This is a genomic window from Gammaproteobacteria bacterium, from assembly GCA_015709635.1.
Taxonomy (GTDB): domain Bacteria; phylum Pseudomonadota; class Gammaproteobacteria; order Burkholderiales; family Nitrosomonadaceae; genus Nitrosomonas.
In genome coordinates this window covers 461,369-692,054 of record CP054180.1, presented here as the reverse complement: position 1 = coordinate 692,054, position 230,686 = coordinate 461,369, and the positions used below count along the sequence as shown (strand labels likewise).

The following is a 230,686-nucleotide window of genomic DNA, read 5'->3' as shown; positions in this document are numbered from 1 at the left end:
ACCATCACCGATGATTACGCCGCCACCAAGGATCTGGGGTTTTCCCAACTGGGTTTTCGCACCAATACCGCAACCGACATGTACAAGGAGTATTTTACGATCATGTCGTACGATGATCAGAACTCCTTATTACCCGGATCAAATGTCGTATATCAGGCTTATACGCCGATGATTCTGGACGTGATCGCACTGCAACAAGCCTACGGCGAAGGAAGCGGCACAAGCGGATCGGGCAATGACACCCTTACACCGGGAATCGCAGGTTATCGCACCTATTTTGATACCGGCGGAATCGATACCGTCGATTTATCGGAGTACACCAGCGGCGCTTACTTCAATATGGGTGTTACCATCACAGGCGCCGCCCATCTGGTTGGGGTGTCAATGAGCACTTCCGATGCGCAGAATATGATTGCATTAGGCAAAGACCCTGCCAATCTGCGCTGGTTCTATGGAGAATACGAGAATGCCACCGGTTCGGCAGCGGCCGACCAAATCACCGGTAATTCACTCGACAATGTGATTGAGGGCAAAGACGGTAACGACACACTCTCCGGCGGCAGCGGCAACGACAGTTTAAACGGTGGCGGTGGAGATGATATTCTCAATGGGCAAGACGGTATCGATACCGCAGTTTATGTTGGCGGCCGCAGCGCTTTTACAATCACCCGCAACACCGATCACAGCTTTACGATCAACGACAATACGCATACTGAAGGAACTGACACACTCAATGGCATTGAGCGGATCAGCTTCAGCGACGACCATCTCGCATTGGATATCGGCGGCAACGCCGGTATCGTCGCTAAAACACTGGGCGCGGTATTCGGCAAGGACGCGCTAGCAAACAAAGAATACGCGGGTATCGGATTGAAACTGCTGGATGGTGGCATGAGCTATAGTGATCTCATGGAGCTGGCCATAAATACCAAGCTCGGTGCCGATGCCAGCGATACGGAAATCGTTAACTTGTTGTATACCAATGTCATCGGCGCTGCGCCAATAGCGAGTGATCTGAATTACTATGTCGGCTTATTACAAAACGGTTCCTACAACGAGACCAGCCTTGGCATACTGGCGGCGGATTCAACGGCCAATGCCGACCACATCAATCTGATCGGATTAGCCTCTACGGGACTGGAATTTGTTTAAATCAGCAAAGGAAAAACTAGATAGAGACGTGGACAGTGAGTTAATCGTTTTTGCTGATATCTTTAATCACCGCGGTACGTTGCCGCTTGGCCATGTACTGAACGGAAATGGATGTTGCTCGCTGTTAAAAGTCATGAAGCTAATGGTCTGATGGATATAAATGCTTAAACTCTGACTAAATCCAAGCAAAAATTCGTTTGTTTTTCCGGTTACTATCAATGTGGCAAATTGAAAAAACATGATACCGATAGTCAGCGAATTAGAAAAACCGTAGACAAACATGAAAAAAAGCATAAAAAGGCCACGTTGCCAGATTTCCTTTGTTTGCAGTCTCTGTTTAATTTCTTCGTTCATTCCATTTCCCCTCGATCAAATACAGTCATATTTCTCACTGGCTGATACGCAAAAAAATCACAATGTGGCGATACTACCACTCGCCAACACGGTCATGAAAAAGTACTACACACTGGGTTTATTTGCGGATATGCAAGTCTAGCGCTTAAATACGAACAGCTTTCCAATAATTGGATTGCCAGTAAACATGATCAAGCCGGGATATTGTGACACCTTTTTTCTCCGAAGCATGCAGAAACTTATTCTTTTCCAGATAAATTCCGACATGCTTTGAAGCTGAACCGGTTTTGAAGAAAATCAGGTCGCCTGCCCTTAAATCATTTTTCCCAATTTCCCTTCCAGCCATGGATTGCATAATGGTTGTTCTCGGCAGATGCATGCCGAGCTTCGATTTGAATGTCAAATGCACGAAACCGGAACAATCAATACCGCGCTGGCTGAGTCCACCGCGCTGATATCGCACACCCTGCCATTCATTATATTGAGAATAAAGCGCTTTTCTAATGTGACTGTGGTCTGCGGATTTATTGGCGTTAGGATGTGGATCTTGTTTAAATGAAGATTTTTCTTGAAGCGATCCACAACTCACTAGCAAGAAGCTGATGCCAATCAATATAATAAATCGAGAAATATTCCTGTTCATTGACAATGTACTTTTTTATCCCGAAGTAAAAAGTAAACATTAATTAATACAGACTATACGCGATTACCATGTGATCCCATACTTGAGATTTTAGCCAAGACGCTTCTTGCCATATCTTTTAAAGAAACAACTTCGTTCACTCCACCAGCAGCAATCGCTTCTTTAGGCATTCCGAAAACAACACAGCTGGCCTCATCTTGAGCAAAATTATAAGAGCCTGCTTTATGCATCTCCAACATTCCAGCAGCACCATCTTTTCCCATACCGGTTAGGATCACGCCAATCGCATTCTTACCCGCACAATTTGCAGCTGAACGGAATAGTACATCAACCGATGGGCGATGTCGACTTACCAATTCCCCTTGATTTAGTTCGGTCATATAGTTTGCACCGCTGCGTTTCAGCAGTAAATGCGAATGCCCGGGTGCAATAAATGCATGCCCTGGAAGCACCCGTTCACCGCCTTGGGCTTCGACCACCGATATCTTACAAAGACTGTTTAAGCGATTGGCAAATGATTTTGTGAATCCTTCCGGCATATGCTGAGTAACTAAAATTCCTGGCGAATCAGGTGGCATGCGGATTAAAAATTCTTTGATAGCTTCAGTACCGCCCGTGGAAGCACCAACTATGATCAACTTTTCTGTTGAAGCGATGCGGTTTGAAATCGATGGCAACACTGCATCGGCTGTCGCACTTTTAGTTACCTGCAGGGGTGCCGCTCGTTTGAGTCTCGCTGACTTCGCAATGCGAATTTTATTGGCAATTTCACTACCGTATTCCTTTAATCCAACTGCGATGTCAATTTTCGGCTTAGACACAAAATCCACTGCACCCAATTCAAGTGCGCGAAACGTTACATCCGAGCCCCTTTCCGTTAAAGTTGAAACCATGACTACCGGCATGGGCCTCAAGCGCATGAGTTTCTCCAAGAAATCAAGCCCGTCCATTTTGGGCATCTCGACATCCAATGTCAGCACATCAGGATTCAATTCCCGAATCATTTCACGTGCCGCCAATGGGTCAGCCGCTGCTCCAATAACTTCCATATCTGGCTGACTGTTAATAATCTCGCTTAATAGCTTACGAATTAGCGCCGAATCATCAACAACGATAACTGTTATTTTTTTCATGATAAAAGCTCAATGTAATCCACGTAGCGGCATTTTAAGAAAATAACTCTACCGCTCCGCCACTATCAACTTTATGCAGACGCTGTCTATAATCTTTTTCACGCTCGGAAATGGTCGTATTATGCGTATTGCGCAATTTCTTCACCATCACCTTGCTGTTCTTGGGGAAAAAATAGACTTTGCGCGGAAATATATCAACCAGATCTTGGGCTACAACTCTTATTTTTTCGGTTTGTAAAAATTTCAATACAAAATCCGCATTCCGCTGACCGACGTTTGCCACGGTTAATCCATCCAAAACATTACCGCCACCGAAAACTTTGGCTTCGAGATTACATCGGCGGGCGCCTAGTTTTAACAACTGATTAATCAGTATCTCCATGGCATAAGTGCCGTAACGTGCCGAGGCATTCAACGGACTGCCAGCATCACCTCCGCCATCAGGCAACATAAAATGATTCATGCCGCCAATACCGCTATAACAATCTCGAATGCAAGCTGCAACACATGAGCCGAGCACCGTTACCAGAAGCAAATCCTTGTCGGTCACATAATACTCACCAGGCAATAATTTAACGGCTTGACTGTTAAAGTTCTTGTCAAAATACAGATTGGTTGCAACCTGATCATCAATGATCTCGGTCATATGATCCCCTCGGTTTATTAGCAAGCTCATAAACGGTTTTCTCACGCAATTTAAACAAATCGACTGCGTGTTGAAAACTTTCGGAATGGCCGGCAAACAACAATCCATCCGGGGCCAGCAATGGCACAAATTTCTTCAGAATTTTATATTGAGTCTGTTTATCAAAATAGATCATGACATTACGACAGAATATCGCATCAAAAGGACCACGAATTGGCCAGCTCTCATCAAGTAGATTCAATTGCCTGAATGTGATCATATTCCGTAACTCAGGTCGCACTCTCGCTGATCCTGCATGAGCCCCTTTTCCTTTAAGAAAAAACTGCTTAAGTTTTTCTTTGGGTATTTTCTCTAGTTTATCCAGTGAATAAATTCCTAGCTGTGCTTTTGCAAGTACGTTGGTATCCAAGTCTGTAGCCAGAATATGAACTGGCGGCGTGAATGTCTTAAATGCCTGTACCATCGCCATCGCCATTGAATACGGTTCTTCACCAGTAGATGATGCGCTACACCAAAGCTGAATTTTGTTATGATTCTTGCGTTTCTCAACATGTTGCTCAAGAATTGGAAAATGATGTTGTTCGCGAAAAAAGGCTGTCAGATTCGTTGTCAGTGCATTTGTGAAAGCTTCCCACTCTTCAGGATTTCCACGTTCCAGAAAATTCAGGTATTCATGGAAGCTTGTTATGCCGTTAGCCCGCAAACGCCGAGCAAGCCTACTGTACACCATATTTTGCTTACTCTTTGAAAGAGAGATACCCGCATGCGAATATATCAGCTTCCTAATACGTTCAAAGTCAGCTTGAGTAAAAGCATATTCACGTGTTCTATTATCGGTATTTTCTTCACCACCCAAGATCAGTTCCATAATATACCCATTTGAATTCCAAGAGACATTGCACTTCCATCTTCTCTTACGGTATTAAATTCCGGAATTTCATTGATAAAATGATGATCCAGAAACTACGAGCCTCAATTGATTACTAACATGAAGCGGATAATTAAGAAGATTTTCTAACTAGAAATAGTAATTTATTAGTTTAGAGTGCGCTCAATCAGTCCCATATCACTGCTACCCATCAATTTCTCTATATCGATCAATATCAGCATACGCTCATCAACAGTACCCAGTCCTAGGATATATTCGGTATCAATTACCGAACCAAGACCGGGAGCAGGCCGCATTTGTTCCGTAGTAAGCGTAATTACATCAGATACGCCGTCCACCACAATTCCCATAACTCGCCCAGCCACATTCAAAATAATCACCACGGTAAATTGGTTGTAATCTACATTATCGAATTTAAATTTGATTCTCATATCGATAATAGGAACGATAATTCCGCGCAAATTAACAACTCCCTTGATAAACTCAGGCGCATTGGCTATTTGTGTAATGGCGTCATAGCCACGAATCTCCTGCACTTTAAGAATTTCTATGCCATACTCCTCGTTTGCTAAACGAAAAGTCAGAAACTCATTCGCCATATGACTAGTCTGTGGACTGATTGAACTCGAGGTTGCAATCACTGTTTGCTCTTGAGACATGGTACGCACTCCTGATTAAATAAATTATCTATATTAGAGAAAGAGTTCGCTGTTCGATCTATCTATACCATTTCTTGTTGGCATGCCAATACGAGCGCAGTAGTATCCAGAATAAGCGCAACTTTACCGTCACCCATAATTGTTGCACCTGAAACCCCTTGTACTCTCCGATAATTACTTTCCAAGCTCTTGATGACCACTTGATGCTGCCCGATTAAGTCATCCACAAACAACGCCGCCTTGTGACCTTCGGCTTCAAGAATAACCAGAATCCCTTCGTGCACTGCAGTCACATTGGGATGTAAGTTGAAAACCTCATGCAATGCGATCACAGGCAGGTACTCGCCGCGCACCTGTACCACTCGTCCATGACCGCTGACCGTTTTAATATCAGCAGCTGTCGGCTGCATAGATTCGATAATGTAATTGAGCGGCACAATAAACATCTGATCTCCAACCGCCACCGACAGTCCGTCAAGAATAGCCAGTGTTAATGGCAATCGAATCGATATGCGCGTACCGACACCAAGTGCCGACTCGATATCAATACGCCCACCCATACTTTGAATATTACGTTTGACAACATCCATACCGACACCACGCCCAGACACATCCGTGACTGTCTCAGCGGTGGAAAAGCCGGCTTCGAATATCAGTAACCAAACTTCTTGATCGGACATTCCATCATTGACCGGCAAACCTCGTTCTTTGGCTTTAGCAAGAATTTTTCCGCGATTTAACCCTGCACCGTCGTCACTCACCTCAATGACAATGCTGCCTCCTTGATGAAAAGCGCGTAATGTAATCGTCCCCTGCGCTGATTTACCTGCAGCAATACGCTTCTCGGCTACTTCTATACCATGATCAAGGCTATTTCTGACCAAGTGAGTCAACGGATCGGCAATTTTTTCGATTAAACCTTTGTCAAGCTCAGTATTCTCACCAACAGTCTTCAATTCAACTCGTTTATTCAGTTTCGCTGCCAAGTCACGTACAACTCGCGGATATCGGCTAAACACAAAGCTAATCGGCATCATCCGGATCGACATTACTGATTCCTGTAGATCTCGCGTATTTCTTTCCAGTTGGCTCATTCCGCTCAGCAGTTTCTCGAAAATTACCGGATCAAGCTGTGAAGCGGTCTGAGCCAGCATTGCCTGAGTAATCACTAACTCACCGACAAGATTAATCATTTGATCAACTTTCTCAATACTGACACGGATTGATGAAGTTTCATTAGTGGAGGTGAGAGCTGCAGCATTAGCCTTGCTGGCAGGCTTATTCACTGTATTATTGTGTGCTTCATTTTTACTGCCATGAGCATTCTGTTGTGGCGCTGGACTCAGATGCGATTCTGAATCATCGAGATCCTTTGGTGCAGCAGGTGCTCCAGGAAAAAAACCGTAACCCGGCGCTGGCGGTAATTCAGCCATCGAGAACTCGTCTTCATTAGGGCCTGTTAACACTATTTGATATAATATGGTGATGGAAATCACCGAAACTCAATATCAACAGATCGAACACTGCATGCCGCGCCAGCGTGGCAATGTCAGTCATTCCAATCTACAAATTCTCAATGCTATTCTGTATGTTACCGAGCATGGTTGCAAGTGGCGCGGACTACCCAAGCGTTTCGGTAATTGGCATACCATCTACACTCGAATGAATCGATGGGCGAAAAGCGGCGTGCTTCAAAAAGTTTTTGAGCAGCTGCAGCATCAACAAATCATTCGCATCAAGATTGAAGCCGTTTCGATGGATAGCACCAGCATCAAAGTGCACCCTGATGGTACTGGTGCATTAAAAAAAACGGCCCGCAATCCATCGGCAAATCCCGAGGTGGCTGGACCACTAAAATTCATCTGGTTGCCGCAGATACCAGAACAGCCATAACTTTTTCCTTATCTCCGGGGCATACACATGACGCACCGGAAGGACGACAACTCCTGTTAGCACTCGGCCCCGTCTCTTCTCCTACTCATCTGCTGATGGATCGCGCTTATGAGGGTGATCAAACCAGACAGCTTGCATTGGAGCTCGGTTATATCCCGGTTGTCCCACCCAAAACTAATCGGCTGGAGCTCTGGGAATATGACCGCGCCATGTACAAAAAACGCAATGAGATCGAAAGATTATTCCGCAGACTCAAGGGATTCCGTCGAATATTCTCCAGATTCGACAAACTGGATGTCATTTTTCTCTCATTCATCCATTTCGCTCTCATCGTCGAAGCACTTAGGTAGTGTTAACAGGCCCTAGTAAAAATACCTGAGACACTACCGGCATCACTTGAGAAATTTTCATCAGCCCCGGCAGTTTCTGTAATACTATTTGTTTCTGCTTCGATTTTCAGGTTTGCTGGATCAACAACAAAAGCCAATGTTTCCCAGACATCCTCCTCGCTGCTTGCGGTTGCAAGTCTTAACTTAAAGTGATCCTTCTGATCTTCAGGCGTTAGGTTCTCGAGATCACCCAGACGCTTTAAATTAGCGAATAAGTTTTCTACTGCTGCATCACCCATACCCGTTCCGGAGAATTCAATGCAATAAGTTAGCTTCGAGGAATCATCCTTAGATTGAGGCGCATCGACGGCAACTTCAGGAGCCTTAACAATATCGACTTCTACCGTTGCTGTATCCAGCTTAGCATTAGCATCGACTATCGTTTCGACAACTAACGGATTCTGGGTTTCATCGCTCAGTCTCTTTAACTCTTCACACACCTCTGCTGCAATTGCAGGATCAGCCTCGCCTTCTCCTCGATGACCGGCAAGTTGTGCTTTGATGACGTCACCTGCCCTCAAAAAAGCATCTACCATCTCGCTGCGAACAGCGAGTTCCCCTTTGCGCAATCTATCCAGCAATGTCTCCAACATATGCGTCATCTCCGTCATATCTGTAAAACCAAAAGTGCCGGCCCCACCCTTGATTGAATGTGCCGCACGGAATATAGCGTTTAAATCTTCCAAATCCGGTGAATTTACATCGAGCCTCAGCAAACATGCTTCCATATCCGCCAGCAATTCCGAGGATTCTTCAAAAAATATTTCATAAAACTGTTCGAGATCTGTACTCATAGGTAACCTTGTTTTACGTTAAGTTTTTAGGTGAGCACCCTAATGAAATGAGCAAAAACAAATAATGGCAATCACTACTCACGCTGAGAAATAAAATAAATCATTCATGGCTGATTAAGTTGACCGGTCGCATCGATCTCTAACCGATAACCTTACCGATCACTTCCAGCAATCTCTTAGGATCAAACGGCTTCACTAGCCAACCGGTTGCACCTGCCGCTCTGCCTTTTGCCTTGATCTCATCACCGGATTCGGTGGTTAGAATCAGAATAGGAATATTTTTGTAGTGTGCTAGCTTGCGCAACAGCTCAAGTAACTTCAACCCGTCCATACGTGGCATATTGATATCAGTCAACACCAAATTAACCTGATGATAATTAGCTTTATCCAATGCATCCTGACCATCTACTGCCTGAATGACTTCATACCCGGCTCCTTTTAGCGTGAAAGCAACCATTTGCCGGATGGAAGCGGAATCATCCACCGCAAGTATCGTCTTAGCCATTTACTTCACTCCTCTCGCCAATATTATTAATTTGTTTGAAAAATACGTACACCGATCAATATGCTAAAAAAGCTCAATATCACCCATTTGCATACCCTGCTGCACAACTGGCTTCCTTTTACTTTTAGTTTTCGCCATCTCCACTGCCTTTGAAATTCCTTCCTGGATCGCATCAAGTGCATTTTTTTCCGTATTTTCTTTCCAACTCCCTTTCCGATCGATGCGCTGCAGTTCGATATTCAAAGCTTCCACTTGACCAGAAGTATGCGCGAGCAGTTGTGTCACTAGATCACCAAACTGTAATGAAGTAATTGCCATTTCCAGTTCTTGCTCTATTTTGTCGGCAATAACCATCTGTTTTTCCAGTAACTCAAGTATAGGTTTACTCCCTTCCGGAGCCGCCATTCTTTCAATTGCCAAAACCATATCGTGGTGAGACTTGGTCAGCTTACTGATGTATCTGAAATTGATAACCAAATTATTTACCGCATCACTCACGAGCCGATCAACTTGGCTTAGTTCTCCTTTAATACTCATGAAGTATTCATCAGCTTCAGCAGTGCACAATACGTCATCGTGCTCCATCACTGTGGATTGATGTGAAGCGTAGCTACCATTTTCATCGCCAGCTGCTTGCATCTCAGCCATAACCTTCTCCTTGTCGCTTGTCTTGATCAAAGCTCTTGGAACTTACCGCCCGATCTAGCAAAACTACAACTTATAATGCTCTAATCACTCATATTTTCTGCGGATAAAAGCCTTAGAAGCTGATCTTGCTGAACACTGATCAGAGACTCTCGTTCATTCACAAAATCATTTACACTCAAATGGTTAACGGATTTTCGAGAAACAACTTTAGCTCGTTAAAATAAAAAATACACCATGAACTAGAGTGAAATTAGCAACCAAGATTTTTCTAAGTTAATTAGCTGCTTCACCGATCCGGTTCGCCCACGCAATAGCTTGTATCTCAATATCCGCTAATTCATTTAAGCTCAGAAATCCTAATTCGGTCAGCAGTGATTGAATCGCGGCGACCTCACCCTTTTCGTTGGCTTCAGCTAATTTTAATTCCTGCCCTAAACGTCCTTCCCGGACCAATAAAGCTTGGCTCATATCATCCGGAATCCCGAGCTTGTCCACGATCTGTTGCATTTCAATACCGAGCAAAACATCCAGCAGCGATAAAATTCCTACCATGAATGCTCTTTCTTGGTGGTTTTTGTCATGCGGGCGTTCCGCCGTTGCAATTAACTCCATCAATTTTCCACGCGTTGCCGCTGTTTGCATCAATGCGTTCGACATACTATCGTCGGATTGATTGGCGGTATAAAGCAGCAGCTGTATCCATCTCTGCAATTGCTTGCGCCCTAAGATCATGATGGCATGCTTGATGGAATTGATTTTTTGCGGTAGACCGCTGGCGACGGAATTCACCATGCGCATCAGGTTGTAGCTCAAACCGGGTTGATGTTTAAATTCCCGTTCCAGCTCTTCGATATCGCTGTCCCCCATGACCAATGTCAATAGTTTCAACAACGAAAGTTTTCCCGGATCGGCGCGTTTTACTGACAGCACTTCGGGTTTTGCGAAATAGTATCCTTGGAACATTTGGAAGCCCAGTTGCATGCATCGCTTCTCTTGTTCCCGGTTTTCCACTTTTAGTGCCAGCAACAATACCGGCCATCGGTTCAATTCGGTTACTAACTTAGCAAGCGCATTTTGTTCAAGTACGAGTACATCTACTTTCACAACACTGACAACCGGAAGCAATTGCTCTACTTTGCTATTCATTTCAACAATATTATCCAGCGCAAACTGATAACCCTTTTGCTTTAACTCGTTACAGCGCTGCATGAATTCTGCTGTTACGGTCGCCGTTTCTTTTATTTCCAATACGACATGCTTACTAGGCAATAAATTGATAATGTCACTCATCACCAATTCGGGGTTTGCATTGATAAAGCCACGCTGCTTACCGAGCACATTCTGGATTCCCAGTTGACAATAGGCATTGATAATGACGTTTGCTGATGCGGACAAATCGTTTTTTATACTGACCGATTCTTCAGTTTCTTCTTGTCTAAACAGTAACTCAAATGCCACAAGGTTTTGATTACGATCTAGGATTGGCTGGCGCCCAAGAAAAAAACCTTCCATTTATTCCCTCGCGTTAATTCATCTTTTAATACAAAAGTTTCAATTCATCGGCTTCATCGCGTGTTTCTTAAGTACTTTTTTGTTACTCATAAACACAATTAATCAGAGTTCCAGCCTGATTACATCAGAGTGCTGACATATAAAAAGTCTCTGCTTAAATCAGCTAGATCAGGGCAGGAATTGCTCGATTCTTTCCTGTACGTTTTGCTTGATACAGTGCTTTATCCGCTCGACTCAGCACTGAATTTTGATGTTCTCCAAATGACCTCAGCGCAACGCCCGCGCTAAAGGTTATCGGCAATGTTTTGCTATCGGATTGGATCGAGAAACTTTTTGTCAGATTGTTTTGTATCCGCTGAATAATCGTCAGTGCATCTTGCATCTCAACATCGGGTAACAAGATCACAAATTCCTCGCCGCCAAAACGTGCAACGATGTCGGATGGCCGTAACGTTTCTTTGGCAACGGTCACCAAATTGATCAGCACACTATCACCGTATTGATGACCAAAGTTGTCATTGATCTGTTTAAAGTTATCCAGATCAACCAAAATCACGCCCAATGACTGCGCATTGCGGTCGGCACGTGCGGCCTCGCGTTTGAAAATATCCTCTAAACCACGGCGATTGAAGGCGCCGGTCATTTGATCCGTTTGTACCAATCCGCGCAGTTGCTCCAATTCGCTCTTCAAAGATTCGATCTTTTGCTCTGCACGTTTCACTTGTTCTTGCGCAGCAAAGACTTCGTCGCTAAATCGCAGCCCGCGAGTTTCTGACAGCACGATGTCAAGAATCCCGATAATTTCATCGGCGTTACTCGTATTACGAATCTGCTCAGCATAGCGTTCTACTTGCTTGTAATAGTCCTCAGAATCAATCATGGGTTTCTGCTCACTTTTAATAGCATTTGTCGATTTAACCAATCTCAGCATTCTTTTTTGTTTAATAGCTTCTGGCATGGCTATCCTCCTCAGTTGACATCATTTAAGCCACAGGCTATACCAGTTCGGGAGATAATTCGTTGGATTGCGAAGGAGAACCCATTCCGGTGTAGACTGCTATGTCAATAACAGTAACAGAGCAGTCTGCGAATGGATTGAATGAATAAAAAGGGAAATCGGCGCTATTTACCGAAAAAAAGAATATATCTATTAACTAACAGAAAGTTAGAGAAATTACTCAGAAATAAAGATCTGATTCTTACCGCCTTTTTTTGCACGATACATTGCTTCATCGGCGCGCTTGTAAATACTTTCCTGAGACTCTCCTGTTCGCAGCTGTGCAACACCAGCACTAAAAGTAATCAGCAAGCGTTTATTCTCATGCAAAAAAAACTTCTTGGTCAGATTCCGCCGTATCCTGGATAGAATCTGAACGGCTTCTTCAAGACTTGTATTCGGCAGTAGAATCACAAATTCTTCACCACCATAGCGTGACACGACATCCTCGGGACGTGTTGTGTCTTTAACCGATTCAACCAAATACACTAACGCATCATCACCTACTTTGTGGCCATGCGTATCATTTAACTGTTTGAAATTATCAATATCCAGCAGAGCAAAACATAGTGGCGTCTTATGGCGTACTGAACGGGAAGTTTCGCGGTCAAAAGCGTTATCTAAACCACGCCGGTTCAGTATACCGGTCAGATGATCCTCATGGACCTTTTCACCCATTTCCTGCAACTCGGTTTCAAGTTGATTGATTTTATCCTGCGCCATGCTGACTTCAGCGCGTGCCGCGAGAAAATCATTGCGGTAATTTAATGCGCTTTTTTGCATCTGCTTGGTTTCATCCATGAGTTGCGCCAGCAGCTGATTCAACTCTTTTATATCATCCGTTTTACTGATTTTTTCGGAATATTGCTCCAGCTTTACTTGATACTCGCCGGTCGTATCGCTCAGCTCCTCAATATTGGTGATCAATGAAGTCACCATCAGCTTCAGTGTCAGCTTGGCTTCGCTCAAGTTACGCCGGATTATTTCCTGTCTTTGCGAGATTTCTTCCAGATAGTGTTCCGCTTCTTCAATAACCTGTAAATCCAGCGGTCTGGATATTGTTTCACGCAATTTACCGATCTGGGCACCGATCCATTGATCCTCAGCCAGTAGCTCACCGGTGTTATTCATCAGCATATTGAGTAGCTTAAGCAAGCCCTGTTGCAATTTGCGGCCATTCTCACCATAGGCATCAAATTTGCGGCAAAATTGACCAAAATCAGCCGTGAATTGCTCCATTTCCGATTTTTCCTGAATCTTCCGCACCTGCTGTGCCAGCATTCTCGCTTCATCAGCTAAAGCGATATCATCCACCTGCCGGACGACAACATGCTCCAGCATTTGTGCCAGCACCCCCAGCAGTTGATCCGTAAAATGACCGGCAGAAGAAGTTTGCTGCAAAGCTACTCGTTTTGATTGAGTATGTTTATCCGAGTCCTGCGATATGGCATCTTCTGTCTGAAGATCCGTAGTTAATTCTTGGGCCGCAACTGCTGATGCTCCCCATGAATCAATCAGCGCTTTCAGCTTATTATGCAGTTGCTTTGAATCCTTCGAGAACTTGACCAGAACCCGATTCACTCCTTCTTTCTTTTTCGCGGTCGTTAACGCGCCTTGTTTGTTCTCGAGCTGTTTCAACAACGTTTCTATCGTTTCTCCCCAATCCGGCACAGATTCAATTGTGGCATTCTCCAGTGACGCATCCTGATTTGCGGGCACAACGGAATTTGCAGTATTTTCAGAGTTTCCTGAAATCTGGTTATACAATTTATGATAATTGTCGGGTGTCGGAGGAATTCTAAGCGATGCGAGCTGCCGCAATGTTTCGCGTGCAATGATAGTCGGGTTGGAGTCTTTTAATTGCTTCATAGCATTGGCCAAAATTAATTACAGTATCCAGCAGTTCAAAGAGTTAAAAAGTATCGGCCAAGCGGCATAAATCTTAATCCTAATCCGATAAAAAACTGAAAAAATTAACTGACGTAATAACAACCAGAAAATCAGTCGACCAATTTATTCTTTATCGCATAACGAATAAGTTCCGAATTGTTGGTCAGCTTGAGTTTCTCCAGTAACCGTGCCCGATAAACGCTGACTGTTTTGGGACTCAGAAACATCTCGGTTGATATCTCCGACAACGTTTTACCGGCAGCAATGAAACACAGAGTTTGATATTCCCGGTCGGATAATGTGGAGTGCAGCGGCTTATCGACATCCGAATTAATGATATTGGCAAGTTCTTGCGCAACGACCGGGCTGACATACTTATCGCCAGCCGCCACTTGGCGGATAGCCACTACCAATTGCGCCGGCGCGCTTTGTTTATTGAGGTAACCGGACGCACCCGCCTTCAATGCACGAATGGCAAATTCATGCTCGTTATGCATACTGAGCATGAGCACTGCCAGACTTGGTTTATCTTTTTTAATCTGCTTTAAAATTTCAATACCATTTCTATCCGGTAGTGAAATATCCAGCAACATGACATCGAAGTCTTGCTGCCGTGCAATTTTGATTGCCTGAAATCCGGTCTCCGCTTCACCGGTTACTTTTATATCATCAGTTTCACTCAGTATTTGTTTCAAACCCTGACGCACAATCGCATGGTCATCAGCAATCATCACACTTATCATGAAAACCTCCGGCTTCTAAAGCCGCGAAACCTTCTTTTTCTTTTTTATCGCTGCCTGAGGCTGCACAGAACCTTTAAGCTTACCTTCCAATTCAACCACATGAGGTTGATAATCCAAGTTACCGGTGGGTATCAGTATCGTCACTTTTGTTCCTTTACCGGGATCTCCAGCAATATGGAAGTTTCCTTTCAACTGCTGGCAGCGTTCGCGCATTCCCCGTATCCCAAAAGAGTCCTGCTTTTCCATATCAATATTAGTAATACCACACCCATTATCCACCACTTCAAGAAAAATCAACCCTTCCAATTCGACAAGCTTGACCTGAATCCGGGAAGCGCTGGCGTGCTTGGAAATATTGGTCAGGGTCTCCTGGAAAACGCGAAAGATCGCTATCGCCAAATCGGAATCTAGCGATATTTCATCATCCGCGCATGCAACTTTACAGGCAATGCCGGTACGGTCACTAAATTCTTTGGCCTGCCATTGTACCGCCGCCACAATACCGCAATCCAGAATTCCCGGCCGCAAATCAAGTGAAATCCGCCGTGTACTATCGATTACTCGATCCACAAGCGACTCGATCGACCTCGCTTTCTGTTGATAAAACTCCGGTTTTCTTATTGTTGTATCCATGCAAGGATACAACTCACATTTGATTGCAGTTAACGTTCCGCCGATATCATCGTGAATTTCGCGCGCAATTCGAGCCCGCTCCTGCTCTTTTACTCTCTGCAAATAAGACGATAACTCCGCAAGCTGCTCACGGGAACGCACAATCTCTCTTTCGGTCAGCTTATTACGTGTAATGTTAATCATAATCCCATCCCAAAGAGTAACGCCATTCGCCATTCTCCTTGGTGTTGCACGCAGGCTGATCCATTTGATATCGCTGTCACCTTTTACCTGAATACAACCTTCCCAGTTCCAGGTTGAAAGTTGCTCAGCGGATGTCATCATCAACTGATGATAAGATTTTTTGTCTTCCGGCAAGATTAATGCAGGAAACAGCTCAGGCTTTTCCATAAGTATCTGGGGAGATAATCCCAGTAGCGTTTCACTGGCATCGCTCACATACGGAAAGCTCGTTTGGTTATTACTAGATAATGAAAATTGAAAAACCACACCCGGAAGATTTGACGTAATCGCTTGAAAAAGCGCCTCACTCTTTTGCAATGCAGTTTGTGTTGTAATGAAACGCTGGAAGTTCTCAACTTCATGTAAGCTGCGCCTGATTATTGGAACCAATCGGGCAAGATTCGATTTCATCATGAAATCATAGGCACCTAACGCCATAATATGTTCTGCCGCTTCTTCGCCTATCCGGCTGGATATGATTATCAGTGGTATATCCAGCTCTTCACTTTCCATGATTTGCAAAGCTTCCTGCGCACTTAACTGAGGCAAATCATAGTCGGATAAAATGACATCCCAATCCCGAATTTTCAGCGCATCACGCAAAGTGGCTACCGTACTGACACGCAGGTAATCCGCCTTAAAACCTGCCTGCGAAAGTATTTGCAATACCTGATCAACATTCTTCTCAGAATGCTCAATCATCAAGATTTTTAATTCCTTTTCAGTATTCATTTCAACGCATCGCCGGTTGAAGTCGATATAACAGATGGTTTCTCTTAACCTCACAAATTAACTTTATGAATATATTCCATATTTCACAAGATAATTTTACGCGAAAAAATTATTTTTCGCCATTAATAACTTATATTAACCAATAGATTAGACAAAAATCATGAAAGTAAAATCCTAAACTTTCCAAAATGATTTCCGATAACTGCAATCAACGGTGGTTAAACACCCTCTTGGATTGCAGGGCTGCCAACGTCGTAAATGGCAATTATGCCAAAAATCAATAGTTATCAAAAAGGAGAACCCAAATGCCAGCAATTATTAACTCTAATGTAGCTTCACTAAATGCACAACGTAACTTAAATACTTCACAAAGTGCATTAAACACATCTTTAACACGCTTATCGTCCGGCCTACGCATCAACAGTGCTAAAGACGACGCCGCCGGCTTGGCAATTTCAGAAAGGATGACCTCGCAAATTCGCGGTCTAAACCAAGCTGTACGTAACGCCAATGACGGTATCTCACTGTCGCAAACCGCCGAAGGTGCCCTAGGCGAAATTGGCAACAACTTGCAACGTATCCGTGAACTAGCGGTTCAATCTGCCAACGCAACCAATAGCGCTAGTGATCGCGCTTCGCTACAAGCCGAGGCTGCTCAATTAAGTGCAGAGGTAACTCGTGTTGCCAGCCAAACCCAATTTAACGGCTTAAATTTATTGGATGGATCCTTCCTTAATCAAAGCTTCCAAGTTGGTGCAAATGCAAACCAAACCATCAACATTGCATCAATCGGTGATGCTCGCGCAACCGCTTTAGGCAGTAACGTACTAACTACAAATGGTACCGCCGTCAACACTACAACCGCTGCTTCCGCTAATAACTCAGCTGGTAATGGAGTTACTGCTGAAACTAACTTAGTACTTGCCAATAATAAAGGAGCCACGGGCAGTATTAGCTATGCAGCTGGTGCCGATGCAAAAACCATAGCAGCAGCAATTAATTCTGCCGCCTCTAACATTGGCGTTACCGCAACTGCTACAAATAGCGCTACGTTAGGCAATATCGCTTCAGCTGGCACTGTATCATTTAATTTGAATGGCAACACAGTTTCCGCCACAGTTACTGATACTTCCGATTTAAGCGGATTAGCCTCTGCCATAAATGGACTACAATCACTTACCGGTGTAACCGCCTCTTTCTCAAACTCATCCAACAAATCAGTTATTACGTTAACTACAGCCGATGGAAGAGATATCGGAATAGAAGATTTTAACAACACCGGCGCAACGAAAACAGCAGATGTTGTGGCTGGTACTACCACAACCACATTAACGGGTGGTGCAGCTACTGACTCAACTATTGCAACAGGCACTGTTGAGCTTTCAAGCTCTTATGGACAAATATCCGCTAGCGGTGCAAATGCTGATGTATTTGGTGCCACCTCCAGCTCATTTAACTCAGTGGCAACATTGGATATATCTTCGGCAACCAATGCACAAACGGCAATTAGAACACTGGATGAAGCTTTAAAATCTATAAATAGCTCACGTGGTGATCTAGGTGCTATTCAGAATCGTTTTAGTTCAACGATTGCAAACCTGCAAACCGCATCGGAAAATCTTTCCGCTTCTCGCAGCCGGATTCAAGATGCCGACTTTGCAGCAGAATCAGCCAACCTGACTCGTGGGCAAATTCTGCAACAAGCTGGTACTGCAATTCTTGCGCAGGCGAACTCATTACCTAACAACGTACTATCACTATTACGTTAAACAATTCGTAATCTAGTGATACTGTGAATTAAATAAGGCTAACAGAGCTTGGGAACTCAAGAAACATCTCATACTCTTTTCAGCCTTATTTAAGGAGTTACAAAAATGACCATCAACCAATTAAATGCGATCGGAGCGCTCCCAGCATCTTCGCCATCATCACCAAGTGCAAGAAAAGTATCAGCACCTAATTCGGACACTGCGCTTCCGCCTGTTTCAACCGTAGAATCTAAAGTAAATAGCAACCCACAGTCCGAAGAACAAATTAACCAAGCTGTTCAGAAAATTCAAGGTACTGTAGACAATTTGGCTCACAATTTGCGATTCTCAATTGACGAAGATACTGGCAAAACAATTATCAAAGTAATGGACGTACACACTGAAGAAGTCATTCGGCAGATCCCGTCCGAAGAAGCTGTTGAAATAGCTCGCACATTGGACAAGGTCCAAGGATTGTTATTCAACGGCAAGGCATAATTAATATCATAATATGGATAGGGTCTAAAAATGCTTTCATCCCCAGGAATAGGATCAGGTTTAGATGTCAATGGCATTGTCAGTCAACTCATGAAGGTGGAAAGCCAACCGCTGACAGACCTGGATACTAAAGAAGCAACACAGCAGACCCGGCTAACCGCTTTTGGTACCCTAAAAGGGGCGTTATCCTCATTTCAAAGTAGCCTTTCTGCATTATCCGATCCAGCAAAATTTAACGCTGTATCGGCAAATTTTGCTGATAACACGCTAGCTAACGCAAGCGCAACCTCAAGTGCAATAGCTGGCAGTCACTCTGTAGAGATTCAAACACTCGCACAATCACAGAAGCTAAAATCTGCAAGCTTTGCAACCACAAGCACAGCAATTGGTAGCGGTACTTTAACCATACAATTTGGTACATATAATGGCGGCACGTTCACACTCAATCCGGATAAAGCGGCACAGTCTATTACTATATCTCCAGGCAATTCATCGCTATCCGGTATCCGTGACGCAATCAATCAAGCCAATGCAGGCGTATCTGCCAGCATAGTCAACGATGGCACAGGCAATCGCTTGGTAATTGCTTCTCAAGATACCGGCTTGAGTAACGCACTAAAAATAACTGCATCCGATGACGATGGAAACAATACCGATAATGCAGGGCTTTCTCAACTTGTTTATGACGCATCGACCGGCGGAACGACCAACCTGTCACAAACTGTAGCCGCTAGCAATGCCACACTAGTTATCGACGGCATTTCAGTTAGCAAAACATCAAACAACATCACAGATGCCCTTGAGGGCGTTACGTTAAATTTATTAAAAGCAAACCCAGGTACTACAACCACCCTAAACGTATCGCGCGACGCCACAGGTGCTCAAAGCGCCGTATCATCATTTGTAAAGGCCTTCAATGATTTAAATACCACTATCGTTAATCTCTCAAAATATGATGCAGCAACTAAAAAAGCATCTATCCTGACCGGAGATTCAACGGTTCGATCAATTCAGACACAGATACGCAGTGCGATCTCCGATCCATTGACTACAGCAGGTGGAGGCTTAAGTTTATTATCGGAAGTGGGTATCTCCTTCCAATCAGATGGAACATTGCAATTTGATTCATCTAAGTTATCTAGTGCGCTGTACGATCCCACTAAAGATGTCTCAACATTATTCGCCTCTGTTGGAAAAACCAGCGACAGTCTCGTATCATTTACCAGTGCTACATCCGATACAGTCAATGGAAAGTATTCACTGAATATCAGCCGCATTGCAACTCAAGGTACTGCCATAGGCAATACGGCTGCTGCATTGACTATCAACACTGGAGTCAATGATTCGTTAAGTCTTACTGTCGATGGTACAAATGCCAATATAACACTGGCGGCAGGCACCTATACAGCAACATCTCTAGCCGCTGAAATTCAATCGAAGATTAATGGCGCTTCAGCATTTTCTTCCGCTGGAATTAAAGTTGCAGTTAGCGAGTCTGCAGGAAAATTGGCTATCGCTTCGAACCGCTATGGTTCCGCTTCAATCGTATCGATCACCGGGGGAAGTGGTAAATCGGATTTATTCGGCACTCCCGTTGAAACCGCAGGAGTAGACGTAGCGGGCACAATCAATGGCATTGCTGCAACAGGTTCCGGTCAAACATTAACCGGTACTGCAGACAGCAGCGGACTCGTTCTCAATGTAACCGGAGGCAGCACGGGCGCTAGAGGCGAAATAGATTTTGCGCATGGCTTTGCAGCAAAATTAAATAAATTGGTAGGTGACATGTTGGATGGTCACCTGATTGATAGTCGCATAGATGGCATAAATTCATCGATCAAAGATATAGGATCGCAAAGGGATGCTTTGAATCAACGGCTTGCCGATACAGAGAAACGGATACGCGCGCAATTCACGGCATTGGATACAACAATGGCAAGCATGACTCAAACCAGCACTTTCCTGACGCAGCAACTATCCAAGCTCTAATAAATATTATTAAAGAATGCTCTTTGCAATAAAAAAGGAATATAAATGTATACCCCTATGAATAACACCATATCTGCCTATCAACGTGTAGGCATTGAAACAGGTATCGAATCAGCCAATCCACACAAACTTATCCTAATGTTATTTGAAGGTGCGCAGGAAGCATTAGCAAAAGCCAGAATGCACATACAACATAATGAAATTGCTGAGAAGGGTCAAATGATCTCAAAAGCTATTATGATCATTGATCATGGTCTCAAAGCAAGCTTGGATATGAATGCCGGTGGTGATTTAGCAGTAAAGCTTCAAGCACTCTACGATTACATGACACATCGGCTACTGGTCGCCAATATTCAGAATAACCTTGAGATCATCAATGAAGTCAATAAATTATTAACCGAACTACATGATGCCTGGAAAGAAATTGGACAATCCAGTGAAACTCAAACTGCAATAAATGCAGCTGCAATCTAGTTCAACATTTGTAATACAGAAAAGGGTATAAAGATAAATGAATAGTGCACAGACACTGGAAACTTACGACGCTATTTTAGCGACCACCGGAAAAATGCTGGCTGCGGCCCAAAATAACGAGTGGGATCAATTAATACAACTGGAAAACGAATGCAGGCAGCTGACCGAATCGCTCATTCAGAATGATCAAGAGCCGATATTAGACAAAGAATTACTTCAAAAGAAAGTAAAAATCATCCATCAAATATTGGCTGATGATGCTCAAATCAGGGCAATCACAGAACCGTGGATGCTGAAACTGCAGGATATGCTGAACATAAGCAGCCGCACACGCAACCTTGAGTTGGCATACCAACCTATCAATAATGTATAGGCGCCCCGCAAAAACGAGACCATGTGCTCCTTTTTCTCTCAATTAGCATATCGCTTGAAGACAAGTTGTCGTGATTCCAACTATAGTTAAAACTGATGTAGCCACAATTTCAACTCAAATCAAGCCAGTTGCAGCCGTTACGCCGGTAACGGCGATTCTCGATTCACAAATCTCATCTGCCGATTTTGTGCAGGGTCAGAAGTATCAAGCACTAGTTGAAACCCGTTTGCTTAATGGAGATTCTCTGGTATCGGTTGCAGGCAAGCAATTGCAAATGCGCTTGCCTGAAAATCTTCAACCGGGTAACAAACTGGAGCTCGTTTTCGTTTCCAATGAACCAACGATTGAGTTTCAAACCCTAAATGTAGCACCGTTGGATACTGAAATTGACAATACATCCATTAGTACCACCGGTCGTTTCTTGGGTGCTCTGATACAAGATGCGTTAAAACAAACCGGGGGAAACGTACCAAATGCTTCTCTCACACACTCACTCACCAGCGCAACTCCCATCCTAAGCGGTGCACCGACAAATAGCACCGATTTACCCGGTTTATTACAGAAAGCAATTGTTCAAAGTGGATTATTCTATGAATCACATCAGGCGCAATGGATTAATGGAGAAAACACAATTGGAAATCTGCAACAAGAACCGCAAGGAAAGTTAATGTTGGTAACGGCTGATTTATCTGTCACCAAAGCGGCTGTAACAACTCCGTTAACTCCGGAAATGCCGGTGCATGCTCAAACAATTCCATTGGTGCAGCAACAACTGACAACTTTGGAAACGGGTCACCTGCTCTGGCGCGGTGAAGCTTGGCAAGGGCAACCAATGGAGTGGGATATTTATGAAGAATCGCAAGAAAATGCAACGAAGGAAAATGAATCCGGTCCTGCCACGCAGTGGCGCACACGGCTTCGTTTATCGATGCCGGAACTCGGCGATATTACCGCTAGCATAGCGCTAAATGCGAATGGCATTAACATTAAACTGAATGCTGCACGATCGGAAACCGTCAGCTTATTGCAGAGCAATCAACTACCGCTCACTTGCGGTATGCAATCTGCCGGGCTAAATATCCAAGCAGTGGAAGTCAAGCATGATGGCAGCGAATGAGTCATACCAAAACGCCGTTGCACTCGCTTACCGTGAGGGGCAAATTGCCCCCAAAGTGGTCGCCAAAGGCCGTGGCCTCATCGCTCAAGAGATTGTTAAACGTGCCAAAGAAGCGGGAATCTATGTTCATGAATCCAGTGAACTGGTTGCATTATTGATGCAAGTCGACCTTGATGATCGCATTCCACCGCAGCTTTATGTGGTGATAGCGGAATTATTAGCATGGCTTTACAGATTGGAACAAGGCAAAACATCCTTAGCCACAAGAAACGATCTTGATAAAAGGATTACACAAAAAATTCTGGAGAGTAAATAATGTTGCAAACACCTAATCAAATTGCCGAAGCAATGAGCGTATTAACGCCTACTCAATTTTCCCAAGAAGAAACCAGCGAAAATTTCCGCATCCATTCTGAAATTGATATTCTTTTTATTCTTCGCGGGATTATGCAAACCAATTCATTAATCACACTCTATCCCGATTATGCCAGCGATTTCATTTTAACCTCAATAATCGCCATTGATGCTGATAAAAAAGAAATGGTGATTGATTACGGAATCAATGATAAGCATTGCCAAAAAGCACTGCACTCCAAAGAATTGGTCTTTGTAACCACACAAAATAGAGTAAAAATAGAATTCGTCTGCGATCGAATCAGAAAAATTCAGTATGGTGGCCGTGATGTCTTCGCTGTGAATATCCCCGAATCACTGCTGCGAATACAGAGAAGAAACCATTTCCGCATTACCACTCCAATCGCCAAACCGCTTAAATGCATCATCCCGATTCCTGAAAAGGGTACATCCACCAAAGCCGAAGTGGCATTACTCGACATCAGTTGCGGCGGAATTGCTGTGATCGATCAACACCCGATTATTAATTTTGATCCAGGCATGGTCTATAACGACTGCAAAATTGTCCTTCCCGATATAGGCAGCATCACTGTTATGATTCAGGTAAAAAATACTTATGAAATCACTTTGCGCAACGGACAAAATTGCATGCGCGCAGGGTGTCAATTTATTGAGCTGGTGACCAGCATGGAATCGATGATTCAACGTTACATCATCAAGCAGGAACAAATGAGAAAAATCAAATAACCTGCCGAACAACTTATAGTCACCGGATACCGGATACACAATGCAGTGTTGCTATAAATACCGATCAAACTGTCTTCCGTACATAATAACAATCACCCCGATCAAACAAATACCTACCCCAATCCAGTCAGTTATTGCCGGGCGAATAGCATCCACCGCCCATAACCACATCAGCGCCACACAAATATAAACGCCACCATACGCCGCATAAACACGACCGGCCGCTTGCGGATGGAACGTCAGCAACCAAACAAATACCACCAGACTGACTGCAGCCGGCAGAAGCAGCCAGAACGATTTGCCTTCTTTCAGCCAAAGATACGGCAAATAACAACCGATTATTTCAGCCAGTGCAGTCGCGATAAATAAACCCAGCATTTTCAGAATTTCCATAATTTGCTCTTGCAGCTTTAGTATCGTGTATATTATGCCTTCATATCATCAGCAAAAGGATCGACAACTATGACTCAAGATGCAATTTCATGCGATCTACATGATTTTGTGGAAGTTGCTTGCATGTACGGCTACAAGCTCAGACTTATCTTGAAAAATAATCAGATAATCGAAGGAAAAGCTATTGATATTGTCAATTCCCCTGAGAAACACGAGTGTCTGGTGATCGATAACGGCACACAGCAGCAAGTCGAATTAACCCGGCTCGCCAAAATGGAAGTGCTGACACCCAATGCCAGATTCAGCGAAGTCATTTTTCCGTAAACCTTACGCAAAGCGTTAGCGTGGCGTATTATTTATGACAGTCTCATCAGCTGATCCGTCCCGACACATTTGAATCCTCAAGCAGCATTACTATGCCGTACATAGCATCCCGGCTAATCCACTGGCACCACGAGCATGGCCGTCATCACCTGCCCTGGCAGCAGAGCTGCGATCCCTATGCCATCTGGTTATCCGAAATCATGCTGCAACAAACGCAGGTCAATACGGTTATTCCTTATTACACCCGCTTTATGCAGACATTTCCGACTATCAAAAGTCTGGCGCAAGCGCCACAGGATACGGTGTTGGCTTTATGGAGCGGCCTCGGCTACTATTCCCGCGCGCGCAATCTGCATCAGGCTGCCCGGCAGATTATGCAAGATCATCATGGGCAATTTCCCGCTACGCGCGCAACCATTCAGCAATTGCCCGGAATCGGGCGATCCACGGCCGCTGCTATTGCAGTTTTTGCTTTCGGCCAGCGTGAAGCGATTCTGGATGGTAATGTGAAGCGGATATTCGCACGCTTTTTTGCTATCAGCGGCTATCCCGGGGAAATGAAAATTCAAAACCGCTTATGGAAGAAAGCCGAAGAATCCCTGCCCATTGACTACCGCAATGGTGCGATTGAAACCTATACCCAGGCTCTGATGGATCTGGGTGCCACAGTTTGTATACGCAAAACCCCGCGATGCGAGATCTGCCCGCTGCAGTCACAGTGCGTTGCATTTCAAGAACAACGCATCGATCAATTACCGAGCGCCAAGCCACGCAAGCCGCTGCCGCAAAAAGAAGCCGTGTTTTTACTGCTGATGCAGCAGCAGAAATTGCTCTTGCAGAAAAGATCTTCCCCGGGTATTTGGGGAGAATTATGGTGCCCCCCGGAAATTGCAACCAGCATCGATGCTACACATTACTGCCAACACCAATTGGGAATCCAAGTGAATCCGCCACTCGAATTACCTGCGTTCGATCATCAATTCACCCATTTCAAATTGCGTATTCATCCGCGCTTGTTTCATGTTACCTCGGATGCCGGCAGTACAAAACCCGGATTTATCTGGATCAGTCCCACCGATGCGCTTGAACAAGGCATTCCGGCGCCGGTTAGAAAATTATTAAAACAAAACTTCTTGTCTGGCTACGCTGGCCGCAACGCTTAAATCAAAAATCATGGACAATGTACCGGAATGGAAAAGAAATCAGCGCAAGCAGCTCATCGCCGCTCGTGAAGCCATAGCGGCAGAAATCCACCAGCAATGGAGCCAGGCAATTACCGATTTCCTCAAACAAGGCTTCCCGCAGCCGCAACGCATGATCATCGGGATTTACTGGCCATTCCGTGGCGAATACGATCCGCGCCCAATCGCTCAGCATTTCTTGCAGTGCGGCACGACATTAGCATTACCGGAAGTGACCGGGAAGGATGAACCGCTGCACTTCCGGGAATGGTCGCCGGATACGCCGGTTAAAAACGGCGCTTATGATATTCCGGTTCCAGTAGATACCAGGATTGTCCGGCTCGATGCGGTGATTATCCCGATGGTCGGTTTTGATCGTCACGGTTACCGGCTGGGTTACGGCAGCGGTTACTACGACCGCACGCTGGCAACCTATGAGCATCAACCGCTCACCATCGGCGTAGCGTTCGAACTGCAACGGCTCGATAGCATTCGTCCGCAAGCACACGATATCTCGATGCATTATGTGGTAACCGAAGCAGGAATCTTTCGTACCAAAGATCACCAACTTACACCGGCATCAGCGCTACAAAACACTTCCCAATAACGAGCATCAATAAAGCACGCGTCAGTTTTCCTCACCCCAGCGGGCAATCAGGTTATGTTTGACACCCAAATGATCGAGGATGCGCGCCACCACGAAATCCACCAAATCCTGCACCGTTTGCGGATGATGATAAAAACCGGGATTGGCCGGCAAAATGACCGCGCCGCTGCGCGCCAGTTTGAGCATGTTTTCCAGGTGAATGGCGGAAAACGGCATTTCCCGCGGCACGATAATGAGCGGGCGGTTTTCCTTTAACATGACATCCGCAGCGCGCTCGATCAAATTCTGACTCATGCCTGCGGCTACCGCAGCCAAGGTCCCCATGGTACAGGGACAGATCACCATCGCATCGCCGGGATTGGAACCGGAAGCAACCGGGGCAAACCATTCCTCGCGCCCGAATACTCGTAACTGCCCGTCCGGCACCTGATAGCGCTGCCTAAAAAAAGCTTCCGCTTCCTTGGCACTGGATGGCAACGCCAGATTCATTTCCTGCTGCGCAACCACTTGTGCCACTTTTGAATACAGCAAATAGACTTGCTGGCCTTCCTGCAACAGCATCTCCAGCAAACGAATGCCGTACGGCATACCGGATGCGCCGGTGAATGCTAAGGTAATTGTATGCGGATGATTCATAGGGACCGTATGACTTAGGCAGTCACCCCCGGAAAAACGAGAAAAGTAAACGAACCGGAGCCGATCTGAATCTGAATCAATTCCTGTCAGCCGATTCGTTATTCATTTCGCGCTCGTGGCGCTCGATAAATTCCTTCGTGCCGTCTATCCCGCGCAATTGCAATACATAATTGCGCACCGCCGCCTCCACCAGAACCGCCAGATTGCGCCCGGCTGCCACGGGAATGACGACTTTGCGGATATCGACATTTATAATATTCTCAGTCAAATCGCTGATCGGTAGCCGTTCCAATTGACCTGAACTTGATCCGCCGCTATTTTGCAAATGCACGATCAATTTCATATTCTTGCGCCGCCGCACCGCCGTTTCACCGAAAATTGTGCGGATGTTCAGCATGCCCAGACCGCGCACTTCCAGATAATCCCGCAGCATCGGTGGACAGCGGCCTTCCAGAGTTTCCGGTGCGATACGCCGCAACTCCACCACGTCATCGGCAACCAAACCATGCCCGCGGCTGATCAGTTCCAGCGCCAATTCGCTTTTACCGACCCCGCTTTCGCCGGTTATCATCACCCCCATGCCGAGCACATCCAAAAGCACGCCATGCAAGCTGCACGAAGGTGCCAGCGCGGTGCTCAGATAGGTGCGGATCAGCCAGATTACTTCCAGTCCGGGATAAGGTGAATGCAGCAAAGGAATATTGCATGTGCTTGCCATGTTATAGATTGGCGGGGGAACTTCGGCATTATCCGCGACGATGATGCAGGCCAGATTGATCTGCGTCAGCTGATTGATCTTTTTCTCCAGCGCAGCGGCATCCAGTTTGTTCAAATAATGAATCTCATCGCTGCTGATGACTTGAATCCAATCCGGATGAATGAAATTCAAATGGCCGATCATGCCCTGGCCCGATTGCGCTATTTCCTCGTCACTGAGTTCGATATTGCCGCCAGCCTGGCCGGTTATCCAGGTCAGTTTGAGTTTGTCTTTCTTATCCTCAAAGAGCTGTGCAATACTAATTCGCGACATTCGGTTCCCAATCCGTAATGAGCTTATGAATTTCTGCCGCATCCTTGCATTTCAGGATGCTGTCACGAAATTGCTTATCACTGAACATTTGCGCCAGTTCGCTTAAGATCTGCAAGTGCTTGTCGGTAGCTTTTTCCGGAACCAGCAAAATACAGGCGATATTAACCGGTTGGCCGTCCGGCGCATCGAACGGTATCGCTTCTTTCATCGTCACCAATGCGGCAATTGCTTCGCGCAACCCTTTAATCCTGCCATGCGGAATAGCGACACCCTGCCCTAAGCCGGTTGAACCCAGTTTCTCGCGCGCAAACAGGCTGTCAAAAACCTGGCTGCGTGCAATTTGATTGGTATTTTCGAACAACAGTCCGGCTTGTTCGAAAACACGTTTTTTGCTGCTCACATCCAGGTCGACAATGACATTGGATAATGGCAGCAATTGCGAAATTTGATTCATGGAAAATGGAATGATTTCGTTTGAACGATAATGATGCCCATCATGCGCAAAGCATGATGCCGCAACATTCTATTACTCGAGTTCTTGATCTTTCAACGCACCATGATTGCGCCGCTCAAGATTTTTTTCCTTGTGTTTAAGAATTTGCCGATCCAGTTTGTCTACCAGGCTATCGATAGAGGCATACATATCTTCACTGTCGGTTTCGACAAAAATATCTTTACCGCGTATATGAACATTCGCTTCCGCTTTTTGTTTCAGCTTTTCTACCGATAAAATGACACTGACATCAATGACATGGTCAAAATGACGGGTGATCTTACTGATCTTTGAAGTGACATAATCACGCATGGCATCCGTAATCTCTACATGGTTACCGGTAAGTTTTAAGTTCATTATCCTTCCTCTAATCTGGTTAAAATGACTTGCGAAGATTTGCTGCCGGGATCTGTAACGATTCCCGGTACTTCGCTATGGTTCGACGGGCAACAACAATTCCTTGTTGCTCAAGAATAGTTGAAATTTTATTATCGCTCAGTGGCTTCTTTGGATTCTCTTCCTGTACCAATTGCTTGATCAGCGCACGAATCGCCGTAGCCGAACAGGCTCCTCCGGTATCCGTGGCAACATGGCTGCCAAAAAAATATTTCAGTTCAAAAATACCCCGCGGAGTATACATAAATTTTTGTGTTGTTACCCGAGAGACTGTCGATTCATGCAGATCCAACGTTTCCGCAATCTCACGCAGCACCAGCGGACGCATCGCAACGTCTCCGTGTTCAAAAAATTGCTGCTGCCGCTCTACGATGGCACTGGCCACCCGCAAAATGGTACTGGAACGTTGTTCAATATTTTTTATCAGCCACTTGGCCTCATTCAGCTGACCGACCAGCTGATGCGCCGAACGATGCTCTTGTCTGAGTATGTTAGCATAGAGCTGGTTAATATTGAGGCGCGGTATCGCGCTCATATTCAGATTCGCCACCCACACACCTCCTCTCTTAGTTACAGTGATATCGGGAACAATATAGCGTTCGCTATGAGAATCAAACTGAGCGCCCGGCTTGGGATTTAAACCGGTAATCAGTTTGTTGATAGCCCGCAAACTTTGATCGTCGCATGCCAGTAACTTTTTAATTTGACCGAAATCATGCGATGCCAGAATTTCCAGATATTCCTGCACCACTTTAATCGCTTGCTCGCGGTGATCGACGTTGCCAGGCATCGCCTGTAACTGCAATACCAGACATTCCTGCAAATTGCGCGCACCTACGCCGGGTGGATCAAAACGTTGCAAATGCTGCAGCGCACTTTGAAAATCATCCGAACAAACATTCATTTCCGGTGGCACCAGTGCCGTCAGTTCGTCCAAATCCTGCAATAAATAACCATCATCGTCCAGACTATCGATGAGCAGACCGACGATCGTTTTCTCACATTCGGAAAGCTGACTCAGGCAAACTTGGAAATTCAGGTGCTCTCGCAGACTTAACGGCCGATCCGGTATCTGCGGCGCTTCCATGTCATCATCTTCAGGAGTGCCGTAAGAAATACCTTCCTGTTGCCACTCGGCGTCAGGCGCAAAACTGTCTTCCTGTTCCGTTTTAGCTTCGGAAACTTCTTCTGCTACAGGAGGACCGTCAACATCCGCTGATTCCGCAGCCGGTTGCGCGTGCTCGTAGGAATCGTCAGCCGCTGGCGCATTCCATTCCTCGTGCAATTCCAGCAATGGATTCTCTTGCACTATTCTTTCAATTTCCTGATTAAGCTCAAGCGTGGATAACTGCAATAGCCGGATGGATTGCTGCAATTGCGGCGTAAGCTTGAGTTGTTGCGATATCTTTAATTGCAGTGTCGGCTTCATGATGCTGAAAAAACCGCTGTCGACAATCGATTCAACTGCAATTGCTCCATCCCATTACAAGCGGAAATGTTCTCCCAGATAAACTTCCCTAACTTTTTCATTATCGATAATCTCTTCAGGTTTACCTTGGGCCAGTACGTGGCCTTCGCTGATGATATAAGCCCTGTCACAGATTCCCAAAGTCTCGCGCACATTATGATCGGTAATGAGTACGCCGATTTCCCGTTCCTTAAGAAAGGCAATCACTCTTTGAATATCGATGACAGCAATCGGATCAACGCCTGCAAAAGGTTCGTCCAGTAAAATAAAGCGCGGTTGCGATGCCAATGCGCGCGCTATTTCAACGCGGCGGCGTTCACCTCCCGACAGGCTGATAGCGGAATTATCGCGTAGATGGCTGATGTGCAAATCGTGTAATAAGTCATCTAAATGCCGCTGTTTCGTGTCTTCATCAAAATTCTGCAGTTCCAGTACCGCCAGAATATTTTCTTCGACGCTCATACGCCGGAAAATGGATGCTTCTTGCGGCAGATAACTCAGTCCGAGCCTGGCTCTTTGGTGAATCGCCAGCTGCCCCAAATCCTGATCGTTCAAATAAATCCCGCCGCCATCCAACGGCACCAGACCGACGATCATATAAAAGCAGGTAGTTTTTCCGGCACCGTTCGGTCCCAATAAACCGATCACTTCACCGCTGCTCAGTGAGAAAGAGACATCCTGCACCACCGTCCGTGACTTATAGCGCTTTTTTAAATTGTTCGCCTTTAATTCACTCATTTTTTAGAATCACTTTCGTTTTTCAATAGCCAATGCGTCATTCAGATTTGTTTTTAGGTTGAATGGTGATGCGCACCCGTTTGTCAGGTCCCGTTTCAACGCCACGTTCTTTGCTGCCGATAACCTTGAAAAATTCAGTGGTCATGTCGTAGGAAATATAATCGCCCTGCACTTCATCGGAGCCGCGCTTTAGCCGCGCCTGGCGGAATAATTCAATCTTGTCTGTTTTGCTGTCGTATTCCGCCCGCTCGCTCCACCCTTCCACGTATTCATCCATACGATCGCGTTTCTGGCGGAAACTGACCAAGTCTCCCGTAGCCGTGGCATGCCGGAATCCCTGCAAATCCTCCTTCATCACCAATTTGTCCGCCAGTATGCGCATCGTGCCCTGAGTCAGCACGACATTTCCGGTGAAGGTGCTGATCCGGCTGCCTTCTTTACGATTCACATCTTCCACCGTGGCGCGATCGGCTTCCAGGTGAATCGGTTTCTCACGGTCACCGCGTTCAGCCGCGGCGGATTGGACGAAAAACAACCAACAAAAACCAATAGCAAATAATATCTTCATATTTTTATTCAATCACTTTTTATTGACGGCTTTGACATTGGATAAAAGCTGTATCATCCCGGTACGGTTATTGAATTCCAACCCATTCGCATTAATCGTGGTATTAAATCTTGAAATGGTTACCGGCTGATCCGTTTTAATCAAACTCTCATCCGGGATAAGATGCAAGAAGTGTGTCATTAACGTAATCTTGCCTTTTTCCCCATCCGCCCCTCTGACAGCAGTTACATTGCCCATTAAATAAATATCCTGCCCTTTACTTTTCACCACAGCCCGGTCAGCTGACAAGCGCATCAGCGGCTTTTCCGGCTCCGTATTGGTGAAATTGACATGCTCCAATTCCGTCACCTTCTCATCAAGATAATAAAATAGCTTTTCCGCGGTAAATTTCCGCTCGATTTCGCGCTCGTAATCCACGCGGATACCGGATAAATCTTCCACGATATAGTCCGGATTACGATTCAGATCGTCGCCTTTGTTCTGATTCAGCGGGCGGGTCAAACGATCAAGCCAAAACGTCAATGCGAGCAACAAGACCAAAAGAATCAAAGGAGATTTGAGATAGGGACGACCGCTCATGGGAAAATATGACTCGTTTCTTTAATCACAGAAATCTGGAATTCACGGCCCCTGCCGCTTTGAATATCCATTTTTATGAATTATAACAGAACACTAATTGTCATTTTACGAATCGATTCCAATGCCGGATCTTTAAATTCCAGCTTGAATCTATATTTTGATGTAGAGTAATGTGCATCATTCGATCAACAAATTGGAAGCAATGAACCGCAATGCATCAACAAGCCTTTGAATTTGAACACTATGATCAATTACAGGACGAGGTGTGCGCACAACGCATCATCGCCGCCAAAAAAGCGCTGGGAAAACGCGCCGTCATCCTGGCGCACCATTATCAACGCGCCGATGTATACCGTCACGCCGATTTGACCGGTGACTCTTTAAAGCTTTCTTACCTTGCGGCGCAAACGGATGCCGATTATCTGGTTTTCTGCGGCGTTCACTTTATGGCGGAAGTTGCGGATATGCTGTCCAGTTCGCAGCAAATTGCAATCCTGCCGGATATGGCAGCCGGTTGTTCGATGGCCGATATGGCCAATCTCGCCAATGTCGAGCGTGCCTGGCGTGAACTTGCGGACATACTGAATCCCGACGAGGTGATTACGCCCGTCACGTACATCAATTCCGCAGCGGATCTCAAAGCCTTTTGCGGCGAGCATGAAGGCATCGTATGCACCTCCAGCAATGCCGGCAAAGTTTTGCAATGGGCATTCCAGCGGCGCGAAAAAGTGCTGTTTTTCCCCGATCAGCACCTGGGTCGCTGGAGCGGGCATCAGTTGGGTATTCCGTTGGATGAAATGGCGGTTTGGAATTTTGACGAACCCATGGGCGGATTGACAGCGGAACAAGTCAAAAAAGCCAAGATTTTATTGTGGAAGGGGCATTGCTCGGTGCATCAAATGTTCCAACCGCAGCATATTATCCGTTTCCGCAACCAGCACCCCGACGGCATTGTCATTTCGCATCCGGAGTGCAGCTTTGAAGTCTGTAAAACATCGGATTATGTCGGTTCGACGGAATACATCATAAAAACCATTGCGGCCGCAGAAAGCGGCACACGCTGGCTGGTCGGCACCGAATTGAATCTGGTCAGCCGCATCGCCGAAGAATTCAAAGCGCAAGATAAAATTGTTCAATTCATGTCGCCGATGGTGTGCATGTGCTCGACCATGGCACGGATTGATCCGCAACATCTGGCTTGGGCGCTGGAAAATCTGGTCAACGGCAATGTCGTGAATCAGATCAAAGTCCCCGGGCATGAAGCCAAGCTGGCGAGAGTCGCGCTGGATAGAATGCTGCAAATCTCGAAGTGAGTGACATAACGCAGCGCGCGCCGGAAAATCCAGCGAGCAATCGGTTGGACATGCGGCACGATTTTTGCCGCTCCAGCCATTGGGCGCTGGCGCTTATTATCCCGGTGTTGTTCCCACCCGGCACATGAGGAATTTCCATTTTGTAAACAACAACCGAATCACCCTGTTGCAAAATGGCGCGCAATATTTCCCGGAATTGGAAGCCGCCATCGATGGCGCGCAAGTTGAAATCCACCTGGAAACCTATATTTTTGAATACGACGCGATCGGCAGAAAAATCGCCGCGGCATTAATGCGCGCAGCACAACGCGGCGTATCGGTATACCTGCTGCTCGATGGTTTCGGTTCGCAAGACCTTCCCCGGGAAGAAATACAGCGGATGCTGCAAGCTGGCATCAAGGTGCTGATCTTCAGACCGGAATTCATTTTTTCCAAACCGCGGCGCTACCGCTTGCGCCGCATGCACCGCAAATTAGTTGTGATCGATGCACAAACCGCTTTTATCGGCGGAATCAATATCATTGACGATCAGCACAATCCGGAAAATCTGATCCCGCGCTTCGACTACGCTGTCGTGATCCAGGGTCCCTTACTTGCGTCAATTCATAAAACCGCAAAGCATTTATGGACGGTAGTCGCATGGGCGCATTTTAAAAAGCGCTGGGTTCATCCTGACGCGATAACCCCACCGAGCACACCATGCGGAGAGCAAAGCGCTGCGTTGGTGATACGCGATAACTGGCGCCACCGTCACGACATCGAACATGCTTATCTGGATGCCATCAACCAGGCACATAGCGAAATCATCATTGCCAATGCCTATTTCCTGCCGGGAAGAACATTCAGCAACGCGCTGAAAAATGCGGCGCGGCGCGGCGTGCAAGTCGAACTTTTGCTGCAAGGTAAAATCGAATACCGCTTGCAATACCATGCCACGCAAGCGCTATACGAGAATCTGCTGAAAGCGGGCATAAAAATTTACGAATATAATCGCAGTTATCTGCACGCAAAAGTCGCTGTCATCGATCAGTATTGGGCCACGGTAGGCTCCTCGAATATCGATCCTTTCAGTCTGCTGCTGGCGCGCGAAGCCAATATCATGATAAAAGATCATCCCTTTGCCACGGCATTACGAACCAGTTTAAAAACGGCGATTGCACAGGAATCAATGCCGGTCACAGCGGCAAATGGAAGTATATTTTCGTGGCGCAACAACTATATCGTGAACTGGCTAAGCTTTTATATCGTGCGCTTGATGCAAGGCATGCTCGGTTACGACTGGCACGACAACGCATCGCAAGACTGATATGACATAACGGAATTATCCTGTTGATTGCAATAATGAAAAAAACATCGGCAACACCCCAGCAAGCCGTATTAACACCCGGGCAGCGGAAACAAATCGCTGCCGCCGCGCAGATATTATGCTCGGGCGGTACCGTAGCTTTTCCCACCGAGACCGTGTATGGTCTCGGCGCCGATGTTAGCAATCCCTCCGCCATTCATAAGATCTACCGGATAAAACACCGCCCGGCCGATCATCCGTTGATCGTGCATATCGGCGCCATTTCCGATTTGCATCATTGGGCGCAAGCGATACCGGAATCCGCCTGGAAACTCGCCCGGCATTTTTGGCCCGGACCTTTGACACTGATTTTGCCGCGCAGTCCGCGCATTCCCGATTGCGTCACAGGCGGGCAGGACACGGTAGGGCTGCGCATGCCGGCGCATCCCGTCGCGCTGGCCCTGCTGCAGGCATTGGGTCCGGAAAAAGCCCTGGCAGCGCCATCGGCCAACCGCTTCGGTCGCATCAGCCCGACTGCGGCAGCTCATGTGCAACAAGAATTGGGTGCGGAAGTCGATATGATTCTGGATGGCGGCGCGTGTCAAGTCGGTCTGGAAAGCACCATCCTAAGCTTTCACGACGAAATACCCCAGATACTGCGGCCGGGAGGAATTACATCCGCTGCGATCGAAGCCGTTTTGCAAAGCCCGGTGCTATTGCCGCACCATCGCCCACAGATGATTCGTGTTTCCGGTTCATTACCCGCGCATTATGCGCCGGTAACACCGTTGCGGATATATCCAGCGGCGGAACTTTGGCGGCACGCGTCAATCCTGGCGGAACAAGGTTTGCGCATCCTGGTCATCACGTGGTCGGATAGCAACTGCTCACGGTCTGCTTTGAGCGAATCTATCGAACAATTCATCATGCCAGCCGATCCTGTCGCATATGGTCAGCAACTGTATGCCAGATTGCGCCAATTCGATCAGGTCGCGCTTGATTATCTGCTCGTTGAAGCGCCGCCCGATCATCCCGACTGGTTAGCCATTACCGATCGCTTGCAACGCGCGAGCTATCATTGAATCAACCCTTACCTTAATCAATACAATGAATACAAATCACAAATTACAAGCTGTACTGTTTGATGTCGACGGCACTCTGGCCGATACGGAACAAGACGGCCATCGTCTTGCGTTCAATGCCGCGTTCAAACAGTTCGATCTCGACTGGAATTGGGATATCGATCTTTATGGCGAGCTGTTGCAAATCACCGGAGGAAAAGAGCGTATTCGTTTTTACCTGGAAAAGTACAAACCTGCGGAACTGAATCGAAATGATCTCAAAGAATGGATCGCCAGTTTGCACAAAACCAAAACCAAGCACTTCGAATCCTTGATGGAAGCCGGAAGCATTCCGCTGCGGCCCGGTGTCGCCCGGTTGATTGATGAATTGCGCCGGGAAAAAATAAAGATTGCCATCGCAACCACGACGACCATGGAAAATGTTACTGCGCTGCTTAAATCGACATTGGGCGAGGAATCAATTGGTTGGTTCGACGTCATCGGCGCCGGCGACATCGTACCGCTGAAAAAACCGGCACCGGATATTTACCATTGGGTGCTCGATCAACTCGCATTAAGCGCGCAACAGTGCATCGCCGTCGAAGATTCGGAAAACGGGTTAAAGTCGGCACTGGCTGCACATCTTCCCACGCTTATCACGGTCAGCGGCTACACCCGCTTGCAAAATTTCAGTGGCGCAGTCGCCGTTTTATCCGATTTGGGCGAGCCGTCACAGCCTTTCACTCAAATTGAAGGCACAGCACTTGATAAAGGCTGGGTTGACCATAAAATGCTGAGTAACTGGATCAGTCTATAAACTCTGACGCATACACTAAACAATTGATAATTGTCGATCGCAGGTAACTTTTTCTTAACCAGTACGGAGGGAATATCATGAAGCTCAAGCAAACACTCGCTATTACTGTCATCAGCACTCTGTTTTATTTCAGTGCGCAAGCCGTTGCGGCAGATGCCCACCAGCATGCGGTTGAGGCGATAAAACATGCGGAAGATGCACAGATCCACGGTAAGGCGGGTCACAGCAAGGCATTGCTGGATCATGCGCAAGAAAGCCTCACGCATGCCAAAGCCGCCGAAAAGGAATTTGCCGAAGCCCATCAACATGCGACGGAATCAATCAAGCATCTGGAAGAAGCGATCGCACATGCAAAACAAAATCATGCGGAAGAAGCGACAAAACATACCGCCGAAGCTTTGAAACATCTGAAGCATTCCGCTGCCGAATAAAAACAATCAGAATAAAAAACGGGATAACGCTGACGTTATCCCGTTTTTTTACTTCCTTATCGATCGGATTTTTTTGTTGTTCGTTATGACTGACTAGGCAAGTACTGCAACGGATCGACCGGCTTGCCGTATTTACGGATTTCAAAATGCAGTTGTATCGTGTCCGTATCGGTATTCCCCATTTCTGCAATTTTCTGCCCTTTCACCACCGCTTCGCCCTCTTTTACCAGTAACTTACTGTTATGCGCATAGGCGCTGAGAAAGGTATTGTCATGCTTGATAATGATCAGGTTTCCATAGCCGCGCAAACCATGTCCACTATAAACCACCTCACCCGCAGCGGAAGCAAGAATCGGCTGACCTGCTTGACCGGATATCTTGACACCTTTGGAATTCTTTGAGAAAGATGACAATAACTTCCCTGTGGTCGGCCAAATCCAATCGGCAACCGAATGACTTCCTGGTTTATCGGATTCGGATGGCACGGGCTGAGGCGCTGTTTCTATTTTGCTATTCTTTTCCACTGCTACGGCCGCAGGCGGTATCGCAGGGGTGGATTTATTCTCTGGGTATTGCAGCCGTGCTACGTTCTGCTCTGAAAAAGGAAGCTTAAGCGCTTTCGGACTGGTTTTTACCTTTCCGCTTTGCGCAACAGGATAATTACTTTCTTGCGGAGGCGGTGGAACAACTGCTTCTGCAGGACTCTGACCCGGCTCAAGTGCTATGGTCTCCGGTTGTTTAGGTAAGGCAAATAACGTTGGCTGCGCACTTTTTGCCGGCATCGACACATTGATTTTCTGGCCCGGCTTGAGTGATTTAGGATCCGCGATATCATTCCATTCCATCAGTTTCTTGAAATCTATACCGTGAGCCAGTGCAATTCCGAATAACGTATCCCCTTTTTGCACCACATAAACCTGATTATCAGTAGCGCTTGATTCAACTGGTTTGGGCTGCACCGCATCGGCTTTCGCCCGGTCAACTACCGGCACAGGAGGTTGTGTTGTACTGCATCCATTCAATAAAAAGCTGACGACAAGCAATAAACAGAAATCGTTAACCGGAGATTTTAACTGTTTTGGTAAATAAAATATCGTAACCATATACTTGCGGACATCAATCGTGTTGATCAATTTGATCGTTGCATCAGTTATCATTTTATACCTCATGCCGCTACTTTTTTATGACTCCTGCCAGTAAAGGTACAAAATTTACTTCTTCCAATACCGTTTCGGCATAACCTTGTGAATTTCGCTCAATAATGCACAAATGCTGTTTCTGAGTTCCTTTGGGGAAAACCATCCTGCCGCCGACGACCAATTGCTCCAATAGTGAAGTGGGAACATGCGTGGTGACGGCTGTCATGATAATACCATCAAACGGCCCCGCTTCCGCAAGACCGAGCAAACCATCCGCATGTTTTAAATAAATATTTCTGATCCGCAATTCTTGCAGCCGGATCCGGGTGCGTGTCAACAAAGGCCCAATCCGTTCGATGGAATAAACTTTTTGTGCAATTTGCGCCAGCATCGCGGTCTGGTAACCGCAGCCGGTACCTATTTCCAGCACCTTGCCCAGATTGGAATTGGCGCGTAACAGCTCACTCATGCGCGCGACAATCCAGGGACTGGATATGGTCTGCCCATAATTTATGGGTAAAGCGACGTCTTCATAAGCCCGGCTTGCCAGCGCTTCTTCAACGAAAATATGACGTGGAATGGCTCCCATCACCGATAAAACCACTTCATCAGCGATCCCCTGTGCACGCAACCGCTCAATCATACGCATGCGCGTACGCTGCGAAGTCATACCAATTCCAGAATGACGTACGTTCACCTGCCAGTACCCTTAATTATTGTTATATCACCCCAGTAGCATAACAAGTACCTAATTATTTAGCCATCTTGTTATTTGATCCATTTGATCATAGTGCGTGAGGTCGATTTGTAACGGCGTGACCGAAACGCGGTGATGCTGCACTGCATAAAAATCCGTGCCGGCTCCTGCATCTTGCGCCGGGCCGGCAGCGCCTACCCAATACTGCATCTCGCCACGGGGATTCTGCAATTTGACCACGGGTTCCGCTTTGTGCCGCCGCCCCAGACGGGTAACTTCGATTCCTTTCAGCTGCTCGTACTCGATATCCGGCACATTGATATTTAACAAAACCGGATTCCGGATTTCATTTTCTCTGAGGCGTTCCACCATATCGGCTGCAACACGGGCAGCGGTTAAATAATTTCCCTTGGATTCGTTAACCAGAGATACGGCCAATGAAGGAATCCCAAGCAAAAAACCCTCCGTGGCAGCAGCAACCGTTCCCGAATAAATCGTGTCGTCACCCATGTTGGCGCCTTGATTGATACCGGAAACAATCATATCCGGCATAATGTCGAGCATGCCGGTCACTGCCAAATGAACACAGTCTGTCGGTGTGCCATTGACATAATAAAAGCCATTATGGGACTTACGCAAACTTAAGGGACGATCCAGCGTTAATGAGTTGCTGGAACCGCTTCGATCTCTCTCGGGCGCAACGACGATAATTTCCGCAATTTGCGAAAGTGACTCGGCAAGGCAGGCAAGACCGGGAGCAAAATAACCGTCATCATTACTGAGTAGTATGCGCATTTTTATGAAGTTATGAAAATCACTCGATAATCAAACGAACATTGATGCAAGATAAACTCAGCGCCGGTCATATTTTTAATAGAAGTATACAATTTAGTGGTCGGGGCGAGAGGATTTGAACCTCCGACCACTTGCACCCCATGCAAGTACGCTACCAGGCTGCGCTACGCCCCGAATGGGGCATTATAGCAAACAATACATTCGAAACTTTAGAAACTCTCACTGAGAAAACAGCTTAAGCACGCAGTTGCGACACGATACTCTTAATTTCACGCCGGACATAGCTTAAATCCGCTATCGCGGGTTGTGCATTGACAACCACATCTTCCGTTGGGATCAGTTCGCTTTCTTCGCTATGCTCCAAGCGATTGCGCGCACCGTTGATGGTGAAACCCTGGTCATAAAGCAGTTCTTTGATGCGCCGTATCAACAATACCTCTTGGTGTTGATAATAGCGGCGATTGCCACGCCGCTTGACAGGCTTCAGTTGTGTAAATTCTTGCTCCCAGTAACGCAGTACATGGGGCTTGACACCGCAAAGCACGCCCACTTCTCCAATGGTGAAGTAGCGTTTCGCGGGAATCGGCAACTCTGCACTACTTACTTTTTTGTTTTCCATGATAATTTTTCTCCACCAAAGCTTTTAACTTCTGGCTGGCGTGAAAGGTTACGACACGACGAGCCGTGATCGGGATTTCCTCGCCCGTTTTCGGATTTCTTCCCGGACGCTGGGGTTTAGCGCGCAATTGAAAATTACCAAATCCCGAGAGTTTTACACCTTCCCCTTGTTGCAAAGCAGTACGCACCTCTTCATAAAAAGATTCGACCATATCCTTCGCTTCACGCTTATTAAGTCCTACGTTTTCAAACAACAAATCTGCTAATTCAGCTTTTGTTAACGCCATACTTCACTCCATATCGTTATTAATTTTATAGCTATCAATTTATCAATATTAGAATCATTAAGTTATAGCACTTTTTCTTTTAATAAAAAGAAATTAACAGCTTCTCTCAACCGTTAATCCGTACAAAATAAGAAACTCATTAAATTTGGAAAATCAATCGATGCTGATATTCTGCATCCATCAATTGCGTAGTGTTGCACCGAATTTATTTTTCAATACTGTGATCAGGTTTGTTACTGCAAAATCAGCTTCTTCGTCTGTCAATGTTTTCTCAGTATCTTGTAACAACACCCGGAATGCAAGACTTTTTTTGGCGCTTTCCATTCCCTTGCCACGATAAATATCAAATAACGAAATGTCCGACACGATCGCTGATTTCTCTGCATTCATAGCGGTCAGCAAAGAATGCACAGTGGTATTCTGATCGACGATAATGGCAATATCGCGCCGTACCGGTGGAAATTTAGAAATTTCTTTAAAAATGGGAACGGTTTTAAACATCAAATTCCCCACCTCCATTTCAAACAACACGGCGCTCCTTTGCAATCCATATTTCTTCTGCCAATGCGGATGCAATTCACCCAACCATCCAATCGGCCTATCGTCGATGACGATTTGTGCCGACTTTCCTGGATGCAATGCCGGATGGGAGAATTTCTTGAAATGGATAACTTTACCTTTGCATAAAGCTTCCACATCGGCTTTGACATCATAAAAATCAACACTTCTCGCCGGCACGCCCCACTGCTCCGGCGCCGCATCGCCATAGCTCAGTCCCGCAAGTTTTTCTATTTGCTTGCAATCACTTTCGTCATCCCTAATAAAACAGCAACCAATCTCAAACAGACGCACTCTGGTTTGCTTGCGGTTCAAATTAAATTGCAGATTGGAAACCAAACCGCCTATCAAGGTACTGCGCATAACGTTCATATGACTCGCAATCGGATTCTGTAATGCGATTGGTCTGTTGTTGTGGGCCAACTCAAGCTCCCAGCCGGAGTCAACAAAAGCATAGTTAACCACCTCCTGGTAATCGCGCGCGATTAGGGATCGCTTAATATCCATCGTGGTATATTTCGTTTCCGATGCAGGCAGCATCGCCATCCCACCGTTCGGGTAATGCACCGGAATCCGGTCATAACCGTAAATCCGCGCCAGCTCCTCAATGAAATCCTCTTCAATCGCCAGATCAAATCGGTAGCTTGGAGGCGTCACACTAAAGACATCCGCACCTACTAAAAATTCGAACTGCAGGCGCTTGAAATAGTCACTGATCTGCGGCTTGCTGACATCAATACCTAGTATCCGTTTTATCCGCTCAACGCGCACGTTCACAGCAGGCCGTTGCGGCAGTTTATGCTTGATCTCGGTAACCGGGCCTGCCTTGCCGCCACAGATGGCTTGTAGCAGATAAGTGGCGTATTCCAATGTATCTTTGGTTGCCGCGAAATCTACGCCGCGCTCGAAGCGGTAAGCGGAATCGGAACTGAATCCCAGTTGAAAAGATTTACCGCTGATGACATCCGGAGTAAAAAATGCGCTCTCTAAAAAAATATCCGTCGTACCTTGCGTCACCCCGCTATCCAGCCCGCCCATAATACCAGCCAGCGCCAAGGGCTTTTGGTCATCCGCGATCAGCAGCATTTTGGAATCGAGATCGACTTGATTACCATTCAGCAATCCAATTTTTTCCCCCGGAGCGGCGTACCGAACCCGCACAGTACCGGCGATTTTAGTGAGATCAAACGCATGCATGGGTTGTCCGGTTTCCAGCAATACATAATTGGTAATATCGACAACCGGATTGATCGATCGTATCCCGCTACGCTCTAACCGCTGCGTCATCCATAGTGGCGTTAACACATTGAGATTAATACCGCGTATAACCCGGCCGCAATATAATGGGCAAGCTTCGCCGGCAACAACATGCACAGCGCGTGTATCATCCGTTTCAACAGGAATCGATTTCTTTTCCTGCGAAGATAATTCCGTAGAAGTTATCGCCGCGACTTCGCGCGCCACACCTGCGATACCAAGACAATCGGCCCGATTCGGTGTTAGTTTTAAGGTAAAAACATGATCGTCCAGACCGTAGTAACTACGAAAATCCATGCCTACCGGCGCATCGTCGGGAAGCAATAACAAGCCATCGGCAGCATCGCTGATACCCAATTCCTTCGCCGAACATAACATCCCGGAAGAATCCATGCCGCGCAACTTGGTTTTTTTTATGGTAAAGCCCGGCAACGTTGCGCCAATCAATGCACATGGAACCTTCACACCCGCACTGACATTCGGCGCACCGCAAACAATCTGCAATGTCTCTCCAGCTTTTCCCGTATTTACACTACAAACTTTCAGCCGGTCCGCCTCCGGGTGTTTCTCGACGGTCAGCACTTCAGCCACAATCACTTTATCAAACACAGCCGCAACCGGCTCGATGCTTTCCACTTCGATTCCTGCCATGGTCAACGCGTGCGCGAGTTCATCGCTGGAAAGCGGCGGATTGACAAAACTACGCAGCCAGTTTTCTGAGAATTTCATAAGATTCTGTTATGAATGACAGTAAGTTAATTGATTCAATTGAATTGTTTGAGAAAGCGCAGATCGTTCTCAAAAAATAACCGTAGATCATTGACACCGTACCTGAGCATTGTCAGCCGCTCCACTCCCATTCCGAAAGCAAACCCAATATAGCGTTCGCTATCGATTGCAACATGTTTCAACACATTGGGATGCACCATCCCGCATCCCAGTACCTCCAGCCAGCCGGTGTGACTACAGACACGGCACCCCTTTCCATCGCACATAACGCAACCGATATCCATCTCCGCAGAAGGTTCGGTAAATGGAAAAAAAGACGGACGGAACCGCACCGGTAAATCATCGCGTTCAAAAAATTGCGCCATGAAATTTGCCAAAACACCTTTTAGTGCGGAGAAACTGGCATTTTCATCAATCCATAATCCTTCCACTTGATGAAACATCGGCGTGTGCGTCACGTCGGAGTCGCAGCGGTAAACACGTCCGGGTGCGATCACCTTTATCGGCGGTTTATTGTTTTGCATATAGTGGATCTGCACTGGCGATGTATGCGTACGCAGCAAGTCGCCATTATCAATATAGAACGTATCATGCATTGCCCGGGCAGGATGATTTTCCGGGATATTCAGCGCAGTAAAATTATAAAAGTCCGTCTCTATTTCCGGACCTGAAACCACATCAAACCCGATTGAATGAAATAGTGCTTCGATCCTCAGCAGCGTTTGCGTCACCGGATGTAAACCGCCAATACCGGCCCCTCTACCCGGCAGCGTAATATCCAATGCTTCTTCAGTTAATTTCGCTTCCAGCTCTTTTTCCTGAATTGCATTGCGCCGGGATTTAAGTGTCGCTTCCAGCCGATTCTTGGCTTCATTGATTTGACTTCCCATCGCGGGACGCTCTTCGGCGGGCAGCTTACCCAGTCCCTTGAGTAATTCAGTCAGCACACCGCTCTTACCCAGATAGCGTGCTTTGACATTCTCCAGTTCAACAGGATCCTCAATGCTATCCATCAGAGTAGTTGCTTCGGTGATAATTTCTTCCAGGTTTTTCATGTCAACAAAGGCATTAAGATTTAATCGGCAGCTCACCCTACGCCATATTTCACTTACAACAAAAAGGGAGGCTCAGGTTCCACCCGACCTCCCAATATCGATTTACTTACGTTTGATTAAGTTGCCAGGCTCGCTTTAGCTTGTGCTGCAATTTTTTCAAAAGCGCTTTTATCGAATACAGCCAAATCAGCCAGCACTTTTCTGTCTACTGCAATGCTAGCTTTCTTCAGCCCATTCATAAATACACTGTAAGACAAGCCATATTCACGAGCAGCTGCATTGATACGCGCAATCCATAAGGCACGGAACTGTCTCTTGCGCTGACGGCGATCCCGGTAGGCATACTGACCGGCCTTCATAACCGCTTGCTTGGCTATACGGTAAACATTTTTGCGCCGTCCGCGATAGCCTTTAGCTAAATTCAATATTTTCTTGTGCCGCGCATGAGCGGTTACACCACGTTTTACTCTTGGCATGACTATCCCCCTTTAGGCGTACGGCATCATAGCGCGAATCGAAACTACATTGGTGGCATGCACTGCAGCAGTGCCTCGCAGCTGGCGCTTATTTTTGGTTGTTTTTTTAGTCAAGATATGGCGTTTGAAAGCTTGTGAGCGTTTGACACTCCCGCTCGCTCTAACCTTAAAGCGTTTTGCTGCGCCACTTTTAGTCTTCATCTTAGGCATGATTACTCCTCTTTAACATGAAGCCAGGTGTTTTCATGATTGAAAAACTTTCCCAACCTGGCAATCACTTATTATTTAACTCAATTTTTCACGAAACTGCTGATGAGCCTTCCACTGCAGCTTTTGATTTATCAGCTTTGGCATCTTTTCTTTTGGGCGACAACACCATCACCATTTGCCGTCCTTCCATTTTAGGAAATTGTTCCACTACTGCGAAAGCTTCCAGATCACCTTTTACTCGTTCCAGCAATCGCATACCGAATTCCTGATGCGCCATTTCACGTCCGCGGAATCGTAATGTCACTTTAACCTTATCCCCTTCATTCAGGAAACTAATCAAACTTCTTAGTTTGATATTGTAATCACCTTCATCCGTATTCGGTCTGAATTTAATTTCCTTGATTTGAACTTGCTTTTGCTTTAATTTCGCGTCGTGTTTCTTTTTACTTTCCTGATAGCGAAACTTACCATAATCCATCAAGCGACATACCGGCGGCTGCGCTGTTGGCGCGATCTCAACCAGATCAACCCCCGCTTCTTCTGCTAAGGCGTTTGCTTCAGCAAGTGAAACAACACCGACTTGTTCTCCATTCACACCAATCAACCGTACTTCTGCCACATCGATCTCTTGATTGATGCGCACTGATTTTTCCTGAACTATGGCAAATTCTCCAAGAATCGTTAAAAAGAAATTTATACTTTTGCAGAAAGGTCATCATCAAGACGCGCAACTAATGCTTCTAACGTCATTTGACCCAGATTATCACCCGCGCGATTACGTACAGCCACCGTCTTCGTTCGCACCTCTTCATCCCCAACGATGATTTGATAGGGAAGCTTCTGCAAGCTATGCTCGCGGATTTTATAGGTTATCTTCTCATTTCTCAAGTCCAAGGCAACTCTAATTCCCTGTTGTTTCAATTGCGCGGCTACTTCTTGTGCATAATCGGTCTGCGTACGCGAAATATTGAGCACGACAACTTGCTCTGGGGATAACCACAACGGTAATGCGCCGGCATAATTTTCCAACAAAATACCGATAAATCTTTCCATGGATCCGAGGATCGCACGATGCAGCATAACCGGTATTTTCCGCGAATTATCTTCAGCTGCATATTCCGCACCCAAGCGATCTGGCATAGAAAAATCCAATTGCAATGTCCCGCATTGCCACACTCGTCCAATACAATCTTTCAGCGAGAACTCAATTTTAGGACCATAAAACGCACCCTCCCCCGGTTGCAATTCCCATTCCAGCTTGACCTCACCTAATGCAGCTTTTAGCGCTGCTTCCGATTTATCCCATTGCTCCTCAGATCCCACGCGTTTTTGCGGCCGGGTTGAAAGTTTAACCATCAACTCCTTAAAGCCAAAATCGGCATAAACGACTTTCAGCAGATCAATAAATTTCACCACTTCATCTTGAATTTGATCCTCGGTGCAAAAGATATGCGCATCGTCTTGTGTAAACGAGCGCACCCGCATGATGCCATGCAGCGCTCCGGATGCTTCATTGCGGTGACACGAACCAAACTCGGCTAAACGTATCGGCAGCTCCCGATAGCTTCGCAAACCTTGATTAAAAACCTGTACATGACCCGGACAATTCATCGGTTTGATAGCAAAATCACGTTCATCCGAGCTAGTGGTAAACATATTCTCGCGAAAGTTTTCCCAATGACCCGAGCGCACCCACAAATCTTTATCCAAAATTTGCGGTGTGCGAATTTCCAGATAGCCATTTTGACTTAATATACTTCTCATGTACTGTTCAATCTGCTGCCACAGCACCCATCCTTTAGGATGCCAAAACACCATTCCTGGTGCCTCGTCTTGCGTATGAAACAGATCAAGCTGCTTGCCAATTTTACGGTGATCCCTTTTCTCCGCCTCTTCTAAGCGATGTAGGTAATCTTTCTGATCGTCCTTATTAGTCCATGCAGTGCCGTAAATGCGCTGCAACATTTCGTTATTGGAATCACCGCGCCAATAAGCTCCAGCAACCTTCATCAGTTTGAAAACTTTTATTTTTGAAGTTGCCGGCACATGCGGTCCTCGGCACAAATCGGTAAAATTTCCCTGTGAATACAGCGACAAGTCTTCATCACCTGGAATAGATTCGATGATTTGCGCTTTATAGTGCTCGCCTTGCTCTTTGAAAAAATTTATCGCTTCCGAACGCTCCAATACTTTTCGCTCAACCTTTAAATCCCGCTTGCTGATTTCCAGCATGCGCTTCTCGATAGCTTGCAAATCTTCCGGTGTGAATGGCCGTTTATAAGAAAAATCATAATAAAACCCATCGGCAATCACTGGTCCAATCGTCACTTGCGCATCCGGAAACAATTCTTTTACTGCATGTGCGAGCAAATGCGCACACGAGTGACGGATAATCTCCAATCCATCAGCATCTTTTTCAGTAATAATCGCGAGTTCACTATCATCTTGAATCCGGCTATTTAAGTCGACCAATTTTCCATTAACTTTTCCGGCAATGGCCGCTCGAGCCAAACCTGGTCCAATTGATGAAGCAACATCCAGTACAGTGATAGGATGATCAAAAGTGCGCTCAGATCCATCTGGCAAACGTACGACAGTCACAGAAATTCCTTCCACGTAATCAGATAATTAATTGATTCTACTTTATTCTAACAGTTTCTATTTAAATCTCTGAAAATTCTTCACAAGCTGTGGTCATTTAATTAGCGATGTTTTATACCAGCTGCTCATTTTTTGCAAACCACTCAGAATTTTGGGAGAAAAACCTATCGCTACCGCATCGACTAGACAATACCAAGCTGCAACACCGCTCGGCGGATTTCCTTGCGTCCAATTGAAAACCGGCTCTATTGATGCCCATTTCCATGTACCTGCCGCCGTACCTATAATTTCCAGCCAGGTGCAAATGAAAAAGGCCCCCAAATAAACCATCGGTGATCGCCCTTTGAATAAACAAATAACAAAAATGCAAAATAAAAATGCACCAACTTGATCCCCTTGTTCAGGTATACCACTGATCCCCCACAGCGACCACAAACCACCCGTAATAATTACAAAAGTAGCTAGCTTCCTGGCATTGATTAAGAAAAATCTCGAGCGCGATAATGCAACTGCTGTCAAATACACCATACCGTGACCCGGCGGCACATAATGCGGCACATTTCCGAAGCGGTAGGTATAACCTTCCATATAAATCGACGCAAAATGCTCCCCGGCTGTTGCGAATGCCACGGCGACAACCACCTGCATCCTTACTTCTTTATTCTCACCGACCAGCAATCCAAACAGAAAAATCCAAGCGATTACGCCTAATAAATTCTGCATTTCCTTCGCTGCACTGCCATCGATTACCAAGCTGATCGCAACACAAAAAAAAGTAAAGCCCGCAATAAAATAATCTCTATTTCTATGCGGATAGTCAATATTGGGACTTGGAAAATGATCCAGCATTTTTAACGAAACCTTACTGTAATAAAAAGCCCGCCATAGGCGGGCTCCTTAAACTTTCTGATATTATTCCAGCACTTGTTTAACAAAATTTTAATTAACAAATACCTGACAATATTTTGTTTAATTTATATATTTGTTGAGTGAATTGTAAAGAAAGTGAAAATTACTCCTCATCGTCATCGTCCTCATCATCTGAGGCTTCCGAGCTCGTAGCTGAGCTGCCAGCACCGCTGCTCGCACCTTCGCCTTCATCCTCGTCCTCTTCCTCGTCTTCCCCTCCACCACCTTCATCCTCTTCCTTCACCAATACCAGCTTACCCGCCTTCAAGCTCGCATTCAGGTCGGTCTTCGGTGCTTCTTCATGCACCAGGTTCTGATGGCAGTCTATGCATGTCGCACCTTCCGTCTTCAGCTTCTTGTGCGCTTCCTGCGCATCCGCTCCCGGCGGATTCGGGTTCTTATGGCAGTCCCGGCACGTGATGCTGTCCCATTTCTTCAGGTTCATCCGCGCATCGTGCGCCATGATCAAACGACGCTCGTTAAACTTCTCCAGCGTCGAGTAGTCATTCATCAGTTCCAGGTACAGTTCTCTCGCTCCGTCCACTGCGTGGGTATATACGGCCAGGTGGAAGTTCTTGAACCCTTGCGGTATGTGACAGTCCTTACAGCCAGGATTCACCCCCAGTGCGCCGTAGTGCGTCGATTGCTTCAGTTCCTTTTGCGTATAGGTCATCGAGTGGCAGCTGGTGCAGAATTCTTCGGTCGATAACGCCGCTTCTCCGCCAAATACGACCGCTACCAGTACGATGCCCAGCAACCCGCCTGTCAGCAGTGTGCCTATCGCTCCTTTTTGTATGCCTGTCATTACTCTTTTCCTTTATCTTTTTTGTCCCCTGTCTTTTCCTTGGCGCTGGCTTGGAATTCGTCATGGTACTTGAATTTCGGTTCGCCTACGAAGGTGCCGTCCAGTTTGTAGTGTTCGTGCATTGCTTTGACGTCTTTGACCATTTTGTCAAAGTCAAAAGTGTATTTTGCATCGACTGCCGGGGTGAATGGGGTATAAGGGGCTTTCGCGCCTTTCCAGGGTGAGCCTTCGTAGTTCAGGTGGCATGCTGCGCAGGCTTCTTCAAATTGGAAGTCTTGCCCTTTGTCGGCAACCACTTTGCGTTGTGTGGTGGTGCCTTTGCTTTCAAATGCTTGTCCTGCTTTGCGGTGATCCCCGCGGTAGTTCTTTCCTGGGCCATGGCAGGATTCGCAGCCGACTGCCGCCAGCGGTTTTTTCGCTGCGTCTATGGTGTAGCCGCCTTTCTTGCCGAAGCCGTCAACGTGACAGCCTACGCAGTCTTTGTCCTGGGTGTAGTCTTTTTCCGGATCCAGTTTGGCTTTAACTTTGGCTTCTTTGCGCGCACCCGGTTTTAACGATTCCATCGCTTTGGCGTGTGCGGTGCCTTTCCAGGATTTGGCTTGCGATTTGTGGCAGGAGCTGCATTTCGCGCGTCCTTCAAAGGTGTCCGCTATCGCTGCACCTGAAAAAAATGCGGCCGTCGCCAGAACAGCCAGTATATAGGTTATTGGGTGTTTCATCCTTCTCCTCCTTTATGCTTTTTTAATTCAAGTTTTTGATGGCTTCGTATTGTACGCTATCGCCGCATTGTGTAAATGGCTATTTTGCTCGCGTTTCCGCCTACGGTAGTTTGTAGACCCAGTAGCCGCCTTGTTGGTAAATCAGTTGCGCTACGTCCAGTTCCGTCGGGGCTTTTTTGTCGACAAACGGTAGCATTCTGGCCAGCAGGGTTTGGCTGCTTTTTTCGTCGCTCAAAAAGAATACTCTGATTTCTTCGTCCGCAACCGATTGCAGCGTGTAGGTGTTGAAGTCGTTTTCCTTCAGTTGCACTTTCATTTGGTTGATCATGCCGTGCATGTTGCCGGTCATCGGGAAGTTCTGGAACGCTACGCCGATTTTGTCCGGGTGCATGAGCCCTGCTTTGTACAGGTCGGTGACGTGGACGATGAGGTAGGTTTCCCGGTCTGAGCCTACCAGTTCCCGCAGTTGTTTGACGCCTTCTTCCGCAGGGGCGGTCAGGGCTTCGCTGAAACGCTTGAATTGTGCGCGTTCTTTTTGACTGGCTTTGCTTCCCCAGAATTGGTTTTCATACGCTTGGATCGCTTCGCTTTGTTCCAGCCAGGGTACCGGTATCATCAGCGGTTCGTTCAGGTGGCTGGTGAAGAGTGTGTCGTTGCCGGTGAGCAGTTTGATTTGCCGCGAGGTGTCCCACCATGACAGTATCAGGGCGTCTTTCGGTGCGTGCCTTTTGATCACCGCGGCCAGTGCGCTGAGTTCCGATGGTTTGCGGTCGAAGTTGTACAGTATTTCGTTGGTGCTGTTCTTCCAGTAGATCAGTACCGGTGCTTCATCGTCCTGCCGCGCTACCATGAATTCGGCAATCGGTTTGGCTACTCCGTCCGCTTGTACTTTGTATTGACTCAGTTTCAGTTCCGGCCAGCCCGATAGGTCCATTTTGCTGAACTTCTCGCTATTGCCTTCCGCAACCAGTTGATAGTGATAGGGGACAGGTACCGGCTTGAACCATAAATACGCAAACCAGCCCAGTAAAAGCAAACCTCCCGTCACCAGGAGGATTCCTAATGACGGGAGTAGTTTGTCTCCCGATGACCGCACTGCCTTGGCTGTGCGGTCTTCTGCGTTAGCGCTTATCAAGCTTCGCTTTGCTTACGTTTGCGCCAGCCTGCCAGTGCCAGTGTTCCGGCTAGCAGCATGCCACCGCCTAAACCGCCCAGCGAGATTTTCTCTGCTGTGCCGTCCAAGTCGAGTAGGCTGGTTTTCTTGCTTTCAAGATTTTTAACACGTTCTTGCAGTGCAACCATTTCACGGATGCGGGTGTTTTCGTCTTGAATTTCAACGTAGGCGCGGTTGATCGGACCCCAACCTTCGGTGTAGGTCCAGCCGCCCGGGTTAACGTGCGCCAGGCCTACGTGCATTTTGGCCAGGTCGTTTTCATGCATTTCCAGCACTTTCAGTTCGATCGCTGCAGGGCTGTTGCCTTTCGACCAGAACAGTTGAGCAAAGTAGGCGTAGCCTTCTTTTTCCGGTGCAGGTGGTGCAGGACGGTTGGTTTTTTGTCCTGTCAACAGGCCTTCTTTGTACAGTTGGTGTACGATGGCGTTGGCTTCTTGGTATTTAGCCAGTCCTTCCAAAGTGCCTTTGTCCATCAGGTCGAGGTAGGAGCGGGCAAAACGTTCCGAGTGGCATTGGGTACAAGTAACCACCCATGAGTCCAGACGTTTTTCCGACCATTCGCTCTTGATGTTTTCCGCAATTCCAGGAACAAACGGGTAGTTCGCCCAACGGATTTTTCTGACCATGTTGTGGCTGTATTCGCCTTCGTATTCCATGTGGCAGCCGGCGCAGGTCGGTGCGCTTTGTTTGCCCACTGCATACGCGTCTTTCAGCGGTGCTTCCCAGTTCCATTGGTTGCCCAGCATGCCGACAATTTTGCCGTGTTTGGACATGGAGTACGCTTCCCAGTTGTTGTGGTCTACGCCGCTGTGACAGGTTGCGCAGGCTTCCGGTCTGCGGGATTCCGCTGCTGAGAATTCGTGACGGGTGTGGCATGAGTCACATTTGTTTTGGTTGGTGTGGCACATCGAGCAGCCTTCGGCTACTTCGCGTTGCGGCATCGCCGCCCATACGGTGGTTTCCACGTTGGCTTTGTAGTCCAGTGCGTGCGATGGGCGTCCGTCCGGCCATTGGTCGTGCGGCCAGATCATCGTGTCGCGTTCCGATTCGCGTTCCGCAAATTCTGCCAAGTGACAGGTGCCGCAGACGTCCGCCGTCGGCATTCTGATGTCTTTGGTGTGGTCGGCTTTTTTCTTCGCGCCAATGTCGACGTGGCAGTCGATACAGCCAACTTCTTTCAGGTTTTCCCCTTCAGCCAGTCTGCCCATCGAGCGCAGGTTCTTTTCGATGTCTTCCAGTTTGGCTTTCTTATAAAAAGTAGGTTCGCCCGCTTTCAAATTGCGAATCTTGTCCAGGTTCGCATGGCTGCTACGCTTCCACGCTTGTACCCATACCGGTGATTCGTCGGTGTGGCATTCCACGCATTCTTTGCGGCTTGCCACTTCTTTGTTAGTGGTCGGTGATTTGTAAAATGTCGCCGGGTCCAGGTAAATCCCGTACGGTATCGGTTCCCAGTATTGCGCCAGCGTGCCCCGTCCCGCTCCTTGCGCAGGATCCTTGTAGCGCTTCACTAACGCTTCGTGCAGTTCCTTCGGCGTTACTTTCGCACGATCCAGTTTCAGTGCTTCGTATAATTCGTTCGGTACAGTCGGTATGTCAGCGTGCGCCGCTCCTATCAGCAACCCTCCCAGCATCACCGCCAATACCTTCGGCCATAGCTTGCCTTTCATCTCTCTCTCCTTTGGTTTTCCATATTGCTTCCCTTATACCTTACTTACCTATTTCTCTTCTTCTTGTTCTCGACCATCCTTGAATACCCCCAATACCAGCCAGTATCCATAACGACTCTTTCGCTGTCCGCTCTCTTACTCTACCTTCAAAAAACCAGACAGCATGCCTCCCGTAGACTACTGAGTCACCTCTTCACTGTCAAGGGTTTTAACCTGATATCGTAACGTAGGAATAACCGTTACTAGCCATTAATCCAAGGAATCAAATTGCACCACTTGATCAATCATAAGCTTGCAGCGCAATTTGTTGTAATCCGGTTTTCAACACTAAAAGATAGTTTACGATGAAGCTTCCGATGCTTTCTTGCGGCGCATAAAATAGAACGCAGCACCGCCACCCGCAACAACGACTAATAAAACGATTTCCATCATGCCAAGACCGCCGCCATGACTGCCATGTCCGCCGCCTTTACCCACACCTAATGGTATTTTGACGACTGTTTTAACATTACCAGCATCGTCTTTTTTTTCCAGTTGCACTGCATACTGGCCTTTTTCCTGAATATTGGCTGCCACGACGATAATTCCTGAATTATGCTTTTGCGCTGGCATATAAACGATACCATGCTCAGCAGCCTCGTGGCCCGCGTGCTCATCATGATTCATGCCTTCGTGGCCCGCGTGATCACCCGCCGCCGCTGGCTTTTGCTCAGCAGATGCAGCCGGTTTGGCGCCATGCCCTTCATGTCCATCCTTAACCAGACGGACTGCCAAAGGAATCTCGCGCGCTTCATCCGGCAACTCGATGGTCAAATTCACTTTGCCGGTGTTCGGCAGATTTTCGCAAAACGAATGCATCGGCGGTATGCCACCTTCCGGCACTTCATAGGCACTGAACGTTACCGGGAATTCACCGGTTTTGATCGTACAACCGCCAGCATCATGATGACCTTCATGAGCGAGCATCAATTGCGCATACGATGGCATTGCCAAAAAAGATGCCAATACTGCACCGCCGAATTTTGTTACCCAACCGCTTTTTAAAACAATCTTCATATCTTCTCCAATTGATTATCTGTAAGCTTATTACTCATTTATGCATGTTCAGCAATTCCGCCGGAACAATTCAGCCCGGGATTGTATAACAAAAAATTTAGAATATTAATCGAAATGAAAACTTTTACCACTTCAACCGCCGGATAACCGCTCGTCCAGCAGCTCAATCCAATGCTTCACTGAAAGTGAAGTACCAGTCTGCAAATGCATCAAACAACCGATATTCGCAGTGGCTATCCGATCGGGTTTGCCCGATTCCAGCGCGGTAACTTTATTTTTCAGCAGTTGCTGCGAAAGCTCCGGCTGCAAAATGGAGTAAGTACCGGCTGAACCGCAACAAAGGTGCGCATTGGGCACGACAGTTAAATCAAAACCGGCAGCCATCAGGATTTTTTCGACGATGCCACGAATGCGCATGCCGTGTTGCAGCGTACAAGGCGAATGGAACGACAACCGTCTTTCTTCAGCTTTAACGCTCTGCTGCGCGAGCAGCCGCTCAACATTTTCCAGTTCAGCATACAGCACTTCGCTGATATCCTTGGCAAGCATCGAAATCCTAGCTGCTTTCTCGGCATACGCCGCATCGTGCTGCAAAAAATGTCCGTACTCTTTCACAGTTACGCCGCAACCGCTGGCTGTGACTACAATCGCCTCGGCCTCTCCCCGCTCAACCCATGGCCACCAGGCATCGATATTGCGGCGCATATAATCCAACCCTTCCTGTTGTGCATTCAGATGGAAAGCGACCGCGCCACAACACCCGGCATTTTCCGCGGTTACCAGCGAAATCCCCAGATGATCCAGTACGCACGCGCTAGCGGCGTTGATGTTCGGCGCCATTGCCGGTTGCACACAACCATCCAGTACCAGCATTTTGCGTGCATGGCGCACACCGGGCCATGCTTTCGTTGCACTGGGTTTACCCGGAATTTTTCTTTTCAAACTTTCCGGCAACAACGGTCGCACCGTTTGGCCAACCTTAAACAATGCATTAAACAACACCGCATTGGGCAAAACCTTACGCAAGGTAAAACGCATCACCTCGGCACGGATATCGCGCTTGACCTGTTTTTCAACAATCCCGCGGCTGATATCCACCAAAGCGCCATAACGCACCCCCGAAGGACAAGTCGTCTCGCACGCGCGGCAAGTCAGGCAACGATCCAGATGCGCTTGCGTTTTTTGCGTCACCGGCTGTCCTTCCAGCATTTGCTTCATCAGATAAATACGTCCGCGCGGGCTATCCAGTTCGTCACCCAGAATTTGATACGTCGGACAAGTCGCCAGGCAAAAACCGCAATGCACGCAACTGCGCAAAATAGCGTCGGCTTCCTCGCCTTGCGGTGAATTTTTTATAAAATCGGCAAGCTTCGTTTGCATTTAAATTCCGGGATAAAGCCGGCCGGGATTGAAAATTCCCGCCGGATCAAATTTTTCTTTCAAGGCGCGATGAATTTTCATCAGCGCGGGCGGCAAAGGATGAAACACTGCAGCACGCGCCGCGTCGGCGTGAAACAAAGTGGCATGACCGCCGGCCTCTTGAGCCATCTGCCGGATGATCTCAGCATCAGTACCGCTATCGGAACACAGCCAGCGCAAAGCGCCATTCCATTCCAGCAACTGCTCGCCAGACAGATTAAAAGATGGCACAGTCGATTTAACCGATAAGCGCCAGAGCTGCTTATCCGGTTGAAAAAAATCATGCGTATGTTCGCGCACCGATCGCCAAAAAACAGCATCGTGTTGTACTTCCTCGCCACCCAGCTTCAGCCGCGCAGCACGCACCGCCGGTTCGGCACCGGAAAGTCTGACAAACAGCTGGTCACCGGTGTAACAAGTTGCGGAAATCGGCAGCGGCTTGCCAGCCCACTGATTCATTTTCTCGATCGCAGCCGTTTCATCCATGAGCAAGCACAGCGTTGCCTCAACAGCCGGTTTGGGTAAAACTTTCAGCGATACTTCAAGCAACACGCCGAGCGTTCCCAGTGCTCCCGCCATCAACCGGGCAACATCGTAACCGGCGACATTCTTCATGACCTGCCCGCCAAAACGCAAATCCTCGCCTTTCCCATCGAGCATGCGCACACCCAGCACGAAATCGCGCACACTGCCGGCAGCGGCGCGGCGCGGACCGGACAATCCGGCGGCAACGCAGCCGCCCAAGGTAGCAGCCGCATCGAAATGCGGCGGCTCGAACGCCAGCATCTGGCCATGCTGATCCAACGCCGCTTCCAAATCCGCCAGCCGCGTGCCGGTACGCGCTGTGATCACCAGCTCGGTCGGCTCGTAATCGACGATACCGTGGTAGCCGGTCATATCGAGCAATGTGCCGTGCTGTTCCGCAACCGGATTGCCATAAAAATGCTTGGTGCCGCCGCCACGAATTTGCAGCGGGGTTTTATTTTCAACCGCAGCGCGAATAGCTGCTTGGTACTGATCGATCATGGTTTGCATAGCATCAAAAACGCGGCAGCTCAGCAAATTTTTGCTCGCCACGATGCACATGCATCGCCCCCAGTTCCGCGCACCGGTGTAATTCAGGCACCGCTTTGCCCGGATTGAGCAAACCCGCCGGATCGAACGCCGCCTTCACGGCATGGAACATGGCCAGTTCGCCGCTGCCGAATTGTGAACACATCTGATTGATTTTTTCCATTCCCACGCCATGTTCTCCGGTGATCGTGCCACCGGCATGAATGCACATTTCCAGTATTTTTCCGCCGAATTCTTCGGTTCTTTCCAATTCGCCGGGCTTATTTGCATCGTACAGGATCAGCGGATGCAAATTGCCGTCACCGGCATGAAATACATTCATGCAACGCAAACCGTATTCTTGCGACAATTCTTCAATGCCGCGCAGTACATCGGCCAGCCGTTTACGCGGAATGGTGCCATCCATGCAGTAATAATCTGGAGAAACCCGGCCCGCGGCGGGAAAGGCCGCTTTACGGCCAGCCCAGAATTTAAGCCGCTCGGCTTCGTTATGCGAGGTGCTGATATTAATCGCACCGCTTTGCTGCATGATGGCATTCACCCGCTGAATTTCATCCGCCACTTCCTCGATGCTGCCGTCCGATTCGCACAGCAAAATCGCCTCGGCATTCAGATCGTAACCGGCGTGCAGGAATTCCTCCACCGCATGAATCGTAATCTTATCCATCATTTCCATACCCGCCGGAATGATGCCTGCGCCGATGACATTCGCCACCGCGCTGCCCGCCTTCTGCACATCGTCAAACGCCGCCATGACGAGCTGCGCTTTTTCCGGCACCGGGATCAGTTTCACGGTGATTTCCGTGACGATACCGAGCATGCCCTCGCTGCCCGTCATCAGTGCCAGCAAGTCATAACCCGCGCTATCCAGGCTATCACCACCGATTTCCAGGCACTCGCCGTCGATGGTCAGCACGCGCAACTTGAGAATATTGTGCACCGTCAGGCCGTATTTCAGGCAATGCACGCCGCCGGAATTTTCCGCAACGTTACCGCCGATCGAACAGGCGATTTGCGACGAAGGATCCGGCGCGTAGCACAAACCGAACGGCGCCGCCGCTTCGCTGATCGCCAGATTGCGCACGCCGGGTTGCACGCGCGCGGTGCGTGCCAGCGGATCGATGGCGATGATTTGCTTCAGTTTCGCCAGCGACAACAAAACTCCCTGCGCATGCGGCAACGCACCGCCGGATAAACCGGTACCCGCACCGCGCGCCACCACCGGCGTTTGAGTGGCATGACAAAGCTGCAATATTTTCACAACCTGTTCTTCGCTGTGCGGCAGCGCCACGATCATCGGCAATTGCCGGTAAGCGGACAAACCGTCGCATTCGTACGGTTTCAAATCCTCGGTTTCGTGCAAAACCGCATCGGGCGGCAAAAAAGACCGCAGTTGATTGACCAGTTCTTGAGCAGACATATGCTTATTCAGGGTGTTTTTGGATTTCGTGGTTAGCGAGTTTTTCCAGCATTTTAACAATGGCGGAATTATCCCATGTTGCGCCGCCATGCGCGAGACAAGCGGAAAACAATTCGCGCACCGCCGCCGTGTTCGGCAAGCTCACGCCCAGTTCGGCAGCACTTTGCAACGCGATATTCAAGTCCTTGTGATGCAATTCGATGCGGAAACCCGGCTCGAAACGCCGCTCGATCATGCGCTGCCCATGCACCTCCAGCGCCTTCGACGCAGCAAAACCACCGAGCAACGCATGCCGCACCTTGCCCGGATCGACACCGGCTTTGGATGCGAACAGCAACGCTTCCGCCACCGCTTCGATCGCCGACGACACCACGATTTGATTCGCAACCTTGCACACTTGCCCGGCACCGACGTCGCCGATATGCGTCACCGTTTTCCCCATCAATTCCAGTACCGGTTTGATTTTTTCAAACACCGCCGCACTTGCGCCGACCATGATCGTCAACGTGGCATTCTGCGCCCCCACATCGCCGCCGGAAACCGGCGCGTCGGCGTAGTCGTGCCCAAGCGCATTCAACCGCGCGGCAAATTCGCGCGTCGCCAGCGGTGAGATCGAACTCATGTCGACGATGATCCGGCTCCGGCCAGGATCGGCTTGCAACCCTTCGGTCACGCCATCCGCACCGAACAACACTCTCTCCACATCCGGCGTATCCGGCAGCATCGTAATGACGATATCCGCATGCTGCGTAACCCTTTTGGGCGACGATAACGCACTGCCGCCCAGCTCGATCAAATCGGCGGGCACGCCGCTGCGCGATTGTAAAAACAGGCGGTGCCCGCCTTTGATCAAATGCCCCGCCATGGGCTTGCCCATGATGCCGAGACCGATGAAACCGATAGTGATCATATTTATAAAAGTTGATTGGTTAAAATTTTGAACCGATGACGAATAATGCTGCTGATCCGTGTCGCTATTATCTGGCAATCATACTGGCAATCGATTTTTCCGGTCAAAAAATGTGTGACGATCTTTCATCCTTTACATCAAATGACGATGAAAATACCTTGATTCATTTCGATGAATGGTTGTGTCATGGTAAAAAACCCTGTAAATTTATCGCCATGGGTCACGCCATTTTTTCATAATATTATTGATTCTTATGAATAAAAATAAATTATTATCCCTGCGTGACGGTCTCGCATGCGGTTTTTGCGCCAGTGTATTGCTTCTGAGCGGTTGCCAGACATTTTTAACCGAACCGTCACCACCCCTTGCCCCGGTAGTCAAATCATTGCCTATTCCGGTGGCCAGTCATGAATTCAGTTTCGATTCCGCGCGCGACGATGTCGTCGGTAAATTGCAAGTAATCACCGCCGGCGAAGACGATACGCTGTCCGACATCGCACGGCGCTTCAACCTGGGTTATGAAGAAATCGTCAGCGCTAATCCCGGTATCGATCCGTGGTTGCCGAAAGCGGGTACCAGGATTGTGATTCCCACGCAGTTCGTGCTGCCGGAGGGGCCGCGCCAAGGGATTGTGATCAATCTCGCCGCGATGCGCTTGTTTTATTTTCCCAAAACCAAAGCCGGAAAGCCGCAACGAGTCATTACGCATCCGGTCGGTATCGGCCGGGTGGAATGGAAAACACCGGAAGGCATGACGCGCATCGCGTCGAAAACCGCCAATCCGAGCTGGATTCCGACACCTTCGATCCGCCGGGAGCACGCCAAAAACGGCGATCCATTACCCGCCGTGGTGCCACCCGGACCGGATAACCCGATGGGCACGCATGTGCTGAAACTCGACTGGCCGAACTACGCCATCCACGGCACCGACAAACCGCCGAGCATCGGCTTGCGCGGCAGCCACGGGTGTCTGCGCATGTACCCGGAAGACATCGTGTGCATTTATCACGATGTACCGGTCGGCACGCCGGTTCGAGTCGTCAATCAGCCACGTTTGCTCGGCTGGCGCGGCAATCAGTTGTATCTGCAAGCGTATCAAGTTCTCGAGGACGACAAGCGCAATCACGCCAGCTTGCTGAAAAAATCGTTAAGCAGCTTGCGCGCAACGCCAAAAGGCAAACGCGATGGGCGGCGCCAAGCCAAGATCAATCAAGCGCTGCTCGCCGAAACAACCCGCAACCCGCGCGCCATTGCCATACCCATCACGCAGCCGGATTTAACGGTACAAGCCTACGTTGGCCGCGCCACGCGAGTGCAGAATACTTTGCCGTTCAACGCGACTTGGAACGGTGACATGGCTGGGCAATTGACGGCGGCCGAGGTGTTGGAAATGGCGAGTGAGGAATCCAACCAAGTACGGTAGTATCCATTTGCCCATTTAATTTGATATCGGTTGGTTTGTAAATTCTCACAAACCAACCTGATTGATTTAATAACTCAAAATACTAGAAAAATACTTGCGCCGCAGTACCGGACAGTGGCGTAATGGTATAAAAGTCAAGCTGCCCGATCACCGGGAGGATTGAGAACCGATGTACGGTTGTTATACCCTCAGTATGGATTGGCAAGGATTGAGATGCTTGGAGATTGACTCGCGGTAGCAGCACGCTGAAGGTCGTTCCACCAGAATCGATCGTCAAACGAGTCGTAACACTGACGATGGTACCGATCTCGGTTTCGACACGACGAATTTGATCTCCGCTGAAGCTATGCGTTTGATGCAAATCCTGGTAAGAGAAATGCGGTTTACCATCAAACCCGGAAGTCGAATAGCTGACATGAATATTCTTGCCACTTAGCACATACATGTTAGGTTCTACGAATTGAATTTTTGCCATGATACAAGCCCTCGTAATGTGGAAAAATGTTCGCTTACTCAATTTGGCAAGATGCGCCAAGATCGCACTATAACTGCTCCGGTTTCAAATCATTGTGAGAAAAGTCACACATGCTATCAATGACTGAATAAACGAGTCACTCTGGTAATTCAGCGTTTTGTATTCCGGTTTGGCAAATACCGATCCGGCGTGCAACGTCACTTGTGGAAACTTGAAAAATTAGTTTGTAATAATATCTGTACACCTGAAATAACCGTCTTTCTCTTTGCCTCCCGCTCATGACCATACCAACGAATAGCATGTCTATTAATCATCCACCCATACGTTTGGTCATTCACGGCGGTGCCGGGGCAATCGACCGCAAGCGGTTGACCGCAGAGCGCGAGCAAGCCTACCGCCAAGTGCTGGCGGAATCGCTGCTCGCCGGTCATGCGGTGCTCAAAGCAGGCGGCAGCAGCATTAATGCCGTGATTGCCGCCATCGTAGTCATGGAGGATTCGCCGTTGTTCAATGCCGGCAAGGGCGCGGTGTTCAGTCATGAAGGCCGGAACGAGCTGGATGCGTCGATCATGGATGGCGCCACGCGCATGGCGGGCGCTGTTGCCGGAGTCACCACGATCCGCAACCCGATCCGCGCTGCGCATGCAGTCATGACGCAAAGCGCACATGTACTGCTGATCGGCCGGGGAGCTGAGGATTTTGCCGCCGGACACGGTTTGGAAATCGTCGATCCGTCCTATTTCTATACGCAACACCGCTGGGATCAACTGCAAAAGGCCATCGCGCAAGAGCAGGTTCTGCGCGATCACGATATGGAATCCGCACCATCGCCGCCCAGCGGTGATGAAAAACACGGCACCGTGGGCGCCGTGGCGCTGGATTGTCATGGCAATCTGGCTGCCGGTACTTCAACCGGCGGACTTACCAACAAACGCTTCGGGCGCGTCGGCGATTCGCCGATCATCGGCGCCGGCACTTACGCGGACAACCGCTCAGTCGCGGTATCCGCAACCGGCAGCGGCGAAGTATTCATCCGTGCTGCGGCAGCGTTTAATACGGCAGCGCAGGTGCGGCTGCAACACATCCCACCCGCCGAAGCAGCCAGTCATACGCTCGACGAAATCGCCGAACTCGGCGGTGACGGCGGTTTGATCGTGCTGGATGCGCAAGGCCGCTACGCGCTGCGCTTCAACACCAGCGGTATGTTCTGCGGCAGCATCGGCAACGACGGCGTTGCACGGACGGGTATTTTTCCGCAAGACTTGGATTATTAGTCCGCTTCCCGTTCCAAACCGCAGCAATGCGGTGGCGCATGTTGCGCATCCGGCTTATGCAGAATCTCGCCTGTCACCACATTGGGCCGGAACGTGGTGCAGCCTTTCAAGCCCAGATCGTAAGCTTGCTGATACAGATCGCTGAATTGCGCAAAATCGTAATCCGCCGGTATGTTGATCGTCTTGGAAATCGCTTGGTCGGCGTACGGCTGAATGGCGGCTTGCATGGACAGATGCTCGGCTGGTGTCAGTTCGTGCGCGGTAACGAAAGCCGGTGGCAAATTTCCGCTTGCGCAGTCTTTGTGCCATAAGGCGGCGGCATAATCGATCACTAGAAAATCCGCATAGCAGCCATCGCGCTTGAGCACCCGCCGCGTGTAGCAACTATCGAATACCGGCTCCAATCCGCTGGAAATATTGTTGGCCAGCAAGCTGATGGTCCCTGCCGGGGCGATGGCGGTCAGATGACTGTTGCGGATGCCGTGCTGCGCAATACTATCGCGTATCGATTCGGGCAAGGTTCGCACAAAAGCACCGGCCAGATATTTTTCCTGGTCGAACAGCGGAAACGCGCCCTTCTCCCGTGCAAGCTCAACCGAAGCCTGATAAGCCGCGTGACAGATGTGCTGCATGGCAAGCTGCGCGATTTGCACCGCGGCGCTGCTACCGTAGCGGATTTGTAGCATGATCAACGCGTCGGCTAAACCCGTCAGCCCCAGACCGATGCGGCGCGAGCGCTGCGCCTGTCCGGCTTGGCTGGCTAAGGGAAAACGCGAAACATCAATGACATTATCGAGCAGGCGCACGGCAATCGCGGCTGTCGTAGCGATCGCATCCAAATCAAGCCGCGCTTGCGCGCTAAAAGGGTCGCGCACAAATTGCGCGAGATTGATCGACCCCAGATTGCAAGCGCCATAAGGCGGCAACGGCACCTCGCCACACGGATTGGTGGCATGAATCGTTTCGCAGTAATACAGATTATTCAGCCGGTTGATGCGGTCGATGAACAGCACGCCCGGTTCCGCGTAATCGTAGTTGGCGCGCATGATGTTCTGCCACAACGCGCGTGCCCGGATGCATTTGTACACCTTGCACGGCACCGCATCGCCGTAACCCGGCCAGGCGCGCAAGAGCAGCTCTCCGCCAATTTCACTCTCATTTGCGGGAAAAACCAGCGGCCATTCTTCGCCGCGGCTGACGGCAGTCATGAACGCATCGCTGACGAGCACGGAAACATTGAAATGCCGCAACTGGCTGCGATCCTGTTTGGCGGCGATGAATTCCTCGATATCCGGATGATCGCAGCGCAACGTGCCCATCATCGCACCGCGCCGCGCGCCGGTAGACAGAATGGTTGCGCACATGCTGTCCCAAATGCGCATAAACGAAACTGGCCCGGAAGCCACCGACCCGGCACCGGCGGCTTGCGCACCGCGCGGGCGCAACGTCGAAAAATCATAACCGACCCCGCCGCCCTGCTGCATGGTCAACGCGCCTTCCTTGAGCGCATCAAAAATACCATCCATCGAATCGGTGATCGTTCCCATCACAAAACAATTAAACAGCGTCACCTGATGCACGGTCCCCGCTCCGGCCAGGATACGTCCACCGGGCAGGAATTTAAAATCGCGCAGGATGCCGTAAAAACGCATCTGCCAATAATCCGCATTATTTTCCGGCGCAACCAGCACTTTCGCGACGCGCTGCCAAGTGTCTTCGATGCAAGCATCCAGCGCGGCACCGCGTTCATAGTGACGATATTTGGTATCCCAGATGCGCTGGGCGATGGGGGTGGTGAAATGGGGGTCATTCATGGTTCTTTTGGGCAGTACTGTTCAGACAACAAGCGTCTTTGTTGACAACGTAAATTCTGAATCAATCCGGATGCGTACACGCATTCTCAATCTGTGAACTTATCCATTTCAAAATACTATAATATCAATAATATTACGTGACGAGTCGGATGCTGATCGGCCATGAAATTTGACTGGGATTCAAAGAAAGCGGAAACCAATCGCCGGAAACACGGTGTTTCATTTGACGAAGCGGCTACAGTTTTTCTCGATCCTCATGCGGTATCTGGCCCGGATCCCGATCATTCTGCGAAAGAAGAACGGTATATCACATTCGGTTGTTCCAAGCTTGGCCGTTTGCTGGCAGTCTGCCACACTTACCGGCCGGGTACGATTCGAATTATCAGTGCACGCCGCCTGACGCGAGGCGAAAGGAAAATCTATGAAGAAGGATAAGGAAGACATGCGCAAAAGCTACAAGCGTTCCGATTTCGCAACACTGGAACGAGGAAAGTTCTTTGCTGAAGTGGCTGAGGGCACATCCGTCGTGCTGCTGGAACCGGAAGTGGCAAAAGCATTTCCCACGTCGAAAGCGGTCAACGAGGCCTTGTCGGAGCTGTTGGCGTTGACTGAGAAAACGGCGCGTTTAACACGACGTTCAACTAAAACGCGCTTAAAAGCAGAGAATACCGAATAAATTTGCTCCGCGCGCCCTGCACCTCTCCCCACGGCAAGACCGCGGGGTATTACGGCGCAGAAAAACAAAAAAATGGCGCGCTACGCTGACTTCAAAAACACAAACTATAATGCTCCCCGTGGCAAGATCACGGGGAATTGCAAGTTAATCATACAAGTTAATCTTTGAAAAACACAATGAACAACCACCCAATAAAACCCGGCAGCAAGCTCGACCTGTCGCAATGCGATCCTGGTGATACTGGCGATTACAAGAAAAACGAGCAAGGCAAGGAAGAAGCCAAAGCTGTCACGGAAAAGTTGATCGGCAAATTGGATGAATTGCAGGAACGTTTGTTCGCCAACGGCAATCACGCATTGCTGGTTGTGTTGCAGGGTATGGATACCAGCGGCAAGGATGGCGTCATCAAACACGTGATGTCAGGCGTCAATCCACAAGGCTGCAAAGTAGTGACGTTCAAGACGCCGTCGGCGGAAGAGCTGAAACATGATTTTTTGTGGCGCGTACATCAAAAAGCGCCGGAGAAAGGTCAGATCGGTATTTTCAACCGCTCGCATTACGAAGATGTGTTGATCACGCGCGTGCATGACTTGATTTCGGACAAGGTAGTACAGCAGCGGTTTAATCAGATCAATGAATTCGAGGAATTATTGTCCGAAAGCGGCACGTGCATCCTGAAGTTTTTCCTGCATATTTCCAAGGATGAACAGAAGAAACGGCTGGAAGAGCGCATCAACAATCCGGAGAAACGCTGGAAATTCAGCACCGGCGACATCGAGGAGCGTAAATTCTGGAAAAACTATATGGAAGCGTTCGAAGCCATGCTCAGCGCCACCAGCACCGATCTGGCGCCGTGGCATATCGTGCCTGCCGATTATAAGTGGTACCGCAACTTGGTTATCGCGCAACAGGTGGTCAACGCGCTGGAAAATATGAAACTGAAAACGCCCCCACCCCCGGCCGGGATCAATTTTGATACCTTGAAGATTGAGTAGTACAGTATCCGCTCCGCGCTGCCTGTTGCAGCGCCATTCTCACGGGAAAATTGTATGGAAATCGAGCTCAAGCTGGCTTTGCAACCACGCCATGTTGCCCGCATCCGGCGCCATTCCTTGCTCAACAGCGGAAAACCTCAACAGCATCCCTTGCTCAGCATATATTTCGATACCCCGAAGTTTGATCTGATGCGGCGCGGCATTGCATTGCGCGTACGCCGCATCGGTAAGCAGTGGATTCAGACGCTGAAAGCCGAAGCGCAATCAGTCGGTGCGCTCACCAGCCGCCCGGAGTGGGAAGCGGCCGTCGCAAACGGCGACCAGCCGGATTTCTCCGCATTGCCGCAGGTGGCGTTGGATTTACTGGCGGGCATCAAACACAAACGCATCGCGCCGGTATTCGCCACCGAATTCCGCCGCACCGCATGGCAAATCGTTCATAGTAAAACACAAGCCGAAGTGGCGCTCGATCGCGGCAAAATCACCGCCGCCGGACAATGCCGGGAGATTTGCGAAGTGGAAATCGAGCTCAAATCCGGCAAGCCGGAATTTTTGTTCGATATCGCCGCGCAACTGCTGCACGCCGCACCGTTGCACATCGAGCCGCGCAGCAAAGCGGAGCGCGGCTATACGCTGTGCGGCGCCGTCAATCCCGGTGCGGTAAAATCCGTCCGCCCGGCCATTGCACACGGCCAGCCTGCGGGTGAAGCTTGGCATGCCGTCTTACAAGCAGCACTGGTGCAATTATCCGCCAACGTGCCGGGTTTTCTGGAAAACGCCCACGACATCGAATATCTGCATCAGCTTCGCGTGGCCATGCGGCGTTTACGCGCGGCCACTGGGTTAGCGCAATCACTGGAACAAGCGGCACCCGGCTGGGGCCAGCCGCTGCGTGAATTAATGCACGCACTGAACCCGGCGCGCGATTGGGATGTATTTCAGTATGAAATCTTGCCCGGTATTCTGCCGGTTCTGGCGGCACAGGCACAGCATACGGCCACCGGCGATGACGCCCTTGCAGTGCTGCAAAATGCCGCCGCACAAGCCCGTCAGCGTGCGCAAGCGCTATTGCTGCAACCGGCCTTCACCCAACTGATACTCGACATCGGCCGCAGCCTGCTCGCGACACCCACCGATACGCGCCAGCGCGATGCCGAAACATGGGCGGCAGCCATTCTCGAGCAACGCTGGCAAAAACTACGCAAACGCTGCCACGGTTTTTCCGGATTGAATCCGGCCGAGCGCCATCTGGCGCGTATCGCCGCCAAAAAGATGCGCTACAGCGCAGAAGCGTTTGCGCCTCTGTACGGGAAACAAACCGCGCCGTTCATTACCGCGCTGGCGGCTTTGCAGGACGAACTGGGCGTGGAAAACGACCGCTATAGGGCCATGCAATTATTGAATGAATTGCCGAAAAAAACCGCCGCCGTTAGCTTTCAGCTCGGGCAACTGAGCGGCGCACTGGCATGTGCGGCGCAACACGATCGATTATCGTCCGCAAGCTGGAAAAGACTGGCAAGATCGATCTTGTTTTGGCGTTAGGAAAGCTCGAAAAAACTGCTGCGCTCAGTCATGCTGCGTTGAAATCAGGCTCAAAATGCTCATTTACTAATCGTAAACTCCGCTTTCTCACCTGATTTCGCCTTGCCTGACCGTCGCTCGCTACTTTTTTCCGAGCTTCCCTGAGGAAATCCTGGGAAACAACTGCGTTCATCCATGCACATGAATCAGCCAAGCGGTCGCGCAAACCGATACGATGCACGCGCTTAGTGCGGCGTAGCTGTTGCGGCGGAATTTACGCATCAATAATGTCTGCGGATACACCGAGATGATAAAAGGCTGCGACGGATTGTGCGGTTTTGCGATGATATTGGTATCCGGCTCCAAAGCAAGTTGATCGTAAATACGCTGCGCCTCAACCCGCGCCTCGGAGCGCGCCGCTTCCCATTCCTGCTGATCGATATTGCCATCACGGTCGGTATCGAAGCGTTTCTGCAGCGCCGGTTGATCGCGTTTCCAGTCATTGATCACACCGATCATCACATCCCGCAATGATTTACGCGTAGTAGCGGAATGTGTGCTGAACTGCCCCAGGATATACAGCGGCTGCCCCGGCAGTATCAGCCATTCGCTGTAACGGTAGCGGTTCGACATGGCGTGCACGATCGACTGGCTTTCCAGCATATGCGTACGCGTCGGCCATTCGCTATTGCCGTACCACACCAGCTTTTCGTTGCCGTTGACTTCCGCGCGGTCCGGGTCGACATCGCAACTGCTGTCGCCGTCGGCAAGCCGGAAGCGGTGCTCGCTGGTATTGGTGTAGACAACGTTCCAGCGCGTTTGCGTACGGCCATTTTCGGTAAACGTCTCCTGCTGCTCAATTTTGCTCGAGTACCACAGACAGGGATGATTGCTGAGCGGTGCGTAAATCGGCTGGTTATCGATAAACTGGCCTTTACCTTCCAGTTCGACATAACCTTGATGCGCCGAACGCAATTTCGCCGTCGGCGTATCCTCGATGATGCGCAGGCGTTTCCAGTTGCGCACAAACCAATAGAAACTGAGCAATGCGGCAGCGACCACCGTGCCCAGCACATAGGGATAATCCTGCGGCGGAATCTCAGCCAGTATTTGATTCATGCGCAAGCCTCCCGTCAGCAGAACAGCTTGGCGATACTGACATCCTGCTTGTCCGCTGCGCTGAATTCGAGCAAATCGCGTGCTTTGAATTTAAACCAATGGGCGATGATGACATCGGGAAATTGCTCGATCCGCACATTATTGATTTTCACCGCTTCGTTGTAATACTCGCGCCGGTCAGCGATGCTGTTTTCAAGACCAGTGATGCGCGCCTGCAAATGCTGAAATTTTTCGCTGGCTTTCAGTTCGGGATAATCTTCCGCGACGGCAAACAGATTGCCCAAGCCGAGACGCAAATTATTCTCCGCCGCACCCAGCGCGCTGATGTTGCCCGCCTCGCGCGCGCTAGCGACTTGCGAACGGGCCGCAATCACTTGCTTCAGCGTTTCCTGTTCATACCCCATGAATTGCTTGCATGTTTCGACTAGTTTGGGCAATTCATCGTGACGCTGCTTCAGCAGCACATCGATATTCGACCACGCCTGCGACACACTATGCTTAATATCTACTAGGCTGTTGTACAGCATGACGCCGTATGCAATCGCAATGACCGCACCCGCCAGGGAAAGATAAATGATGATTTCCAACATTCCGCCTCCTCTCAGTTATGTGCCATGCACTATACCGCACGGCAAGTCCACGAAATAACTTGAAAAGACGCAGGGAGTGACTTCATTTCCCGGCATTGCGCCATCGCCCTGCATTCTTTCGCCAAAATGCTATTGACGGGTCATGCTGTGCTTATCTATGCTAACCGGCTTTAAAATACAACCAATACATGTCAGGAAGGAGTCATCCATGAGTGTTTCTAAATCCGGAATAGAGAGCAAGTTTACGAAAAAAGCATTATTGATTTTAATTGTCATCGGTTGTAGCGAAGTCTTTGCACAAACGAACGAAGCTCCGCAGCAACCGGAGAAAACCAAAACCGTCACCCTCATAGTCGGGGAAGAAGCTCCCGAGGGTTGCGAGTTGCTCGGCAAGGTAAAAGGTTCTTCCAGAGAAAATGATAGCGACACGGACAAAACGCCGTATGTGGACCGCTTGATCAAGGCCCGCAACAATTTAAGAAACGAAACGCAAAAACTCGGTGGTAATACCGTGCATGTCCTTTATTCCAATAATTCCGGAAGATATGAGGTTCCGGGTGCTGAGAAGGAAATCATTTTTGCCGGGCATGCCTATCGTTGTGAGTAGCCTCAAAAAACTGACAAAGCCTGCACGCCATCCACGCTTTCCTTCTGTTTTATGCTGCAGCGATTAATCAAAGGCTGCCTAGCCATAGCCTATGCCCTCGATTTGGTTGCATAATGCCGAGGAGAATGCAAGTCATTCTCCTGGCGGTAAGTTTTTGAACTTATGAACAATCTATCGTATAATTCCCGCCGATCCGGTTTGCATTTCTAATTTCTGTTCCTACATTTGAGTCTTCAAAATCACTGCCAATATCACCAGACGAATGAGTAAGAATACCCGTGTGAATGAGGATTTATCTCATCAGATTTATACGCCGACGAATTATTTCGATCTGACCAATATCGAACAAGGCAGGATCCTCCAGTTTCAGCAGGAAATTCTTCAATTAGTGGTACTCGGCAACGACTACAAGGAGATTTGCGAAAAAGTCTGCCTCTTGATGGAGCAGCTTCTGGATAACGCCGTTGCCACAGTCATGCTGTTGGATAAGGAAAAGCACTGCATGAATGTTTTCGCCGCTCCCAGTGTTCCCGAAGCATGCATCGTGCAACTGAATGGTTTGCGCCCGGGTCCGGGAGCCGGTTCTTGCGGCAATGCCGTTTTCCGCCAAGAGCCGGTTTTTATCGAAAGCACACTGGACGATCCGCGCTGGCAAAATATCCGCCAGTTAGCGATTGATTTTAATATTCTCTCCTGCTGGTCCATGCCGGTACGCAGCAAAGGCGGCGAATGCATCGGCTCGTTTGCGCTGTCCAGCTTTGAGCACCGTATGCCCAGCGCTTTTCATCGCAAGCTGCTGGAGATCGGATCGTTCATCATCGGCATTGCGCTGGAACAACAAAAGGTAAACGAGCAGCTCTACCTTTCCAGCAAAGTGTTTGAAAACAGTACCGAAGCGATCATGATCGCGGATGCCGGAAAAATTATCGTCTCCATCAACAAAGCATTGCAAAAAATTACCGGCTATACGGAAGAAGAAGTTGTCGGCAAAGCGGTATCCATCGTCACGTCGATCCGCCACGGCAGCAATTTTTTCCAGAAAATCTGGCACAGCGTCAAACAGCACAACCATTGGCAGGGAGAGGTATGGAACCGGCACAAGCAAGGCCGGGAGTATCCGTCATGGTTCAACATCATCCCGGTACGCAGCAAGGATGGTTTGATCAATTACTATCTGATCAATTTTTCCGATATCACCGACAAGAAAAAAGCGGATGAAATTATCTGGCGGCAAGCAAATTATGATTCGCTCACCGGGTTGCCGAACCGCAATATGTTTTACGAGCGGTTAAACCACGACATCAAAAGCGCCGCGCGCATCGGTACGGGATTGACCGTGTTGTTTATCGATCTTGACCGTTTCAAAGAAGTCAACGATTCTCTCGGACACAGCGTTGGTGATGCGCTGCTGGTGGAAGCGGCTAAGCGGTTGAACAGTTGTGTGCGGGAAACCGATACCGTGGCGCGTCTGGGTGGTGACGAATTTACCATTATTCTGAACGGCATCAGTGAACCGCAGCGTGCCGAAAAGATCATGCATACGATCCTGCTGGAGCTGGCCAAGCCGTTTTATCTCAGCAGTAAACAAGCTTATGTTTCAGCAAGTATCGGCGCGACATTTTTCCCCGATGATGCCAGCAACGTCGAGATACTGATGAAGAATGCCGATCAAGCCATGTACGCCGCCAAAAACAATGGCCGCAACTGCTGGAGTTGCTTTACGTCGAACATGCGGACCGCGAGCGAGGTCCGTTCGAGAACGGCATACGAGCTGCGCACGGCATTGAAGGAAGAACAACTGTATTTGCTGTATCAACCGATTGTCGAACTGGCAACCGGCAATATCTACAAAGCCGAAGCCTTGATTCGCTGGCGGCATCCGGAACGGGGCATCATTTATCCGGGGGAATTCATCACCATTGCGGAAGAAACCAACCTGATAATCGACATCGGCGATTGGGTATTCAAGCAAGCCGTCAATCAGGTTGCCTTATGGCAAGCCAATTTCAACACCGATTTCCAAATCAGTATCAATAAATCACCGAAACAATTCATCAGCAAAATGGGAGATTGGGTCAATCACTTGAACGAGCGCGGCTTGGACGGACAAAGTATCATCGTTGAAATCACCGAGAACTTGCTGCTCGATGTGCATGAATTGGTGGTTAAACAATTACTCAATTACCGCGATGCGGGTGTTCAAGTCGCCATTGACGATTTCGGCACGGGTTATTCCTCGCTCTCCTATCTGAAAAAATTTGACATCGATTACCTGAAAATCGACCGTTCATTCATTTCCAATCTGGATAGCAAATCCAGCGACAGAATTCTTTGCGAAGCGGTCATCACCATGGCGCACCGCCTGGGTATGAAAGTGATTGCCGAAGGCGTCGAAACCGATTTGCAAAAACAGTTATTGATCGCCATGGGCTGCGATTACGGCCAAGGTAACTTTTTCAGCAAGCCGATGATGGCTGATAAATTCGAGGCTTTTCTGCAACACAACTAAGGAAGCTCTGAAAAAGGTAGCGAGCGACGGCCAAACAAGGCGAAATCAGGTGAAAAAGCGCAGTTTACAAGTTGTAAATGAGTATTTTGAACGTGATTTCAACGCAGTGTGGCCGAGCGCAGTAGTTTTTCAGAGCTTCCCTAAGGAAATCGTGAAAACGGAAGGCGAGCGACGGCAAGGATGAATCGGGCGCAAAATGCTCATTTATCGCTGGCAAACTGCGCTCTCTCAGCTATTTCTTTTACCCGACCGTTGCTCGCTATCTTCTTCACAGTTTCCTTAGACCGGCATAACTGGCTCTAAAAAAACAAATGGAATTCAATGATCGCCATGACCGCTTTTTTTCTTGCCCTGATCGTGATCCGTTTTAATGGATTTCAGCAGCGCTCTTTGCTGATCCGATAAAACTGCATGGATGGCTTGGCGCTCTTTAATGTGATGCTCAACCATTGCGTTAAAGTCATCGATATGATTTTTTGCAGAACTGCGTAACTGCTCATCGCTCACACCCGGATTCATGCTTTCATGCCGGAAGGTATGCATGTCTTCTCGCAACCGGTGTTTGAGGTCTTCGTGCTCGGCTTTATTTTTCAAGTGCAAGCGGACAATTTTCCCCAATTGCTCATCGGTGAGTTTCAGCGTATCGGCATGCGAAATAATCACATGCGCATAATCATGCCGCATCTTCATTGCATGACCGTGATGATGACCGTGTCCGCCCGCTTTGCCCTTATCTTTGCAATGGCTGCCTTGACGATCATCGCCGCCTTTGGCGCTATCCTTGTCATGGTCATGCTGATGCGCTTGTGCCACAACCACGCCGTCGCTTGCATGGAGTGCGGCAGCAGGGCCGAGCACCAGAAAGAAAACCGCAGTCACCAACAAATAATTTCTCTTAGTCATGAGATTATCTCCTTTAATAAATCCGGTTGAACACATTTAAGAATGATCTGCGTAAATCCCACTCATTCAGGGTCAGAGCGGATCAGTGCGAACGGAATCAGATACTTACCTCTCGCCCCGAACTTGTCACGGCTTACGCAGACTTTTCTTAGACTATCGTCCACACAATACGTGCTTCGTTATTTTAGAAATTGCTCAGCCACATCAAAACTGCCGCCGCATAGCCACACAATCGGTATTTTGCATAACTTTCCAGCGCACACCGGCCACAATTCACTGGAAACTCGCCAAATGCGCAACTTCGCTATCTATATCAAATACAATCTGGGTATACTAAAAGCCGGTCAATCATTCATTGAAAAACCATCGATTACGAAGCGCCCTTTTTATTCTTAATTCGGTAAAAATTTTTCCCGTGAAATTGACCGGGGCGTGCTCACGTTAAATTCTTGGAGGATGTATGAAAGTATTTTTATTGCTGGCATTGATAGTAAGTTCCTACAGTTATGCGCAAAGTAGTCACGATCATCAGGATAAATCGAAAAGCGGCGATCAGCATGATGAAATGCATGATGGCGACCATCACGGCATGGGCATGGGAGGAATGCACGGCATGCACGGCGGTCACCATAAGCTGGACAAAACCACGCTGAAACAATTCTTTGAACCCTTACCCGCTTCGATCATTGATGAGAAAAAGAATGCCGCCTTGATCACATTAGGCAAGAAGCTGTACTCGGATCCACGGCTTTCGGTCAACGACACCATTTCCTGTAATTCCTGCCATCAACTGAATAATTTCGGCGTCGACGGTCAGCCGACATCACCGGGACATGAAGGAAAACGCGGCGGCAGAAATTCTCCGACGACCTTGAACGCCGCGCTGCATATTGCGCAATTCTGGGACGGCCGGGCCAAAGACGTTGAAGAGCAAGCATTGGGTCCGATTCTGAATCCGATCGAAATGGGCATGCCGAGCGAAGCTGCCGTGGTCGACAAATTGAAAAAAATAGACGAATACAAAGCTATGTTTGCCGAAGCGTTCAAAGATGAGAAAGATCCGATGCAATACAAAAACGTCGGTAAAGCCATCGGCGCTTTCGAACGCACGCTGCTGACGCCTTCGCGTTTTGACGATTTTCTCAATGGTGACGAAAAAGCGCTGAATGAAAAAGAAAAAAGAGGTCTGCATAAATTCATTCAGATGGGATGCGTAAACTGTCATAACGGTGTCGTGCTTGGCGGTAATTCCTATAAAAAGATCGGCCTGGTCGAACCGTATGAAACCTCCGATGTGGGCAGATTTGCGGTAACCGGCCTCGAAACCGATAAAAAAGTGTTCAAGGTGCCGAGCTTGCGCAACATCACCAAAACCGGGCCGTACTTCCATGACGGTTCAGTCAAAACATTGGATGAAGCGATCGAGGAAATGGCGGAACATCAGCTCGGCCGAAAAGTTGGTCCCGGATTTATCGAGGATGTCAAAGCTTTCCTGGGCTCTTTAACCGCCAAAGGTAAAGAGTAAGCTCAAATCCGATCCAGGTAATATGCAATAGGACGAATGTTACTCCCGCTGGCGCGGATAGTAGCATTCGTCACCACATCATCGATGAACGCACCGCCTTCACCATTCATCATCCAATATGAGAAAAAAGATAATGAGATTACTGACGGCATTGACGCTGGGATCAATTTTGTTATTTTTATCCGCCTGCTCCAGCACCGGCCCTATTGTTTATCCCAACACGCATTTTCTAGCGGTAGGGAAAGCAGCCGCTGAAAAAGATATCGAAGTTTGCAGAAAATTGGCCGAATCGGCTGGCGCCCGGGAAGGAGGGGATGGCAAACTCGGTAATGTTGCAACCAGCACAGCGATGGGGGCCGGCATTGGCGCTGCCAGCGGAGCTGCTGGAGGAGCCATCTACGGTGCTGCCGGCCAGGGCTCATTAGTCGGTGCAGCCAGCGGCGCCGTTGCAGGATTGCTCAGAGGCGTTCTATTTTCATCAAGATCCGCACAACCCGGTCAGGCTTACGTTAACTTTGTATCGCGCTGCCTGGAAGAAAAAGGCTACGAGATTACCGGCTGGCAGTAGCCGGAGAACTTTTATCCGCTCAAACGCCGCCAGCTATTTCGGCAATCAGCAAAGCCAATATGCCGAGCAATAAAACGATTACCCATTTGAGATGATGAGCAATATTGCGGAGTAACGTTTTTGTCTCTTCGTCCATGCGTTGTCTACCTGTTCCAAATAGCGTTTGATTCTACCAAATTATACCGCTTCCCATCACATAAGCCGGAAAAACCACCGGCCCCGGTGCCAGTACCGTATTCCACCGGCAAACTTTTCCTGTTAGAAAAAATCAAATAGCGTATATTTACAGTTAAGAAACGCCACTTAGTAAATGATTATTTGATGAATATCATTCAAATTTCAGAATTAGCAGGAAAAACCCGGTGTGATCTTTAATTGTTTTAGCGGCATGATCTGTTATCAATAGCTTATCTTCAAAAATGTTGAGATGGAGGTAATAGCGATGATCAAAGAACTTTCTTTTGACGATGACGATGGTGGCTACCCAGTTGATAGCTTTAGCGATGACGATGATATCCTTGCGGATAGCAAAATCCCACCCGGCAAGTTTGCCAAAATAATTGACGAATTTGAAACGGTGAAAGATGATTTTGATGATGACGAATTCGAGACCGTCAAAAATGACTTGGACGATGATGACGATGTGACGCTTGACTCGTTAGGATTGCGCTAACGCTATCAGTTGCTGCAACACTGTTGTGACATAGCGCGAACGCAAGATGACAATCTCTTCGCATGAAACAAACAACAGTGAATACAAACGTCGAAGTTATAGAGAAAACGATATGCTTTGAAGGTTTTTTTCGCATAGAAAAATACCGCTTGCGTCATCGGCTATTCAATGGTGACTGGAGTCATCCGCTGGTGCGTGAAGTATTCGAGCGTGGCCATGCCGCCGCCGTTCTGCCATATGATCCCGTTCGCGACGAAGTCATTCTGATCGAACAATTCCGGGTCGGCGCATTGACTGCGGCAGATGGATCGTGGTTGCTCGAAATTGTCGCCGGCGTGATTGAGGCCGGTGAAACAGCGCAAGACGTGGCTAAACGCGAAAGCATCGAAGAAGCCGATTGCATCATTAGCGATTTGATTCCGCTGTATGACTTCTTCGTCAGTCCGGGCGGCACCACGGAACGTGTGGCGTTATTTTGCGGCCGGGTGGATTCTACCCATGCCGGTGGTGTGCACGGTGCAACCGAAGAAGGCGAAGACATCAAAGTACACGTGGCATCCTTGGATACAGCCCTCACCTTGCTCAATTCAGGCAAAATTACATCGGCTAGCGCCATCATCGCTTTGCAATGGCTGGCACTGAACCGGACGTATGTCTGCAGTCAATGGACATAAACTTTTCCCACCTTTCTACTCGACTTTTTGCCGTCATCCTACAGCGGTAACAGCCTAGTTACGGCAGCACCATCAAACGCTGGAATTATTATAGAAAATCCTTTCTAATCCTTGATTTACACTTCCCAGAAATGTGTTCTACTGATAGCGTATCAACCCATTTTGCAAGGAGGCTGTCATGGCACTGAAAAGTTTTTCGTTTGATGATGAAGATAATATCGATCCCTCGGATATTGATGATGATTGCGCGTTAGCCGACGGCATGACACCGGATAGCCGGATCGTGGAGTTGATCGATGCATTGGAAATAAGCAATGACGAATTTGCTGATATCGATGACGGCGAGGATGATGAAATCATAGCGGATTTCCGGAAACTGCACTAAGCCTGCCGCTGCAGCATCCCGCTGTTTGCGCGAATAGCAGCGCTGTTTCTTTGCTTTCACCTACTACCTTAATCGGCTAGATCGGAACATACACAATTGCGCCCTTGCCGCTTGGCGCGATAAAGCTGTTGATCGGCTTTGGAAATCAATTCATCCAGCGATACACTCGCCACATAGGTATGCGCCACACCAAAACTGGCGGTAAATAAAAGCTTCTTATTTTTCTCGGTTGTCAGTTGGATAGTACTAATTTTGCTGCGCATCCGTTCGGCAATGGTAACGGCATCAGCCAAACGGGTTTCCGGTAGGAAAATCAAAAATTCCTCTCCGCCCCAGCGCGCCAGAATATCCCCGCTGCGCGCTTCTCTCTGCATAGTTTCCGCCAGCTGAATCAGAACACGGTCGCCCAAGGCATGACCGTAAGTATCATTGAGTAATTTGAAGTTATCGATATCCAGCATGATCACCGAGGTGCTGCTCTTGCTGCGTAGACTCATGGCCCAAATCGGTTGAACAAACTTATAAAAAGAGCGGCGGTTATTCAGATTGGTCAATGAATCTATACCCGCCATTTTTTCCGCCAGCAATTTTTCGTTCTGATTGATGTTAAAACGTTCGGCCAATGCCAGCGCAAGCAAGATGGCATCGATCATCATGCCGATATCCGTAGCCCGGTAGGTCATTTCGTTGAAAGGAATGACCCCCCAGACAGCATTGGCGGTAATCATGCCACCGCAGATCGAAAAAATCGACGCCAGCAGAAAATACTTGGCGTACCGGTTACCGGCTTGCAATGAAATGACGCCCAGCAGAATCGAAGCAACATAAAAAAATAAAATAAGAAACAAGGCTATCAACAACGCCGTGACAAATTTATCGGCCAGTATCGCGAGCAGCAATAAGGCGCACAGAATAGCCGAGCACACCACGGTCAAGCGATAAACACCCGGTCGGGACAATTTGATATTCAGGAACTGCAACGCAAAAGCAAACCCACTGACAGTACAAGCCATGATCAATACCGGATTAGCCCATTTCTGCCAGAGCGGCGATTCCGGCCACAGCCATTGATAGGCATGACCGGTATACGCAGCGTTCAACAATAAAAATAACAGCAGATAAATCGAATAGAACAGATAGGGACTGGTAAGCAATCCGAAATAGAGCATCACATTGTAAGCAACCAAAGCCAGGATGACACCGTACATGAAGCCATAGCTATATGCTTGCCATTGATTTCTCTCGGCCAGTTTTTCATTGCTGATGAAATAAACCGGTAAAACCATGGCATCATCCGATTCTATCCGCATCAACACGGTCGTCTCGCCAGCGCTGAAATCATGACCGGTGACAAAAAACCGATGATCAATCGGCCGCTGGGAAAATATCAAGCTGTCTCCCGTACGATAGCTGCCGATCAACTCATCCTGCCGGAGAAAATAAATATCGATTTTATCCAGCCAGGAAGTTTCCAATAGTATATTGCGATGCACTGCAGCTTCTGCATCATTCCTGACTTGAAATGCCAGCCATACCGGTTTTGCACCAATACCAAAATTGATGACGGAATTGCCGGATTGCGTGAAATGCCCGTTTCGGTACGCTGCCAAAGCACCCGGCAAACTCAAAGGGGTATCTTTCTCCTGATAAACCCGGATATACCGACCAATCGTTTCCTCATACTCCGCCGCAACATCGATTTCAGCACATGCCGGTGCGCTCGCCAAAATTGGCATGAATACGATGACCAGTAAGATGAGTATGTTTTTCATGCAGGCGAATTATCGGAATCAAGTCGATTGAAAAAGACCTCAAGCGGATTAAAACAAAATAACTTAAGCATACTGAATGGAATGGCGCATTCGCTATATATAATGAAAGATTATACTGCTTCTTTGCGGGATGAAAAAATTGTGACTTTTTGATTCATCTTCCTAAGCTTGCAAAGCGCGCAAGAAATGGGACCTATCATCGTGATGGGCGAATTTTCAACACATCTTCTCGCCACAGATCGCCCGCGCAGACAATTATTCAGTGTTTCTTAACACGGCAGTCATAAAAGAATGCTATCTTCGCATTATCCGTAATGTACCCCGCATGAACATGATTAATCCAACATCCATTGAATGGATTGCCGCACTGTTGTTCGCATTGGCTGTGATCCATACTTTCTCCACCAAATTTTTTGAACATCTCGCACATTCCCAGCCGCGCCATGCCGGTATCTGGCATTTATTGGGTGAAGTGGAAGTGGTATTCGGTTTCTGGGCGATGATTCTGATCCTGTTTATCTTTGCTGCAAATGGCAAGCAGCAAGCAATTGCTTATCTCGAATCGCGCGATTTCACCGAACCGATGTTTGTATTCGTCATTATGGTAATTGCCGGGACGCGGCCGGTTCTGGATTTTGCTGCCGCGACTGTACGGCGTGGAGCAGCTGTCTTGCCAGTCAATAAAGCAACGGCAATATACTTTTTATTGCTGTCTTTCGTTCCCTTACTCGGCTCATTTATCACCGAGCCCGCCGCCATGACACTCGCCGCGCTGATGTTGCGCGATACCTTATTCAGTCAAAAGATATCCACGCGCTTGCAATATGCGACGATCGGTGTGTTGTTCGTCAATGTCTCGATAGGCGGCACACTGACTCCCTATGCAGCGCCACCGGTATTGATGGTAGCCGCAAAATGGCACTGGGATATCGGCTTTATGATGACTACTTTCGGCTGGAAAGCCGCACTGGCGGTCATTGTCAACGCATTTGCCGTTACTTGGTTGTTCCGGCAGGAATTAGGCCGTACCGGTCCAACAGAAAATAACATTGCATCAAAAATTCCGTTAACGGTGGTACTAATCCATCTGCTGTTTCTAACGCTCGTGGTATTGTTTGCCCACCATCCGGCAGTGTTCATGGGAATATTTCTATTCTTCCTGGGATTTACCACGGCTTACCAACAATACCAGAGCCCATTGATTCTGCGCGAAGCGTTACTGGTTGCATTCTTCCTGGCGGGATTGGTCGTGCTCGGCGGACAGCAGCAATGGTGGTTGCAACCGCTGCTGATGGACATGGACGATACCGCTGTGTACTTCGGTGCCACACTGTTGACTGCGGTTACGGATAATGCCGCGCTGACCTATCTGGGATCACTCGTCGAAGGATTGAGCGAGGAATTTAAAATCGCCTTGGTTGCCGGCGCGGTCACCGGCGGCGGACTGACTGTCATCGCCAATGCCCCGAATCCTGCCGGTTTTGCCATTCTCAAAAGCAAATTCGATGAACAGTCGATCCATCCGCTGGGATTATTCATTGCCGCACTGCTCCCTACGCTGACGGCTGTGCTGGCGTTTCGCCTGTTGTAACCGCTTTGCCGCCATGCTGACCATCAGCCGCAACGGTACTGGCAGCAATTTCGGGCGGATTGGGTGTGGTTGGTGGTGCATCATCCTTATGATCGTCAAACCAGCGGTACAACATGGGCACAACCACCTTGGTCATCACCGTCGCGGTAATTAGCCCGCAAATCACCACGATGGCCAGCGGTCTCTGCACCTCGGAGCCAAGGCCGGTAGAGATCAGGAACGGTGCCAAGCCCAGTATCGTGGCCGCAGCAGTAATCAGCACCGGACGGAAACGCGCCTCACAGCTTGTTTTCACCGCCTCTTGCACAGTCAGCCCTTGCTCCCGCAGTTCCTTGATAAAAGAAACCAGGACCACACCATTCAAGATGGCGACACCCCAAACCGCAATGAACCCCACCGACGCGGGCACCGATAGATACTCTCCGGTAAGGAACAGGCCGACAACCCCGCCGACGGAGGCAAACGGCAGTGCGGTAAAAATGAGCAGTGCAAGTTTAACCGAGTTAAACAGCATGAACAGCAGGAAGAAAATTGCCATGAAGGTAATCGGCACAATAACAGCGAGTCTTGCCATGGCGCGCTCCATATTTTCGAATTGCCCGCCCCAAGAGAAATAATAACCCGGTGGCAATTTCACCTCTTTAGCGACCCGTTGCTGAAGTTCCGCCACAAAGCTGCCTATATCCCGGTTATGCACATTGGCCCCCACAACCACCCGGCGCTTAGCAAATTCACGCGAAATAACCGCCGGACCGTCGATAACCTTGATCTCCGCTACGGCACTCAATGGAATCAGCATTCCCCCCTTTCCCATTCCACCAGCAACACCAGTGCTGGCCGGTCTGAGTAATAAATCCTTGATCGACTCAACATCATGCCGGTATTTTTCCGGAAACCGCAGCAACAATGTGAAGCGGCGCTCGCCTTCGAAAACCTGCGTAACGGCTTTCCCCCCCACGGCGGTTTCAATCAGTTCATTGATATCTGAAACATTGAGCCCATGGCGCGCAATCGCGTGCCTGTCAATGTTGATAGTCAGTTCCTGCTGACCGGACAACCGTTCGATGCGAAGGTCTCTGGCACCGCGTGTGGATTTGACAATCCGGGCAACTTGCTCAGACAGTTTGCGCAACTCTTCCAGATCATCGCCAAAAATCTTGACAGCCACCTGTGAGCGCACCCCGGTCACCATTTCATCTACCCGTGCCGCAATCGGCTGGGAAATGACAATATTGACACCCGGCAAATCCGCCAAGGCTTTACGGATATCTTCCTCGATTTCCGCCTGCGTCCGCCCGGATCCTTTCAAATCCAAATCGGCAATCGGGTCGGATTCATTTTGCGATTGCGGATCGGCCGGTGATTCCCCACGCCCGAGTTTAGAAACGACTGTCTTGACGCCGGGAATTGCTGCTATCTTCTGCATGGCTTCCATTTCCAGCTTAATGGATTTCTCCAATGAAATAGAAGGCGCCCGGATGATCACAGGGGTAACGGAACCTTCTTTCATAATCGGAATGAAAGACTTGCCCAGCATCGGATATAAGCCGATCGCGAGTAACAAGGAACCCACGGATACCAGCGCCGTGCCTTTAGGGTTTCTTAACGCCAAATAGAGCAAGCGCAGATATAGGGACTTAAGAACGACAACAATTTTAGTGTCTTTTTCGCTGCCGCCTTTCAAAGCATAGTCACAGAGCACCGGTGACAATACCACTGAAATCACCAGCGCAACCAGTAACGCAATGGAGATAGTAACCGCCAACGGGCTAAACATCTTGCCTTCCATACCTTCAAGCGTCATCAGCGGCAAGAATACAAGAACGATGATGATGATGCCGTAAATGACCGGCGCGCCGACCTCGGCTGCCGCCTTGGCAATGGTCACAATTTTTGGCTCACCGCTCGGCGCATGGCTCAGGCGCAGAAAGATATTCTCCACCACTACGACTGTTGGATCGACCATCAAGCCAATCGCAATGGTCAATCCTCCCAATGACATTAAATTCGCCGGAATACCGAAGTAGTTCATGATCATGAACGTGATCAACGGCGTGATGATCAATGTCGCACAGACGACCAAGCTGACGCGCAGGTGCCCCAAACAGATAAACATTACCAGAATGACGAAGATCAGAGCTTCGATCAACACCTTGTAGACCGAATCCAGTGCCGCATCGACCATGACCGAACGATCATAGAAAGGCACGATTTGCAAACCATCCGGCAGCAATCCGCTTTCATTGATCTCAGCGACTTTTTCTTTGACACGGCTGACAATTTCTTTGGCGTTTCCGCCGCGCAACATCATTACGATAGCAGCAACTGATTCTGTGTATCCGTTTTTGATACTCGCCCCTTGACGCACTTCACCACCCAGTGTTACCTCAGCAACATCGCGCATATAAATGGGCACGCCGTCCATTTCTCTCAACACGATATTGCGAATGTCATCCAAGGTAGCGATCAAACCGACACCACGGATCAGGTATTGCTCATAGCGCAGCGCCAGGATATTACCGCTGGCATTGGCATTGTTGCTGGCCAGCGCGCGGTCCACTTCGGTCAAAGTCAAATCATAGTGCCGCAGTTTATTGGGGTCGACATACACTTGATATTCTTTGACATATCCGCCGATGGAATTGATTTCCGCCACACCGCGGATGGAGCGCAACATAGGGCGCACCACCCAATCTTGAATTGTCCGGCGTTCGGTCAATTCTTCCTTTGTCAATGCCCGTTTACCGTCACTCGGGTGTTCAATGGTGTATTGAAAGACTTCGCCAAGGCCTGTCGAGACCGGCCCGAGTACCGGTGTAATACCGGGAATCAAGCGGGGAGAAACATCGATGATGCGCTCCATCACTAACTGACGCGCAAAATACACATCGGTTTTATCGGTAAAAACCAGTGTGATCAGCGACAACCCGCTCTTGTTCATCGAGCGCATTTCGACCAATCCCGGCAAGCCGGTCATGGCGATCTCCACCGGCACCGTAACCAGCCGCTCCATTTCCTCCGGACTGCGGCCTATGGCAACCGTGGCCACTTGCACTTGAATATTGGTAACATCGGGAAAAGCATCGACGGACAGATGCTTTGCGGCATAGATACCGGCACCGCATAATGCGAGCGCCACTACTACGACGATGAGTCGCAGCCTGATCATGACATTTACTATCGCAGCAAGCACGGCCTACTCCAATTCAGCAAGCTTACGCTCGTTGTCCAAATGAAAGGCTCCATCCATCACAATGCGCTGATCTATGGTGAGCCCGTTCAGCACAGGGCGGAAATCAGCGACTTCGGGACCCAATTCAACCGGTATGCGTTGAAAACGGTTTTTGCCGGTGACGATAAAAACATAATCTTGATTCAACTCACGCACCACGGCCGATTCAGGAACCACCAGTGACTTATGCTGCGGATCGGTAATATGCATGTTGGCCAGCATATCCGGTTTCAGCTTGCGATCCGGATTCGCCACCATCACCCGGGTCATGACAGTGCGCGTTAAGCGATTGACCGTATCGGAAACAAAAATGATGACACCATCCCGATCTTTACCTTCAATCGCAGGCACATCGATTTCCACATGCTGGCCAAGCCGGACATCGCGCGCAATCTGCTCCGGTACATCGCCGACAACCCAGACGGAAGATAAATCGGCAACCTGGAACAGCGGATCGGAAGGTTGCACCACCTGCCCCACAATCACATTCCGCGCAATGATATAACCTTCCCGGGTCGCCTTGATATCCAGCCAGGGTAAAATTTTTCCCTTTCTGGAAAGTTCTTTTATGTCAGCATCATCCATGCCATATAGCCGCAATTGATCGGTTGCAGCGCTCAACTCAGCCTGGGCGATTTCCAGCTCCGACTGCCGCCGTTCCACTTCAGCTAACGCAATCACATCAGCGGCCAATAAATGCTTGGCACGATCGAATGATTTTTGCGTTACCACAACCCTTGACGACGCACGTAAAAAAGCCAGTTGCGATTGTGTCAATTCCGGGCTGGTTATACGCGCCAGACGGTCCCCCCCTTTGACGTAATCACCCAATATCACGAACATATTGATGATGCGTCCGGTTACATACGAACCGATCTGCGCGGTTCGTTCTTCGTCCACTTGAACCCGGCTGGGGACTTGTATTTTATCCGCCAGATCGACCAGCAATGGTTGCCCGATTTTCAAACGCCCGGCCAATTCGGACCGGACCGTGATGCTATTGATATCGCGCTCATCCGTTGATTGATCGACTGCTTCTTCCTGGGGCGCTTCACCGGATTCCTCTTTACCGCACCCGGCCAGCAAAAGTACGGCAATGACGATGCCGCCGATCGTTGATACTTTTATTTTCATTCTACAGCCAGCTCCTTCGGATAATGGGCGCGCAAACGGTCAATTTCGGCCGCAGCCGATTGCAGATCAAAGCGTGCCTGCAAGGAATCAGCCAGAATTCCCCGGAGTATACGTTGCGTATCCAGCAGTTCGAGCAGGCTACGCTCGCCAAACCGGTAAGCCGCTTGAGCAATCTGCACGGCATTTTCCGCTTCCTTAATCAGGCCGCCTTCGAACATATCGACCCGGCGCTGGGCAATCTGCAAAGCCTGCCAAGCAGATTCAAACAATTGACTGATCTCGTAGCGGCGGAACTCAAGTGTTTCTCTTATGCGCGCGGAATCATAAATAGCAGTATCGATTTCACCTCGGCGGCGGTAAAAAATAGGAATCCGGACGCTCGCCCCGGCAATATTGGAAGTAAATTGCGCATCTTGATAGTTGGTGTACAGTACATTGACCTGCGGCAACACGGATGCCTTCTCCTGCTTAATCCGTTCATTGGCGCGCTCCTGCTCAGCTTGCAAACGCGCCACATCGGGATTTACCGCGGGCACTTCCTGGCGCAATGTTTCCAGCGGGGGCAATTGAACGGGGTCTTTCAATGAAGCACTGATCGTAAAATCCACAGGCATTGCACCGGCCGTCAATTGCATCAATGCCAGCCGGGCGCGCTGAACAGTCAATTGCGCTGCCTGCGTGCGATTCAGCGCGCTTTGCACCTCAGTTTCCGCTCTGATCAACTCAAAACGCGCTACCTCGCCCCGTTCGACATTAATTGCAATACGGCGGCGGACATCTTCCACAAGCTCGTATATTCCTTGCTCCATGGCCGCCTGCTCTTGACGCAGCAGCAATTCAAAAGCGCGGATGCGCAGTTGCGCCGCCAAATCGGCGCGCACCTGATCATAACTGGCGCGGCTAGCATCCACCCCGGCTTCCGAAGCGTTGATACGCGCGCTGCGCATGAAAGGATTTTCGATAGGCTGACTAACCGTTACGGAGCGCTGCATGGAAGCCGGTCCGGTAAGATCAAACGGTAATCGCCGGGTGTCCGGTCCCGCCATCACAGTTACTTCCGGATTGAGAAATGCCGATGCCGCCACGACTCCTGCCTTGGCCATCTCTATTTGCGACCGGGCAGCCTGAACAAGCCCATTTGCCTGCAAACCCAGGCGTTGCAATTCTTCGATGGTAAATCTGGACGTTGGTTGAGCAGAAACGGATAGAGATGTGAATATGAAGCTTATGCCGAGCAATGAATACCAAAACGGAGAAATCTGCATAACATCCTTTCTATTGTTACTGTGAGACAGCCACTTTCACATATTCTTCACAACTTTTTCACACAAAATTGATTATCAATCATAGCCGAAATTTTGGATTCTATACCATCAATTAATGAGCGAAAATCGAGTTATTATATTTATTTATAAAAAATATCAATCAATTAAAGACAATTTCCAAACGGTAACTTAGAATTTAATCAGAATAATCCTGAATAATTGCTGAACGATGCCATTTATCCCGATACGTTCCAGATCTTTCAAGCGCTATTTATCGCCAATAAAACTTTTATTGCTGATTTCCGGCATATTAATCATGGTCTGGCTTGTTACCGGCTTATCTTGGCGGCTATACGAGCTTCGCGACAACGATCCCGATCGTGGTGCCAACACGAGTGGCACCGGTAAATTTGGCGAACGATTTTCCCGGACGGTTTATCTCGAGCAAGGCTGGTCCGCTGCTGACAGCCTATGGTTCTACACTACAACGCAGGGTTCCAATTTATTACCGTACAGTTTTTTTCTGCTATTGGAGCAACCCGCATCGTCCGCTTTATTCCGTACTGACGACAACATCGATCGTTACGGCTATCTGCCGCAGCGAGCAACCGCCAGCAATCCGGACGGCTTGCCCGCCGGAATGGTAAAAGATGAATACCAAGGTAAAGCATTCATGGGATTTACATGCGCCGCCTGCCACACCACCCAAATCAATTATCAGGGCAGCGGAATCCGCATTGACGGCGGTCCGGCAAACTCCGATATGGAAAATTTCATGATCGATTTGGCGGAAGCTTTGTACACCACTTTGGAGAATCCGGAAAAACTGAATCGTTTTGTAGCCAACGTATTAAAGCAAGGTCACTACAGTGATGCAAAAGAAGTATTAACCGACCTCGAGAAATATGCGCAACGCATCAAAACCTATACCATCATCAACACACCCCGGGATACCCAACGCCCGCTGACACGCTACGGCTATGCGCGGCTGGATGCGTTCGGGAGAATTTACAATCGTGTGCTGGAACACATTATGAGCGCGCAGCAAATGCGCGAACTGCTGGCCGGATTACTTTCCCGGGATGAGCTGGCACAAGTGATGACCGATATCGAACCTGTGCTCAGCAGCAGTGACCGTGACCACATTATCGAACGAACGCAGAGGTATTTAACCGGCAAACAAAGCATTCAGTTGCGCAATATAATCTATAACCCAGCAGACGCACCGGTCAGTTACCCGTTTCTGTGGGATGTGCCGCAACATGATTACATTCAATGGAACGGCAGGGTCGACAATAGCGGATTGGGGCCAATGGCGCGCAACGCCGGTCAATTGATCGGCGTCTTCGGCACGCTGGACTGGCAGGAAAAAGACGGCTTTACGCTATCCTCGGTTTTAGGCGGACAAGGATTCGGTTCCAAACATATCGACTTTCAATCTTCCATCGATATCCGCAATCTGCGCCGGGTGGAAAATCATTTGCGCAAATTGAAGTCACCGCGGTGGCCGGAGCATATTCTGCCCAGGATCGATAAAACACGCATGGCGAAAGGCGCGGAATTATTCTCCCGCTATTGCTCAGTGTGCCACGATTCAATTGACCGCAGCGGCCCCGATCGCCGTGTCGTTGCCAAAATGATCGCCGTGTCCTCGGTAGGAACCGATTCTAAAATGGCGGTAAACGCCATTGAGTTCACCGGCTACAGCGGCATCTTGCGCAATCAGTATGTCAGTGTCAGCACGGGAAACATCCTACTGAACCGTCAAGCACCTGCGGTCGCGCTTTTAACGGCGGCGACCCGCAATGTGGTGACAACACCCGACCGAGACAAGTGGTTTGCACGGCGCTGGATCGAACGATCATTTGACTTTGCCTACACCTACTTTGATAACGAAGTTCGGTCTTCCCTGAAAAACGGCCACTACACACCTGACACTACCGTGCAACCATTCACTTCCGCAATGGCCTACAAAGCCCGCCCGCTGAATGGCATCTGGGCCACCGCCCCGTATTTGCACAATGGCTCGATACCTACGCTGTACGATCTGCTGCTGCCGAAAAGAAAACCGGACGATCCAGCGCAGGGCGAGTACCGCCCGGACGAATTCATGGTCGGATCACGCGAATTCGACCCGGACAAAGTGGGATTCAAATCGGCAGGCTACGACGGCTTTCTGTTCCGTACCAGCATTTGGGGTAATCACAACAGCGGTCACGAGTATGCATCCGGCCGCACAGCACTGCCGGATGGAACGCTGCTACCCGCACTCAGCAAAGAACAGCGTTTGGATTTGCTCGAATATCTTAAATCTCTATAAGGCAAGCAAGGCATAACAATCACCCTTAACTTATCCGGCTAAATCCTGAGGGGTATTAATGGAAAGCTGATTCTTGATGGAGGCAATCAGACAGCAAACGTCAATTTTCGTACAGGCAAAACGCTTTCTTTCGCTGCAGCAACGTCCCTTAGGTGAATCACCTCACTTTCCGGCAGTATTTTTAACTGATTGTTGGAAGCAAACTGCAGCATGAACTGATAAGCAGCCGGATTGATTTCCTGCAACACCTTTTCCACCCGTACTCCAATTTGCCCTTGGTGTATTACAGGCTGTGCATGATCCGAGTAAACCCAGCGCCCTGTACAATCGTAACCGGCAATCGCCCCGCATAAGCGTTCCGCCCAATCACTGGGACGGAATGTCCGCCCCGCGTTTGTGACACCCAGAATCAAGTAGATTTCGGCTTCGGCTTTCATAAGGTTGGTGGCAATAAAAGTGATAAGGAGAAAAACTCGACAAGAAAAATTTTCCCGGAGCTGCACCTAGCATTCGTCATAAAAGTTTCTTTCCTATTGAATACGCACAGCTATATCGGCTCTATTCGATAAAAATAGAGAGCTCTCGCCGCAAGGATATAAAACTCAACAGGGAATTAACCGGAGAAAATTGAATCAGATAGCATCGAAATTGCCGTAATCCACAACCGGATTAAGCCTGTTATTACCAGACGTTATCGGGCAAAATATGGAAAAAGCGGGTATTGAATTCTTACCGCAGGAATCACACTCGGGAATCAGATGACCAAGCAAATCCTACACACCTTCATACTGGCCTTGATCATGAGTCAGATATTTTGGCTCAGCGCCTGCGCCAATCTTCCTTATTATGTTCAGGCCGTCGATGGACATTTTCAGGTGATCCATCGCGCGCAACCGATCAGCAAAGTAATCGCAAATCCGGATACCGATCCGAAACTGAAACACTCACTCGCCAAAGTCGTCCAGCTGCGCGAATTTGCCAGCCGTGAATTGAAGTTACCGGATAATCTGAGCTATACCAGCTACGCCGATTTGGAGCGCCCTTTTGTGGTATGGAATGTGTTTGCGGCCCCCGAGCTCTCCGTCAAACTGAAAGAATGGTGCTTTGTGCAGGTCGGCTGCGTTAACTATCGCGGTTTTTTCTCGCAAGCAAGCGCTGAGCGTTACGCGGAAGAACTCAGAAAGGAAGGCTACGATGTGCATGTGGGTGGAATCCGTGCTTATTCCACATTAGGCTGGTTCAGCGATCCGGTACTGAATACGTTTATCGGTTACTCAGAAATGGACTTGGCACGCTTGATCTTTCATGAATTGGCGCATCAGGTCACGTATGTATCCGACGACACGGTTTTTAATGAATCCTTTGCCACTGCGGTCGAGCACGAAGGGGTCAGACGCTGGCTTCACAGCACCGGCAGCGCTGCGGCGCAAATTGCACTGACCGCGCGGCAGGAAAGAGAAACACTCTTTAGCGCTTTGATACTCAAACATCGTAAGCGCTTGCATGAACTCTTCCAGTCGGATCTCAGTGAAACTGAAAAACGGATTGGGAAAACACGCATTTTTGATGAGCTGCGCAAAGAGTTTTTGCTTCTGAAAGCGGAAAAAATGGAGCTTAACAGCTACGACCGCTGGTTTGCGCAACCCCTAAATAACGCATTGCTGGCAACGGTTTCGATTTATACTCAATTATTACCGGCATTTCAGAGCATTTTGAAGCAACAAGACCAGGATATGGAACGATTTTTCGATACGGTTACCAAGCTGAGCAAGTTACCGAAGCAGGAGCGGAATTTGATACTGCAACAAGCCGCTGAAAATAATCTACCCAGAAAAATCGCCGAGCAATAATCCTCTTATTTCGTTCATACACTTATTACACAAGCACGATGTCATCCGCCGAGCAGCAAACGTTAAGCCGGCCCGAGCCGGTATCGTTCATGGAAGCATTCATCTATTGGCTGAAACTCGGTTTCATCAGTTTCGGCGGTCCGGCGGGGCAAATCAGCATGATGCACCAGGAATTGGTCGAAAGACGGCGTTGGATTTCGGAACAGCGTTTTTTACATGCGTTGAATTACACCATGGTGCTGCCCGGCCCGGAAGCCCAGCAACTGGCCACCTACATCGGCTGGTTGATGCACGGCACCTGGGGCGGCATTGTGGCCGGCGCGCTGTTCGTGCTGCCGTCGCTCATCATTCTGATGATTCTGACATGGATCTATCTGGTTTATAGCGAAGTCCCGGCCGTCGCGGGCATTTTGTACGGTATCAAACCCGCAGTCACGGCGATTGTGCTTTTCGCGGCCTACCGCATCGGTTCTAGAGCGCTGAAAAACAATCTGCTGCGTGCAATTTCGGTTGCCGCATTTGTAGCCATCTTTGCGTTCAAGCTCCCTTTCCCATATATCATGCTGATAGCGGGCTTAATCGGCTATATCGGGTTTCATTGCATGCCGGACAAATTCCAAACCGGCGGGCACCACGCAAAATCGAAAAATACTTATGGTCCCGCCTTGATCGATGATCATACCCCTATTCCCGAACACGCCCGCTTCCAGTGGAGCCGGTTCCTGGTATTGCTGGTAACCGGACTGCTGATTTGGGGTGGAGTCATGTTGCTGCTGGCTATGCAGTACGGTTGGGAAGGCACATTGACACAAATGGGCTGGTTCTTCACTAAGGCCGCATTGATGACATTTGGCGGCGCTTATGCGGTTTTACCCTATGTTTATCAGGGCGGAGTCGAACATTATGCTTGGCTGAATCCAACGCAAATGATCGACGGATTGGCATTGGGTGAAACGACACCGGGCCCGCTGATCATGATTGTGGCTTTTGTCGGTTTTGTCGGTGGCTGGACCAAGGCGCTTTTCGGATCCGATCTGCTGATGCTGGCGGGGATTTGCGGTGCATCGGTTGCAACGCTGTTTACATTCTTACCTTCGTTTGTGTTCATTCTGCTCGGTGGCCCCGCGGTGGAAGCAACCCGTCACGACCTCAAATTTACCGCACCGCTCACCGGCATCACGGCCGCGGTTGTTGGCGTTATCGTCAACCTGGCGGTGTTCTTCGCTTACCACGTGCTGTGGCCAAAAGGGTTTGATGCGGCATTCGAATGGTTCTCCGCGCTGATCGGCGTTGCGGCATTTATCGCGCTGTTCCGGTATAAAGCCGGAATTGTCGCGGTCATTGGAGCCTGCGCTGTCGTGGGATTAAGTTATTCGTTGCTGCTGAATTAAACTTTGATACCGCCCGCGTATTGCAGCGGTTTTATCGTTACTCCGATCAAACATTCTTTCCACAGGCTTCAACATGACCGAACCGACCATCCGCTGCCCACAGTGCACCTCCGAAATCAAATTAACCGAGTCGCTCGCCGCGCCGCTGATACAGGCTACACGGCAGGAGTACGAAGCGAAGCTGGCGCAGAAAGAGACGGATGTTTCCAAGCGTGAAACCGCGTTGAAGGCACAGCAAAAATCCCTCGAAGAGGCACAAAAAACACTGGATGAGCAAGTCGCCAGCAAACTCAAAACGGAACGCGCGCTGATCGCTGCCGAAGAAGCCAAAAAAGCCAGATTCGCATTGGCATCCGATCTGGAAGCTAAATCCAAGGAATTGCTGGAATTGCAGGAAATTCTCCGGCAACGCAACAGCAAACTGGAAGAAGCGCAAAAAACACAAGCCGATCTGTTGCGCAAGCAGCGTGAACTGGACGATGCCAAACGGGAACTGGATTTGACCGTTGAAAAACGAGTGCAGGAATCGATCACCCAGGTGCGGCAAAAAGCCAAGCAAGAAGCCGAAGACAGTCTCAAGCTCAAGGTCAGTGAGAAAGAAGAACAGATTGCTTCGATGCAGCGCCAGATCGACGAATTGAAACGCAAAGCCGATCAGGGCTCACAGCAACTCCAGGGTGAAGTTCTGGAGCTCGAATTGGAAACCGCGTTGCGATTGAAATTTCCGCTGGACAGCATTGAACCGGTCGCGAAAGGCGAATTTGGCGGCGATGTATTGCAACGCGTGATGGGACCATCAGGTCAGCGGTGCGGCGCAATTTTGTGGGAATCCAAACGGACTAAAAACTGGAGCGACGGCTGGCTGGCAAAACTGCGCAATGATCAACGCACCGCCAAAGCGGAAATCGCAGTGCTGGTATCCAGCACGTTACCGAAGGAAATCGAAACGTTTGGACAAATCGACGGCATCTGGGTCACCGAACCGCGTCTGGCGTTACCGCTCGTCATGGCGTTGCGCCAATCCCTGATAGAAATCGCCAATACGCGGCAATTCCAGGAAGGCCAGGAAACCAAAATGGAGTTGGTCTATCGCTATTTAACCGGACCGAAATTCAAGCATCGCATCGAAGCGATCGTGGAAAAATTTGCCGACATGCAAGCGGATCTGGACAAAGAACGTAAGACCATGACCCGTCTCTGGGCCAAGCGGGAAATGCAGATTCAAGGTGTGATCGAATCCACGGTCGGTATGTACGGCGATTTGCAAGGGATCGCCGGGCGTGCTTTACCGGCCATTGAGGGATTGGAGTTGCCTATGCTTGATCTGCAAGAACCTGGTGAAGAACTATAAATCTGCATCACGGGATTCCACTGCAGTATCGATTTGAATCCTTCCTGTCAGAAAATTTACTTCAGCCGCTAAAGAAATTCAGCCGGTAATCGTTAAAAAACCATACCTGAATACCATCATCATGAAAACATGAGTTTGTCGATTAATACAAATTTGGGAGCGCTGAATACTTCGCGGCACTTGTCGGCGACCACAAACGATTTGAATCGCTCATTGGAGCGGTTGTCATCGGGTATGCGTATTAACAGTGCAAAAGATGATGCCGCCGGCCTTGCCATCTCCGGACGTATGACATCACAAATTCGCGGCTTGAATCAGGCCACCCGGAATGCCAGCGACGGCATTTCCATGCTGCAAACCGCCGACGGCGCATTGAACTCAATAACCTCCGCAATGCAGCGCATCCGCGAGCTTTCCATACAGGCGGCAAATTCAACCAACAGCGTGAGCGATAAGAAAGCGCTGCAAGAAGAAGCGAATCAACTGATTCAGGAAATAGAAAAAGTCTCCACCACGACGGCATTCAATGGCGACAAGGTATTTGATTCCTCCGGCAGCAGTGTCCTGGGTAATTCGGATCAATTGGCTGTTATGTACGGATTACAAAACGGCTGGCTGGAAGATGCGGAAAGCAAGATCCAGCAATACTTCGGCATCACCGCCGACGGTGCCGATCTGAATATCGAACTGACCACTTTCACCGACGGCGCGGGTGGCACCGCCGCCCGGGTTGTCGGTGCAGTGCCTGGTAGCTATACCGGCAAAGCAACCAATGTCAAATTGCAGATCGACATGAGCGATTTTACGCCGCCCAATTTACCGGACGGCGGAACCGCACCGTTTTATAACGACCGGATCATTGCGCATGAAATGGTGCACGCCGTCATGTACCGCAGCATGAATATCGGTTCGATGTTTGAGCCCGCGGCAGACCAAAAATGGTTTATGGAAGGCGCTGCGGAATTCATCCATGGTGCCGACGAACGCTTGCAATCTTCGATCAACAGCGTCGGCATTGGCGGCGTCATGACGCGGGCAGCGACTTTCGGTTCGGCAGGCGCAGCCTGGGGCGGTACGTCGGATGATTACTCCGCAGCTTACGCCGCTGTGCGTTACCTGCATCAAGTCATCAAGGATAACGGCGGCTCGGGCATCAAGGATGTTATGGTTTATCTGAACCAGCATCAGACAGCTACCCTCAGCGATGCGATCAATGCAGCAACGGGCGGCCTATATGCGAATGCCGATGCGTTTAATGCGGATTTTGTCGCACATGGCGCCGCATTCATCGCCGGTATGAATCTCACCGATACCGATACCGGTGCGATTGGCGGTGCAGATGCCGATGGCGGACCGATCCAAACCGCAACAAGCGTTATCCCCGATAGCGGCTCACGTAGCGGCACCAATCCACTCAGCGGGTTTTACGAAATCTGGGAAAATATCAATGCCGCCGCAGTCGGCAACAACAAACAACTTCAAGTCGGTGCAAACAAAGGGGACACCCTGGATGTCACTTTCGGCGCAGTGAATACCGTCGCCATGGGCATACAAAATCTGGATCTGGTCAATAATGCAGGATTTGCCACTTATATGATGGATCTTGCTTTGAATCACATCGGTGAAGAAAGATCGAAGATCGGTGCACAACTTAACCGGCTGGAATCTGTTGTCACCAACAACAATATCAGTACTGAATCTGCCGTAGCCAGCCAATCGCGCATCCAAGATGCCGACTATGCGCAAGAAGCAACTTCTCTGACCAAAGCGCAGATCATGCAAAAAGCTGCAACTGCCGTGTTAGCTCAAGCAAACACATCACCGCAACTATTGCTGGCGCTGCTTAAGTAAGTCAGGTCACATTCTAAGCTCTTCATTCTGTTTTTTATCCATCCGCTCCTGCATAAGAATGAACCCTTTCATTCGACTGAAATCCGATTGCTTATTACGTTTGAACTGATACACTGAATTCCAGAAAATAGTTGCAGCGGGATCATCTGCAATTTGATGCGAACCGCTCGAAATTCATCGTTAATCACACGACAGGTTAATCATGACAAATATCAATTATAAACGGCGCCAGTTCCTGCAATACGCGGCGCTCGGCACACTGTCAGCCGCCATGCCCGGGTTCGCATTCGCAGAAAACCGCACCATCAACAAAACACCCAATAGCGCATTCAATGCCGATGTCGAAATCGCATTGACGGCGCAAACCGCGGATGTTCCGATTTTGCCGGGCGCTCATACGCATGTTTTTAAATACACCGGAAAACTGTTGAAAGGACCGCACAATGCACTCAAAGAGCTACCCGGCTATTTAGGGCCGATCCTCAATTTCGAACAAGGCCAAAAGGTACGGATATTTTTTTATAACCAATTGACCGAACCGTGCGTCACCCATTGGCACGGCATGCATGTGCCACAGATCATGGACGGACATCCGATGTACGCGATCCATCAGGGTGAGCAATACGTGTATGAATTCGAGGTAAAAAACCCCGCCGGCACCAACTGGTATCATTCGCATACGCACGAATTGACCGCCACGCAGGTATACCAAGGTTTGACGGGACTTATTACCATTACCGACGAAGCCGAGCGCAAGCTGGACTTACCGGGCGGAGAATTCGATATCCCGCTCGTTATCCAGGATCGCAGCTTTACGCATGGCAATCAATTGCGCTACCTGCTGAATATGCATCAACGTATGCGTGGTTTCCTGGGCGATACTATCCTGGTGAATGGTCAAAGCGATAGTGTCATTCCCGTAAAAACACGTGCGTACCGCTTGCGCATCTTGAATGGTTCCAACTCCAGAATTTACAAGCTGGGCTGGAGCGACGGCACACCGGTCACTGCCATCGGCACCGATGGCGCGTTACTGGAAAAGCCTGAGACCCTCCCTTATGTCATGCTCGGCCCGGCGGAACGGGTGGAACTGTGGGCCGATTTCAGCGGCCGCAAGCCCGGCTCAGAGTTGACGCTGCAAAGTTTACCGTACCAGGGATCGGCGGCGCATATGGGTGGCGGTATGGGACGCGGCATGCACGGCGGCAGGGGCGAAATGGGCATGATGATGGATGGCGCAGCAAGCCAGAGCGAGAAAGATACCATCGTCCGATTCACCATCGCCGAACAAGTCGGTGATTCGCCCAAACTGCCGGACACGCTGATTCCCATAAACCGCCTGACAGCCAGGGATGCTTCCGATCCCAATATTGTGGTACCGATCACCATCGGCATGCGCCATATGGCATTCAATCTCAACGGCAAAACCTTCGAAATGCAAAATCATATGGAGCGGGAAAAGATACCGGTCAATACCGTGCAAAGAATCCGGATATCCCATGATAACCGGGGCATGGGCGGCGGCATGCGCGGCGGCCGGGGCGGCGGGATGAGTATGATGATGGCGTTGCCGCACCCGATTCATATCCACGGCCAGCAGTTTCAGATCCTGTCGCGCAAGCAAAATAACCTCGGTAGCGCTTACGATACGGTGAAAGACGGATTCATCAACAGCGGCTGGAAGGATACCGTGCTGGTGATGCCGGGAGAAGAAGTCGAAATTATTAAACCGTTCAAGGACTACACGGGATTATTCCTCTATCACTGCCACAATCTGGAGCATGAGGACATGGGTATGATGCGCAATTTCTTTGTCAGCTGAATATCGAACTGTCATGCAGTACAACAAAGGGGGCGTGATCATCAAAGCACAGCAGTGAATAGTGAAACGCACTGCCTTTGATGCCTATTTTTCCGGCAGCTCTTTTACCGGCAATTCGAACCAGAAAGTACTGCCCACGCCCAGTTCGCTTTCCGCACCGACGATACCACCCATTAATTCGACAATTTGCCGGGTAATCGATAAGCCGATACCGGTACCTTCAATTCCACTGTTCACGGCATCCAACCGGTTAAAAGGCTGAAAAAGTTCCGCCATCTTATGCGCGGCGATTCCAATTCCGCTATCGGTAATGACGATCCGCAAACAACCGTGATTTTCCGATTCCCGCGCTTCGATGTGCACTTTACCGCCTTGGCGGTTGTACTTAACGGCGTTGGATATCAGATTGAGAATCACTTGTTTGAGCCTGACCCGGTCGGCATGCAGCACTTTCCCTGCCAACCCGGTATGCGTCAGCTGCACATCCAGTTTATCCGCCTGTATCCGCACCAGGTTCATACATTCCTCGATCAATGGAAGAACTTCGACGGATTCCAGTTTCAGCTCGATCCGTCCCGATTCGATTCGAGCCAGATCCAGCACTTCATTAATCAGCGCCAACAAATGAGCGCCTGCATTTTTGATCTCCCGGATGTACTTCAAATGCGGATTGTTGAGACCTTCCAGCTCCATCAACTGGCTAAAACCCAGTATGGCGTTCAACGGTGTGCGTAATTCGTGACTCATGCTGGACAGGAATTTGGATTTTGCTTTGTTTGCCCGCTCGGCTTCCCGCCGGGCGTTAACAAGTGCTTGTTCGGCCGCCTTGCGTTCGGTAATATCCTCGGCAATGCCTTCAATGCGCAAATCGCCGTCGGCATCGTCAGCTGGATGAGTCGAGACCAAGATCGTGCGTTCATTACCATCGGGATGGACAAAGCTCATCTCAAATTGCACAAAATCCATTTTCCCTTGCGCGATCTGGTTAATGATGAAGTAGCCATATTTCAGTGAGTCCGGATACCAGTTTACGATCTGATTCCAGAATTTTCCGATAGCTTCCTCTCTTGAAATACCAAAAATCTTATCGATGCCGCCGCTGACATAAACGATCTCACCGGTAATCGCCTTGTAGCTATAAATGACAAATTTATCGCCAATATCTTCCACCAGCCGTTGATATCTTTCCCGGCTATCCTTCAATGCCTGCTCCGCTTGCATGAGATCGGTAATCACTTCAATAATCGACCAAATCAATTTCCGCCCGGAAACATCTTGGATCACAACTCCGTTGAGCTGCACCGGATAACGGCTGCCGTCCTTGCGGATATATTCCTTGCGGTAGGGACCAAACCTACCGGTCGCCTGCAAAATTTCAAGCTGCAGCGCTTCATCAGCTGCATAATCCTGCGGCGTGATATCCCAATACGTCAGATCCAATAACTCACTGCGCTGATAGCCGGTAGGCGTTAACAAGGCATCGTTGAATTCGATGAATTTTCCCGTCGTATAGTCGTTCAATGCGATACCGATCGGCGACATCACAAACAACGTCCGCAAACGTGTTTCACTATCCCGGTTCTTCTGATGAAATCTTCCTATCGCGATAAGCGGCAGCAAAATCAGGATAGCGGCCAGAACCAAACCCAAGCGGAAAAAAATAGAACTGCCGCTAGCCGCGGACCATCCCCCTTTGGGGATTGCCGCCATCCGCCATGAATCTTTGTTGGGTAAGGAAACATCCAGCAGCACGGGGTATTGATCGAATACGCGGCTCATGCCGAAAAACACCTTACCTTTGTCCAGCGCATCATTCCGCCGCAGGGCGATGTCAAATTCTTGCGCCAGATCCGGCAAGCCGCTGGCTGCATACAATTGCTCCACATCAATGACAGCCGAGATCACGCCCCAGAATACCTTCTCTTTGCCGGCTTTATTTTCATCAAGAAATATCGGCAGGCGCGCAATAAAGCCCTGTCCTCCTTGCACCAGATCAACCGGTCCGTCAAAAATGAGATTACCGCTGTCGCGTGCCTGTAACACGGCCTGGAGTTGCTTGGGATGATCCCGGAAATTCATACCGATGGCCGCTTCATTGCCTTCAAGCGGATACATATACCGTATCACCAAATCAGGCGCCGCACCGATATTGCGCAATTGCGAGCGGCCTTTGAACAGATATTGAGCCAATTGTTCGAATTTACCGGTAGACAAATCCGGCTCGGCTGAAATCGATGCGGCCAAGCCTTGTACTAATTGCGCATTACTGGCGATGTTGCCTTCCAAAGTGGCGCGCAACAGGCTAAGCCTAGTGAACACCGCATCACGCAAATCGCGCTCTTGGTTACGCCAATGCAAATGATCGACATAAAATCCCACCGGTAAAAGACAAATTCCAACGACAAGTGCCGGCAAAAAAACAAACTGTCCGCTTTGTAAGAAAGAAAAAAATTGTGCCGCACCCAGTTTCATAAGCTAAAGATAAAAAAACCGTATCAATCCCGGATTGTTGGAATAATCCATCAACGAATAACCCGGATATTGAATATTGCGCTTTACCACAGAAGAAAGAATCCCATGAGAAAGAGAATAATAAAGATTGAGCTGACAGACCTTTTCACAGAAAACCGTAGCGGCATTTTTGCAAACAACCTTAAATTACTATCCATAAACAAAGCTGAAATCACCGTTGAGCGCACGAGAAACAACTAGGCAGTAGTTTAATCGCTCACATGCCGTTTGGACGCATACATATATCCTGCGATCGCCCCCACGATTACTCCCAGCGGCGCAGCAATAAAGACACCGATCAACGGCCCTTGATTGGTATCTTTGGCGAATACCATGGGACCTAAAAATCCTAACGTAAAAAATAAACCGCCGAGGATTAATGCACCGCTGATTACTGCAACAAATCCATGCGTCCTTTTTCCGGCAGCCAGTTTCCACGTGAACCAGGCGGCCATTGCTGCACAGGCAAATGACAAAGCCGTGCTGAGCCATGCTGAAAAACCGGTGGTAATCGTTAGCATGGTATTGATAAAAAACAGTACGGTCAGGAACATCAGCAGAGTTACAATTATTTTAAGAACATGAATCATTGGTAAATGCTTTCATCGAATGATGTTAATCGGCAAGGCATTGTAAACTATCTCTCAGTTATCCAGCGTCCGGATTATCCATGAGGTTGTGCATATGAATACTTTTAGCCCGCAGCGGCGCAAATTATTGCAATACGGTTTCAGCAGCCTGGGAATTTTTGCTGGTAACGCTTTGCTGCCCTCAGCCGTTAAAGCTGCATCCCTGATTCCGCTGCTGACAACCCATACCGGATTGCTGCCGCCGGATCAGAACGGCGTGCGCTTGCCTGCGGGCTTTACATCGCGCATCATCGCCCGCTCGGGTCAGAAACTTTTCGATTACCGCTGGCATGCGGCGCCCGATGGCGGCGCTACATTCGCAACCGGGGATGGCGGCTGGATTTATGTCTCCAACAGCGAGCTGGATAAGCAAGCCGGCGGCGCAGGCGCGCTGCGTTTCAATGCTCAAGGCGACATCGCCGATGCGTATCCGATTCTGAGTCAAACCAACCGCAATTGCGCCGGCGGGCATACGCCGTGGCAGACTTGGTTGTCGTGCGAGGAAATCGACAAGGGCCAGGTATGGGAATGCGATCCGTTCGGCCGCAAGGCGGCGCAAGTCAGAAGCGCGCTCGGCGTATTCCGGCATGAAGCGGTGGCGGTGGATACGCAAAACAAACAGCTTTATCTCACCGAAGATCAGCCGGATGGCTGTCTTTACCGCTATACCGCCCGCAGCTTCGATGGCACCGGCAATCCCAATCTCGACGACGGCATTCTGGAAGTAGCCGAAATCGTGGATGGGCGTATTGGCGCCGTGCGCTGGCATCCCCTACCCGACCCGCTGGCAACCGCTACACCAACTCGCCAACAGGTCGCCGCCAGCACGCGGTTTAACGGCGGTGAAGGTATCTGGTACCACCAAGGGATTGTTTATTTCACCACCAAAAGCGACAACCGCGTGTGGGCATACGATGCACAACAGCAGTATCTCAGCATCCTCTACAATGCCGCTGTGTATCTTTCACCGGTATTAACCGGGGTAGACAATATCACCGGCAATGCCGCGGGCGAATTACTGGTCGCCGAGGACGGCGGTGACATGCAGATCGTGGTTTTGAGCGCGGATAAGGTTCTGCCGCTATTACAACTGGCGGGTCATGACCGCTCGGAAATCACCGGCCCGGCGTTCAGTCCCGACGGCTCACGGCTGTATTTCAGCTCACAGCTCGGTCAAACCGGTCGCGTTGAGGACGGCATGACGTTTGAAATCTCCGGGCCGTTCTGAAGCCGTTTCCTGACACTTGATAAATCCCTGCCGTGTACCCATTTAGTCGGGAAGAATCGGCAGGGTTGTCGCTATTGATGAAACTTCACTAATGCGCCGAAAGCGGCAATAATGCGAGTGCCGGAAGCGTGATCAACGAGGGGGAGACTCACTTGGAATTCAAGGATTACTACAAAACATTAGGTGTCTCGCGCGACGCGACCGCGGAAGAAATCAAGAAGTCGTTCCGCCGTCTGGCGCGTAAATACCATCCGGATGTTTCCAAGGAAGCGGACGCCGAACAGAACATGAAAGAAGTCAACGAGGCTTATACGGTGCTGTCCGACCCGGAAAAACGCGCCGCTTATGATCAGCTCGGACAACGCGGATTTCAAGCGGGCGGCGATTTTCAGCCGCCACCTGGGTGGGATAGCAATTTCGAATTCAGCGGCGGATTTAGCGACGCGCAAGCGGCCGATTTCAGCGATTTCTTTGCCGAATTATTCGGCACCCGGATGGGCGCTGGCGCCCGGCATACTCATCAGCGCAGGCGCGGCGAGGATCACCACGCTAAAATCATGCTCGATCTGGAAGACAGCTACCATGGCGCCACGCGCAATCTGACACTGCGCATGCCGAAACTCGACGGCCAGGGACACGCCGTGCTCACCGAACACACATTGAACGTGCGCATTCCCAAAGGTGTGCACGCCGGGCAAGTGATCCGGCTGGCCGGACAGGGCGGCCCGGGGCATGCCGGTGAAGCTGCCGGCGATCTGTTTCTGGAAGTGCACTTTAACCCGCACAACCGTTACCGGATCGAGAACAAAGATGTGTACGCGGCGCTGCCGGTCGCGCCGTGGGAAGCGGCGCTGGGCGCAACCGTCAAAATACCGGTGCCGGATGGTGCGGTCGAAGTACGCGTACCGGAAAATTCCCAGCCGGGCCGCAAACTGCGCTTGAAAGGGCGCGGCATTCCGGCGGCGGCTCCCGGCGATCTCTATTTGGTGCTGGAAGTGGTACTGCCGGCCGCTGCGACAGAAAAAGCACGCGAATTTTACCAAATGATGGCGCGTGAACTCGCATTCAATCCGCGCCAGAATCTCGGAGTCTAAGCCATGACACTTGAAATCGACGCCGTTTCACTCGAAGACACCGTATTCGGTCTGGATGAACTGGCGCGCAGTTGCCACGTCAGCCGCGAATGGATCATCGAACGCGTGCAATGGGGTCTGGTGCTGAACGGCGATTTAACCGGCACTGCCCCGGAGGCCTGGCAATTCGATAGCCGCAGCTTCTTACGCATCAAAAGGATCGTCATGATCGAACGCGATTTCGAAGGCAATCCGGAATTGGCCGGGCTGGTCGCCGACCTGATCGAGGAAGTCGAATCGCTGCGCGCCCGCCTGCACGCAGCCGGACTCCCCGAAGACTGAAAAAAACACCCTCTCGAAAAACAAACCGAACAGGAAATCCCGTCATGTCCTTGCATATCGTATGTCCGCACTGTCATGCCACCAACCGCGTACCGGCAGACCGCCTCAGCGCGTCGCCGAAATGCGGTGCATGTCATCAAGCAGTATTTACCGCACAACCGGTCGAATTGACCGAAAGTCATTTCAACCACCACATTACCAACAACGACATCCCGGTGCTGGTGGATTTCTGGGCGCCGTGGTGCGGCCCGTGCCTCATGATGGCACCGTCTTTCGCCAAGGCCGCCGCTACTCTGGAGCCGGACATGCGCCTGATAAAAATCAATACCGAAGAAGAGCAAGGATTAGCCGCGCGTTACGGTATCCGCAGTATTCCGACTCTGGCGCTGTTCAAAGGCGGACGGGAAATCGCCCGGCAATCGGGCGCGATGAGCGAGCACGACCTGGTACGATGGGCGCAAGCGCATAACCAATAATGAAAAATAACCCTTAAGGAGCACAACCTCATGCCCACTAACGGATTCTTCGTTCGTTTAATCGGATATACACTCGCCGGCATCCTGCTGGTGTTATTCCTTCACAGCTTCCTTTATCACTATTTTCCGGGTGCACTGCAACTGAATTTCTTTTCCGGTCAAAACGGTCAAGAGCACGCCGAACCACGCGTGGTTCAAGCACGCGGCAATCTGGCCGAAGACGAAAAAAGCACGATTGAATTGTTTGAAAACTCACGCGATTCGGTGGTGTTTATCACCACCCGGCAACGCGTGATGGATGCCTGGACGCGCAATATTTTTTCCGTCCCGAGCGGCACCGGCTCCGGATTTATCTGGGACGATCAGGGCCACATCATCACCAATCTCCATGTCGTCAAAGGCGCCAGCGAAGCCACCGTGCGTCTGGCCGATGGGCGCGATTACAGGGCTTCCCTGGTCGGCGCCAGCCCGGCGCACGACATCGCGGTGCTGAAGATCGGCATCGGCTTCCAGCGCCCTGCTCCGGTACCCATCGGCACCAGCAGCGATCTTAAAGTCGGACAAAAAGTCTTCGCCATCGGCAATCCGTTCGGTCTGGACTGGACGCTGACCACCGGCATCGTCTCCGCGCTGGATCGCTCGCTGCCCGGCGGGGATGGCCGCACCATCGACAATCTGATTCAAACCGACGCCGCCATCAACCCCGGCAACTCCGGCGGCCCGCTGCTCGATTCCGCCGGCCGCCTGATCGGCATCAACACTGCCATCTACAGCCCGAGCGGCGCGAGCGCCGGGATCGGTTTCGCCGTACCGGTCGATACCGTCAACCGCGTGGTACCGCAAATCATCAGCCGCGGCAAGTACACCCGCCCGGCAATGGGTATCACTGTCGATAGCAAATTAAACAACAGGCTGACTCAATTCCTGAAAGTCAGCGGCGTGGTCATTTTAAGTATCAGCCCCGGCTCAGCCGCCGATGAAGCCGGATTGCGCGGCGCCACGCTGACGCCGGAAGGTAATATCATCGCCAACGATATTATCGTGGCAGTCGACGGCAAATCCATCGATTCCGTGGATAAACTGCTCAACCGCATCGATAGCTACAAAATCGGCGACACCATCAAAATCACCGTACTGCGTAACAATGACAAAGTTGAAGTGCCGGTGACGTTGCAGCCGGAGGAATGATTTTAACCGGAATGGAACGAACTATTTTTTGAAAATTAATTGTACAGCTGATACTACCCGTTCATTCATTTGCTCCCTGCGTCACCCCGTACGCGCATAACCAGATCGGATGTTGAAATGCCGGGGGTGTAGGTCAGTTCCTGAATCATCTCCGGCGGCAAGGATTCGCATAGCTGGTATTTTTCCCGGCGTTCCTGTTCCGAAGCACAAGCGAAGGTGTAGATGTCAAAACCGTGGCATTGCATCAATTCCGGGGTTACGCTCGCCGGGGTTTCCGTCGTGACGGCATCGACGTATTTGCAGGTGGCCACGACTGCGGCGCGTTCCGCTTGCTTCATGACGGGCAATTTGCCTTTATTTTCCACTACCCGCTCATCGGAAACCACGCAGACCGTCAAATGCGTCCCCAGCGCACGCGCTTCCCGCAAAAAATTGACATGCCCTTCGTGAAACAGATCAGCCACCATGCGCGTGTACACACGTTTTTGCCGCTGATTTTTCGGCCATACGGGTATCTCGCGGTTTAAGCGCATCATGGCACGTTCCATCCATTGCCGGCTGCGCAGTGCAAGCACATCATCGGGGTCCTTCAGCGCGATTTGATGCGCGTAGCACCAGGCTTTGGTCAAGTCACCCAATAACCAGAACTGTATCAGTCGGTGATAGGCATAGCAGCGCACCAGCAGGGTAAAGTTTTCCAGGTTACACGCGGATACCACGGTATCCCAATGGGGGTTCGGTGTGCGCCAGTCGCCGTAAAAGGCGGCCAAAATTTTTTCTGGTTGGCGTGGAAACCAGACAGCACCGTAATCGCTATCGCGTTGCATCAAGTCTAATCCGGGAAAAACCGACACCCGCTGATACTCATCCGCATAACCGGGTAGCGCGAAGCCTCCCACGAGTTGTTTTCCTCGAGCTTGCAAGCCGCAGACATCCAGTGTGATCCCCAATTCCGCATGCACGTAATCGCGATAATTGGCGTATTCGATCCGCATCGGTGCGCGCACCCAGCCCGCCTGTTCCAGTGCGGCGCAACAAGTATCCCAGGATTCCATGCGCACGGCGATATCGAGATCCTTATCGAAATCCAGCAAGCGGCCATTGCGAACCAGTCCCAGCAATGTACCGGCGAAGGGAAATGCCGGAATATTCAATCGGGCTAATTGCGCGCAGGTAGTCCACAACAATTTCTCCGCTTCGCCGGAAACAAATGCGTTTATGCCGGTTTGCAATTGCTTCTCTTGTCCTTTTTGCGGCGGAATTTTTCCCGATTTGGCCAACGCCAATAAATGATTCAGCGCATCGCTAAAATGCACATGCGCGGCAGACAAATCCAGCAAAATGAAGTTTGCGGTCCCCAGCACATGTGCCCAGTGCGCTTTGTGAAAATCGCCCGCTACTTGCGCATAAATTTTCGCTGCATACGCCGGCACATCGGCTGCCCGGCCGGTGCGCATCGCCAGGGAGCACCATAAGCGTGCGACATCCGGCGATAGTGGATATTCACTTTTCAGCGGCTCCAGAATTTTGTCCGCATCGTTGAACTTACCCGCAGTGATTAATTCCTTTGCTTTCGACAACGCTTCTTCGAGTGTCATAATTTTGTTCTACTCTCAGTGACTTAATTTTCTATTTCAATAGAAATTGACAACAAACATTGCATTTTAAACATTATCCAATATAATAGGAATCATTCTCATTATTGTTGTTTTGTAAATCTTAGTGAGATGACATACTCAGTCAGTACCCGTATTTTATAAATGCTAAATGCAATTATCAGTTAGGAGGTAACATTATGGCAGTAACTACAACAACCCGCCCAAGCCTGGGTTCGGGATCAATCAAATTTATCGATGGTATTCCTTTTGAGGGAATTGGATCTGGTGGGTTCACTTCTAATGATTTGCTAATTATTGGTGACGATTCAGATAATGTACTTATTGGCGGTTCCGGTAATGATGATCTGGAAGGCGGAGGGGGAAACGATATCCTTAAAGAAGGCCCCGGCAATGGCATATTAAATGGCGGAGACGGCAATGATGATCTGGATGGAGGGCCAGGAACTGAGAAACTTTTCGGTGGCGCTGGTGACGATATCCTGCGAGCCGGGGGTACTGCACCAGCACCAGGTCAAGTTGGGGATTACGACAGATTGAATGGCGGTGCCGGGCACGACACGTTCGGTTTTTATGGTGTCGGTCACTTTCAAATTGCCGATTTCACACTGGGTGAAGACCGTTTATTTTTTGATTCATCCGTACTTGGAATTACTGACGTTGGGCAATTACTCTCGTATATAACAAACATTACCGATCATGGCGTTATTGATCCTGTTAGTAATCTTAGTAGCTTTACTGTTGATTTTGGCCCTACTGCGTCTATTGAGCTTGTTGGAGTTGGAGTTACCCCAAGCGCAATTACAGCAGATATGATCGTTTTCAATCTCTAAGCATTCTCAAAAAAAACTACCCTACCTTAGATTCTCTCGATTACTTCCAGCCTTGGCTGGAAGTAATAATATGACCCACAATATTTTCGAATTAACACTTCTACTCCTTCCTCTTTGATAAGACCGGATTGAATCGGCTTCCCTGCAATTGACATACCACAATGTTAGTAATATCAAACTTCGTAGCAGGAGAACCAGGAAGGCTAAGTGGATGAACTGCAAACTGGTGTTGAGCTTTCGCTCGCAGTTTTTCCATGGTCTTCTGTTCTTTTCCAGCCAAGCGAAACTACGCTCGACAATCCATCGCTTGGGCATGACCTTGAAAGTGTGTAATTCGCTGCGTTTAGCAATTTGTACTGTCACGTGCTCGCCCAAGACCGCCTTGACACCCTGGGCAAACAGCTGACCGACATAACCGCTATCAGCCAGCACACTTTGCACACAGCCCAGGTTGGCTTTGCAACATCCGAACGCTTGCAGGGCACCCTTACGATCGGTCACTTCGGCCGTCGTCACGGTTATAGCATGCGGCAACCCTTGGTTGTCGACTGCAATGTGACATTTGATGCCTGACACTTTTTTACCTGCGTCATAGCCCTTCTGCTCCGCCGTGTCTATATTCTTCACGCTCTGCGCATCCACGATCAAGAACCTGCTGCAGGCGTTGCGACCCTGTCTCGCGGGCCGCGCGCCAACCTGATTTCTTGAGGGCCCTCTCCAGCAGGCTCACCTCTTCATCGTCCAGTTCGCTCCACTTGGCGAAATATGAATGCACTGTGCGCTATTTGGGAAAATCACTGGGTAAAGTACGCCATTGGCAACCCGTGCGCAGTAAGTACAGCACTGCACACCACACCTCGTATAAATCCACCGTTCGTGGTTTGGTTCGCTTGCGTGCCTGCTCCAACAGCAGCCTGATCTGTTCGAATCGCTCACGACTCATGTCACTCGGATACGTCTTCTTATGCATCCGTCCATTATCCGATTATTCGATATGATCGTGAACAGGTTCTAAGGCACAATTAATTTACTAACCTACTAGTGTTCTAAAACAACTCATTCTCATAAGCTGAAATGATCTCAGTAATCGTTGATCTTGCAACTGTCGCTTTGGAAGAATCATTAGCCCCAATTGCTTCACTAAGGTCCTGCAACGCATTTTGCATCTCTGCACGTTGCAATGAACCTAAACGCAATTCCAGATCAGGTAGGAAAATATTCGCATACAAAGATACTCTTTCTGCAGAGATAATAGCCTGATCCTTATCAACACCAAATGCCGATTCAATCTGACTTATATTTCTTCTTACTTGACCGATAACTCCCTTGCTAATTTCGATAACGATTTTATTAGCGTTCACATTAGCCAAGTCACCCGTTAATTGAGCTTTGATATCGCCATTGCCTGATGGATTATCCTGAGCAATAAATGTTTCAACTGCACCATAGAGAAGTGCGGCTTCCAGTTTTTCCTCCGCCGCTTTATCAGCATCTCCATCTCTATTAGTTACCAATTCACCGATTTCCTTCAATGCATCATTCAAGAAACTTCGGACGAGCGGAATTACAATGTTTTCGCGTGCTATCGCAACATTGGTATGGTCATCCGTATTTACTTTATTTAAAGCTTCCCTGCCATTTATAAATGCCAGCGTAATTTGATCATCCAAATCTGGGTTAATCCCATCTTGGATCTTTAATTTATCGCCTGTCAGTACCTTATTTATACTTGAAGTCATTGCTATAAGAGCCTGCGAAGCTGAGTGAGCTCTGTCCCATTCTAGCGCCAATTCGTTGGTTGCCAAACTATCAAAGCTATCAAGTACAAAAGTAATGCGGTTGTAAATGCCAAGCGCGAAAACTTGTTGCAATGATCTATCAATTCTTATTGCAGAAAATGAAACTTGATTTCCATTTCTGATGGAATCGATAGCTGCCAGAATAACTTTATCGCTTGTCAATCCATATGCTGAATCAACAAATTGCGTTACTTGCTGCAGCTCACCGGTATATTTTGCAGCAACGGCGTTAGCATCAATGGGATTTTGTGCAAGTAGCCCACTAATTGCCTGATAGCCAGCAACAGCATTATCAACAAACACTGTATCGCTTGTAGCACTATATTTAGTCAAGTTAAGTTGACTCTCATAGTTATCAAAAATCGCTGTTATTGCAGCCTGTGCTGATGCAGATTTAGCAGCGTCATCCGCTTTTACTGCGCTATTCAGATCATTCAGCGCCGTTTCCAGGCTACCTCGCACGGTCGCACCCAAGCGTAATTCCAGATCAGGCATGAAGATCTTAGCAAATTCCACCGTTCCTGAAGCTTCCGCCATTCTTCCTGGACGATCCGCAGCTTTTGCGATATTAGCCATCTCACCTCTTGATCGACCAAGCATCCCTTTGTTTAATTCGCTAACAATCTCGTCCGCAACAAGATCGAAACCATTGCCCGTCAGTCGAGCTTTAATGAACAAATTACCCACGGGATTATCACGTGCAATCAAAGATTCGATAGTGCGATAAAAAACTTCCCCTTCCTTGAGCTCATTACGAGTCTGTGCCTCATCCGTATTTCTTGCTGCCATCGCTCCCGCCACTTCACGTAAAACCGCGTTGTAGTACGCTCTGGCTACTGATGATATTCTAGTAACGTAACGTTCCACTGCGACAACACCAGCATCTTCAGCCGGATTGCTTTTATTCAGCGCTGCTCTAATTCGCGCAACCGATTCATTGAACGCAATATCCGCCCCCGGATTGCTACCTTCCACGATAGATTGTTTATCCGCACTAAGCACTTGATTGGCTCTCGCAACATTTGCCGTAATCGCTTGAAAAGATGCAACTGTTTCATCCAGTTTTTGGATTAAATCTGCGGAAGCTGCGGTCTTGAATTGATTGTTTATATCTGAAATACGATTAAAAATAATTTGATAAAAAACGCGCTGCAGAGTCTTGTCGATCACCTGACCTGCCAATGCCGGTTCATTTGCACTTTTGATTTCGTCAATTGCAGCCAGGATATCACTATCCAGTTTTAGTTTATTAGCTGTATCGACCTCTTTCACCAGCGCCTGCAAAGCACCTGCGTAAGCACTTCCAATAGCATCTCCATTAATTGGCACTTCTTTTCGCAGCGTTCCAATCGTCTTATATGCGGTAACAGCAGTTTGAATGGCGGTAACATTAGCAGGATCTGCAGCAAAAACGCTTGCACTATTTATACCAAATACAAAAAATATTAAACCCGCAGCAAAATATTTACTTCTTGAAACTATAAGCCTGATTAATAAAGACAAAAACATTATTACAAACTCCTTCTAAAAGAATGTTAATACAACTGATAATGATAGTGATTATCATTTCTTAAATAAATTAAAATAAATCTATTTTTTTCACGAACTACTAAAAATTGACGACTAGAGTGCCACGGACTGCAATGGGTGATCCAGGTGTTATATTGTTGTTGTTATTTACCGACGCGAAGTAATTAACATTAAACAAATTTTCAATATTTATTTGAGCACGAACTTGACGCATTAACTGCGCAAACAATGCTGCATCCACCCGTGTGAAATCTGGTATTTTGACCGTATTATCTGCAGCAGCAAACATGCCACCACGATAAATCACACCGAATGCCGCCCCTATTCGAGGCGTAAAATCATAACGATTCCAGACTGAAAAAGTATGATGGGGAAGCTCCGCTACCGACGCGCCTTTTTTTGCTACCCCCTGTATGTCGCTGGTAAATTCCCCAATTTGATAAGCATAGCCACCCATCACATTCCATTCCGGAGTCAGCCGACCATTTAGGCTTACTTCAACACCTTCGGTACGCTGACCTTTGGCTAAGAAAGTTCGCGAAGGATCATTCGGATCAGCCGTGATGGCATTGGTTCGATCCAGTTGGTATACCGCACCTGTTAACGCTAAATCTGGGCGAATATCCCATTTAATTCCAGTCTCGAGTGTTGTAAATTTTTCAGGCTTCAATACGGCTGTCGTTACGGTTATACCCGTCAGTTGATCACCCGCACGCGGAACATAGGCTTGGCTATAACTTGCATAAAACGAAACAGGCGCGATAGGTTTATAAATAACACCAAAACGTGGCGCAATCAGTCCGTCATTGGTTTTCAGGTGAGCTTTTTCTGCATTTCTTTGTTGAAAATCCACCTGAAATATATCGTAGCGAACTCCCGCGATTAATTGTAGTTGAGGCAGCAACTCTATCTGATCCTGAATGTATAACGATGTAACGTTTACAACACTTCGATTGTATGCATCCGTGTCTCTAGTCACATAACTGACTGGCGCATTTGTTATCGGATTATTTAATGGCACCAATAAATTAACTTGTGCTTGATCATTATTAAAAAAACCGTTTTGCCGCCTATTATGGGTTTCCTGACGGCCAACCTCAATACCGGCCATCAGCGTATGTGAAATCGATCCAGTGTTTAAGGAATACAGCAAATTTGTCTGATTAAAAACATTTTCGCGCGTTGTTGCATTGTTATATGCGCCCAGCGTCAGCAATTCCGCTCCGGGAATAACCTGACTGCTTGCAAATATGTTTTGATAGAACTTATCATACGTCGCATAATTCGTACGGTTTTGTAGTGTAAAACCGGAATCAAATTTATGTTCAATCATCGAATTGAACGACAGTACATCAATATGTGTGTGGCTGCGTTTGGGGTCGCCAAAGAACTGGGATCTATCCACGCTAACGGGTCGCCCCATAAATGAAGGAATTCCTCGATCCGCTGTACGATCATCGTGAAAACGCTCCATGTTTGCGACAACCTTAGTACGATGGGTCGGTTTGATTGTTACAGTTGGTGAAATACCAAGCCGATCCATACTTACGCCATCACGATAACTGTCAGAACCCTCGTACAAGCCATTTAAACGAACCGCAGCCATATCGTTAATCACATAACCGACGTCGGCCGTTATTCTTCTTTGACTAAATGAACCGCCCTGAAAAGTAAATTCCCGTACTGGATCCCAATTGGCCTGCTTCGAGACGCGATTGACAACACCACCGGAGCCACCGCGACCAAAAATCATGCCATTGGCACCTTTAAGTACTTCAATGCGATCAATGTTATAAAGATCCCGGTAGAATTCGGCATCGTCTCTAATACCATCCATAAAAAAATCACCAGTTGAACGATTACCGCGAAATATAAGTGCATCACGATTACCTTCACCCTGCGAGACGCCAACACCGGGGACATATCGGACCGCATCGCCAATACTCCGGATTGATTGATCTTTAATCAATTCATCAGTTATAACCGAAATGGCTTGCGGTACATCGCGCAATAACGTATTGGTTTTGGTCGCTGTGCTGGTACTCACCGCCGCATAGCGATTGGTGTTGTTGGCTGTGACTTGTACTGTCGGCAATGTGGTAGCGGCCGGTTCAGGAGAAGCAGAGGGTATCGCGCCGATGGCAAAACCATCATCGCGCTGCGTCACTTGCAGGCCTGAGCCGGCAAGCAATTGATCAAGTGCTGCTTTTGTTTCAAAATCACCCGCCAAACCATGCGTGACTTTCCCTTGCAACAACGCAGAATCCAAGGCAAGCTTTATCCCGGCCTGTTGCGAAAACTGGATAAGAGCATCGTGCAGATAACCGGCGGGAATGTTGTAGGTTCGCACAGCCGTTGAAGTGTTTACTGATTGTGCAGCGCCAGGTTTAGGTAGAAGAACCGCCGCTAGAGACAAACTGAATAATATTGCATAAAAACAGATGTATCCAGCCAATCTACGAATAATCATATCATTAGGGAGTGCAAAATTATTTTTGCAGCCAATCCGGGGTAAGTAATTATTTTTTATTTTTTAAATGTGAAAACAAGGCACTAAAAATATTTAACGCCGGCAAATGCCGGCGAGATCTCAACGAGCTGAAAAGCTTTTGATGCACTAAAACTATCCTGGGGGCCTGCCTCAAATTGCCGTTTCGCACACACAGGTCGATTGAGCAACAAAATTCTGCAACTGAGATTTCTGCATCAATGTCTGATCCAGAACCTCTTTTGCATGGCACGCGCAAAGGCCGCATTGTTCCGTCACACCCAAACTGGCCTTTAAATCCCTCATCCGGCCCGCACCCTGGTAGATTGCTTCGCGCAGCGCGTTCTCGGTTACTCCTTTGCAGATACATACATACATCGTGAATACCTTGCGATCTATATTTAAATAAGTAATGATCAAATGATCATTAGGAATGAGAATGATTCTTAATTATACAGATCTCTTTATAAAATGCAAGATAATTGGCAATTGGCACGGTGTGTAAAATGCCGGCACACAGCCCTATCTTTTTTGCGACAGAAATGTATTGAGTCAGCGCAAAACATATAGCATACTAGCTGCGCACTTGGTTTCAATGCGCATGTATTCCACGGAAATATCACTCTGACTCTCTAACAATTTCGTTTTTTTCACAGGCAATTTAATGTTTATCAGTGTTCTTGATCTTTTCAAAATCGGCATCGGTCCATCCAGTTCGCACACCATGGGTCCCATGGTTGCCGCCAAGGATTTTCGCGGCCGCATCCAGGCTTTTGTCACCAGCCATCCTATTCCGTTTTTCCTGCAAGTGCGCTGTACGTTACGCGGATCACTGGCGTTTACCGGTAAAGGGCACGCCACGGACCGCGCGGTGACTCTGGGCATGCACGAATACACCCCGCAAGGACTGGCAAAACTGGATGTCAATGAGCTGTTTCAAAGGCTTTGGCAACAGCAAACACTGCAGATCAGCGAATCGATCACCGTTCACTTCAATCCTCCCGAGGACATCATATTCGATCGCGGAGATCCGCTGCCGGAGCATCCCAACGGTATGATTTTTCAATTACTGGACGAAACCGGTAAAACATTGCTGACGGAAACCTACTTCTCGATCGGCGGCGGATTCATCTCCACATTGTCGGAAATCGGCCAGATCGTTGCACCGATCAAAATGGAAGCGACCAGTTCCTGCGGCTTCCCATTCGATTGCGCCAATCAAATGATGAAAATGTCCGCCGACAGCGGGTTATCGGTTGCCGCCATGAAACGCAGCAACGAGCTCGAGCGCATCGGTGAAAAAGCATTGAACGACGGCCTGGATGCCATCTGGGATGCAATGCGCACCTGTCTGGAGAAAGGTTTGGTGGCGGAGGGCCGATTACCTGGCGGGCTTAACATTAAACGCCGCTCGCACTCCTTGTTTCTGCAGTTACAAAACAATCCGCAAAAAGCCAACTTGAACGACTGGCTGTGCGCTTACGCCATGGCGGTCAATGAAGAAAACGCCGCCGGTCACATGGTGGTCACCGCACCGACCAACGGCGCGGCGGGCGTCATCCCGGCGGTGATCTATTATGCGGTCAAGCACGAAGGCGCCACATTGGAACAAGTACGCGATTTCCTGTTGGTAGCAGGTGCGATCGGCGGTCTGATCAAGCACAACAGTTCGATTTCCGGTGCCGAGGTAGGCTGCCAAGGCGAGGTAGGATCAGCTTCCGCGATGGCGGCAGCGGGCTTATGCGCGATCAAGGGTGGCACCACGTCGCAAATCGAAAATGCCGCTGAAATTGCATTGGAGCATCATCTGGGCATGACCTGCGATCCGGTCGGCAGCCTGGTGCAGGTGCCGTGCATCGAACGCAACGGCTTTGGCGCGATCAAGGCTTACACTGCGGCATCATTGGCGATCCGCGGCGATGGCCAGCATTTCATGTCACTGGATAACTGCATCGCGGCGATGAAACAAACCGGATTGGAAATGTCGGTGAAATACAAGGAAACGTCGCTCGGCGGATTGGCGGTCAGCATTACCGAATGTTAGGGAAGCTCATAAAAATGTAGTGCGCAACGGTCAGGTAAGGCGGAATCAGAGGAAAAAGCGCAGTTTACGAGGTGTAAATGAGCATTTTGAATCTGATTTCAACAAGCATGACCGAGCACAGTATTTTTTAGAGCTTCCTTAGGATCGAACGAATTCGCGCCGCTCACTTTTCTCGGTGCAATTTACTGATCACCGAACGCACACCGCGCACGACCAAATAGACCGCGATCACGACAAAAGGAATTGCAATGCCGGTCAGCAGTTCGACGTTGATATCCTGCCCGGCCGCTTTCAACGCTTTGAGTCCGTAACCGACGATGCCCAGCAGATAGTAGCTCAATACCACCACAGACAAACCTTCCACCGTTTCCTGCATGCGCAGTTGCACGTGGGCGCGGTTGTCCATGGATTTCAGCAAGTCGCGGATTTGTCCTTCCATCGACAAATCGACGCGCGTGCGCAATAACGCCGACGCTCGCCCCAAACGGGTCGACAACGTCTCCAGTTTGGTATGCACCAGTTCGCAAGTCCCCATCGCCGACGATAGCCGCTGGATCATGAATTCCTGCAGCATCTGCAGCCCTTCGATACGCTCTTCGCGCAACTCGGTAATGCGCAATTTCACGATATCGTAATAGGCCCTGGAAGCGTTGAAGCGATGACTGGTCAGCGCGGACAAACGCTCGGTTTCCGCCGCCAGTTGTGTCAATTCATTGAGCAAGCGTTGTTCATCTTCGATGCAGGTTAGCCGCACATTGTTCGCGGTCAATTCCGCCAGGCGCTGATCGGCGCGCGCCAGTTGCGGTATGATTTTGCGCGTGATCGGCAGCGGCAGCATCGCCAGCATGCGGTACGTTTCGATCTCCAGCAAACGCTGCACCAGCCGGCCGACCTGACGGCTGCGCAGATTCTCGTCATGAATCAGAATGCGGCCGAAATTATCGGCGTGAATCTGATTATCGCTCCACACACTGGCTGCGCCACCCGCCACCTTGGAACCAATCACCGTGCCGGAAGCAAACAGCGTCACCAGTTCATGCAAACTGCGCTTGGCGCGCGCACGGTCTTCCAATGCAATATGCGTCGCCACCAGCAATTCGCCCGGCAAGCGCGCCAGCCAATCCTGCGGCACGTATGCAATCGGAGGATGCTCGAAAGGCGTATCAAACGGCTTGGCGCGATATATCGTGTATGTCGAATATTCGGTATGCCGCTCCCAGCGCAGGCGGAACTCACCGCAATCGGCGCTGAAATCATTTTCATGCGCGTTCGGCGGTGTAATGCCGTAACGCGTGCACAATTCACCCACCAATTGACGCTCCTGGTCGACGCGATCGCGTTCCGATAATAAAACCAAATGCGACAACTCGAACGGCGGCGCCAGTAATTCGTACGCCACCGCGTTCAATTCCGCATGCAGATCCTGCCGCTCCGCATAATCCGGAATGCTCAGTAATTTTTCCTGTGCCAGCGCGCGCAGCTCAGCCGTGACAGAAGTTTGTGCCGTAGAAGAATCCATACCAATAACCCGATCCGATATCACCAGCGGGTAGCATACCGAATTTTTATGTCCGGCAGATGAATCTTTTTGCGGGATCGTGAAGCGGCGGAATCGAGGCGGCAGAGGCAGAAACGGCGCGTACAGTCAAAAAAAATCAACGTTCAAGAGAACGTTGATTGACTAACATCAGGAAGATACGGGCAAAGTCTAGCACGGCAAATGTGAAGGTTTTGTGAGAGTGCGGAGAACGATGCCGGAACCGGTCAATCGCTCACGCAGCGGTATAAAAATTCCCCGCTATAGTAAAATCCCGCAAACCGATCCACCGGAGACGACATGCACGCTACGATACCTTCAATCCTTGACCGCCATCCGGATCAAGTTATCCAGGACAAAACCATCGACACGCGCGACGTCATGCAGGCGAACCGCATGATCGAACTGTCGATGTTGATAGGCGATGTTCTCGCTCATCCGAAAATTCCGGGATCATCGGATTTCGATGATGGAGAAACTGAAACGCTGATGGGAGGAGAATAGTATGAGCGACGATTTTCCGGAAGAATTTACCAAGTTGTATCGGTATGTTAAACCATTCGATCGTCGTATCAACAAACTGCGGCATATGACACTTTTTCACCGTCCGCTTCTGAGTGTTGCAAGTTTTGTGTTGATTTTTGTGCTGCTCATACCTGTCACTACGATCGTGATCTTTCTTGTCAATCGCACTCACACGCAGTATGTTTTCCTCACAGGACCTGCAGGAAGTACTACGGCTTATATCGCACCTCGAATCCGATCGATTCTCAACGCGCCAGAACCTATCGAGCAATTGCTTCATCTCAATATCGTTCCGGACTTTACGCTGCGGCCATCTTGCGGCGGTCTTGATACCAATGCGCAGATCAATGCCGGTGTAGCTCATCTCGGCTTCGCCGAAGATGGATTTTCCGGGAATTCAGCTGCTTCCATACTGTGTTCATCGACTGCGCAACATATATCAGCAAAGATCAAGGATGTTGGAGCCGGTACCAAAATGCGTGTACTGATGAGCTTGTACAAGTCTCCACTCCATGTGGTCGCACGCTCAAAACTGGGACTCAGCGATCTGCAACAGATACCGCCCGGCACAAAAATCTACCTTGGCGGAGATGGCAGCTCGACCCATTTCGTGGGTCAACTGGTCGTGGAACATTTCGGTCTGAATGTTGACCGCGAAGGCCATACGTTGGATTTCGAGCAAGCCGCACAAGCACTCATCAAGGGGGAATTCGATGTTGCTTTATTTCTGGCGGGACTCCATACCGAAGTCCTAAAATCCCTTTTGCAACAGAACAGTGAGTTCCAGTTATTACCGATTGCGAAAACCGAGAGCTTAAAGACGCTCTTCCCATACCTTGAATCCTTGGCCATTCCGCCCGCAATATATCCGAATGTTCAGAATGAAATTCAAACCATTGGCACCCATACCGTGCTGGTGGCGTCAACTGCACTGGGAGAATCCGAGGCTTACGAAATAACCAAGAAAATTACCGAACACATCCAGGATCTCCTCTGGGATGTACCGCTCAATCTAGCGCGTGTCATCGATAACGACCCCTCGAAAGATTTGTTTTATCCCATTCACGATGGCGCCCGCCGCTTCTTTTCCCATAACCCGCCATTTTTTCTGGATATGGCCATGCTGACAGGGATTGGTGCTTATTTCTCGGTCATTTATGCTGCTTACGCCATGTTGATCGAGTTCTTCCGGAATTACCGTGTACAGCGGTTTTTGACGACCATCGATCTGATTCAGGGTCGCGTACAAATTGTCGGGGATTCATCGAATTCGACGCTGCTCAGCGCCCATCTTCAGAAGATTCGCCGTATCGCACTGCGGCTCATGCGCCGCAGAAAAATCACGTATGAGGAATTCAGTTACATAGAGGATTACATCAAGGCATACAAGCTCTAAGTGGCAGATTAATCCTGATGATCTCAGTTCAAGGTTACAAACCGCTCACCTTAACCTTTACGCTGTCTGTACAATTTTCACGGCGATCTGTGTATCATAAGCCCGAAAATGACCGGTCTCTGATGCATTCCGGTTTTCATAACCGATAAACCAGATCAATAAGGAAAAACGATGGGCGCTATTTTCTTTTATATTTTTGTGTACTTCCTCGGATACTACGCTTCCAATGTTTTGAACATGCTGACGGTACGACCGCTGGTCACTAACCGCTACATGGCGGCACTGGTGCCGGTTTACGGCATTGCATTCGCGCATGCCTATATGGTCGTTACCAGACCGCTGCCGGCGGGCGCGGACATCACGGTGGAATATGCGCTGCTGGTTTTCATCACGCTACCGGTTGTGGTGGTGACCATGGGCGCTGCTTATTTCATGTGGAACAGCAAAGGCAAGGATGACCATCCCGAGGATCACCGGGAATCGGCCGGCGTTGCCACTGCCGAAACGGCTGCTCCCGATAGCGTTGAACAAAAAGTGGAAAACCGGGTTGATACCGCAACAGCAGCCGATACGCCTGCTCATGCGGACACCGGTAAAAATAAAGAGAGCAAAGACGCTTAAAACACTTAAACACTGCTTACAGCAGTTTCTGCTACTCATTTTTTCATTAAAAAACCCCTTTCACATTCTTCACATGAAGGGGCTTTTATCAAGCAACGCAACCGCTCAGGGCGTTATGACGATTTGTCGACGATCACGTGTTCTTTCTGCGCGCTGAGCGTGCCTTGATCGATGATCGCCAGCGTTAAGCGCGAAATCGCCACGCGTTTGCCGCTGGCTTCCTCGACGATATCGGTCTGCCAAACCTGGGTGCGGCGGCCGGTATGCAGCGGCGTGCAAATGCCGATGACATGACCTTGGGTCACTGCGCGGATATGATTGATATTCAACTCCAGCCCGACCGCACGGTATTTCTCCGGATCGATGGTCATCCAGCCGGATACGCTGCCGAGTGTTTCCGATAGCACGCAACTGGCACCGCCATGCAGGATACCGAACGGTTGCGTGGTGCGCTTATCGACCGGCATACGCCCTTTCAAAAAATCCGCCCCGAGCTCGGTGAATTGAATACCGATATGTTCCCCCATATTGGCGTTGCGCAATCCTTCCAGATACTCGATCGTATAGTCTTTGAACCAAATAGCACTCATAAAACGTTTCCTCTGTATTGTTTCAGCAAGTACGGGATTATAGTGCAAGGAGGCTGGTCGGCGCATTTCAGCAACCGACAGTGGAACTAGAATTGCGACTTCCAGCTCATCGATTCATTTCATCAGGGCTTTCATCAAATAATTTCTCAGCATGACCAGCGAGGAAAACTCCCGCGGTCTGATCACGCGCGTCTGTTCCATTTGCCAATCGGCATATATCAAGCCGATGGTGCTGTTATTAAAGACCAAGGGCAGCAATATAAAAGCGCAGGCATCCGGTAGCGTCTTTCTGAACCAAGCGGGTATCGTCGTTTCCCTGCTTAATGTCACATCCTGTATAAACACATCGGCTTTCTGTGCCAGCGACAAATGGAATACATCGGCAGTGTATTGTCTGGAAAAGCAAAGATCCGCCATTTTGTCCGCTTTCAGATTACCGAAATGCAATCCCGCTTTAAATTCTTCGTTTTCGCGAAAAAAAACAATCACGCGGTTAAACTGCATGCTTTCATAGATCGCTTCCAATGCAATGTTGAGCGCGCTTCTGAAATCGATTCCCCGGCCCAGCGCAATACTCAACTCCAGGATACCGACGGCAATCCGCTTGCGGGATCTGTCCCATTCGTCATCCGCCTTCTCCGGATCGGCATGAACGGCGGATTGATTCGTTTTTTGTTGTACCGATTCGATTGACCCCCAGATCACCTCGTGCGGAAGCAGCAGTAATTCGCAGTAACGTGAAATGAAATTTTTCAAGCTCTGGGTACTGATATTATTTGCCAGCAATGCCGCCATTCTTCTGGAGAAATCGGCCATCGTTTTCATCCAGCCGGCTGAACCCAGGCCGGTATTTCCATTGTGTTGAGACGGATCGGTTACGGTGCTGGAAATTTTCTCCGGCAACTGCCAATACTTGGCGATGTTGTTTGAAATTTCATCAATGGTCATGCCGATAATTTCCAGTGCGGCATCATTTTCATCGGCGTGACCGCCGCCGGAAACTTGCTGGATTCTTGCCCATTCCTCGGGAAAATAAAAAACCATAACCAAACGGCCGAGATGATGCAATTGCGTGCAAACGATCGCTTCTTCGCCATTCGCGACGTTCGATTTCGATACGATATTTTTGGCGATATCGCTCGCTAGAATTGCTTTTTCCAGTTCCGCGCACACCGTACCCGATTCTGTTTTTGCCGCCGAAATGTTATCGATGGTTCGCACATTGAGCGCGACGCTGGTAATCGTGTCCAGTCCGAGTACCACGACGGCATGGGAAATCGTGGTAATTTCCCGGTCCGCTTTGGAATACATACCGGAATTGGCCAGCTTGATGATTTTCTGGGTTAGGGTGAAATCGCTTAAGATGGCGTTGGCGATACCCGTGATATTTTTGCCTTCATCGCGGATCAGCTGTTTGAGGTGATGAATCGACTTTGATAATGCGGGAAAATCACCCTTTTCATTGATTCTTCTCTCCAGTAGCGCAAAAAAATTAGCCTTACTGAGTTCAAATGCTGAGGTTACTGTCGTCATACTATAAAAAGTTATCTGGATAGTCAGAGTATTCCGGTTCTTCAATCAAGTATCGGTGCAATCACTATCTAGGGCCTGTTAACACTACCTAAGTGCTTCGACGATGAGAGCGAAATGGATGAATGAGAGAAAAATGACATCCAGTTTGTCGAATCTGGAGAATATTCGACGGAATCCCTTGAGTCTGCGGAATAATCTTTCGATCTCATTGCGTTTTTTGTACATGGCGCGGTCATATTCCCAGAGCTCCAGCCGATTAGTTTTGGGTGGGACAACCGGGATATAACCGAGCTCCAATGCAAGCTGTCTGGTTTGATCACCCTCATAAGCGCGATCCATCAGCAGATGAGTAGGAGAAGAGACGGGGCCGAGTGCTAACAGGAGTTGTCGTCCTTCCGGTGCGTCATGTGTATGCCCCGGAGATAAGGAAAAAGTTATGGCTGTTCTGGTATCTGCGGCAACCAGATGAATTTTAGTGGTCCAGCCACCTCGGGATTTGCCGATGGATTGCGGGCCGTTTTTTTTAATGCACCAGTACCATCAGGGTGCACTTTGATGCTGGTGCTATCCATCGAAACGGCTTCAATCTTGATGCGAATGATTTGTTGATGCTGCAGCTGCTCAAAAACTTTTTGAAGCACGCCGCTTTTCGCCCATCGATTCATTCGAGTGTAGATGGTATGCCAATTACCGAAACGCTTGGGTAGTCCGCGCCACTTGCAACCATGCTCGGTAACATACAGAATAGCATTGAGAATTTGTAGATTGGAATGACTGACATTGCCACGCTGGCGCGGCATGCAGTGTTCGATCTGTTGATATTGAGTTTCGGTGATTTCCATCACCATATTATATCAAATAGTGTTAACAGGCCCTAGTTGATTCCTCAATCGCGGTCATGCCATCGATCAGGCAATAATCACTTACACAACATACTTGAAACCGGTGCATATTCAATTAATTTCAGTTTACTGTTAACGTGAAATAGTCATTTAACTTGAGCGAATCAACCGTGTATTGCAAAAGACAGGCTTAGAAATGCTTATCAGGCAATGCTCTTCGCGGGTAAGATTATTCTGTCACAAGCTTCTGCCCGGAAAAACAAGATGCACTGTCAAGCAGGTTCTTCAGTTGAAGATACGGCGGCTATTGGCCTTTCTGAGAAACCGCACCGCCGGAATAAGGAGCATGGGAAACTTGTTGAGCCTGTTATTTCCTTATTAAAGCTCTCATCAAGTAATCCCTGAGTTCGCCCATCGATGAAAGCTCTGCCGGCTCGACCTGACTGGCCGCTCCCACGCACCAGTCGGCATAAATCAAGCCAATCGCTTTGCCATTGAATATCAGCGGTAACAAAATAAACGCATCGGCATCCGGCAAAGCCTCTCTGAGCCACGTCGGTATGCTCGGAGACGGCATGCCCGAAACGACATCCTGAATAAATACATCCGCCTTATTGGCGAGCGACAAATGAAACACGTCGGCTGCATAAACCTCGGGAAAAACAAGCTCGGTCAGCACTTCCGGCATGCCGCTGCCGAACCCGACTTTGGCTTTCAACATACCGGTATCGCGAAAAAAAGTAACCGCGCGATTAAATCCCATGCTCGCATACAATGACTCAAGTAGCATGCTCAGTGCAATGTTAAAGTCTATTCCGCGCGCCAGTGCCATTCTGAGTTCACGAATACTGACAGCAAGCCGCTCACGCGCATCGTATGGTTTGCCGGGAGATTTTCCATCCTCACCTTTGCCGGGAAATTCAGGCAGCATGGATTGCGCCAAATCGATAGATTCCACGATATCCTCGGCGGAAATCAGCAGCGCTTCGCTATAATGCGACACATAGTGCTGCAAATCTTCTTCATTACCATGGCGAGACAACATCGATGCCGCACCACCGGCAAAATTGGCCATCACCTTCAGCCAGTCCGCCGAACCCGGTATGCTGATTTCTGCGGAAGTCGCCGAACTGGTCATGCAGTTGGTTATTTTCTTTGGCAGACGCCAGTCTTTGGCAATTTCCTGAGAAATCCCGTCAATCGTTGTACCGATGACTCGCAACGCGGCATTGCTCTCGCTCGTTGCGTTACTTTGGGCAATTTTCTGAATTGCCGACCATTCTTCAGGAAAATAAAATACCAGCATCAGGCGGCCCAGATGATGCAGCAAGGCACAAACGACCGCTTCTTCACCGTTGACCATATTCAATTTGGTCACGATATTGCGCACGATATTCCCGGCCAATATCGCTTTTGCCAGCTCCCGGCGCGCCTCCTCCGAGGCTGGTGCAGAAGCGGAAAGCGTGTCGATGAAACGGATGCTGAGGGTGATATGGGCGATTGTATCGATGCCGAGCACCGCGGCCGCTTGGGTGATGGTCGTAATTTCCCCGCCCATTCCGGAATACATGGCCGAATTGGCCAAACGGATCACTTTTTGCGTCAGGGTGAAATCATTCAGGATCACGCGGGCAATATCCGCAATATTTTTATTCTCATCGTGCATCAGCTCATCCAGGTGCTGCACGGATCTCGAAAAAGCGGGGAAATTGCCTTTCTCGCTCATGCGCTTCGTCAATAAGGCGAAAAATTGCTCCTTACTGTTATCAAGCACTAAGACCGGCACTGTCATGCCATGTATTTCTCTTTAAACGCTTCCGAATGCACCGGCCGGCCGGTCAGGTAGCCCTGTACCAAGTTACATCCTTCCTGCCTCAAGAAACCCAGCTGTGCATCGTTTTCCACGCCTTCGGCCACCACCAGAAGATTCAATCCTTCCGCCAAACTCAGAATGGTCCCCACGATCGCCATATCTTCCGCACTGTTCACCACATCATCCACGAAAGACTTGTCAATTTTCAGCACCGATAACGGGAATCGCTTCAGATAAGCCAACGATGAATAGCCAGTGCCGAAATCATCGATGGCGATTTTCACACCGGCCGCATGCAATTGCGTCAGAATCGCCCCGGAGCGCTGCGGATTTTCCATTAATACGCCTTCGGTGATTTCCAGCATCAGGTTGCCCGGCAACAGTCTGGATTCATCCAACGCTTTATGGATCATGTCCAGAAAATCCTCTTGCACAAATTGCCGCGGCGACACATTGACAGAGATGTAAAAATCTTTAAGACCGGCTTCCTGCCATTGTTTTGCCTGATAGCATGCGCTTCGTAACGCCCAGGCGCCGAGAATTTTGATCAAACCGCTATTTTCCGCCAATGGAATAAACTTCATCGGAGAAACAAAACCCCGCGTCGGATTCTGCCAGCGCATCAACGCTTCCGCGCCTCTCAATTGGCCGGTTTGGGTGCAAAAGATCGGCTGATAGTGCAGTGTGAATTCGCCGTTCTCGATCCCTTCGTACATCGCCGATTCGAGCGACAAGTCGCTTCTTTCGGAATCGTCCACCTGGTCGCTGTAAATCTTCCAATGATTCTTGCCTTGCGCTTTTGCTCTGTACATCGTCATCTCGGCGTTCCGGTACAAGCGAAGAGCATTGTCACCATGTTCCGGATATAAGGTAACACCCAGACTGGCACTGATATGCAGGGTATGTTGACCCACGCGGAAAGCGCGCTGCAGAGCGGCTAAAATTTTCCTGACGATCAATTCGATATTGTCCCGCCCGACCCCCATCATGATCATGGAAAACTCGTCATCACTGACACGCGCCACGGTATCGCTACGCCGTACGCACTTTTGCAGACGTTCCGCCACCGCTTTGATCAACTCATCACCGACATCATGTCCCAGCAAATCGTTAATTTTCCGGTAGCCATCCAGACTCAAGACAATCAACGACAGGGAATGCTTTCCCCGCTGCGCCGTTTGAATATTCATAGCGATACGGTCGTCGAGCAAAACCTTACCCGGCAAGCCGGTCAGACCATCGTGCGTGGAGAGATAAACCAGACGGTTCTCGTTATCCTTCCAGTGCGTGGCGTCGAATGCCACGACAAGATACCTATCCTCCGGCAGCGGGTACACGTAGCAATCGACCCAAACCGGCAGCACGCGCTGGCGTAAAAAGCGGCAAATGAAAGCTTGTTTGCTACCGCTTTGCTTCGCTTTCTCCTTGGCTTCGGCAAACAACATCATATCTTCAGGTTGAATAAATGATGCAATAGGCTCTTGCGGCAATTCTTTTGATAATTGCAAAAACGCCTGCGAAGGCTTGGATGCTTGCTGAATAATACCCTGCGCATTAATGCAAGCAGCAAAATCGCTGATACAGGAAAGTAAATCGAAAGAAGCAGACGAATTCACTGTAAAACAACCCCCACTGGCGATAATCCGATTGAATACAAAGTTTCTCAACAAGCGTTGGCACTCGCGAACAACGATGAAACTGACGCATAACCTTAACTTCTTAAGAAAAGCCGCAAATATACATGCAGTGAACTGCTTGTTACGGCTTAGCGGTGGCTTACTTGAGGTTTCGCGGCAAGCGCGCAGGGATTAACAAAGGCAAGAGCGGAACATACTGCAGGAAGCAACAGCTCACGCTTTATGGAGTATAAGAATTCCCTGCGTTCCAGTGACAAACGCCAAGAGAAACTACATCTGATCAATCGCGCGGATGAGAAAATCAGCAATCTCTTGTGATCAACTGATACTCGGATGGAATTAAAGCGCTTCAAACACACCGGCCGCACCCATGCCGCTGCCGATGCACATGGTCACCATGCCGTATTTCAGTTGATGACGGCGCAATCCATGCAACAAAGTCGCCACCCGGATGGAACCGGTTGCCCCCAGCGGATGACCCAACGCAATCGCGCCGCCCAACGGATTCACTTTGCTGCGATCCAATCCCAGATCGCGGATTACGGCCAGGCTCTGCGCCGCGAAGGCTTCGTTCAATTCGATCCAATCCAGATCATCCAGCTTGATACCGGTTTGCTTGAGCACTTTGGGAATCGCCTGAATCGGCCCGACGCCCATGATCTCGGGTGGCACACCGGCTACCGAGAAACCGATAAAGCGGCCGAGCGGCGACAGATTAAACCGTTTCAATGCGGCTTCACTCATCAGCACCACGGCGCCCGCGCCGTCGGACATCTGCGAACTGTTGCCGGCGGTTACCGATCCTTTGGCGGCAAATACCGGCCTCAATTTCGCCAGCGCATCGGCATTGGTGTCGGCGCGCGGCCCTTCGTCGGTATCCTTCACGGCAATTTCTTCATGCACGGTATGCGCAATCAAATCCGGGCGTTTCTCGTCAACGGTATAGGCTGCAATTTCATCCTTAAATTCACCCGTCGCGATTGCCTTTATCGCCCGCTGATGGCTGGTCAAAGCGAATTCATCCTGATCCTCGCGCGATACCTTCCATCGCTCCGCCACTTTCTCAGCAGTCATGCCCATGCCGTAAGCGATCGCGACATTTTCCTCATGTTGGAACATCGCCGGATTCATGGAAACCTTATTACCCATCATCGGCACCATGCTCATACTCTCGGTGCCGCCAGCGATCATCACATCGGCTTCACCGAGGCGGATGCGATCCGCCGCCAGCGCAACCGACTGCAAACCGGATGCGCAAAAACGATTCACCGTCATCCCGGCTACACTATTCGGCAAACCGGCCAGCAGCAGCGCCACGCGCGCCACATTGATGCCCTGCTCCGCTTCCGGCATGGCGCAGCCGACGATGACATCGTCGATCGCCGCCGGATCGAGACCTTCACACTGCTTCATCACGGCGTGCAACACATGCACCAGCATGTCGTCGGGACGCACATTCTTGAACATGCCGCGCGGCGCTTTACCGACCGGTGTACGTGCGGCGGCTACGATATAGGCTTCTTGCGTTTTCTTGGTCATAGGATTCTCCGTGAATCGTGAAATCAGTTTCTCAGCGGTTTGCCGGTTTTCAACGTATATTCAATGCGCGCCTGGGTTTTTTCCGTCGCCAGCAATTCCATGAAGGCGGCGCGTTCCAGCTCCAGGAACCAATCTTCGTCGACCAGACTGCCCGGTGTCAGATCGCCGCCGCACATGACATGCGCCACTTTATTCGCGATCAAATTGTCGTGCTCGGAAATGAAACCGCCTTCGCGCATGTTCACCAGTTGACTTTGGATCGTTGCAATGCCGGTATTGCCTGCCACCGGAATTTCCCGGGCTCGCAACGGCGGACGGTAACCGGTTTCGGCCAGTGCCAGCGCCTGCGCTTTAGCGACATGCAATAACTCAAAACGATGCATCACCACCGTATCGGCGCGGCGCAAATAACCGAGTTCTTTCGCTTGCTCGGCGCTTTTCGCCAGCTCCGCCATCGCCACGGTCTGAAAATAATATTTCAATTGCGGGAAAGGATCGCCATCCTTGGCGTTTTGCGCAGCCCGCATGGCAAATTCCTTACACCCGCCACCCGCCGGCAACAAGCCGACCCCGGTTTCCACCAAGCCGATATAGCTCTCCAGCGTCGCCACCGCACGGTCGCAGTGCATGACAAACTCGCATCCGCCCCCCAACGCCAGACCGTCCACGGCGGCAACGGTCGGAATCATCGAATAGCGCAGCATTTGCGACGTTTGTTGAAACTGCTTGATCATGCCTTCCACTTCGGCCAGTTTCTTGGCCATCAGCACATCGGCCAGATCCAGCTCACGCGCTACTTGCAGCACGGTTGCCTGGGTCGATTTACGTAATTTCTTCAGGAAGGACTGAAATGCGGTCGGCGGCTTCGGTGGCGCAGGCGGCTCCGCAGGCGCATTGCTTTGTTGCGCATCCACCTTGGGTTTTTCAGTGGCTTTCTGCAGATTGGCACCGGCGGAAAACGGCGGTTCTGTTTGCCAGATCACCAAGGCACGCCAGTTTTGCTCCGCTTCTTTGATCGCCTGTTGCACCCCTTCCAGCACATCGATGCCGATCGTATGCATTTTGCTCTTGAAACTGAGAATGGCGATTTTGTCGCCGGTATGCCATAGCCTCATTGCGTCCGTCTCAAAGATGGTTGCTCCATAAGTAGCCGATTCGCCGATCAAACGGTCAGGAAAAAGTTGGCGCTGATACACCGGCAATGTTGAGCGCACCTGCGGCTTCCCGGAAGCCGGAGCAAACGAGCCTTGCGCGGAATGCACGCCCGAGCCGCTTTCCGCAATGATCATGACCCATTGCGGCAGCGGTGCCTGGCTCATGCATTTACCTGCAGCGATATCCTCCTGAATCCAGCCGGCGATTTGTTTCCAGCCGGCCGCCTGCCAAATTTCAAACGGCCCCTGATTCCAGCCGAACCCCCAGCGCACTGCCAGATCGAGGTCGCGTGCATTATCGGCGATCGACTCCAATTGCACCGCGCAATAATGGAACAGATCGCGGAAGATCGCCCACAAAAACTGCGCTTGCGGTTCATGGCTGCTGCGCAGGGCGGCAAACTTCTCGGCCGGGCTGCTGTATTTCAGCAAGCGTTTCAAATCTTCATCGACTTCCGCGCCCGATAATCGATATTCGTTTGTCGTCCGATCCAACACATGGATTTCACCCTTGATTTTCTGATACACGCCGCGCTTGACTTTTTCCCCCAGCGCACCGGCTTCGATCAAGCCTTGCAGCCAATCCGGCACAGCGAAATGCGCATGCCACGGATCGTCCGGTAACGTATCGCGCATGGTATTGATGACGTGCGCCAGGGTATCCAGGCCCACGACATCGGCAGTGCGGAACGTAGCGCTCTTGGGACGCCCGATCAGCGCGCCGGTCAGCGCGTCGACCAGATCAAAGCCGAAATTAAATGCCCGGCCATGATGCATCGTCGCCAGCAGCGAAAACACACCGATGCGGTTGGCGATAAAATTCGGCGTATCCTTGGCGCGGATCACACCCTTGCCCAGATTCGTGACGAGAAATTCTTCCAGGTGATCGAGCATGATCGCGTCGCTGACTCGGCAAGGAATCAATTCGACCAAGTGCATATAGCGCGGCGGATTGAAGAAATGGATGCCGCAAAAACGGTGCCGCAGCTCTTCCGGAAATGCTTCGGCCAACTGATTGATCGATAACCCGGATGTGTTGCTGGCGAAAATCGTATGCTCGCCCAGATAAGGCGCCACTTTGACGTACAGATCGCGTTTCCAGTCCATGCGCTCGGCAATCGCTTCGATCACCAGATCGCAGTCTTTCAGCAACTCGAGATGCTGCTCGTAATTGGCCGGTTGTATACAGGTGGCTTTGGTTTTGACGGACAGCGGGGCGGGTTCTTGTTTTTTCAGCTTCTCCACCGCCTTGATCACATTGGCGTTCGGATTCTTGTCATCGCCCGGCAGTTCAAACAGCAAGGTTTCGATATTGGCATTCACCAAGTGCGCCGCGATCTGCGCTCCCATCACACCAGCCCCGAGTACCGCCGCCTTACGCACAAAAAAACGTTGTTCAGCCAATTTTGCCTCCTGCTTGATCCGGTTATTGATAAGCCCTGTTCACGCCGTCTATGGCGGAGAAGAGTACAAGCATGAGCGGCAAAGCGCAAGCTTGTTCGTTGACAGTGCTGCGACTATAGCGCAAAGCGCCGCGCACTGCCAGCGATCCGGAAGCAAGAATTTGAGTGAGACTTCAACACCAGACAGCCGCGAACCGTTCCGCGTCAAACCCCACGGTCGCCCGTTTGCCGCCGGTAATCAGCGGGCGCTTGATCAAACGGCCATTGCCCGCGAGCAGCGCCAATATTTCCTGGTCGGATAACGCCGGCAACCGTTCCTTGATTTTCAGTTCGCGGTATTGCACGCCACTGGTATTGAACAGCTTATTCAGCGGAACCCCGGCGCGCGCAACAATCACCGCCAACTCTTCCGCACCCGGCGGATTGAGCGTGATATCGATAAACTCATAGGCAATACCGGCCTGCTGTAAAAATTGCTCCGCCTTGCGGCACGTGCCGCACTGTTTATAGCCGTAGAATTTAAGCATGGCTTGTCAGTTCGCTGATCCCGGGCTTTTTTCACCGCCTTTTGGTCCCCAGAACACCACCCACGTAATGAAATCCGGCGAGAAATTCTCGAACCGGTGCTCGACATGCGCCGCAACAAAAAACACCATACCGGGCTCAAACGCATGCCGCTCACCTGCAATGATGATTTCTCCCCGGCCGGTATGAATGAAATACAACTCATCCTGATCATGCGGCGTTTGAATATCGGAACCTCTGGGCGCATACACTTCGACCGACATCGTGCCGTGTGCAAAAGCCAGCGTAAACGGCTCGCCCATCGGCCATTCCGGACTCGCCTTACCGGGTATGCGTTGCATGAGATCGGATAATGTTGCTTTCAGCATTTGTGATCACCTTTTTTGTTTTAACTACCTACCCTTGAACTTTATCAGGATTATCAACTTGTCCTGTACCTCCCATGACTCCATCAGACGTCGATTGTCTTTTTTGAGCATTTTGATCAAGCTGCGCAGCAAGGTTAATTTTATCATCCCAGATACGACCAAATACATAAAATCCTATTACACCGCTTGCCAACATAAATGTTGCACTGGCGATTGTCTTTAGCAGCTCACTGTCATGGTCTTTGTCGAAGGCTCCAATTAAGAGAAGAGCTATAACAATAAAGCCGCAAAAATTAAGAGTGTTGTTCACAATTTTCCGTCGCATTGACCAAGAATCCAGTCCACCTATATTTCGAGTCATACTCTCGTTATTATCTGAATCTGACATATTGCACCTCCCTTAAGCCGTGACAGAATTCCATAGGTTAACCTCTGCTTCTCTTCTTCTTTTCAAACCGGATAATTCCCTACCATTTGACTTGGTCCAGCGTAACAATTGAACCGGGACCTGATCTTGTTGATTCTGATTTAATAACTTAAGTAATGTAGAATCTTTCAGCGCCCCAATACCAACATTAAAAGCAAAGCTTACCAACACACAAAAACGTCTATCGCTAATTTCTATCGCAACTAGATTATCTACAGCAATTGAAAATTTCCTGACATCATCAGTCAGCAAGATCTCTGCTTCTTCTCTAGTAATTCCATTAGGGTATACCGCATAAGCAATTTGTTTATTTAGCGCTCCCTTAATTTGTTTACCATCAGAACCAATTACTACGTGCCCCCATCCTATTGTCCAATAACCTGCAGGGCACAAATAAGGATTTATGTTAACAGTCGAAGGATCCCCGTCTGGGATACCTTCAAAAGACTTGATTAGCTCTATAGCCTTGCTTAAATCTCTTTTCATAATTTTTTCTTCTCTTATTTGAATTGTTCAAATTAAAAAGAAATCCCGATCTCCAGAACTTTTGGGGGTGTCAATCACATACTAACGAATAAGCGTAATAGTTAAATAGATGAAAAGTTCAAACACATTACAAGCCACACGATTCCAGATAACGTGAGAAAACTAATCCTTATGATAACAAGCAACTTATCAAGAAAGAGAAAGAAGATCGACAAGATGTACTCGACCAGCTGATATAAGCTTTTGTTGACTCCCGATCCATTTAGATAGCAACACCCTATTAACACCCGCACCACTACTAGAGCTTTGTGAAACAAAAAGCCCGTCGGAATCACCTCCAATCATAACTATATGATCAATATCAAGTGGACGCCCTCTATCCCATGAATATTCTGAAAAATCAATCCCAAGCAAAACTCCTGGCTGAAAAAAATGCGACTGTAAATATTTACCTGAAATAATACAATTGGTTATAGTTCCACAATTTGTAATTTGCTTATCAGAATACGTATCTAGCTCATCAGCACTTGTATTAAGTTGGTAAGCACTTAAAATTTCCTTACTTAGTAGATAAATCCAACCAGAACAATCCACGAAACCATTTGTTTTTAATTCTTGCCATGTACGTGCTCTTGATCCAAGCTCGTAACGAATTGAGTCAAACTCATTTGTCCGGCTCGATATTATCTGAGCAGCTTTAATTCTATCGGTAGTTGAAATAGTGGGCAATGAATTGAAATGTTGAATCAACCACTTCCTTCTAACATAACCTTCTACGCCAGCACTAATTCCTGAGACAGCTTTACCAAGAACCCATTCACTATTAGCCTTAGAATCAGACACATCAAGCAAATCTCCCGCTCTTAACTCAGATAGAACCTTACCTTCTGGCATTGCTCTGATATTTAGTGCATTGGCAATACATTCTAATAGCATATTTTCCTCCGACATAAATAAAACAGAATTATCTATATGATGAATAAGTCAATTCTATCAATTGCAAAAAACTACACAAACCTTATCCTTGCTAAGCAATTTTGTGTTTGCCACATTATCAGTATGATCACGAACACAATATTCCCAATTTATTATGTATAAGCGCTTTTCGCCTGCTTCTTACCTTGGCAAGGGGCTACCTCAAAAACACTTATAATGGCCTTTACTAATACCCTTACTTGCCATCTGTTTTCTTGTCAGAATCAGTCTTCTCTCCAGTTTCATTTTTAGGCTGTTCAGTTTTGGGTGTCGTAATTTTTTCCCCCGTAAACGCACGCTGTGAATCAATACTAAATAGTTCCCCTTTTCTATGATTCAGTTCTTTCTCAATCTTTTTCTTTTTCTCCTCTGAGATATCTGGATTATTCAATTGAGCCTCCAGTACTTCAATTTCATTCTCAACAACCTGTTTTCTCAGTTTGGTGTACTCTATAAACAGAGGGCTGGCCACTTCAGTTTTTGACAGGCCAGCTTCATCCATCAGTGATTTTAAGCCATCGTAGAATGAGCACAGATTATGGTATTCCACCGCATCACTGCGTACTTTTGCATAACCGGTATTTGAACCGTCTTTGTTTTCATCAAGGTATGCAAGTCCTGGCGATTTGAGAAATTTGCTACGATTAGCATCGATCTTTACCAAAATCGCATGAAAAACAAAATTGCGGTAAATTTCCTTGTCCATCAATGCCTGACTTCCGGTTAAGAATCCAGCTGAACCTGCGAGAAAGTGAGCAGCGCCTGCACCGGTCATGGTTCCTGCTATCCCGGCACCTAGCGCCAATGTGCCTAGAATTGTATTCGAGACAGTTCTATCGCCATAAATATGGGATTTATGAAGTTCACAGATCTCATTAGATTTGCTGATTAGATAATTTAAGCAATTACGTGCGCCACCGTCTGTATTGCTGAACTCCCCCCCCGTTTTATAGGAACACATTTTTTGATATAAATCATCTTGTTGAGCAGTGCTAGTGCTATCTTGTTGCGCAGTTTTAGTGTCCTTTTCACTGCCATTATAAAAATCGTTAATCGCTAATGCTTGATGTTCACACGGATCTTTAACGAAGAATCCTCCTCCTCCCCCTCCTTTTTCTCCTTCCTTAGGATTAGGAATAAAAATTTCTCTAATTAATCCTTTTGTGGGCATCACGTAGTCTTTGCAATCAGCAGTGCGAAAAAGTGGATTCACTTTGGCATGTTGTGATGCTGGAACAAGAATTTGCTTATCAAACACAGCGCACCCGTACAACAAAAATACGCAAATCAATGCTAATAAAATGCGAAAAAAACCAATTTTCATGAACAATCCCCCTTGTTTTTCTTATCCAATTTAATTGTCATAACCGATGAATCCTCTCCCCCAACAATATTACAATTCATCGTTATATCTCTTCCCAAACTCTGCCAACAAACATCAACAAGAATTTTTCTCTTATTTCACTTCAATAGAAATTTTGTTTATACAACGAAATAAACTTGGCAAAAATAACCCAATTGAGTCATTTTGAATTCCTATCGATTAATGATGACCGCACAGATTTCACTCGATGCGCGACAGCAATTCGCTTCGTGTCGAGACTCCTAATTTACTGTAGATGCTTTTAATGTGATTCCGCACGGTGTGATAACTGAGATGAATCTCTTCGGCGATTTCCCGGGCAGCTCTTCCTTGGCATATCAGCACCGTTATTTCCATCTCACGATGGGTTAACCGGGTCTTATCGAGTTGATTGAAGACTTTTCCAAATTTGTGAGTAACGCGGGAGGGATGCAATAAATAGGTACCGTGGCAAGAATCTTCATCCGCATGAATCAGGGTCAGTTTGATTTCATAAAGACGCTTACCCAATTGCGATAGAAAGCTGTACCCATTGATTTTATTACTTTGAAGAAAATTGATGAGCGCAAGCATGGAAGAGAGGAATGCCTGCTTTTCTTGCGCAAAAAGCCGGTCAAATTCACAGCTTTGGAAAATGACCTGACCGTCGCTGCGAAATACGATTATCGGGTCGGTATAACTAGACCAGAAGTTTTTTGTCAGCCGGGAATTAAACGTTTCCTGCCGGAACAATATGAGCTTCAGCGTTTGCAGCAAAATAGGCTTCAGTATTTTCAGCAGTTCAATATCCCTATGGCTGAATATCTGTTGCTGATTACTCAAACGGCAAAAATAAAACTGAAATGCCAATTGATGGTGATCGTCAAAAACTTTAACCACGGTGCAGTTACGATGTGATTGCTGCCAAGTTAAATCAAAAGACCGATAGTAACCGCCATTTTCTTTGAAACAATGCACATCGTTCACTGCACTGATCGGCAATGGTTCAACTGCATGATTATCCAATAAACCCGGCGCAACCAGTTCCTGCAAAGCAATATTTAATAACTGCCTCCAGCCATGCTGACAACATGTTGACTGATTAATACTGCCAAGCAATTGCAACGTATCTTGCTCTCCCATGAGCCGCCCATAAAACGCACCATTGCACTTCAACAATGGCAGCAACGCCGTTTTAATCGCTTGGTCAAACTCACTCCACGTTTGGCAATTATTCAACCATTTAATCGTTGCTAATGTTTGCTGGTGATCGCTGTTTGTAAATTCGCCCGGAACATTTTCCTTATCCATGTCTTCGCCTTTATTTTCTTTTTATTTTTTGTAAGAAACTTTAACGAGAAGAACTAAAATTGCACTGATGAAGAGCAAATATTGCTGACATAGTTGTGATTCCTGAATAATAGGAAACAAACTGCATCATTGCTTCATTTGCACCTCACCAGATATCGCTCAAGAAACTGCTAAGCTGCTATTTACAAACAGCATACTGGAACAAAGGTCAGAGTATTGTGGGTATTATCACAACGATAGCGATAAAGATAAGGAATGCCGGAAAGGATGGTATGTCACGATCGTCATTTGCGCTTTTGAAATGATCAATCCGGCATCGTCAGCCGACGCTCCAGCCAGTGTTCTATTTTCTGCAGCAATTCCGTACGCAGCGGCTCTTGCAAGAACACATGCTGGTGATACGGCAGACCGGGTAGTTTCAGAACCTCGTTAGCGGGATTATGTTTCAGCGTCACACGGGCAAAATCTTCGTCGCCCCAGGCGGGCGTGATCGGATCCCGTTCGGAATAAACCAGGTAATACGGTATCGAGAAATCCGCCATCTGGCGGCGGAAGCGCACGACTTCTTCTTCAATGCCTTTCACGTAGCGCAACAGGCTGCGGCGCACGATCCAGCCATCGGCGCGCAGGCGGGCTTTTTCTTCTTCGCTATCGGTCAGATAATCCGTCACCCAGGCGGGAGAGACTGGTGTGAACAAGCTGCGCAACCCCGGCCAGGACAATACCTCGAACAAACCATCCAACACGGGCACGGTCACCAGCGAGAACAATTGATTAAACAGCATCAAAGGCAGCGATTCATCCTGCGGATGCAGAAAATGCGTTTCCGCGTGGAAAGACAGTTTGATCAGCGGATTCGCCAGCCAGCCGCGCCAGCCCGGCGGTTCGCTGACGGCAAATGCCGGAGCGAGAAAAACCGCACCCCGTAGCCGTTTGCGAAGGTCGGATTCGTTTTGATGGTCGAGCAAATACGATGCGGTCACCAGCCCGCCCAGACTGTGCGCCACGATGAACACCGGCCGTTGCGATTGATCTTGCGCATCGCACTGCGCCATGAAGGCTTGCAGCGCCCGGCCCAACGTCTGCCGCAATGGTTCCAGATCGTACAAAGCCGCTTGCGCCAGATACGCATTGCTGACATCGGCCCGGCCGGCTCCCTCCGCGAGCGCCTGATCCGCACGGCGCAGCACCGGATTGGAAAGGCCATGCGCATAATGATCGAATCCAGCCACGAAAAAACGCCGCGAAAAATAACGCGCCACCTCGCTGTACCGTCCGATATGTTCGTTCATACCGTGCACCAGCAACACACAAGCGGATGCTTGGCTGAATTCCGCCGGCGACAAGGAACGCAGAATCAGCGGTTCTTCACCGCCCGACTCAATCACCATTTCTTCTCCCCAGCGGGGATAGGGAACCGTGACAAACGATTGATGAATGCAGCCAGTCAGCAATACCAACAGTAGAATCAGAACCGGAAAAACGGTTACCCGGTGGCGGCCCAGCATTGCCATTCCTCGTGCATCTCCACTCAGGAAGCTCTGAAAAAGATAGCAGGCGGAAGCCGTTTCAATGAAGTCAGCCGGGAATCTCAGCCTCGACGAGCTTCGCCAGCAATGTGAGCGATTCCTGCCAGCCAAGGTAGCAAGCTTCGGCCGGAATCACCGCCGGTACGCCTTCTTGCACAATGTTCAGCTCAGTCCCGCAGGAAACCGGTTTTAACGAAATCGTGACCTGCATTTCCCCCGGCAGGTTCGGATCATCGAATCGGTCCGTATGCCGGATGCGTTCAAACGGCATCAGTTCCAGATATTCACCGCCGAACGAATGACTGTGGCCGGTGCCGAGATTGGTAAAAGACATCTTAAAGCGACCACCGACTTTCGCATCGAAATGGTGAATTTTGCCGATGAAACCATTCGGCGGCAGCCACTTAACCATCGCATCGGCATCCAGAAAAGCCCGGTAAATTCTTTCGGGCGGCGCGCGCAGCACGCGATGTAAGCGGATAGTATTCGTAGACATGGTTATTCTCCTTTCGATACCACGTTATTCAACAACCTGTTAATAGGCAAACAACTCCTGCAATCGCTGGCACAATTCCATCTGCGTCTCTTCGTCAATAACCCCGAGTTTGCTGACCAAGCGGGTTTTATCGACAGCGCGGATCTGATCCAGCAAAATCAATCCCTGTTTTTCCTTGAAACTGCAAGCAACCCGGCAGGGAAATTCAAAGCCTCGGGTTGTCATCGGTGCCATCAGTACGGTAGATAAAGCAGAAAGCTCGTCTGGAGAAATAACAACACAAGGTCTTGTTTTATTGATTTCAGAGCCCTGTGTCGGATCAAGCTGCACCAGCCAAACTTGGAACCGCGAAACCTTCGGCATTACCAAGTCCAGTCATCTTCAGTCGTTAAAGGTGCATTCAGCCATTCCTGATCCAGCGATTCCGCACCGCGAGTTTCCAATGTATTTTTAATAGATTCCCGCCATCCATCCCGTGCCGATTTCTTAGGAGAAATCAACAAACCGCCCTCCACGACTTGCAACTGCAAATCCTTACCTTCCAAGTCAGCCTGTTCAATGAGTGGCTTGGGAATACGGATACCTTGGGAATTGCCGATTTTGATGAGATGGGTCATGAGAAGTGTGAATGAGTTACGATACCGGCAAACTATAATGTAATTACTTTGGACGCACAAGCAATCCCATAACTTATTTTTCCCCAGTGGCTTGCGGCCAGCTATAGATTCCGCAGAACGGATGCCCAAAGGGCAATCCGTCAAATCAAAACCATCGGCAAAACACATCCCAAGCGATCATTACTTTCATTCAGCGGAATCATTCTGACGGAACGCCCATGGCTTCTGTCTTACTTGAGTTACGCAGGTTCGCTGCTCCAAGGAATGCTGGCATTGTTTGCGGTTGAAGATGGAAAATGTACTTGACGACACCAGCGCGGAGTGCGCGCTTCACTGTGGCTTCAAAGTCAGTTATGCCAGGGACAGGTGCGATTCGGGCGACAACCTCCCGCCAATTCAAGGGCTCGCTTCCAGAAGAATACCAGTTAAGCAATCCCACCAACGCCATGTGAGCAAACTTGTTCTCGTCATCTTGAACCAAGAAGCGCCAATGAACATGTGAAGAGGTATGTTCTTGTTCTTCCTTAAGGTTATTTACGAAGAACAGCGCCTGTACATCTGGCGAAAGATCACGACGTTTCTTTCCATCGCCATCCACGTGCAGTGCATCCTCGATAACCATGTGCCACTCTTCATGAACTTCAGAATCGTGGCGAACAGAGGAAATGAGTTTTTCTTTCCGCATGCGAAGGTGTATGCCTGTGCCTCTGGGTAAAGTGTACGAGAAATCGCCTGCAAGAACGCCGAGAAGACTTTCTGACATCGCTTTTCCAAAGTCGATGTTGTAGTTCGTTTTTGCAAGTTCCATCTGATTGATATCAAACAGTGCCCAAAACCCGTGGAACTTCCAAGCGATGAGCATCGGCAATCCCAGGAGTTTGGCATAGGACTTCAGTTTGTTGTAGTAGTCTGTCTTGAAGGAGAGCTTTTTTTCTGTGGATGTCTTTACCTCCACCAACACTGGAATCAATCGCCCCTCTCTCTGAAATACCGCCAAAAGATCTGGTACTTGAAAAACTCCCTCCGACGACGATGGAGACTGAGTCTGATCCAGCTTGTGAACCAAGGTACAATAACCGAGCCACGAGCAGACGACAGCAAATTCATCCTCGCGTGGTAAACCGATGTTCAATCGGTGCAGTCGCTGAACAAGGTGCTCTGGATTACACTTCCAGCCTAGTTGAGAGAGTGCTTCATGAAGAAGATGTGGCAGGTCTGGCGGCGTTTCGGTTGACATGTCTTTTGCTGCGCGACCTACTAACTACAAATTGCTCAGCATCACTCTAATTCTTACTAACCCTTCCCCTCCGGCGGATGCTCACTAATATAAGTAATAATGTCTCCCACCGTGCGGAGATTCTTGACTTCCTCGCCGTCGAACGTGACGCCGAAGGCGTCTTCCGCGTCGAACAGCAGTTGCACGGTGTCCATCGAGTCAAGTCCGAGTTCGTCGAATTTGGAGGCGGCGGTGATGGTGGAGGCGTCGGCGTTTTCAACTTTTGATGCGATAAATTCGATGACTTTCGCTTCGAGTTCTGCTGTATCCATGTCTGTTGGCACCTTGTGTTATAGAGTTGTAAAAACGATGCTGGCGTTGTTGCCGCCGAAACCGAATGCGTTGCACAGCGCGGTCTGCACTTTTTTCTGCGCCGCGGTGTTGGGTGTGTAATCCAGATCGCACTCGGGATCGGCTTCAGCGAGGTTGATCGTGGGATGGATGGTGCCGGTTTGCAGCGTCATGATCGCGGCGATGCTGCCGATCGCGGCGGAAGCGCCGATGCTGTGGCCGATCATCGACTTGGTGGCGCTGACCGGTATTTCCGGTGCGCGCTCGCCGAACAGTTGCTTGATCGCTTTGGTTTCGATGACATCGCCGAGCGGTGTCGAGGTGGCATGGGCGTTGATGTAATCCACCTGAGCAGTCGTCATACCGGCGTCTTCGATCGCAACTTGCATCGCAGCAACTTGACCATCGATATCGGGTGCGACGATGTGCGTCGCATCGCAGGCGCAGCCGTATCCAGCCAGCCGGGCATAAATTTTCGCACCGCGTTTTTGCGCGGCGTCTTCCCGTTCCAGAACCAGGATGCCCGCGCCCTCGCCCATGACAAAACCGTCGCGGCCTTTGGCGAAGGGCCGCGAAGCGTGCGCCGGGTCGTTATTAAAACCGGTGGACAAGGCAAACAAAGCTTCAAAGCCTGCCATCGTCAGCGGCAGCACGCAGGCTTCCGCGCCACCGGTCACCACAGCGTCAGCTTTGCCGCTGCGCAGCAGATCGAGCGCCATACCAATCGCATTGGCACCCGACGAGCACGCCGTGCTGCAGGTCAGGTTGGCGCCTTTCAGGCCGTATTTGGTCGCTATCCAGGCGGCAGCGGAATTGGCCATGATGCGCGGAACGGTAAAAGGCGGCACGGATTTGCTTTGAAACCTGCGTGCTGCGGAAGATTCGAAGGTCGAGAAACCGCCCATGCCCGACCCCAAGCTGACCGCCAGCCGTCGCGGTTCGTAGCATTCCAGACTGCCGGCATCGGCCATCGCCTGATTCGCTGCGTGCAGCGCCAGTTGCGTGAAGCGGTCGGTTTGTTCGATTTGCTTGGCGGATAAAAAAGCCGCCGGATCAAAACCGCTGACTTCACCGGCAATACGCGAGCGCAGTTTGGCGGGATCAAAGCTCTGAATGTTTACGATTCCATTTACACCGGCTACTGCATTTTTCCAGAATGGGTCAATGCCCGTGCCGATCGGTGAGACAACCCCCATTCCGGTGACAACGATACGCATATAAGAGAGCTCGAATAGAGAGTATTAAGGCAGGATACGATTAAAAATCAACGCATGTTTTTCTGCGCTGAATATACTGAATGCGGGATGGGCTGTCAAACACGCTGTTCATGGAAAAATATCATGATCTTCGTTCCTGCGGTATTATCTAAAATCAGGCATCCGCATTGTTTAACTCGCTGGTTCGATGGAGACAATCACTATGGCTAGCACAACGCACACAATTCTCTTAAAGCGAGTAGTTTCTGTTTTAATGGGAATTCTCATCGTTGCATGCACGACGGACAACAATCTCAAAGCAAACCCATCTGATAAGAAAGAAAATAACCAAACAACCGCAACGGAATCTGCCAATCAAGGGGGAACGATGAAATTTTCTATCAAACCGCCGGAAGGCTGGCTCTGGTCGCACGACATTGCACCGGACTATATTGACGACGTGCTCATGCCGGGCTGGCATTTGACGCGCCTATCCGTATATGGCGACGGCAAAAACCGGCGTTTCGCCGCCATTGTTTATCGCCAAACCGGAGTCGCAGGGCATTATCTGCGCGATATCACCGCGGCGGAACTCGATAGCAAAATTGCCGCCATGGCAGCCCGCCCGATATCGATCACTGCTGATGTAACGGATGGCCAGCCGCGTTTCTCGCTGGCTTTGCAACCAGGAATGGAACCTCAAACCAAAGTATTGACTGGATTGGATGAAGCGGGGCTCAATCAGTTAACTAATGACCGGCAGCGGGTTGCCGACTTAGCCGTTTACGTCGATGGCGGTATCCGCAAATACGCGGCGATTGTCGAAGAACGCCCCGGCCCGTCGCTGATCTTTACCCGAGTCACGGCAAAAAAGCTGGATGCGCAATTGCGCAAACACAATGTCACACCGGTGCGCATCCGCAGTTTCTCCGAAGACGGCACGCGTTATTTCACCGCAGTCGCCGAACATCTCGATACCGCAAAGTGGGCTTGGTACGACGAGATCGATGGCGATACCGTCGCTAGCAAGCTCGAATCGAACAACGCCTATCCTTTCGATCTGGAAGCGTATCGCACCGGACAAGGCGTGCGTTATACGGTGATCATTTACCGCGACAAGAACTAAGGAAGCGCTAGTGCGCGTTCACACGCATACCGCGCTCCGGTCAATACTTGTAAACACTCGAACCATCTGCCAGCAGACCGCTCGGCTGCGGACAATAAATCGCACAGCCCGCAAGCGTCTTGAAAGCAAATTCCGGCCGCTGCTGCCAAGTCAAAAAGAATTTCCGCTTACCCTCCTGCGGCACCGGTTTGCCACTAGGATCTGAAAATCGCTGCACGATAGTGCGGTAATACGCCTCGCGCTGCCAGTAATTGACATGAATACCGTCCCAACCGAACCACCCGGGCTTCTGCTCGTGCAGTATAAACTTGCAGCGTGCCGCCATCTCCGCCAATCCGGCATGCACCGCCCAAGCGCAGCTGATCGTTTCATGCCAGGATAACCGGCACGACGGATAAAACAAACTGCGGAAAAAAGTGTAGCGCCGCTCGGACAAGCTCTCAATCGATGCCATCGGCAAACCGGTCACGACGATCTGCGCGGACAGCCGCTGCAATTGTTCGACACACCACTCCACCGACTGCAAAATCTGCTCAGGCTGCAAGCCGTACAAAATATCGTTGCCGATATCGGCCAGCAAAGCATAAGCCGGGCGTGGCTCCAACTCAGCCAACCGCCGCCACAATCCGCAGTCCGCAATCCCCGGCAACCCGCGCCACACCGCTTCACTGAAAATCCCGTACGCCCGCCCATGCCCCACCGCCGCAAAAACCTCACTCGGCACGCCGAGCCGCTGCTGCATCAGATCGATGACCAGACGCAGCGATAACGTCAGATTGCTGGCACCGAGCAGGATGATGCGGTTCTGGGGTGTTTCGTGATCGCTAGTCAAAGTGCTGACCGGCATACTATTCGCCCACTTTCATATCAAGCAGCAATTCCTGACACCAATCAGGCATACCCTCATGCCGGAAAGTGATGCGGCCGTTGCGGATCACGGCCAGTTGCTGAAACGGGTTATCCGTACGGGAGTTGTCGAGGATATACACTTGATCGCAGAGCGGTAGCGTCTTTTTGATCAGTTTGAGTGTTCTGGGAATCCGGCTAATGACTTTGTCATCCGGTACATGATGGCCGCCTTCGCTGACGCGTTGCGCGATACGCGCTTGGTTGAGCGCTGGGTCGCACAGGTGAATGAATACCAGAACGATTTCATAACCGAGTGCTTTGGCTTGTGCAACGAAGTCGATTTTCGACGAGTGCGAGAATACCGTTTCAAAACAGAAGCTGCGACCCTGCCGCAGCAGTTGCAGGCGCATATGTTCCGCCAGTTTGGCGGCGCGATAGCTGTGCGCCTCGGGCGCTTGCGGATACAGCAGTTTGGCGATGATATCCGCATTCACAAACGATAAGCCGCTGGGCGCGAGCCGGGTGCGGTAAAAGGTGCTTTTGCCCGCGCCGTTGCCCCCGGCCAGCAACCAAAGCTGTTTTTTCTTGCTCAAAGCTGCGATGCATCGATTGCGATGAACTCACCGCCCTGAAACTTCCCCGTTTGAATGCGGCCATCCGGTTGAATTTGTTCCAGGTAGCCGGGATGGGTATCTGATGCCTGATAGCGGATCGCACTGCCGGTCACCGATTGTGGCAGCATGCCGCTGGCGCGATCGTCTTCCAACGACTGAAATATGCCAGCAGGGTCAACCGGCTCGCTGCTAACCGGCTCGACGGTAATTTTCGCCAATCCCGCCGAGATCGCCAGCAAGTCGTCCGGGTTCAACATGTGATCGACATTGCGCCCCATTTCCGCCCAATATTCGATTTGCTCGGCCGTGCTGCGGTGAAACCGCTCCGCGGTCAACGCTGCGGCTTGCATTAATTCATCTTGCAAGCGAATTGGGGAAGCTGCTTTTGCCATGATAGATTCCATTAAAAATTAAAAATAGATTGTAGCAGATTGCTACAGTTTTCTATATTAACGTAAGTAACCGGCAAAATTTAACACCGATCCCTGCAATGTTAAACTTGCACACATGTTGTTTATTCCTGCCATACATTCCCGTAGTTTCCGCATACGCGAGTTAATTTGTTGTCTCATCGTTCTGGTCGGTTACATTACAGGCGCAATACAGGCCTGGGCGCAAAACCCCGCAACCACACAATCCGTGATTCTCAATCCGATCAACATCACCGCCACGCGCAGCGAGCGTTCACCGGCGGATATTCCGAATAGCATTACGCAGATCACGCGTTACCCGCAGCAGAATTTTCAACCCGGTGCGACCTTGGATGAATTTGCGCGCGGCACGCCAGGGGTGTTTTTTCAGAATCAGTTCAATTTCACGCAGGATTTGCGCATCGCAATCCGCGGTTTCGGCGCACGGTCGCCGTTTGGCGTGCGCGGCATCCAGATGCGCGTCGACGGTATTCCGCAAACGTTGCCGGACGGGCAGACGCAACTCGATTCGATCGATCCGTCGCTGATCGAACGCATGGATATTCTGCGCGGGCCTTCGGCGTCGCTGTACGGCAATGCCTCCGGCGGCATGATCGACATCACCACGCGCGAGGCGCCGCCGGAAAAATTCGTCGTAATGCCGCGCCAAGTGTTCGGGCAATACGGCTACCTGAAATCGGAATTATTCATGGGCGGGCGGCAAGGGAATTTTGGTTACAGCATCTTCGGTTCACACTTGCAGCAGGATGGCTGGCGCGATCAGAGCGCGATGCAGAACACGCTGTTTCAAACCAAGCTGAATTTCAAGACCAGCGAGGATTCCGATTTGATGCTGGTGGTGCGTGAGTTTTATTCGCCGTTGTCGAAAGATCCCGGCGCGCTGACCAGCGTGGAAGTGCGCGACAATCCGCGGCAAGCTGCGGCGCGCAACGTGCAGTTCAATGCCGGTGAGGAAATCCGTCAGGAGGAATTGGGTGTGCGTTTCCGCAACCGCTTCTCCGCCGGCAAGGAATTGACGGCGACAACCTATTTGCTGCACCGCGATTTTCAAAACCGGCAGCAGTTTTTCGACGGTGGACAGGTGCAATTCGACCGCTGGGTGGGTGGATTGATGATGCAATTCGTCAACGATCATATGCTGTTTAACCGGCCCAATCGCTTTCTGGTCGGTGTCGATTACGGCATCCAAAACGACGATCGGCAGCGTTTCGACAACAATTTCGGCGGGCGCGGCACGTTGAATTTGAGTCAGATCGAACGCGTGCAAAGCACCGGGCCGTTTTTCCGCAACGAGTGGCGCGTGGCGGACAAGCTCGATCTGGTGTTCGGCGGGCGCTGGGATTGGTTGCGTTATGAAGTCAAGGATCAATTCAAAAGCGACGGCAATCAATCGGGTGCGCGCACGGTGTCGCAAGCCAGCGGTACCGCCGGATTGGTGTATCACCTCACCGGCCAGCAGCAGATTTACGCGCATGTCGCGTCCGTTTTCGAAGCTCCGACCACTACCGAGCTGATCAACAACCCCGCCGGCAAGGGTGGTTTCAATCCCAACTTGAACGCGCAAACGTCGCTCAGCAACGAACTCGGCTGGCGCGGCAATGCTGCCGGATTTCAATTCGACACTGCGGTATTTTTTATCCGCACCTGGAACGAGATCACGCCGTTCGAGCTGGCCTCGTCGCCCGGCCGGGCGTTTTTCCGCAACGCCGGGCAGTCGCGCCGCATCGGTGTCGAAACACGCTTGGCAACGCCGGAATGGAAAGGTCTGCGCGGCGAAGTCAGCTACACGTTCTCGGATTTTGCATTCGAGAAGTACGTGGTCAACGATGCCAATTTGAAAGGCAACACATTCCCCGGTATTCCCCGGCACCGCTGGGAAGGTTTGCTGCGTTACGCGCATCCGTTCGGCTTTTTCGGCCAGATTCACGTGCAGCGCGTCGGCGAGTTTTTTGTCAACGACACCAATACCGCGGTCAACCACGCGTACAACCTCGGCCAACTGCTGCTCGGCTGGGAAAAGAAATACAACGGCATCGACGGCTCGGTGTTTTTCGGCGTCAACAACCTATTCGATGCGCACTATAACGCCAACACGCGCATCAATGCGGCACTGGGGCGTTATTACGAACCCGGTCCACCGCTCAATGTGTTCGGCGGGTTGCGGGTTCGCATCGTGGTGTTTTGACCAGGCCTGTATTGAGCCCCTCCGGCAGGAATGGTACAGTGGAGCGCATTAACTCATGCATCATGACACATCCACACTATGAAACTACTGCTTAAAAAAATCCTGCTCGCAATCGCTCTCTGTCTTACTGTTTCGCTCAGCGCGCAAGCGCAGCGCCTCCAAACCGAATTCGATGTGCGTCTGGTCGCCGAAGGATTGCAGTTCCCCTGGGGCATGGCGTTCATGCCGGACGGCAATGTGCTGGTCACGGAGAAGGTTGGCCGGTTGCGCATCATCACGCCGGACGGCAAGGTATCGGAGCCGGTGAAGGGTGTTCCGGCTGTTTTTTTCCAGCAACAAGGCGGTTTGCTGGATGTCGCGCTGGATCCTGACTTTGCCAAGAACCGGCTGATTTATCTGTCGTACGCTGAACCGGAAGGATCACGGGCGGGAACAGCGGTCGCCCGGGCCGAATTGAAGGACGGCAGCCTGGAAAATCTGCAGGTGATTTTTCGCCAGATGCCGAAAACACTCGGTTCGGTGCATTTCGGTTCCCGCTTGGCATTTGCGCCCGACGGCAATCTGTTCATCACCTTGGGCGATCGCGGCAATTACATGGAAGAGGCGCAGAATCTGAGTAATCACCTCGGCAAGCTCATCCGCATCAAGCCCGATGGCTCGGTGCCCGGCGACAACCCGTTCATTAATAATCCGCAAGCCAAACCGGAAATCTGGTCGTACGGCCATCGCAGTACGCAGGGTGCGGCGATCCATCCGCAAACCGGCGCACTGTGGATTCACGAGCATGGCCCGAAAGGCGGCGATGAAATCAATATTCCGCAAGCCGGTAAAAATTACGGCTGGCCCAAGGCCAACTACGGTACGCACTACGATGGCACGCCGATAAAACACGAGCATGCCGGACAAGGCTTTGAAGAACCGATTCACTATTGGGTGCCGTCGATTGCACCGTCCGGCATGGTGTTTTATACCGGCAAATTGTTTCCGGCATGGCGCGGCAGCCTGTTTGTCGGTGCTTTGGCCGGCCGGCAGTTGGTCCGCCTGACCGTCGGTGATAACAAGATTCTCAGCGAAGAACGGCTGCTGACCAACACGCTGCGATTCCGCGACGTGGAACAAGGCCCGGATGGCGCGTTGTATCTATTGACGGATGAAGACAATGGCAAATTGCTGAAACTGTCACCAAAATGAAACATTCATGCGGTATAAACCGGACTTCGGCAAACCCGTGCATTTTCCGCACGGGCGCATCGGAACGGCAATAAACTGACAAGAAAAAATAAAAATCACCTGAATAACTGTCATTGATGGATACCCCTGATCTTAAAAACCCGACGCTGTACATCAACCGCGAATTGAGTCTGCTCGAATTCAACCGGCGCGTCATCGAGCAAGCCAAGGATGAAAGCCTGCCGCTGCTGGAACGATTGCGTTTCTTGTGCATCGCCAGCAACAATCTGGATGAGTTCTTTGAAATTCGCGTCGCCGGTTTAAAGCACCAAGTCAAATACCGTTCGACGCAAACCGGCCCGGACAATCTGTCACCGGCGGAAGTATTGGCGCGCGTCAGCGAGACCGCGCACCAGTTTGTACACGAACAATACAGCGTCTGGAACGATCTAATCATACCCGCGCTGACCAAAGACAGAATCCGCCTGCTGCGCCGCTCGCACTGGAAACCGCTACCCAGCCGCTGGATTCACCGCTACTTCAAAGACGAAGTATTGCCGGTGCTGAGTCCGATCGGTCTCGACCCGGCGCACCCCTTTCCTCGGGTGCTCAACAAGAACCTGTATTTCATCATTTCGCTGGAAGGCAAGGATGCCTTCGGGCGCGATTCCGGGCTGGCCATCGTGCAAGCGCCGCGCTCATTGCCGCGCGTCATTCAGATTCCGGCGAAATACAGCGAAGGCAATCACGATTTTGTCATGCTCTCTTCGATCATTCATGCGCATGTCGGCGATTTGTTCCCGGGTATGAATGTGACCGGTTGCTATCAATTCAAAGTGACGCGCGACAGCGATTTGCTGATCGACGACGAAGCCATCGACGATTTGCTGCGCGCGCTCGAAGGCGAATTGCCGTCGCGCCGATTCAGCGACGCGGTGCGTTTGGAAGTCGCGGATAATTGCCCGGACGAACTGAGCCGTTTTCTGTTGCAAAAATTCGAACTGCAGCAGAACGATCTGTACCAAGTGGCCGGGCCCGTCAATCTCGGACGTCTGCTGGCGATTTGCGACTTGGTCGACCGGCCGGAACTGAAATTCATCGGTTTTACCCCCGACATTCCGAAACGTTTGCTGAAAAACAGCAATATTTTTGACGCGCTGCATAACGGCGACATCCTGCTGCATCACCCGTTTCAATCGTTCGCTCCGGTCATCGATCTTCTGCGCCAGGCAGCCGCCGATCCCAACGTGCTGTCGATCAAACAGACGCTTTACCGCACCGGAACCGATTCGGCCGTGGTCGAAGCGCTCAAGGTGGCGGCGCGCGCCGGTAAGGAAGTCACGGTCGTAATCGAACTGCGCGCACGCTTCGATGAAGAAGCCAATATCGAACTGGCCAGCGAATTGCAGCAAGCCGGCGCGCATGTAGTGTACGGCGTGGTCAATTACAAGACGCACGCCAAAATGATTCTGGTGGTGCGGAGAGAAGGCCGCGCCTTGCGCCGCTATGTGCATTTGGGCACCGGGAATTATCACGCGCGCACCGCACGACTGTACACCGACTACGGTCTGCTGACCTGCGACAAGGCGATCGGCGAAGATGTCAACAAATTGTTTCACCAACTGACCGGCTTAGGCCGTGCGGGCAAGCTGAAAAAACTGTTGCAGTCGCCTTTCACGCTGCATAAAGGCATCCTGAACTATATCGACAAGGAAATCAGCGCTGCGGCGGCGGGGAAAAAAGCCTGGATCATCGCCAAAATGAATGCCTTGGTCGATCCGGAAATCATTGCGGCGCTGTACAAGGCATCGCAAGCGGGTGTCAAAATCGATCTGATCATCCGCGGTATCTGCTGCCTGCGCCCCGGTATCAAGGGCGTTTCCGACAATATCACGGTGCGCTCCATCGTCGGCCGCTTTCTCGAACATACCCGCGTGTATTATTTTCACAATGGCGGCGGAGAAGGTGAAGAATTGGTTTTTTGTTCCAGCGCCGACTGGATGACGCGCAATTTGCATTACCGCGTCGAAGTGTGTTTTCCGATCGAAGAGAAACGCACCAGCGACAATGTCATCGATCTGGGGTTGCTGAGTTACTTGTCCGACAACACGCAAGCATGGGTATTGCATAGTGATGGTTCGTACAAGCGCTTAAAGCCCGGATCCGCCAAAGCACGTTCGGCGCAGCAACTGCTGCTGGAACATTATTGCGGTCCGGCTTAAACTCAGCGCAGCTTGTGCCGCATCAATTCGTACAATGCCTCGTAAGGAATGGGACGGCTGAAGTAAAAACCCTGATGAAAATAACACGCATGCTGCAGCAATAGCTTAACCTGCTGCTCCGTTTCCACGCCTTCCGCGATCACAACAAGGCCGAGATTTTTCCCGAGGCCGATAATGGCTTGCACGATTTTCAGGTCGTGCTGATTCTGATCCAGCGTGCGCACAAACGATTTATCGATCTTCAGGATGTCGATCGGCAACTCACGCAGCAACGTCAGCGACGAATAGCCGGTGCCGAAATCATCCAAGGCGATTAAAATTTCCAGACGCTTGATCTCTTCCAGAACCCGGCTGACCCGTTCCATGTCGTTGACGATGGCGCTTTCGGTGATCTCCAGTATCAGCGATTTGGCAGGCAATCCCGTATCGCGCAACACCTGCACGATGGTCTGCGGAAAATCCCGGTTCAATAATTGCCGCGGATTCACATTCACCGACACGTTGACCGGATATCCCAATTGCATGAGTTTGTACGCTGCGGCGCATGAAGTTCTCAATACGATCTCGCCGAGCTGCTCGATCTGGCCGATATCTTCCGCCAGCGGAAGAAATTCGCCCGGCGACAGATAACCGCGCCTGGGATGCAGCCAGCGTACCAGTGCTTCGATGCGCGCGATATGATGCGATCGTGCATCGACGATCGGCTGAAACAACACTTGCAACTCGTCGTTCTTGATTGCGGCGCGCAATTCCCTTTCCAGCTCAAGTTGGTCGCGCGTCCAAACCACCGATGATTCGGCGGAATAAAAACCGAAGTGATTGCCGCCATCCTTTTTGACACGGTACATGGCGGTACCGGCTCTTTCCAGAACCGTCTCGCTGGATAACCCGTCTTCGGGATAAAAACTCACGCCGATACTGGCGGATACGAACACTTCCAAACCGTCGATTTCAAACCGCTGCCGGATGGCATCGAGCATTTTTTGCGCCGTTTCGGGTGCGGAATCTTCCCGCGTCAATCTGCTGGACAGCAAGACGAACTCATCGCCACCCCAGCGCGCCAGGATGCCCTCCGCACCGGCAAATTCGTGCAACCGGCCGGAAACCATTTGCAGTAATTTATCGCCGGCATGATGTCCCATCGCGTCGTTAATTTTCTTAAAATTATCCAGCGTGACAAAAAACACCGTAATGATTTTTCCGCTATGTTGCACTTCTTGAATCAGAGCATCGAATTGCGCCAGCAAGCGCGAGCGGTTCGGTAGTTTGGTCAAGGCATCGTAGCTTTGCTGATGCGCCACCTGCTGCGCCAGCTCCACGCGATCGGTGATATCCGTCATCGCGATCACTGATCCCATCACCGCTTCCCGGTCATCGAACAGCTGATTGCGGGTGATACGCACGGTCCGCTCATTGCCTTGCAGCGTTTTCAGCACGCACTCAACCATGCCAGGCTTACTCAACGCATTGGCAAAGCCATCTTCTCCGGTTCGATCCGGCGGAGAATCACCGTTCGCATCGAATCCCAGAATTTCCGCTAACCGCTTGCCTTTAATGTGCTCGAGCTGAGTGCGCAGAATGTTTTCCGCCCCCTTATTGATGTAAATCACCTGATCCAAAGCATCGGTGATGATGACACCGTCCCCGATCGATTCCAAGGCCACATTGGAGTGCGTTTTACTGAGCCAGAAGGTGCGCAAGAAATCGTTGATGCGCCGCCAGTTCCACAGTGGATACAACGACAGCGTGCCGAGCAAGGCAGCGCCGGGAGGAATCCAGATACGGTACAACTCCAGAATCAGACCGGAAAGAAACAAAGTTGCGGCGATTAACCCCAGCAAGGGCGGAATGGTGAGATTCTTCCTCACCCGGGCGATGACCGCCAAAACAGCGCTCACCCACACAACCGAAATGGCGGTTGTGATCGTTTCGGGAACCGGAAAAATAACACGGCCGGTGGTCAGCATCGAAAACACATTGGCATGCCACTCCACACCCGACATGGGCTGATGATTGAGCGGCGACAGCGGCGTGGCAAAGCGCGCACCCATACCGGTCGCCGTCATGCCGACAATCACCGTCTTGCCTATTAATCCGGCCAGAGCGTCATCGTCGAACAGAACCCGCGCATACGATAGTTTGCGGAAACTACCGGATTCACCGGCATAGGGAATCAGCGCCTCCTGCGCCCGCACCCAATGTCCCGTTTGTTCCTGCATTTGCTCCAGAGCGAGCGATTGATACCCCGCCCGCGCCGCCAGCGGATTGGTCAGCGCCAATCCCAACGCGGGCCATACCGGCACATTGATGCCGGCATACAAAAAAACACGGCGCACCACACCGTCGCTATCCAGTTCGACATCGGTATGCCCCAGCACCGCCTGCTGGGTGAACAACGGCAGCGGCTGCGCCAGCGTCAGCGTATCCGTACCGTCCAATGCCGGCGCTACGGGGAAAATGACACCGCCGTGCGTTGCGATAGCATAAGCCAATAAATGATCGGCCAAGGGATCATTATCCTGCGGCTCGGACAGCAGTAAGTCCAAGGCCACCGCTTTGTTGCCGATCGATCTCAGGCGGTTGATGAGTTCCGCGTGCACGCCTCTGGACCACGGCCAGCGGCCCAGCGCTTTGAAACTTTCGTCGTCGATGGCGACGATGACGATATCGGGATCCTGCGGATATTGTTGCAGGACGGCCATTTTGTCGTACAAGATGTAATCAAAACGTTCCAGTACTTCGGTATAAGCCAAGCCTGCAACAGCGGCAAGCAGAATTACAATGCGCGCGGCAAACGAATAATGCCGCCACGGCTTACCCGCCAGGGTCATATCAATACCAGCAACGGCAGCAACATCAGCAGCATGAACCAGTAGGAAATACCAAAGGGAACGTCAACCGCCTGCGGCTTTCCCCACGGCCCTTGAAAACCGTCCGATTCGATGGTTTTGATGCGGAGATAATAGGTACCGCTGTCCGGTTTTGCGATCGTCAACTGCGAAGCGGCGGTCGATTCTTCATGAATAATATTGGCGAATTCCCGGTCACGCGCAAACTGGAACTGGAAACTCTGACCTTCCTCGGCGGCGCGCCAGGCGAATGTCATTTTGCCATCGTCGAGCTGCGCCTCTCCCACCGCCGGTGCGGGATAGGGTACGCGAAACGCCATCGTGTCACTGAACGGACCGGCGCCTTCATGCGCCGAAACCGAGAAAATGCGCCAGAAATAATGACCGGGAGTGAGCGATTCGGATAACGTCACGCTGTTTTCCTTGACTTCGGGGTTGAAGTAAAGAGCGGTTGAAAAATCGGCATCTTTGCTGATCATGATCGCGTAATGGGATACATCCGCTTGCGCCGCCCATTTGAACTGCTGCTTCTCCGGCTCCGCCATGCCGCCGGGCAGCGGCGCGAGAATAAAAGGCGCTTCCGGATAGGCATTGAGCGAAAAAGGAATGACTGCATCCTTGCCTTCGATCGACAAGCGGTCAATACCGCGGACTCTCAGCCAGTAGTCTCCATCGGGAATCTCGCCGTCGCGGAAAGGCAAACTGGCTGTGGTAAATTCCGATCGCAAATTTTTGAAGTCCCGGTCTGCGGCGATTTGCGCGCGGTACGCGTGCGCGCCCTTTAGCGGACTGAATTTAATCACCAGCGGCAAACTTTGGTAATAATGCGCCGTTCCAGACAGATCCGGCGGCGGCAACAGTTTGACCGGCGATACCGGCGGCATGCCCTGCGCCGTCATCGTGCCAAAACCCGCCGCCACTTTGACATTTCTTTTCTCGCCGGCAACCTCCACGTGACCGCTGAGTACCTCGCTGCTGGTACCCGCTTGCGTTTCGGGTATCCCGACGCGGAAATCCGTACCGCGCACCGAACTGATCGCGGACGGCGTTTTGATCCGGAAGCGCGTGGCTTTTCCAGATTTTTCCGGCACCGTGTTTTCCGTACGCCCCTGCTGCAAATCAATCAGCGTATCGGTCAAACCGTAATCGCCGAAGATGCGCATATTGTCGAAACGCAGCCGGGTATTTTCCTGCACCCGCAGGTGCGAGTTATCGGCAAACTCGACTGTCACGAAAGCATCGTTACCGCTGTGTATTTCATCATCGATCAGCAATTGCATCCCCTGCTCGACCGGCATGCGCTCCTGATCTTTGCGCAGCAACGCAGCAGCACCGTACACACTGATCACCCGCGCCGAGGTATTTTGCACTTTGCTCCACACCACCGGGATGCGCAACTGGGTTCCGGGCGGTATCACATAGGGATTCTGCACCTTGTTAAGCTGCTGCAATTGCGGCACATAGTCCATGCTGTTGAGATGGCGTTCGGTCAGATTCCATAAATTATCGCCGGGCCGGACGGTATAAATCCATTCCTCGGCAACAACCGGAGCCGGTAAAGCCATCAACAAAGCTAACAACAGGCTGTGAATTCTGCCAAAACGATTCATCAATTTTCCTAAGCGCATGCCATTTCCTTGTTGACTGAAGCATCGACGGGTAAAACTATGAATAAAAAGCGCATGATTTTTCTGACACAAAAATACCGTCAGTCTATCGTTAGCTTCGGATATGTTCAATAGGTTGAAATCTTTACAATACTGTAGCTTGTGATGAAATCCTCGAGTATTTTTGCAATTTACCTGTCAGCCAAACCCGGAGGGTACGGCCATCAATGACATTGCAGCCGGATATCCGCGCTCTGCAGAAAGCTTTGCTCGGTGCTGAGATCAACCAGCGTCAAAGGGTGTTCATTCAGCCAGCCGGGTGGGAAATCCAGATTAATCTGGTTCTTGTTCACCTGGATCAGTATCTTCGGCAGACTGGTATTGGAGCGGCTTCTATGCAGCACCACCGCCAGTCTTAACAGGATGCACAAGCGCATGACGGAGGTTCTCATGGCCAGCGCGATCGGCTCGAATTCTTCCACAGGAAACTTGCGCCGGTGGCTGCGCACCAGCATCGCCAGCTGCATCTGCTCCTGCCGTGAAAATCCGGCCAAGTCCGAGTTGGCGGTCAGATAGGCGCCATGCCGGTGATATTGGTTATGCGCGACCGATAAGCCGATTTCATGCAGGTAAGCGCCCCAACGCAACAATTTCAGGTCGTTTTTTTCATCCAATTCCCAAGCGGCTTTTACCTGGTGAAAAAAGTTTTCGGCTGTTTCTTTTACCCGTCCGGCCTGCTCCAAATCAGCACTGTACCTTTGCGCCACCGCCATGATCGTCTGGTCCCGGATGTCTTCATCATGCACCCGGCCGATCAGGTCGTACAGCAAGCCTTCACGCAGCGCACCCTCGGATACGTCGATTTTCTTCAAGTTGAGTGCTTCAAAAATACCGTACAGTATCGCGACGCCGCTGGCAAACACCGGCTTTCTGCGTTCGGATAAACCGACAAAATCGATCAGTGCGCTGTCGCCGATCGCCACCAGCGTATCCAGCAATTTCGTCAGCGCGCCCGCCGTAATACCGGAATCGCACCAGCCTTGCGCTTGTACCACATCGCGGATGGCGATCACGGTACCGGAAGAACCCAAAGCATAATCCCAGCCCATTTTTTTGTACGCCGTTTCCAGCGATTCCAGCTCCTGCATCGCAAACAATACGGCTTTGCGCATTTTTTTGGCTTTTATCTTACCGTCGTCAAAAAACCGCTGACTCATATTGACGCAGCCCATATACAGGCTTTCCGTCTGGTAGGTATCGAACCCCTGGCCGATGATCAATTCCGTGCTGCCGCCACCGATGTCGATCACCAGGCGTTTATTCACTTCATCGTACAGCGTATGCGCGACGCCGGAATAAATGAGCCTGGCTTCTTCACGTCCGGCGATGATTTCGATCGGATGACCCAACGCGTGATGCGCCTGCAGCAAAAAATCCGCACCGTTGCGCGCCTGGCGCAGCGTATTCGTGCCGACCGCGCGTACGTTCACATGGGGAATTTCGCGGATGCGCTGACCAAAGCGCTGCAAGCATTCCAGCGCCTGTTGCATGGATTCCTTTGTCAATTCCTGTTTGTCGTTCAACCCGGAAGCCAGCCTGACCATCTCTTTCATACGATCGATGATCTGCAAGCGGTCATCCGTCCAGTTGGCCACAATCATGTGAAAACTGTTGGAACCCAAATCCACTGCGGCGTAGGATTCATCCATGTTCGGTGCCATAAGGGTGATAATATGTAAGTTAATGAATGGTTTTATAGGTCATCAACAATGCCCAAACACCAGCTGATCATCATGCGGCATGCCAAGTCGGACTGGCGCGAAGGGGACAGGTCCGATTTTGACCGGCCGCTGACCAAGCGCGGCAGGAAAGCCGCCCAGCAAATGGGGCAATGGCTAAAACAGCAGCAATATCGTATCGACCACATCCTATGCTCACCTGCACTGCGGGCAAAACAAACATGCCAAGGGGTCCTGGAGCAATTGGATCTGACTCGGAAAAGCGTACTTTGGGAAAGCAGAATCTACGAAGCATCGTTACCGGACCTGATTGCGCTGATCAACCAATACGGCGAAGGAATTCACACACTCCTGATCATCGGCCACAATCCCGGTCTGGATCAATTACTCTGTCACCTGGCCAAAGAACCTCCGCCTGTCAGCGAATCCGGCAAACTGCTTACCACCGCTGCGGTCGCCGTACTGGATTTTGGTACAGCAACCATTTCGGCAAAAGCTCATCAGGCGCAGATACAGTGTTTGATCAGACCCAAGGAACTATGATTTCTTTTTATCTTTTTTCTTGCCGTTTTTCTTTTTATTTTTATCTTTATTCTTTTTTTTCTTTTCTTTGTCTTTTACTTTTTTCTTGCCGTCTCTGTGCGCTTTCTTCTTACTTTTATCCTTTGTTTCATCCGCTTCGGGCTGATTCGCGATCAAACCGGCAGCAACCTTTGCTTTTACCGCCTTTTTAACCGTAGCTTCAGCGCCACTGCTGGCTGCGCTCGTTTGCTTAACCGCTTTCCCCTGCAAGCAATCCGTTGCTGATTGCTTCACGGCGCGTGCGCGTAAATCTCCGCTGAATCCCGGTATTTTTTGCAACTCGGCCAGACTGAGTGCCGCCAATGCCTCAACCGTTCTGATTTTGTGCTCCGCTAACACTTTGATCGTCGCCGGACCGATTCCTTTGACATCAGTCAACTTCACCATGACCTGACTCCTTTGGGCTGGAAAAACTCATTATAACCACTATTTATTTAACACAACGAACCGGGATAAAAATCTTCACGATCAATGTAATGCCACAATAAAGGCAAGCAGCATCCGCACTACGATTTATTCCTCATTTATTTTTCAACCTATCCTTCAGATTGGCAAAAGGATTGAACGTCGCAACCGCTTCCGTTCGTCCACTATCCATGCGGCCCATGGCATCCTTGAGCTTGGAATGTTCGTGTTCATGACAATAGGTGCACAGGAGCTCCCAGTTGCTGCCATCGGGCGGATTGTCGTCGTGATTGCTGTTCTTGTGATGCACTTCCAATAACTGCAGATTCGTGTGATCGAAGGTGCGGGCACAACCGCCGCAAACCCACGGAAACAGTTTCAGCGCTTGCTCACGGTAGCCTTGCGCGCGTTTTTCGGCATTCCGGCGCGCTTCCAAAACGACTTTATCCAGTTTGCTCATGTCTTTTGCCATCGCTTTGCTTCCTCAATGCCCGGTATACAACCTATCCACTTCAGCCTTATATTTTTCCAGTACTTTGGCGCGCTTTAATTTGAGCGTCGGTGTCTGCAGCCCGTTTTCCACATTCCACGGTTCGTGAATGACCGCCACCCGGCGTATTTTGGCGTAACCCGGAAATCCGCTCGTTTGCGCTGCGATTTTTTCCAGTAAGATTTTCTCCAGCTGATGCTTTTGCTGCTCATTACCCGAATCGTCCGTCAGACCGTAGTGCGCAAAAAGATCCTGCTGCCGGGTTGCATTCAACACAGCCAGGACACTTAAATAGGAGCGCGCTTCACCGATCAGCATCACCTGCTCAAATAGCGGATCATGCAGAATCGCCGTCTCCATATCGGCGGGCGGCACTTTCTCGCCGGTGGACAGCACAATGATTTCTTTCAACCGCCCGGTAATGGTGACATGCCCCTGCGCATCGATCGATGCGATATCGCCGGTATTCAGCCAACCGTCTGGTGAGATCACCGCTTTCGTTGCGTCAGGATTGCCCCAGTACCCCAGCATCACGTTCGGTCCGCGCACCAGCAGTGCATTGTTCTCGCCCAGCTTGACCATCACGCCGGGAATCGGCAAACCGACGCTGGCAGGTACGTTATCGCTGACCCGGTTGGCACACACCACCGGACTGCTCTCCGTCATGCCGTAACCTTGCAGCACCGGCAAGCCAAGGCCGATAAAGATGCGCGAAACCTCAGGCGACAAAGCGGCGCCGCCACTCATGACCATGCGCAAATGTCCGCCCATTTTGCCCAGCACCTTGCCGGCCACCAGCCGCTCGAGTATTGGCCACAACACATGCGACAAGCGCTGGTACCCCCTGCCTTGCTGGAGTTCAAAGCGGCTGTAGCCCACCTCAACCGCAAAGTTGAATAGCCAGCGCGCAAAACCGGAACCCTCAGCAAGTTTTGTCCGGATGCCTGAATAAACCCGTTCGTAGATACGCGGCACCGAAATCAGCAAGGTAGGACGAACGGTTAGCAAATCTTCTTGCAATTGCGGAATCGAACGTGCATAGGCAATTGTGGCGCCCGCCATCATCGGCACGTAATAACCCGACGTACGCTCGAAAGTATGCGACAGTGGCAAAAAGGACAGCAGCAAATCTTCCGGCATTACCGGAATCACTTGTAAGCAGCTAGAAGCATTGCTCAAAATATTATGATGACTGAGCATCACGCCTTTGGGACGGCCCGAGGTGCCGGAGGTATAAATGATCGTGGCCAGCGCATGCGGATCGTCGGGGATATGCTGGACATCGCCAGCGTGCACCGCCACCCAATCCGTCGCCGCCACGACACGGACATTGTCGCAGGCATCGATGCTATCCGGCTCAAAAGGCCTAAGAATCACAACCCGCTGCAATCCCTCTATTTCATCGTGAATGGTCAGAAACTGCTGCCATTGATGCGAGTTATCCAGCAACAGCAATTTAACGTCGGCATCATTGATAACGTACGCGGCGTTCTCAACCCGGTCGTCGGTGTACAAAGGAATCACCACTAATCCGAGACCCAGCGCCGCTTGTTCGAACATCACCCATTCCGGGCAATTTTTCATCATCACCGCGACGCGGTCCCCCGCAGCGAGCGACTCCTTAAGCAACGCGGCTTGCCAGCGTGCCACCCAATGGTTCATTTGCTCCCAGGTATAGCTTGCCCATTCTTCGCTGATCGGATTGAAATAGCGGTACGCTGCTTTTTGCGGCGAACGCTGCACGCGTTCTTTAAAAAGACCATCCAGCGTTTTTGCTGCTTCCAGTGAAATGATACTTGTCGTTTCAGCTTGCTCTGCTTGCATACTGTTCCTTTTTATACCGGGATTTCTGTCAGTGTTCTTATGTTTTCAGTTCACGTCATTCCCTGTCTTGCTCATCTTCGCCACCGCCCTCGTCTGAAGAAATGCTTTCCACTACTTCGGCAGCCGCAGCGGCCGCGGCACTCACCGCTGCAACAAAACTAGCAGCACCGACACCGGCGGCGCTCGCCACATGACTGATTGCTCCGGAAATTCCCGTGTCTGTTCTTGTTTCGTGACCGAAATCAGGCGGAAAATCGTCCACTTTAACCACCCGGCCGCGCAGATCCTTCAATTTATTTAGCAGATCCGCTTCTTCCTGCGTGATGATGTTCAACTGCACTGCTTGCGCAATTTGCCCGTCGCCGTGATCGGTGATTTTGTGTTGTTTGACCGCTTCGCGCAGTTTGGCTTCGATGGCGCTGCACTCAATCACACAGCGCAAAGCTTGTTCCAAGTCTGCCATCGGCTCGTTATCCGCTGTCGGCACAAAAACCCCGGCGGTCAACCGGTCGCGCACAGCACCCGGTTCCATCAGCAAGCGGGCAACCTCATGCGCCAGCGCATCGGACGGTGGTCTGCAGCGTTTGCCGAGCGGGAACACCAGCGCACGCAACAACCAGATAAGCGCAATATGCGCCGGGAAATTGGTCAGAAACTCATCGAACGCTTGCTGCAGGCGATACAAAGCATCTTGCATGGACCAATGCAGCAGCGGCAAATCCGCAGCGGGACGGCCGTCATCCTCAAACCGCTTCAACGTGGCTGAGCACAAATACAGCAAACTCAGAATATCCCCCAAGCGCGCGGACAATCGCTCCTTGCGTTTGAGCGAGCCGCCCAAGCGCATCAGTCCGATATCGGCGATGCACGCAAAGCTGGCAGAGAAACGCGCCAATTGGCGGTAGTAAGCCGCCGTCTCCGCTGCGCAGTTTTCCGGTGCATTGTCTTTGATATAGTCGCCGAATAGCGCATAAACCAGAGCATTTGCCGTATTGCGCAGGGTAAACTTGGCATGCCCGATCAACGCTTCATCAAACGCCAGCGATGCGCTGTCCGGATTGTTATCATGCGTCGCATTGACTTCTTTCAGCAGATAAGGATGGCATCGGATCGCGCCCTGGCCGAATATGATCATGTTGCGCGTCAGAATGTTGGCGCCTTCCACGGTGATGCTGACCGGGATCTGCTGATAGGTGCGCCCCAGATAGTTTCTCGGACCGATACAAATGGCTTTGCCGCCGTGTATGTCCATCGCGTCATTGATCGCCTGGCGCCCGCGCTCTGTCAGATGATATTTGACGATGGCCGAAGCGACAGAAGGCTTTTCGCCCAGATCGACCGCGCTGGCAGTCATAACACGCGCGGCGTCCATCATGTAGGTATTGCCGCCGATGCGCGCCAGTGCCTCCTCAATTCCTTCAAAATAACCGATCGGCGTTTTGAATTGCGTGCGCACGCGGCTATAGGCACCCGAAGTGCGCGCCGCCAATTTTGCCGCGCCCACACTAGTGGCCGGCAGGGAAATGGCGCGCCCAACCGACAGGCAGTTCATCAGCATACGCCATCCCTGTCCGACGCCTTCCTGCCCGCCAATGATCCAATCCATCGGAATGAACACTTCCTTACCCCAGTTCGGGCCATTCTGGAATGCGCCATTGAGCGGATAATGACGCCGCCCGATATGAACGCCCGGTGTATTGGTCGGAATCAACGCCAGCGTGATGCCCAGGTCTTCGCCTTTGCCCAGCAACCGGTCCGGATCGTACAACTTGAACGCCAGCCCCAAAATAGTCGCAACCGGACCCAAGGTGATGTAGCGTTTCTCCCAGGTTACCTTCATCCCCAGCACATCGGTTTTACCGTCGTACTCGCCGCGGCAGACAATGCCAAAATCCGGCATAGCACCGGCATCCGATCCCGCTTCCGGTGAAGTCAGCGCAAAGCAAGGAACTTCCAAGCCCTTGGCCAGACGCGGCAAATAGTACTCTTTTTGTTTCTCGGTGCCATAATGCAGCAGCAACTCGGCTGGTCCCAAGGAATTCGGCACCATCACCGTGACCGCTCCCGTGCCGCTACGCGAACCGATTTTCATCACGACTTCGGAATGCGCCAGCGCCGAAAAACCGTAACCGCCGTATTGCTTGGGAATGATCAAACCGAAGAAACCATTCTCTTTGATGAATTGCCACACTTCCGGCGGCAGATCCTTCAGTTCATGCGTAATCTTCCATTCGTCGAGCATGGCGCACAATTGCTCCACCGGACCATCGAGAAACGCCTGTTCCTCCGCGCTCAATTGCGGTTTGGGATACGCCAGCAGTTTTTTCCAATCCGGCTTGCCGCTGAATAACTCGCCTTCCCACCAAACCGTGCCAGCATCCAACGCTTCCTGCTCCGTTTGCGATATCTGCGGCAGCATTTTGCGGAAAATTTTCAGTATCGGATTGGAAACCAAATGGCGGCGTATGACTGGAACAGCCAAAATCACACCGGCGACAGCAACGATAAACAGGATGACATAGAAGAGAAACAGGAGCATGGCAATCTTCCTCGTAGTGAGTTAAGCCCGGTCAAGCTCGGTACATGATGACACGGTGTTGTACAAGACTTCGATCAGGCGTGTAAAATCCGGCAATCTTCTCAAAGAGCTTACAGTCTCAAATTTACATGATAATCGTTCAAATCCCTACTGTAACGCTGAAGTATTATGACGCGTTTGTTGTGTATTTCATACACCCAGGCCGCCGTCAATTTTTAACTTGTTAAATTCAGGAAAAAATCATGTCCGATGACACACTGTCGCTTGCGCAAACACTGATAGCCCGCCGTTCACTCACCCCTGCCGATGACGGTTGCCAGGAAATTCTGATCGAGCGGCTGGAAAAACTCAGTTTCCACATCGAAAGAATGCGCTTCGGCGAAGTCGATAATCTCTGGGCGCGGCGCGGCGATGCGGCACCGGTACTGTGTTTCGCCGGACATACCGACGTTGTGCCGACCGGCCCGCTGGAACAATGGGACAGCGAGCCGTTCACCCCAACCATCCGGGATGGCAAGTTATATGGGCGCGGCGCTGCCGACATGAAATCGTCGCTGGCCGCTTTTATCACCGCTATTGAAGCTTTTGTCGCACAACATGCCAATCATCAAGGGTCGATCGCCCTGCTGATCACCTCCGACGAGGAAGGCGTTGCGGTCGACGGCACGGTCAAAGTAGTCGAAACGCTCAAAGCACGCGGCGAATTGCTGGATTATTGCATTGTCGGCGAACCGACCTGTACCGACACGCTGGGCGACACCATCAAAAACGGCCGGCGCGGCTCCTTATCCGGCAATCTGACGATCAAGGGCATCCAAGGCCATATCGCGTATCCGCATCTGGCGAAAAACCCGATTCATCTGGCCGCACCTGCGATTGCGGAATTGGCGCAAACCGAATGGGATCAAGGCAACGAATATTTCCCGCCAACCACCTGGCACATTTCCAACATCCACGGCGGCACCGGCGCCACCAACGTCATCCCTGGCACACTCAACTTATTGTTCAATTTCCGTTTCTCCACCGCCAGCACGGTCGAATCGCTCAAAGCCCGCGTGCATGAAATTCTTGATAAACATGGCTTGGACTATGATTTGCAATGGGAACTGTCGGGCAAACCGTTTCTCACGCCCAAGGCGGAACTAGCCGATGCCATGCATGCCGCTATCGTCGAAGTCACCAACATCGAACCGCAGTTGTCCACCTCCGGCGGCACATCGGACGGCCGCTTTATCGCCGATATCTGCGCGCAAGTCATCGAATTCGGCCCACGCAATGCCACCATCCACAAATTGAACGAACACGTGACCGTGGATGATCTCGGTAAGCTATCGAGAATTTACCAGTTAATCATGGAGAACTTGCTGATCGATAAAACTGCCGCGGCCGATTCAGATACCGATGGTTTTTGGAATAAATTGAAGAAGTATTTTTCTTTTGGGTGAAATGATATTTGTAAGGCCGTGCGTTACTTGCGCTGGGGGAAACAAAATGTGTGTTTATACTTTATATTCAGAACCACTCCAAGACTAAATCTATTAAATAATAAGAACCTAACAAGATTCAACCAAACCATATGACATTCTATTATGGTACTCACGTCCGTTTGAAGGAAATTACAATTCTTCTTAACAGAGCGAATTCTATCGCTGGAAATGTGGAGAATCTTACGGTATACCTCGATGGAGATGATTACTCGCAAAACAATTCCATTCGTAAAGACTTCTATTTTCCAGCATTTTTCTGGCGAAAAGGAGATTCTGTTAAGTTTGTGCCATCCAAGATTGCAGCATTAATGAATGACCCAAATGTCACACATTTTATTTGGTTATCGAAATCTCTTCTTGATGGAGAGGATATTCACATTCTTTGGGTTTACAGTCATGAATTACGCCATTTTATGCAAGATTACGGAACAGTCGATACCATAAAAATCAAGTCATTCCTTTCCGAACTACACAACCAGGAAGGTTTTTCTGGAAAAGGTACTCAGCTCGAAATTCCGAACGAACTTGATGCTGAGTTGTTTGCAAAATCGACAGTAAAAGCGGTATTCGGACATACGATGCTTTCGGACTACATTTCCTTGAAGTGTAAAGAGCAGAACGGTGATTCGTATTTCCAGCGCTTTGAGTACCTCGAAAAATTGCTCTCAGTTAAATGAAATACTCTATCGTGCTTCGCTTGCTACTGACCGATAGATTATTACCAGCGTTAGTCGTCAAGAATAAAGGAGTACAACAATGACAACCGATAAGAATTCGCTTGAGCACTGGGCAAATGTATTTGCTCAATCTAGCATTGAAGAATTGATAGTTTACTGCGTAGAACTCGGTATACCAGCACCTTTAGAAAAACTTGGAGCTCTACAGAAGCGCTTTATTGACATCGCATTCCATGAAAAGGAAACCCCGCACAACGTCAGGAGTGTTGCCGCTTCGTGGATCCGTGCACTTGAATCTGTTGCCATCGTTTCTTTTCATGAGCAACCCGAATTTCTAAATATATTTATGAATGCAAGAGATCAACTCATGGAACATGCTATTGAGTATGGGTATGGCACAGCAATTTACCAATTAAGTATCAACGGGAATGAGATATGGAACATCTTTGCAGACAATGAAACACCAGAAACTCAGCAGGTAAAAGAACGACGCACTTATCTAATCCACACAGCATTTGGTCGCGCTGAAGATGTGCCAGAGGAATAGCGCAAGAATCAAGCATTCATCAATATAACCTGCACGCCCATAAACTAATCTATCCACCGGACATCAGCAGCATGCAATTATTGATGCCCTTTATGCCCCAGCCTAGCTATTTCCAATTTTAATTACAAATACATGCAGGGAATGTCAAACTAAAATCTTGATAAACCAGTACCAGATTTGCCCAGTTTGGCAAGCAGTTTGGTTCGATCAACAACTGCCTACAATAAATCAAATTCAGTCAATCAACATCAGAAAATGATGATTAATTTCTGAAATTGTCAGATCAGGTGTGAGTCACCTCAGCTAAGATTGCTTTTATCTCATCCAACATAGCGCGATGATCCAAATAATCAATCGCAATCGGAAACACGGCATTGTTAATGACCAGTCGCAAAGACGGATAGGAATAGACATCCATGCTTCTTGCTAGCTGAATTTGATGCTGTAGTTCATTTTCTATCGCCGGGCTTTTCAGGTCTTCGCTAAAGGTTTCTGCATCCAATCCAATTTCACGGGCGCAAGCTTGTAAGGTTTCCGGTAGTGATGGATTCTTTGCTTGCTGGTAATAGGCAGTCTGAATGGCGTGTATCATTTCCGGTTCAGCTTCCGTGCGTTGCATTTTGGCTGCCAGAACGGCCCGGCAAGCCGGATAAGTTGAGCGGATCGGCGTATTGCGCGACCAAAAATCCCAGTTGAAGTGAACGCCGGGAACGGTTTGCTCGATGCGTCGCCATGCCTGTTGCACCATTTTTTGCGTTGCGAGCGGCATCGGTTCCGTGGTATCCGGCGCCAGGCCGCCAACGAGGTAAACAATTTCCATATTTCGCGGCAGATCCTGTTGCAAGGCAGTCCAGCTTTGGCTGAAGGCGTAACACCAGCTGCACATGGGGTCATGAATGTAAAAAATTTGCGGAGCACTCATTGCAAGCGTTTAAAGAAGAAAGTTCTGCCATGTTATCGTCAAAAGCACGGAAATCCTAGCAATCGTCACTTAAGAAAAAACATCCGCGATTGCTGTAAAATTCCCTTTTGTTCACGTTTGAATTGATGCCCGTCATTATGCCGCACGCTCTACGAAAATCACTCACAAGAATCGCGCTGATCGCTGCGCTATTGCTATTCAGCGGTTGCAGCATGCTGCGTCTGAGCTATGACAACGGGCCGCAGCTGGCTTGGTGGTGGCTCGACGGGTATGTCGATTTCAGCCGGGAACAAGCACCGCACGCCAAACACGCCATTCACCAATGGTTCGGCTGGCACCGCGCCACCCAGTTGCCGGAATACGCGGATTGGTTAGCCGCGATACGCAGCCGGATCGACGGCGAGTTGACACCTACGCAAGTCTGTAACTGGTCCGACGAGCTGCAAAATATCATCGCACCCGCTTTCGATCACGCCGTGCGCCTCGGCACACCGGTGGCCTTGCGCTTGAGTGAAACGCAATGGCGTCATCTCGAAAAACGTTATGCCAAGAGTAACGAAGAGCTGCGCGCGGATTTCCTGCAACCCGATCCCGAAGACCGGCTGCGCGCATCGATCAAGCGGACTATCAAACGCGTTGAGAATCTTTATGGCGATATTGATAAAGCCCAGCGGCGCTTCATCATCGCCAGCCTTGAAGCTTCCCCTTTCAACCCGGAGACATGGCTGACCGAACGCCAGCGGCGGCAACAGGAAACCCTGCGAACACTGCGCCAGCTTGCCGCCGAGTCCGCCGCACCCGAACTGGCCACGGCTTCATTACGCAAACTGATTGAACACACGCACCGTTCCGACAATCCGGACTACCGGGCTTACCAATTGAAATTAGCCGAACACACCTGCGGCTTTATCGCGCGCATGCACAACAGCACCACGCCAGCACAGCGGCGGCATGCACACGATAAGCTCAAAGGCTGGGAGACGGATTTTCGTGCATTGGTGATTGATAACCGCTTGCAGACTGCTTTGGAGTAGCGAGCTGCGGCCACTGGATAAATCCGGAATCCGGCTGGAGGAAGGGTGATTGTGCTAGTCAGACAATGATACTAACAAGCGCAATGTCCTTTGCCATCGTTCTCTACGCAATCGTCTCCCCCACGCTCTCCGGAGCAATTGTACGAAGCCCAGTCTTTAAAATTATGCTTGCTCGTGCCATATACTTTCTTACCTTGGCAATCCGAGTTCTTAAAAAAATAACAGGCACGCTGGATTATTTTTGTTTGTGTAACCATTGGAAGCGGTTGATAGGAAAAACTCACCTTCCTTTGTGCCGGAGAAGATTGCATGTCGCCTTCCATTTCGGAACACTCAGCACATTTCTTTTGAATCGATGGCTGATTTCCACCGCCCATCTGCAATGCTTTCGCCCCCATCACGTCCGCTTCATGTTCCAGTCCCTTGTCATCATTAACAGGAACGCCATCTTTCATCTGCATCGTCGGCTGAACGCGACCTTGCGCTTGCTGCACCACATGCCAAGCCTCATGAGGCAAATGTTGTTCCTGCCCCGGCGCGACATGGATGTCGGTGCCCTGCGCATAGGCAAGCGCGTTGAGTTGCGCCGGTTGCGACGAATTGTAATGAACCCGCACGGAATCCATCGACATACCGGACAATGACTCAATACCGGACTTCAGATTATCTGGCAGGCCGGTGTCGTTGGGTTTTGCTGAGGATTGCTCTTTCAATTGTGCGGGAGAATCCGTAACCGCTTTTTTCTGTAACTCTTCTTCCTCGACTCGTTGGGCCGGCTCGGATTTGGATTTCTTTTGCAGCGATTCGTCTTCCTCGATGCGCTGCACGGATTCATCAGATAAAAACTTGCGCTGCGCCAGCATGCGCGAGCTGCCGCGCATCTGCTGACTGATCTTCCGTTGCGCGATGGCTTGCGGAGAATTGGCCATGACGGTGATCATTTGCCTCTGGGCAGCTGTCGATTCGCGATTATCTACAAAAGCTTGATGAACAGATGAAATAGCTGCCACAGCAACAGGATTGCGCGTTTGTTGCCGCTCTGATTCAGCTGGTAATGATCGTTTCATACTAACCTCCGTTATATCTTGGTAGCGCTAACCAATATCTTGGTGATGCATAAGTATATCAAATCCTTCGATTTTTCCAAGAAGCAGCAGCGTGTTACGAACTTTCATTGCCTGATTCCAATTTTTCCTGGCGCCGACTTTTTTCAAGTGACTGTAACATGATTTTGGGTATTTCGGCCTGCAGCGATGATAGAATCAACATTTGAACCGCTCAATGCTGCCACACCATTGATTCCACCGATGCCCGCATGAAATGCAAGCAAAATAGCCTGAGTATCATCAAGTGCTGTTCCAGCATTTATTTGTACTGGTGCATATACAAAATTGGGTTGATTATTCCGCGGAATATTGGCACTCAGCGTAATATTTTGGTAAAGGCGCAGAATTTGATTTGCTCTGCTTGGACGTGTTGGATTTCCATTCGTATTATTACTTTTACTCAGCACTCTAGCATTTCCATAATCATTTGCTCCACCATCCTCCCTCTTTACTATGTGATCTATTTCGGGTTCAATTGGCGTAACAACATTGCGATCAATCAAGGCACCATCGTCCCAATCATCGGTTGGATGTTTTGTCCAGGTCCAACAACCGGAGCATTCCCGCCACCGTTATTAACGTTGTTTGCATATATGTAGGGGCGTTGACTATTGTTAAACGCCTTATTTCCCGCCATAGTAGTGCCTATTGAACCTACAATCGTCGTTGTCCTTCTAAAAATCGCAGGGTTCGTCGGGATAAAACCAACATTGACCATCTGCATTACTTTTTTTTCAGATTGTGCAAGTTGCACAGATTTATTAGAAGTACCAAACAACATTTTTCGCTGCACCAGCATCCGCGGGTTGTTATTCATCAGTTGACTGATTTTCCGTTGCGCTACGGCTTGCGGGGAATTTGCCATAACAGTCATTAATTGCCGCTGCGCCGCTGCCGATTCACGATTATCTGCAAAAGCTTGGGTGCCAGATGCGTTATTTTCTGATACTGCAGAATGGCGAGTTTGCTGTGATTCTGATTCAATCGATAATGATCGTTTCATAGTATCCTCTGTTCATTTGGCGCTGATTAACGTTTTACGCCTGAGTTAAGAATCAATCTATTTTCAAGATAATTCAGGCAATATCAAATGCAAAGCAAAAGAGCTTAGGCAGATCAAATAATCCTGACGCTAGATGTTTTTTTCGTGTCATCGAACGCAACAGCTCACTTGCACAAATAATTTCTCGTGTCTCTCTAAATTACAACATAATGCGTTGCACCAATATTGAATGCCTGATTTTGCGGCCTCAGTGCCGATCCAACTGGATAAATCGAAGGTGCCGCATGACGTACCGCGCCATGCAATCCGGCTCCACTTGAAATTGCGCCGAACCCGTTGCCTGCGGCGGCGGCTTTCATCAATGCGCTCACGCCGGTAATGCCGCGAAATACATTGGATAATCTGGTAGGAAAAACGGTGCTGTTTTTAACCGGAATCGGATTGTGCGCCGTTCCATTAGCACGGGGACTATTCGTGAAATACCACAAGATTTTTCCAATACTGTTATCGCCGACATCTTGCTGTTGAACGATGGTTACATTCAGCGGGGCAGCGCCATTGGTCAATGCATGCACTCCCTGTTGTTCACCATTAACTATTTCACCGAGTTCGACGTGCTGAGTGTAATTACCGATCCCTTGCGCATGAATCGCCGGAATTCTTTGATATTCCTGATACCAATTCGGCGTACTGCTGTTTCTTAGCTGCGCGGTTTTCAGTAAAACTGCTTGGTTCCGGTTAGAACCAACCGGAGTTAAAAGCTCCTTGTGCAGCCGCTGCTTTACGCCTTGAGTAATCACCGAGAATGCCGCACGTTGCGCTAACATTCGCGGACTCTGATTGATCTGCTCGCTGATTTTCCGTTGCATTACACTTTGCGGTGCGTCGTTCAGAACCGGCAACCGCCGCTGCTGAATTGCCGCTTTGCGATGATCACTGATCGTTTGACTGGGAGCGTTTCTGTTTTCCGCCTGTTCAAAGAAACGAGATGCAGCGCTATGGTCTTGCTTGTTTAAGAATCGCTTCATTTTTCCTCCCCGGGTTGTTAGTCAACGATACATCAGCACCGTAAAATCATCTTCCAAATAATCATCGAAACATTTTACGCGCGGCGACAGCACCCGGCAAAGCGTCAGAATTTCTTCCCGGTCATGCCCCACCAGCAAATCATGCTGCGGGAAGCGGCTTTTATCCAGCATGTTAAAAGCCAGCGCGATCCGGGCGCTGTTATACAGTTTGCCAATCATGCCGGTATAAAAACTGTCATCTTTACAGCGGTACCCCAATACGCCGCTGGCGATGACGTAATCGACCTGCGGTAATTCTGTGGTGCTGAAGTCGGTTTGATAAAAAGTTGTCCGTTCGACGCCTTCGTAGCGCTTCCGGGCTTCGGCGATGAACTCCGGCATTTGATCGATGCCGATATAATCGAAGCCGGAAAAATGCTGGTCCAAGAACGCTTTCAAATCGCCGTAGCCGCAGCCAACGTCCAGCACCGACGCGCCATTCAAAACACCCGCTTTGATCAATGTCCGGTACCGCGCTTGCTGGCTGTGCGCATTGCGCCAGCCTAACGATTCGACTGTGCCGTGTTGAAACTCGGCAATACGATGACGGTGATAGTGCATGACGGTCGCTTTCTCGATCAGATCCATGGATTTATCTCGCAATCAATTGTCCATCAACTCTCAAGCTCATCGCTTGCGGTAAACGCCACCCTGGGCCGGGAAGGTTTTCGCATTTGTTTTTTCCTGCGCAGATAAATAACGATAGCCAAGGTTATTCCGCCGAAAATCACTAGAAACAATGGCAAATTTCCTTTAGACAGCGACTCCAGTAGCGGATCGTAGGCCAACAACAGGAATGCGACGATCAATGTCGGAACCACGAGCAGCAGACAAGTTAGATAAAAATTCTTGATTGCGTTGTGAACACGGCAGGAATAAAAATAAAGCCCGGCAAAAACCAAGCAAAGCGCCGTTAACAATTCGAGCGCGATCCGGAAATAGTCGCGATTTTCGCAAACGAATCTTTCCAAAAACGAATCGGGTTCTCCATATCCATACCAGTCTGTGTTCTGAAAAAATCTTACCAGGCAGCCGCTGACGGATTGGATGGTATCGCAGCGCAGCGGTACTTCTCCAACCGCTTCCGGTTCGTTAGCGGGCATGGGCCAAAATCCGATTCCGCCAAAATTATCTTTAAAATAAACGATATCGTCCTCGAGTTGTTGCCAGTTCCTACCACCGAATTCAATGACCGGGATGATATGCCACCTCAACATGCTACGCTCGATACCGTGCAGTTCGCCGCTTTCTATGTCCGATCTCAATTTCTTTTTGGAATCCGTTGTCGGCTCTTCGATCAAAACTAAAATATTGGTTCTCATGTCAGCGGCACTAGCGTCGTTGGAGGATTTTCTATTATCAATCCACCTTACGAGATTTGAGTAACGGTATATGCCGGTACCCAACGCGGATTGCGGCATCATGATATTGACGTAATAATCGTTTTTCTCAGCAAACAGCCGCTTTTGCAGATCGGCAAAAAATCGCTTAAACAATTCAACGGATTCGCGATCATCGGGAAAACCGTCAAAATACAGCGTCACGCCATCCCCCAAGGTCGGCGGTGTTACGATGCCCAAAGTCATATTCTGCTTAATTTTTGCCATGGAATCGATCGCCGGACTGGTCAAAAAACTGACGATATACTCAGTCAATGTCTCAAAAACAGCCGTCCGGGACGAGTAAGAAAGTTTCTGCCAGCGATCCCAGTAAGATTTATCATTGCGGACGACCCAATCGACTTTGCTGTTGTGTTTGCGGGCAGTCCGGATAAATGCGGTTTGCGCATCCCAGTCGGCGCTGTCCTTGGATAATACCGTGCTTTCGTTATGCACATTATTGGCTTGCTTAAGGACACCTTGCTCGTCAAATGAAAGTCCGTAATAGGCAACTCTCGACAACACGCTGAAATTCACGGTCTGCTTCTCCCCGGCCAGCCAGAACGGATAAAAACCGTATACGGTGCCGGACAAATCATCGATGACGCAACCGCAGCCGCCGCCATCCCACTGCACAGCGGATGCCGCGCGGTAAACCGGATTTTTCTTGTACAGCGGCGCAATGGCAGGCTGCACAACGTGTTCATACAAACCGGCCGCAAATTCGTCGATCAATGCCAGATCCTGCGGTTCGCAAACGTCTTTGCGGTGCTGGCGTAATAAATCAATCTCTTTCAACTGCTCGGACAAATCGCGCATTCCCTCATAGGGACCGGTCAATAAGTCCGCGCTCAATTTTTTAAAATCATCGTCACTGATTTTCAAACCGGATAAATAGGCATTCTGCTTATTCATATCCTGGCAGGCGCCGATACCCGCATAAATTTTGGATTTTGCCGCTTGGTCAAACAGATTCTTGTCGGGATAAGCCACGCCTTGCAGCGATTTTTCCAGCAAAGCGGTAAGTACACTGTCCAGTGAGCTGAATAATGGATCACCCGCCAGTATTTCCAAAAAACTCTGACTGATGACCGGGTCTGCGTAGCGGTAGTATTGCTCAATGACTGGCATTAATTTATCAACCACCTCCGGATGATCCTTAAGCGCTCCGGTTATGGCTTCTTTCAGCGCCGCGACGTTGTCAAATTTCTTGTTGACCAATTTGGCTAACTGCGCATAAAGCTGGCTTTTGCCCTGCAGTATCTTGAAATCTTCCGCCATGAGGGCGTAGTAATGAATCACCGGCTGATCCTTGGCGGCAAGCAATCCGGGTGGCGCATAAGCCACCTGCAAATACAGATACACGAGATCCAGCAACGCTTGGTCTGTACCTTTCCGCCGCACATCGTAGTAACCGTTTTTTTCCGCTTCCGGCCGGTCGTCGTTCCAATTCGCAAAATCAGCGCTGATCAGCACTTTCGTTTCTTCCGGAAACATCCCCGAGAACGAGGCGATGCGCTCCAAACGTTTCCTTGTTTCATTCACATATTGACCGACAGGTTCTATTTTGAAATCGTGAACAAAACGCTGCAGCCAGTACAACGTAACCGGCCCCAGCGCACCGTCCGTCAACGGGTGCTGACTGAGCGCAACATCCCGGTTCCACTCACGGTCGCCTTGATAAATTTGCGCAAGATTGCGCTGCATTTGAATGATCGTGGATTTATCCAGCCGCCTGAATTTTTCCTGATCGATTAGACGATCGTAATTAGCATCCACTGCGAAGACGGCAGTCATAAAGCAACTGAAAAAAATGCATACGACCCAGCAAAAGAAATTTTTTTTCATCGCGCACTCACAATGTTCGGCCTTCTTTTAGCAATTCTTTTACCACCCCTTTAATCAGATCATCCTGGATAATCGCATTGCGCTTCATGCGGATGGTTTGAATCGCCGCGAAGCGCACCGCATTGGTGAGCGCACCGCCCGACAACTCATAGCTTTCCGCCAGTTTTACCAAGTCAGTATCTGCCGAAAGCAGTTGGTTACCAGCAAAAATCCCGCGCCATAAGCGCAAACGCTGATCGGCGTCCGGCATGGCAAAGTGCACCGAAGCCTGGAAGCGCCGGGCGAAGGCTTCGTCGATATTGGCCTTCAAATTGGTCGCCAGTATCACCACACCGGGATAATCCTCAACGCGTTGCAACAAATACGATACTTCCTGGTTCGCGTAGCGATCGTTCGAACTGCTGGTCTGCGTTCTTTTACCGAACAACGCATCCGCCTCATCGAAGAAAAGAATCCAGTTCTTGTTGGTTGCTTGATCAAACACATTGGCGAGATTCTTCTCGGTCTCGCCGATATATTTGGAGACCACCATCGACAGATCGATACGGTACACATCTACACCAGCACTGGCGCCGATCAAGGTCGCCGTCAAAGTCTTTCCCGTTCCGGGCGGACCATAAAACAAAGCGCGATAACCCGGTTTGATATTCTTGCCCAGATGCCACTGCTGCAAGATGGTTTGCGAATACCGCAACCAGGTATTGATGTTGTCGATTTCATCCATCACCTCCGGATCCAGCACCAGATCGCCCCAAGTCAGCGAAGTGGTAATCAATTTGGCCGGAAAATTGATGCCGTAATCCGGCTTGTCATCGCGTCCCAGCGTCAGCCGGTTCAAGTACTCGACCGTCATCATCAGCATGGCACTCAAAAAAGGCTCCCCGCTCGCACTGTGTTCCACTTTGATAATCTGCTGCTTACACAAGTAATGATCGGGCTGGAACAAACGCATCACGTCAAAACGTTTTGCCAGACTATCGCCCGCCAGAATAAAAGCGGCCGTCTCGCAGGTAGGCAAAAACCCGCTATGTCCCTTTCCCTTCCATCCGCCGAATTCGGTGAATCCGCGCGCGATTTCCTGGTTATTGAGCAAAAAAGTATCCAGTACATGCGGCTGAATATGCGGCAGCAGCGCCAGAATGACCACCAGCCGCTCATCGAAGCCCATAGCGTAATCCCGCACCAGGAGGGCATATTCCGATTGTTCCGCAGCAATATCCGGTGGCTGTAGCGTGTAAATATCCTGGATTGCACCTTCGCGGCAAAAATAAATATCGCAGCGCGCCGCCAGCACCGCCTTGAACCAGGCGATTTCCTTTTCCAGCGTAACTGCATTGGCATCACTTTCCATCATGGCCGGCATTTTTTCAGTAGAAGACACATCCAATCGATCAGCGCCACGTGACATGCACCGCCCGTTCCATCCAACCATGCTTGATGACCGAATAGCTCCACGGCAAACTATCCAACAGCATATCGAACACCCCGGGTTCCACCGTCAAATACCACATCCCGTCTTCTTTCAGCTGCAGTTTGCCCTTGCGCTGCAGGAACGTTTCCCGCAAACCGCTGATGGAGGTATTGCCGATAGTTTGCCAGTTCTGAATCATGCCGCGGATCAATCCCTCGATCGTTTCCTGCTCATGCGCACTGATGTCGATCTCGCGGCAAATCGGAATCCCTGTTGTCACGCCGCATAGAATCTTATTCAACGTCAACTGATACTCCGGCGATCGGGTTTGCTCATTCACCATAAACTGCAACAAATGCACCGCGCGTTCGGCTGCACGGCGGTCAACAAAGACACCATCCTCGACCAGCTTCAGCATACCGAACAAACGCGGCAAATACGGCGCAGCCAATACCTGCCCGGCATTCTCGATATAAATCTCCTCACGCACGTCGTCTGATGACTGCGCCCGATGCAGCAAAGCATCCCAATCCAGCAACGGCGGCTTTTGCGCCGCTGATAATGCATTTTCCTCTGCCCGCGCAATCACCCGGCTTGAATCCTGATTCCCCTTTTCCATTCGCTGCGGCACAGCGGAAGTCTCCACCAGCATCCGCAATAAAGTACGAATCGCACCGGAGGCTTGGCGCTGCTCCAGCGCTTCATACCAAGCACGTAAGATCATCTGCGGATCGGCTGCATCCGTTATGCCACCAGCAAGTGCCTGCAAGTAAGCATCCGGAACGATACCGGTCGTATCCAGCGTCAGCAAATAATCCAGGCTGGCTGCCCATAAGCGTTGTTCCCACTGCTGCCGGTTGCTTTGTTCCGTCAACTTGGTGACCCGGAATAGCGTGTCCGCCTGCGCCAGCAGATGTTCATTCCACAACGCCGCTTGCGGCGATAGCAGATAAGCGATATCCATGCGGCTCGATCGCGGCAGTTTTTCCGGCCCATCGCGCGTTGCTATCGTATGCAGTAACGCGCGCAAGCGTTGCCTGAGTTCATCAGGCTTTGCTTCCGTTGCCGTGACTGCGGAATGTTCGCCGATCAGTCCCGCCTTGTGCAATGCCGCTGTTATGCGTGCGTACAGCGCCGCATGACCGGTGCGGATTTGTCTTGTCGAGTCGGCAACCGCTTCCGCAACAATTTCCACATTTGCCTTCCCGGCTGTTTCTGCTGTTTCTGCTCCTTTTGCTTCTTCCGTTCCGGTTTGCTTGTTCCAGTCCTGATGGTCAACTTTGCTTTGATCATGCGGCTGCCGCGCCAGTGCCGCGATCGCTTCCAGGTCGATTTCCCGTTCCTGCAGCAGGTCTTCCAGTATCCGCCGGTAGTAGCTTTCCCGATTGTCCACGTGATCCGCTTGCGTTTCTATCGCTTGCAGGAAAGCCAACCGGTCGGCGCCGCTAGCGGTGGATTTCATCCGTAGCAGTCGCTCGATCAGACTGTACAGTTCGTTTGCGGTCAGTTGCGCTGCGGTCAAGTCGTAGCGGCCGTTGCGTAAATCTCGATAGAGTTGTTGCAATTGTTCCGGGTGTTCGGTTGCCAGCATTTCCAACAGCGTGGGCAAATCATCGTATTGCCCGGTGCTCGATTCACCTGCTGTGAGGCGTTGCTGAAGTTCCCGATAGGCAGTGCCGGCTTCGAGTGACTCTTGCGCGGAATGCGCACTTTCTTCTACTGTCGTCCGGTGCCATTCCAGCTCGCTGCCACTGAGTGTCCGCAACAGTGTCGCCAGCACGCCATCCGGTTCGCTGTGCTCCAGTGCTTCATACCAGGCGCGCAGCGTGATCTGTAAGTCTACTTCTTCGATAGAGACACCCTGTGCGAGTGCTTGCAAGTAAGCGACTGGATTGATTTCCGCGTGGTTTTCCGTCAGCAGATAATCCAAACTCGCAGCCCATAGCCGCTGCTGCCAGCGTTTCTGCGTTGTTTTTCCGGACGATCCGGGTAGCCGGTATAAGCGGCCAGCATGCGCCAGCAGACGCTCGATCAGCAACACCGCTGGCGGTGACAGCCAATAGCTGATGTCCAGCAAGACCGGCTGCGGCAGTTGCGGCAACCGGGGCTTTATTTCCGGCGATTGCAGCAAGTCTCGCAGCCGCTGCTGCCGCCCGGCCGGGGTCAACTCCTTCAGGATCGCGGCATAGCCTGCGTCAATCAACTTGGCCTTGTGCAATGCCATTATGATCCGTGAATACCATGCCTCATGCAGCGGCTGGTTTTGTGTTGCCGCAGCGAATCGAACGGTGGTTTCAGGTAATTTTATATTTTCAATTGGTTCAGTTTTTTTGACTGCTTCCGGTTTTGCCGGTTTTCTCTGCGCCGTATCCGTCCGGTCCTTTTCTTGGGTATCAGCGGTAAAGGCTTGCAGCAGTGTATGCAGCACAGCGGAGGTTCCGCTCTGCGTCAGTGTCTCATGCCAAGCTTGCAATGTCGCCTGCGCATTGGATTCGCCCGATACACCGCGCGCGAGTGCCTGCAAGTAGGCCGCCGGTGCGATATCGGTCGTATCCAGCGCCAGCAAATAGCGCAAACTGGCTGCCCATAAACGCTGTTCCCACTGCTGCCGGTTGCTGGGTCCGGCGATACCAATAGATCGGGATAATTTGTCCGCCCGCATCAGCAGATGCTCGTTCAGCAATGCCGCTTGCGGCGCCAGCAAATAGGCAATTTCCATCCGTGTCGATTGTGCCAGCTTGCTCGTCCAATCGTGCACGGCTATCGCACGCAATGCAGTACGTAACCGCTGTCTGAGCTCGGCAGGCTGACTGCTTCCTGCCACAACTGTAAGATGTTCATGAGTCAACTCGGCCTTGCACAGTTTTGTCATTACCGTTATGTACAGCGCCTCAACATCTGCGCGGGATGGTGATTTCATCGCCCGGACAGTTGATCCGGCGTGCACCGATTCCGCTGTGACTTGCTGGTTACGGTCAGCACGGACAACACCGGTTTGGGGCAATGTTTGCTGCGGCAATGCTGCAAACGCCTGCGGATCGGTTTGCCGGTCCGGCAATAGGTTTTTCAACAACTGCTGAATGCCATCTGTCAGCGCTTTATCACCAGCTTCACTCTGCATCAGTGCGTCATACCAAGCACGCAAAGTCACCTGCGGATCGGCATCATCCGTTAACTCACGGGCAAGCGCCTGTAAATAGGCCGTCGGAGCGATATCGGTCGTATCCAGCGTCAGCAAATAGCGCAAACTGGCTGCCCATAAACGCTGTTCCCACTGCTGCCTGCCTCCTCCTCCAGCCTTAGGAGTTGACCGCTGCAACGTGTCCGCTCGCACCAGCAGGTGTTCATTCAGCAGTGCCGCTTGCGGCGATAGCAGATGAGCGATATCCATGTGGCTCGATCGCGGCAGTTTTTCCGGCCCATCGCGCGTTGCTATCGTATGCAGTAACGCGCGCAAGCGTTGCCTGAGTTCATCAGGCTTTGCTTCCGTTGCCGTGACTACGGAATGTTCGCCGATCAGTCCCGCTTTGTACAAGGCCGCTGTTATGCGTGCGTACAGCGCCGCATGACCGGTGCGGATTTGTCTCGTTGAATCGGCAGCCGCTTCCGCAACAATTTCCGCATCTGCCTTCCCGGCTGTTTCCGCTCCTTTTGCTTCTTCCGTTCCGGTTTGCTTGTTCCAGTCCTGATGGTCAGCTTTGCTTTGATCATGCGGCTGCCGCGCCAGTGCCGCGATCGCTTCCAGGTCGATTTCCCGTTCCTGCAGCAGGTCTTCCAGTATCCGCCGGTAGTAGCTTTCCCGATTGTCCACGTGATCCGCTTGCGTTTCTATCGCTTGCAGGAAAGCCAACCGGTCGGCGCCGCTAGCGGTGGATTTCATCCGTAGCAGTCGCTCGATCAGACTGTACAGTTCGTTTGCGGTCAGTTGCGCTGCGGTCAAGTCGTAGCGGCCGTTGCGTAAATCTCGATAGAGTTGTTGCAATTGTTCCGGGTGTTCGGTTGCCAGCATTTCCAACAGCGTGGGCAAATCATCGTATTGCCCGGTGCTCGATTCACCTGCTGTGAGGCGTTGCTGAAGTTCCCGATAGGCAGTGCCGGCTTCGAGTGACTCTTGCGCGGAATGCGCACTTTCTTCTACTGTCGTCCGGTGCCATTCCAGCTCGCTGCCACTGAGTGTCCGCAACAGTGTCGCCAGCACGCCATCCGGTTCGCTGTGCTCCAGTGCTTCATACCAGGCGCGCAGCGTGATCTGTAAGTCTACTTCTTCGATAGAGACACCCTGTGCGAGTGCTTGCAAGTAAGCGACTGGATTGATTTCCGCGTGGTTTTCCGTCAGCAGATAATCCAAACTCGCAGCCCATAGCCGCTGCTGCCAGCGTTTCTGCGTTGTTTTTCCGGACGATCCGGGTAGCCGGTATAAGCGGCCAGCATGCGCCAGCAGACGCTCGATCAGCAACACCGCTGGCGGTGACAGCCAATAGCTGATGTCCAGCAAGACCGGCTGCGGCAGTTGCGGCAACCGGGGCTTTATTTCCGGCGATTGCAGCAAGTCTCGCAGCCGCTGCCACCGCCCGGCCGGGGTCAACTCCTTCAGGATCGCGGCATAGCCTGCGTCAATCAACTTGGCCTTGTGCAATGCTGCTACGATTCGCAAGTATAGTGCTTGGTATGCCACTTCATCCTGCCTCACACTATCGGATAACGTAGCCTTTTCCGGCGATGTTTCCCGCTTTTCGCTTGCGCCGGTTGTTATTCCTTCTGTCCCGCTGTGCGTTGCATTTTCATCACTGTTCCGCTGGCTCAGCGAGACATAGCTTCGCACCGATCCATGCTGCGGATGCTGTGAATACAGGCCATTCACGGTTTGTAATGCATCATGAAGCGTGCCGCTGACTTTTCCTGCTTTATGAAATTGCGCAGCCGTTTGGATGATGCTTTTCAGCAGCAATGACGAATCCTGCGTATGCCGCAACGCTAGCTTTTTGACCAGCTGATCCAGCAAAACCGCCAAGTCATCGGCTAGCAGGTTCGATTCCACTAGCATCGTCAAGAGTTGTTCCCAGGCCGGATAAGTCGCTGCTGTTGTTAGCACCGGTACGGAATCCGCTTCCGATATCGCGTGCGGATAGATCAACAGAAAATCCAAAAGCGGATGCGCGTGAACCGGTGCCATTCTGATCAAAACACTTTCCAGCGAACGGTACGAAAACTGCGCGACCAGACGGTTGATCACGACCGCTCTTTCAGCCGCGGTCAAACGTTTGAGCAACGTAATCCACACTTCCCAGGCATCCTGTTGTTGCAATATCCGCTGCAACATGTTCTCGTGCGCATGCCGGTCGGCTCTATCGATATGCCAAGGCATGCGACCTGTCAGCAAAAAATCCTGCAATTGCTCCAGATCGGTTTGAACGCTGCTCAATCGCCGGGTGGGCAATATTCCGCCCGGTATGGAATCTGTTTGTTGCTGATTGCCTTGCAGTGCCTGCAATTTTTCCCGCAGTTTTTCCCGCACACGCTGTATCAGTTCGGCATAAAAATCTTCATTGAGAATGTTGCCGAGATCGATTTCCACTCGATCGAGCCGCCATACGGTGCCCGCTTCATCAAATTCGTTCAGAATCGAATCAATGGCCGGTAACAATCTTGCCATCAGCACAGCACTCATCTCCGACTCCAATTCATTGACTTGCGATAGCGAATCAAACGAGCAGTCAAAAACAAATTCATCAATGCGATGCGTTATCGACATGGTATTAAAGCCAGTACTCACGTTCCGTTTCTTTTCTGTTTTTCAGCAAGAAAGACACTATGCGTTCCGATGCACTGTTTAATTGTTCGAAATCGTTCTGGTGATGATTCCGGTGAGCCTGCCGCAAACACGACAACCAATTCTTGTAACGTTGCTCAAAATCCTGCAGGTAAACAAAATCGAGCCAGTAAAACTCCGGGAGAATATGCGCCGGAAGATTCTTGATCACTGTTTCCTCAGCAAATTTCCGGAATACCGTATTGGAAAACCGTGCTGTCCAGGATGGAAAAATCACGCTGACACGAAAATCAAAAAACGGCTCACCCTGCGGAATCCCTGCGAACGAATCCTTCCCTCTGGGCCGCAGCAGCACGTGCTCGATCATATGAAAGCCCTCGCACGCGATATTCAGTTGCGTTATCGCACTGCAAAACTCATGCGCATACCGTTCCGCTTCGTTCCGGTTGCGCTTGCGGCTCAACGGCCACAACCGGGTGTTTTGTCCGGACTTCAAACACACCACCGTTTCCTCGCCGGAACTGACCAGCCGGTAATTCTTTAATTCGACGCCTTCCTGGAAAACGCCATAACAAAAAGGCGGCAGCTTGGCAGGAACGGCGATTTCGGCAAGCTTTTCTTCATCGATTACCAGCGGAATCGCATTCGCTTCCAGTTCCGCTGGCAGGAACTGCAAGCTTTCCGCCACGATGCGATCGGGAATAAGGCGGCTGTTCCTTTGGATGAGAACATCGGTGATCAATGGAATCCGGTCGAATTGCGTCAACCCCAGCAAAATACTGATGCGCTGATGCGCCCCGGCCAAATTTTCCTCGTTATCTTCAGTATGCCCATGCAACGTAGGTTTCAGGTAATTGAAACCTTTCCCCCGGTCACGCGTAATGTCCTTGATGCATCTCAGAAAATTAATTTTGTTTGCGATGATCCACCGGCTCTGATCGGAACGCCGGTAACAATCGAATTGCTGCAACGCCGCTTGCGGATATTGCTCACCGTACATGGCCAATAAGGTATCCAATACCCGGTTTCTACGGTCGCTGAAGCGATCGTGGTGCTGCAGGATTTTAGCAAGCGTGGTTTGGCTGTAATGAGCGTCTTTCACATACAGCGACTCGACGTCAGGAATATTGCCGTTATCGAGAAATTGACAAAAATAAGACTGCTTTAACCCGGCATCCAGCGAAAACAAGCGCGGCATTTCTTGCACATTCTGCAAATAATCCGCCATCAATTGTTCGAAAGGAAACAAGTAGGCTTTTAGTTGCTTCGCCTTGGCCTTAACCTCAGGCGGCTTGGAATGCGGGATACCGTAGCGGTTGATCCCATATACCGCTGGGAAGTGGTTTTGAATCGAATAATACTCAGCCGCAACCCGCCGTTCTCCTTTGGGAAGCGGAATCAAATGCGCAAACGACGGGCGGTTGTTCCTAAAGGCATGATATTCAAAAATCAACTTCCTGAGTTCCAGGTGGGTTTCCTCCAACAGCGCCTCATCTTGCCGGCTTTCGTAAAACCTGAAGCCCGGCGTCTGTCCGTCATGATCCTTGCGGCTTACATCGTGCGGAAGAACCAGGCGGAGAATCTGCTGCGGCTTAGCGGGTCCGGGAAAACTCAAATCGGGAAAAACATGCCGCGATGAATCATAGGCAACACTGATGTATTTCTTGTTGTCCTGATCGATCAAATACAGCTCGTGTACCTTGATTACACCGTCAATCCGGCTGATCAATGTCATCAAGTCGACCACGCTGAGCACTTCGTCGGCTCCGGCAAAACACCGGTCGCTGATAAACCCATGTTGTGTCAGCGGACCGGAAAAAATACGCTCGTAATTGCCCGTCTGATTCAGAATGGATTCGTAGCGATCGACTTGAATGCCGGAAGAAATATAGTGCGCACACTTAAGAAAGATCTCGGCATAAATCTTAGCCCTGTTATGGGCAGGCTGTATTTCAACTTCCCCCGCCAGAAAATAGGGCACCGCATGAATAATCTCGACTCGATCGATATCCTCGCAAAGATTGCGATGCGCCGCAAAAACAGATTGGATTTTTTGTATGACGGCCGATTCGTCCCGTTTCCCGGCAGCCCGGCCCGGTGCGCCGATTTTGGAAACCAAACCATTTTCGATTCCCTGTAATTCCTTGTCCACTTCATCCAACTCACGCTCAAGCCCGGATAAAAGCGGAATCAGTTTATCCGGCAACGTATCGTCATTCGCGACTTCATCGTCCGTCTTCGCTTCGAACACGGGCAGAACGCTTTCTTGTGCATAAGAAAGCACAACACCCAGGTTGGGCAAAATGCTATTCAATCTTGCACTCAAATCGGAGTTGGGCGATGAATCGACGATGACGGACCAAGTACTATTGATCTTGCGCCAGATTCTGTCCAGGCTGGCTAAGCTTGCATCCAGTTGGCGCAGTATGCCGTCGGTTTGCTCAATCAGCCGTTCGGATGACTGCACCGGCGAGTCAATATCGGCAGCAACACTGCACCCGCTTCTTAAGTCCTCGTACTTTTCATCCAGAACAGTGCCGAGTTGATCCAGGCGCGAGCGAATGCGCTCCGAAACCGTATCGAGCTGTTCCAGCCGGCTCGATTGTCCGTCCGGATTGCCGCTTTGTTTTTGCTCATCGGCATGGCTTTGCATCAGCTCGTCATCAAGCTTCACAAATACGGTATAAAGACCGCCTGCCGCTGAATTGTTTTCCGCAGTGCTCAGTTCCAGCCAGACATAATCGATCTCGGGAACCGCGTCATAGAGAATTTTCTGGTAATCGATTTCGGTAACCGCCGAGCTGGGAAGAATGTCTTCCGGAGAGAAAAGCGCTTGCCGCTGCAAATCAATGGTATTTTTTTCATTGATCAGATAATCCTCAACGGCAAATCCGGAACGGTAAGACAGGTCGGTCAGTCCGTAGCACAGCTGTTCCAGGATGGTAACGCCGGGATCGTGCAGGTTATAGTCGGTCCATATTTCACCGCACAGCTCCTGAACTTTGCCGATACCTTCTTTTCTCAGCGTATCAAAATCCAATCCATCGGGATCGACCCTGACGCGCGGTATTTGCTCAGATACCGGCATACGCTTTCGCAGCCGCGGATGACTGCGGATTATTCAGCTGCGCCTGAATTTGCTGATGCAGATCGGACAGCAATTGATGCACGCGATGATAAGGCATATTCCCCAATGCCTTGATGGACAGTGACAACTCCGCTTCGGTAAAGACAAAGCACTGCCGCTGCTGCGGCGCGATACCGGGGGCGAACAATTCGTTGGCTTGAAAATTGAGCTTACCGATCAGTTCAAAAACGGACTTAAACGGGCACTCGGCCAGCGCTTCCAATAGCAAGCCGCCCTCCTGCACATTTAACTGAATGGTCAAAACACGCACGGACATTTATTTTTCTTCCTGTCGTTTGCGCAAAACTTTCGGGTAGCCGGATTGCGCTTCCCGCTCGCTCTCATACATCGCCGGGTCGTGCCATAACCGGGTGATGTAATAATTGACCCAAATTTTCTCGCCGTAGGACGCTCCCACCCGGAGCTGCAGCGTGTACTCGAAATTCTCGGCATTCGCACCGCTTTGCCAGCGTAATTCCAGGCGGTTGCATTTGGCACCGAAGTGCGCTTGATGATAGGTAATATGAGTTTTGTCGTGATAGGCGTTAAGCGCAAAGGCGTGCATCAATGCATATTTGCCATCGGCATCCTTGCCGCCGACACCGGCCACCACTTCGAAGGCCTGGCAGCCCGTCAGCGTTTCGGTAATATTGTGCCAATCGCCATCCGCGGGTACCGGCAGCTCGCCGCGGCGCCCCACCCTACCGAACGAAGCGATCGTGCCGGCAACGTCCAATTCGAAGCGGGGATTATCGGTATTGATACCGACGCCGGACTTGAGCGCGCCGCCGGGCTCCGCGCTGTCAGTGTTGCGCAATGTCAGGACATACGGATTGCTCTTATTGCCGAAATTCAAATTTCCCGTCGCTTTATCGATACCGACAGACCACATGGAACTGAGCGTCGACATATTTTGATAAAAACTCATCAGCTTGCCATCCCCCAGCTGAAAAATTTTCAGTCCTTCCTCGACCGTCTTCTCGAATCCATCGTCGATCAGATTCAGCGTCGAATCGATCAGATCGGCAAACGCAACTTCAGTCGGCATTCTGCCATTCTTGAACTTGGCCTCTAGTGTTTTTCTATCTTTTCGCGCCATTTTTCATCAGAAATTATAAAAGTACTGCCGATTTCGAGCTCACCGATTCCGGTAATTTGCGGCTCGATGACGTCATAACGATCGTCGAGCTCGATAAAATGCTGCTGGATCGGGGCTACAATGCTCCAGGGATAGACCGGAATTATATCCTTGACTGCGGAAGCCACCGGTTTGTCCGCGCTGTCCAGCAAGTCGAAGTATCCCTCGCCGACGGGCGCGATGCGCAATATCGAGAGATTGGTGACACGATCGATATAATCCAGATTTTGAATAAAAGATTCAACATCGTACTTACTGATAATCCATCCGAAATGACGGGTGTAACCCGTGGCCACATTCCACGGCGACAGGAAATCCGATATCGCCTGATTCAAGCGCCCCAGATGCATACCGGCCAATAATGGATTCTTCAGCTTAACCGTGCAGCGCACTTGTATCACTTCGTACACCGGGTTAATGACATGAACGGCGGCAAACGAGGGCGCGTACTGACCGATGAAGTCTTGTACGTCATTGATCAGATGGCCGTTCAGCAGCGGTTTGTGCGTACTGATCACATTCTGGGTGAGATAAGGTACAGCCACGATCAGGATATGACCGGGACTGAAACGCTGCTCGGTCACAAAATCGGGACTCATGTTAGGAAAACACTTCACTTTATAGATCTGCGGAAACTGTTCCAATATCAGCAGCTCATAATCAGCCGGCAGCAGCGCGCGTTTTTTATGCTTTAACCGTTCGCTGATGCGGATTCGCAGATGACCGCGATCCTCCGCCAGGCGTCCGCCGAAAGAAGGTTGAATTTGTTTAATACCGCCGATTCCGGGAATTGACTTGCGCACGCGCGACACGGCACCGGCGGGTAAGCGGATGGAACCGCTCAATACCGTGCTTTCCGCCAAATACCGGCTTGCTTTTAACGCTTGCGCATAAATCGAATACAGGCTGCAGAATTTCTCCAGATCATGTTCGCAAGACACTCGCAGCCAGCACAATCCGGCGGGTAATACGGTATTGTCCTGCGCGATATCCGCCGGAATATCCAACGTGACTATTCCCGGCTTCATGAACCTTTGTGTGGAATCCGCCATGATTTCTTTGGCGCTTAACGGCAGCCATCGGTTATTTGCCAAATAGAACCATTGCATCTCTTGCAGGGCAACATGCTCAACCGGTAATGAGTTTTCGCGCAAATGAAAATAAAGCGTAATCACACCACCACCGGCCAACCCCTGCAGCCCGATCAATAAATTCCCCGAGTACTGATACTGCGGCAATAAATAATGAGCTTGATCGGCGCACATCGTCGCGTCTTCCCAGCCCAGCGGATGCAAATGAATCATTTTCTCCCGCAGCGCCGCAGTGCAATTCACTTCCTCCTTACCGAGCACGATGTGCGAAGAAGCCCGGTAATTGACGGCAATCGATGTGATCGTGGGTGTATAAGGAAGGTTGGGCACTTTCTTCAGGAATTTGGCGTGCTTTTGCTTGGCGTTGAAAGTCAACACATTGGCCAATGCTGTGGGGTAATCGCGATGGCCGAACGCTGGTGCGGGCGCGATCAGGGTAAATTTAAAAAAGCCTTTGGTCGTGGATGGCGTGTACCTGAATCCCGGTGCAGAACCGCGGTAATCGTACGGACTCCAGTACAAGATCACCGGACCGCAAGACAGCGTACTGTGCTCGCTGACTTCAGCGCCGCCATCCAAGCTTGTTTTGATTTGAAAAAGCGAATTGACCACCATCCCCTTGGCATTCTCCGGCAGCCATTTGCCGCTGGCCAAAACGGCCGTGCTGATACGGAAATCGGTATCGCCGAAATTGTCATAGCCTTGATAGTGCGTTTTAAATCCGCCAATACCGGCAGGCAGCCCCCCCCATTGAATCTCTACCGTGAAATCCGATAATTGCTTGCCGGCCGCTTCGGCACACCCGACGACGAAATAGGAGCCTACTTCGGGAAGCGGGCCAAACGGCGTAAAAGGCGCCAGCGGTGATAATTGCCCGATGTTGTTATGCAATTGCAGCATGCGGCATCCTTCCACCGCCACGTCGATCCTGATCCGGTCCAATTCCAGTTTGTTCAGGATTCCATACGGATACAAATAGCTGCGGGGGTTCTGCACCAGCCGCACGACCGGCAATTGCGTGTCATAGCCGTCGCCGTGAATATTCCGGTTATAGGGCACAACCGGCGGAAAATCTTCCGGCAGGAAGAAAGTAATCGCCAGACTGTTTTCTTTCTGCTGCCGATCAACGCCCGAGTAGGAAGGCAGATACTCCGGTACTTCGCGCCAGCCGTCCGCAGCCGATACGCTGATGATGAAGATATCTCTGAAAACTTTAAAAAACGCTTGCTGCTCCTGAGCGGATGATAGTGCAGCGCTGCTCCCGGCTGGTTGCATGGCGGCGGCAATTTTTTGTATCCGGTGCTCCAAAGAATTTTCCAGCGCACCGGCATATTGCACATGGATGCACACAGTCCGCCGCCCTTCCTGCAACCGCAGCGCTTTACTGGCCACTGCGAATCCGATGCGCGCATGCTGCACCAGCATCGTATCTTCACCTTTCTTGGGTGCGCCGAATAACGGATACGACTGCAGCTTCTCTTCATCCGGCGGACTATCGTCCGTCATCAGCGGTACATCGTTCAACCAGCCGCCGGTGGCAAGCTGCCGGGTCATTTCACTCACCCGGTCATTCAAAACGATGGATTCGTTCAAGCTGTTCTCAGGAAAATTCAGCGCATCGCGTTTAAAAAATAACGTATGAACAGCGCTTACCACGGCGTCATTAATCACGACATCTTCGCTGGCCGCATAAACGATATCGCGCTTGTTTTCATCCTGACCCGCCAAAAATTCCGTGCCCTGCGCTATCAATGTCTGCTGATTCTTCTTATTGGGTGCGATCACCAGATAAACATGATCCGGTGAGAAGCCTCGCGGTTGGGCTTTCAGCACCTGGTCATAGTAGAAATCGACGTAATTCAGCGTGAACCGGTTTATTTTATGATGCAGTTTTTGAAATAACTGCAGAAAAGCCAGCAGAAGTCCCGCCGCTGGCTCATGATCCTGGCTGACCAAAGAAGCGGATAATAACTTCTCCGCGCTGCGCTGCACCATTTCCATGGCTTTGACAAACGCATAGAAACTGGAGCGGATAGACACCGGATCGAAAACATCGACAGCCGTGTTTGCACGGTTCCGCTTAGTTTCTTCCACGGTAGACAGCAGCTCAATCAAGTCGCGGGAAAAAATATCTTCCAGCTTGTGATGCGCAAGATGTCCGGCCAAATACTCATCCAGCGTCTCGATATCTTTTTTCAACCCGGTAATGACGCTTTCCACAATCTTGCGCAACTCGGTACCGATCGAATTTTCCGAGCGTACAAGCAGTTGCAGCCATTTATCGAGCATGCTGACCGCGCTGTACGCCGCAATCATATGCTGGCCGATTTCTTTTACGGGGATTGCATGCAATGCCTTAACCAATTCGTTATTAGCATCCGCCGCAGCGCTTTCACCGGCGGCATTCAGCAGTTTATCCGGGTCAATAGCCAGTATGGTTGCAATCACGACGGTTTCATCCCGCGAGAAAAAATGTTCCCAAGTACCGTCTTCGCGATTCTCCAGGTCATAAAATTTCATCACCCGGGCATATTCGACCGCCAACGCCAATAAAGTTTGAAAACGCATCTCGGCGATGTTGAAATAATCCTTCTCCAGCGCCGGTAACAATCTGCGTTCCTGACTTTTACCGTCACTGATGTGCAAATGATCATTCGTTAATCGATGGGCACGAATCTTCATTTACCAAGCAGTCCTCATGATTTGACGTTGGTACCTTCGGTGAAATAAAACGGGTAGACGATATTGTGGCGGTTATTTGTAGTCCGCACGATGTAGGTGATATCGATCTTGATCAAGCCGTTCACGATATCCTCCTGATTATCGGAGTCCACCCTGATATTTTCCACCACAACCCGCGGCTCGAAGAACAGGATGGCGCGCCGAATCAAATCGACCATCACGGTTACCGACGTCTCGCTGATCTCCTCGAAGATCTGACCTTTCAGACCGCAACCATACGTCGGTTGCATCACGCGCTCGCCGGGATTGGTCGACAAGAGAATATACAAGCTTTCGCGAATATCCTCTTCTGCGGAAACTATCCGTGCCGATCCGGATTTACTAAACTCGGGAGGAAATCCCCAGCCGCTTCCGAGAAACGATTTATCGACGCTCATCGGTTTACACCCGCGCTAACCGCCGATCATCACCGTCGGCAAACCCAATACAATGGTGCCGCCGTGTGCCGTGGTATCGCCGACTCTGGCAGCCGGGCGGTTGCCGATCATGACCGTCGCCGATCCTTTAACGATACTGTCGGGCGGCCCGACACAAACGCACATGTCCCCCACCACTGCAGCCGGCATATTGCCGATCAGCACATTCGGCACGCAAGGCCCGCTGATCGGGCCGCCAACATGAGGAATCGGCGGAATACCCGGCGTTTGCATCGGGCAGGTATGCATATCGGTAATTCGCGCTGCGGGTGGCATGGTTAAGCTCCTGTCAAAAACGATAGAAATCTTGGGTGTGCTGTAGAGATTCAATTAATCATGACGATAGCGCCTTTTACCGTGGTCTGGCCGCTGGCCGACAACTCGGCGGTCGCATTGCCCTTAGCACTGAAACCGACATTGGCTTGATGATTGATATTTAGCCCCTGGTTCTTAATATCCGCTTTTGCTGTCAGCTCAATGTTACTAACTGCGTCGATGGTGACCTTACCCTTCGCACTGATCGTGATGTCTTTCGGGCTGTCGATCGTAATGCCACTGGAATTGAGCTCGATTTTGTTGGAATTTTGGTCTTGCAACAAAATCGATTTCTGGTCGTCGCTGATGACGATCTTGTTGTTACCCGGCGTGGTCAGCGTGATGACTTTCTTGTCGTCGTCAAATTCGAGCTTCAATTTACTGCGCGTCACCACTGCCTTGGTGAAATTATCGGCGGTCAATTCGTAGGGCATTTTCTGTTTGCTGCTGTACAAACTGCCGAGAATCACCGGATGCGAAGGATCATCGTTGAAGTATCCGAGCACCACTTCATCGCCGATCTCCGGAATAAAAAAAGCGCCGATGCCATTGGAACCGTAAAAACTGGCCAGCCGCGCCCAGACGCCGTCGGTTTCCGCTTGCAAAACCGGGACGGATACCTGGATCTTGTATTGCCCTTCCGGATCCGCATCGAGTTTCTTCACCACACCGACTTGCAAACCGTTGACCCCGGGCACAAAACCAGAAGTGAGCGGCGCTTCGGTTTTATACTGCTCGGTAAACCATTGCGACGGCATACCGAACTCGATTTCCGTCACCCAATTTCCCTGCTTGATGTCATGCTTGACTGCGGTGACCAATACATTGCCGTTAAAACGGGCGCCCACGCCTTTCAATTCGACCAGATCGCCGATTTTCACCTTGGCACTCCCCTGAAATGCGGCGTGACCTCTGATGCGCGCCAGACCCGCCTTTATTTGCTGCCCTTTAGCCCATTCGGTGAGCACAGCATTCTCCAACGGTGCATCGGTTTGCAGGCGGAAATAATCCGGCGCCATCACACTCGCCAAATCCGCAGCCTTCAGGTTACCTTGATCGGTCAGTTGTTCAGGATTCGCTTGCGCCTCTTGCACCGCTTGACTGGTCAAATCCCAGGCAATACCTTTTACCACTGGGAATTGCGAAGCCGCATCCAGGTCTGCGCTGAATGCCATCAAGTCGATGCCGTAGGTCAGTGTCAACACGGCACTGCCGCCCGTTTGCGGTGCTTTGACGCTGACCTTGCCGCCATCGACAGTCACCAGAAAACCGTTGGCTTCCGCCCGGCTCAGCAAGTAATCCCAATCGGTGCAATAGTATTGCACCAATTCCTTGTAGCTGATGGTGGTGGCGGTGACATCGGAACTCAGACCGCTGTATGCGCCGATCAGCTTGCTGATAATGTCGCTATCCTTCGAATCGACAAAATTGGCGTTCTTGCGCCCCACCGTCATCGCGACGGCACTGTCTTTACATTGCACAATCAAGCGGGAAAAGTTATCGCCATCCATCTTGATGCCATGTTTGACGACAATGCCCTTGAAAACAACGCTCGTTTGATTGGCGTAACCGGCGCTGATGGTAATCACCGCGCCCGGTTTAAAATCATTGGCGTCGCTGACCGGAAAACTATTGTTAGGCATGTCGCCATCCAGCAACGTTATTTTAGCGCTGGGAATCTTGTTAACCCCGTAGATGATTTCGATGGCAACGATTTGAATGGTATCGGCTATGGCTTTGCCATCGCTCTGGATGGTCACTGAGACGACACCCGTACTACCCGTTAATGGGGAATCTGCCATAGTAAGCCTCAGCTTAATGGAGGGAATTGCAGCTTGATTCCCGGTTTAAGATTACGAAAATCGGTCAAGTTATTGATCTTGGCAATGTCGAGATAATAGTTACAATCCTGGTAGATGCGGTAGCACATCAGCGGCAGCGTGTCGCCTGCTTTCACTTCGATCAAGTGCGTCAAATCCGGAGACTCCTGACCGGCTTCCTTGGATATTTCCTCGCTGCTCTGATATTCGATGAGGGTTAGCGTCACTTTGGCGCGTAGCGGCACGCCATTGGGCTTGAACAAGGTATAGTTGAATTTGAGCGACTCGATGCGTCCGTAGAATAGCAACGCGCCCCATTTCAACTGCACAATCGGCGCTTCATGCTTGGTGCCACGGTAGGTATACGCCACGCTTTTGAGCAATTCAATTTGCTCTTTAACCGGGGTCGGTGTACTGTCAGCGGCGCTCGAGCCGGTTGTCACGGCGCCCGTTGCATCCAGTACCAGTTCCTTCAGAACGATCTTTTCCGGGTGGCTTGCATCGTATTTGGTTTCGGTTCCCGGCTGCCCCAGAACGCGGTTCTTGGCATAGCTCAGCTTGAAAGTATGCTCATAACCAGCGGGATTGATCATCGCCTCAAATTTCTTTTTCGAGCCATCGACGCTGATTTTGCCGTTATTCACGGTACACGGAGAGATCGTCAAAAGCGCCTTGGCACCGCTTTGAGCCATTTAGCGTTCCCCTTTTTCCTGCAGTAAATCGGCAATCATACGGCGGCATTCCGCCAGCACCTCTTCTTTTAGCAGCCGATGTTCCTCAGACACATCGAGTTCTTCATCAGCCACGCGCTGCACAATATTCGATTTAATCAGTAATTGTTTAATCTCTATCGACATTTCGTGTTCTTGAACATTCTAGACAATGCGTGTTGAGAACGTATAACTGAGAACGATCTTCTCTATGGCAACTTCATTCTTCGTGGAATTAAAGCTCTCGATTTCCCATTTCACCGGATAAGCCGAATTGAATAACCAACCGCGAATCGGTTTTTTGTCTTCATTCATTAAAAAAACCCTGACCGGCTTCAATTCGATCGGTTTGATGAAATCATTCTCCATGACTGTCTTGCACCATTTAACCAAGGGCGAAGTCAGCGGCGCGAGCCCGCGTTTTAGTTCCAGGTTCGGATGCTTCACACCTTTGGGTAATTGATGAGTAAACCGGTTTTCTCCTCCCTCGACCACAGTTTCAACTTCGATTTCAAATGCGATACCCGATACTTCCTGAAAAGAAGTATCGGCCGTTTCTTTGGGTCCGCCGAATATCACTTTGAAATAGAACGCCGAGGGCGGGTAATAATCAGCTTGCTGAGTGTTATCCATTTACAGTAAATAACCTTCTGCCTACTCAAATCTTACCCTCTGACATCATCAGCTATTCGCGATCGTCAATCCTTCATGTACGATCTCGATGCTTTCGATCGCCACTTCATTGCCTTCCGATTTCAGATCGGTACCGGTGATCTTTGTCGGCCAAGCGTTCGTCAAGGTCCACACCATCGTTGCCTTACCACCTTCATCCAGCAGACTGATGGTAACCGGCAAACGCTTGATGGTATTCATCTTGATTTGCTTAAACCAATCCCAGAATTTGTTATCCCCTTTGAAGACGCCTTTCTTCATAGTGATATTGCCGAATTTTTTCATTCCGGGCATCTTGATCACGGAGAATTCCGGACTGTCGCCATGGCGGTATTTAATTTCTTCGGATTGAATATCCAACCCGCTGACTTCCTGAAACCGCATGACTTGAGAATCCCATTTAACCTGAAAATAAAATTTCGGCATGGGCCAAACTGTCTTCGATTGAGCTGATCCATCATCTGCCATAATTTACCTCTGCTTATATGATTAAGAAATAAATGTTGTTTTTGTCAATTACACCAATAACGCATTAACTTTCAGGTTAAGACTTCTGCATCTGTTGCTGGAAGGTAATCTCGATAAACTCAGCCGGACGGCTCAATGCAACCAGCACAGTCACTTTCAACATACCATCCAAGATATCCTGCGGCGTCATGGTCTCACCCAGGCCGACAAACACGCCAAAGGCATCTTCCGGTGTCGCGCCAGCCAAGCCGCCGCGTTTCCAGATACTGGTCAGGAAGTTACTGATCATACTTTTGATCGTTACCCAAGTACTGGAGACATTAGGTTCGAATACATACGCTTTGGTCGCAAGTCTAATGGATTCTTCCAGCATGATCATGGTTCTGCGCACGTTGATATAATTCCAGTCCAAACTATTGCCGTCCAGTGTGCGCGCGCCCCAAACCAAAGTGCCTTCGCCGATAAAAGTCCGGATCGCATTGATCGATTTACCCGCTGTCGTGATGTTCAAGTCTTCCTGCTGTGCATTGGTAATCTCGACGGAAGGTGAAATTACCGCATTCAGACTCACATTGGCAGGTGCTTTCCACACTCCGCGTGAATTGTCGACCATGGTGTAAACACCGGCCATGCCGGCACTAGGCGGTAACAAATTGAGCTTGAGCTTGATGCTTTCGATGATGCCTTTGTACAGCGGGCAAACGGCCGTCAGAATTTTGTGCAAATCTTCATCGCTGGACATCGTATCTGTCTTCGGTGTCACTCCGATTTCTGCGATCTTCGCGTTGATCTCGGTTTTTTTCTTATCTTCCAATCCGCTGCCGTCAACTTCCGCTTTGAGTAATTCCTGCAATTTATCCGCATTGGAAACATTGGCGAAGCTCAAATCACTGGTTTGTACAATGGAAGTATTGAGCCAAGGATAATAAGCTGCGGCAAAATCCAGACTACTCGTGCCGAGATCGTTACGGAATTTCTCGATACACCCGCTATCCTGCGCCTCCTTGTAACCATCATAAACGTCCAGAATGGCAAAACGATTCTTCATCACTTGCCCGCAATGACTCAGAGCTGCTTGTTGCAACGCGATACAATCCGGCTCCGCCAGCGACATGGCATCCGGAATCACCACCATCGTGGGTTCCTGTTCTTTCAATAAAATATCGATCCCCGCGCTCAGCTTCGGTTTTTCGATATCCTGGCCATAACTGCCAACCGAAACAACATAGCAAGCCCCGCCGCCATTCTGGAAGAACAGCATCATGCTGTGATACAGAAAATACCGCGCGCCCTGGAGCTCCAGAACATATTCCTTATCAGCACTGGAGAAATCGGATTCAACGGCTGCAACCGTTGCCGCTCCCCCTTTCCCTCCCTTTGCACCACCTGCCGCGGCAGCTTCGGAAATCTGATACTTGGTCTTAGGCGATCCGCCAAAGAAGCTGATAAATTCCGACATGGATGAAATACGCCATGCCTTATTTAATAAAGTTTTTCCTTTATTGCTGGCCTTTTCCGTGTAACCGATAAAGGCTGGCACTGCTGTAGCCACTTCGACCACGGAATTAGGAAACGCGCTTTTTTCAACAATGTAAACACCCGGTGTCTTATACTGCCCCATCATCAGCTCCTTTTAATTGGAATAGTCGCACTCATCGACAATTCTTATCGTCCTACTTGATAAGTCCCACCTACAACCTTGTTTAGATTGAACATCATGGTGCAGCTTAGCGGATGTCATATCAATACTCAAGCGTTATGTAAAAAATCGGTAAAATTAACGCCGAATTCCTATTCATGACAACCGGGCGAACCTTATCGGCATATTGAGTGCTCACGTAACCAAGCTTCAAGCTCTATCGCCGGCACAGGCCGGTGAAACAAAAATCCTTGATAATAATCGCAGTCATGCTGGCGCAGAAAAGCCAATTGCTGCTCCGATTCGACGCCTTCCGCCAGCACGCTTAATTTCAGGTTGCGCGCCATGGCGATAATCGTCGCGGCGATTTCACGATCGTTGGGATCGTGCGCCAGCCCGCGCACGAAGCTTTGATCGATCTTAAGCTTATCAATGGGGAACCGCTTCAGATACGTCAATGACGAGTAGCCCGTGCCGAAATCATCGATCGCCAATTGGATACCGGGTGCTTTCAACGTTCTCAACGTTTCGATCGATTGCTCGGCGTGCTCCATGAACATACTCTCGGTTAACTCGAGTTCCAAACACACCGCCGGCAGTTTCGTATCATCCAGCACCTGCTGTACCAGCTCCGCCAGATTTTCCGATTGAAATTGCCGCACCGACAGATTGACCGCTATCACCAGCGGCGGCAAACCGGCATCCATCCAGGCGCGCCCTTGCGCGCAGGCGGTACGCAACACCCACTCGCCCAGCGGCACGATCAGACCTGTTTCTTCCGCGATCGGAATAAATTTTCCCGGCGGCACGATATCTTTGCCCGGCGGTTGCCAGCGCACCAAAGCCTCAACTCCGACCACCCGGTCGTTGTGTGCATCGATCAATGGCTGATAGTGCAAGACGAATTCTCCGGCGGCAAGTGCGTGACGCAAACGAGTCTCCATCATCAGACGCTCGTTTGCCGCAATGCTCAACGCTTCCGTATGGTAGCGGTAGGTACTGCGCCCTTCTTTCTTCGCCAGATACATCGCCATATCGGCGTGCTGGATCAATTCCATGACGTTGTGCGCATCATCCGGAAAAAGGCTGATGCCGATACTGCCATTGATAAAGATCTCGTGACCGCTCGGCAACACAAAAGGGGTTGTCAGCAGATCGATCAACGTTTGCGCAACGGTGGCAGGTTCGCTCGGATCCTTGACGTCTTCCAGCACCAGCAAAAACTCATCACCGCCCAACCGTGCCAGCGTATCTTCCTCGCGCAAGCGGTTTTTCAAGCGCGATGCCAACAAAATCAGAAGCTCATCGCCGACCGGATGACCCAGGCTGTCGTTGACATTCTTGAAGCGATCCAAATCGAGACAAAGCGTGGCAATGCGGAAATTATGCCGTTGTGCGCGTTCAATGGCATGATGCAGCCGCGATTGCACCAGCAGCCGATTCGGCAAGCCGGTTAACGGATCGTAGTGCGCCAGATGTGCCACGCGCGCCTCGGATTGTTTCATCTGCGTAATGTCGGTAAATACACCGACGTAATTGCACGGCTCATTGTTGTCGTTGCGGACTGTGGTAATCGTCAGCCATTGCGGATAAATTTCACCGTTTCTGCGGCGGTTCCAGACTTCCCCGCGCCAATAGCCTTCCTGGAGCAAGCTGGCCCACATCGCCTGATAAAACGATTTGTCGTGGCGTCCCGACTTGATGACTTTGGGGTTTTTGCCAAGCACTTGCGCTTCGCTATAACCGGTAATTTCCGTGTAAGCGCGGTTGACCGCCAGGATACGCGGCTCCAGGCTGGTGATCACCACACCTTCGCGCGTAGATTCGAAAACCGCTGCGGCCTGCCGTAAAGTTTCCGCTGCGTAGATCTTTTGCACCGCCAGCGCCGTGATGGAGGCAAACTCATGGATCAGTTCCAGATCACCCGGCGCGGGCTCGCATGGCGTATGATGATAAATGGCGAAAGTACCGAGAACTTTGCCGTTCTCGTCTTTAAAAGGCAATGACCAGCAGGCGTGAAGATTGGCTTTATGCGTTAATTCCAGATAAGGCTGCCAGTAGGGATGGCGATCGATATCGGCAACGATGACCGCCTCACCGCGCCAAGCTGCTGTACCGCAGGAGCCGACGCCATCGCCGATCACCAATTGACCGACCGCTGCATTGTAATCATCCGGCAAACTGGGTGCGGCACCATGCATCAGGCGCCCTGCATGCTTATCCAACAGCAAAATGGAAACCAGCATGTCGGAATTGATCGCCTCGAGATGTTTTGCAATGTCACCCAAAATGACCGGCAGAGGTTGATTGGCGACGATCAGATCCAATGCCGATTGATGTGCCTGCCTGATTAATTCAACTTTCTTGTGTTCGCTGATATCCAGCCAGGCGCCGACAATTTCATGCGGCTGCCCATCGGCATTCCGTATCAGCCGCAGTTCGTCGAGAATCCAGACGACTCGCCCATCACGGTGAAAAAAACGGTAATCGTGCGTCAATTGATCGTCGGTGAGCAAGGTGAATTGACGCGCCATTGCCAGCTCACGGTCATCCGGGTGCAGATGGGAAAGCCACCAATCCGGAGCCAACGCTTCTTCCACGGTATAGCCAAACAACCGCTCTATATTTTCGCTGACCCAGGCAGGTTGCAGTGTGCTCCCGGTAAAACGCAGGTTGTACAGCACCATCGGGCTGGCCGCCAGCAGATGGGAGAGGCGCAAACTGGTTTGCTTCAAGCTGATCCGTTCGCGCACCAGCTCGGCTTGCCGTTGCGCTTTTTCCAATGTGGCGGGAATTTCAAAGAGGTAACCTTCATGTTTCGACAAATAGTCTTCCACGCCCAAATGCAACGCCTGCGCAGCCACCATTTCACTGCCCTGCCCGGTGACCAGCACGATGGGAATATCCAGTTTGCGTTCCTCGCGCAATAACTTGACAAATTCGAGCCCGTCCATCCCCGGCAAGCGGTTATCGATCAGCAAAATATCGAAATCAGCAGCCTTTTCCGGACCGGCGGGCAGCAGCGCCAAGGCTTCTTGCGCACTCGACACCGCGGTCAGGTGAATATGCGGCGCATGCAAAGCCAAATGGCGACGCATCAGATCGATATCGAAACTGTTATGTTCGATATACAGCACCCGCAATATCAGCAGATTGCGCTCCATACTGTTACTGCGGAAACGCGCAAGCGCACTGCGCAATATGCGCGGAAGCCGCTCCAGATAGTCGCCCTCTTTGATCAGGTAATCGTCCGCACTGGCCTTAAACGCCGCAACTGCCGTGCCGTGATCGCCGGATCCGGTAATAATCACCACGGCCAGCGGCAGCCGCTGCTCCCGGATGCTGGCCAGTGCTTCCAAACCCGAGCCGTCGGGCAGGTTGAGATCGGTCAACAGCACATCGTAATAGTCAGGCTTCTCGAGGTGTTTCAGGCCTTCCGCCAGCGATGTCACCGCGATCAATTCAATGTCGGGCGCGGTTCGCGCCAACGTGCGCCGGGCAATATCGGCATCACTGAGCGTATCTTCGATATATAGGACTCGCATCGCTACCTGCTCAATTCGTTAAGCACACACCAGTAAAGCTCGATTTGCTGCGCCACATCCATAAAGTTATCAAAGTCGACCGGCTTGACAATGTAGGAGTTGACACCCAGATCATAGGCAGCCTGAATATCGCGATCCTCTCTCGAAGTAGTCAGCACAACGACAGGAATGCGGCGTAGCGCAGCATGCGCTTTCAGTGTCCGCAATACCGTCAGACCGTCAACCTTAGGCAATTTCAAGTCAAGCAGAATAACCGCCGGCTGGGTTTCACCCGCTTCCCAACGCGGCACCCACGCCAGCGCCTCCTCGCCATCCCGTGCGACCAAGATGGGGTTGACCAGCTTGCGCCGCTGGAAAGCACGTAAAGTCAGGTCGACATCCAATGGATTATCTTCAACAAGGAGAATCGGCGGATATGCATTCGTCATTTCGGACTCCACGCTATTTCGGGTTTTCCCGCACTGCAGGCAATTGCAAATAGAAGGTCGCTCCTTCGCCGGGCACGCTTTGCGCCCAAACCTTGCCTCCCATACGATGCATGGCTTTCTTCACCAGAGCCAGGCCGATTCCCGTTCCGGGATAATCCTCCAGGCGATGGAGGCGTTCAAAGATCTCGAATATCCGCTGATTGTACTTCATATCAAAACCAATGCCATTATCTCGAATCCACAGCGAAATCCGCCGACCATCCCGCGCGCAACCGAACTCGATGCGCGGATGCGCCGAATGTTGACTGAATTTAATCGCATTTTCCAGCAGATTACGCAGCACCAGCGCCAAACCGTCGCGATCTCCGCGCACCATGAGCGGTGACAAATTGCTGACGATTTTAATTCGATTCTTCGCAATATCTTCACCGCATTCTTTCAGCGCCTGCTGAACCAGAACGGACAGATCCACCGCAGCGGATTCCAGCTGGCAACGTTCCATGCGCGAATACGCCAGCAAGTCATTGATCAACTCATTCATCCTCGTCACCCCGGTACGAATATTTTTGATGAACAAACGTCCCTCATCGTTCAGCCGGTCAGCGTAATCATCCTGCAACAGCCGGCTGTACCCTTCGACGCCGCGCAACGGCGCTTTCAAGTCATGAGAAACGGAATAGACAAAACTTTCCAGCGACTGATTAAGCGCTTTCAATTCGGCAGTCCGCATTTCAATGCGCTCTTCCAGCTCGGCATTCAGTTGCTGCAATGCCGCTTCGGCTTGTTTCCGGTAAGTGATATCCTCGGTAAACATCGCAATCCCGCCGATTGCGCCACCGGCCTGATACCAGGGCCGCACCTCCCAGCGCAGCCACTGCACGCTGCCATCCGCTCGCACAAAACGATCTTCGTCGGCACGGATGATTTCGCCGGCCAGGCAACGGCGATGGATGTCTTTCCATTCCGCGCCGATCTCCGGAAAAATATCATAATGGCACACCCCCGATAAATCCCGCTCAGCCAGTTTGTAATCGCTGCGCCAGCGCTGGCTGCAGACAAGATAGCGCATTTCCCGGTCGACCATGGCCAGCGAGGCCGGCGCATACTCAATGAGCAGTTTGAGTTGCTCTTTGCTCTCATAAAGCGCCATTTCGGCCAGCTTGCGATCGGTGATATCCTGCACGGTGCCGTGCATTGCAATGATGCGCCCGTCGACATCGCGTATCGCTTCGCCGCGCGAGATCGTCCAGCGATGCGCACCATCCGGCCGCACCACTTCCGCGTCGCACTGGAATGCAACACCCTCGCGCCAGCATTTTTGCATTGCGGCGGCCAGCCTGTTCCAGCTTTCCGTAGTGTAATAGCACGCCCCTCCCTGGTAGTTCGCGGGCGGCAGAGCCGGATCACGGCCGTAAATAGTGTAAAGCTCCTCGGACCAGGTTTGCTCGTCGGCACCATTCCAGGTCCAGTGCCCGAGGTTGGCAATGCGCTTCGCTTCTTTGAAGTTTGCTTCGATTTCCTTGCGGCTTTGGATATCTTCAACAACGGTGATGAAATAATCCGGCGCGTTGTCAGGCTTACGCACCAGGGCAACATGAAGATTGACCCAGATCACGCGACCGTCCTTGCGGATATAGCGTTTTTCCATCGCATAAGTGGCGATCTCACCACTCAACGTGCGCCTTACATTATCGAGGTCCGTCTCCAGATCATCGGGATAGGTCACATCCTGGAAAGTGAGCGCCATCAATTCATTCTGACTATAACCGAGGATAGCGCACAGCTTGTGATTGACACGCAACCAATGCCCTTCCAGTGAAATAATCGAAATCCCGACGGCGGCTTGCTCGAACGTCGCCTGAAAGCGTTTTTCACTTTCTTGCAATTGCGTATGAGCACGATGGCGTTCGATCACTGATTTATCGACGCGCGCCAGCAGCTCATCGACGCTGAAAGGTTTGTGCAGAAAATCCTGCACCCCCAATTTCAGCAGCCTCACGCACAGCTCATCGTCAGTTTTAGCGGTCAGCATCACGATCGGCACATCATCCAGTTCCGCATGCCGGCGGATCTGCCGCACCATGTGCTCGCCGTTCATCACCGGCATCATCACATCGGAAAGAATCACATCAGGCGGCACAGCCAGCGCTTGCTGCAATCCTTGCAGGCCATTGCAGGCACTGACGACGCGGTAGCTCGGCTGCAACAGGTCAGCCAGAAAGCGGCTCATGTCGGCGTTGTCTTCAACGATCAACACTAAGGGCTTATCACCGGATTCTGCCGGTGCGGCGGACGGCGTATGTTGCACACCCAGCCGCAGCTCATCGATTGTTTCATGTATCCTGCGCTCATCGAGTGAAGTCGGCCTGTCCAGCACAACCAAACCGGCGGGCGCCGAGCGCGGCAGCGTGATTCTGAACAGCGCGCCGCCCCCCGGCGGTTCTTCGAGCTTGAGTTCACCGTGCAGCAAATGAACAAAATCCTTGACGATGGCTAATCCCAGGCCGGTTCCGGGATGCTGACGAGTGACATGGTTCTCCACTTGAACAAAACGCTCGAATACGCGCTCGCGCATATCCTCGGGTATACCGGGACCGTTATCCTGAACTTCGATGTGCGCATGATCCCCGGTTGCGGCAAGCCGTAGTGTGATACAGCCTTTATCTTGAACAAATTTGAACGCATTCGACAGCAAATTGAGCAAGATGCGTTGCAGCTTCCCGTTATCGCTTTCGATCATGCATGCTTCCGGAACGGTGACCTGCAACGTAATGGCGCGCTCCCGGGCGAACCATTCAAAATAACTTGCCGTGGTTCGCACCAACCTAGTCAAGTCGAAGCGTACCCAATGGATTTGCATGCGCCCCGCTTCGAGTCGTGCAGCATCGAGTAAGTCGGTGACCAACCGGTAGAGAACATGCGCATTACGCAGCAGCAATTCGGTTTCCTGGCGCTCTTCCGCTGCCGCGTTGCTCTTGATGAGCCGTTGCATGCGGTTCTCCAGCGGTGCGAGAATCAGGGTGAGCGGTGTGCGTAGCTCATGGCTGATATTGGCAAAGAATTGCGATTTAAGCTGATCGAGTTTGGTCAACCGCTGATTCAACTGTTCCAGTTCTTCCATGGCCGCTTTCAGGGCGCGATTGGCTTGTTTCACTTCCGTCGCACGCCGCACGATCTCCGCTTCCATGCGCTGCGCACGCGCCTTCACCTTGCTTGACCGTGTTTTATTGTCATGACCGGCAACGAACTCGGTCACATCCTCCACATGGTGAATGATATAAGCAACGCGGCCTTCAGCATCCAATACCGGCGTGTTGACCGGACTCCAATATTTGGGCTCGAATTCCCCGCTGCCATCGCGCAGCGGGATATCGTACTTTTGCACGCTCATGACATCGGTGCATTTTTTTCTGAGTACGTGATGCAGTGAGGCGCGCAAATCACCCACATTATCACTGGCATGATCTTGCGGATTATCGGGAAAAATTTCAAACAAGCCATGCCCCACGATGGCATCGCGTTCGGTGCCCGTCACCTCTAAGTACTTATTGTTGACCGCGGCAATGGTGAAGCCGGAATCCGTGCGCAGAATCAAATACGGATGCGGGCTCGCCTCGAATAGCTGCTGATAGGGTGGAATCTCATGCATAGACATCTCACGTTTTTATAGGGTGATCAGCAACCAGTGGAAAGTACACTATAAGGCCATGATCTTTATTCAATAAGGATGATGTTGTCAACAGGGTTTTTAGTGACCGCAAGACTAAGCCGATTGATGCAAACCTTCCGGCCTATCTATGAATAGGATTTGTATAAAACAAACTCATGCTGTATGTTTAGGAAGCTCTGAAAAATGACTACGTTCGGTCATGCTGCATTGCCTGATCATCGCTCGCTATCTTTTTCAGCGCTTCCTTAAATCTTTTCCGTGAACCTTATGCCAATCAGCGCGTGAATCTATGGAAAAAGTACGGCTAAAAAGAAATCAGCAATCCACCAGCAAAGCCGCTGCCGGCCGTATTTTGCAGCAAAAAAATGACAACCGGGATACATCGGGATTTGCCGACAACCGCCCCGCAGCGGCAACGCAAAGACAGCTGATCGAAACCATAAGCAATAGCCCGAAAGCACGAGAAGCGGCACAACTTAAGACGATAATCCGCAACTCACCTTATCAGGTTGAAAGGAACGAGCTCATATCTGGCATTCAAGAAACCACACAACGCCTTGAGAAAGAACCAATGCAGGACAAACCCACTATCACGCAAACGGAAAGCGAGATACCTGCTACCAACCAGACCCATGCAAATCTTGTTCCTGGCTTTAAAAGGACATTGCAAAGGTTCGGTAACCGGGAACGGCTTGACCATGAACCCATTTACGCTTCGAAACTGCCCGACAGTCAATATCATTATGCCGATTCTTTGATAAAAGGACCTTACTCGGTTCCCGCAAAAGTCATTGCCCATCTTGGCAAAACTGGATTTGGTCCGGATGTCCAGAACACCCCTTTCTCTGCCGATGTGAAGAGTTTAAGACCCTACACTTATGAAAGCGCGCACATACTGGCAAAGTCACATGGGGGTACTTTAGGCCCAAGAAACATCGTACCGCTTCTGCTCTCCACCAATAAGGATATGCTGGATAATGTGGAAAACAAACTATATGAAGCCCGCTATAAAGGAGAAGCCGCCAGGGCCTTCAAAGTGGAAGTGACGCCGACATACGGAGTACACACCGGGACAAATCTTGATACGATTGAGCAGTATACGCCTACGCAAATTGACTATTCCATTGAGGAATACGAATTCAAAGGAAAGAAATGGTATTGGGATAATTGGAGCGATTGGAAAAACCAAGGCGATGCAACTACACTGGGCTACAAAAAAACGATCAACCACAATCCTTCCTTCAATTTTCCACCCAACAAAAGTGGCTACACACTACAGGAAAAGGATACGAGAGTGAATCTCATCGTAAACGAAGCGATCAGTAAAGCCAAGAAAAAGAGCGAGTCCGAAGTTGGCAACTACCTAGAGGGCATCGAAAAGATCAAATGGTATTATCTGAATAAGCTGGAGCCGGCTTCCCCAAAAGCATATGAAAATAACGAGCAATGGTCAAAGTGGGATAGGGATCAGAAACAGGTCTTTGCTGACCTCATTTTCGATCTTCAGGAATTCTTAAATACCGGTGAACTCAGCGAAATCCTTGAGGAATATGAAATCAAAAAAATCGTTCCAGGCTATTGGTGACAGAATTTAAATAAATGAGAATAAAGAATTAGAAATTTGTATCAACTAATATAAATTTCCGAAACTTGCTCCAATTTTCCTGCCATCGTGTTTCCATGCATCTGATTCACGCTGGCATTTGGCAACCGCTTGAGCAGAATTCTGTCTCCCATGTTGGTGGATTCCTTCAGTTGCAGGCGTTGATGAGGCTGTTCCTGCATTGGAATGGCGACCGACGATTGCAGTTGAACCGCTTCACGATTCCCCGGTAGCAGAATGTTTCCCAAGTTCTCAAACTGAATGGTATTGTCCAAATCCGCGATGTACACATTGCGTTTGGTCAAATCGCCGAGAATATAGTATTTCCAGAATGTCTGATTGGCGACAAAGCGGATATGAAACTTCCGCGCCGCGGCATCCAGTTTTTCCGAGCACAACCCTTGCGCACCGGCAGTGATCAGCAGTTGCAGAATAAAGACCGGTTTTACGAAATAATCCTTGCGCTCCAGTATTTCCTGCACGGGAGCAGCCGTCATATCGAGCCAGGCGCTTTCGGTCACACTGGCACCGGAATGCAGCATTTGCTTGCCCGTTGCATCGGATGTGATGTGCTGATTACTGAAAAAAAGCACCGCGTTCTCAGGAGATGCACCGGGCGCTGTATAGCGAAAAAAATCGCTATCCTTGGAAAAGACCTTGAAAGCCAGAGTCAGATTATCTTCCGCGTGCAGTCGCAGGATATCGATTTTTTCTTGATCGAAATAAATCGCCACACCGCTTTCCGACGATTTGAGCAGCAAGCCGGTTTTCCTCAGTAGCGCAGCACAGGACTCTGCCGGAACAAACTCGAGCGCTTTGCAATTCGATCCCGGGAAATAAGCATGCTCGACAGTCACACTCGCGAGAAGACGGTAAGCGCCCATGCTCGGATCAGCCTATGATTTTTTCCGGATTGGCACGATGACAACCACCCACCGCAACACTATTTCACCATCGGCTGCGGTTCGGCCACGACCGGAATACGACCGACGATATCCTCGGTATCGAAAGCCACCATGCGCACTTTATACAAAATGGAAGGCAAGTATTTTCCGCCCAAGGAACCCCATAAGTTACTGAGATCCTGGATCGACAGATTCTCGATGTCCAGAATCAGTTTTTCGATGCGCTCATCCATCTCGGGCGCTGTTTGATGCGTGACGACATGGTTCTTCTGAAAAAAATGGATCGTGCTGGATAAAAATTTCAGCGCCTCGGGATAATTATTGCCGGTAAAATTGGCCGTCATCATCAGGTACAGATTGAAATACAGCGGCACGCTGCTCTGCACCTCGCGTTCCCCGACTTCATGCAAGCTCACCTGCCGGAACGGAACGGTGTCTTTCTCGATATTGACCAGAAAAACGACCAGTTTATTACTGATATTGGCTGCCATGCTGCCGTCCATTTCCAGTAAATTGGAAACCACCACGACATCTTCATTGAGATTGTAGGTACGCCGCAAATACTGATTCAACTGCGTTGCCAAAAGTTGTACGGCCAGGTTAATCATCATGGGCAGTCAAGAACCTTTATCTTTAGCGAAAGTTAATTGCCTTTGACCTCATAGCAAACGGCACAAGCAGCGGGTCATTTCGCGAGCCACACCTGCGCGCAACAGGCAAACGGTTTTTTCTTCCCGGACGAATGTACTGGAAGCCCGATGGACTGTCAAACGGATGATATTCAAGTCAGGCGGAAGAGGATCACGAGTCACAACTTTCCGGTTTTTATCCGGTAAACTCCGCCCGCCGGAATGTTTTACTGCGCAAGCTTTGCTTCATTGAACTGCCCATTCGGGAGCCCCAGCTCCTTTCCGCAGCAACCGGAACGACAGCCCTCCCGGCTTGAGGAAAGGGGGCATTTGTGCATTCTTTCGCATGAACTCGCTTCCTTCATGCTGCAAGACGATGTACGCACAGCGATGCCCCCAGTTGGCTTGCGGTTCAAGATCGGCAAACACCACCCAAGCCTCCCACGGAACGTCGATTAGAGCATCTCCGAGGTGGATTCGCGTTCCGGCGTGAACTGTTTCATGGCTGATATAGACAATCGCATTCAACAGTATTTCGTCGCCCAAAATTCCGCGCACACGCTCGAAGATGCTTTGCTCGGATTCCGTCATTTACCCAAAACTTTCTTGACAACGTCACCGACAACAGCGCGCAGTTCCTTTTCTTGTGCCGCGGAGGAACTTTCGAGCTTGCTTTCGATATCCTTCAACTGCGGCATCAATTTGGTGTGCACCATGTCATAAAACTCCGGAATCGGCTTGCGCAGGTAGTAAGGCTGCAACACTTCCACCAGCAACCGGCAATAGATCGGCCACAGGTACCAATAGCGCTGCCCGAGAAAACAGTTACCCGCCGCGACCGAAGACTGGCTGAACACCGGCGTGTCATACGGATCGTGCACCGAGTCGGCATAGTTGTGCGCTTCACGCGCGGAAACCTTACCCGATCCATCCGTGTCGGGATTGGATGCCAGCGCGCCGCCATACGGTGTATTCCCCGCCATTGCCGCAATCCAATCGCGGGCAAACGGATCGAATTGCGCACCACCGATCGAGTTGTTCAGTTCCAGACAAGCTGACGAAACGCTGGTATGCGTTGCCGTCGACTTAGCCAGGATCGGGGCGTTAAAACCACCGGCATGGCACTGCTCCATCATGACCATCATGCAATAATGTTTGGGCAGAGTCGCCAGTGTATCGGCAAAATCCGAGGCCAGATAATCCGCTCCGCTGTAAGTACACAGATAAGACTGCGTGCCATTGTGACCGCCGTGATTGTTGGTATGGATCAACAGCAAATCATCCGGCTTCAATTTGGTCTTGAGCGTATTGAAAACCGCATCCAGATCGGCCTTCGTTCCTTTTCCGTTGACCGGCATGCGGTAAGCGCTGCTGTCTCCCGGCCAACTCACCACCGGGTGCGGATTGCCGCTGTAGTTGATCGTGCCGTCGTAGTTCAGCACGAAGATATTCGCGGCAGGAAAACCGTAAATATCGCGCAAGGTGCGGTAGAGAAACTCCAGATCGTTGGTATGCCGGTTATTTGAAGCACCGGAAAACAGCACCGCATAACGCTGCCCCTTCGCCCAGCGGATCGGACAGCGCAACCACGGCAGTACCGGGTAATAAATTTCAGGTTCAGCGATTTTAATGGGGGTATGAAACCCCTGAAAAGTCTTCGGCACCTCAGCCGTCATATAAGGCGGAAATTGCGCTTGCACTTCATTGTACAAGTCCCCGGTTGCCGCATCGTGCAACAAGTAGCGGCAAGGATGCGACCAGTTGAACTGTGGCGCATCGTCCGCGAAAACCATGATCGAATCACGCTCCACGACGATACGCTGTTTATAAGCGAGAACCGCTTCACCTTTTTTGAGAATCCGGTTTTCGATATGGAGATTGGTACTGCGCGCAGCTCTCCAGGAAAGATTGCTGACTATACCGGATTTTATTTTACCGATTAATGCAGAATCGTTTGCCATGATGTGCCTCCCGTGGATAGAAAAAATAAAGCTACTTTTTCATCAGAAATAATGCACTCAGAGTTTGATTATCCGCCAACAGCAGAATTGATAAATCAAAACCCGTTTTCAGTGTGATCCAATCGGCACAAGAAAACAAGACATTTTGATGTGATCCACTACAGCACTCGACAATCAGTTGGAATGTGAGAATCGGGAATTTAAGCGGACTAACGAAAGATCACGGAAGGATCATGAATTCAACCGGTGAATACAACAGTGGCTTCTTTATAAGTGCTTACGGATGTCTTCTTAAAGTATTCCGTCAATCCCATAACAAATTTCCATCACACCTACACCAGCGCCTCGGCGCCGTCCGAAATGGCAACTGACGCCAGTACACATTGGGCATTAAAAATATGGCTTAACAAATCCATCTCATCCAGGTGTTTGTGCATGACAATTTGAAACCAGGCACATACCGCCAAAACCTTTCATTGCCGTACCGAGCTCATCCAGCACTCTCTGCGCCCTATCTTCTTTACAAGCGAGAATTACTACAATGTTTTCATCGGTTATCAGAACATCATCGGGATTGCGGATACCTCGCGACCCGATACCCCCCACATTCTTGAAAACCGTATATCCGCGCACTTCGGATCTTTCCAGTAATTCCGTCAACTGGTCGAGATACTCTGTTCCAATAACGATTTCGAATCTTTTCATTACTATCGAATCATCCATCAATTCCTCTCAAAAATATCAGATAATTTTTATTAACCCATTACTTGAAAATCAGATGCCCCCGTGAACATATTTCAGTGATTTTCCGATCACGATCATGGGGGCACAGTCCATACCACGTTTAGCCCGAGCTGTTATTGCTTATAGCTTCAAGATAAATCGGATCACCTGTTTCCAGCGTGGCAACCTGATAAACCTTGTGGTGCTTCATCGTTGCGGACGGCTCCGTAACCGCAGCCAAGTAAAACGTAATCGTGTAAAGAAGGGTGATTGCATAAACTACAACCAGTTGCGGTGCTTTTAATAACTCTTTAATTTCCATTTTTTCCTCTTTTAGGACATTTGCCGGTTATTCATACAAATCAGAAAAACACATAGCTGACTCGGATAAATATCCAGGTTAATAATACGTTCTTTCAGGTTGACAATAAAACCACTCGCTTATCAACCAATCACCCTCAATTGCAGTGATCAAAGAACAAACAAAATAAGGCTAGATATATAAAGTCATTTAAATGCAATGATAAAAACCCTGCTGACTTAAGATACAAATTAAATATCTCACCTTGGAATAGATAATATAGATTGAATGTCTCGATGATAAGTCCGATAAAGTGAAACATTTTGTTTCCTAATTAGATACAATGACACAATGCAAGATCTCAATCTTTTCGTCATTTTTGCGCGGGTGGTAGAAACAGGCAGTTTTGCCGAAGCGGCGCGGCGCATGGACATCTCCCGTTCAGCGGTTAGCAAAGCGGTTGCAAAACTTGAGAAGGATCTCAGCACCCGCTTACTGCTCCGCAGCACGCGGCATCTCAGTCTGACGGAATCAGGCGTCGCGCTGTCGGAGCATGTGAAACGCATTCTGGAAGAAGCCGAACACGCCGAGCGGGCAATCAATAGTCTTCATGACGAACCGCGCGGAACCCTGAAAGTGAGCACGCCGAGCTCATTCGGAACGCGCCATATCGCTCCGGCGCTGCCTTGTTTTCTCGCGCGCTATCCTGAAATCAAAGTTGATTTGACGATTACCGATCATCCGGGCGATTTGATTGAAGAAGGGTATGACGTGCAAATCCGCGTGACCAACGAGCCCGACCCCAATCTGGTCGCGCGCAAGATTGCGCCCGTCCGCCGCATATTGTGCGCAACCCCGCAGTATTTTCAACAACGGGGCGCACCCCAGACCCCGGCCGATCTTGTGAACCATAACTGTCTCGATTGCGCGCTTTCACCCGAACAAGGTTATTGGCGCTTCGACGGGCCGGAAGGCAAGATCAAGGTTCCGATATCCGGAACCCTGCGGATCAACGATAACGATGCGCTCGCGCAAGCAGTATTGTATGGACTGGGCATTGCCTTGCTACCTACGTATACGATAGGCATGGAATTACAAAAAGGGCGGCTGCAGACGGTGCTGCCGGACTACCTATCGGTAGAGCGCCATATTTATGCCTGCTATCTCCCCAGCCGGCATCTACCCATAAAAATACGCGCTTTTATTAATTTCCTAGCGGAACACGTCGGCGACATGCCTTATTGGGATCGATCTTTAGTAAAATGAACATCGTGTTCAATCTATAGCCCATCAGATCTTTTTACTTGTATTATTTGCCGCATTTCATTTTCATATTTACCTTAAAATACATGACGATGATTAATATTGATCACAGTTGCACGACATTGCACATGAGGTTATTGGACAAAATGTCTTGTATATTACGCTATGCATCTGAGCTGTTATAAATCTAAGAGAAATTATGGACAAAAAGACAAAAGGCTCATGGCTGATTCATCACACCAATAAGCTTCAGGCAGTAATTAATCAACTTGGGTACGAAAAGACATTTCTTGCAGGAAAAGCGGGAATTCTTCTATCCGCAATTTCCGCCAACGAAGAAATTGTGATCGGAACCCAGCGACTAGAAACGCTCGCACAGGCTGCCAATATCAACACCACCTTTGAATTACCAAAGCTCATCGATGTCCTGAAAACCAAGGAGTTGATCGATTCAACACCAACGGGAATAGCAGTTCTTGGTGTCACGACCTCATCAGCGCTTCAACACACTGCAGAAATTTTCGACTCCCTGTCTCCTGCGAAGAAGGAAGCAGCAGCCCTTGATTTGGCAGAAAGGGCATCCATTGAGCCGATAAGTGAAACAGAGCTCTCCGAAGAAATGGGGGATACCCATCACCTTTCCAAGGCCGACATCGAACAAACGATTTACGACGCAGAACAAATAGGCTTTGTTGATGTTGAGCAACTCGGCGGAAAGGAAAAACTCCTCTTCAATGGCAACCTTTTTAGAAGGGAATCGACCAAGAAGATAAAGGCAGTGCTCGACTCCCTTTCTTCTGCCGATCAAAACAAGCTTAACACGCTTACTGAATCTCTTCGAAAAAAAGCCTGCATCCCAGTTGATTCCGCCAAGTCACTGTTGGGAGACACGCTTTTTATGAAAGTTACTGCTATCGGTCTGTTTGATATCAGTATCGTCAGCAACTCCACGGAAGAAGTGGGCTTCTTGACTCTTCCTTCTGCATTTTCAAAATATAGCAATTCCATGGTTGATGATGCATTTGACTTGGCAAAGGCATTCGTCAGTTCGGTCACATACGGCATGACAAAGAGTTCCTATGTGCGCGGCCAAATCCAAATGGTCGATGCGCTTCTTAGCGCACTTGTTCGCGGCGAACGCGTCGGCCCCGTCCAAGCCATTGCCGAGGACTACAAGGTGTTGGAGCTTAAGGGAGTTGTCAAGGTAAGCACCGGCACCAAGAAGGGTCGGACTGGACCGATGCTAAAACTGCTGAAGAAGGAAGTCGGAGAACTAGCGCTACAAGCAATTCGGCATGGAGATGTTAGTGAACATTCCTTGACATCCCTACCAACTGCTGCCGTGACACGCTTCAACGGTCCCGAGCACAATCGAGAGCGAATCAGGAGAACTCAAACAAAAACCAGTCCAAGAGCAACTAACGATATGTTGTCCGCATTACGCACCGGAGGAGTTTTTTGATGGCAAAGCCACCAGCTACAAATAAAGGCCATACGATGGAAGAAGCACTTAGAAACTACTTTGTTCGAGCCGGTTACTATGTTGTTCGAGGGGTGCCTTTTATTTACGAAGGACTTAATGTAACCGATATCGACCTGTGGCTATATGGTCGCTCATCTTCAGTCAATCGCGAAATTACGATCGTTGATATCAAAAACAAAAACACGCCCAAAGCTATTGAGCGAATCTTCTGGGTACAGGGACTGAGGCAAGCAACAAGAGCCACGACAGCCATCGTTGCCACTACTGAGCGGCGTCAAGAGGTAAAAAATTTTGGTCGTGACTTGGGAGTGCTTGTCCTGGATGGAGCATTCCTCAGCAAACTTACCAAGTCTGACGACCAGCATGTGGCACACCGATTGACCGAAGAGGAATTTACGAAACTTATTAATGAATACACCCTCGAAAAGCTCGACGGTGGTTGGAAGGAACGTATTCAGTCTTGTAAGAGCTTGCTCGCGCGCAATCTTTCTTTTGATGCCTGCAATGAATGGTTGTCTCATGCCCACTTTTTTGCCGAGCAGTCAATTACTAAACCGACGCAGCGCGAAACCGCGCTAAGATGTTTCTATTTGATTTGTTCGTTTGTGGCCGTCGCTATTGACTTCTTGCTAAAGGAGCTCTCCTTCCTTGATCAAACCGAGCGCAGCGTGCTCATCAAGGATGGCTTTACATACGGTTCCAAGGGTAGCGTCGGCATGAAGAGGGTTCTCAATGTTGCGATGGGATTGGTAGAACAGCACGCAACAGAAGGTGCACTTATTTCAAAGCAGGTTCGCACTAGCGTCGAAAAGCATCTCTCCGCCCTGAATACGGTCATCCTCGGCGAGTATTTTTCGAAACAGGATGTCGCGAAATCACTGTTCACAGTTGCGAAGGAGCTCGAACAACTCTCAATGAATCGGGTGTTTTCGCCGCATTCATCTGCGTCAATTGAGCTCCGTGGGTTACTATCCTGCTTTCTGGATTATCTAGATATTGACAGAGTTATGTTCTCTGAGAACCTCAGAGATGCTTAGACTCTCGATCAGTCGGAATACTTGAATCGCCACGGATTTTCCAGAGAAAAAATGATTCAAGCGGAGGAAAAGGCAAGGAATCGAATCAACTACTCACCGTAATTCATCATCTCCGACTCCATCGCAATGAAAACTCACCGCGCATGAATCAATTGGCTCGGCGCAGGTACGGTTGAAGTCATTCTCGGCGCAGTCCAGTGCGTGCTCCAGCGCACGAACGGCATATCGCGGTTCACCGCGGTATGCGTAGTTGCCGCATACAGGGTGCAATCCACGCTTCTGCTGGTAATTTCATTGGTCCACTCTGCGCGGATTTTCTCGGGTGCCAGCGTCACGACGGTTAACCGTTCGCATAGTTCGTAGTTGGCTGACCATTGGTTGCGCAATTGCCGTTGCGCAGGGTCGCCGCCGTAGATCGAGTATGAAGTGCAACCGGCAAGCAGCAGGATGGGTGCGATGAGCAGTGATTTCATGATGGTATGCATAGGAAATATAGTGATCCGTTTTTTACCAAATCTTGGTGGCCGCAAAAGGCACGCCGTTTGGCAATGAGCAGACATAACTGGGATTGATCGGCCGGCATGATTTCTGGGTCAACGTTAATGTCGTCGGTGAAGTAAAGACGACATCGGTGACGGCGTCGATATTATCGTTGATTAAGCGAGTCAGCCGCACCGCGCCGTCCTTGATGTCACCCCACGATGCACCCCAGCGCCGGTTGCCGTCTAAATCGGGCGGATTGAGTCCGACAAAGATCAATCTGCCGCTATTTTCCGAGGTCATTAAATAGCCTGCTTCGGGCAAATCATCGATGGTCCAGATGCCGTCGTAGGGACCGGCAGCGTGAGCAAAACCGAAATTCAGGCACAAGAGCAATGCGCTGATGAGTTTTTTCATTGCCTATTTTCTCTTCAATACCAAAATAAAACCGCTCCGAACTAACGCCGTTTCTGTCCCAATATCGACCCAAGCAAACCACGGGTAATCTCGCGTGCAATGGACGAACCGACCGAACGGGCGGCGCTTTTTGCAAAGGCATCGAGCACGCTTTCGCGCCGACCGCCGCGCTTACCGGTTGAACCCAGCAGTAAATCGCCCAGATCGGCCAGCACGCCTTCACCCGCAGGTTTGCGCACACTTCCGGGAGCCCCCGTTTGCGCTGAATGACCCAGCGATTTTTCAGCACTGCCGCGTGCTTGCAGCAATTCAAAAGCGCTTTCGCGGTCGATTTCCTGCTCGTACACACCGGCCACAATCGACGACGCTATCAATTCCTTGCGTTCGTCCGCCGTAATCGGACCGATCTGACTGACCGGCGGCAATATCATCGCGCGTTCGGTCACGCAGGGCGAACCGTCGGCATCGAGAAAGGAAACCAACGCCTCGCCAACGGACAGCTCGAGAATGGCTTGTTTGACGTTCAATTTCGGATTGGGCCGCATGGTTTCGGCAATCGCATTCACTGCTTTCTGGTCGCGCGGCGTGAACGCGCGCAACGCATGCTGCACGCGGTTACCCAGTTGACTCAGGACTTTCTCGGGAATATCGAAAGGATTCTGCGTGACGAAATAAACCCCGACACCTTTGGAACGGATCAACCGCACCACTTGCTCGATTTTCTCCAGCAACGCAGGCGACGCCATGCTGAACAACAAATGCGCTTCATCGAAAAAGAACACCAGCTTGGGCTTCTCGCGGTCGCCGGTTTCCGGCAAATTTTCGTACAGCTCGGACAGCATCCACAGCAAAAAAGTACTGTACAGCCGCGGTGAATTGAGCAATTGATCCGCCGTCAGAATATTAATGACACCCTTGCCGTCCAGTGTCTGCATCAAATCCTCGATATTCAGCATCGGCTCGCCGAAGAATTTGCCGCCGCCCTGCTTTTCTATTTGCAGCAAACTGCGCTGGATAGCGCCGATCGAAGCGGGTGACACGTTGCCATATTGGGTTTTGAACTGATCCGCATGGTCACCGGCAAATTGCAGCAGCGCGCGCAAATCCTTCAGATCGAGCAACAACAAGCCATGATCGTCAGCGACTTTAAACACCAAAGTCAGCACGCCTTCCTGCGTTTCGTTCAGATTCAGCAAGCGCACCAGTAGCAACGGTCCGAGATCGGAAATCGTCGCGCGAATTGGATGACCGTTCTCCTGCAATACATCCCACAGCGTCACCGGAAAGCCTTGCCATTGCGGCGCATCCAATTGCAACATGCCCAGCCGGGCTTGCATTTTTGCGGACAACGCTCCAGGCTTGCAGATACCGGTCAAATCGCCTTTGATATCCGCCATGAATACCGGCACACCGATGCTGGAAAAGCTTTCCGCCAGCTTCTGCAACGTCACCGTTTTGCCGGTGCCGGTCGCGCCGGTGATGCAGCCGTGACGCGTCGCCATCGCGGGCAAAAGGGCCACATCGGATTTACTGGTTTTGGCGATAATCAATGGATCGGTCATGGCGTTTTTCACAGAAATCAAGAAAGAAGTCATTGTAAGTCAAACGGCAGCAAAGGCAATCGAAACATACCCTCAGCACCGCGGTATACTATTATCCTGGCTTGTCACTTTTTCCATTCATGTTGAGAAGACTCCAAGGATTGACCGGCACGTGAATACACAGCTCCTCTACGGCGACATCGGCGGCACCAAAACCGTTCTGCAACTGGCTGAGATTGCCGATGGCGGCATTCGGGAATGCTGCACCAAACGCTACGACAGCGCGGCTTTTGCCACTTTCTCCGATATTCTGCAAGATTTTCTCGGTCAGGCAACACCTCATCCCCCTGCGGCAGCGTGTTTCGCCGTAGCCGGGCCGATTGCCGCGCAACAGGCGGCCTTGACCAATTTACCCTGGCGCATCAGCAGCGCGGACATCGCGCGTGAATTTTCAATGGCAACCGTCAAACTCATCAACGATTTCGAGGCTGTCGCGCTCGCAATTGAAGATTTGCCCTGCGGCGACCTGGTTACGTTGCAAACCGGACAGCCGCATGCGCATGCCATGCGCGTAGTGCTCGGCGCCGGTACCGGAATGGGCGTGGCGTGGCTGGCGTGGATCAACGGCCGTTATTTTGCGCTGCCGACCGAAGCGGGTCATATCGATTTCGCGCCGCTCACGCCGTTGCAAACCGGTTTGCTTGAGTGGCTGCAACTGCGATTTGATCATGTGTCCGTGGAACGTTTGCTATCCGGTTCCGGGCTCACGAACATCTTCAAATTTTTACAAACGCACACTACTGCATCAGACTTACCTTCAATCGAACTTGCAGAAGACAGCGGTGCGATGGTCACAGCAATGGCGCAAACTGGAAAACACCCGGTGGCGTTGCAAGCGCTCGAATTATTTACCGAGATTTACGGCGCTTATGCCGGTAATCTGGCGCTTGCCGGACTATGCCGCGGCGGCGTCTATGTCGCAGGAGGCATCGCGCCGAAAATGATCGATACCTTGCGCGCAGGTGGCTTTATGCGCGCATTCTGCGCCAAGGGAAGATTTTCCGCCTTGCTGCACGAAGTCCCGGTACATGTCGTCACCAACCCGGCGATCGGTCTGCTCGGCGCGCGGCGGGAAGCGCAGCATTTGCTGCAAAACCACGAAAAAAGTCATAGCAAAACCGTACATTGACCGGATTCCAACTGCCGAACCGGATCAATCAGCCGGTTCACGGTGTATCATATAAAAAACGCTTATTCGCATCGAGGAGAACCATTATGTTTTCGCGCACTGCCTTCACCATTACCGTCAACCCTAAAATACCGCCGCGCCTGAAGCGCTTGGAAGAACTGGCCAACAACCTCTGGTACAGCTGGGACCGTGCCACGCGCGCGCTGTTTTCACGGCTCGATCCGTATTTATGGGAAGCGGTGGAACATAACCCCAAGGCATTTCTAAAGCGCGTGGACGAATCGGTATTGCTGAAGGCGACCGAAGACCGGGTTTTTCTCGCGACCTATAACAGCATCCTGTCCACGTACGATTCGTATCATGATGCAACCGCACTGCAAAACAACAATGGCGGATTGAGCTCGCAAGATCAGGTGGCTTATTTCTGCTTTGAATTCGGTTTTCATGAAAGCTTACCGATTTACTCCGGCGGTTTAGGGATCTTGGCCGGCGATCACTGCAAAGCCGCCAGCGACTTGCATTTGCCCTTCGTCGCCGTCGGTTTGCTGTACCGCCAGGGCTATTTCTCCCAAACCATCGACATCCGCGGCAATCAGCAAGTCACCTACACTGTCGCCGATTTTGAAGATCTGCCGGTGACCCCGGTGACGCATGCGGACGGTTCGGACATGCATATCCAAGTGCCCCTGCTGCAACGGCAAATCACCGCCAAAATATGGCAGGCAAAAATCGGCCATGTCACGCTTTACCTGCTCGATACCGATTTACCGGAAAATTCCCCGCAGGACCGCTACATCACGCACAATCTTTACGGCGGCGACAGAACCATGCGCATCGAGCAGGAAATCATCCTCGGCATGGGCGGCGCGCGCGCGCTGCAAGCGCTCGGCATCAAACCGACCATATGGCATATCAACGAAGGACACGCCGCGTTCATGATTCTTGAGCGCATTCACAATTTGGTGCAGCAAGGGCTGGATTTTGCCAGCGCCCTCGAGAGCGTGGCAGTGAACACGGTGTTTACCACCCACACTGCGGTGCCTGCCGGGCACGATCACTTCAGCGCGGAGACGATGCAAACTTATTTTGACAGCTTCTACCGCAGCCTGAACATCACGCACGAAGAATTCATGGCGCTCGGCCACATACCCGGCAGCCCGGATTTCAATATGACCGCGTTGGCGATTCGCGGCTCGCGCACGCACAACGGTGTCAGCAAAATACACGGCGGCGTATCGGCGAATATCTGCCGCGATCTGTGGCCGCAGATCGAGCCGGAAGAAAATCCGATGTCGTACGTCACCAACGGCATTCATGTACCGACTTTTCTGGCACAGGAATGGTCCGATCTGTTCGACCGTTACCTCGGTCACGAATGGCGCAGCAAAATGTGCGATACCCAATACTGGTCGCGTATTGACGCGATCCCGGATCATTTGTTCTGGAGTGTGCGGCAATCGTTGAAATCGCAGATGTTTTACGGCATCCGTTCGCGCATCACCGAGCAAAATGCCCGCAACCGCGGTTCCGAAGCGCATCTTGACCGCCTGCTAAAATTCGTCGATCCGATCAATCCCAATGTCCTGACACTCGGCTTTGCACGCCGCTTCGCCACTTACAAGCGCGCCACCTTGCTATTCGAAAATCTCGACTGGCTGCGGAAAATTATTCTGGATCAGGAGCGGCCCGTGCTGCTGATTTTCGCCGGCAAAGCCCACCCCGCGGACGTGCCGGGGCAGGACCTGATCCGCCGTATCAGTCAAATCGCGCACTTCCCGGAATTCGAAGGGCGGCTGCTCCTGATCGAAGGTTACGACCTGCGCCTTGCCCGGCGGCTGGTCGCCGGTGTCGACGTGTGGCTGAACAATCCGATTTATCCGCTGGAGGCCAGCGGCACTTCGGGAATGAAAGCAGGCATCAACGGCGCGATCAATTTGAGCGTGCTCGACGGCTGGTGGGGCGAAGGCTACGACGGCAAGAACGGCTGGGCGGTCAAACCCGGCCCGGAAGACATGGAAGGCGTCGTGCGCGATCAGGAGGAAAGCCGCGCCTTATATGAAATCCTGCAAGATCAGGTGGTCCCGTTGTATTACAGCTATGGCAAGCTGGGCTATTCGCCGGAATGGGTGAAAATGGCCAAGCATTCGATGATATCGCTGCTGCCCAGCTATAACGCCACCCGCATGGTCGATGAATACGTCAATAAATTCTACTGCCCGGCCAGTGATAAAGGTGCGCTGTATGCTGCCAACGATTTTGCCGACGCGAAAGCTATCGCTACGTGGAAAACCAAAATCCGCCGCGCCTGGTCCGGCGTCTCGCTACGCCGCTTGGATACGCCGTGCGAGCGTATTTATTTTGACGAAACGCTGGATTTCAGAGTCGCCGCAAGACTCAACAACCTGGCTCCCGAAGATGTCGTCATTGAGTTACTGATCTGCCGCCAATTCAAGACCACCCGGTTATGCAATTTCGACCACTTCAAGTTTCAATTTACCGGCATGCAGGACGCAGGCGAGCATCTGTTCGAACTCAAGCTGACACCGGAATTATGCGGCAAGCAGGAATATTTCATTCGCATCTATCCGTACCATCCGCTGCTGACGCATCCGCTGGAAATGGGATTGATGGTATGGTTGTAGATCCGGATCGCATTCCGGCGTGCGCGCTGCGTTATGGCCGGAAGCTCGCCAAAACCTTCGGGCTAAGCCGGGATTCTTCCCGCTTATCGTCATTCCACCACCCGCCGCCAAGAGCGACGAAAAGCGCCGCGGTATCCTGCAAACGTTGGGCTTGTACCTGCAGATATGCCAGCTTGGCCTGAAAATACTGACTCTTGGCGTTCAGGACCTGCAGATAATCGACCAGCCCCGCCTGATAATTGGTTTGTACCAAGCGCACCGCCTCCTGGGTGAGATCCAGTTGTTGCGCGTAATTTCGTAGCGCTTCGGCGTCATGTTCCAGCGCCAGCAAAATATCGGCCACCTGGGCCAAAGCATCCAAGGCAGTTTGCTTGTAATTCGCCAAGGATTGCTGATAAGCGGCGATCGCAGCCTTGCGGTGCAGCCATGATGTGCCGCCATGAAACAACGGCGCCACGATATTGGCGCCCGCACTCCAAAAGTTGCCGCTGCTCATAAAAACATCCATCAGATTCCGCGTGTTCTGGCCATAAGTACCGCTCAGGGTAAAGCTGGGCAGCAATTCAGCCGTGGCGACGCCGATATTGGCGCTATTTTCATGCACACTGGCTTCGGCTGCCAGGATATCGGGACGCTGGCGCACCAGCTTGGAAGGCAACGACAAGGGCAGATCGGCCGGCAACATGATGTCATCCAGATCGACCGGCTCCAACGTCCGCTCTCCCGGCGCATGACCTGTCAGCGCTGACAACAGATGTTCAGCCTGGCTGTATTTTTGTTCCAGCGGTGCAAGCGTGGCTTCCAGTGCCGCCAGCCTGGTTTTAAGATCGACAATACTTGCATACGCGACAATGCCTGCTTTCACCTGGGTTTCACTGATCGCAATTTGTTCCTGCTGCAAGCCGATCAGTTGCCGGGTTGCCGCGATCTGTGCGGCGTAAGCAGCCCGGGCGATCACGCTATTGACGATGTTGCCGGACAATGTCAGATAGGTGGCTAAAACCGTATAACGCTGAAAATCTCTTTGCGCACCCAAGCCCTCAACGGCGCGGCGTTGCCCACCGAAAACATCGAGTGCATAACTGACCGTGGTAGATAGGGTCAGTAAATTAAAAATCGAACTGGCGGAACTGCCGAAGCGGGCGGCGGAAAACCGCTGACGGCTAAAGCCAGCGGCAAGATCGATCTGCGGATAAAAAATTCCATAGCCGGCACGTAAATTTTCCTGACTCTGGCGTAAACTGGCCTGCGCCGCTTGCAAGTTCTGATTATGATCGATCGCTTCCTGCACCAGCGCATCCAGCTTGGGAGATTGAAACAACCGCCACCAATCCGCGACGATTTCGGCACCCTGTGCAAAATGTTGCGCTTGACCATTGACCGGGACAATTTCCAGCGATTGTCCTTCCGGTACATAGCGATCGGTTTGCGGAGGATCCGGTCGGACAAAATCCGGTCCGACAGCACAACCGACCGACATCAGCAACGAGATCAGGCACAATCCCTGCGCTACGCCTTTCCAGCACAAAAGAAAGATCCGCAGCATCCTCGTAAAGTTGTACTTTTTCACGTCACTCCCATTCCGCTGCATACCGGTCCGGCTATCAATCAGCCATCCTCATTGATATAAACATCCACCAATTGACCGCGATAGAGCTGCACGTCATCGGGTTGCTTAAAACGAAACAACACCGGCAGAACCCTGACATCGACCCGTTCGGTGCGTTGGTTCGATAATTGGATCTTGGGTGAAACATAGGGTTGCAAGCGGAAATATTCCAGCGGAATACGGATTTTTGTACCGCGCAGAAACATTTGCGCCCGCATTTTGCTGACATCCGGCAACCGGTTAATCAGGATTTCATCGACAAAGCATCGCACCACCAGCTCATCTTCATGGCTGCCCATCACGATCACCGGATTCAATCCCTGCGTATAGGTATCGTAGACACCCTGTGGTGAAACATAGCTGCCCAGCGAGGCGGTTATCGATAGCACGACACCGTCAACCGGTGCTTTGATCGTATATTTTTCCAGCAAGGCGCTGCCGGCGCGATAGGTATTGGATAAAGCCGCATACTGGCGTTCTTGGTTCTGAATATCGTAACTCCAGGCGCCCGCCTTGGTCAGACTGTAGTTCTTCAAAGCAACTTCAACGCTGGCCTTCGCGACTTTGGCGGCATTGATCGCATTATCCAGGTTATCCTTGCTCACCGATTTAGCATCCATGTCGTAAGCATTCTGCAATTTCTTCAGCTGCGTCTCGGCGGTTGTCAAATTTGCCCTGGCGAAATCCAGTTGCGCTTTGGCGACATCCAGAACTTCTTTCCTGGGCTGGGCTTGCAATTCTTCCAGCAAGGCATGTGCAGCTTCCGCTTGCGAACGCTGCTGTTCGACGGTCGCGCGCTGCACCGAGTCGTCCATTTTCAGCAACGGTTCGCCTTGCTTGACCGCTTGCCCTTCGGTCACCAGAATCCGGGTAATCACACCCGCCACTTCCGGATAAAGATTGATATTCTCCCCGGTCGGCTGGAGGCTCTCGATGACCCCGGTGGAATAAATGCCCTTGGCATAAGGATTGGGCGCCGGATCGAAAACCGGCGGTTGCGGCATCTTTTCCCGGCCGACCAGATAAGCGCTGAGCAAGCCGGCTATGATGCCGCCTATGGCAACGGTAATGATGACTTTATTCTGCACCGTTCCTCCTGTTCTCAATGCCGACGATCTTGCCGTCTTCCATCTTCATGATCCGATCGGCAAATTCGAAAATCCGGCTATCGTGGGTGACGATCAAAATACAGCGCTTGTCGTTGAGCACGCTGGTTTTGACAAAATCCATGATGCGCCGGCCGGTATCGCCGTCCAACGATGCGGTCGGTTCGTCAAAAATCAAAATATCCGGCTGGCTTATCAGCGCGCGTGCGATGGCCACTCGCTGCTGTTCACCGCCGCTTAATTTCATCGGCGGCAGTCCGGCTTTATTCTTCAACCCGACAATTTCCAGATAACCGGCCGCTTCCCGGATCGATTCATCCCAGTCGCGTTTCTTCAGGATCAACGGAATCGCGACATTCTCGGCTGTGGTCAGCCGTGGAAACAGATGGTAATCCTGAAATACGAAACCGACTTTGTTCAAACGAAACTCAGCGATCTGATCGGGTTTCAATGCCCAGATATCCATGCTATCGATAGTCACCGCGCCGGAATTGGGGCGCAGAATACCCGAGATCATACTCAATAACGTTGTTTTCCCGCTTCCCGAAGGACCTACGATGAAAAATATCTCGCCAAAGTAAGCTTCAAAACTGACACCCCGAACCGCGAAGGTTTTCGCATCGCCCTCGCCGAACCACTTGGTCAGTTCATGCGCGGAAACAGCGGAATTCACCCGTTAGCCTCTGAAAATATCGAATGGTTCAATCTTCAGCACCTTTCTTATGCCGATATAGCTGGAAATCGCGGCGATGATCAGCACCATGACAAACGCAAAAGCCAAGGTGGTATACGTGATATTGGCGGAATAGTCCGGGACTTTGAGTTTTGCGACCGTGATGATGAGCGTGCACAACCCGACCCCCAATCCATATCCAATCAGCGCGGTGAATGTGGCCTGAAAAAGAATCATGTACACCAGCTCATGCCCTTTTGCGCCGATCGCCTTCAACGCGCCGAATTTTTCCAAATTTTCCAATATAAAGGTATAAAAAGTCTGCCCGGAGATCGATAGCCCCACCAGAAAGCTGACGATGGTCATGATAAAAATATTGGTTCCCAACCCGGTCTGGTATTTGTAGTAATTCGCTATTTTCTGCATAAACTCTTCTTTGGTGAGCGCCTCATAACCCAGCAGCTTAACCTGCTCCTTAATATGCGAAATCGCATCATTATTTTTCGGTTCGACGAGAATATACGAGATGGTGAAGCGCGTTGACGGGATGTACTGAATCGCCCGGCTATAAGTCGTATACAGCGTGGGAATGCCGAACAACCCGCTGGCGGTCACCTTGGCGATACCGACAATGACACCGCGATGATCGTTCAACTCAAAATCGGTTCCCAATTGGATGTCACCAAGCTTGTTGATTTCTGCATCTTGTACGGCGATGAATGCGTTCTCGGCATAAATATCTTCGATCTTGCCGGCAATCAGCTCGGGACGGCCGAACAGGCTATTGTCGTCCAACCCGAGCACCGTCACCGATTGAAACACACCGCTTCTGAGCTTGACCAGCGCACCGCCAGAATACAATGGCACGGCATACTTGACGCCATTGATACTGCGCACCGCGTCGAGCACATAATCCGGCATCGGAATGCTATTCGCCACATTATTCACCGCCGGATCCATCACCCAAACCTGCGCACCCAGGTTAATCACGGTCGAGGAAGATTTCGCCAGAATGCCGGAAAAAATCGACGTCATCTGCACCATCAAAAACACGGCAAACATAATCCCGACCAACAAAGCAGCGTATTTTCCTTTGTCGTTCACGAGCAGCTTAAAAGCCAGTTTCAAGGTTCCGTTCATTACGCATCCACCCCAAGAAAAACGCCAATGAATCTGTTATCGAACTGCGTACTTTGGTTGTGTGATAAAAATATAACAATACGGCGAATCATTCCGATGTTCAGTGTAGCTCAGAATCCTGTGCAAAAGGATACATCTGAGAGTCTAAAACTTTCAATAAGAATGTCATTGATATATTGACACAAGAGTCATAGCCCCGTCGGATGGTTTGAAATTTTCGTGCTGGATAACCGGGCTAAGCATTTTTATGGATCGGTTTCTCAAATGCAGCTGGAGCGATTGAATAGTCCTGCAGACATGCCGATCGAGCTTTGGAGTTATCCTATGCACAAAAATCAAATGGGCGCATCCGGGGCGCTGGTCAAAATGACGGATGGGCCATCCGGCGGGAATTGCGTGCTGGTCTATTATTCCTGCATGGATTGTGCTGTGGAAGCTGCTCACACACCGGCTTCAGGCGGGTAGATCGTGCGCGAAAAAATGCCTGTTCATGAAGTTTCCGGATTTTTCCATGAATGAAAAAGGAACCTTCCAGTTGTGCCGGAGGGTTCCTTTCTTGTTCAGAATCTTTGTATCAGAGCCTTACTTTAACTTTCTGAGACGCTCACGCTCCGAAACTACCGTGATATCTTCATAAAACTCACTTTGAGACGGCATCGGCGGTATGATATTGATCGGCACCATATTATCCTTGCCATTGGCTTCCCCGCTCAAGGCGTGGACTGGCACATCCCGCGGCGCTTTATCAAGATTGACCGTCTTGTTCTTTTGAACCCAGGCTGGCGGTGGCGGCATCTGTTCCTTTGTCTCACCGGCCAATGCTTCCATTACGCCTAGGGCCATCGGCATGAATACTGCAATGCAAACAAATCGTGTCACATATTCTTTTACTTTGTGCATGTTATTTCCTCCTGCATAGTCATTCACTTCATTAATTTTCTATCCGGTTCGGTTCGATAGTATTTACAACATCGTTCACCTACTGTACCCATTCAGCGCCGGACCAAACACCCCCGCCGCGCCATTGACTCCCGTCCCAGACATAGGCGTAAGCCATCGTTGCATACCAACCAGTACCACAAGAATAGGATCCGCCATAGTCAATTAAAGAGCTTGGACCCGTTGGTCCGGTGAATATGTCGCCAATCCATTTGCCACTACTGGTTCCGCCGTACTGCCAATCGGTGCGGCGGCAGACTACCCATGTACTCCCAGCGTATTTATAAACATCGAGCCGCGAAGCAGCCCACCCATTCGGTAAATTCAAACCAGTACTGCAGGCATTACCGAAGGCATAGGTGGTGGCGTAGGCAAGATTGCCAGAAAATAATCCCGGACGAATGTGGTCGATGCCTGCATCTCCTTTGACACACAGACTCGGGCCATTATAGGCAATGCCTTTATAGTTCCATGTCCAGGCAAGAGCAGATTTAGGAATCGCTGCTGCAGCGAAGAACGCAACAATACCGTAGAGTAGTATGGTAAACCGGAAGTGATTCATATTACACCTCCTTCATAACCATCATTATGATCATCGTCCGCAGTTCCTTTTATTTCAGAACGGTAGAAAAGATAAGGCCAGCTTCCGGTAAAGGTTTTATTGTCACTAAAATTGGCACCATGAGTATTTCCCATAATGAATCTCCTAATAGAATTAAATATTTCAGCTATTTTGTTGATTCTCATGCTACAAATAGCCGACAGATCATGCTCTATCTGTCCGCTTAATTATGGTTAAGGTACCTATCGATTGGTAGGCTACACCTGTAGCACTACAACTGTAGTAGTTAGAATAGATACTGCCCTCGAGGGAATCCGGTCGGATTCCCTTATCATAAAGCTCAAGCAAGCAGTTTTATTCCGGTGCTCCGCACCAGCAGAAGCGATGAAGAAACAATTCCCAGTAACTAACCGCCTTGGTAAAGTTACAAGAAAGATCATACAAATCTGATTAATAAACGAGTATCGTCTGGCAGATAAATGAATCAATGTTCACTGCCGAGTATTTTTAAACCGGGTTAAATTTGTTTTTTCTGGAAAATATTATGAACAATGCCGAGAAAAAATTTCATGATCAAATTGAGGTGGAACGTATTTGGATTGCAACTGAGCAAGGCAAATACGTTTTCTTTTCCATGCTTCTGGTATCCACATTTTTAATTCTTGGACTCTGGGATAGTGCGCCGCCAGATTTACTATTGCTGTGGTTTTCGCTATTGACATCACTTAATTTTTTTACGTGGATGCTATTGCGTTTCTACCGTGACCATAAGGAAGCATTGACTGAGAACATTCAGAAGTTTAAAAACATCTTATTGTTTAAATGTTTATTAACCGGTTTGTGCTGGGTCATGTGCATTATTTGGTTTATGATTCCCTCGCAACCTTCTAATGTGATGGTCATCAGCATCGCCTTAATTATTGATGTGGTTGGTGCGATGTTAACTTGGTTCTCTTTCTTGCCAGCCGTCATTGTCAGTATGTGCCCTCCCGCCCTTACTTTAGTAGGCTCACTCTATCTGCAAGGCGACAAGGTGTTCTTAGCTGCCAGCACTCTGCTTTTTCTATTAACCTGCTTTGGTATTATCAGTAGCCGGAAGCTGGCTGGAATGCTGAATTACGCGTTACAGATGAGTTTCGAATTAGAAGAACAGCGCCAAATTGCCAATAAGGAACGGCAACTCGCCATCGAAGCCAGCGCCCGCGCGGAACAAGAAGCGCACAATGCACAATTCGAACGCAAGCGAAGTGTTGAGATAATGACGGCTGCAGCGCAACAGCGCGAGCGATTAATTAATCTTCTGAAACTCAAGAACGAGGAGCGTGAACGGTTTATTCGCGCCGCTTACCACGACACCATGCAACCGCTTGCCGCTATCGGCGCGCAGACTGTAGTGATGAAACTCGACCCAGGCCTGACAACCAACGGTCCGGCGATCGAGGCATTGAACGAAATCGAGCGATCCCGGCGCGACATCGCAGAAGGCATACGCGGCATCTACGATCTGTTTCAATGGGGCGCGCATGAACCCAAACTGGAAGCGGTTTCAATACACGATCTTCTCATGGAGATTGAGAAGCGCTTTTCCGAACCGGCAAAATCAATCAATCTCCAATTCCGGATTCACCCATCAAAAGTAAGCAAGTTACACGGAAACAGCGATTATGCAATGCTCAAGCGCGTCCTTGAAAACCTGGTTTCAAATGCGATCAAATATACCGAGCAAGGCGGCATCGTCATCGGTGCGGTTGGTTTCCGAGAAACTTTACGGATTGACATATGGGATACAGGAGCCGGTATTGCGCCCGATCAGCATCAAAAAATATTTGAGGAGTTCTACCAAGTGGATGAGCAAGCGCCGGGAATCGGCCTTGGTCTTCCTATTGTCCGCTTGCTGGTTGAACGTTTATCCGGGCACACACTAAGCTTTCGTTCTCGACTCGGTCACGGCTCACGGTTCTCGATTACCCTGCCAAGGTGCGAAGCGCCCACCCGGCTGGATCAGTCACCACTTACCGCTACCACATCTGCAGCTCCTTTAACGGGCGCCTATGTAATCGTAGTCGAAAACAACAAAAACGTGCTGAACGGACTACGGTCATTGTTTGAATCTTTGGGTTGCATTGTGCGCATAGCCGTCAACTTGAAGGATCTTCAGCAACTGATCGAAGCCGCACCCGACCGGGCACCCGATGTCGTAATTTCCGATTACCGGCTCAGAAATAACGAAACGGGGGCCGATGTCGTCAAGCTGATCGAACAGCATTTCGATTGGACAATCGTACCCGTCGTGTTTTATTCGGCCAATTTGGATATTCCCGAAGCTTTACTTGCCAAGCCGCTGCGGTACATCGAGCGTAAAGGAATTGCACCGGATTCGCTCATCACAAAAGTCCAAGAAGCGGTTTTATCCGGACGCAATGTCCGCACCCGGGAGATCGAAGAAAAAGCTCTCAGCAGCTAATCAGCCCAGCAAAGTAAAATTATAAGTGTTGCAAAATAATAGAAGCAAGCAGTGAAAACTTAACTATGGTAATGCACCGCTATAAAATCATTGGCAGAAAGAGAAGATATGCCGCCTACAATAGTGGCTGGATCGATGGTAGCAAAGTGGTAGCTGTCGCCAGCCACACCAGACGTCGGGTTGTACCATATATACCCATTCGATGTATCGACATAGATACCGCTTGATTGGCCTGCATTTCCGTTAAAAAAGCTACCCTCGAAATACGATCCAGCACTCAAATGACCATCAGCATTAAAAGTCAGGCCTATACCAAATATTCCAGGATTACCTCCACCGCCAACATCAAGACCAATCGTATCTTCGGGTGCATAGAAATCAAGAATCGCATCGGTATTGGTGCCTGAGTAGGACTCAAAATCAAATTGATCATTCCCGCCCCCACCCCTTAGCCAATCGATACCAGGCCCACCTATCAGTACATCATTCCCATAATCACCATAGAGATAATCATTGCCATTTCCACCTGCAAGCCTGTCATCCCCAGCACCACCATAGAGCCAATCGCCGCCATCGAGTCCGCTCAGATAGTTGGCGGCGCTCGTTCCGGTGATACTATTGCTAAGATTATTTCCATTACCAAAGTAAGCGGCATCGTTTAACTGCAAGTTTTCTACATAAGCAGGTAATGTATAACTAATTGAACTTTTGACTATATCATTTCCTTGTGACAAATAAAAATGTAATCCATTTGGTAGGATTACCAAATCATTTTCAACAACTTTATCCGAAGAATTGTCGACTAAATAGACATCATCACCAGATCCGCCAGTCATGGTATCCGCGCCCGTACCGCCATCGAGAGTATCGTTGCCACTATAGCCACTTAAAATATCATTTCCCGCATAACCATAAATATAATCATCACCGGCAGTTCCTTTTAACTCAGGGTAGTAGATAAAATAAGGCCAGCTTACAGTATAGGAATTATTATCATTGAAATTAGTACCATAAATATTTGCCATAATGAATCTCCTTGATTTAATTAATTCCAACAACAGGATTAAAGACGAAATCCGCAAATTTCAGTTATTTTGTTGATTCTCATGTCATTTGACAGTCGACAGATTATGTATTATCTGCCCGTTTATTATGGTTAAGATACTTATCAATTAACAGGCTACACATGTAGTACTACAACTGTAGTAGTAAGAATAGATATTGACCACCAGGGAATTCCGTCGAGTTCTCTTATCATATAAGCCTAGCAAGCAGTTTTACTCAGGTTCACCACAATTCCCAGCAACCAACAAGCAGCATTGTTTGAATCTTTATGCTGAATTGCGTGCATAACTGCCGGCCCAGAAGAATTTAAGCACCAGAAATATCAGAGTTATTTACAGAAAGGTTGATTAAAATAAGAGGAGCCCAGCTTGATCAGAGCGTAATTAAATTCCATGAATCAATTTGGTCCATGCACGATTAATGGGTGCGAGTGGATGATGAAATGATTCCCAGCAGTTGCCCTGTCTTGGCAAAATGGCATTGCAAACCGTATAAGTCGATCACTCCGAACCGGCTGTACAATCTGGACAAATAGCGCCGCGTATTGGCGGGATTGATGCCCAGTATTCTTGCCACTTTCCAGGGCGCATTTCCTTGCATCGCAAGGCGTAATACATCAAATTCACGTTCAGTAATGCTTAAATCTGCAGCAGTAACGGACAAGGGCGGATCACGCAGCAACGAATCAATGCTCGGCGATTGTTCAATGCATTCTACTGGCGTTATCTCCAATGGCAGCCAAACACCCCCGCCTATTGCACGCTGAATGGCTTCCAGCATGACTTCCATAGAAGCTGCCTTAGGCACAAATGATGCAGCGCCTGCTTTTAAGATTTTTTCCACCGTATTTTTACTGATAAATTCACCCGAAATTACGATGACAGGAATGGGTCTTTCCATATCGCAAACTGTTCTAAGAACATCCAATCCGAACTCCCCGCTAATCTCGCCCCCAACTTCCTGCGGAAGTTTTAAATCAAGAAAAACCAAATCCGGGGTTTCCGCCTTCAAAATCTGAAGCCCATCTTGCGCAGCGGCTGCCTCGAGAACTTCCGCTTCTTGATGTATTTGCAGAATTAAGCCCTTTATGCCCAAACGAATCATACTATGGTCATCAATCAACAAGATTCTCATATTGTCTAGTGTTTTCCGGATAAAAATAGTACTGGTAATTGAAATAATAATTTTTCAACACGATAGAAAAAGATTCTATGACTTTTCTCACTAAGTGTAAGATAAAGTACATTAATAGGATAAATGCAATCAACAATCACAGGAGTCACGCATGCAGCATAACCCCGTCGGATGGTTTGAGATTTACGTACAGGATATGGATCGGGCCAAGCGCTTTTATGAAACCGTATTCCAAGTCACACTGGAACGTCTGGACAATCCATCCGGAATGAATATCGAGTTATGGAGTTTTCCGATGAAAAAAGACCAGATGGGCATAACCGGTGCTCTGGTCAAGATGGATGACGGTCCCGCTGGAGGCAATGCGGTATTGGTTTACTTCATGTGTGCCGATTGCAGTACCGAAGCGGCGCGCGCTGCTTCTGCGGGAAGACAAATTGTGCGCGCAAAAATGTCCATCGGACCATACGGTTTTATCGCGTTAGTCCGCGACACCGAAGGTAACATGATCGGCCTTCACTCAATGCAGTAGTCCATTCTTCTTTCAAACGGCAAAAAACCCGCTGCAAGCAACGGGCTGCTTAACGAGCAAAAAACAGATTATTTGTTACGCACTCCGGCGCGTTTCTGTTCGAGCACCTTGGCAACGGCTTTGATATCCGCTGGGCTCACACCGGCAAGCTCAGCCTGATGGCCGGTGATTTGAATGAATTTCGTGATCGTTTTGTCAGGAATATTGCGCCCCTTGTGAATTTTCGGCATCGAGCCGCGGCATTGATGGCCGGTTTCAACCACTGTGCCGTCATGCCGCGATGAACCACCCAAGTCGTGATCCAGCATCATCGCTAGGCATTGCGCGATATCTGTGGGAGTTTCCGTCAAATTGCCAAAGAACGATGCAATCTCATTATCGGCCAGTAGCGCAGGCACGGCATAGTTATGCAAAAACGCCAGGATGCCATAATACCCTCCCAATCTGGCCGCAACCGAATCGCTCCTGATCACCAGGCGCGGTTCCTCCGTGCTGTCGCTGGCATCCGTTTGCTGCACGGTTGTCTTGATTTGATCCGCCATGACCGAGCTGATGCCATCAATCGCGACTAGCGCGCAAATCAAAGCGATGGCAAAGTATTTAGCCCATTCCGGTGTATGTTCCTTAGAAAAGCGCTGAGAAACTACTGCGCTCGGCCATGCTGCGTTGAAATCAGATTCAAAATGCTCATTTACTACTCGTAAACTGCGCTTTTTCACATGATTTCCCCTTGCTTGGCCGTCGCTCGCTACCTCTCCCAGAGTTTCCTTAAGTGATATTAAAGTCATGATTTCCTCTCCTGTTGATTTATTCCAAGTTTGTGTACCCAGCGAATCTGCTTTCGCCGGGAGCTCGTGAAGTCACCCAAACATTTTTCAGGTGATTCCATTGCTCAATACGCAGCCACTTGAAATTCGGATGCAAAAAATCACAACCATTTTAAAATTCATTACTATTTATCTGATAAACAAATGTTTGAACAGAAACTGCACCTGTAACTGCATCCAAACTGAGGTTTATTTCGTATAACTCTTTAGAAGCGATTGCTTCGATATCTCTCGAAATATTTATCAACCAAAGGAGGAATAATCTCATGTCAAAGCAAACCATCAGAGTCGTTGCGCAAGTCATCGCACGCACGGACAAGATTCCCGAAATACAGGCGATTCTGCAAAACATCGTGGCACCAACACGCCAGGAAACCGGGTGCTTGAGTTACCAGTTATTGCGCCATAGCAGCAACCCCGCGGCGTTTTTGTTTATCGAAGAATGGACGGATGAAAATGCCGTCGACGCTCACTTCCGCACGGCGCATATCCAAGAAGCCCTAGCAAAAGCGGCACCTTGGCTGGCGCAAGCGCCGGACATTCAACGCTATACATTGCTCGCTTAACACGCTTGATCGAACGAGATTAAGGAGAAAACAACCATGAATACCCATACGCAAGAAATCATGCACGAGTTTTATCACGGCCTTTATATCAATGACGGACGCCGCTTCAGCAATTGGGGCTCAAGCCGCAGTACGCAACCGGCTGTTTATGTGGAACCGGTCAGCTACGCCGACGTGCAAGCGGTGGTGCGCGATACCAGACAATTTCCAACACCCGTGCGCCCGGTCGGCTCCATGCTGTCGGTCACGGAAACCATCGTCAATGATGGCGGCACTTTACTATGCACACGCAAACTGGACGCCATCCTCGGACTGGAAAGCGATGAGCAGGGCCGGCAACTGGTTCGCGTGCAAGCCGGATGCCGTTTGAAGAAATTGCATCTGTGGCTGCAGCAGCAAGGCTGGGAAATACCGTTCCAGGCAGAAATCGGCGAAGCAACGGTCGGCTCGGTCGCGGTCGGCGATACCAAAGAATCTTCGCTCGACGGGCCGGGTTATTTTTCCAGTCATGTCACCGCGATTCTCTATATCGATGAAAACGGCAGCCTGCGCATTCTATCGGACCGGCAAGACGGCGATGCTTTCTACGAATTCAAATGCAGTTTCGGCTTATCCGGCATCGTGGTGGAATGCGTCATCGAGGTGCGTCGGGCGAGTTTGTGCAAGGCGGATGTCAGCTTGCATGCTTTCGACAGCCCGCAAGCGTTAGCCAGCGGCTTGTTGCATTTGCGCAAACAATGCGATGCCTTGCTGGCGGTTGTCGTGCTGCATCAACTGGTATGTTTCACGGAACAGCGCTACCGTGCCGGCGCCGGGGCAACGACACCACCCAGCTCGCAACCGGCGTGCGAACAATATCGCCTGGCGAAACGGCTGGCGATTCAACGGGGATTCGACGGCGGCGCGTTGCCGCAACCGAAAGGCATCGTCTTTGCGCGCCACGACTTCGTCAATGAATACTGGCGTCCGGCTGCCACAGAAAACCGTCTGGATTTCCAATACTACGAGCATGATATCGGTAAACTAGGGCCTGTTAACACTACCTAAGTGCTTCGACGATGAGAGCGAAATGGATGAATGAGAGAAAAATGACATCCAGTTTGTCGAATCTGGAGAATATTCGACGGAATCCCTTGAGTCTGCGGAATAATCTTTCGATCTCATTGCGTTTTTTGTACATGGCGCGGTCATATTCCCAGAGCTCCAGCCGATTAGTTTTGGGTGGGACAACCGGGATATAACCGAGCTCCAATGCAAGCTGTCTGGTTTGATCACCCTCATAAGCGCGATCCATCAGCAGATGAGTAGGAGAAGAGACGGGGCCGAGTGCTAACAGGAGTTGTCGTCCTTCCGGTGCGTCATGTGTATGCCCCGGAGATAAGGAAAAAGTTATGGCTGTTCTGGTATCTGCGGCAACCAGATGAATTTTAGTGGTCCAGCCACCTCGGGATTTGCCGATGGATTGCGGGCCGTTTTTTTTAATGCACCAGTACCATCAGGGTGCACTTTGACGCTGGTGCTATCCATCGAAACGGCTTCAATCTTGATGCGAATGATTTGTTGATGCTGCAGCTGCTCAAAAACTTTTTGAAGCACGCCGCTTTTCGCCCATCGATTCATTCGAGTGTAGATGGTATGCCAATTACCGAAACGCTTGGGTAGTCCGCGCCACTTGCAACCATGCTCGGTAACATACAGAATAGCATTGAGAATTTGTAGATTGGAATGACTGACATTGCCACGCTGGCGCGGCATGCAGTGTTCGATCTGTTGATATTGAGTTTCGGTGATTTCCATCACCATATTATATCAAATAGTGTTAACAGGCCCTAGAACAAGTCATCGCGGAATCGTACCGTTTCACGAAAGCATTCGAACAAAAAACCGGCTTCACCCCCACCGGTTGGGCGACGTATTTCGTGCACCGCCCGGCGGCCAAGCTGAAACCTTACGGTATTTACTCCGGCGGACCGGGAATTTCCTGCTCGTTTGACCCGATTTATTGCAACCCGAACGAGCCGCTATGGCAGAAATTCGCGCAAGAATATAACCGGCTGGCCATCGATACCTTGGGCGGAAATCCTTCGCCGATCCAGACACAAT

Annotated in this window: 204 protein-coding genes, 1 tRNA gene and 5 pseudogenes (2 of these 210 cut by a window edge); 71 read left to right on the top strand and 139 right to left on the bottom strand. The window is 50.0% G+C overall.

The annotated features are described in order from the left end of the window. Both HRU78_03175 and HRU78_03170 read left to right on the top strand, forming a co-directional pair. Nucleotides 1-120, top strand: a pseudogene (locus tag HRU78_03175) (hypothetical protein) (it extends 615 nt beyond the left edge of the window). After that, nucleotides 79-1,152 (top strand): hypothetical protein, encoded by a 1,074-nt coding sequence (locus HRU78_03170; GenBank protein ID QOJ24892.1) that lies wholly within the window; start codon nucleotides 79-81, stop codon nucleotides 1,150-1,152. Before HRU78_03175 ends, HRU78_03170 begins: the two are co-directional and overlap by 42 nt. 66 nt (nucleotides 1,153-1,218) lie before the next feature. Here HRU78_03170 and HRU78_03165 read toward each other — a convergent pair whose 3' ends face one another. From HRU78_03165 to HRU78_03135, 7 genes and pseudogenes are all read right to left on the bottom strand, one after another. Then, nucleotides 1,219-1,506, bottom strand: a complete 288-nt coding sequence (locus tag HRU78_03165; protein QOJ22774.1) for a DUF4389 domain-containing protein — start codon at nucleotides 1,504-1,506, stop codon at nucleotides 1,219-1,221. A 145-nt stretch (nucleotides 1,507-1,651) separates the two neighbouring features. Then, on the bottom strand, nucleotides 1,652-2,149 hold the full coding sequence (locus HRU78_03160; GenBank protein QOJ22773.1) for a C40 family peptidase: 498 nt from the start codon (nucleotides 2,147-2,149) through the stop codon (nucleotides 1,652-1,654). A 53-nt stretch (nucleotides 2,150-2,202) separates the two neighbouring features. After that, on the bottom strand, nucleotides 2,203-3,282 hold the full coding sequence (locus HRU78_03155) for a chemotaxis response regulator protein-glutamate methylesterase (protein ID QOJ22772.1): 1,080 nt from the start codon (nucleotides 3,280-3,282) through the stop codon (nucleotides 2,203-2,205). Between the two features lie 34 nt (nucleotides 3,283-3,316). After that, the gene (gene cheD, locus HRU78_03150) at nucleotides 3,317-3,928 is read right to left on the bottom strand and encodes a chemoreceptor glutamine deamidase CheD (GenBank protein ID QOJ24891.1); all 612 of its coding nucleotides are present in this window, start codon (nucleotides 3,926-3,928) and stop codon (nucleotides 3,317-3,319) included. Then, complete coding sequence (locus HRU78_03145) at nucleotides 3,912-4,796, bottom strand: chemotaxis protein CheR (GenBank protein QOJ22771.1); 885 nt, start codon at nucleotides 4,794-4,796, stop codon at nucleotides 3,912-3,914. Before HRU78_03145 ends, cheD begins: the two co-directional genes overlap by 17 nt. A gap of 167 nt (nucleotides 4,797-4,963) precedes the next feature. Continuing rightward, nucleotides 4,964-5,476, bottom strand: coding sequence for a chemotaxis protein CheW (locus tag HRU78_03140; protein ID QOJ22770.1), 513 nt, complete (start codon nucleotides 5,474-5,476; stop codon nucleotides 4,964-4,966). A 62-nt stretch (nucleotides 5,477-5,538) separates the two neighbouring features. After that, nucleotides 5,539-6,711: pseudogene (locus HRU78_03135) on the bottom strand (chemotaxis protein CheW). 250 nt (nucleotides 6,712-6,961) lie between these two features. Here HRU78_03135 and HRU78_03130 point away from each other — a divergent pair. Further along, a protein-coding gene (locus HRU78_03130; protein ID QOJ24890.1) for an IS5 family transposase occupies nucleotides 6,962-7,719 on the top strand; the annotation gives its coding sequence in 2 pieces (ribosomal slippage) (nucleotides 6,962-7,277 and nucleotides 7,277-7,719; 759 coding nt in all). 2 nt (nucleotides 7,720-7,721) lie between these two features. Here the strand turns inward: HRU78_03130 and HRU78_03125 are convergent. The 8 genes from HRU78_03125 to HRU78_03090 form a co-directional block, all read right to left on the bottom strand. Then, nucleotides 7,722-8,552 carry an Hpt domain-containing protein gene (locus tag HRU78_03125; protein ID QOJ22769.1) on the bottom strand — a complete coding sequence of 277 codons (831 nt, stop codon included), beginning with the start codon at nucleotides 8,550-8,552 and terminating at the stop codon, nucleotides 7,722-7,724. Between the two features lie 139 nt (nucleotides 8,553-8,691). After that, nucleotides 8,692-9,057, bottom strand: a complete 366-nt coding sequence (locus HRU78_03120) for a response regulator (GenBank protein QOJ22768.1) — start codon at nucleotides 9,055-9,057, stop codon at nucleotides 8,692-8,694. 63 nt (nucleotides 9,058-9,120) lie between these two features. Then, nucleotides 9,121-9,735: a hypothetical protein gene (locus tag HRU78_03115; protein QOJ22767.1), complete on the bottom strand. Its 615-nt coding sequence runs from the start codon at nucleotides 9,733-9,735 to the stop codon at nucleotides 9,121-9,123. 243 nt (nucleotides 9,736-9,978) lie between these two features. Beyond that, nucleotides 9,979-11,217 carry an HDOD domain-containing protein gene (locus tag HRU78_03110; GenBank protein ID QOJ22766.1) on the bottom strand — a complete coding sequence of 413 codons (1,239 nt, stop codon included), beginning with the start codon at nucleotides 11,215-11,217 and terminating at the stop codon, nucleotides 9,979-9,981. Nucleotides 11,218-11,380: 163 nt separating this feature from the next. Beyond that, the gene (locus HRU78_03105) at nucleotides 11,381-12,175 is read right to left on the bottom strand and encodes a GGDEF domain-containing protein (GenBank protein ID QOJ22765.1); all 795 of its coding nucleotides are present in this window, start codon (nucleotides 12,173-12,175) and stop codon (nucleotides 11,381-11,383) included. A gap of 216 nt (nucleotides 12,176-12,391) precedes the next feature. Continuing rightward, entirely contained in the window at nucleotides 12,392-14,083 is a 1,692-nt protein-coding gene (locus HRU78_03100; protein QOJ22764.1) for a diguanylate cyclase, read from the bottom strand. A 131-nt stretch (nucleotides 14,084-14,214) separates the two neighbouring features. After that, nucleotides 14,215-14,847: a response regulator transcription factor gene (locus HRU78_03095; protein ID QOJ22763.1), complete on the bottom strand. Its 633-nt coding sequence runs from the start codon at nucleotides 14,845-14,847 to the stop codon at nucleotides 14,215-14,217. A gap of 15 nt (nucleotides 14,848-14,862) precedes the next feature. Then, nucleotides 14,863-16,434, bottom strand: coding sequence for a response regulator (locus HRU78_03090; protein ID QOJ22762.1), 1,572 nt, complete (start codon nucleotides 16,432-16,434; stop codon nucleotides 14,863-14,865). Nucleotides 16,435-16,739: 305 nt separating this feature from the next. On the opposite strand from HRU78_03090, the gene HRU78_03085 reads away from it, so the two are divergent. The 8 genes from HRU78_03085 to HRU78_03050 all read left to right on the top strand — a co-directional run bounded on the left by HRU78_03085 (nucleotide 16,740) and on the right by HRU78_03050 (nucleotide 23,734). Continuing rightward, nucleotides 16,740-18,203 (top strand): flagellin, encoded by a 1,464-nt coding sequence (locus tag HRU78_03085; protein QOJ22761.1) that lies wholly within the window; start codon nucleotides 16,740-16,742, stop codon nucleotides 18,201-18,203. Nucleotides 18,204-18,308: 105 nt separating this feature from the next. After that, entirely contained in the window at nucleotides 18,309-18,680 is a 372-nt protein-coding gene (locus HRU78_03080; GenBank protein QOJ22760.1) for a flagellar protein FlaG, read from the top strand. Between the two features lie 30 nt (nucleotides 18,681-18,710). Next, complete coding sequence (gene fliD, locus HRU78_03075; protein ID QOJ22759.1) at nucleotides 18,711-20,669, top strand: flagellar filament capping protein FliD; 1,959 nt, start codon at nucleotides 18,711-18,713, stop codon at nucleotides 20,667-20,669. Between the two features lie 45 nt (nucleotides 20,670-20,714). Next, nucleotides 20,715-21,143: a flagellar export chaperone FliS gene (gene fliS / locus HRU78_03070; GenBank protein ID QOJ22758.1), complete on the top strand. Its 429-nt coding sequence runs from the start codon at nucleotides 20,715-20,717 to the stop codon at nucleotides 21,141-21,143. A 37-nt stretch (nucleotides 21,144-21,180) separates the two neighbouring features. Then, the gene (locus HRU78_03065; protein QOJ22757.1) at nucleotides 21,181-21,516 is read left to right on the top strand and encodes a flagellar protein FliT; all 336 of its coding nucleotides are present in this window, start codon (nucleotides 21,181-21,183) and stop codon (nucleotides 21,514-21,516) included. Nucleotides 21,517-21,586: 70 nt separating this feature from the next. Further along, nucleotides 21,587-22,633 (top strand): flagellar hook-length control protein FliK, encoded by a 1,047-nt coding sequence (locus HRU78_03060; protein ID QOJ22756.1) that lies wholly within the window; start codon nucleotides 21,587-21,589, stop codon nucleotides 22,631-22,633. Further along, a complete protein-coding gene (locus HRU78_03055; protein QOJ24889.1) occupies nucleotides 22,620-22,949 on the top strand; it encodes an EscU/YscU/HrcU family type III secretion system export apparatus switch protein in 330 nt (109 codons plus the stop codon). The genes HRU78_03060 and HRU78_03055 overlap by 14 nt, the downstream gene beginning before the upstream one ends. Continuing rightward, entirely contained in the window at nucleotides 22,949-23,734 is a 786-nt protein-coding gene (locus HRU78_03050; GenBank protein QOJ22755.1) for a flagellar brake protein, read from the top strand. The genes HRU78_03055 and HRU78_03050 overlap by 1 nt, the downstream gene beginning before the upstream one ends. A gap of 51 nt (nucleotides 23,735-23,785) precedes the next feature. Here the strand turns inward: HRU78_03050 and HRU78_03045 are convergent, their stop codons facing one another. Then, a complete protein-coding gene (locus HRU78_03045; protein QOJ22754.1) occupies nucleotides 23,786-24,127 on the bottom strand; it encodes a YnfA family protein in 342 nt (113 codons plus the stop codon). A gap of 69 nt (nucleotides 24,128-24,196) precedes the next feature. Here HRU78_03045 and HRU78_03040 point away from each other — a divergent pair, with 69 nt between their 5' ends. The 3 genes from HRU78_03040 to HRU78_03030 all read left to right on the top strand — a co-directional run bounded on the left by HRU78_03040 (nucleotide 24,197) and on the right by HRU78_03030 (nucleotide 26,239). Further along, entirely contained in the window at nucleotides 24,197-24,451 is a 255-nt protein-coding gene (locus HRU78_03040) for a Rho-binding antiterminator (GenBank protein QOJ22753.1), read from the top strand. Between the two features lie 92 nt (nucleotides 24,452-24,543). Further along, on the top strand, nucleotides 24,544-25,614 hold the full coding sequence (gene mutY, locus HRU78_03035) for an A/G-specific adenine glycosylase (protein QOJ22752.1): 1,071 nt from the start codon (nucleotides 24,544-24,546) through the stop codon (nucleotides 25,612-25,614). A gap of 10 nt (nucleotides 25,615-25,624) precedes the next feature. Beyond that, complete coding sequence (locus HRU78_03030) at nucleotides 25,625-26,239, top strand: 5-formyltetrahydrofolate cyclo-ligase (GenBank protein ID QOJ22751.1); 615 nt, start codon at nucleotides 25,625-25,627, stop codon at nucleotides 26,237-26,239. Nucleotides 26,240-26,260: 21 nt separating this feature from the next. Here the strand turns inward: HRU78_03030 and HRU78_03025 are convergent, their stop codons facing one another. The 8 genes from HRU78_03025 to lptC all read right to left on the bottom strand — a co-directional run bounded on the left by HRU78_03025 (nucleotide 26,261) and on the right by lptC (nucleotide 32,147). Next, complete coding sequence (locus HRU78_03025) at nucleotides 26,261-26,875, bottom strand: UbiX family flavin prenyltransferase (GenBank protein ID QOJ22750.1); 615 nt, start codon at nucleotides 26,873-26,875, stop codon at nucleotides 26,261-26,263. Between the two features lie 76 nt (nucleotides 26,876-26,951). Beyond that, a complete protein-coding gene (locus HRU78_03020; protein ID QOJ22749.1) occupies nucleotides 26,952-27,905 on the bottom strand; it encodes an HPr kinase/phosphorylase in 954 nt (317 codons plus the stop codon). Next, nucleotides 27,892-28,359 (bottom strand): PTS sugar transporter subunit IIA, encoded by a 468-nt coding sequence (locus HRU78_03015; protein QOJ22748.1) that lies wholly within the window; start codon nucleotides 28,357-28,359, stop codon nucleotides 27,892-27,894. The genes HRU78_03020 and HRU78_03015 overlap by 14 nt, the downstream gene beginning before the upstream one ends. 72 nt (nucleotides 28,360-28,431) lie before the next feature. Then, entirely contained in the window at nucleotides 28,432-28,755 is a 324-nt protein-coding gene (gene raiA / locus HRU78_03010) for a ribosome-associated translation inhibitor RaiA (GenBank protein ID QOJ22747.1), read from the bottom strand. Nucleotides 28,756-28,774: 19 nt separating this feature from the next. Continuing rightward, on the bottom strand, nucleotides 28,775-30,223 hold the full coding sequence (locus HRU78_03005; GenBank protein QOJ22746.1) for an RNA polymerase factor sigma-54: 1,449 nt from the start codon (nucleotides 30,221-30,223) through the stop codon (nucleotides 28,775-28,777). Nucleotides 30,224-30,277: 54 nt separating this feature from the next. After that, the gene (gene lptB / locus HRU78_03000; protein QOJ22745.1) at nucleotides 30,278-31,000 is read right to left on the bottom strand and encodes an LPS export ABC transporter ATP-binding protein; all 723 of its coding nucleotides are present in this window, start codon (nucleotides 30,998-31,000) and stop codon (nucleotides 30,278-30,280) included. Nucleotides 31,001-31,037: 37 nt separating this feature from the next. Further along, the gene (gene lptA, locus HRU78_02995; protein QOJ22744.1) at nucleotides 31,038-31,568 is read right to left on the bottom strand and encodes a lipopolysaccharide transport periplasmic protein LptA; all 531 of its coding nucleotides are present in this window, start codon (nucleotides 31,566-31,568) and stop codon (nucleotides 31,038-31,040) included. 12 nt (nucleotides 31,569-31,580) lie between these two features. After that, entirely contained in the window at nucleotides 31,581-32,147 is a 567-nt protein-coding gene (lptC, locus tag HRU78_02990) for an LPS export ABC transporter periplasmic protein LptC (GenBank protein QOJ22743.1), read from the bottom strand. 212 nt (nucleotides 32,148-32,359) lie between these two features. Between lptC and nadA the strand changes: the two genes are divergently transcribed. The 5 genes from nadA (at nucleotide 32,360) to HRU78_02965 (ending at nucleotide 37,054) form a co-directional block, all read left to right on the top strand. After that, a complete protein-coding gene (nadA, locus tag HRU78_02985; GenBank protein ID QOJ22742.1) occupies nucleotides 32,360-33,460 on the top strand; it encodes a quinolinate synthase NadA in 1,101 nt (366 codons plus the stop codon). 124 nt (nucleotides 33,461-33,584) lie between these two features. Further along, nucleotides 33,585-34,766 carry a cardiolipin synthase ClsB gene (clsB, locus tag HRU78_02980; protein QOJ22741.1) on the top strand — a complete coding sequence of 394 codons (1,182 nt, stop codon included), beginning with the start codon at nucleotides 33,585-33,587 and terminating at the stop codon, nucleotides 34,764-34,766. 35 nt (nucleotides 34,767-34,801) lie between these two features. Then, on the top strand, nucleotides 34,802-35,827 hold the full coding sequence (locus HRU78_02975; protein QOJ22740.1) for a threonylcarbamoyl-AMP synthase: 1,026 nt from the start codon (nucleotides 34,802-34,804) through the stop codon (nucleotides 35,825-35,827). A gap of 25 nt (nucleotides 35,828-35,852) precedes the next feature. After that, nucleotides 35,853-36,623 (top strand): HAD family hydrolase, encoded by a 771-nt coding sequence (locus HRU78_02970; protein ID QOJ22739.1) that lies wholly within the window; start codon nucleotides 35,853-35,855, stop codon nucleotides 36,621-36,623. A 77-nt stretch (nucleotides 36,624-36,700) separates the two neighbouring features. Further along, on the top strand, nucleotides 36,701-37,054 hold the full coding sequence (locus HRU78_02965) for a metal-binding protein SmbP (GenBank protein ID QOJ22738.1): 354 nt from the start codon (nucleotides 36,701-36,703) through the stop codon (nucleotides 37,052-37,054). 83 nt (nucleotides 37,055-37,137) lie between these two features. On the opposite strand, the gene HRU78_02960 is transcribed toward HRU78_02965, so the two are convergent. From HRU78_02960 to HRU78_02855, 22 genes are all read right to left on the bottom strand, one after another. Beyond that, entirely contained in the window at nucleotides 37,138-38,211 is a 1,074-nt protein-coding gene (locus tag HRU78_02960) for a peptidoglycan DD-metalloendopeptidase family protein (protein ID QOJ22737.1), read from the bottom strand. Nucleotides 38,212-38,227: 16 nt separating this feature from the next. Further along, the gene (locus HRU78_02955; GenBank protein ID QOJ22736.1) at nucleotides 38,228-38,890 is read right to left on the bottom strand and encodes a protein-L-isoaspartate(D-aspartate) O-methyltransferase; all 663 of its coding nucleotides are present in this window, start codon (nucleotides 38,888-38,890) and stop codon (nucleotides 38,228-38,230) included. 51 nt (nucleotides 38,891-38,941) lie between these two features. After that, complete coding sequence (surE, locus tag HRU78_02950) at nucleotides 38,942-39,685, bottom strand: 5'/3'-nucleotidase SurE (GenBank protein QOJ22735.1); 744 nt, start codon at nucleotides 39,683-39,685, stop codon at nucleotides 38,942-38,944. Nucleotides 39,686-39,782: 97 nt separating this feature from the next. Next, a tRNA-Pro gene (locus tag HRU78_02945) sits at nucleotides 39,783-39,859 on the bottom strand. Nucleotides 39,860-39,920: 61 nt separating this feature from the next. Beyond that, the gene (locus HRU78_02940) at nucleotides 39,921-40,304 is read right to left on the bottom strand and encodes a MerR family transcriptional regulator (protein ID QOJ22734.1); all 384 of its coding nucleotides are present in this window, start codon (nucleotides 40,302-40,304) and stop codon (nucleotides 39,921-39,923) included. After that, nucleotides 40,282-40,590, bottom strand: coding sequence for an integration host factor subunit alpha (locus tag HRU78_02935; GenBank protein QOJ22733.1), 309 nt, complete (start codon nucleotides 40,588-40,590; stop codon nucleotides 40,282-40,284). Before HRU78_02935 ends, HRU78_02940 begins: the two co-directional genes overlap by 23 nt. Nucleotides 40,591-40,770: 180 nt before the next feature. After that, nucleotides 40,771-43,134: a phenylalanine--tRNA ligase subunit beta gene (locus HRU78_02930; protein ID QOJ22732.1), complete on the bottom strand. Its 2,364-nt coding sequence runs from the start codon at nucleotides 43,132-43,134 to the stop codon at nucleotides 40,771-40,773. 35 nt (nucleotides 43,135-43,169) lie between these two features. Continuing rightward, nucleotides 43,170-44,189 (bottom strand): phenylalanine--tRNA ligase subunit alpha, encoded by a 1,020-nt coding sequence (gene pheS / locus HRU78_02925; GenBank protein ID QOJ22731.1) that lies wholly within the window; start codon nucleotides 44,187-44,189, stop codon nucleotides 43,170-43,172. Between the two features lie 116 nt (nucleotides 44,190-44,305). Next, entirely contained in the window at nucleotides 44,306-44,665 is a 360-nt protein-coding gene (gene rplT, locus HRU78_02920; GenBank protein QOJ22730.1) for a 50S ribosomal protein L20, read from the bottom strand. Nucleotides 44,666-44,677: 12 nt separating this feature from the next. Beyond that, the gene (rpmI, locus tag HRU78_02915) at nucleotides 44,678-44,875 is read right to left on the bottom strand and encodes a 50S ribosomal protein L35 (protein QOJ22729.1); all 198 of its coding nucleotides are present in this window, start codon (nucleotides 44,873-44,875) and stop codon (nucleotides 44,678-44,680) included. Nucleotides 44,876-44,963: 88 nt separating this feature from the next. Further along, nucleotides 44,964-45,518, bottom strand: coding sequence for a translation initiation factor IF-3 (infC, locus tag HRU78_02910; protein QOJ22728.1), 555 nt, complete (start codon nucleotides 45,516-45,518; stop codon nucleotides 44,964-44,966). Between the two features lie 50 nt (nucleotides 45,519-45,568). Next, nucleotides 45,569-47,476 (bottom strand): threonine--tRNA ligase, encoded by a 1,908-nt coding sequence (thrS, locus tag HRU78_02905; GenBank protein QOJ22727.1) that lies wholly within the window; start codon nucleotides 47,474-47,476, stop codon nucleotides 45,569-45,571. 93 nt (nucleotides 47,477-47,569) lie between these two features. After that, on the bottom strand, nucleotides 47,570-48,325 hold the full coding sequence (locus HRU78_02900) for a hypothetical protein (GenBank protein QOJ22726.1): 756 nt from the start codon (nucleotides 48,323-48,325) through the stop codon (nucleotides 47,570-47,572). A gap of 163 nt (nucleotides 48,326-48,488) precedes the next feature. Then, nucleotides 48,489-49,190, bottom strand: coding sequence for a NapC/NirT family cytochrome c (locus HRU78_02895; protein QOJ22725.1), 702 nt, complete (start codon nucleotides 49,188-49,190; stop codon nucleotides 48,489-48,491). Further along, nucleotides 49,190-49,909, bottom strand: coding sequence for a cytochrome C554 (locus HRU78_02890; protein QOJ22724.1), 720 nt, complete (start codon nucleotides 49,907-49,909; stop codon nucleotides 49,190-49,192). Before HRU78_02890 ends, HRU78_02895 begins: the two co-directional genes overlap by 1 nt. 100 nt (nucleotides 49,910-50,009) lie before the next feature. Further along, nucleotides 50,010-51,044: a hydroxylamine oxidation protein HaoB gene (haoB, locus tag HRU78_02885; GenBank protein ID QOJ22723.1), complete on the bottom strand. Its 1,035-nt coding sequence runs from the start codon at nucleotides 51,042-51,044 to the stop codon at nucleotides 50,010-50,012. Further along, nucleotides 51,041-52,753: a hydroxylamine reductase gene (locus HRU78_02880; protein QOJ22722.1), complete on the bottom strand. Its 1,713-nt coding sequence runs from the start codon at nucleotides 52,751-52,753 to the stop codon at nucleotides 51,041-51,043. Before HRU78_02880 ends, haoB begins: the two co-directional genes overlap by 4 nt. A gap of 339 nt (nucleotides 52,754-53,092) precedes the next feature. Next, a complete protein-coding gene (locus tag HRU78_02875; GenBank protein QOJ22721.1) occupies nucleotides 53,093-53,809 on the bottom strand; it encodes a hypothetical protein in 717 nt (238 codons plus the stop codon). 132 nt (nucleotides 53,810-53,941) lie between these two features. After that, nucleotides 53,942-55,189 (bottom strand): glycolate oxidase subunit GlcF, encoded by a 1,248-nt coding sequence (glcF, locus tag HRU78_02870; GenBank protein QOJ22720.1) that lies wholly within the window; start codon nucleotides 55,187-55,189, stop codon nucleotides 53,942-53,944. Then, nucleotides 55,190-56,263: a glycolate oxidase subunit GlcE gene (glcE, locus tag HRU78_02865; GenBank protein QOJ24888.1), complete on the bottom strand. Its 1,074-nt coding sequence runs from the start codon at nucleotides 56,261-56,263 to the stop codon at nucleotides 55,190-55,192. A 4-nt stretch (nucleotides 56,264-56,267) separates the two neighbouring features. Continuing rightward, nucleotides 56,268-57,722, bottom strand: coding sequence for an FAD-binding protein (locus HRU78_02860; protein ID QOJ22719.1), 1,455 nt, complete (start codon nucleotides 57,720-57,722; stop codon nucleotides 56,268-56,270). Nucleotides 57,723-57,726: 4 nt separating this feature from the next. Next, complete coding sequence (locus HRU78_02855; GenBank protein QOJ22718.1) at nucleotides 57,727-58,632, bottom strand: 2-hydroxy-3-oxopropionate reductase; 906 nt, start codon at nucleotides 58,630-58,632, stop codon at nucleotides 57,727-57,729. 35 nt (nucleotides 58,633-58,667) lie between these two features. On the opposite strand from HRU78_02855, the gene HRU78_02850 reads away from it, so the two are divergent. Together HRU78_02850 and HRU78_02845 are read left to right on the top strand one after the other, a co-directional pair. Continuing rightward, nucleotides 58,668-58,871, top strand: a complete 204-nt coding sequence (locus HRU78_02850; protein QOJ22717.1) for a hypothetical protein — start codon at nucleotides 58,668-58,670, stop codon at nucleotides 58,869-58,871. 14 nt (nucleotides 58,872-58,885) lie between these two features. Then, entirely contained in the window at nucleotides 58,886-60,055 is a 1,170-nt protein-coding gene (locus HRU78_02845; GenBank protein ID QOJ22716.1) for a L,D-transpeptidase family protein, read from the top strand. An 82-nt stretch (nucleotides 60,056-60,137) separates the two neighbouring features. Here HRU78_02845 and HRU78_02840 read toward each other — a convergent pair whose 3' ends face one another. Next, complete coding sequence (locus HRU78_02840; GenBank protein ID QOJ22715.1) at nucleotides 60,138-60,530, bottom strand: hypothetical protein; 393 nt, start codon at nucleotides 60,528-60,530, stop codon at nucleotides 60,138-60,140. Between the two features lie 278 nt (nucleotides 60,531-60,808). Between HRU78_02840 and HRU78_02835 the strand changes: the two genes are divergently transcribed. Next, nucleotides 60,809-61,804 carry an isoaspartyl peptidase/L-asparaginase gene (locus HRU78_02835; GenBank protein ID QOJ22714.1) on the top strand — a complete coding sequence of 332 codons (996 nt, stop codon included), beginning with the start codon at nucleotides 60,809-60,811 and terminating at the stop codon, nucleotides 61,802-61,804. On the opposite strand, the gene HRU78_02830 is transcribed toward HRU78_02835, so the two are convergent. Then, nucleotides 61,801-63,618: an adenosylcobalamin-dependent ribonucleoside-diphosphate reductase gene (locus HRU78_02830; GenBank protein ID QOJ22713.1), complete on the bottom strand. Its 1,818-nt coding sequence runs from the start codon at nucleotides 63,616-63,618 to the stop codon at nucleotides 61,801-61,803. The genes HRU78_02835 and HRU78_02830 overlap by 4 nt on opposite strands. A gap of 162 nt (nucleotides 63,619-63,780) precedes the next feature. Between HRU78_02830 and HRU78_02825 the strand changes: the two genes are divergently transcribed. From HRU78_02825 to HRU78_02810, 4 genes are all read left to right on the top strand, one after another. Next, nucleotides 63,781-64,053, top strand: a complete 273-nt coding sequence (locus HRU78_02825) for a BrnT family toxin (protein ID QOJ22712.1) — start codon at nucleotides 63,781-63,783, stop codon at nucleotides 64,051-64,053. Next, a complete protein-coding gene (locus tag HRU78_02820) occupies nucleotides 64,040-64,294 on the top strand; it encodes a hypothetical protein (GenBank protein QOJ22711.1) in 255 nt (84 codons plus the stop codon). Before HRU78_02825 ends, HRU78_02820 begins: the two co-directional genes overlap by 14 nt. A 176-nt stretch (nucleotides 64,295-64,470) precedes the next feature. Next, complete coding sequence (locus HRU78_02815; protein QOJ22710.1) at nucleotides 64,471-65,289, top strand: polyphosphate kinase 2 family protein; 819 nt, start codon at nucleotides 64,471-64,473, stop codon at nucleotides 65,287-65,289. A 54-nt stretch (nucleotides 65,290-65,343) separates the two neighbouring features. Next, a complete protein-coding gene (locus tag HRU78_02810) occupies nucleotides 65,344-66,831 on the top strand; it encodes a CHAD domain-containing protein (protein ID QOJ22709.1) in 1,488 nt (495 codons plus the stop codon). A gap of 168 nt (nucleotides 66,832-66,999) precedes the next feature. Here HRU78_02810 and HRU78_02805 read toward each other — a convergent pair whose 3' ends face one another. Together HRU78_02805 and HRU78_02800 are read right to left on the bottom strand one after the other, a co-directional pair. After that, on the bottom strand, nucleotides 67,000-67,929 hold the full coding sequence (locus HRU78_02805) for an E3 ubiquitin--protein ligase (protein QOJ22708.1): 930 nt from the start codon (nucleotides 67,927-67,929) through the stop codon (nucleotides 67,000-67,002). Nucleotides 67,930-67,943: 14 nt separating this feature from the next. Then, nucleotides 67,944-68,519 carry a LemA family protein gene (locus HRU78_02800; protein QOJ22707.1) on the bottom strand — a complete coding sequence of 192 codons (576 nt, stop codon included), beginning with the start codon at nucleotides 68,517-68,519 and terminating at the stop codon, nucleotides 67,944-67,946. A gap of 208 nt (nucleotides 68,520-68,727) precedes the next feature. Between HRU78_02800 and HRU78_02795 the strand changes: the two genes are divergently transcribed. Then, nucleotides 68,728-69,126 (top strand): DUF4156 domain-containing protein, encoded by a 399-nt coding sequence (locus HRU78_02795; GenBank protein QOJ22706.1) that lies wholly within the window; start codon nucleotides 68,728-68,730, stop codon nucleotides 69,124-69,126. Nucleotides 69,127-69,388: 262 nt separating this feature from the next. Further along, complete coding sequence (locus HRU78_02790; GenBank protein QOJ22705.1) at nucleotides 69,389-71,635, top strand: EAL domain-containing protein; 2,247 nt, start codon at nucleotides 69,389-69,391, stop codon at nucleotides 71,633-71,635. Between the two features lie 318 nt (nucleotides 71,636-71,953). Here HRU78_02790 and HRU78_02785 read toward each other — a convergent pair whose 3' ends face one another. Then, nucleotides 71,954-72,538, bottom strand: a complete 585-nt coding sequence (locus HRU78_02785; GenBank protein QOJ22704.1) for a Spy/CpxP family protein refolding chaperone — start codon at nucleotides 72,536-72,538, stop codon at nucleotides 71,954-71,956. Nucleotides 72,539-72,998: 460 nt separating this feature from the next. On the opposite strand from HRU78_02785, the gene HRU78_02780 reads away from it, so the two are divergent. From HRU78_02780 to HRU78_02760, 5 genes are all read left to right on the top strand, one after another. Continuing rightward, nucleotides 72,999-74,063: a c-type cytochrome gene (locus HRU78_02780; GenBank protein ID QOJ22703.1), complete on the top strand. Its 1,065-nt coding sequence runs from the start codon at nucleotides 72,999-73,001 to the stop codon at nucleotides 74,061-74,063. A 133-nt stretch (nucleotides 74,064-74,196) separates the two neighbouring features. Beyond that, the gene (locus HRU78_02775) at nucleotides 74,197-74,631 is read left to right on the top strand and encodes a hypothetical protein (protein ID QOJ22702.1); all 435 of its coding nucleotides are present in this window, start codon (nucleotides 74,197-74,199) and stop codon (nucleotides 74,629-74,631) included. A gap of 442 nt (nucleotides 74,632-75,073) precedes the next feature. Continuing rightward, nucleotides 75,074-75,304: a hypothetical protein gene (locus HRU78_02770; GenBank protein ID QOJ22701.1), complete on the top strand. Its 231-nt coding sequence runs from the start codon at nucleotides 75,074-75,076 to the stop codon at nucleotides 75,302-75,304. 62 nt (nucleotides 75,305-75,366) lie between these two features. Beyond that, nucleotides 75,367-75,978: an ADP-ribose diphosphatase gene (gene nudF / locus HRU78_02765; GenBank protein QOJ22700.1), complete on the top strand. Its 612-nt coding sequence runs from the start codon at nucleotides 75,367-75,369 to the stop codon at nucleotides 75,976-75,978. Between the two features lie 178 nt (nucleotides 75,979-76,156). Beyond that, entirely contained in the window at nucleotides 76,157-76,363 is a 207-nt protein-coding gene (locus HRU78_02760; GenBank protein QOJ22699.1) for a hypothetical protein, read from the top strand. A 68-nt stretch (nucleotides 76,364-76,431) separates the two neighbouring features. Here the strand turns inward: HRU78_02760 and HRU78_02755 are convergent, their stop codons facing one another. Further along, nucleotides 76,432-78,135: a GGDEF domain-containing protein gene (locus HRU78_02755; GenBank protein QOJ22698.1), complete on the bottom strand. Its 1,704-nt coding sequence runs from the start codon at nucleotides 78,133-78,135 to the stop codon at nucleotides 76,432-76,434. A 331-nt stretch (nucleotides 78,136-78,466) separates the two neighbouring features. On the opposite strand from HRU78_02755, the gene HRU78_02750 reads away from it, so the two are divergent. Next, nucleotides 78,467-79,726 carry a putative Na+/H+ antiporter gene (locus tag HRU78_02750; protein ID QOJ22697.1) on the top strand — a complete coding sequence of 420 codons (1,260 nt, stop codon included), beginning with the start codon at nucleotides 78,467-78,469 and terminating at the stop codon, nucleotides 79,724-79,726. Here the strand turns inward: HRU78_02750 and HRU78_02745 are convergent. Genes HRU78_02745 through HRU78_02735 form a run of 3 tightly spaced genes read right to left on the bottom strand, consistent with a single transcriptional unit; the run spans nucleotide 79,689 to nucleotide 85,357 of the window. Next, nucleotides 79,689-82,919: an efflux RND transporter permease subunit gene (locus HRU78_02745; protein ID QOJ22696.1), complete on the bottom strand. Its 3,231-nt coding sequence runs from the start codon at nucleotides 82,917-82,919 to the stop codon at nucleotides 79,689-79,691. The two genes, HRU78_02750 and HRU78_02745, sit on opposite strands and share 38 nt — an antisense overlap. 3 nt (nucleotides 82,920-82,922) lie before the next feature. Then, nucleotides 82,923-84,092, bottom strand: coding sequence for an efflux RND transporter periplasmic adaptor subunit (locus HRU78_02740; protein QOJ22695.1), 1,170 nt, complete (start codon nucleotides 84,090-84,092; stop codon nucleotides 82,923-82,925). Then, nucleotides 84,089-85,357: a TolC family protein gene (locus HRU78_02735; protein QOJ22694.1), complete on the bottom strand. Its 1,269-nt coding sequence runs from the start codon at nucleotides 85,355-85,357 to the stop codon at nucleotides 84,089-84,091. The genes HRU78_02740 and HRU78_02735 overlap by 4 nt, the downstream gene beginning before the upstream one ends. Before the next feature lie 229 nt (nucleotides 85,358-85,586). Between HRU78_02735 and HRU78_02730 the strand changes: the two genes are divergently transcribed. After that, entirely contained in the window at nucleotides 85,587-87,677 is a 2,091-nt protein-coding gene (locus tag HRU78_02730) for a ribonuclease E (protein QOJ22693.1), read from the top strand. An 86-nt stretch (nucleotides 87,678-87,763) separates the two neighbouring features. On the opposite strand, the gene HRU78_02725 is transcribed toward HRU78_02730, so the two are convergent. After that, the gene (locus tag HRU78_02725; GenBank protein ID QOJ22692.1) at nucleotides 87,764-88,114 is read right to left on the bottom strand and encodes a DUF3579 domain-containing protein; all 351 of its coding nucleotides are present in this window, start codon (nucleotides 88,112-88,114) and stop codon (nucleotides 87,764-87,766) included. A 321-nt stretch (nucleotides 88,115-88,435) separates the two neighbouring features. On the opposite strand from HRU78_02725, the gene HRU78_02720 reads away from it, so the two are divergent. The 5 genes from HRU78_02720 (at nucleotide 88,436) to HRU78_02700 (ending at nucleotide 95,942) form a co-directional block, all read left to right on the top strand. Continuing rightward, entirely contained in the window at nucleotides 88,436-89,527 is a 1,092-nt protein-coding gene (locus HRU78_02720; protein QOJ22691.1) for an aminopeptidase, read from the top strand. 38 nt (nucleotides 89,528-89,565) lie between these two features. Further along, nucleotides 89,566-90,918 (top strand): chromate efflux transporter, encoded by a 1,353-nt coding sequence (gene chrA / locus HRU78_02715; protein QOJ22690.1) that lies wholly within the window; start codon nucleotides 89,566-89,568, stop codon nucleotides 90,916-90,918. Between the two features lie 73 nt (nucleotides 90,919-90,991). After that, nucleotides 90,992-92,269 (top strand): DUF2130 domain-containing protein, encoded by a 1,278-nt coding sequence (locus HRU78_02710; GenBank protein ID QOJ22689.1) that lies wholly within the window; start codon nucleotides 90,992-90,994, stop codon nucleotides 92,267-92,269. Nucleotides 92,270-92,398: 129 nt separating this feature from the next. Further along, complete coding sequence (locus tag HRU78_02705; protein ID QOJ22688.1) at nucleotides 92,399-94,120, top strand: flagellinolysin; 1,722 nt, start codon at nucleotides 92,399-92,401, stop codon at nucleotides 94,118-94,120. A gap of 202 nt (nucleotides 94,121-94,322) precedes the next feature. Then, nucleotides 94,323-95,942, top strand: coding sequence for a multicopper oxidase domain-containing protein (locus tag HRU78_02700; GenBank protein QOJ22687.1), 1,620 nt, complete (start codon nucleotides 94,323-94,325; stop codon nucleotides 95,940-95,942). An 84-nt stretch (nucleotides 95,943-96,026) separates the two neighbouring features. Here HRU78_02700 and HRU78_02695 read toward each other — a convergent pair whose 3' ends face one another. Then, nucleotides 96,027-98,414 carry a PAS domain S-box protein gene (locus HRU78_02695; protein ID QOJ22686.1) on the bottom strand — a complete coding sequence of 796 codons (2,388 nt, stop codon included), beginning with the start codon at nucleotides 98,412-98,414 and terminating at the stop codon, nucleotides 96,027-96,029. 248 nt (nucleotides 98,415-98,662) lie between these two features. Next, nucleotides 98,663-99,043, bottom strand: coding sequence for a multidrug ABC transporter permease (locus HRU78_02690; protein QOJ22685.1), 381 nt, complete (start codon nucleotides 99,041-99,043; stop codon nucleotides 98,663-98,665). 94 nt (nucleotides 99,044-99,137) lie between these two features. Here HRU78_02690 and HRU78_02685 point away from each other — a divergent pair, with 94 nt between their 5' ends. From HRU78_02685 to HRU78_02665, 5 genes are all read left to right on the top strand, one after another. Beyond that, nucleotides 99,138-100,310, top strand: coding sequence for a DUF839 domain-containing protein (locus HRU78_02685; protein ID QOJ22684.1), 1,173 nt, complete (start codon nucleotides 99,138-99,140; stop codon nucleotides 100,308-100,310). A 152-nt stretch (nucleotides 100,311-100,462) separates the two neighbouring features. Next, nucleotides 100,463-101,404: a DnaJ domain-containing protein gene (locus HRU78_02680; protein ID QOJ24887.1), complete on the top strand. Its 942-nt coding sequence runs from the start codon at nucleotides 100,463-100,465 to the stop codon at nucleotides 101,402-101,404. Nucleotides 101,405-101,407: 3 nt separating this feature from the next. Next, entirely contained in the window at nucleotides 101,408-101,725 is a 318-nt protein-coding gene (locus HRU78_02675; GenBank protein QOJ22683.1) for a MerR family transcriptional regulator, read from the top strand. Nucleotides 101,726-101,769: 44 nt separating this feature from the next. Further along, the gene (trxC, locus tag HRU78_02670; protein QOJ22682.1) at nucleotides 101,770-102,201 is read left to right on the top strand and encodes a thioredoxin TrxC; all 432 of its coding nucleotides are present in this window, start codon (nucleotides 101,770-101,772) and stop codon (nucleotides 102,199-102,201) included. Between the two features lie 30 nt (nucleotides 102,202-102,231). Beyond that, nucleotides 102,232-103,389 (top strand): trypsin-like peptidase domain-containing protein, encoded by a 1,158-nt coding sequence (locus HRU78_02665; GenBank protein QOJ22681.1) that lies wholly within the window; start codon nucleotides 102,232-102,234, stop codon nucleotides 103,387-103,389. A 65-nt stretch (nucleotides 103,390-103,454) separates the two neighbouring features. On the opposite strand, the gene HRU78_02660 is transcribed toward HRU78_02665, so the two are convergent. Next, entirely contained in the window at nucleotides 103,455-104,987 is a 1,533-nt protein-coding gene (locus HRU78_02660; protein QOJ22680.1) for an adenylyltransferase/cytidyltransferase family protein, read from the bottom strand. Between the two features lie 197 nt (nucleotides 104,988-105,184). Between HRU78_02660 and HRU78_02655 the strand changes: the two genes are divergently transcribed. Next, nucleotides 105,185-105,838: a hemolysin expression modulating protein gene (locus tag HRU78_02655; protein ID QOJ22679.1), complete on the top strand. Its 654-nt coding sequence runs from the start codon at nucleotides 105,185-105,187 to the stop codon at nucleotides 105,836-105,838. A 174-nt stretch (nucleotides 105,839-106,012) separates the two neighbouring features. Here HRU78_02655 and HRU78_02650 read toward each other — a convergent pair. The 4 genes and pseudogenes from HRU78_02650 to HRU78_02635 all read right to left on the bottom strand — a co-directional run bounded on the left by HRU78_02650 (nucleotide 106,013) and on the right by HRU78_02635 (nucleotide 112,033). Continuing rightward, nucleotides 106,013-106,808: pseudogene (locus HRU78_02650) on the bottom strand (IS5 family transposase). Between the two features lie 76 nt (nucleotides 106,809-106,884). Next, on the bottom strand, nucleotides 106,885-109,149 hold the full coding sequence (locus HRU78_02645) for a hypothetical protein (GenBank protein ID QOJ24886.1): 2,265 nt from the start codon (nucleotides 109,147-109,149) through the stop codon (nucleotides 106,885-106,887). Between the two features lie 97 nt (nucleotides 109,150-109,246). After that, nucleotides 109,247-111,637, bottom strand: coding sequence for a TonB-dependent siderophore receptor (locus HRU78_02640; GenBank protein ID QOJ22678.1), 2,391 nt, complete (start codon nucleotides 111,635-111,637; stop codon nucleotides 109,247-109,249). Between the two features lie 171 nt (nucleotides 111,638-111,808). Then, on the bottom strand, nucleotides 111,809-112,033 hold the full coding sequence (locus tag HRU78_02635; GenBank protein ID QOJ22677.1) for a (2Fe-2S)-binding protein: 225 nt from the start codon (nucleotides 112,031-112,033) through the stop codon (nucleotides 111,809-111,811). 286 nt (nucleotides 112,034-112,319) lie between these two features. Here HRU78_02635 and HRU78_02630 point away from each other — a divergent pair, with 286 nt between their 5' ends. Then, nucleotides 112,320-113,699, top strand: a complete 1,380-nt coding sequence (locus HRU78_02630; GenBank protein QOJ22676.1) for an L-serine ammonia-lyase — start codon at nucleotides 112,320-112,322, stop codon at nucleotides 113,697-113,699. Nucleotides 113,700-113,862: 163 nt separating this feature from the next. Here HRU78_02630 and HRU78_02625 read toward each other — a convergent pair whose 3' ends face one another. Further along, complete coding sequence (locus HRU78_02625; GenBank protein ID QOJ22675.1) at nucleotides 113,863-115,218, bottom strand: DUF3422 domain-containing protein; 1,356 nt, start codon at nucleotides 115,216-115,218, stop codon at nucleotides 113,863-113,865. A 318-nt stretch (nucleotides 115,219-115,536) separates the two neighbouring features. On the opposite strand from HRU78_02625, the gene HRU78_02620 reads away from it, so the two are divergent. The 3 genes and pseudogenes from HRU78_02620 (at nucleotide 115,537) to HRU78_02610 (ending at nucleotide 117,616) form a co-directional block, all read left to right on the top strand. Beyond that, on the top strand, nucleotides 115,537-115,740 hold the full coding sequence (locus tag HRU78_02620; protein ID QOJ22674.1) for a hypothetical protein: 204 nt from the start codon (nucleotides 115,537-115,539) through the stop codon (nucleotides 115,738-115,740). Nucleotide 115,741: 1 nt separating this feature from the next. After that, nucleotides 115,742-117,157, top strand: a complete 1,416-nt coding sequence (locus HRU78_02615; protein ID QOJ22673.1) for a TAXI family TRAP transporter solute-binding subunit — start codon at nucleotides 115,742-115,744, stop codon at nucleotides 117,155-117,157. Between the two features lie 171 nt (nucleotides 117,158-117,328). Beyond that, nucleotides 117,329-117,616, top strand: a pseudogene (locus tag HRU78_02610) (hypothetical protein). Nucleotides 117,617-117,891: 275 nt separating this feature from the next. On the opposite strand, the gene HRU78_02605 reads toward HRU78_02610, so the two are convergent. The 21 genes from HRU78_02605 to fabF form a co-directional block, all read right to left on the bottom strand. Continuing rightward, a complete protein-coding gene (locus HRU78_02605) occupies nucleotides 117,892-118,368 on the bottom strand; it encodes a hotdog fold thioesterase (GenBank protein ID QOJ22672.1) in 477 nt (158 codons plus the stop codon). Between the two features lie 114 nt (nucleotides 118,369-118,482). Further along, nucleotides 118,483-119,901, bottom strand: coding sequence for an HDOD domain-containing protein (locus HRU78_02600; protein QOJ22671.1), 1,419 nt, complete (start codon nucleotides 119,899-119,901; stop codon nucleotides 118,483-118,485). Between the two features lie 84 nt (nucleotides 119,902-119,985). After that, nucleotides 119,986-120,743 (bottom strand): IS5 family transposase gene (locus tag HRU78_02595; GenBank protein ID QOJ24885.1). Its coding sequence is split into 2 segments (ribosomal slippage): nucleotides 119,986-120,428 and nucleotides 120,428-120,743, totalling 759 coding nucleotides; the frame shifts between segments, so codons are not numbered across the junction. A 367-nt stretch (nucleotides 120,744-121,110) separates the two neighbouring features. Next, complete coding sequence (locus HRU78_02590; protein ID QOJ22670.1) at nucleotides 121,111-122,535, bottom strand: HDOD domain-containing protein; 1,425 nt, start codon at nucleotides 122,533-122,535, stop codon at nucleotides 121,111-121,113. Further along, nucleotides 122,532-124,172: a GGDEF domain-containing protein gene (locus HRU78_02585; protein ID QOJ22669.1), complete on the bottom strand. Its 1,641-nt coding sequence runs from the start codon at nucleotides 124,170-124,172 to the stop codon at nucleotides 122,532-122,534. The genes HRU78_02590 and HRU78_02585 overlap by 4 nt, the downstream gene beginning before the upstream one ends. A 360-nt stretch (nucleotides 124,173-124,532) precedes the next feature. Next, nucleotides 124,533-125,732, bottom strand: coding sequence for an acetyl-CoA C-acyltransferase (locus HRU78_02580; protein ID QOJ22668.1), 1,200 nt, complete (start codon nucleotides 125,730-125,732; stop codon nucleotides 124,533-124,535). 23 nt (nucleotides 125,733-125,755) lie between these two features. After that, the gene (locus HRU78_02575; protein ID QOJ22667.1) at nucleotides 125,756-128,290 is read right to left on the bottom strand and encodes a 3-hydroxyacyl-CoA dehydrogenase/enoyl-CoA hydratase family protein; all 2,535 of its coding nucleotides are present in this window, start codon (nucleotides 128,288-128,290) and stop codon (nucleotides 125,756-125,758) included. 172 nt (nucleotides 128,291-128,462) lie between these two features. Next, nucleotides 128,463-128,816, bottom strand: coding sequence for an arsenate reductase family protein (locus HRU78_02570; protein QOJ22666.1), 354 nt, complete (start codon nucleotides 128,814-128,816; stop codon nucleotides 128,463-128,465). A 6-nt stretch (nucleotides 128,817-128,822) separates the two neighbouring features. Continuing rightward, nucleotides 128,823-129,182, bottom strand: a complete 360-nt coding sequence (locus HRU78_02565; protein QOJ22665.1) for a cupin domain-containing protein — start codon at nucleotides 129,180-129,182, stop codon at nucleotides 128,823-128,825. Between the two features lie 28 nt (nucleotides 129,183-129,210). Further along, nucleotides 129,211-129,570, bottom strand: a complete 360-nt coding sequence (locus HRU78_02560) for a hypothetical protein (protein QOJ22664.1) — start codon at nucleotides 129,568-129,570, stop codon at nucleotides 129,211-129,213. A 12-nt stretch (nucleotides 129,571-129,582) separates the two neighbouring features. Next, nucleotides 129,583-130,095, bottom strand: a complete 513-nt coding sequence (locus tag HRU78_02555) for a lysozyme (protein ID QOJ22663.1) — start codon at nucleotides 130,093-130,095, stop codon at nucleotides 129,583-129,585. Nucleotides 130,096-130,284: 189 nt separating this feature from the next. Continuing rightward, nucleotides 130,285-131,046: a hypothetical protein gene (locus HRU78_02550; GenBank protein ID QOJ22662.1), complete on the bottom strand. Its 762-nt coding sequence runs from the start codon at nucleotides 131,044-131,046 to the stop codon at nucleotides 130,285-130,287. A 220-nt stretch (nucleotides 131,047-131,266) separates the two neighbouring features. Then, nucleotides 131,267-132,394 carry a hypothetical protein gene (locus HRU78_02545; protein QOJ22661.1) on the bottom strand — a complete coding sequence of 376 codons (1,128 nt, stop codon included), beginning with the start codon at nucleotides 132,392-132,394 and terminating at the stop codon, nucleotides 131,267-131,269. A 240-nt stretch (nucleotides 132,395-132,634) separates the two neighbouring features. Next, complete coding sequence (locus tag HRU78_02540; protein ID QOJ22660.1) at nucleotides 132,635-133,723, bottom strand: helix-turn-helix transcriptional regulator; 1,089 nt, start codon at nucleotides 133,721-133,723, stop codon at nucleotides 132,635-132,637. Between the two features lie 305 nt (nucleotides 133,724-134,028). Then, entirely contained in the window at nucleotides 134,029-135,237 is a 1,209-nt protein-coding gene (locus HRU78_02535; protein ID QOJ22659.1) for an alpha/beta fold hydrolase, read from the bottom strand. 64 nt (nucleotides 135,238-135,301) lie between these two features. After that, complete coding sequence (locus HRU78_02530; protein ID QOJ22658.1) at nucleotides 135,302-135,748, bottom strand: SRPBCC family protein; 447 nt, start codon at nucleotides 135,746-135,748, stop codon at nucleotides 135,302-135,304. A 39-nt stretch (nucleotides 135,749-135,787) separates the two neighbouring features. Beyond that, nucleotides 135,788-136,111 carry a type II toxin-antitoxin system PemK/MazF family toxin gene (locus tag HRU78_02525; protein ID QOJ22657.1) on the bottom strand — a complete coding sequence of 108 codons (324 nt, stop codon included), beginning with the start codon at nucleotides 136,109-136,111 and terminating at the stop codon, nucleotides 135,788-135,790. Beyond that, nucleotides 136,111-136,365, bottom strand: coding sequence for an AbrB/MazE/SpoVT family DNA-binding domain-containing protein (locus tag HRU78_02520; protein ID QOJ22656.1), 255 nt, complete (start codon nucleotides 136,363-136,365; stop codon nucleotides 136,111-136,113). Before HRU78_02520 ends, HRU78_02525 begins: the two co-directional genes overlap by 1 nt. Before the next feature lie 199 nt (nucleotides 136,366-136,564). Continuing rightward, nucleotides 136,565-137,602, bottom strand: a complete 1,038-nt coding sequence (locus HRU78_02515) for a restriction endonuclease (protein QOJ22655.1) — start codon at nucleotides 137,600-137,602, stop codon at nucleotides 136,565-136,567. Between the two features lie 56 nt (nucleotides 137,603-137,658). Further along, nucleotides 137,659-137,913, bottom strand: a complete 255-nt coding sequence (locus tag HRU78_02510) for an acyl carrier protein (protein ID QOJ22654.1) — start codon at nucleotides 137,911-137,913, stop codon at nucleotides 137,659-137,661. Between the two features lie 18 nt (nucleotides 137,914-137,931). Then, nucleotides 137,932-139,149 carry a beta-ketoacyl-ACP synthase II gene (gene fabF, locus HRU78_02505; GenBank protein QOJ22653.1) on the bottom strand — a complete coding sequence of 406 codons (1,218 nt, stop codon included), beginning with the start codon at nucleotides 139,147-139,149 and terminating at the stop codon, nucleotides 137,932-137,934. Between the two features lie 367 nt (nucleotides 139,150-139,516). Between fabF and HRU78_02500 the strand changes: the two genes are divergently transcribed. Next, entirely contained in the window at nucleotides 139,517-140,254 is a 738-nt protein-coding gene (locus HRU78_02500; GenBank protein QOJ22652.1) for a hypothetical protein, read from the top strand. A gap of 40 nt (nucleotides 140,255-140,294) precedes the next feature. Here the strand turns inward: HRU78_02500 and HRU78_02495 are convergent, their stop codons facing one another. Genes HRU78_02495 through HRU78_02485 form a run of 3 tightly spaced genes read right to left on the bottom strand, consistent with a single transcriptional unit; the run spans nucleotide 140,295 to nucleotide 142,109 of the window. Then, nucleotides 140,295-141,086, bottom strand: a complete 792-nt coding sequence (locus tag HRU78_02495) for a hypothetical protein (GenBank protein QOJ24884.1) — start codon at nucleotides 141,084-141,086, stop codon at nucleotides 140,295-140,297. A gap of 16 nt (nucleotides 141,087-141,102) precedes the next feature. Continuing rightward, a complete protein-coding gene (locus tag HRU78_02490) occupies nucleotides 141,103-141,696 on the bottom strand; it encodes an AAA family ATPase (protein QOJ22651.1) in 594 nt (197 codons plus the stop codon). Next, nucleotides 141,693-142,109, bottom strand: a complete 417-nt coding sequence (locus HRU78_02485; GenBank protein QOJ22650.1) for a hypothetical protein — start codon at nucleotides 142,107-142,109, stop codon at nucleotides 141,693-141,695. Before HRU78_02485 ends, HRU78_02490 begins: the two co-directional genes overlap by 4 nt. A 115-nt stretch (nucleotides 142,110-142,224) precedes the next feature. Here HRU78_02485 and HRU78_02480 point away from each other — a divergent pair, with 115 nt between their 5' ends. The 3 genes from HRU78_02480 (at nucleotide 142,225) to ppk1 (ending at nucleotide 147,725) form a co-directional block, all read left to right on the top strand. After that, the gene (locus HRU78_02480; GenBank protein QOJ22649.1) at nucleotides 142,225-144,333 is read left to right on the top strand and encodes a TonB-dependent receptor; all 2,109 of its coding nucleotides are present in this window, start codon (nucleotides 142,225-142,227) and stop codon (nucleotides 144,331-144,333) included. A gap of 78 nt (nucleotides 144,334-144,411) precedes the next feature. Beyond that, a complete protein-coding gene (locus HRU78_02475) occupies nucleotides 144,412-145,524 on the top strand; it encodes a PQQ-dependent sugar dehydrogenase (GenBank protein QOJ22648.1) in 1,113 nt (370 codons plus the stop codon). A gap of 116 nt (nucleotides 145,525-145,640) precedes the next feature. Then, the gene (gene ppk1, locus HRU78_02470) at nucleotides 145,641-147,725 is read left to right on the top strand and encodes a polyphosphate kinase 1 (protein QOJ22647.1); all 2,085 of its coding nucleotides are present in this window, start codon (nucleotides 145,641-145,643) and stop codon (nucleotides 147,723-147,725) included. 2 nt (nucleotides 147,726-147,727) lie between these two features. Here ppk1 and HRU78_02465 read toward each other — a convergent pair whose 3' ends face one another. From HRU78_02465 to ppx, 3 genes are all read right to left on the bottom strand, one after another. Continuing rightward, the gene (locus HRU78_02465; protein QOJ22646.1) at nucleotides 147,728-150,556 is read right to left on the bottom strand and encodes an EAL domain-containing protein; all 2,829 of its coding nucleotides are present in this window, start codon (nucleotides 150,554-150,556) and stop codon (nucleotides 147,728-147,730) included. Next, on the bottom strand, nucleotides 150,553-152,202 hold the full coding sequence (locus HRU78_02460; protein QOJ22645.1) for a FecR domain-containing protein: 1,650 nt from the start codon (nucleotides 152,200-152,202) through the stop codon (nucleotides 150,553-150,555). Before HRU78_02460 ends, HRU78_02465 begins: the two co-directional genes overlap by 4 nt. Before the next feature lie 203 nt (nucleotides 152,203-152,405). After that, nucleotides 152,406-153,890, bottom strand: coding sequence for an exopolyphosphatase (ppx, locus tag HRU78_02455; protein ID QOJ22644.1), 1,485 nt, complete (start codon nucleotides 153,888-153,890; stop codon nucleotides 152,406-152,408). Nucleotides 153,891-153,950: 60 nt separating this feature from the next. Between ppx and sixA the strand changes: the two genes are divergently transcribed. Then, complete coding sequence (gene sixA, locus HRU78_02450) at nucleotides 153,951-154,463, top strand: phosphohistidine phosphatase SixA (GenBank protein QOJ22643.1); 513 nt, start codon at nucleotides 153,951-153,953, stop codon at nucleotides 154,461-154,463. On the opposite strand, the gene HRU78_02445 is transcribed toward sixA, so the two are convergent. The 4 genes and pseudogenes from HRU78_02445 to HRU78_02430 all read right to left on the bottom strand — a co-directional run bounded on the left by HRU78_02445 (nucleotide 154,458) and on the right by HRU78_02430 (nucleotide 159,760). Next, nucleotides 154,458-154,889 (bottom strand): helix-hairpin-helix domain-containing protein, encoded by a 432-nt coding sequence (locus HRU78_02445; GenBank protein QOJ22642.1) that lies wholly within the window; start codon nucleotides 154,887-154,889, stop codon nucleotides 154,458-154,460. The genes sixA and HRU78_02445 overlap by 6 nt on opposite strands. 133 nt (nucleotides 154,890-155,022) lie before the next feature. After that, nucleotides 155,023-155,379, bottom strand: coding sequence for an HNH nuclease family protein (locus HRU78_02440; protein QOJ22641.1), 357 nt, complete (start codon nucleotides 155,377-155,379; stop codon nucleotides 155,023-155,025). Nucleotides 155,380-155,391: 12 nt separating this feature from the next. Beyond that, nucleotides 155,392-157,221, bottom strand: coding sequence for a long-chain fatty acid--CoA ligase (locus tag HRU78_02435; protein ID QOJ22640.1), 1,830 nt, complete (start codon nucleotides 157,219-157,221; stop codon nucleotides 155,392-155,394). Nucleotides 157,222-157,444: 223 nt separating this feature from the next. Beyond that, nucleotides 157,445-159,760, bottom strand: a pseudogene (locus tag HRU78_02430) (acyl-CoA dehydrogenase). Between the two features lie 242 nt (nucleotides 159,761-160,002). Between HRU78_02430 and dapE the strand changes: the two are divergent. The 3 genes from dapE (at nucleotide 160,003) to HRU78_02415 (ending at nucleotide 162,471) form a co-directional block, all read left to right on the top strand. Next, complete coding sequence (dapE, locus tag HRU78_02425; GenBank protein ID QOJ22639.1) at nucleotides 160,003-161,205, top strand: succinyl-diaminopimelate desuccinylase; 1,203 nt, start codon at nucleotides 160,003-160,005, stop codon at nucleotides 161,203-161,205. A gap of 161 nt (nucleotides 161,206-161,366) precedes the next feature. Continuing rightward, nucleotides 161,367-161,924 carry a hypothetical protein gene (locus tag HRU78_02420; protein ID QOJ22638.1) on the top strand — a complete coding sequence of 186 codons (558 nt, stop codon included), beginning with the start codon at nucleotides 161,367-161,369 and terminating at the stop codon, nucleotides 161,922-161,924. A gap of 79 nt (nucleotides 161,925-162,003) precedes the next feature. Continuing rightward, nucleotides 162,004-162,471 carry a hypothetical protein gene (locus tag HRU78_02415; GenBank protein ID QOJ22637.1) on the top strand — a complete coding sequence of 156 codons (468 nt, stop codon included), beginning with the start codon at nucleotides 162,004-162,006 and terminating at the stop codon, nucleotides 162,469-162,471. A 283-nt stretch (nucleotides 162,472-162,754) separates the two neighbouring features. On the opposite strand, the gene HRU78_02410 is transcribed toward HRU78_02415, so the two are convergent. Then, complete coding sequence (locus tag HRU78_02410; protein QOJ22636.1) at nucleotides 162,755-163,357, bottom strand: DsbA family protein; 603 nt, start codon at nucleotides 163,355-163,357, stop codon at nucleotides 162,755-162,757. A gap of 173 nt (nucleotides 163,358-163,530) precedes the next feature. On the opposite strand from HRU78_02410, the gene HRU78_02405 reads away from it, so the two are divergent. Then, nucleotides 163,531-164,427 carry a hypothetical protein gene (locus HRU78_02405; GenBank protein QOJ22635.1) on the top strand — a complete coding sequence of 299 codons (897 nt, stop codon included), beginning with the start codon at nucleotides 163,531-163,533 and terminating at the stop codon, nucleotides 164,425-164,427. A gap of 71 nt (nucleotides 164,428-164,498) precedes the next feature. Here the strand turns inward: HRU78_02405 and HRU78_02400 are convergent, their stop codons facing one another. The 23 genes from HRU78_02400 to HRU78_02290 all read right to left on the bottom strand — a co-directional run bounded on the left by HRU78_02400 (nucleotide 164,499) and on the right by HRU78_02290 (nucleotide 199,777). After that, nucleotides 164,499-165,356 carry a DUF4157 domain-containing protein gene (locus HRU78_02400; protein ID QOJ24883.1) on the bottom strand — a complete coding sequence of 286 codons (858 nt, stop codon included), beginning with the start codon at nucleotides 165,354-165,356 and terminating at the stop codon, nucleotides 164,499-164,501. Between the two features lie 281 nt (nucleotides 165,357-165,637). Continuing rightward, on the bottom strand, nucleotides 165,638-166,036 hold the full coding sequence (locus HRU78_02395; GenBank protein QOJ22634.1) for a hypothetical protein: 399 nt from the start codon (nucleotides 166,034-166,036) through the stop codon (nucleotides 165,638-165,640). After that, a complete protein-coding gene (locus HRU78_02390; protein ID QOJ22633.1) occupies nucleotides 166,033-166,536 on the bottom strand; it encodes a hypothetical protein in 504 nt (167 codons plus the stop codon). Before HRU78_02390 ends, HRU78_02395 begins: the two co-directional genes overlap by 4 nt. Before the next feature lie 194 nt (nucleotides 166,537-166,730). Further along, the gene (locus tag HRU78_02385) at nucleotides 166,731-167,564 is read right to left on the bottom strand and encodes a hypothetical protein (GenBank protein QOJ22632.1); all 834 of its coding nucleotides are present in this window, start codon (nucleotides 167,562-167,564) and stop codon (nucleotides 166,731-166,733) included. Between the two features lie 21 nt (nucleotides 167,565-167,585). Then, complete coding sequence (locus HRU78_02380) at nucleotides 167,586-168,191, bottom strand: class I SAM-dependent methyltransferase (GenBank protein ID QOJ22631.1); 606 nt, start codon at nucleotides 168,189-168,191, stop codon at nucleotides 167,586-167,588. 26 nt (nucleotides 168,192-168,217) lie between these two features. Next, entirely contained in the window at nucleotides 168,218-170,779 is a 2,562-nt protein-coding gene (locus tag HRU78_02375; GenBank protein QOJ22630.1) for a hypothetical protein, read from the bottom strand. 58 nt (nucleotides 170,780-170,837) lie between these two features. Next, entirely contained in the window at nucleotides 170,838-172,184 is a 1,347-nt protein-coding gene (locus HRU78_02370) for an ATP-binding protein (protein QOJ24882.1), read from the bottom strand. 37 nt (nucleotides 172,185-172,221) lie between these two features. After that, nucleotides 172,222-178,014, bottom strand: a complete 5,793-nt coding sequence (locus HRU78_02365; protein QOJ22629.1) for a hypothetical protein — start codon at nucleotides 178,012-178,014, stop codon at nucleotides 172,222-172,224. Next, on the bottom strand, nucleotides 177,998-181,099 hold the full coding sequence (locus tag HRU78_02360; protein ID QOJ22628.1) for a hypothetical protein: 3,102 nt from the start codon (nucleotides 181,097-181,099) through the stop codon (nucleotides 177,998-178,000). Before HRU78_02360 ends, HRU78_02365 begins: the two co-directional genes overlap by 17 nt. Continuing rightward, entirely contained in the window at nucleotides 181,086-181,415 is a 330-nt protein-coding gene (locus HRU78_02355; protein QOJ22627.1) for a hypothetical protein, read from the bottom strand. The genes HRU78_02360 and HRU78_02355 overlap by 14 nt, the downstream gene beginning before the upstream one ends. Beyond that, on the bottom strand, nucleotides 181,416-182,237 hold the full coding sequence (locus HRU78_02350) for a hypothetical protein (protein ID QOJ22626.1): 822 nt from the start codon (nucleotides 182,235-182,237) through the stop codon (nucleotides 181,416-181,418). Then, nucleotides 182,210-186,049 carry a baseplate J/gp47 family protein gene (locus tag HRU78_02345; protein QOJ22625.1) on the bottom strand — a complete coding sequence of 1,280 codons (3,840 nt, stop codon included), beginning with the start codon at nucleotides 186,047-186,049 and terminating at the stop codon, nucleotides 182,210-182,212. Before HRU78_02345 ends, HRU78_02350 begins: the two co-directional genes overlap by 28 nt. Before the next feature lie 14 nt (nucleotides 186,050-186,063). Continuing rightward, nucleotides 186,064-186,486, bottom strand: coding sequence for a GPW/gp25 family protein (locus HRU78_02340; GenBank protein ID QOJ22624.1), 423 nt, complete (start codon nucleotides 186,484-186,486; stop codon nucleotides 186,064-186,066). A 15-nt stretch (nucleotides 186,487-186,501) separates the two neighbouring features. Then, complete coding sequence (locus HRU78_02335) at nucleotides 186,502-186,801, bottom strand: PAAR domain-containing protein (protein ID QOJ22623.1); 300 nt, start codon at nucleotides 186,799-186,801, stop codon at nucleotides 186,502-186,504. Between the two features lie 50 nt (nucleotides 186,802-186,851). After that, a complete protein-coding gene (gene vgrG, locus HRU78_02330; GenBank protein QOJ22622.1) occupies nucleotides 186,852-188,642 on the bottom strand; it encodes a type VI secretion system tip protein VgrG in 1,791 nt (596 codons plus the stop codon). 8 nt (nucleotides 188,643-188,650) lie between these two features. Next, nucleotides 188,651-189,352 carry a peptidoglycan-binding protein gene (locus HRU78_02325; protein QOJ22621.1) on the bottom strand — a complete coding sequence of 234 codons (702 nt, stop codon included), beginning with the start codon at nucleotides 189,350-189,352 and terminating at the stop codon, nucleotides 188,651-188,653. Continuing rightward, nucleotides 189,353-189,517, bottom strand: a complete 165-nt coding sequence (locus HRU78_02320) for a hypothetical protein (protein QOJ22620.1) — start codon at nucleotides 189,515-189,517, stop codon at nucleotides 189,353-189,355. 18 nt (nucleotides 189,518-189,535) lie between these two features. After that, nucleotides 189,536-190,003 (bottom strand): phage tail protein, encoded by a 468-nt coding sequence (locus tag HRU78_02315; GenBank protein ID QOJ22619.1) that lies wholly within the window; start codon nucleotides 190,001-190,003, stop codon nucleotides 189,536-189,538. A 48-nt stretch (nucleotides 190,004-190,051) separates the two neighbouring features. After that, nucleotides 190,052-190,510 carry a phage tail protein gene (locus HRU78_02310; GenBank protein ID QOJ22618.1) on the bottom strand — a complete coding sequence of 153 codons (459 nt, stop codon included), beginning with the start codon at nucleotides 190,508-190,510 and terminating at the stop codon, nucleotides 190,052-190,054. Nucleotides 190,511-190,586: 76 nt separating this feature from the next. Next, the gene (locus HRU78_02305) at nucleotides 190,587-192,131 is read right to left on the bottom strand and encodes a phage tail sheath family protein (GenBank protein QOJ24881.1); all 1,545 of its coding nucleotides are present in this window, start codon (nucleotides 192,129-192,131) and stop codon (nucleotides 190,587-190,589) included. Between the two features lie 194 nt (nucleotides 192,132-192,325). Further along, a complete protein-coding gene (locus HRU78_02300) occupies nucleotides 192,326-195,694 on the bottom strand; it encodes an EAL domain-containing protein (protein ID QOJ22617.1) in 3,369 nt (1,122 codons plus the stop codon). A 2-nt stretch (nucleotides 195,695-195,696) separates the two neighbouring features. After that, a complete protein-coding gene (locus HRU78_02295) occupies nucleotides 195,697-196,122 on the bottom strand; it encodes a response regulator (protein ID QOJ22616.1) in 426 nt (141 codons plus the stop codon). A 13-nt stretch (nucleotides 196,123-196,135) separates the two neighbouring features. Further along, nucleotides 196,136-199,777, bottom strand: coding sequence for a PAS domain S-box protein (locus HRU78_02290; protein ID QOJ22615.1), 3,642 nt, complete (start codon nucleotides 199,775-199,777; stop codon nucleotides 196,136-196,138). Between the two features lie 304 nt (nucleotides 199,778-200,081). Here HRU78_02290 and HRU78_02285 point away from each other — a divergent pair, with 304 nt between their 5' ends. Then, nucleotides 200,082-201,377: a hypothetical protein gene (locus HRU78_02285; GenBank protein QOJ22614.1), complete on the top strand. Its 1,296-nt coding sequence runs from the start codon at nucleotides 200,082-200,084 to the stop codon at nucleotides 201,375-201,377. 41 nt (nucleotides 201,378-201,418) lie between these two features. On the opposite strand, the gene HRU78_02280 is transcribed toward HRU78_02285, so the two are convergent. From HRU78_02280 to HRU78_02255, 6 genes are all read right to left on the bottom strand, one after another. Continuing rightward, nucleotides 201,419-202,279: a hypothetical protein gene (locus HRU78_02280; protein ID QOJ22613.1), complete on the bottom strand. Its 861-nt coding sequence runs from the start codon at nucleotides 202,277-202,279 to the stop codon at nucleotides 201,419-201,421. A 59-nt stretch (nucleotides 202,280-202,338) separates the two neighbouring features. Beyond that, nucleotides 202,339-202,908, bottom strand: coding sequence for a DUF4255 domain-containing protein (locus tag HRU78_02275; GenBank protein ID QOJ24880.1), 570 nt, complete (start codon nucleotides 202,906-202,908; stop codon nucleotides 202,339-202,341). 267 nt (nucleotides 202,909-203,175) lie between these two features. After that, entirely contained in the window at nucleotides 203,176-203,520 is a 345-nt protein-coding gene (locus HRU78_02270) for a hypothetical protein (protein QOJ22612.1), read from the bottom strand. Then, nucleotides 203,517-204,890 (bottom strand): caspase family protein, encoded by a 1,374-nt coding sequence (locus HRU78_02265; protein ID QOJ22611.1) that lies wholly within the window; start codon nucleotides 204,888-204,890, stop codon nucleotides 203,517-203,519. Before HRU78_02265 ends, HRU78_02270 begins: the two co-directional genes overlap by 4 nt. 417 nt (nucleotides 204,891-205,307) lie before the next feature. Continuing rightward, nucleotides 205,308-205,613, bottom strand: coding sequence for a DUF190 domain-containing protein (locus HRU78_02260; protein ID QOJ22610.1), 306 nt, complete (start codon nucleotides 205,611-205,613; stop codon nucleotides 205,308-205,310). 121 nt (nucleotides 205,614-205,734) lie between these two features. Next, the gene (locus HRU78_02255; protein QOJ22216.1) at nucleotides 205,735-205,935 is read right to left on the bottom strand and encodes a hypothetical protein; all 201 of its coding nucleotides are present in this window, start codon (nucleotides 205,933-205,935) and stop codon (nucleotides 205,735-205,737) included. Nucleotides 205,936-206,265: 330 nt separating this feature from the next. Here HRU78_02255 and HRU78_02250 point away from each other — a divergent pair, with 330 nt between their 5' ends. From HRU78_02250 to HRU78_02240, 3 genes are all read left to right on the top strand, one after another. Beyond that, entirely contained in the window at nucleotides 206,266-207,180 is a 915-nt protein-coding gene (locus HRU78_02250) for a LysR family transcriptional regulator (protein QOJ22609.1), read from the top strand. A 196-nt stretch (nucleotides 207,181-207,376) separates the two neighbouring features. Further along, entirely contained in the window at nucleotides 207,377-208,639 is a 1,263-nt protein-coding gene (locus HRU78_02245) for a hypothetical protein (GenBank protein QOJ22608.1), read from the top strand. Beyond that, entirely contained in the window at nucleotides 208,639-209,697 is a 1,059-nt protein-coding gene (locus tag HRU78_02240; protein QOJ22607.1) for a hypothetical protein, read from the top strand. The genes HRU78_02245 and HRU78_02240 overlap by 1 nt, the downstream gene beginning before the upstream one ends. A gap of 134 nt (nucleotides 209,698-209,831) precedes the next feature. On the opposite strand, the gene HRU78_02235 is transcribed toward HRU78_02240, so the two are convergent. From HRU78_02235 to HRU78_02225, 3 genes are read right to left on the bottom strand one after another with little or no spacing between them, the layout of a single operon-like run. Next, nucleotides 209,832-210,170: a hypothetical protein gene (locus tag HRU78_02235; protein ID QOJ22606.1), complete on the bottom strand. Its 339-nt coding sequence runs from the start codon at nucleotides 210,168-210,170 to the stop codon at nucleotides 209,832-209,834. A 34-nt stretch (nucleotides 210,171-210,204) separates the two neighbouring features. Next, nucleotides 210,205-210,594, bottom strand: a complete 390-nt coding sequence (locus HRU78_02230) for a hypothetical protein (GenBank protein QOJ22605.1) — start codon at nucleotides 210,592-210,594, stop codon at nucleotides 210,205-210,207. Between the two features lie 41 nt (nucleotides 210,595-210,635). Next, nucleotides 210,636-212,156: a DUF853 family protein gene (locus HRU78_02225; GenBank protein ID QOJ24879.1), complete on the bottom strand. Its 1,521-nt coding sequence runs from the start codon at nucleotides 212,154-212,156 to the stop codon at nucleotides 210,636-210,638. A gap of 151 nt (nucleotides 212,157-212,307) precedes the next feature. Here HRU78_02225 and glk point away from each other — a divergent pair, with 151 nt between their 5' ends. After that, nucleotides 212,308-213,324 carry a glucokinase gene (glk, locus tag HRU78_02220; protein ID QOJ22604.1) on the top strand — a complete coding sequence of 339 codons (1,017 nt, stop codon included), beginning with the start codon at nucleotides 212,308-212,310 and terminating at the stop codon, nucleotides 213,322-213,324. Between the two features lie 86 nt (nucleotides 213,325-213,410). Beyond that, a complete protein-coding gene (gene glgP / locus HRU78_02215) occupies nucleotides 213,411-215,966 on the top strand; it encodes an alpha-glucan family phosphorylase (GenBank protein QOJ22603.1) in 2,556 nt (851 codons plus the stop codon). Between the two features lie 31 nt (nucleotides 215,967-215,997). On the opposite strand, the gene HRU78_02210 is transcribed toward glgP, so the two are convergent. The 4 genes from HRU78_02210 to HRU78_02195 form a co-directional block, all read right to left on the bottom strand. Then, nucleotides 215,998-217,512 (bottom strand): efflux transporter outer membrane subunit, encoded by a 1,515-nt coding sequence (locus HRU78_02210; protein QOJ24878.1) that lies wholly within the window; start codon nucleotides 217,510-217,512, stop codon nucleotides 215,998-216,000. 62 nt (nucleotides 217,513-217,574) lie between these two features. Next, nucleotides 217,575-218,663 carry a biotin/lipoyl-binding protein gene (locus HRU78_02205; protein QOJ22602.1) on the bottom strand — a complete coding sequence of 363 codons (1,089 nt, stop codon included), beginning with the start codon at nucleotides 218,661-218,663 and terminating at the stop codon, nucleotides 217,575-217,577. Next, a complete protein-coding gene (locus HRU78_02200; protein ID QOJ22601.1) occupies nucleotides 218,653-219,354 on the bottom strand; it encodes an ABC transporter ATP-binding protein in 702 nt (233 codons plus the stop codon). Before HRU78_02200 ends, HRU78_02205 begins: the two co-directional genes overlap by 11 nt. Nucleotides 219,355-219,357: 3 nt before the next feature. Then, entirely contained in the window at nucleotides 219,358-220,494 is a 1,137-nt protein-coding gene (locus tag HRU78_02195; protein ID QOJ22600.1) for an FtsX-like permease family protein, read from the bottom strand. Between the two features lie 324 nt (nucleotides 220,495-220,818). Between HRU78_02195 and HRU78_02190 the strand changes: the two genes are divergently transcribed. Next, the gene (locus tag HRU78_02190) at nucleotides 220,819-220,959 is read left to right on the top strand and encodes a hypothetical protein (protein ID QOJ22599.1); all 141 of its coding nucleotides are present in this window, start codon (nucleotides 220,819-220,821) and stop codon (nucleotides 220,957-220,959) included. 117 nt (nucleotides 220,960-221,076) lie between these two features. Here HRU78_02190 and HRU78_02185 read toward each other — a convergent pair whose 3' ends face one another. The 3 genes from HRU78_02185 to HRU78_02175 form a co-directional block, all read right to left on the bottom strand. Continuing rightward, the gene (locus tag HRU78_02185; GenBank protein QOJ22598.1) at nucleotides 221,077-221,394 is read right to left on the bottom strand and encodes a hypothetical protein; all 318 of its coding nucleotides are present in this window, start codon (nucleotides 221,392-221,394) and stop codon (nucleotides 221,077-221,079) included. 79 nt (nucleotides 221,395-221,473) lie between these two features. Beyond that, complete coding sequence (locus HRU78_02180) at nucleotides 221,474-221,995, bottom strand: hypothetical protein (protein ID QOJ22597.1); 522 nt, start codon at nucleotides 221,993-221,995, stop codon at nucleotides 221,474-221,476. Next, entirely contained in the window at nucleotides 221,992-222,129 is a 138-nt protein-coding gene (locus HRU78_02175; protein ID QOJ22596.1) for a hypothetical protein, read from the bottom strand. Before HRU78_02175 ends, HRU78_02180 begins: the two co-directional genes overlap by 4 nt. A 716-nt stretch (nucleotides 222,130-222,845) precedes the next feature. Here HRU78_02175 and HRU78_02170 point away from each other — a divergent pair. Further along, on the top strand, nucleotides 222,846-224,459 hold the full coding sequence (locus HRU78_02170) for a response regulator (protein ID QOJ22595.1): 1,614 nt from the start codon (nucleotides 222,846-222,848) through the stop codon (nucleotides 224,457-224,459). A gap of 59 nt (nucleotides 224,460-224,518) precedes the next feature. On the opposite strand, the gene HRU78_02165 is transcribed toward HRU78_02170, so the two are convergent. Next, nucleotides 224,519-225,484, bottom strand: coding sequence for a hypothetical protein (locus HRU78_02165; protein ID QOJ22594.1), 966 nt, complete (start codon nucleotides 225,482-225,484; stop codon nucleotides 224,519-224,521). Nucleotides 225,485-225,941: 457 nt separating this feature from the next. Further along, a complete protein-coding gene (locus HRU78_02160) occupies nucleotides 225,942-226,649 on the bottom strand; it encodes a response regulator transcription factor (protein ID QOJ22593.1) in 708 nt (235 codons plus the stop codon). A gap of 160 nt (nucleotides 226,650-226,809) precedes the next feature. Between HRU78_02160 and HRU78_02155 the strand changes: the two genes are divergently transcribed. Beyond that, on the top strand, nucleotides 226,810-227,190 hold the full coding sequence (locus HRU78_02155) for a VOC family protein (protein ID QOJ22592.1): 381 nt from the start codon (nucleotides 226,810-226,812) through the stop codon (nucleotides 227,188-227,190). A gap of 68 nt (nucleotides 227,191-227,258) precedes the next feature. Here the strand turns inward: HRU78_02155 and HRU78_02150 are convergent, their stop codons facing one another. Beyond that, the gene (locus tag HRU78_02150; GenBank protein ID QOJ22591.1) at nucleotides 227,259-227,978 is read right to left on the bottom strand and encodes a hypothetical protein; all 720 of its coding nucleotides are present in this window, start codon (nucleotides 227,976-227,978) and stop codon (nucleotides 227,259-227,261) included. Between the two features lie 305 nt (nucleotides 227,979-228,283). On the opposite strand from HRU78_02150, the gene HRU78_02145 reads away from it, so the two are divergent. After that, nucleotides 228,284-228,583: an antibiotic biosynthesis monooxygenase gene (locus HRU78_02145; GenBank protein ID QOJ22590.1), complete on the top strand. Its 300-nt coding sequence runs from the start codon at nucleotides 228,284-228,286 to the stop codon at nucleotides 228,581-228,583. Between the two features lie 36 nt (nucleotides 228,584-228,619). Further along, entirely contained in the window at nucleotides 228,620-229,630 is a 1,011-nt protein-coding gene (locus HRU78_02140) for an FAD-dependent oxidoreductase (protein ID QOJ22589.1), read from the top strand. On the opposite strand, the gene HRU78_02135 is transcribed toward HRU78_02140, so the two are convergent. Next, nucleotides 229,623-230,380 (bottom strand): IS5 family transposase gene (locus tag HRU78_02135; protein ID QOJ24877.1). Its coding sequence is split into 2 segments (ribosomal slippage): nucleotides 229,623-230,065 and nucleotides 230,065-230,380, totalling 759 coding nucleotides; the frame shifts between segments, so codons are not numbered across the junction. The two genes, HRU78_02140 and HRU78_02135, sit on opposite strands and share 8 nt — an antisense overlap. A gap of 122 nt (nucleotides 230,381-230,502) precedes the next feature. Here HRU78_02135 and HRU78_02130 point away from each other — a divergent pair. Further along, nucleotides 230,503-230,686 carry the 5' portion of a hypothetical protein gene (locus HRU78_02130; protein QOJ22588.1) on the top strand. The gene runs 86 nt beyond the window's last position, so 184 of the gene's 270 nt are visible here — the first part of the coding sequence; the start codon lies at nucleotides 230,503-230,505; its stop codon lies off the right edge, out of view.

Bases quoted from the DNA above. Each gene is read 5' to 3' on its own strand.
- HRU78_03170 (QOJ24892.1), top strand. From the start codon at position 79: ATGTACAAGGAGTATTTTACGATCATGTCGTACGATGATCAGAACTCC.
- HRU78_03165 (QOJ22774.1), bottom strand. From the start codon at position 1,506: ATGAACGAAGAAATTAAACAGAGACTGCAAACAAAGGAAATCTGGCAA.
- HRU78_03160 (QOJ22773.1), bottom strand. From the start codon at position 2,149: ATGAACAGGAATATTTCTCGATTTATTATATTGATTGGCATCAGCTTC.
- HRU78_03155 (QOJ22772.1), bottom strand. From the start codon at position 3,282: ATGAAAAAAATAACAGTTATCGTTGTTGATGATTCGGCGCTAATTCGT.
- cheD (QOJ24891.1), bottom strand. From the start codon at position 3,928: ATGACCGAGATCATTGATGATCAGGTTGCAACCAATCTGTATTTTGAC.
- HRU78_03145 (QOJ22771.1), bottom strand. From the start codon at position 4,796: ATGGAACTGATCTTGGGTGGTGAAGAAAATACCGATAATAGAACACGT.
- HRU78_03140 (QOJ22770.1), bottom strand. From the start codon at position 5,476: ATGTCTCAAGAGCAAACAGTGATTGCAACCTCGAGTTCAATCAGTCCA.
- HRU78_03125 (QOJ22769.1), bottom strand. From the start codon at position 8,552: ATGAGTACAGATCTCGAACAGTTTTATGAAATATTTTTTGAAGAATCC.
- HRU78_03120 (QOJ22768.1), bottom strand. From the start codon at position 9,057: ATGGCTAAGACGATACTTGCGGTGGATGATTCCGCTTCCATCCGGCAA.
- HRU78_03110 (QOJ22766.1), bottom strand. From the start codon at position 11,217: ATGGAAGGTTTTTTTCTTGGGCGCCAGCCAATCCTAGATCGTAATCAA.
- HRU78_03105 (QOJ22765.1), bottom strand. From the start codon at position 12,175: ATGCCAGAAGCTATTAAACAAAAAAGAATGCTGAGATTGGTTAAATCG.
- HRU78_03100 (QOJ22764.1), bottom strand. From the start codon at position 14,083: ATGAAGCAATTAAAAGACTCCAACCCGACTATCATTGCACGCGAAACA.
- HRU78_03095 (QOJ22763.1), bottom strand. From the start codon at position 14,847: ATGATAAGTGTGATGATTGCTGATGACCATGCGATTGTGCGTCAGGGT.
- HRU78_03090 (QOJ22762.1), bottom strand. From the start codon at position 16,434: ATGAATACTGAAAAGGAATTAAAAATCTTGATGATTGAGCATTCTGAG.
- HRU78_03085 (QOJ22761.1), top strand. From the start codon at position 16,740: ATGCCAGCAATTATTAACTCTAATGTAGCTTCACTAAATGCACAACGT.
- HRU78_03080 (QOJ22760.1), top strand. From the start codon at position 18,309: ATGACCATCAACCAATTAAATGCGATCGGAGCGCTCCCAGCATCTTCG.
- fliD (QOJ22759.1), top strand. From the start codon at position 18,711: ATGCTTTCATCCCCAGGAATAGGATCAGGTTTAGATGTCAATGGCATT.
- fliS (QOJ22758.1), top strand. From the start codon at position 20,715: ATGTATACCCCTATGAATAACACCATATCTGCCTATCAACGTGTAGGC.
- HRU78_03065 (QOJ22757.1), top strand. From the start codon at position 21,181: ATGAATAGTGCACAGACACTGGAAACTTACGACGCTATTTTAGCGACC.
- HRU78_03055 (QOJ24889.1), top strand. From the start codon at position 22,620: ATGGCAGCGAATGAGTCATACCAAAACGCCGTTGCACTCGCTTACCGT.
- HRU78_03050 (QOJ22755.1), top strand. From the start codon at position 22,949: ATGTTGCAAACACCTAATCAAATTGCCGAAGCAATGAGCGTATTAACG.
- HRU78_03045 (QOJ22754.1), bottom strand. From the start codon at position 24,127: ATGGAAATTCTGAAAATGCTGGGTTTATTTATCGCGACTGCACTGGCT.
- HRU78_03040 (QOJ22753.1), top strand. From the start codon at position 24,197: ATGACTCAAGATGCAATTTCATGCGATCTACATGATTTTGTGGAAGTT.
- mutY (QOJ22752.1), top strand. From the start codon at position 24,544: ATGCCGTACATAGCATCCCGGCTAATCCACTGGCACCACGAGCATGGC.
- HRU78_03030 (QOJ22751.1), top strand. From the start codon at position 25,625: ATGGACAATGTACCGGAATGGAAAAGAAATCAGCGCAAGCAGCTCATC.
- HRU78_03025 (QOJ22750.1), bottom strand. From the start codon at position 26,875: ATGAATCATCCGCATACAATTACCTTAGCATTCACCGGCGCATCCGGT.
- HRU78_03020 (QOJ22749.1), bottom strand. From the start codon at position 27,905: ATGTCGCGAATTAGTATTGCACAGCTCTTTGAGGATAAGAAAGACAAA.
- HRU78_03015 (QOJ22748.1), bottom strand. From the start codon at position 28,359: ATGAATCAAATTTCGCAATTGCTGCCATTATCCAATGTCATTGTCGAC.
- raiA (QOJ22747.1), bottom strand. From the start codon at position 28,755: ATGAACTTAAAACTTACCGGTAACCATGTAGAGATTACGGATGCCATG.
- HRU78_03005 (QOJ22746.1), bottom strand. From the start codon at position 30,223: ATGAAGCCGACACTGCAATTAAAGATATCGCAACAACTCAAGCTTACG.
- lptB (QOJ22745.1), bottom strand. From the start codon at position 31,000: ATGAGTGAATTAAAGGCGAACAATTTAAAAAAGCGCTATAAGTCACGG.
- lptA (QOJ22744.1), bottom strand. From the start codon at position 31,568: ATGAAGATATTATTTGCTATTGGTTTTTGTTGGTTGTTTTTCGTCCAA.
- lptC (QOJ22743.1), bottom strand. From the start codon at position 32,147: ATGAGCGGTCGTCCCTATCTCAAATCTCCTTTGATTCTTTTGGTCTTG.
- nadA (QOJ22742.1), top strand. From the start codon at position 32,360: ATGCATCAACAAGCCTTTGAATTTGAACACTATGATCAATTACAGGAC.
- clsB (QOJ22741.1), top strand. From the start codon at position 33,585: ATGAGGAATTTCCATTTTGTAAACAACAACCGAATCACCCTGTTGCAA.
- HRU78_02975 (QOJ22740.1), top strand. From the start codon at position 34,802: ATGAAAAAAACATCGGCAACACCCCAGCAAGCCGTATTAACACCCGGG.
- HRU78_02970 (QOJ22739.1), top strand. From the start codon at position 35,853: ATGAATACAAATCACAAATTACAAGCTGTACTGTTTGATGTCGACGGC.
- HRU78_02965 (QOJ22738.1), top strand. From the start codon at position 36,701: ATGAAGCTCAAGCAAACACTCGCTATTACTGTCATCAGCACTCTGTTT.
- HRU78_02960 (QOJ22737.1), bottom strand. From the start codon at position 38,211: ATGATAACTGATGCAACGATCAAATTGATCAACACGATTGATGTCCGC.
- surE (QOJ22735.1), bottom strand. From the start codon at position 39,685: ATGCGCATACTACTCAGTAATGATGACGGTTATTTTGCTCCCGGTCTT.
- HRU78_02940 (QOJ22734.1), bottom strand. From the start codon at position 40,304: ATGGAAAACAAAAAAGTAAGTAGTGCAGAGTTGCCGATTCCCGCGAAA.
- HRU78_02935 (QOJ22733.1), bottom strand. From the start codon at position 40,590: ATGGCGTTAACAAAAGCTGAATTAGCAGATTTGTTGTTTGAAAACGTA.
- HRU78_02930 (QOJ22732.1), bottom strand. From the start codon at position 43,134: ATGAAATTCTCAGAAAACTGGCTGCGTAGTTTTGTCAATCCGCCGCTT.
- pheS (QOJ22731.1), bottom strand. From the start codon at position 44,189: ATGAAAAACCTGGAAGAAATTATCACCGAAGCAACTACTCTGATGGAT.
- rplT (QOJ22730.1), bottom strand. From the start codon at position 44,665: ATGCCAAGAGTAAAACGTGGTGTAACCGCTCATGCGCGGCACAAGAAA.
- rpmI (QOJ22729.1), bottom strand. From the start codon at position 44,875: ATGCCTAAGATGAAGACTAAAAGTGGCGCAGCAAAACGCTTTAAGGTT.
- HRU78_02900 (QOJ22726.1), bottom strand. From the start codon at position 48,325: ATGCTGGATCATTTTCCAAGTCCCAATATTGACTATCCGCATAGAAAT.
- HRU78_02895 (QOJ22725.1), bottom strand. From the start codon at position 49,190: ATGACAGGCATACAAAAAGGAGCGATAGGCACACTGCTGACAGGCGGG.
- HRU78_02890 (QOJ22724.1), bottom strand. From the start codon at position 49,909: ATGAAACACCCAATAACCTATATACTGGCTGTTCTGGCGACGGCCGCA.
- HRU78_02880 (QOJ22722.1), bottom strand. From the start codon at position 52,753: ATGAAAGGCAAGCTATGGCCGAAGGTATTGGCGGTGATGCTGGGAGGG.
- HRU78_02875 (QOJ22721.1), bottom strand. From the start codon at position 53,809: ATGAAGATTGTTTTAAAAAGCGGTTGGGTAACAAAATTCGGCGGTGCA.
- glcF (QOJ22720.1), bottom strand. From the start codon at position 55,189: ATGCAAACGAAGCTTGCCGATTTTATAAAAAATTCACCGCAAGGCGAG.
- glcE (QOJ24888.1), bottom strand. From the start codon at position 56,263: ATGCAAACCATGATCGATCAGTACCAAGCAGCTATTCGCGCTGCGGTT.
- HRU78_02860 (QOJ22719.1), bottom strand. From the start codon at position 57,722: ATGTCTGCTCAAGAACTGGTCAATCAACTGCGGTCTTTTTTGCCGCCC.
- HRU78_02855 (QOJ22718.1), bottom strand. From the start codon at position 58,632: ATGATCACTATCGGTTTCATCGGTCTCGGCATCATGGGCAAGCCCATG.
- HRU78_02850 (QOJ22717.1), top strand. From the start codon at position 58,668: ATGACGAATAATGCTGCTGATCCGTGTCGCTATTATCTGGCAATCATA.
- HRU78_02845 (QOJ22716.1), top strand. From the start codon at position 58,886: ATGAATAAAAATAAATTATTATCCCTGCGTGACGGTCTCGCATGCGGT.
- HRU78_02840 (QOJ22715.1), bottom strand. From the start codon at position 60,530: ATGGCAAAAATTCAATTCGTAGAACCTAACATGTATGTGCTAAGTGGC.
- HRU78_02835 (QOJ22714.1), top strand. From the start codon at position 60,809: ATGACCATACCAACGAATAGCATGTCTATTAATCATCCACCCATACGT.
- HRU78_02830 (QOJ22713.1), bottom strand. From the start codon at position 63,618: ATGAATGACCCCCATTTCACCACCCCCATCGCCCAGCGCATCTGGGAT.
- HRU78_02825 (QOJ22712.1), top strand. From the start codon at position 63,781: ATGAAATTTGACTGGGATTCAAAGAAAGCGGAAACCAATCGCCGGAAA.
- HRU78_02820 (QOJ22711.1), top strand. From the start codon at position 64,040: ATGAAGAAGGATAAGGAAGACATGCGCAAAAGCTACAAGCGTTCCGAT.
- HRU78_02815 (QOJ22710.1), top strand. From the start codon at position 64,471: ATGAACAACCACCCAATAAAACCCGGCAGCAAGCTCGACCTGTCGCAA.
- HRU78_02810 (QOJ22709.1), top strand. From the start codon at position 65,344: ATGGAAATCGAGCTCAAGCTGGCTTTGCAACCACGCCATGTTGCCCGC.
- HRU78_02805 (QOJ22708.1), bottom strand. From the start codon at position 67,929: ATGAATCAAATACTGGCTGAGATTCCGCCGCAGGATTATCCCTATGTG.
- HRU78_02800 (QOJ22707.1), bottom strand. From the start codon at position 68,519: ATGTTGGAAATCATCATTTATCTTTCCCTGGCGGGTGCGGTCATTGCG.
- HRU78_02795 (QOJ22706.1), top strand. From the start codon at position 68,728: ATGAGTGTTTCTAAATCCGGAATAGAGAGCAAGTTTACGAAAAAAGCA.
- HRU78_02790 (QOJ22705.1), top strand. From the start codon at position 69,389: ATGAGTAAGAATACCCGTGTGAATGAGGATTTATCTCATCAGATTTAT.
- HRU78_02785 (QOJ22704.1), bottom strand. From the start codon at position 72,538: ATGACTAAGAGAAATTATTTGTTGGTGACTGCGGTTTTCTTTCTGGTG.
- HRU78_02780 (QOJ22703.1), top strand. From the start codon at position 72,999: ATGAAAGTATTTTTATTGCTGGCATTGATAGTAAGTTCCTACAGTTAT.
- HRU78_02775 (QOJ22702.1), top strand. From the start codon at position 74,197: ATGAGATTACTGACGGCATTGACGCTGGGATCAATTTTGTTATTTTTA.
- HRU78_02770 (QOJ22701.1), top strand. From the start codon at position 75,074: ATGATCAAAGAACTTTCTTTTGACGATGACGATGGTGGCTACCCAGTT.
- nudF (QOJ22700.1), top strand. From the start codon at position 75,367: ATGAAACAAACAACAGTGAATACAAACGTCGAAGTTATAGAGAAAACG.
- HRU78_02760 (QOJ22699.1), top strand. From the start codon at position 76,157: ATGGCACTGAAAAGTTTTTCGTTTGATGATGAAGATAATATCGATCCC.
- HRU78_02755 (QOJ22698.1), bottom strand. From the start codon at position 78,135: ATGAAAAACATACTCATCTTACTGGTCATCGTATTCATGCCAATTTTG.
- HRU78_02750 (QOJ22697.1), top strand. From the start codon at position 78,467: ATGATTAATCCAACATCCATTGAATGGATTGCCGCACTGTTGTTCGCA.
- HRU78_02740 (QOJ22695.1), bottom strand. From the start codon at position 84,092: ATGAAAATAAAAGTATCAACGATCGGCGGCATCGTCATTGCCGTACTT.
- HRU78_02735 (QOJ22694.1), bottom strand. From the start codon at position 85,357: ATGCAGATTTCTCCGTTTTGGTATTCATTGCTCGGCATAAGCTTCATA.
- HRU78_02730 (QOJ22693.1), top strand. From the start codon at position 85,587: ATGCCATTTATCCCGATACGTTCCAGATCTTTCAAGCGCTATTTATCG.
- HRU78_02725 (QOJ22692.1), bottom strand. From the start codon at position 88,114: ATGAAAGCCGAAGCCGAAATCTACTTGATTCTGGGTGTCACAAACGCG.
- HRU78_02720 (QOJ22691.1), top strand. From the start codon at position 88,436: ATGACCAAGCAAATCCTACACACCTTCATACTGGCCTTGATCATGAGT.
- chrA (QOJ22690.1), top strand. From the start codon at position 89,566: ATGTCATCCGCCGAGCAGCAAACGTTAAGCCGGCCCGAGCCGGTATCG.
- HRU78_02710 (QOJ22689.1), top strand. From the start codon at position 90,992: ATGACCGAACCGACCATCCGCTGCCCACAGTGCACCTCCGAAATCAAA.
- HRU78_02705 (QOJ22688.1), top strand. From the start codon at position 92,399: ATGAGTTTGTCGATTAATACAAATTTGGGAGCGCTGAATACTTCGCGG.
- HRU78_02700 (QOJ22687.1), top strand. From the start codon at position 94,323: ATGACAAATATCAATTATAAACGGCGCCAGTTCCTGCAATACGCGGCG.
- HRU78_02695 (QOJ22686.1), bottom strand. From the start codon at position 98,414: ATGAAACTGGGTGCGGCACAATTTTTTTCTTTCTTACAAAGCGGACAG.
- HRU78_02690 (QOJ22685.1), bottom strand. From the start codon at position 99,043: ATGATTCATGTTCTTAAAATAATTGTAACTCTGCTGATGTTCCTGACC.
- HRU78_02685 (QOJ22684.1), top strand. From the start codon at position 99,138: ATGAATACTTTTAGCCCGCAGCGGCGCAAATTATTGCAATACGGTTTC.
- HRU78_02675 (QOJ22683.1), top strand. From the start codon at position 101,408: ATGACACTTGAAATCGACGCCGTTTCACTCGAAGACACCGTATTCGGT.
- trxC (QOJ22682.1), top strand. From the start codon at position 101,770: ATGTCCTTGCATATCGTATGTCCGCACTGTCATGCCACCAACCGCGTA.
- HRU78_02665 (QOJ22681.1), top strand. From the start codon at position 102,232: ATGCCCACTAACGGATTCTTCGTTCGTTTAATCGGATATACACTCGCC.
- HRU78_02660 (QOJ22680.1), bottom strand. From the start codon at position 104,987: ATGACACTCGAAGAAGCGTTGTCGAAAGCAAAGGAATTAATCACTGCG.
- HRU78_02655 (QOJ22679.1), top strand. From the start codon at position 105,185: ATGGCAGTAACTACAACAACCCGCCCAAGCCTGGGTTCGGGATCAATC.
- HRU78_02640 (QOJ22678.1), bottom strand. From the start codon at position 111,637: ATGATTATTCGTAGATTGGCTGGATACATCTGTTTTTATGCAATATTA.
- HRU78_02635 (QOJ22677.1), bottom strand. From the start codon at position 112,033: ATGTATGTATGTATCTGCAAAGGAGTAACCGAGAACGCGCTGCGCGAA.
- HRU78_02630 (QOJ22676.1), top strand. From the start codon at position 112,320: ATGTTTATCAGTGTTCTTGATCTTTTCAAAATCGGCATCGGTCCATCC.
- HRU78_02625 (QOJ22675.1), bottom strand. From the start codon at position 115,218: ATGGATTCTTCTACGGCACAAACTTCTGTCACGGCTGAGCTGCGCGCG.
- HRU78_02620 (QOJ22674.1), top strand. From the start codon at position 115,537: ATGCACGCTACGATACCTTCAATCCTTGACCGCCATCCGGATCAAGTT.
- HRU78_02615 (QOJ22673.1), top strand. From the start codon at position 115,742: ATGAGCGACGATTTTCCGGAAGAATTTACCAAGTTGTATCGGTATGTT.
- HRU78_02605 (QOJ22672.1), bottom strand. From the start codon at position 118,368: ATGAGTGCTATTTGGTTCAAAGACTATACGATCGAGTATCTGGAAGGA.
- HRU78_02600 (QOJ22671.1), bottom strand. From the start codon at position 119,901: ATGACGACAGTAACCTCAGCATTTGAACTCAGTAAGGCTAATTTTTTT.
- HRU78_02590 (QOJ22670.1), bottom strand. From the start codon at position 122,535: ATGACAGTGCCGGTCTTAGTGCTTGATAACAGTAAGGAGCAATTTTTC.
- HRU78_02580 (QOJ22668.1), bottom strand. From the start codon at position 125,732: ATGACCAAGAAAACGCAAGAAGCCTATATCGTAGCCGCCGCACGTACA.
- HRU78_02570 (QOJ22666.1), bottom strand. From the start codon at position 128,816: ATGCTTAAATTCTACGGCTATAAACAGTGCGGCACGTGCCGCAAGGCG.
- HRU78_02565 (QOJ22665.1), bottom strand. From the start codon at position 129,182: ATGCTGAAAGCAACATTATCCGATCTCATGCAACGCATACCCGGTAAG.
- HRU78_02560 (QOJ22664.1), bottom strand. From the start codon at position 129,570: ATGTCAGATTCAGATAATAACGAGAGTATGACTCGAAATATAGGTGGA.
- HRU78_02555 (QOJ22663.1), bottom strand. From the start codon at position 130,095: ATGAAAAGAGATTTAAGCAAGGCTATAGAGCTAATCAAGTCTTTTGAA.
- HRU78_02550 (QOJ22662.1), bottom strand. From the start codon at position 131,046: ATGTCGGAGGAAAATATGCTATTAGAATGTATTGCCAATGCACTAAAT.
- HRU78_02545 (QOJ22661.1), bottom strand. From the start codon at position 132,394: ATGAAAATTGGTTTTTTTCGCATTTTATTAGCATTGATTTGCGTATTT.
- HRU78_02540 (QOJ22660.1), bottom strand. From the start codon at position 133,723: ATGGATAAGGAAAATGTTCCGGGCGAATTTACAAACAGCGATCACCAG.
- HRU78_02535 (QOJ22659.1), bottom strand. From the start codon at position 135,237: ATGGCAATGCTGGGCCGCCACCGGGTAACCGTTTTTCCGGTTCTGATT.
- HRU78_02530 (QOJ22658.1), bottom strand. From the start codon at position 135,748: ATGTCTACGAATACTATCCGCTTACATCGCGTGCTGCGCGCGCCGCCC.
- HRU78_02525 (QOJ22657.1), bottom strand. From the start codon at position 136,111: ATGCCGAAGGTTTCGCGGTTCCAAGTTTGGCTGGTGCAGCTTGATCCG.
- HRU78_02520 (QOJ22656.1), bottom strand. From the start codon at position 136,365: ATGACCCATCTCATCAAAATCGGCAATTCCCAAGGTATCCGTATTCCC.
- HRU78_02515 (QOJ22655.1), bottom strand. From the start codon at position 137,602: ATGTCAACCGAAACGCCGCCAGACCTGCCACATCTTCTTCATGAAGCA.
- HRU78_02510 (QOJ22654.1), bottom strand. From the start codon at position 137,913: ATGGATACAGCAGAACTCGAAGCGAAAGTCATCGAATTTATCGCATCA.
- fabF (QOJ22653.1), bottom strand. From the start codon at position 139,149: ATGCGTATCGTTGTCACCGGAATGGGGGTTGTCTCACCGATCGGCACG.
- HRU78_02500 (QOJ22652.1), top strand. From the start codon at position 139,517: ATGAAATTTTCTATCAAACCGCCGGAAGGCTGGCTCTGGTCGCACGAC.
- HRU78_02485 (QOJ22650.1), bottom strand. From the start codon at position 142,109: ATGGCAAAAGCAGCTTCCCCAATTCGCTTGCAAGATGAATTAATGCAA.
- HRU78_02480 (QOJ22649.1), top strand. From the start codon at position 142,225: ATGTTGTTTATTCCTGCCATACATTCCCGTAGTTTCCGCATACGCGAG.
- HRU78_02475 (QOJ22648.1), top strand. From the start codon at position 144,412: ATGAAACTACTGCTTAAAAAAATCCTGCTCGCAATCGCTCTCTGTCTT.
- ppk1 (QOJ22647.1), top strand. From the start codon at position 145,641: ATGGATACCCCTGATCTTAAAAACCCGACGCTGTACATCAACCGCGAA.
- HRU78_02465 (QOJ22646.1), bottom strand. From the start codon at position 150,556: ATGACCCTGGCGGGTAAGCCGTGGCGGCATTATTCGTTTGCCGCGCGC.
- HRU78_02460 (QOJ22645.1), bottom strand. From the start codon at position 152,202: ATGCGCTTAGGAAAATTGATGAATCGTTTTGGCAGAATTCACAGCCTG.
- ppx (QOJ22644.1), bottom strand. From the start codon at position 153,890: ATGGATGAATCCTACGCCGCAGTGGATTTGGGTTCCAACAGTTTTCAC.
- sixA (QOJ22643.1), top strand. From the start codon at position 153,951: ATGCCCAAACACCAGCTGATCATCATGCGGCATGCCAAGTCGGACTGG.
- HRU78_02445 (QOJ22642.1), bottom strand. From the start codon at position 154,889: ATGGTGAAGTTGACTGATGTCAAAGGAATCGGTCCGGCGACGATCAAA.
- HRU78_02440 (QOJ22641.1), bottom strand. From the start codon at position 155,379: ATGGCAAAAGACATGAGCAAACTGGATAAAGTCGTTTTGGAAGCGCGC.
- HRU78_02435 (QOJ22640.1), bottom strand. From the start codon at position 157,221: ATGCAAGCAGAGCAAGCTGAAACGACAAGTATCATTTCACTGGAAGCA.
- dapE (QOJ22639.1), top strand. From the start codon at position 160,003: ATGTCCGATGACACACTGTCGCTTGCGCAAACACTGATAGCCCGCCGT.
- HRU78_02415 (QOJ22637.1), top strand. From the start codon at position 162,004: ATGACAACCGATAAGAATTCGCTTGAGCACTGGGCAAATGTATTTGCT.
- HRU78_02410 (QOJ22636.1), bottom strand. From the start codon at position 163,357: ATGTGCAGCTGGTGTTACGCCTTCAGCCAAAGCTGGACTGCCTTGCAA.
- HRU78_02405 (QOJ22635.1), top strand. From the start codon at position 163,531: ATGCCGCACGCTCTACGAAAATCACTCACAAGAATCGCGCTGATCGCT.
- HRU78_02400 (QOJ24883.1), bottom strand. From the start codon at position 165,356: ATGGCCAATTCTCCGCAAGCCATCGCGCAACGGAAGATCAGTCAGCAG.
- HRU78_02390 (QOJ22633.1), bottom strand. From the start codon at position 166,536: ATGAAACGATCATTATCGATTGAATCAGAATCACAGCAAACTCGCCAT.
- HRU78_02385 (QOJ22632.1), bottom strand. From the start codon at position 167,564: ATGAAGCGATTCTTAAACAAGCAAGACCATAGCGCTGCATCTCGTTTC.
- HRU78_02380 (QOJ22631.1), bottom strand. From the start codon at position 168,191: ATGGATCTGATCGAGAAAGCGACCGTCATGCACTATCACCGTCATCGT.
- HRU78_02375 (QOJ22630.1), bottom strand. From the start codon at position 170,779: ATGACTGCCGTCTTCGCAGTGGATGCTAATTACGATCGTCTAATCGAT.
- HRU78_02370 (QOJ24882.1), bottom strand. From the start codon at position 172,184: ATGATGGAAAGTGATGCCAATGCAGTTACGCTGGAAAAGGAAATCGCC.
- HRU78_02360 (QOJ22628.1), bottom strand. From the start codon at position 181,099: ATGCCGGTATCTGAGCAAATACCGCGCGTCAGGGTCGATCCCGATGGA.
- HRU78_02355 (QOJ22627.1), bottom strand. From the start codon at position 181,415: ATGTCCGTGCGTGTTTTGACCATTCAGTTAAATGTGCAGGAGGGCGGC.
- HRU78_02350 (QOJ22626.1), bottom strand. From the start codon at position 182,237: ATGGCGCGAAAAGATAGAAAAACACTAGAGGCCAAGTTCAAGAATGGC.
- HRU78_02345 (QOJ22625.1), bottom strand. From the start codon at position 186,049: ATGAAGATTCGTGCCCATCGATTAACGAATGATCATTTGCACATCAGT.
- HRU78_02340 (QOJ22624.1), bottom strand. From the start codon at position 186,486: ATGAGCGTCGATAAATCGTTTCTCGGAAGCGGCTGGGGATTTCCTCCC.
- HRU78_02335 (QOJ22623.1), bottom strand. From the start codon at position 186,801: ATGCCACCCGCAGCGCGAATTACCGATATGCATACCTGCCCGATGCAA.
- vgrG (QOJ22622.1), bottom strand. From the start codon at position 188,642: ATGGCAGATTCCCCATTAACGGGTAGTACGGGTGTCGTCTCAGTGACC.
- HRU78_02325 (QOJ22621.1), bottom strand. From the start codon at position 189,352: ATGGCTCAAAGCGGTGCCAAGGCGCTTTTGACGATCTCTCCGTGTACC.
- HRU78_02320 (QOJ22620.1), bottom strand. From the start codon at position 189,517: ATGTCGATAGAGATTAAACAATTACTGATTAAATCGAATATTGTGCAG.
- HRU78_02315 (QOJ22619.1), bottom strand. From the start codon at position 190,003: ATGGATAACACTCAGCAAGCTGATTATTACCCGCCCTCGGCGTTCTAT.
- HRU78_02310 (QOJ22618.1), bottom strand. From the start codon at position 190,510: ATGGCAGATGATGGATCAGCTCAATCGAAGACAGTTTGGCCCATGCCG.
- HRU78_02305 (QOJ24881.1), bottom strand. From the start codon at position 192,131: ATGGGGCAGTATAAGACACCGGGTGTTTACATTGTTGAAAAAAGCGCG.
- HRU78_02300 (QOJ22617.1), bottom strand. From the start codon at position 195,694: ATGCGAGTCCTATATATCGAAGATACGCTCAGTGATGCCGATATTGCC.
- HRU78_02295 (QOJ22616.1), bottom strand. From the start codon at position 196,122: ATGACGAATGCATATCCGCCGATTCTCCTTGTTGAAGATAATCCATTG.
- HRU78_02290 (QOJ22615.1), bottom strand. From the start codon at position 199,777: ATGTCTATGCATGAGATTCCACCCTATCAGCAGCTATTCGAGGCGAGC.
- HRU78_02285 (QOJ22614.1), top strand. From the start codon at position 200,082: ATGGAAAAAGTACGGCTAAAAAGAAATCAGCAATCCACCAGCAAAGCC.
- HRU78_02280 (QOJ22613.1), bottom strand. From the start codon at position 202,279: ATGGGCGCTTACCGTCTTCTCGCGAGTGTGACTGTCGAGCATGCTTAT.
- HRU78_02275 (QOJ24880.1), bottom strand. From the start codon at position 202,908: ATGATTAACCTGGCCGTACAACTTTTGGCAACGCAGTTGAATCAGTAT.
- HRU78_02270 (QOJ22612.1), bottom strand. From the start codon at position 203,520: ATGACGGAATCCGAGCAAAGCATCTTCGAGCGTGTGCGCGGAATTTTG.
- HRU78_02265 (QOJ22611.1), bottom strand. From the start codon at position 204,890: ATGGCAAACGATTCTGCATTAATCGGTAAAATAAAATCCGGTATAGTC.
- HRU78_02260 (QOJ22610.1), bottom strand. From the start codon at position 205,613: ATGGATGATTCGATAGTAATGAAAAGATTCGAAATCGTTATTGGAACA.
- HRU78_02255 (QOJ22216.1), bottom strand. From the start codon at position 205,935: ATGGAAATTAAAGAGTTATTAAAAGCACCGCAACTGGTTGTAGTTTAT.
- HRU78_02250 (QOJ22609.1), top strand. From the start codon at position 206,266: ATGCAAGATCTCAATCTTTTCGTCATTTTTGCGCGGGTGGTAGAAACA.
- HRU78_02245 (QOJ22608.1), top strand. From the start codon at position 207,377: ATGGACAAAAAGACAAAAGGCTCATGGCTGATTCATCACACCAATAAG.
- HRU78_02240 (QOJ22607.1), top strand. From the start codon at position 208,639: ATGGCAAAGCCACCAGCTACAAATAAAGGCCATACGATGGAAGAAGCA.
- HRU78_02235 (QOJ22606.1), bottom strand. From the start codon at position 210,170: ATGAAATCACTGCTCATCGCACCCATCCTGCTGCTTGCCGGTTGCACT.
- HRU78_02230 (QOJ22605.1), bottom strand. From the start codon at position 210,594: ATGAAAAAACTCATCAGCGCATTGCTCTTGTGCCTGAATTTCGGTTTT.
- HRU78_02225 (QOJ24879.1), bottom strand. From the start codon at position 212,156: ATGACCGATCCATTGATTATCGCCAAAACCAGTAAATCCGATGTGGCC.
- glgP (QOJ22603.1), top strand. From the start codon at position 213,411: ATGTTTTCGCGCACTGCCTTCACCATTACCGTCAACCCTAAAATACCG.
- HRU78_02210 (QOJ24878.1), bottom strand. From the start codon at position 217,512: ATGCTGCGGATCTTTCTTTTGTGCTGGAAAGGCGTAGCGCAGGGATTG.
- HRU78_02195 (QOJ22600.1), bottom strand. From the start codon at position 220,494: ATGAACGGAACCTTGAAACTGGCTTTTAAGCTGCTCGTGAACGACAAA.
- HRU78_02190 (QOJ22599.1), top strand. From the start codon at position 220,819: ATGCACAAAAATCAAATGGGCGCATCCGGGGCGCTGGTCAAAATGACG.
- HRU78_02185 (QOJ22598.1), bottom strand. From the start codon at position 221,394: ATGCACAAAGTAAAAGAATATGTGACACGATTTGTTTGCATTGCAGTA.
- HRU78_02180 (QOJ22597.1), bottom strand. From the start codon at position 221,995: ATGAATCACTTCCGGTTTACCATACTACTCTACGGTATTGTTGCGTTC.
- HRU78_02175 (QOJ22596.1), bottom strand. From the start codon at position 222,129: ATGGGAAATACTCATGGTGCCAATTTTAGTGACAATAAAACCTTTACC.
- HRU78_02170 (QOJ22595.1), top strand. From the start codon at position 222,846: ATGTGCATTATTTGGTTTATGATTCCCTCGCAACCTTCTAATGTGATG.
- HRU78_02165 (QOJ22594.1), bottom strand. From the start codon at position 225,484: ATGGCAAATATTTATGGTACTAATTTCAATGATAATAATTCCTATACT.
- HRU78_02155 (QOJ22592.1), top strand. From the start codon at position 226,810: ATGCAGCATAACCCCGTCGGATGGTTTGAGATTTACGTACAGGATATG.
- HRU78_02150 (QOJ22591.1), bottom strand. From the start codon at position 227,978: ATGACTTTAATATCACTTAAGGAAACTCTGGGAGAGGTAGCGAGCGAC.
- HRU78_02145 (QOJ22590.1), top strand. From the start codon at position 228,284: ATGTCAAAGCAAACCATCAGAGTCGTTGCGCAAGTCATCGCACGCACG.
- HRU78_02140 (QOJ22589.1), top strand. From the start codon at position 228,620: ATGAATACCCATACGCAAGAAATCATGCACGAGTTTTATCACGGCCTT.